The 222293-nt window shown below is 62.4% G+C and carries 225 protein-coding genes, 4 tRNA genes and 2 pseudogenes (2 of these 231 only partly in view); 155 read left to right on the forward strand and 76 right to left on the reverse strand.

What is annotated here, in order from left to right; genetic code table 11:
• The 7 genes from ppc to ACLEJU_RS02390 form a co-directional block, all read left to right on the forward strand.
• Positions 1–738, forward strand: the 3' portion of a protein-coding gene (ppc, locus tag ACLEJU_RS02360) for a phosphoenolpyruvate carboxylase (protein WP_435423301.1). The gene continues 1890 nt to the left of window position 1, outside the view; only the last 738 of its 2628 coding nucleotides appear in the window; its start codon lies beyond the left edge, outside the window; its stop codon occupies positions 736–738.
• Between the two features lie 257 nt (positions 739–995).
• Positions 996–1646, forward strand: coding sequence for an adenylate kinase (adk, locus tag ACLEJU_RS02365; RefSeq protein WP_028691565.1), 651 nt, complete (start codon positions 996–998; stop codon positions 1644–1646).
• Positions 1647–1849: 203 nt separating this feature from the next.
• Entirely contained in the window at positions 1850–2524 is a 675-nt protein-coding gene (tsaB, locus tag ACLEJU_RS02370) for a tRNA (adenosine(37)-N6)-threonylcarbamoyltransferase complex dimerization subunit type 1 TsaB (protein ID WP_435423300.1), read from the forward strand.
• A gap of 131 nt (positions 2525–2655) precedes the next feature.
• Positions 2656–2943 carry a hypothetical protein gene (locus tag ACLEJU_RS02375; RefSeq protein WP_435423299.1) on the forward strand — a complete coding sequence of 96 codons (288 nt, stop codon included), beginning with the start codon at positions 2656–2658 and terminating at the stop codon, positions 2941–2943.
• Between the two features lie 3 nt (positions 2944–2946).
• A complete protein-coding gene (locus tag ACLEJU_RS02380; protein ID WP_435423298.1) occupies positions 2947–3816 on the forward strand; it encodes a DUF72 domain-containing protein in 870 nt (289 codons plus the stop codon).
• Positions 3817–3844: 28 nt separating this feature from the next.
• Positions 3845–4675 carry an isocitrate lyase/PEP mutase family protein gene (locus tag ACLEJU_RS02385; protein WP_435423297.1) on the forward strand — a complete coding sequence of 277 codons (831 nt, stop codon included), beginning with the start codon at positions 3845–3847 and terminating at the stop codon, positions 4673–4675.
• Positions 4676–4693: 18 nt separating this feature from the next.
• The gene (locus tag ACLEJU_RS02390) at positions 4694–5368 is read left to right on the forward strand and encodes an extensin-like domain-containing protein (protein ID WP_435423330.1); all 675 of its coding nucleotides are present in this window, start codon (positions 4694–4696) and stop codon (positions 5366–5368) included.
• A gap of 2 nt (positions 5369–5370) precedes the next feature.
• Here the strand turns inward: ACLEJU_RS02390 and ACLEJU_RS02395 are convergent, their stop codons facing one another.
• Complete coding sequence (locus ACLEJU_RS02395) at positions 5371–5991, reverse strand: energy transducer TonB (RefSeq protein WP_435423296.1); 621 nt, start codon at positions 5989–5991, stop codon at positions 5371–5373.
• A gap of 103 nt (positions 5992–6094) precedes the next feature.
• Here ACLEJU_RS02395 and ACLEJU_RS02400 point away from each other — a divergent pair, with 103 nt between their 5' ends.
• Positions 6095–6871, forward strand: coding sequence for a class I SAM-dependent methyltransferase (locus ACLEJU_RS02400; protein WP_435423329.1), 777 nt, complete (start codon positions 6095–6097; stop codon positions 6869–6871).
• A 161-nt stretch (positions 6872–7032) separates the two neighbouring features.
• Here ACLEJU_RS02400 and ACLEJU_RS02405 read toward each other — a convergent pair whose 3' ends face one another.
• Positions 7033–7674, reverse strand: coding sequence for a TetR/AcrR family transcriptional regulator (locus ACLEJU_RS02405; protein WP_435423295.1), 642 nt, complete (start codon positions 7672–7674; stop codon positions 7033–7035).
• 168 nt (positions 7675–7842) lie between these two features.
• On the opposite strand from ACLEJU_RS02405, the gene ACLEJU_RS02410 reads away from it, so the two are divergent.
• Both ACLEJU_RS02410 and ACLEJU_RS02415 read left to right on the forward strand, forming a co-directional pair.
• Entirely contained in the window at positions 7843–8943 is a 1101-nt protein-coding gene (locus ACLEJU_RS02410; protein WP_110639372.1) for an efflux RND transporter periplasmic adaptor subunit, read from the forward strand.
• Positions 8944–8949: 6 nt separating this feature from the next.
• A complete protein-coding gene (locus ACLEJU_RS02415; protein WP_435423294.1) occupies positions 8950–12015 on the forward strand; it encodes an efflux RND transporter permease subunit in 3066 nt (1021 codons plus the stop codon).
• A gap of 53 nt (positions 12016–12068) precedes the next feature.
• On the opposite strand, the gene ACLEJU_RS02420 is transcribed toward ACLEJU_RS02415, so the two are convergent.
• From ACLEJU_RS02420 to plsB, 5 genes are all read right to left on the reverse strand, one after another.
• The gene (locus ACLEJU_RS02420) at positions 12069–12482 is read right to left on the reverse strand and encodes a hypothetical protein (protein WP_435423293.1); all 414 of its coding nucleotides are present in this window, start codon (positions 12480–12482) and stop codon (positions 12069–12071) included.
• Positions 12483–12677: 195 nt separating this feature from the next.
• Positions 12678–13364 carry a DUF4197 domain-containing protein gene (locus tag ACLEJU_RS02425; RefSeq protein ID WP_435423292.1) on the reverse strand — a complete coding sequence of 229 codons (687 nt, stop codon included), beginning with the start codon at positions 13362–13364 and terminating at the stop codon, positions 12678–12680.
• Between the two features lie 32 nt (positions 13365–13396).
• Positions 13397–13795, reverse strand: coding sequence for a YbaY family lipoprotein (locus ACLEJU_RS02430; protein ID WP_435423291.1), 399 nt, complete (start codon positions 13793–13795; stop codon positions 13397–13399).
• A gap of 75 nt (positions 13796–13870) precedes the next feature.
• A complete protein-coding gene (locus ACLEJU_RS02435) occupies positions 13871–14281 on the reverse strand; it encodes a YbaY family lipoprotein (protein ID WP_435423290.1) in 411 nt (136 codons plus the stop codon).
• Positions 14282–14347: 66 nt separating this feature from the next.
• Positions 14348–16834 (reverse strand): glycerol-3-phosphate 1-O-acyltransferase PlsB, encoded by a 2487-nt coding sequence (gene plsB / locus ACLEJU_RS02440; protein WP_435423289.1) that lies wholly within the window; start codon positions 16832–16834, stop codon positions 14348–14350.
• A 231-nt stretch (positions 16835–17065) separates the two neighbouring features.
• On the opposite strand from plsB, the gene ACLEJU_RS02445 reads away from it, so the two are divergent.
• Positions 17066–17275, forward strand: coding sequence for a cold-shock protein (locus ACLEJU_RS02445; RefSeq protein ID WP_003252255.1), 210 nt, complete (start codon positions 17066–17068; stop codon positions 17273–17275).
• A gap of 64 nt (positions 17276–17339) precedes the next feature.
• Here ACLEJU_RS02445 and ACLEJU_RS02450 read toward each other — a convergent pair whose 3' ends face one another.
• The 4 genes from ACLEJU_RS02450 to ACLEJU_RS02465 form a co-directional block, all read right to left on the reverse strand.
• A complete protein-coding gene (locus ACLEJU_RS02450) occupies positions 17340–17717 on the reverse strand; it encodes a hypothetical protein (RefSeq protein ID WP_435423288.1) in 378 nt (125 codons plus the stop codon).
• 17 nt (positions 17718–17734) lie between these two features.
• Positions 17735–18547, reverse strand: coding sequence for a putative RNA methyltransferase (locus tag ACLEJU_RS02455; RefSeq protein WP_435423287.1), 813 nt, complete (start codon positions 18545–18547; stop codon positions 17735–17737).
• Positions 18547–19698: a succinyl-diaminopimelate desuccinylase gene (gene dapE, locus ACLEJU_RS02460; RefSeq protein ID WP_422763482.1), complete on the reverse strand. Its 1152-nt coding sequence runs from the start codon at positions 19696–19698 to the stop codon at positions 18547–18549. Before dapE ends, ACLEJU_RS02455 begins: the two co-directional genes overlap by 1 nt.
• A 96-nt stretch (positions 19699–19794) precedes the next feature.
• Entirely contained in the window at positions 19795–22386 is a 2592-nt protein-coding gene (locus tag ACLEJU_RS02465; protein WP_435423286.1) for a glycosyltransferase, read from the reverse strand.
• Between the two features lie 132 nt (positions 22387–22518).
• On the opposite strand from ACLEJU_RS02465, the gene tcdA reads away from it, so the two are divergent.
• Positions 22519–23328, forward strand: a complete 810-nt coding sequence (gene tcdA / locus ACLEJU_RS02470; protein ID WP_435423285.1) for a tRNA cyclic N6-threonylcarbamoyladenosine(37) synthase TcdA — start codon at positions 22519–22521, stop codon at positions 23326–23328.
• Between the two features lie 48 nt (positions 23329–23376).
• On the opposite strand, the gene ACLEJU_RS02475 is transcribed toward tcdA, so the two are convergent.
• The 4 genes from ACLEJU_RS02475 to ACLEJU_RS02490 all read right to left on the reverse strand — a co-directional run bounded on the left by ACLEJU_RS02475 (position 23377) and on the right by ACLEJU_RS02490 (position 26485).
• Positions 23377–23787, reverse strand: coding sequence for a SufE family protein (locus ACLEJU_RS02475; protein ID WP_435423284.1), 411 nt, complete (start codon positions 23785–23787; stop codon positions 23377–23379).
• Positions 23784–24989, reverse strand: coding sequence for a cysteine desulfurase (locus ACLEJU_RS02480; protein WP_435423283.1), 1206 nt, complete (start codon positions 24987–24989; stop codon positions 23784–23786). The genes ACLEJU_RS02475 and ACLEJU_RS02480 overlap by 4 nt, the downstream gene beginning before the upstream one ends.
• A gap of 82 nt (positions 24990–25071) precedes the next feature.
• The gene (gene dapD / locus ACLEJU_RS02485) at positions 25072–26106 is read right to left on the reverse strand and encodes a 2,3,4,5-tetrahydropyridine-2,6-dicarboxylate N-succinyltransferase (protein WP_435423282.1); all 1035 of its coding nucleotides are present in this window, start codon (positions 26104–26106) and stop codon (positions 25072–25074) included.
• A gap of 31 nt (positions 26107–26137) precedes the next feature.
• Complete coding sequence (locus ACLEJU_RS02490) at positions 26138–26485, reverse strand: ArsC family reductase (protein WP_163986014.1); 348 nt, start codon at positions 26483–26485, stop codon at positions 26138–26140.
• 338 nt (positions 26486–26823) lie between these two features.
• Here ACLEJU_RS02490 and ACLEJU_RS02495 point away from each other — a divergent pair, with 338 nt between their 5' ends.
• Complete coding sequence (locus ACLEJU_RS02495) at positions 26824–28470, forward strand: Na+/H+ antiporter (protein WP_435423281.1); 1647 nt, start codon at positions 26824–26826, stop codon at positions 28468–28470.
• A 118-nt stretch (positions 28471–28588) separates the two neighbouring features.
• Here the strand turns inward: ACLEJU_RS02495 and dapC are convergent, their stop codons facing one another.
• The 3 genes from dapC to map are packed head-to-tail and all read right to left on the reverse strand — an operon-like array spanning position 28589 to position 33340.
• Positions 28589–29785 carry a succinyldiaminopimelate transaminase gene (gene dapC, locus ACLEJU_RS02500; protein ID WP_435422487.1) on the reverse strand — a complete coding sequence of 399 codons (1197 nt, stop codon included), beginning with the start codon at positions 29783–29785 and terminating at the stop codon, positions 28589–28591.
• A gap of 30 nt (positions 29786–29815) precedes the next feature.
• Entirely contained in the window at positions 29816–32518 is a 2703-nt protein-coding gene (locus tag ACLEJU_RS02505; RefSeq protein WP_435422486.1) for a [protein-PII] uridylyltransferase, read from the reverse strand.
• 39 nt (positions 32519–32557) lie between these two features.
• Complete coding sequence (gene map, locus ACLEJU_RS02510; protein WP_435422485.1) at positions 32558–33340, reverse strand: type I methionyl aminopeptidase; 783 nt, start codon at positions 33338–33340, stop codon at positions 32558–32560.
• Positions 33341–33686: 346 nt separating this feature from the next.
• Here map and rpsB point away from each other — a divergent pair, with 346 nt between their 5' ends.
• The 22 genes from rpsB to ispD all read left to right on the forward strand — a co-directional run bounded on the left by rpsB (position 33687) and on the right by ispD (position 58869).
• Positions 33687–34424: a 30S ribosomal protein S2 gene (rpsB, locus tag ACLEJU_RS02515; protein ID WP_027920037.1), complete on the forward strand. Its 738-nt coding sequence runs from the start codon at positions 33687–33689 to the stop codon at positions 34422–34424.
• A 184-nt stretch (positions 34425–34608) separates the two neighbouring features.
• Positions 34609–35472: a translation elongation factor Ts gene (gene tsf / locus ACLEJU_RS02520; protein WP_435422484.1), complete on the forward strand. Its 864-nt coding sequence runs from the start codon at positions 34609–34611 to the stop codon at positions 35470–35472.
• A gap of 177 nt (positions 35473–35649) precedes the next feature.
• Positions 35650–36393: a UMP kinase gene (gene pyrH / locus ACLEJU_RS02525; RefSeq protein WP_027920035.1), complete on the forward strand. Its 744-nt coding sequence runs from the start codon at positions 35650–35652 to the stop codon at positions 36391–36393.
• Positions 36390–36947, forward strand: coding sequence for a ribosome recycling factor (gene frr / locus ACLEJU_RS02530; RefSeq protein ID WP_060512640.1), 558 nt, complete (start codon positions 36390–36392; stop codon positions 36945–36947). Before pyrH ends, frr begins: the two co-directional genes overlap by 4 nt.
• A gap of 15 nt (positions 36948–36962) precedes the next feature.
• The gene (gene uppS, locus ACLEJU_RS02535; protein WP_027920033.1) at positions 36963–37718 is read left to right on the forward strand and encodes a polyprenyl diphosphate synthase; all 756 of its coding nucleotides are present in this window, start codon (positions 36963–36965) and stop codon (positions 37716–37718) included.
• On the forward strand, positions 37718–38533 hold the full coding sequence (locus ACLEJU_RS02540) for a phosphatidate cytidylyltransferase (RefSeq protein WP_435422483.1): 816 nt from the start codon (positions 37718–37720) through the stop codon (positions 38531–38533). Before uppS ends, ACLEJU_RS02540 begins: the two co-directional genes overlap by 1 nt.
• Positions 38530–39720: a 1-deoxy-D-xylulose-5-phosphate reductoisomerase gene (gene ispC / locus ACLEJU_RS02545; protein WP_435422482.1), complete on the forward strand. Its 1191-nt coding sequence runs from the start codon at positions 38530–38532 to the stop codon at positions 39718–39720. The genes ACLEJU_RS02540 and ispC overlap by 4 nt, the downstream gene beginning before the upstream one ends.
• 48 nt (positions 39721–39768) lie before the next feature.
• On the forward strand, positions 39769–41121 hold the full coding sequence (gene rseP / locus ACLEJU_RS02550) for a sigma E protease regulator RseP (RefSeq protein ID WP_435422481.1): 1353 nt from the start codon (positions 39769–39771) through the stop codon (positions 41119–41121).
• Between the two features lie 74 nt (positions 41122–41195).
• Positions 41196–43556 carry an outer membrane protein assembly factor BamA gene (gene bamA / locus ACLEJU_RS02555; protein WP_435422480.1) on the forward strand — a complete coding sequence of 787 codons (2361 nt, stop codon included), beginning with the start codon at positions 41196–41198 and terminating at the stop codon, positions 43554–43556.
• A gap of 44 nt (positions 43557–43600) precedes the next feature.
• The gene (locus ACLEJU_RS02560; protein WP_003252311.1) at positions 43601–44104 is read left to right on the forward strand and encodes an OmpH family outer membrane protein; all 504 of its coding nucleotides are present in this window, start codon (positions 43601–43603) and stop codon (positions 44102–44104) included.
• A 1-nt stretch (position 44105) separates the two neighbouring features.
• The gene (gene lpxD, locus ACLEJU_RS02565) at positions 44106–45161 is read left to right on the forward strand and encodes a UDP-3-O-(3-hydroxymyristoyl)glucosamine N-acyltransferase (protein WP_435422479.1); all 1056 of its coding nucleotides are present in this window, start codon (positions 44106–44108) and stop codon (positions 45159–45161) included.
• 113 nt (positions 45162–45274) lie between these two features.
• Positions 45275–45715, forward strand: a complete 441-nt coding sequence (gene fabZ / locus ACLEJU_RS02570; RefSeq protein ID WP_003252314.1) for a 3-hydroxyacyl-ACP dehydratase FabZ — start codon at positions 45275–45277, stop codon at positions 45713–45715.
• Complete coding sequence (gene lpxA, locus ACLEJU_RS02575; protein WP_085675614.1) at positions 45712–46488, forward strand: acyl-ACP--UDP-N-acetylglucosamine O-acyltransferase; 777 nt, start codon at positions 45712–45714, stop codon at positions 46486–46488. Before fabZ ends, lpxA begins: the two co-directional genes overlap by 4 nt.
• A 1-nt stretch (position 46489) precedes the next feature.
• A complete protein-coding gene (gene lpxB, locus ACLEJU_RS02580) occupies positions 46490–47617 on the forward strand; it encodes a lipid-A-disaccharide synthase (RefSeq protein WP_435422478.1) in 1128 nt (375 codons plus the stop codon).
• 1 nt (position 47618) lies between these two features.
• Complete coding sequence (gene rnhB / locus ACLEJU_RS02585; protein WP_435422477.1) at positions 47619–48242, forward strand: ribonuclease HII; 624 nt, start codon at positions 47619–47621, stop codon at positions 48240–48242.
• An 89-nt stretch (positions 48243–48331) separates the two neighbouring features.
• The gene (gene dnaE, locus ACLEJU_RS02590) at positions 48332–51856 is read left to right on the forward strand and encodes a DNA polymerase III subunit alpha (protein ID WP_435422476.1); all 3525 of its coding nucleotides are present in this window, start codon (positions 48332–48334) and stop codon (positions 51854–51856) included.
• 105 nt (positions 51857–51961) lie between these two features.
• On the forward strand, positions 51962–52909 hold the full coding sequence (gene accA / locus ACLEJU_RS02595; RefSeq protein ID WP_103445323.1) for an acetyl-CoA carboxylase carboxyl transferase subunit alpha: 948 nt from the start codon (positions 51962–51964) through the stop codon (positions 52907–52909).
• A 146-nt stretch (positions 52910–53055) separates the two neighbouring features.
• The gene (gene tilS / locus ACLEJU_RS02600; RefSeq protein ID WP_435422475.1) at positions 53056–54339 is read left to right on the forward strand and encodes a tRNA lysidine(34) synthetase TilS; all 1284 of its coding nucleotides are present in this window, start codon (positions 53056–53058) and stop codon (positions 54337–54339) included.
• 269 nt (positions 54340–54608) lie between these two features.
• A complete protein-coding gene (locus tag ACLEJU_RS02605; RefSeq protein ID WP_079229451.1) occupies positions 54609–56237 on the forward strand; it encodes a CTP synthase in 1629 nt (542 codons plus the stop codon).
• A gap of 200 nt (positions 56238–56437) precedes the next feature.
• Positions 56438–57727: a phosphopyruvate hydratase gene (gene eno / locus ACLEJU_RS02610; RefSeq protein ID WP_054885360.1), complete on the forward strand. Its 1290-nt coding sequence runs from the start codon at positions 56438–56440 to the stop codon at positions 57725–57727.
• A 156-nt stretch (positions 57728–57883) separates the two neighbouring features.
• Positions 57884–58165 (forward strand): cell division protein FtsB, encoded by a 282-nt coding sequence (gene ftsB / locus ACLEJU_RS02615; RefSeq protein ID WP_023534037.1) that lies wholly within the window; start codon positions 57884–57886, stop codon positions 58163–58165.
• Positions 58162–58869: a 2-C-methyl-D-erythritol 4-phosphate cytidylyltransferase gene (ispD, locus tag ACLEJU_RS02620; RefSeq protein WP_435422474.1), complete on the forward strand. Its 708-nt coding sequence runs from the start codon at positions 58162–58164 to the stop codon at positions 58867–58869. Before ftsB ends, ispD begins: the two co-directional genes overlap by 4 nt.
• 27 nt (positions 58870–58896) lie before the next feature.
• On the opposite strand, the gene ACLEJU_RS02625 is transcribed toward ispD, so the two are convergent.
• Positions 58897–59793 (reverse strand): LysR substrate-binding domain-containing protein, encoded by an 897-nt coding sequence (locus ACLEJU_RS02625; RefSeq protein ID WP_435422473.1) that lies wholly within the window; start codon positions 59791–59793, stop codon positions 58897–58899.
• Positions 59794–59901: 108 nt separating this feature from the next.
• On the opposite strand from ACLEJU_RS02625, the gene ACLEJU_RS02630 reads away from it, so the two are divergent.
• From ACLEJU_RS02630 to rpoS, 8 genes are all read left to right on the forward strand, one after another.
• The gene (locus ACLEJU_RS02630) at positions 59902–61014 is read left to right on the forward strand and encodes an S-(hydroxymethyl)glutathione dehydrogenase/class III alcohol dehydrogenase (RefSeq protein WP_103445319.1); all 1113 of its coding nucleotides are present in this window, start codon (positions 59902–59904) and stop codon (positions 61012–61014) included.
• 8 nt (positions 61015–61022) lie between these two features.
• A complete protein-coding gene (fghA, locus tag ACLEJU_RS02635; protein WP_435422472.1) occupies positions 61023–61877 on the forward strand; it encodes an S-formylglutathione hydrolase in 855 nt (284 codons plus the stop codon).
• Positions 61878–62053: 176 nt separating this feature from the next.
• The gene (gene ispF, locus ACLEJU_RS02640) at positions 62054–62527 is read left to right on the forward strand and encodes a 2-C-methyl-D-erythritol 2,4-cyclodiphosphate synthase (protein WP_167069080.1); all 474 of its coding nucleotides are present in this window, start codon (positions 62054–62056) and stop codon (positions 62525–62527) included.
• Positions 62524–63582, forward strand: coding sequence for a tRNA pseudouridine(13) synthase TruD (gene truD / locus ACLEJU_RS02645; protein WP_435422471.1), 1059 nt, complete (start codon positions 62524–62526; stop codon positions 63580–63582). Before ispF ends, truD begins: the two co-directional genes overlap by 4 nt.
• Positions 63570–64319 carry a 5'/3'-nucleotidase SurE gene (gene surE / locus ACLEJU_RS02650; RefSeq protein WP_435422470.1) on the forward strand — a complete coding sequence of 250 codons (750 nt, stop codon included), beginning with the start codon at positions 63570–63572 and terminating at the stop codon, positions 64317–64319. Before truD ends, surE begins: the two co-directional genes overlap by 13 nt.
• 41 nt (positions 64320–64360) lie before the next feature.
• Complete coding sequence (locus tag ACLEJU_RS02655; protein ID WP_163986011.1) at positions 64361–64999, forward strand: protein-L-isoaspartate(D-aspartate) O-methyltransferase; 639 nt, start codon at positions 64361–64363, stop codon at positions 64997–64999.
• Between the two features lie 160 nt (positions 65000–65159).
• Complete coding sequence (locus tag ACLEJU_RS02660; protein WP_435422469.1) at positions 65160–66017, forward strand: peptidoglycan DD-metalloendopeptidase family protein; 858 nt, start codon at positions 65160–65162, stop codon at positions 66015–66017.
• A 109-nt stretch (positions 66018–66126) separates the two neighbouring features.
• Complete coding sequence (gene rpoS, locus ACLEJU_RS02665) at positions 66127–67134, forward strand: RNA polymerase sigma factor RpoS (RefSeq protein ID WP_016392283.1); 1008 nt, start codon at positions 66127–66129, stop codon at positions 67132–67134.
• Between the two features lie 529 nt (positions 67135–67663).
• On the opposite strand, the gene fdxA is transcribed toward rpoS, so the two are convergent.
• Both fdxA and mutS read right to left on the reverse strand, forming a co-directional pair.
• Entirely contained in the window at positions 67664–67987 is a 324-nt protein-coding gene (fdxA, locus tag ACLEJU_RS02670; RefSeq protein WP_051097441.1) for a ferredoxin FdxA, read from the reverse strand.
• Positions 67988–68127: 140 nt separating this feature from the next.
• Positions 68128–70701: a DNA mismatch repair protein MutS gene (mutS, locus tag ACLEJU_RS02675; protein ID WP_435422492.1), complete on the reverse strand. Its 2574-nt coding sequence runs from the start codon at positions 70699–70701 to the stop codon at positions 68128–68130.
• A gap of 442 nt (positions 70702–71143) precedes the next feature.
• Between mutS and ACLEJU_RS02680 the strand changes: the two genes are divergently transcribed.
• Positions 71144–71794 carry a hypothetical protein gene (locus ACLEJU_RS02680; RefSeq protein ID WP_435422468.1) on the forward strand — a complete coding sequence of 217 codons (651 nt, stop codon included), beginning with the start codon at positions 71144–71146 and terminating at the stop codon, positions 71792–71794.
• 17 nt (positions 71795–71811) lie between these two features.
• Positions 71812–71988 carry a hypothetical protein gene (locus ACLEJU_RS02685; RefSeq protein WP_435422467.1) on the forward strand — a complete coding sequence of 59 codons (177 nt, stop codon included), beginning with the start codon at positions 71812–71814 and terminating at the stop codon, positions 71986–71988.
• A gap of 26 nt (positions 71989–72014) precedes the next feature.
• Here ACLEJU_RS02685 and ACLEJU_RS02690 read toward each other — a convergent pair whose 3' ends face one another.
• From ACLEJU_RS02690 to ACLEJU_RS02725, 8 genes are all read right to left on the reverse strand, one after another.
• Positions 72015–73280, reverse strand: a complete 1266-nt coding sequence (locus ACLEJU_RS02690) for an Arm DNA-binding domain-containing protein (protein ID WP_435422466.1) — start codon at positions 73278–73280, stop codon at positions 72015–72017.
• Positions 73250–73444, reverse strand: a complete 195-nt coding sequence (locus tag ACLEJU_RS02695; RefSeq protein WP_060495023.1) for a hypothetical protein — start codon at positions 73442–73444, stop codon at positions 73250–73252. The genes ACLEJU_RS02690 and ACLEJU_RS02695 overlap by 31 nt, the downstream gene beginning before the upstream one ends.
• Positions 73441–74025 carry a hypothetical protein gene (locus ACLEJU_RS02700; protein WP_435422465.1) on the reverse strand — a complete coding sequence of 195 codons (585 nt, stop codon included), beginning with the start codon at positions 74023–74025 and terminating at the stop codon, positions 73441–73443. The genes ACLEJU_RS02695 and ACLEJU_RS02700 overlap by 4 nt, the downstream gene beginning before the upstream one ends.
• Positions 74026–74399: 374 nt before the next feature.
• Positions 74400–74696, reverse strand: coding sequence for a hypothetical protein (locus ACLEJU_RS02705; RefSeq protein ID WP_435422464.1), 297 nt, complete (start codon positions 74694–74696; stop codon positions 74400–74402).
• 73 nt (positions 74697–74769) lie between these two features.
• Complete coding sequence (locus ACLEJU_RS02710; protein ID WP_440776670.1) at positions 74770–75246, reverse strand: hypothetical protein; 477 nt, start codon at positions 75244–75246, stop codon at positions 74770–74772.
• Positions 75247–75379: 133 nt separating this feature from the next.
• Positions 75380–75619 (reverse strand): pyocin activator PrtN family protein, encoded by a 240-nt coding sequence (locus ACLEJU_RS02715; protein WP_110631362.1) that lies wholly within the window; start codon positions 75617–75619, stop codon positions 75380–75382.
• Positions 75616–76125, reverse strand: coding sequence for a hypothetical protein (locus ACLEJU_RS02720; RefSeq protein WP_435422462.1), 510 nt, complete (start codon positions 76123–76125; stop codon positions 75616–75618). Before ACLEJU_RS02720 ends, ACLEJU_RS02715 begins: the two co-directional genes overlap by 4 nt.
• 255 nt (positions 76126–76380) lie before the next feature.
• Positions 76381–77040, reverse strand: coding sequence for a LexA family protein (locus tag ACLEJU_RS02725; protein WP_372240427.1), 660 nt, complete (start codon positions 77038–77040; stop codon positions 76381–76383).
• A gap of 98 nt (positions 77041–77138) precedes the next feature.
• Between ACLEJU_RS02725 and ACLEJU_RS02730 the strand changes: the two genes are divergently transcribed.
• From ACLEJU_RS02730 to ACLEJU_RS02900, 35 genes and pseudogenes are all read left to right on the forward strand, one after another.
• Complete coding sequence (locus ACLEJU_RS02730; protein ID WP_132846508.1) at positions 77139–77333, forward strand: helix-turn-helix domain-containing protein; 195 nt, start codon at positions 77139–77141, stop codon at positions 77331–77333.
• Between the two features lie 227 nt (positions 77334–77560).
• Positions 77561–78049, forward strand: a complete 489-nt coding sequence (locus tag ACLEJU_RS02735) for a phage regulatory CII family protein (protein ID WP_110631375.1) — start codon at positions 77561–77563, stop codon at positions 78047–78049.
• The gene (locus ACLEJU_RS02740) at positions 78042–78245 is read left to right on the forward strand and encodes a TraR/DksA C4-type zinc finger protein (protein ID WP_132846510.1); all 204 of its coding nucleotides are present in this window, start codon (positions 78042–78044) and stop codon (positions 78243–78245) included. The genes ACLEJU_RS02735 and ACLEJU_RS02740 overlap by 8 nt, the downstream gene beginning before the upstream one ends.
• Complete coding sequence (locus ACLEJU_RS02745) at positions 78242–81013, forward strand: bifunctional DNA primase/polymerase (protein WP_435422461.1); 2772 nt, start codon at positions 78242–78244, stop codon at positions 81011–81013. Before ACLEJU_RS02740 ends, ACLEJU_RS02745 begins: the two co-directional genes overlap by 4 nt.
• Positions 81010–81342: a hypothetical protein gene (locus ACLEJU_RS02750; RefSeq protein ID WP_435422460.1), complete on the forward strand. Its 333-nt coding sequence runs from the start codon at positions 81010–81012 to the stop codon at positions 81340–81342. The genes ACLEJU_RS02745 and ACLEJU_RS02750 overlap by 4 nt, the downstream gene beginning before the upstream one ends.
• A gap of 2 nt (positions 81343–81344) precedes the next feature.
• Positions 81345–81884 carry a hypothetical protein gene (locus ACLEJU_RS02755; RefSeq protein WP_435422459.1) on the forward strand — a complete coding sequence of 180 codons (540 nt, stop codon included), beginning with the start codon at positions 81345–81347 and terminating at the stop codon, positions 81882–81884.
• Positions 81885–82088: 204 nt separating this feature from the next.
• The gene (locus ACLEJU_RS02760) at positions 82089–82436 is read left to right on the forward strand and encodes a phage holin family protein (RefSeq protein WP_435422458.1); all 348 of its coding nucleotides are present in this window, start codon (positions 82089–82091) and stop codon (positions 82434–82436) included.
• Positions 82437–82596: 160 nt separating this feature from the next.
• Entirely contained in the window at positions 82597–83178 is a 582-nt protein-coding gene (locus tag ACLEJU_RS02765; protein WP_435422457.1) for a terminase small subunit, read from the forward strand.
• Positions 83179–83182: 4 nt separating this feature from the next.
• The gene (locus ACLEJU_RS02770; RefSeq protein WP_435422456.1) at positions 83183–85228 is read left to right on the forward strand and encodes a phage terminase large subunit family protein; all 2046 of its coding nucleotides are present in this window, start codon (positions 83183–83185) and stop codon (positions 85226–85228) included.
• Between the two features lies 1 nt (position 85229).
• Positions 85230–85436: a phage head-tail joining protein gene (locus tag ACLEJU_RS02775; protein WP_435422455.1), complete on the forward strand. Its 207-nt coding sequence runs from the start codon at positions 85230–85232 to the stop codon at positions 85434–85436.
• Positions 85433–86923, forward strand: coding sequence for a phage portal protein (locus tag ACLEJU_RS02780; RefSeq protein ID WP_435422454.1), 1491 nt, complete (start codon positions 85433–85435; stop codon positions 86921–86923). The genes ACLEJU_RS02775 and ACLEJU_RS02780 overlap by 4 nt, the downstream gene beginning before the upstream one ends.
• A complete protein-coding gene (locus ACLEJU_RS02785; RefSeq protein ID WP_435422453.1) occupies positions 86920–88077 on the forward strand; it encodes a head maturation protease, ClpP-related in 1158 nt (385 codons plus the stop codon). Before ACLEJU_RS02780 ends, ACLEJU_RS02785 begins: the two co-directional genes overlap by 4 nt.
• Entirely contained in the window at positions 88074–88421 is a 348-nt protein-coding gene (locus tag ACLEJU_RS02790; protein WP_435422452.1) for a head decoration protein, read from the forward strand. The genes ACLEJU_RS02785 and ACLEJU_RS02790 overlap by 4 nt, the downstream gene beginning before the upstream one ends.
• 63 nt (positions 88422–88484) lie before the next feature.
• The gene (locus ACLEJU_RS02795) at positions 88485–89480 is read left to right on the forward strand and encodes a major capsid protein (RefSeq protein WP_435422451.1); all 996 of its coding nucleotides are present in this window, start codon (positions 88485–88487) and stop codon (positions 89478–89480) included.
• 2 nt (positions 89481–89482) lie between these two features.
• Positions 89483–89797: a head-tail joining protein gene (locus ACLEJU_RS02800; RefSeq protein WP_435422450.1), complete on the forward strand. Its 315-nt coding sequence runs from the start codon at positions 89483–89485 to the stop codon at positions 89795–89797.
• Positions 89794–90456 (forward strand): hypothetical protein, encoded by a 663-nt coding sequence (locus ACLEJU_RS02805; protein WP_435422449.1) that lies wholly within the window; start codon positions 89794–89796, stop codon positions 90454–90456. The genes ACLEJU_RS02800 and ACLEJU_RS02805 overlap by 4 nt, the downstream gene beginning before the upstream one ends.
• A complete protein-coding gene (locus ACLEJU_RS02810; RefSeq protein ID WP_435422448.1) occupies positions 90449–90979 on the forward strand; it encodes a hypothetical protein in 531 nt (176 codons plus the stop codon). Before ACLEJU_RS02805 ends, ACLEJU_RS02810 begins: the two co-directional genes overlap by 8 nt.
• Positions 90976–91536 carry a phage baseplate assembly protein V gene (locus ACLEJU_RS02815; protein ID WP_435422447.1) on the forward strand — a complete coding sequence of 187 codons (561 nt, stop codon included), beginning with the start codon at positions 90976–90978 and terminating at the stop codon, positions 91534–91536. Before ACLEJU_RS02810 ends, ACLEJU_RS02815 begins: the two co-directional genes overlap by 4 nt.
• Positions 91537–91577: 41 nt before the next feature.
• On the forward strand, positions 91578–91787 hold the full coding sequence (locus ACLEJU_RS02820; RefSeq protein WP_435422446.1) for a hypothetical protein: 210 nt from the start codon (positions 91578–91580) through the stop codon (positions 91785–91787).
• A 3-nt stretch (positions 91788–91790) separates the two neighbouring features.
• Positions 91791–92117, forward strand: a complete 327-nt coding sequence (locus ACLEJU_RS02825) for a GPW/gp25 family protein (protein WP_435422445.1) — start codon at positions 91791–91793, stop codon at positions 92115–92117.
• Positions 92114–93001: a baseplate assembly protein gene (locus tag ACLEJU_RS02830; RefSeq protein ID WP_435422444.1), complete on the forward strand. Its 888-nt coding sequence runs from the start codon at positions 92114–92116 to the stop codon at positions 92999–93001. Before ACLEJU_RS02825 ends, ACLEJU_RS02830 begins: the two co-directional genes overlap by 4 nt.
• Positions 93001–93609, forward strand: a complete 609-nt coding sequence (locus ACLEJU_RS02835) for a phage tail protein I (protein WP_435422443.1) — start codon at positions 93001–93003, stop codon at positions 93607–93609. The genes ACLEJU_RS02830 and ACLEJU_RS02835 overlap by 1 nt, the downstream gene beginning before the upstream one ends.
• Positions 93602–94685 (forward strand): annotated as a pseudogene (locus ACLEJU_RS02840) (phage tail protein); the annotation flags it as partial. The gene ACLEJU_RS02835 and the pseudogene ACLEJU_RS02840, both read left to right, overlap by 8 nt.
• Before the next feature lie 1787 nt (positions 94686–96472).
• Positions 96473–96973, forward strand: a complete 501-nt coding sequence (locus ACLEJU_RS02845; RefSeq protein WP_440776672.1) for a phage tail protein — start codon at positions 96473–96475, stop codon at positions 96971–96973.
• 7 nt (positions 96974–96980) lie between these two features.
• Positions 96981–97676, forward strand: coding sequence for a tail fiber assembly protein (locus ACLEJU_RS02850; RefSeq protein ID WP_435422442.1), 696 nt, complete (start codon positions 96981–96983; stop codon positions 97674–97676).
• Between the two features lie 86 nt (positions 97677–97762).
• Positions 97763–98929, forward strand: a complete 1167-nt coding sequence (locus ACLEJU_RS02855; RefSeq protein ID WP_435422441.1) for a phage tail sheath subtilisin-like domain-containing protein — start codon at positions 97763–97765, stop codon at positions 98927–98929.
• A 13-nt stretch (positions 98930–98942) separates the two neighbouring features.
• Positions 98943–99452, forward strand: a complete 510-nt coding sequence (locus ACLEJU_RS02860; RefSeq protein WP_435422440.1) for a phage major tail tube protein — start codon at positions 98943–98945, stop codon at positions 99450–99452.
• A gap of 28 nt (positions 99453–99480) precedes the next feature.
• Positions 99481–99786: a phage tail assembly protein gene (locus ACLEJU_RS02865; protein ID WP_435422439.1), complete on the forward strand. Its 306-nt coding sequence runs from the start codon at positions 99481–99483 to the stop codon at positions 99784–99786.
• 131 nt (positions 99787–99917) lie between these two features.
• Entirely contained in the window at positions 99918–103151 is a 3234-nt protein-coding gene (locus tag ACLEJU_RS02870; protein WP_435422438.1) for a phage tail tape measure protein, read from the forward strand.
• Between the two features lie 9 nt (positions 103152–103160).
• Positions 103161–104006: a phage tail protein gene (locus ACLEJU_RS02875; RefSeq protein ID WP_435422437.1), complete on the forward strand. Its 846-nt coding sequence runs from the start codon at positions 103161–103163 to the stop codon at positions 104004–104006.
• Positions 103981–104187 carry a tail protein X gene (locus tag ACLEJU_RS02880; RefSeq protein ID WP_435422436.1) on the forward strand — a complete coding sequence of 69 codons (207 nt, stop codon included), beginning with the start codon at positions 103981–103983 and terminating at the stop codon, positions 104185–104187. Before ACLEJU_RS02875 ends, ACLEJU_RS02880 begins: the two co-directional genes overlap by 26 nt.
• Positions 104188–104244: 57 nt before the next feature.
• Positions 104245–105297 carry a phage late control D family protein gene (locus ACLEJU_RS02885; RefSeq protein ID WP_435422435.1) on the forward strand — a complete coding sequence of 351 codons (1053 nt, stop codon included), beginning with the start codon at positions 104245–104247 and terminating at the stop codon, positions 105295–105297.
• Between the two features lie 23 nt (positions 105298–105320).
• Positions 105321–105872: a glycoside hydrolase family 19 protein gene (locus tag ACLEJU_RS02890; RefSeq protein WP_435422434.1), complete on the forward strand. Its 552-nt coding sequence runs from the start codon at positions 105321–105323 to the stop codon at positions 105870–105872.
• Positions 105869–106429: a lysis protein gene (locus ACLEJU_RS02895; RefSeq protein ID WP_435422433.1), complete on the forward strand. Its 561-nt coding sequence runs from the start codon at positions 105869–105871 to the stop codon at positions 106427–106429. Before ACLEJU_RS02890 ends, ACLEJU_RS02895 begins: the two co-directional genes overlap by 4 nt.
• Positions 106430–106580: 151 nt before the next feature.
• Positions 106581–107375: a DNA adenine methylase gene (locus tag ACLEJU_RS02900; RefSeq protein WP_435422432.1), complete on the forward strand. Its 795-nt coding sequence runs from the start codon at positions 106581–106583 to the stop codon at positions 107373–107375.
• Positions 107376–107407: 32 nt separating this feature from the next.
• Here ACLEJU_RS02900 and ACLEJU_RS02905 read toward each other — a convergent pair whose 3' ends face one another.
• The 4 genes from ACLEJU_RS02905 to ACLEJU_RS02920 all read right to left on the reverse strand — a co-directional run bounded on the left by ACLEJU_RS02905 (position 107408) and on the right by ACLEJU_RS02920 (position 110534).
• The gene (locus ACLEJU_RS02905) at positions 107408–107683 is read right to left on the reverse strand and encodes a hypothetical protein (RefSeq protein WP_435422431.1); all 276 of its coding nucleotides are present in this window, start codon (positions 107681–107683) and stop codon (positions 107408–107410) included.
• Positions 107684–107689: 6 nt separating this feature from the next.
• Positions 107690–108055 carry a helix-turn-helix domain-containing protein gene (locus tag ACLEJU_RS02910; RefSeq protein ID WP_435422430.1) on the reverse strand — a complete coding sequence of 122 codons (366 nt, stop codon included), beginning with the start codon at positions 108053–108055 and terminating at the stop codon, positions 107690–107692.
• 321 nt (positions 108056–108376) lie between these two features.
• The gene (locus ACLEJU_RS02915) at positions 108377–110221 is read right to left on the reverse strand and encodes an AAA family ATPase (protein WP_435422429.1); all 1845 of its coding nucleotides are present in this window, start codon (positions 110219–110221) and stop codon (positions 108377–108379) included.
• Positions 110222–110327: 106 nt separating this feature from the next.
• Positions 110328–110534 (reverse strand): hypothetical protein, encoded by a 207-nt coding sequence (locus ACLEJU_RS02920; RefSeq protein WP_435422428.1) that lies wholly within the window; start codon positions 110532–110534, stop codon positions 110328–110330.
• Between the two features lie 689 nt (positions 110535–111223).
• Here ACLEJU_RS02920 and ACLEJU_RS02925 point away from each other — a divergent pair.
• The 22 genes from ACLEJU_RS02925 (at position 111224) to recX (ending at position 128571) form a co-directional block, all read left to right on the forward strand.
• Positions 111224–111961 carry a LexA family transcriptional regulator gene (locus tag ACLEJU_RS02925; protein WP_159411766.1) on the forward strand — a complete coding sequence of 246 codons (738 nt, stop codon included), beginning with the start codon at positions 111224–111226 and terminating at the stop codon, positions 111959–111961.
• A 479-nt stretch (positions 111962–112440) separates the two neighbouring features.
• A complete protein-coding gene (locus ACLEJU_RS02930) occupies positions 112441–112779 on the forward strand; it encodes a phage holin family protein (protein ID WP_054885346.1) in 339 nt (112 codons plus the stop codon).
• An 11-nt stretch (positions 112780–112790) separates the two neighbouring features.
• On the forward strand, positions 112791–113288 hold the full coding sequence (locus ACLEJU_RS02935; protein WP_159411765.1) for a hypothetical protein: 498 nt from the start codon (positions 112791–112793) through the stop codon (positions 113286–113288).
• On the forward strand, positions 113285–113845 hold the full coding sequence (locus ACLEJU_RS02940) for a phage baseplate assembly protein V (protein ID WP_435422427.1): 561 nt from the start codon (positions 113285–113287) through the stop codon (positions 113843–113845). The genes ACLEJU_RS02935 and ACLEJU_RS02940 overlap by 4 nt, the downstream gene beginning before the upstream one ends.
• A 72-nt stretch (positions 113846–113917) precedes the next feature.
• Positions 113918–114244, forward strand: coding sequence for a GPW/gp25 family protein (locus ACLEJU_RS02945; protein WP_435422426.1), 327 nt, complete (start codon positions 113918–113920; stop codon positions 114242–114244).
• A complete protein-coding gene (locus ACLEJU_RS02950; RefSeq protein ID WP_435422425.1) occupies positions 114241–115122 on the forward strand; it encodes a baseplate assembly protein in 882 nt (293 codons plus the stop codon). The genes ACLEJU_RS02945 and ACLEJU_RS02950 overlap by 4 nt, the downstream gene beginning before the upstream one ends.
• Before the next feature lies 1 nt (position 115123).
• Positions 115124–115732 carry a phage tail protein I gene (locus ACLEJU_RS02955; RefSeq protein WP_435422424.1) on the forward strand — a complete coding sequence of 203 codons (609 nt, stop codon included), beginning with the start codon at positions 115124–115126 and terminating at the stop codon, positions 115730–115732.
• Complete coding sequence (locus tag ACLEJU_RS02960; protein WP_435422423.1) at positions 115725–117974, forward strand: phage tail-collar fiber domain-containing protein; 2250 nt, start codon at positions 115725–115727, stop codon at positions 117972–117974. The genes ACLEJU_RS02955 and ACLEJU_RS02960 overlap by 8 nt, the downstream gene beginning before the upstream one ends.
• 10 nt (positions 117975–117984) lie before the next feature.
• A complete protein-coding gene (locus ACLEJU_RS02965; protein ID WP_435422422.1) occupies positions 117985–118572 on the forward strand; it encodes a tail fiber assembly protein in 588 nt (195 codons plus the stop codon).
• 82 nt (positions 118573–118654) lie between these two features.
• A complete protein-coding gene (locus ACLEJU_RS02970; protein WP_435422421.1) occupies positions 118655–119821 on the forward strand; it encodes a phage tail sheath subtilisin-like domain-containing protein in 1167 nt (388 codons plus the stop codon).
• A 13-nt stretch (positions 119822–119834) separates the two neighbouring features.
• Complete coding sequence (locus tag ACLEJU_RS02975; RefSeq protein WP_054885338.1) at positions 119835–120344, forward strand: phage major tail tube protein; 510 nt, start codon at positions 119835–119837, stop codon at positions 120342–120344.
• Between the two features lie 10 nt (positions 120345–120354).
• Positions 120355–120657, forward strand: coding sequence for a phage tail assembly protein (locus ACLEJU_RS02980; protein WP_435422420.1), 303 nt, complete (start codon positions 120355–120357; stop codon positions 120655–120657).
• Between the two features lie 124 nt (positions 120658–120781).
• The gene (locus ACLEJU_RS02985) at positions 120782–122599 is read left to right on the forward strand and encodes a hypothetical protein (protein ID WP_435422419.1); all 1818 of its coding nucleotides are present in this window, start codon (positions 120782–120784) and stop codon (positions 122597–122599) included.
• A gap of 9 nt (positions 122600–122608) precedes the next feature.
• Positions 122609–123454: a phage tail protein gene (locus ACLEJU_RS02990; RefSeq protein ID WP_435422418.1), complete on the forward strand. Its 846-nt coding sequence runs from the start codon at positions 122609–122611 to the stop codon at positions 123452–123454.
• Positions 123429–123635, forward strand: coding sequence for a tail protein X (locus tag ACLEJU_RS02995; RefSeq protein ID WP_110639806.1), 207 nt, complete (start codon positions 123429–123431; stop codon positions 123633–123635). The genes ACLEJU_RS02990 and ACLEJU_RS02995 overlap by 26 nt, the downstream gene beginning before the upstream one ends.
• Positions 123636–123639: 4 nt before the next feature.
• Complete coding sequence (locus ACLEJU_RS03000) at positions 123640–124674, forward strand: phage late control D family protein (RefSeq protein ID WP_435422417.1); 1035 nt, start codon at positions 123640–123642, stop codon at positions 124672–124674.
• 27 nt (positions 124675–124701) lie between these two features.
• Positions 124702–125250 (forward strand): glycoside hydrolase family 19 protein, encoded by a 549-nt coding sequence (locus tag ACLEJU_RS03005; protein ID WP_435422416.1) that lies wholly within the window; start codon positions 124702–124704, stop codon positions 125248–125250.
• A 32-nt stretch (positions 125251–125282) separates the two neighbouring features.
• Positions 125283–125726, forward strand: coding sequence for a lysis system i-spanin subunit Rz (locus tag ACLEJU_RS03010; RefSeq protein ID WP_435422490.1), 444 nt, complete (start codon positions 125283–125285; stop codon positions 125724–125726).
• A gap of 157 nt (positions 125727–125883) precedes the next feature.
• Entirely contained in the window at positions 125884–126381 is a 498-nt protein-coding gene (locus ACLEJU_RS03015) for a hypothetical protein (protein ID WP_435422415.1), read from the forward strand.
• Between the two features lie 54 nt (positions 126382–126435).
• On the forward strand, positions 126436–126918 hold the full coding sequence (locus ACLEJU_RS03020) for a CinA family protein (protein ID WP_435422414.1): 483 nt from the start codon (positions 126436–126438) through the stop codon (positions 126916–126918).
• Positions 126919–127021: 103 nt separating this feature from the next.
• Positions 127022–128089: a recombinase RecA gene (gene recA / locus ACLEJU_RS03025; RefSeq protein ID WP_054883434.1), complete on the forward strand. Its 1068-nt coding sequence runs from the start codon at positions 127022–127024 to the stop codon at positions 128087–128089.
• Positions 128090–128100: 11 nt separating this feature from the next.
• On the forward strand, positions 128101–128571 hold the full coding sequence (gene recX / locus ACLEJU_RS03030) for a recombination regulator RecX (RefSeq protein WP_435422413.1): 471 nt from the start codon (positions 128101–128103) through the stop codon (positions 128569–128571).
• A gap of 64 nt (positions 128572–128635) precedes the next feature.
• Here the strand turns inward: recX and ACLEJU_RS03035 are convergent, their stop codons facing one another.
• Complete coding sequence (locus ACLEJU_RS03035) at positions 128636–129754, reverse strand: LOG family protein (RefSeq protein ID WP_435422412.1); 1119 nt, start codon at positions 129752–129754, stop codon at positions 128636–128638.
• Positions 129755–130056: 302 nt separating this feature from the next.
• On the opposite strand from ACLEJU_RS03035, the gene ACLEJU_RS03040 reads away from it, so the two are divergent.
• The gene (locus tag ACLEJU_RS03040) at positions 130057–130260 is read left to right on the forward strand and encodes a hypothetical protein (RefSeq protein ID WP_435422411.1); all 204 of its coding nucleotides are present in this window, start codon (positions 130057–130059) and stop codon (positions 130258–130260) included.
• On the opposite strand, the gene ACLEJU_RS03045 is transcribed toward ACLEJU_RS03040, so the two are convergent.
• On the reverse strand, positions 130261–130680 hold the full coding sequence (locus tag ACLEJU_RS03045; protein ID WP_435422410.1) for a quorum-sensing-regulated virulence factor family protein: 420 nt from the start codon (positions 130678–130680) through the stop codon (positions 130261–130263).
• Positions 130681–130904: 224 nt separating this feature from the next.
• Between ACLEJU_RS03045 and ACLEJU_RS03050 the strand changes: the two genes are divergently transcribed.
• The 3 genes from ACLEJU_RS03050 (at position 130905) to ACLEJU_RS03060 (ending at position 132884) form a co-directional block, all read left to right on the forward strand.
• Positions 130905–131615 (forward strand): tRNA-uridine aminocarboxypropyltransferase, encoded by a 711-nt coding sequence (locus ACLEJU_RS03050; RefSeq protein WP_435422409.1) that lies wholly within the window; start codon positions 130905–130907, stop codon positions 131613–131615.
• A gap of 179 nt (positions 131616–131794) precedes the next feature.
• Positions 131795–132445: a response regulator transcription factor ErdR gene (gene erdR, locus ACLEJU_RS03055; protein WP_435422408.1), complete on the forward strand. Its 651-nt coding sequence runs from the start codon at positions 131795–131797 to the stop codon at positions 132443–132445.
• 73 nt (positions 132446–132518) lie between these two features.
• Positions 132519–132884, forward strand: a complete 366-nt coding sequence (locus ACLEJU_RS03060) for a diacylglycerol kinase (protein ID WP_010952700.1) — start codon at positions 132519–132521, stop codon at positions 132882–132884.
• Here ACLEJU_RS03060 and finR read toward each other — a convergent pair.
• A complete protein-coding gene (finR, locus tag ACLEJU_RS03065) occupies positions 132881–133807 on the reverse strand; it encodes a LysR family transcriptional regulator FinR (protein ID WP_103445299.1) in 927 nt (308 codons plus the stop codon). The two genes, ACLEJU_RS03060 and finR, sit on opposite strands and share 4 nt — an antisense overlap.
• 117 nt (positions 133808–133924) lie before the next feature.
• On the opposite strand from finR, the gene fpr reads away from it, so the two are divergent.
• Positions 133925–134704: a ferredoxin-NADP reductase gene (gene fpr, locus ACLEJU_RS03070; RefSeq protein WP_435422407.1), complete on the forward strand. Its 780-nt coding sequence runs from the start codon at positions 133925–133927 to the stop codon at positions 134702–134704.
• 68 nt (positions 134705–134772) lie between these two features.
• Here the strand turns inward: fpr and tsaA are convergent, their stop codons facing one another.
• The 4 genes from tsaA to ACLEJU_RS03090 all read right to left on the reverse strand — a co-directional run bounded on the left by tsaA (position 134773) and on the right by ACLEJU_RS03090 (position 137269).
• Positions 134773–135468: a tRNA (N6-threonylcarbamoyladenosine(37)-N6)-methyltransferase TrmO gene (tsaA, locus tag ACLEJU_RS03075; protein ID WP_435422406.1), complete on the reverse strand. Its 696-nt coding sequence runs from the start codon at positions 135466–135468 to the stop codon at positions 134773–134775.
• A gap of 6 nt (positions 135469–135474) precedes the next feature.
• Positions 135475–135936 (reverse strand): DUF1456 family protein, encoded by a 462-nt coding sequence (locus ACLEJU_RS03080; RefSeq protein ID WP_103445297.1) that lies wholly within the window; start codon positions 135934–135936, stop codon positions 135475–135477.
• A gap of 47 nt (positions 135937–135983) precedes the next feature.
• Positions 135984–136694, reverse strand: a complete 711-nt coding sequence (locus tag ACLEJU_RS03085) for an rRNA pseudouridine synthase (RefSeq protein ID WP_435422405.1) — start codon at positions 136692–136694, stop codon at positions 135984–135986.
• 119 nt (positions 136695–136813) lie between these two features.
• Positions 136814–137269, reverse strand: coding sequence for a GNAT family N-acetyltransferase (locus ACLEJU_RS03090; protein ID WP_435422404.1), 456 nt, complete (start codon positions 137267–137269; stop codon positions 136814–136816).
• A gap of 210 nt (positions 137270–137479) precedes the next feature.
• Here ACLEJU_RS03090 and ACLEJU_RS03095 point away from each other — a divergent pair, with 210 nt between their 5' ends.
• From ACLEJU_RS03095 to ACLEJU_RS03110, 4 genes are all read left to right on the forward strand, one after another.
• Positions 137480–138172: a hypothetical protein gene (locus ACLEJU_RS03095; protein WP_435422489.1), complete on the forward strand. Its 693-nt coding sequence runs from the start codon at positions 137480–137482 to the stop codon at positions 138170–138172.
• Between the two features lie 192 nt (positions 138173–138364).
• Positions 138365–139210, forward strand: a complete 846-nt coding sequence (locus ACLEJU_RS03100) for a DUF6502 family protein (protein WP_435422403.1) — start codon at positions 138365–138367, stop codon at positions 139208–139210.
• Positions 139207–140976 carry a DUF5666 domain-containing protein gene (locus tag ACLEJU_RS03105; protein WP_435422402.1) on the forward strand — a complete coding sequence of 590 codons (1770 nt, stop codon included), beginning with the start codon at positions 139207–139209 and terminating at the stop codon, positions 140974–140976. Before ACLEJU_RS03100 ends, ACLEJU_RS03105 begins: the two co-directional genes overlap by 4 nt.
• A gap of 53 nt (positions 140977–141029) precedes the next feature.
• Complete coding sequence (locus ACLEJU_RS03110; RefSeq protein WP_435422401.1) at positions 141030–141779, forward strand: hypothetical protein; 750 nt, start codon at positions 141030–141032, stop codon at positions 141777–141779.
• A gap of 70 nt (positions 141780–141849) precedes the next feature.
• Here the strand turns inward: ACLEJU_RS03110 and rimO are convergent, their stop codons facing one another.
• Positions 141850–143181, reverse strand: coding sequence for a 30S ribosomal protein S12 methylthiotransferase RimO (gene rimO, locus ACLEJU_RS03115; protein ID WP_435422400.1), 1332 nt, complete (start codon positions 143179–143181; stop codon positions 141850–141852).
• Positions 143182–143416: 235 nt separating this feature from the next.
• Here rimO and ACLEJU_RS03120 point away from each other — a divergent pair, with 235 nt between their 5' ends.
• Positions 143417–145327 carry a potassium transporter Kup gene (locus ACLEJU_RS03120; RefSeq protein ID WP_435422399.1) on the forward strand — a complete coding sequence of 637 codons (1911 nt, stop codon included), beginning with the start codon at positions 143417–143419 and terminating at the stop codon, positions 145325–145327.
• 33 nt (positions 145328–145360) lie between these two features.
• Here the strand turns inward: ACLEJU_RS03120 and ACLEJU_RS03125 are convergent, their stop codons facing one another.
• From ACLEJU_RS03125 to ACLEJU_RS03140, 4 genes are all read right to left on the reverse strand, one after another.
• Entirely contained in the window at positions 145361–146653 is a 1293-nt protein-coding gene (locus tag ACLEJU_RS03125; RefSeq protein ID WP_435422398.1) for a virulence factor family protein, read from the reverse strand.
• Positions 146653–149211 carry a bifunctional lysylphosphatidylglycerol flippase/synthetase MprF gene (gene mprF / locus ACLEJU_RS03130; protein WP_435422488.1) on the reverse strand — a complete coding sequence of 853 codons (2559 nt, stop codon included), beginning with the start codon at positions 149209–149211 and terminating at the stop codon, positions 146653–146655. The genes ACLEJU_RS03125 and mprF overlap by 1 nt, the downstream gene beginning before the upstream one ends.
• A gap of 332 nt (positions 149212–149543) precedes the next feature.
• Positions 149544–149620 (reverse strand) — tRNA-Met (locus ACLEJU_RS03135).
• Positions 149621–149753: 133 nt separating this feature from the next.
• Positions 149754–149830, reverse strand: a tRNA-Met gene (locus tag ACLEJU_RS03140).
• 208 nt (positions 149831–150038) lie between these two features.
• Here ACLEJU_RS03140 and dinB point away from each other — a divergent pair.
• Positions 150039–151097 (forward strand): DNA polymerase IV, encoded by a 1059-nt coding sequence (gene dinB, locus ACLEJU_RS03145; protein ID WP_435424791.1) that lies wholly within the window; start codon positions 150039–150041, stop codon positions 151095–151097.
• 33 nt (positions 151098–151130) lie between these two features.
• Here the strand turns inward: dinB and ACLEJU_RS03150 are convergent, their stop codons facing one another.
• The 3 genes from ACLEJU_RS03150 to ACLEJU_RS03160 form a co-directional block, all read right to left on the reverse strand.
• Complete coding sequence (locus tag ACLEJU_RS03150; RefSeq protein ID WP_435424789.1) at positions 151131–152084, reverse strand: hypothetical protein; 954 nt, start codon at positions 152082–152084, stop codon at positions 151131–151133.
• A gap of 20 nt (positions 152085–152104) precedes the next feature.
• Entirely contained in the window at positions 152105–153820 is a 1716-nt protein-coding gene (locus tag ACLEJU_RS03155) for a proline--tRNA ligase (protein WP_435424788.1), read from the reverse strand.
• A gap of 161 nt (positions 153821–153981) precedes the next feature.
• A complete protein-coding gene (locus tag ACLEJU_RS03160; protein WP_435424787.1) occupies positions 153982–155256 on the reverse strand; it encodes an OprD family porin in 1275 nt (424 codons plus the stop codon).
• A 739-nt stretch (positions 155257–155995) separates the two neighbouring features.
• On the opposite strand from ACLEJU_RS03160, the gene ACLEJU_RS03165 reads away from it, so the two are divergent.
• The gene (locus ACLEJU_RS03165; protein ID WP_435424786.1) at positions 155996–156415 is read left to right on the forward strand and encodes an HIT family protein; all 420 of its coding nucleotides are present in this window, start codon (positions 155996–155998) and stop codon (positions 156413–156415) included.
• A gap of 1 nt (position 156416) precedes the next feature.
• On the forward strand, positions 156417–156623 hold the full coding sequence (locus tag ACLEJU_RS03170; protein ID WP_103445283.1) for a SlyX family protein: 207 nt from the start codon (positions 156417–156419) through the stop codon (positions 156621–156623).
• Between the two features lie 39 nt (positions 156624–156662).
• Here ACLEJU_RS03170 and ACLEJU_RS03175 read toward each other — a convergent pair whose 3' ends face one another.
• Positions 156663–157256 (reverse strand): cold shock domain-containing protein membrane protein, encoded by a 594-nt coding sequence (locus tag ACLEJU_RS03175; RefSeq protein WP_435424785.1) that lies wholly within the window; start codon positions 157254–157256, stop codon positions 156663–156665.
• 277 nt (positions 157257–157533) lie between these two features.
• On the opposite strand from ACLEJU_RS03175, the gene ACLEJU_RS03180 reads away from it, so the two are divergent.
• The 18 genes from ACLEJU_RS03180 to ACLEJU_RS03265 all read left to right on the forward strand — a co-directional run bounded on the left by ACLEJU_RS03180 (position 157534) and on the right by ACLEJU_RS03265 (position 171083).
• Positions 157534–158007: a Dps family protein gene (locus tag ACLEJU_RS03180; RefSeq protein WP_060510178.1), complete on the forward strand. Its 474-nt coding sequence runs from the start codon at positions 157534–157536 to the stop codon at positions 158005–158007.
• Between the two features lie 150 nt (positions 158008–158157).
• A complete protein-coding gene (locus ACLEJU_RS03185) occupies positions 158158–158484 on the forward strand; it encodes a ribbon-helix-helix domain-containing protein (RefSeq protein WP_435424784.1) in 327 nt (108 codons plus the stop codon).
• A gap of 92 nt (positions 158485–158576) precedes the next feature.
• Positions 158577–158798, forward strand: coding sequence for an FmdB family zinc ribbon protein (locus ACLEJU_RS03190; RefSeq protein WP_435424783.1), 222 nt, complete (start codon positions 158577–158579; stop codon positions 158796–158798).
• 94 nt (positions 158799–158892) lie between these two features.
• Positions 158893–160668: an aspartate--tRNA ligase gene (gene aspS / locus ACLEJU_RS03195; protein ID WP_027919959.1), complete on the forward strand. Its 1776-nt coding sequence runs from the start codon at positions 158893–158895 to the stop codon at positions 160666–160668.
• A gap of 108 nt (positions 160669–160776) precedes the next feature.
• On the forward strand, positions 160777–161523 hold the full coding sequence (locus ACLEJU_RS03200; RefSeq protein ID WP_103445279.1) for a YebC/PmpR family DNA-binding transcriptional regulator: 747 nt from the start codon (positions 160777–160779) through the stop codon (positions 161521–161523).
• Between the two features lie 140 nt (positions 161524–161663).
• Positions 161664–162188 (forward strand): crossover junction endodeoxyribonuclease RuvC, encoded by a 525-nt coding sequence (ruvC, locus tag ACLEJU_RS03205; protein ID WP_060510186.1) that lies wholly within the window; start codon positions 161664–161666, stop codon positions 162186–162188.
• A gap of 109 nt (positions 162189–162297) precedes the next feature.
• Positions 162298–162915, forward strand: coding sequence for a Holliday junction branch migration protein RuvA (ruvA, locus tag ACLEJU_RS03210; RefSeq protein WP_027919956.1), 618 nt, complete (start codon positions 162298–162300; stop codon positions 162913–162915).
• Positions 162912–163958 carry a Holliday junction branch migration DNA helicase RuvB gene (ruvB, locus tag ACLEJU_RS03215; protein WP_110637202.1) on the forward strand — a complete coding sequence of 349 codons (1047 nt, stop codon included), beginning with the start codon at positions 162912–162914 and terminating at the stop codon, positions 163956–163958. Before ruvA ends, ruvB begins: the two co-directional genes overlap by 4 nt.
• Positions 163959–164083: 125 nt before the next feature.
• Positions 164084–164536, forward strand: a complete 453-nt coding sequence (ybgC, locus tag ACLEJU_RS03220) for a tol-pal system-associated acyl-CoA thioesterase (protein ID WP_054883399.1) — start codon at positions 164084–164086, stop codon at positions 164534–164536.
• 2 nt (positions 164537–164538) lie between these two features.
• Positions 164539–165234: a protein TolQ gene (gene tolQ / locus ACLEJU_RS03225; protein WP_054883398.1), complete on the forward strand. Its 696-nt coding sequence runs from the start codon at positions 164539–164541 to the stop codon at positions 165232–165234.
• A 14-nt stretch (positions 165235–165248) separates the two neighbouring features.
• Positions 165249–165701 (forward strand): protein TolR, encoded by a 453-nt coding sequence (tolR, locus tag ACLEJU_RS03230; protein WP_008090221.1) that lies wholly within the window; start codon positions 165249–165251, stop codon positions 165699–165701.
• Positions 165701–166777, forward strand: a complete 1077-nt coding sequence (tolA, locus tag ACLEJU_RS03235) for a cell envelope integrity protein TolA (protein ID WP_435424782.1) — start codon at positions 165701–165703, stop codon at positions 166775–166777. The genes tolR and tolA overlap by 1 nt, the downstream gene beginning before the upstream one ends.
• Positions 166778–166794: 17 nt before the next feature.
• On the forward strand, positions 166795–168075 hold the full coding sequence (gene tolB / locus ACLEJU_RS03240; protein WP_181004445.1) for a Tol-Pal system beta propeller repeat protein TolB: 1281 nt from the start codon (positions 166795–166797) through the stop codon (positions 168073–168075).
• 55 nt (positions 168076–168130) lie between these two features.
• Entirely contained in the window at positions 168131–168628 is a 498-nt protein-coding gene (gene pal, locus ACLEJU_RS03245) for a peptidoglycan-associated lipoprotein Pal (protein ID WP_023381906.1), read from the forward strand.
• Positions 168629–168634: 6 nt separating this feature from the next.
• Positions 168635–169450, forward strand: coding sequence for a tol-pal system protein YbgF (gene ybgF, locus ACLEJU_RS03250; protein WP_103445273.1), 816 nt, complete (start codon positions 168635–168637; stop codon positions 169448–169450).
• Between the two features lie 157 nt (positions 169451–169607).
• Positions 169608–170255, forward strand: a complete 648-nt coding sequence (gene queE / locus ACLEJU_RS03255; RefSeq protein ID WP_079229347.1) for a 7-carboxy-7-deazaguanine synthase QueE — start codon at positions 169608–169610, stop codon at positions 170253–170255.
• Between the two features lie 16 nt (positions 170256–170271).
• Positions 170272–170946 carry a 7-cyano-7-deazaguanine synthase QueC gene (gene queC, locus ACLEJU_RS03260; protein WP_159411720.1) on the forward strand — a complete coding sequence of 225 codons (675 nt, stop codon included), beginning with the start codon at positions 170272–170274 and terminating at the stop codon, positions 170944–170946.
• A 61-nt stretch (positions 170947–171007) separates the two neighbouring features.
• Positions 171008–171083 (forward strand) — tRNA-Lys (locus ACLEJU_RS03265).
• Between the two features lie 106 nt (positions 171084–171189).
• Here ACLEJU_RS03265 and ACLEJU_RS03270 read toward each other — a convergent pair.
• Positions 171190–171378: a bacteriocin gene (locus ACLEJU_RS03270; RefSeq protein WP_103446249.1), complete on the reverse strand. Its 189-nt coding sequence runs from the start codon at positions 171376–171378 to the stop codon at positions 171190–171192.
• A 261-nt stretch (positions 171379–171639) separates the two neighbouring features.
• Between ACLEJU_RS03270 and ACLEJU_RS03275 the strand changes: the two genes are divergently transcribed.
• The 3 genes from ACLEJU_RS03275 to ACLEJU_RS03285 are packed head-to-tail and all read left to right on the forward strand — an operon-like array spanning position 171640 to position 176350.
• Positions 171640–172896 (forward strand): HlyD family secretion protein, encoded by a 1257-nt coding sequence (locus ACLEJU_RS03275; protein WP_435424781.1) that lies wholly within the window; start codon positions 171640–171642, stop codon positions 172894–172896.
• Positions 172897–172943: 47 nt separating this feature from the next.
• Positions 172944–174998, forward strand: a complete 2055-nt coding sequence (locus ACLEJU_RS03280; RefSeq protein ID WP_435424790.1) for a peptidase domain-containing ABC transporter — start codon at positions 172944–172946, stop codon at positions 174996–174998.
• Positions 174995–176350 (forward strand): TolC family protein, encoded by a 1356-nt coding sequence (locus tag ACLEJU_RS03285; RefSeq protein WP_435424780.1) that lies wholly within the window; start codon positions 174995–174997, stop codon positions 176348–176350. Before ACLEJU_RS03280 ends, ACLEJU_RS03285 begins: the two co-directional genes overlap by 4 nt.
• A 10-nt stretch (positions 176351–176360) precedes the next feature.
• On the opposite strand, the gene ACLEJU_RS03290 is transcribed toward ACLEJU_RS03285, so the two are convergent.
• The 4 genes and pseudogenes from ACLEJU_RS03290 to ACLEJU_RS03305 all read right to left on the reverse strand — a co-directional run bounded on the left by ACLEJU_RS03290 (position 176361) and on the right by ACLEJU_RS03305 (position 180952).
• On the reverse strand, positions 176361–177320 hold the full coding sequence (locus tag ACLEJU_RS03290) for a cation diffusion facilitator family transporter (protein WP_435424779.1): 960 nt from the start codon (positions 177318–177320) through the stop codon (positions 176361–176363).
• A 146-nt stretch (positions 177321–177466) separates the two neighbouring features.
• The gene (locus ACLEJU_RS03295; protein ID WP_371263085.1) at positions 177467–178222 is read right to left on the reverse strand and encodes a methyl-accepting chemotaxis protein; all 756 of its coding nucleotides are present in this window, start codon (positions 178220–178222) and stop codon (positions 177467–177469) included.
• A gap of 102 nt (positions 178223–178324) precedes the next feature.
• A pseudogene (locus tag ACLEJU_RS03300) lies at positions 178325–179533 on the reverse strand (PDC sensor domain-containing protein); the annotation flags it as partial.
• Between the two features lie 66 nt (positions 179534–179599).
• Entirely contained in the window at positions 179600–180952 is a 1353-nt protein-coding gene (locus ACLEJU_RS03305; protein ID WP_435424778.1) for an APC family permease, read from the reverse strand.
• Between the two features lie 450 nt (positions 180953–181402).
• Here ACLEJU_RS03305 and ACLEJU_RS03310 point away from each other — a divergent pair, with 450 nt between their 5' ends.
• Together ACLEJU_RS03310 and nadA are read left to right on the forward strand one after the other, a co-directional pair.
• Positions 181403–182911, forward strand: coding sequence for a YdgA family protein (locus ACLEJU_RS03310; RefSeq protein ID WP_435424777.1), 1509 nt, complete (start codon positions 181403–181405; stop codon positions 182909–182911).
• A 296-nt stretch (positions 182912–183207) separates the two neighbouring features.
• A complete protein-coding gene (nadA, locus tag ACLEJU_RS03315) occupies positions 183208–184266 on the forward strand; it encodes a quinolinate synthase NadA (RefSeq protein ID WP_016711984.1) in 1059 nt (352 codons plus the stop codon).
• A gap of 117 nt (positions 184267–184383) precedes the next feature.
• Here the strand turns inward: nadA and ACLEJU_RS03320 are convergent, their stop codons facing one another.
• Positions 184384–185820: a M48 family metalloprotease gene (locus ACLEJU_RS03320; RefSeq protein ID WP_110637184.1), complete on the reverse strand. Its 1437-nt coding sequence runs from the start codon at positions 185818–185820 to the stop codon at positions 184384–184386.
• Positions 185821–185938: 118 nt separating this feature from the next.
• On the opposite strand from ACLEJU_RS03320, the gene ACLEJU_RS03325 reads away from it, so the two are divergent.
• Positions 185939–186178 (forward strand): sulfurtransferase TusA family protein, encoded by a 240-nt coding sequence (locus ACLEJU_RS03325; protein ID WP_027919941.1) that lies wholly within the window; start codon positions 185939–185941, stop codon positions 186176–186178.
• A gap of 19 nt (positions 186179–186197) precedes the next feature.
• Positions 186198–187268 (forward strand): AI-2E family transporter, encoded by a 1071-nt coding sequence (locus ACLEJU_RS03330; RefSeq protein WP_435423992.1) that lies wholly within the window; start codon positions 186198–186200, stop codon positions 187266–187268.
• Positions 187269–187401: 133 nt separating this feature from the next.
• Here ACLEJU_RS03330 and ACLEJU_RS03335 read toward each other — a convergent pair whose 3' ends face one another.
• Together ACLEJU_RS03335 and ACLEJU_RS03340 are read right to left on the reverse strand one after the other, a co-directional pair.
• A complete protein-coding gene (locus ACLEJU_RS03335; protein WP_435423991.1) occupies positions 187402–187875 on the reverse strand; it encodes a peroxiredoxin in 474 nt (157 codons plus the stop codon).
• Positions 187876–187886: 11 nt separating this feature from the next.
• A complete protein-coding gene (locus tag ACLEJU_RS03340) occupies positions 187887–188447 on the reverse strand; it encodes a glycine cleavage system protein R (RefSeq protein ID WP_013973793.1) in 561 nt (186 codons plus the stop codon).
• Positions 188448–188707: 260 nt separating this feature from the next.
• On the opposite strand from ACLEJU_RS03340, the gene dapA reads away from it, so the two are divergent.
• The 5 genes from dapA (at position 188708) to ACLEJU_RS03365 (ending at position 192409) form a co-directional block, all read left to right on the forward strand.
• A complete protein-coding gene (dapA, locus tag ACLEJU_RS03345) occupies positions 188708–189595 on the forward strand; it encodes a 4-hydroxy-tetrahydrodipicolinate synthase (protein ID WP_159411711.1) in 888 nt (295 codons plus the stop codon).
• Positions 189596–189610: 15 nt separating this feature from the next.
• Positions 189611–190729, forward strand: coding sequence for an outer membrane protein assembly factor BamC (gene bamC, locus ACLEJU_RS03350; protein ID WP_435423990.1), 1119 nt, complete (start codon positions 189611–189613; stop codon positions 190727–190729).
• Complete coding sequence (locus ACLEJU_RS03355) at positions 190730–191488, forward strand: MBL fold metallo-hydrolase (RefSeq protein ID WP_103446262.1); 759 nt, start codon at positions 190730–190732, stop codon at positions 191486–191488.
• A gap of 29 nt (positions 191489–191517) precedes the next feature.
• Complete coding sequence (purC, locus tag ACLEJU_RS03360) at positions 191518–192228, forward strand: phosphoribosylaminoimidazolesuccinocarboxamide synthase (protein ID WP_011535129.1); 711 nt, start codon at positions 191518–191520, stop codon at positions 192226–192228.
• Positions 192229–192319: 91 nt separating this feature from the next.
• Positions 192320–192409: transfer RNA gene (locus tag ACLEJU_RS03365), tRNA-Ser, on the forward strand.
• A 71-nt stretch (positions 192410–192480) separates the two neighbouring features.
• Here the strand turns inward: ACLEJU_RS03365 and ACLEJU_RS03370 are convergent.
• Positions 192481–194184 carry a hypothetical protein gene (locus ACLEJU_RS03370; protein WP_435423989.1) on the reverse strand — a complete coding sequence of 568 codons (1704 nt, stop codon included), beginning with the start codon at positions 194182–194184 and terminating at the stop codon, positions 192481–192483.
• A gap of 809 nt (positions 194185–194993) precedes the next feature.
• Here ACLEJU_RS03370 and ACLEJU_RS03375 point away from each other — a divergent pair.
• The 4 genes from ACLEJU_RS03375 to ACLEJU_RS03390 are packed head-to-tail and all read left to right on the forward strand — an operon-like array spanning position 194994 to position 199167.
• Positions 194994–195191, forward strand: a complete 198-nt coding sequence (locus ACLEJU_RS03375; protein WP_435423988.1) for a hypothetical protein — start codon at positions 194994–194996, stop codon at positions 195189–195191.
• Complete coding sequence (locus ACLEJU_RS03380; protein WP_435423987.1) at positions 195184–196041, forward strand: SH3 domain-containing protein; 858 nt, start codon at positions 195184–195186, stop codon at positions 196039–196041. Before ACLEJU_RS03375 ends, ACLEJU_RS03380 begins: the two co-directional genes overlap by 8 nt.
• Before the next feature lie 8 nt (positions 196042–196049).
• A complete protein-coding gene (locus ACLEJU_RS03385; protein ID WP_435423986.1) occupies positions 196050–197942 on the forward strand; it encodes a hypothetical protein in 1893 nt (630 codons plus the stop codon).
• Positions 197943–197952: 10 nt separating this feature from the next.
• Complete coding sequence (locus ACLEJU_RS03390; RefSeq protein WP_435423985.1) at positions 197953–199167, forward strand: hypothetical protein; 1215 nt, start codon at positions 197953–197955, stop codon at positions 199165–199167.
• 71 nt (positions 199168–199238) lie between these two features.
• Here ACLEJU_RS03390 and ACLEJU_RS03395 read toward each other — a convergent pair whose 3' ends face one another.
• The 7 genes from ACLEJU_RS03395 to ACLEJU_RS03425 all read right to left on the reverse strand — a co-directional run bounded on the left by ACLEJU_RS03395 (position 199239) and on the right by ACLEJU_RS03425 (position 206737).
• Positions 199239–199856: a LysE family transporter gene (locus tag ACLEJU_RS03395; RefSeq protein WP_435423984.1), complete on the reverse strand. Its 618-nt coding sequence runs from the start codon at positions 199854–199856 to the stop codon at positions 199239–199241.
• 100 nt (positions 199857–199956) lie between these two features.
• Positions 199957–200301 (reverse strand): BP74-related protein, encoded by a 345-nt coding sequence (locus tag ACLEJU_RS03400; RefSeq protein ID WP_435423983.1) that lies wholly within the window; start codon positions 200299–200301, stop codon positions 199957–199959.
• Positions 200302–200464: 163 nt separating this feature from the next.
• Positions 200465–201334 carry a LysR family transcriptional regulator gene (locus ACLEJU_RS03405; RefSeq protein WP_435423982.1) on the reverse strand — a complete coding sequence of 290 codons (870 nt, stop codon included), beginning with the start codon at positions 201332–201334 and terminating at the stop codon, positions 200465–200467.
• A 61-nt stretch (positions 201335–201395) separates the two neighbouring features.
• The gene (locus tag ACLEJU_RS03410) at positions 201396–202448 is read right to left on the reverse strand and encodes a proline racemase family protein (protein ID WP_435423981.1); all 1053 of its coding nucleotides are present in this window, start codon (positions 202446–202448) and stop codon (positions 201396–201398) included.
• A 240-nt stretch (positions 202449–202688) separates the two neighbouring features.
• A complete protein-coding gene (locus ACLEJU_RS03415; RefSeq protein WP_435423980.1) occupies positions 202689–205127 on the reverse strand; it encodes a TonB-dependent siderophore receptor in 2439 nt (812 codons plus the stop codon).
• Between the two features lie 109 nt (positions 205128–205236).
• A complete protein-coding gene (locus ACLEJU_RS03420) occupies positions 205237–206202 on the reverse strand; it encodes a FecR domain-containing protein (protein ID WP_435423979.1) in 966 nt (321 codons plus the stop codon).
• Between the two features lie 4 nt (positions 206203–206206).
• Positions 206207–206737, reverse strand: a complete 531-nt coding sequence (locus ACLEJU_RS03425; RefSeq protein ID WP_435423978.1) for a sigma-70 family RNA polymerase sigma factor — start codon at positions 206735–206737, stop codon at positions 206207–206209.
• Positions 206738–207070: 333 nt separating this feature from the next.
• On the opposite strand from ACLEJU_RS03425, the gene mqo reads away from it, so the two are divergent.
• The gene (mqo, locus tag ACLEJU_RS03430) at positions 207071–208708 is read left to right on the forward strand and encodes a malate dehydrogenase (quinone) (RefSeq protein WP_435423977.1); all 1638 of its coding nucleotides are present in this window, start codon (positions 207071–207073) and stop codon (positions 208706–208708) included.
• A 48-nt stretch (positions 208709–208756) separates the two neighbouring features.
• Here mqo and ACLEJU_RS03435 read toward each other — a convergent pair whose 3' ends face one another.
• The 5 genes from ACLEJU_RS03435 to ACLEJU_RS03455 are packed head-to-tail and all read right to left on the reverse strand — an operon-like array spanning position 208757 to position 211436.
• Positions 208757–209200: a hypothetical protein gene (locus ACLEJU_RS03435; RefSeq protein WP_435423976.1), complete on the reverse strand. Its 444-nt coding sequence runs from the start codon at positions 209198–209200 to the stop codon at positions 208757–208759.
• A gap of 26 nt (positions 209201–209226) precedes the next feature.
• On the reverse strand, positions 209227–209547 hold the full coding sequence (locus ACLEJU_RS03440) for an AzlD domain-containing protein (protein ID WP_159411700.1): 321 nt from the start codon (positions 209545–209547) through the stop codon (positions 209227–209229).
• On the reverse strand, positions 209526–210227 hold the full coding sequence (locus ACLEJU_RS03445; RefSeq protein ID WP_435423975.1) for an AzlC family ABC transporter permease: 702 nt from the start codon (positions 210225–210227) through the stop codon (positions 209526–209528). The genes ACLEJU_RS03440 and ACLEJU_RS03445 overlap by 22 nt, the downstream gene beginning before the upstream one ends.
• Positions 210224–210706: a GNAT family N-acetyltransferase gene (locus ACLEJU_RS03450; protein ID WP_159411699.1), complete on the reverse strand. Its 483-nt coding sequence runs from the start codon at positions 210704–210706 to the stop codon at positions 210224–210226. Before ACLEJU_RS03450 ends, ACLEJU_RS03445 begins: the two co-directional genes overlap by 4 nt.
• A complete protein-coding gene (locus tag ACLEJU_RS03455) occupies positions 210690–211436 on the reverse strand; it encodes a 2OG-Fe dioxygenase family protein (RefSeq protein WP_435423974.1) in 747 nt (248 codons plus the stop codon). Before ACLEJU_RS03455 ends, ACLEJU_RS03450 begins: the two co-directional genes overlap by 17 nt.
• A gap of 204 nt (positions 211437–211640) precedes the next feature.
• Between ACLEJU_RS03455 and ACLEJU_RS03460 the strand changes: the two genes are divergently transcribed.
• The 3 genes from ACLEJU_RS03460 to ACLEJU_RS03470 all read left to right on the forward strand — a co-directional run bounded on the left by ACLEJU_RS03460 (position 211641) and on the right by ACLEJU_RS03470 (position 213917).
• Positions 211641–212510 carry a LysR family transcriptional regulator gene (locus ACLEJU_RS03460; protein ID WP_103446306.1) on the forward strand — a complete coding sequence of 290 codons (870 nt, stop codon included), beginning with the start codon at positions 211641–211643 and terminating at the stop codon, positions 212508–212510.
• 157 nt (positions 212511–212667) lie between these two features.
• Positions 212668–213306 (forward strand): hypothetical protein, encoded by a 639-nt coding sequence (locus tag ACLEJU_RS03465; protein ID WP_435423973.1) that lies wholly within the window; start codon positions 212668–212670, stop codon positions 213304–213306.
• Positions 213306–213917 carry a helix-turn-helix transcriptional regulator gene (locus ACLEJU_RS03470; RefSeq protein WP_435423972.1) on the forward strand — a complete coding sequence of 204 codons (612 nt, stop codon included), beginning with the start codon at positions 213306–213308 and terminating at the stop codon, positions 213915–213917. The genes ACLEJU_RS03465 and ACLEJU_RS03470 overlap by 1 nt, the downstream gene beginning before the upstream one ends.
• A gap of 73 nt (positions 213918–213990) precedes the next feature.
• On the opposite strand, the gene ACLEJU_RS03475 is transcribed toward ACLEJU_RS03470, so the two are convergent.
• Entirely contained in the window at positions 213991–214326 is a 336-nt protein-coding gene (locus tag ACLEJU_RS03475) for an ArsR/SmtB family transcription factor (RefSeq protein WP_159411696.1), read from the reverse strand.
• Positions 214327–214374: 48 nt separating this feature from the next.
• Here ACLEJU_RS03475 and xenA point away from each other — a divergent pair, with 48 nt between their 5' ends.
• Positions 214375–215466 carry a xenobiotic reductase XenA gene (gene xenA / locus ACLEJU_RS03480; protein ID WP_435423971.1) on the forward strand — a complete coding sequence of 364 codons (1092 nt, stop codon included), beginning with the start codon at positions 214375–214377 and terminating at the stop codon, positions 215464–215466.
• A 46-nt stretch (positions 215467–215512) separates the two neighbouring features.
• On the opposite strand, the gene ACLEJU_RS03485 is transcribed toward xenA, so the two are convergent.
• Together ACLEJU_RS03485 and ACLEJU_RS03490 are read right to left on the reverse strand one after the other, a co-directional pair.
• Positions 215513–216616: a P1 family peptidase gene (locus tag ACLEJU_RS03485; RefSeq protein ID WP_435423970.1), complete on the reverse strand. Its 1104-nt coding sequence runs from the start codon at positions 216614–216616 to the stop codon at positions 215513–215515.
• Positions 216617–216647: 31 nt separating this feature from the next.
• A complete protein-coding gene (locus ACLEJU_RS03490) occupies positions 216648–217997 on the reverse strand; it encodes an APC family permease (RefSeq protein WP_435423969.1) in 1350 nt (449 codons plus the stop codon).
• A 220-nt stretch (positions 217998–218217) separates the two neighbouring features.
• Between ACLEJU_RS03490 and ACLEJU_RS03495 the strand changes: the two genes are divergently transcribed.
• Positions 218218–218991, forward strand: coding sequence for a response regulator transcription factor (locus ACLEJU_RS03495; RefSeq protein WP_435423968.1), 774 nt, complete (start codon positions 218218–218220; stop codon positions 218989–218991).
• Between the two features lie 22 nt (positions 218992–219013).
• On the opposite strand, the gene ACLEJU_RS03500 is transcribed toward ACLEJU_RS03495, so the two are convergent.
• From ACLEJU_RS03500 to ACLEJU_RS03510, 3 genes are all read right to left on the reverse strand, one after another.
• Positions 219014–220261 (reverse strand): NAD(P)/FAD-dependent oxidoreductase, encoded by a 1248-nt coding sequence (locus ACLEJU_RS03500; protein ID WP_435423967.1) that lies wholly within the window; start codon positions 220259–220261, stop codon positions 219014–219016.
• A gap of 2 nt (positions 220262–220263) precedes the next feature.
• Complete coding sequence (locus ACLEJU_RS03505) at positions 220264–221841, reverse strand: aldehyde dehydrogenase (NADP(+)) (RefSeq protein ID WP_435423966.1); 1578 nt, start codon at positions 221839–221841, stop codon at positions 220264–220266.
• A 168-nt stretch (positions 221842–222009) separates the two neighbouring features.
• Positions 222010–222293, reverse strand: partial view of a dihydrodipicolinate synthase family protein gene (locus tag ACLEJU_RS03510; protein ID WP_435423965.1) — the final stretch only. The gene runs 664 nt beyond the window's last position; 284 of the gene's 948 nt are visible here — the last part of the coding sequence; its start codon lies off the right edge, out of view; its stop codon occupies positions 222010–222012.

The following is a 222293-nucleotide window of genomic DNA, read 5'->3' on the forward strand; positions in this document are numbered from 1 at the left end:
CTGGCTGCCGTGCTCGAGGCCACCTTGCTGCCGCCACCGCCACCAGAACCCGCCTGGCGCGCACTGATGGACCAACTGGCGGCCGATGGCCTCAAGGCCTATCGCGGCGTGGTGCGGGAAAACCCCGACTTCGTCGAATACTTCCGCCAGTCCACCCCCGAGCAGGAACTCGGCCGTTTGCCGCTGGGCAGCCGCCCGGCCAAGCGTCGTGCCGGTGGCATCGAAAGCCTGCGGGCGATCCCTTGGATCTTCGGCTGGACCCAGACACGCCTGATGTTGCCGGCCTGGCTGGGTTGGGAAACGGCCCTGAGCAATGCCCTGGCGCGGGGCCAGGGCGAGCTGCTGGGGCAAATGCGCGAGCAATGGCCGTTCTTCCGCACCCGCATCGACATGCTGGAAATGGTCCTGGCCAAGGCCGATGCGCAAATCGCCGAGGCCTACGACCAACGTCTGGTGCAACCGGGCTTGCTTCCTTTAGGAGCACACCTGCGCGACCTATTGTCGCAGTCGTGCCAGGTGGTGCTGGGCCTGACCGGGCAGCCGGTGCTACTGGCGCACAGCCCCGAGACCCTGGAATTCATCAGCCTGCGCAACACCTACCTGGACCCGCTGCACCGTCTGCAGGCCGAGTTGCTGGCCCGTTCGCGCAGCCGCGAAGCCGCTCTGGACAGCCCGTTGGAGCAGGCCTTGCTGGTGACCGTGGCAGGGATTGCCGCAGGCCTGCGCAACACCGGCTGAAGCCTGCTGGAGCGGCCCTTGCCCGCCTGCAGGGCGTGGGCCGGAACCGGGCGAGGAGGGTGGTTGCGCCGGGCGCAACCACCTTCGGTTTTGCATACAAATGACGCAATGCTGCAACTTTGGGACGCTTGTCTGGCTGCCGGGCGCTGTGTATCTTGAGCAGCCTTCTGACCGATTTGTGGTCATACCCGATTTTCCGGACTTGGCCTCGATTGCCGAATCCATTGAATTTCATAAAAAAATTTGAGGAGCACGAGATGCGCGTAATTCTGCTGGGAGCTCCCGGGGCCGGTAAAGGTACTCAGGCAAAGTTCATCACCGAGAAGTTCGGTATTCCACAGATCTCCACCGGTGACATGCTGCGTGCCGCCGTCAAGGCCGGTACCCCACTGGGCCTGGAACTGAAGAAAGTCATGGATGCCGGCCAGCTGGTTTCCGACGAGCTGATCATCAGCCTGGTCAAGGAGCGCATCGCCCAGCCGGATTGCGCCAATGGCTGCCTGTTCGACGGCTTCCCGCGTACCATTCCACAGGCTGAAGCCATGGTTGCCGCCGGCGTGGACATCGACGCCGTGGTCGAAATCGCCGTCGACGACGAAGAAATCGTCGGCCGCATGGCGGGCCGCCGCGTCCACCTGGCCTCGGGCCGCACCTACCACATTCAGTACAACCCGCCGAAAGTGGAAGGCAAGGACGACGTCACCGGTGAAGACCTGATCCAGCGCGATGACGACAAGGAAGAAACCGTGCGTCACCGCCTGTCGGTCTACCACAGCCAGACCAAGCCACTGGTGGACTTCTACCAGAAGCTGTCGGCCGCCAACGCCGGCAAGCCGAAGTACAGCCACATCGAAGGCGTCGGCTCGGTCGAGTCGATCACCGCCAAGGTGCTGGCAGCGCTGAGCTGATCCACCCTCTGATGCAGCGGCCGCTTTTTTGTGGGAGCGGCCTTGCGTCGCGAAAGGGCTGCAGAGCAGCCCCTCGATTTTTACCGTGTCGCTGACATCCTGGGGCTGCTTCGCAGCCCTTTCGCGACGCAAGGCCGCTCCCACAGGGACCGCAGCTGCTCTATACTGCCGCTCTTTTCCCCTAGCACCTGGATACCCGTTCGATGACCACCCTGCTGGCCCTGGATACCGCCACCGAAGCCTGTTCCGTCGCGCTGCTGCATGACGGCAAGGTAACCAGCCATTACGAGGTGATCCCGCGCATGCATGCGCAGAAGCTGCTGCCGATGATCAAGCAACTGCTGGCGGACTCCGGCGTGGCGCTGAACGCACTGGATGCCATCGCCTTCGGCCGTGGCCCGGGTGCGTTCACTGGGGTGCGCATCGCCATCGGTGTGGTGCAGGGCCTGGCGTTTGCGCTGGAGCGCCCGGTACTGCCGGTGTCCAACCTGGCCGCGCTGGCCCAGGGCGCATTGCGCGAGCAAGGCTTGCAGCAGGTGGCCGCAGCCATCGATGCGCGCATGGATGAGGTGTACTGGGGTTGCTACAAGGCCGAAGCCGGCGAAATGCGCCTGCAGGGCCTGGAAGCCGTGCTGCCGCCTGAGCGCGTAGCCTTGCCTGAAGGCAGCAGCGGTGACTGGTACGGTGCCGGTACCGGCTGGGGCTATGCCGAGCGCCTAGCGGTACAGGCCAGTGTCAGCAACCCCGCGGCACTGCCCAATGCGCTGGACATCCTCAGCCTGGCCAATTTCGCCTGGTCCCGTGGCGAGGCGATCGTCGCCGAACAGGCGCAACCGGTTTACTTGCGCGATAATGTAGCCACACCCAAGGCGCGCTGAGTGCTGTTCGTCGGTTATCGCGGTTGACGATAAAACCTTCGGCGCAAACTGTGGTCCAGTTATCACTCGAGCATTAGCGACGGAACTCTGATGCTGCTAAATTGCCATCATTGGTCCTGAGTGCTCACACCATGCGTATCGACGGTTTCTCATCGCAGTCCTACCCGATCAAGCGCACCCCGCGCAAAGGTGCGGTGCGCGCCGAGAACGTGGACGATGCCGAGCTGATCGAAGAGAGCGAAGTCACCCAAGAGGCTTCTGCGCGTCGTCGCCCGGCGGGGCTGCCGGCTCGTCAGCAAGACATGGTATTCCCCCGCGCCCGTGACCGGCGCACTGCCACTGCGCTGGCCAGCTACCTCAGCACGGCCGGTTTTACCGACTGGGACATGGAAGTACTGGGGCTTGACCTGTACATTTGATGGATGAATCCATCTTCCCTGCCTTATTTCCTGGGTTGCCCGTCCTGGAGTGAGAACGCCTGGCGCGACTACCTGTATCCCGCCGACGCCAACACCAATGAAATGCTTGGCTACTACAGCCGGGTATTCAACGCCGTCGAGGGCAACACCACGTTCTATGCGCGCCCCGCGCCCGGCACCATCGCCCGCTGGGCGCAGGTCATGCCTGAGCACTTCCGCTTCACTGCCAAATTTCCCAGGGATATCAGCCACGAAGGCGACCTGCGTGATCAGCTTGAGGCGGCCTCCGACTTCACCCGCCTGATGGCCCCGCTCGGTCAGCGCGTATCGCCGTTCTGGCTGCAGTTGCCGGCCCAATTCAGCCCGGCACGGCTGGGCGAACTCTGCCATTTCCTCGACGAAATCGGCGTGCCGGTGGCCGTGGAGGTGCGCAACCAGGCGTTCTTCGCCAAGGGCGAGGAGGAGAGACTACTCAATCGCCTGCTGCACGAGCGCGGCGTGGAGCGCATCTGCCTTGACCCCCGCGCGCTGTTCAGTTGCACTTCACGCGACCCTGCCGTGCTGCATGCACAGTCGAAAAAGCCCAAGGTGCCACCGCGCCCCGCCGCCTTCAGCCAGCGCCCGCAGGTGCGCTTTATCGGCCATCCGCAGCTTGAGGCCAACGAGACCTTCCTCACGCCCTGGGTGGACAAGGTCGCCGCCTGGATCGAAGAGGGGCGTAGCCCTTACGTATTCCTCCACACGTCCGACAACCGCCTGGCCGCCGCCTTGGCCCAGCGTTTCCACCAGCGGCTGATGGCGCGTCTGCCTGGCCTGGCAGCATTGCCGGAATTGCCGCGCGCCCCCGAGGTCGAACAACTGGGGCTACTCTGACCATTCCCAGACCCCGGAGGTTGTGACCATGGATGTACAGACCCTGCGAGCCGAAGCCTTCAAGGCACTGCATGAGCGTGATGGCGCCTTCGTCATTCCCAACCCCTGGGATGCCGGCTCCGCCAAGCTGCTGGCCAGCCTCGGCTTCGAAGCGCTGGCCACTACCAGCGCAGGCCTGGCCTTCAGCCTCGGGCGGCCGGATGCCGAAGGCGCCTTGAGCCTGGATGAGACCCTGGACAATGCCGGGGTGATCGTAGATGCCACGGCACTGCCGGTGGCCGCCGACCTGGAAAATGGCTTCGGCGACCTGCCCGAAGACTGTGCGCAGACCATCTTGCGTGCCGCCGAAGCGGGGCTGGTCGGCGGGTCGATCGAGGATGCCAGTGGCCGCGCCGACGCGCCGATCTATGACTTCGAACTGGCTGTGGCGCGGGTGCGGGCCGCAGTACAGGCCGCCCGCAGCCTGCCATTCCCGTTCACCCTGTGTGCCCGTGCGGAAAACCTGCTGCACGGGCGCATGGACCTGGATGACACCATCCTGCGGCTGCAGGCCTTTGCCGAGGCCGGTGCCGACGTACTCTATGCGCCGGGGCTGCGCAGTGTCGATGAGGTGCGTGCGGTGGTGCAGGCGGTGGCGCCGAAACCGGTCAACGTGCTGATGGGGCTGGCGGGTGTGCCATTGAGCGTCAACCAGTTGCAGGACCTCGGCGTGCGCCGCATCAGCGTCGGTTCGTCGCTGGCGCGCGCGGCACTGGGCGCGTTCCAGCGTGCGGCCCTTGAGATTCGTGATCAGGGCACATTCAGTTACGGCGAGCAGGCCTTGCCGTTCGCCCAACTCAACGACCTGTTCCGCCGCTGAGGCGCCGTGCGCACGCTGATGCTGCTGTGCGGCCTGCTGATCTTGGCAGGCCTTGCGTGGCAACTCGGTTGGCGTTTGCCGGATGCGTGGAACCCATGGGCGGTGCTGGATGTGCGCCAGCCGCCAAACTGGCTGACGAGCTACAAACTGTCGCGGCTGCGCAATGACCCTGATTTGTGCCGCCAGACGCTGGAGGCTTCCGGCTTGCGTTACCGGGCGCAAGCCGACAGCCCGGCGTCTGCCAGATGCCCGTTGCAGAACGTGTGGCGCATCGAGCAAGGGCAGGTGCGTTTAAGCAGCAGTTTCCTGGCCAGTTGCCCCTTGGCAGTGGCCTATGCGTTGTTCGAGCAGCATGGGCTGCAGCCTGCGGCGCAGCGGGTGTTTGGCCAGCCGATTGTGCAGGTGGATCACCTGGGCAGCTTTGCCTGCCGCAATGTCTACAACCGAAAGGAGGGGCGTCTGAGCCAGCACGCCACGGCCAACGCACTGGATATCAGCGGCTTTCGCCTGCAGGACGGTCAGCGCATCGTGCTGGCGCGGGACTGGCAGGCGGGTGAGCAGAAGGGCGAGTTTCTCAGGCAGGTGCGGCAAGCAGCCTGTGACACTTTCAGCACCGTGCTGGGGCCGGACTACAACGCTGCCCATCACAACCACTTTCATCTGGACATGGGGCGTTGGCAGGTCTGCCGCTGATCTCAGGCGTGCACGCGAACGTTGTTCAGCACCACCGGGCGTGCCCAGTGCATGTCGAATTCCAGGTCGTTCTGCTGCTTGGCCATGGTCGCCTCGTCGTACGGCTCCGGCGCAGGGTCGAGCAGGTCCATCTCGAATTCGGCGATCGGCAGGTGCAGCGGGCGCGGGGAAGGGCCAGGGCCTGGTTCGGGGAGCGGGTGACCCTGGCTCATCACAACCGGGCGTAGCCAGTTGTTGCTGATGTCGAGCTGGCGCTGCTGCTGGATCATTTCGGCGACGCTGAACGGCTCTGGCGCCGGTTCCAGCAGGTTGGCCTCAAGCTCCGCCTTGGGCAGGAACAGGGGCTCGGGCGGTGCGACGATGGTGTCCTGCACCGGGCAGGCGCGCTGGGTTTCGATCATGGCCAGGGCCTTGGCCCCGCCGATCGGCTCGCCGCTTTCCTGATCGTACTGCACCATCGCCTGGCTGACGCTGTCCGGCTCTTCTGCTTGCTGCTCGGCCATCGCTCGGGCAAAGAAATCCTGCCACAGGTGGCTGACGCCCCCGAGTGCCTGGGTATTCTGCCGACCGTAGTTGCCGACAGGCGACAAGTAGGTCAAACCGATGGGAAGAGTCTCTGTCATGGCAGTCTTGCGCGCTGTGCTCTGGCAGAATAGCGGGATATTGCCTGTATCGGCCGTGGCGGTCGATACATGAGGGGCAGGGTCAAATTTCTAGGTGTGAATGATGGAAGAGCAGGGCACAGGTATCCGGGTCGAGGCGCTGTCGGCTGAATTCGAGGCGCAGGCCGCCGCATGGGCCGAGCGCCTGACGCTGCCGCTGCAGGACGATGCGGCCGGGTTTGCCGTGCAGGTAGGCACCGATGGTCTGCAGATCCAGCAGTTGGGCCCGCAGGCACCGGGGCCGGTACGGGTGGACTTCGTCGACGGCCAGGCCGCGCACCGGCGCCAGTTTGGCGGTGGCAACGGGCAGATGATCGCCAAGGCGGTGGGCATCGCCCAGGGCGTGCGGCCACAGGTGCTGGATGCCACGGCGGGGCTGGGCAAGGATGCGTTCGTGCTGGCCAGCCTGGGCTGCCAGATGACCTTGATCGAACGCCAGCCGCTGATTGCCGCATTGCTGGAAGATGGCCTGTCACGGGCCCGCCTGGATGAGGAGGTGGGGCCGATTGTCGGGCGCATGCGCCTGCTGACCGGCAACGCCATCGAACGTATGCGCAGTTGGGAAGGCGAGCCGCCACAGGTGATCTACCTCGACCCGATGTTCCCGCACCGTGACAAGAGTGCCTTGGTGAAAAAGGAAATGCGCGTGTTCCGGCCATTGGTCGGGGATGACTTGGACGCCCCGGCCCTGCTCGAAGCCGCCCTGGCACTGGCCAGCCATCGGGTGGTGGTGAAAAGGCCGCGCAAGGCGCCGATCATCGAGGGGCCGAAGCCGAGTCATAGCCTGGAAGGCAAGTCTAGCCGGTATGACATCTATCCGAAGAAAGCCTTGAAGGCCTGATCTCCTGTGAAGTTTGTGTGGCCTTTGTAGGAGCGGCCTTGTGTCGCGAAAGGGTCGCATAGCGGCCCCGGCCATCTTCGCTGCGAAGCTGAAAGTGTGGGGCCGCTTCGCGCCCCTTTCGCGACACAAGGCCGCTCCTGCAGGGCGTGCGCCGGCCAACTTCAGCGTTGGAATGCGCGGATGAATAACCCCACCACCTCGCGCACATGGCCCTCGGCCTCATCCCCCTCCAGCGGCCCGGCACACCCCAGCAACAGCCGGTAATCCGGCGCGCCCTTGATCAGGCAGAAGAAGTGCTCGGCTGCCTGCAGCGGATTGGCAATCCGCAACAGCCCGCGCTCGTCGATCCCGCGCAGCAACGCTTCCATCCCCGCCAGTACCCGCTTGGGCCCGGCTTCATAGAAGTACTCGCCGAACCTTGGGTCCTGGCTGCCCAGCGCCATGATCAGGCGGCTCAACTTGACCGCCTCGTCGCTGCTGATCAGTGCCTGGAAGCTACGGCCGATGTTCAGTAACACCTCCTCCACAGCCGCCCCTTCGGGGTACTCGAACATCAAGTCAGGCAACTGGTTCTGGCAGGTCGCCATGACCGCCGAGCCGAACAGTGTCTGCTTGTCGGTGAAGTGGCTGTAGACCGTGAGCTTTGAAACACCTGCCGCCGCAGCGACCGCATCCATGCTGGTGTTGGCGTAGCCAAGGCTGAGGAACAGGGCCTTGGCGGCTTCGAGGATGGCCTCGCGCTTCGCCAGGTCCTTGGGCCGGCCTGGGCCGATGGGTGCGTCGTTGGACATTGGAATCCGCATCTGGTTGAAGAGGCGCCCATCTTACCGGCTCGAACCGCTTCCGGCTGCAGGTCGCGACCATCGTTAATGTTGATTTTCTTTCCGACGCCGACTTCCCGGCCTCGGTTCCCTGACTTAATATACTCGCCAGTATAAATATTCGATGTGCTCTTCGCGAAAGGATTCATCATGTTGCGCCATGCCTTGTCCCTCGCTCTGCCTGCCGCTGCCGTGCTATTGCTGGCCGCCTGCGGCCAGGAAGCCGCAGCCCCTGCCGCACCACGCCCCGCCCTGGTGGTGCAGCCTCAGCCGGCCGAAGCCGCTGCCGACAGTTACCCCGGCGAAGTGCGCGCGCGCTTCGAACCTGAGTTGGCCTTCCGCATCGGCGGCAAGGTCAGCAAGCGCCTGGTGGAGGAAGGGCAGCGGGTCAAGGCCGAGCAGCCGCTGGCCGAGCTTGACCCACAGGACGTGCGCCTGCAGCTGGAGGCCAACCGCGCCCAGCTGGCGGCGGCCGAGGCCAACCTGTCGCTGGTGCGCACCGAGCGCGACCGTTACCAGAAACTGCTGGATCGGCAGATGGTCAGCCACTCCCAGTACGACAACGCGGAAAACCTCTACCGCGCAGGCCTCGCCCGCCTGAAGCAGGCCAAGGCCGAGTTCGATGTGGCCGGTAACCAGGCCGAATACGCTGTGTTGCGTGCGCCGCAGGCAGGTGTCATTGCCAAGCGCCAGGTTGAAGTGGGCCAGGTGGTCGCGGCCGGGCAGACTGTGTTCACCCTGGCCGCCGATGGCGAGCGTGAAGTGGCTATCGGCCTGCCTGAACAGCAGTTCGCCCGCTTTGCCGTGGGCCAGGATGTCAGCGTCGAATTGTGGTCTTACCCCAACGAGCGTTTCCCAGGGCGCATTCGCGAGCTGTCACCTGCTGCCGACCCGCGTTCACGCACGTTCGCCGCCCGCATTGCCTTCACCTCGGCCAAGGCACCTGCCGAGCTCGGCCAGAGTGCAAGGGTATTCATTGCCCATGATGGGCTGATTCCGCTGGCGGTGCCGTTGTCGGCCGTCACCGCAGAAAACGGCCAGGCCTATGTCTGGCGCGTCAACAAGGACAGCCGCCTGGAGCGCGCCGTGGTGCGCCTGGGGCCTTATGGCAGTGAAACCGTGCCGGTGCTCGAAGGCCTGGCGCCGGGCGACTGGGTGGTCGCTGCCGGTGGTCACGTGCTGCGCGAGGGGCAAGAGGTGCGGCCGGTAGACCGCACCAACCGCGTGGTGAACCTGACGGCCAAGGAGTAAGTCCCGATGGGTTTCAACCTTTCCGCATGGGCGTTGCGTAATCGCCAGATCGTGCTGTTCCTGATGGTTCTGCTGGCTGCCATTGGCGCCATGTCCTACACCAAATTGGGGCAGAGTGAAGACCCACCGTTCACCTTCAAGGCCATGGTCATTCGTACCCTGTGGCCAGGGGCCACGGCCGAGGAAGTGTCGCGCCAGGTGACCGAGCGCATCGAGAAGAAGCTGATGGAGACCGGCGAGTACGAGAAGATCGTCTCGTTCTCACGCCCGGGTGAGTCGCAGGTGACCTTCATGGCCCGCGACTCGTTGCATTCCAAGGACATTCCCGAGCTGTGGTACCAGATCCGCAAGAAAGTCGCGGACATCCGCCACACCTTGCCGCCGGAGATCCAGGGGCCGTTCTTCAACGACGAATTCGGTACCACCTTCGGCAATATCTATGCGCTGACCGGCGCCGGTTTCGACTATGCGGTGCTCAAGGACTACGCCGACCGTATCCAGATCCAGCTGCAGCGGGTCAAGGACGTGGGCAAGGTCGAGCTGATCGGCCTGCAGGACGAGAAGATCTGGATCGAGCTGTCCAACCTAAAGCTGGCCACCCTCGGCGTGCCGCTGGAGGCGGTGCAGCAGGCGTTGCGTGAGCAGAACGCGGTCAGCACTGCCGGCTTCTTCGAAACCCCCAGCGAGCGCCTGCAACTGCGGGTGAGCGGGCGCTTCGACAGCGTCGATGAGATCCGTCAGTTCCCCATCCGTGTAGGCGACCGTACCTTCCGCATCGGCGATGTGGCCGACGTGCACCGTGGCTTCAACGACCCGCCCGCGCCGCGCATGCGCTTCATGGGCGAGGATGCTATCGGCCTGGCGGTGTCGATGAAGGACGGCGGCGACATCCTGGTACTCGGCAAAGCCCTGGAAGGCGAGTTCGAGCGCCTGGCGCGCAACCTGCCTGCCGGCATGGAGCTGCGCAAGGTCTCCGACCAGCCGGCGGCAGTCAAGGCCGGGGTCGGCGAGTTCGTCCAGGTGCTGGTCGAGGCGCTGGTGATCGTGTTGCTGGTGAGCTTCTTCTCCCTCGGCCTGCGCACCGGCCTGGTGGTGGCGTTGGCCATCCCGTTGGTGCTGGCCATGACCTTCGCCAGCATGCACTACTTTGGCATCGGCCTGCACAAGATCTCGCTCGGCGCGCTGGTGCTGGCGCTGGGCCTGCTGGTGGATGACGCGATCATTGCCGTGGAGATGATGGCGATCAAGATGGAGCAGGGCTTCGACCGTCTCAAGGCCGCCAGCTACGCCTGGACCAGTACGGCGTTCCCGATGCTCACCGGTACGCTGATCACGGCGGCGGGCTTCCTGCCAATCGCCACGGCGGCCTCGAGCACCGGCGAATACACCCGCTCGATTTTCCAGGTGGTGACCATCGCGCTGCTGACCTCCTGGGTCGCGGCGGTGGTCTTCGTGCCTTACCTGGGCGAACGGCTGCTGCCGGACCTGGCCAAGTTGCATGCCGCCCGCCATGGCAAGGACGGACATGCGCCAGACCCGTACAGCACGCCGTTCTACCAGCGCGTGCGGCGTGTGGTGGAGTGGTGCGTGCGGCGGCGCAAGACGGTGATCCTGCTGACCGTTGCCGCCTTTGTCGGCAGCATCCTGCTGTTCCGCTTCGTGCCCCAGCAGTTCTTTCCGGCCTCGGGACGCCCGGAGCTGATGGTCGACCTGAAACTGGCCGAAGGCGCCTCGCTGGCCAATACCGCCGAGCGGGTCAAGCAGCTGGAAGCGCTGCTCAAGCAGCAGGACGGCATCGACAACTATGTAGCCTACGTGGGTACCGGCTCACCGCGCTTCTACTTGCCGCTGGACCAGCAGTTGCCAGCCGCCAGCTTCGCCCAGTTCGTGGTGCTGGCCAAGTCGATGAAAGACCGCGAGCGCCTGCGCAGCTGGTTGATCAGCACCGTCGACCAGCAGTTCCCCGACCTGCGTGCCCGCGTCACGCGCCTGGAGAACGGCCCGCCCGTGGGCTACCCGGTACAGTTCCGGATCACCGGCGAACATATCGAAAAGGCCCGTGCCCTGGCCCGCGAAGTGGCGGACAAGGTGCGTGAGAACCCGCATGTGGTCAACGTGCACCTGGACTGGGAAGAACCGAGCAAAGCGGTATTCCTGGAGATCGATCAGGACCGCGCACGTGCCTTGGGCGTGAGCACCGCGCAGTTGTCGAGCTTCCTGCAGAGCTCGCTGACCGGCACCACGGTCAGCCAGTACCGCGAGGACAACGAGCTGATCGAGATCCTCTTGCGCGGCACACAGCAGGAGCGTGGCGAACTGGGCAACCTCGGCAGCCTGGCGCTGCCCACCAACAACGGCCAGAGCGTGGCGTTGTCGCAGGTGGCAACCCTGGAATACGGCTTCGAGGAAGGCATCATCTGGCACCGCAACCGTCTGCCGACGGTGACCGTGCGTGCCGACATCTATGACAAGGAGCAGCCGGCGACGCTGGTGAAGCAGATCCTGCCGACCTTGCAGGAGATCAAGGCGAAGCTGCCGGATGGTTATCTGCTGGAAGTGGGCGGCACGGTGGAAGATTCCGAGCGCGGGCAGAAGTCGGTGAACGCCGGCATGCCACTGTTCATCGTGGTGGTGCTGAGCCTGCTGATGATCCAGTTGCGAAGCTTCTCGCGCACGGTGATGGTGTTCCTCACCGCGCCGTTGGGGCTGATTGGCGTGACCTTGTTCCTGCTGGTGTTCCGCCAGCCCTTCGGCTTCGTCGCCATGCTCGGCACCATCGCCTTGGCGGGGATGATCATGCGCAACTCGGTGATCCTGGTAGATCAGATCGAGCAGGACATCGCTTCCGGGCTGGACCGCTGGCAGGCGATCATCGAGGCCACGGTACGGCGCTTCCGGCCGATCGTGCTGACCGCGCTGGCGGCGGTGCTGGCGATGATTCCGTTGTCGCGGAGTGTGTTCTATGGGCCGATGGCGGTGGCGATCATGGGCGGGTTGATCGTGGCCACGGCGTTGACCTTGCTGTTCCTGCCGGCTTTGTATGCGGCGTGGTTCAGGGTGAAAAGGCGGTGATTGAACAAGGCGCCGGTCATCGCGCCTTGCATTGCCCAAGTACGTACTAATGGCTACCAGCTAAAACAGGCGCTGGTTCGTCCCATGCAGGGACCATGCCCTGCGCGGCCGGCTAAAGTCACGAGGGCGCTGTTCTCAAGGGTGAAAAGGTTGGTCCAGATCATACGACCACCTTGATTGTCCCTTTGATTGATCTTGTACATCACTGTTGCGCGATATTGATTACCTATCTTCAGTCGATCACCATCAATCGGGATGCAGAAAGTTTGTGGCAGCGCCAATTCTCCCTGACCGTCCAACGCAACAACCACACGCTCAAGGGACGGTGTGACTTCCATTATCTCCAACTGATAGGACGCCGAAGCGTCAGGCTGCATCTGATGGTCCAAGGCCTCTTGAGCTTCGGGCGGCAGAGGCAGCTTTTCCAGCTTATCGACGAAAATGCGTATGTACTGTTCATCGGACATTCCTAGATACTCCTGTGTATTCATTAGGAGCAGTCAAGGTAAGGTCGCTTCCATAGCAAGCAAATTAGGTATTTTTTCCTGAGGAACGTAGCGTGTTTCGGCGAGAGAAAGGATGGAGATCACTGCGCGAGCTATGCTCGCTCCTACCGGGGAGTGGATTGCTGGCAGGAGCGAGCGTTGTTCGCGATGGGGCCATCAGAGCGCGCTGAAAACCTTCTTGGCCAGGCTCGTGGCCGCCTGTGCCGGGTTCTGGCGAATGCTCTCTTCCTGCTTGGCAATCATCTCGAACAGGCCATCCAGCGCCTTCTCGGTCACGTAGTTCTCGATATTGGCATCATCCTTGATCAGCCCCAGGCCCTTGGCCTGACCGGCAAAGGCGTTGTACTGCTGGGCGACCCCAACTTTGTCGGTGGCCTGCTTGACGATCGGCAGGAACTTGGCGCGGATCTGCTCGCGGCTGCTCTTGTTCAGGTACTGGGTTGCAGAATCCTGACCACCGCTGAGGATGCCCTTGGCATCGGTCACGGTCATCTTCTTCACGGCATCCACCAGAATCGCCTGGGCTTGCGGCACGGCAGCTTCGGCGGCCTTGTTCATGCTGGTTTCCAGGGCTTCAACCTGGTCGCCCTTGCCGAACATCTTCATGGCCTTGGCGGCTTTGCCGAGGTTGCCCGGCAGCTCGATGCGCACATCGGGGTTGTTGCTGAAGCCGCCTGGCGTGCTCAACTGCTTGACGGCGATCTGCGCACCCTGGGTGAGGGCGTCCTTCAGGCCGCCGGTGGCGTCGGACTGGCTCAGGTCGCCAAGTGACAGGGCCAGGGCGCTGGCCGATAGCAGCAGGCCGGCGCACAGGGTAGAGAAGCGCAGGGAGGCGCGAATCATGGGTATTTCCTTATCGATGAAGTGGGGCGGGCTCAGCGCACCGGGTCGACTTTGACCCGTACCGGCTGCTGGTCGCTGCCGTCGAGGGTAACGCCGTGGTGTTCGGTGTTGATGAACAGTAGCTTGCCATCCAGCTCGATCCGCGCGCTGACCGCGTAGCGGTGGCCGGGCTTGACCTGGGTCGGGTCGTAGGTAAGGTGGAACGGCAGGGGCACGTTGCCTTTGACCGGGCCGGCCTGGCGGGCCAGGGTCACGGCGGGGGCGTCCATCAGCGAGACATCCTGCAACTCGACGCTCAAGGTGGCGGCAGGCGGCAGGGCGATGCGCTGCAGGTAGAAGACTTCGCCATCCAGGCTGGCCTGGGTGGACGGGGTGTGGCTGGAACAGGCTGCGAGCAGGGATGCGCAACACAGCATAAAGAGCTTTTTCATGGAATCTCCGGTGTGTCCTTGGAGCTGGCTTGTGGCCAACCCCAGGGACTTTAGCGGATTTTCCGGAGTGGGTCGTCAGTCCATGCGGTTACCGCCGTGAATGCCGGTCAGGGACGCTGGCAGGTTGCCACCGTGTATGCCATCGACATTGGTAGCAACCTTGTCGACGGTAACCCGTTGGGTACCGAACACTGTGTCCGGCTTTATCGGGTGATGGCTGGTATTGATATACAGCAGTTGGCCATCCTTTTCGACGCGTGCGGAAAGGGCATAGCTGTGGCGTGGATCAATCTGGCTGCTGTCGAAGGTCAGCTGCAGGTTGATCGGCATCAGACCGCCGCAGCGCAGGCGCAACTCGGCAAGGCTGATGGCTGGCGCATCAGCCAGCGAAACGTCAAGCAGACTCAGTTGAACCTGGCCGGATGGCGGAAGCACATTGTCGCCAGAGGAAACGATTTCAACATTGAATGTCTTCATTTGGGTCATTTCAGTACTCCTTGAGAGGGGCGTTTGATCCTGGCCTCTCCCAAGGGCTGACAGCAGGTTGAAAGCCTACCCTGGCAGCACATCTCCTGGCTCATCGCGGTGCAGCGCCACCTGGCGGATCGACAGCCGCAGTTCGGCCGACAGCACACGCTTGGCTACGCCCTCGGCCAGTTCGCCGAGCTTGTCGTGATAACCCAGCTTGCCGTTGCCATCCGGGCGCAATACACCTTGTTTGATCAGGGTCTGGATGAAGTGGCGGAACAGGGTCTTGTCGAAGAACTCCGGCGCATTCAGGCCATGCAGGATCGACAGGCGCTGGGCCATCATCACGCACAAGTCTTCCAGCGCTTCGGCGCTCAGGGTCTTCTGGCCGCTGTTGAGCAGCAGCGAAGTGGCCATGTAGAAACGCTGCAGCGTCTGGGTGATGGTGCGGGCGAGCAGGGTCAGCAGCACGAACTGGCGTGAGCTCGGCGCCGGGCGCATGTACAAGTCGTTCTCGTGGCGCAGCAGGCCGTGATCGACGAGCGCTGCCAGCCACTGGTCGATCACCTCGTCCAGTTGCTCCGGGGGCCAGCGCAGGAACAGTTCGGCTTGCAGGTAGGGATACAGTGCATGCACATACTGGCCGAGCAGTTCGCGGCTCATGCGCGAGCTGCTGAGGAAGAAGCTCGCCAGCAGGGCGGGCAGGGCGAAGATGTGCAGGACGTTGTTGCGGTAATAGGTCATCAGTACCGCGTTGGCTTCATCCAGGTAGAGGATGCGACCCAGCGCGTCCTTCTGCTCGGACAGTAGGTCCATGCCGCGGACATGCTCGATCAAAGCCTGGCCGTCACCTTCGGGCAAAGTGGTGTGCTTGGAGTAAGGCACCTGGCGCAGCAAGGCCAGGTACAGGTCGAGCACGCGGGTCAGGGCGCGCTCGTCCAGCGCCAGGCGGCTGGTGGAGAGCAGTGCCAGGGCCACCAGGTTGACCGGGTTGACCGCCGCTGCCTCGTTGAGATGGCGAGCAACGGTTTCGCCCAGGCGGGTGGTGGCATCGTTCAGCCAGGCCGGGCGGAACTGTGGGCCTGGTTCTTGCTCGCGCCAGCCGGGTTGCTGCTCATCGAGAAAGCCAGCCAGGCGGATCGGCTCGCCGAAGTTGACGTACACCTGGCCGAAGCGCTGCTTCAGTGCGCCGATGACCTTGAAGATGTCGAAGATCGACTCTTTCTTCTTGCTCGCCCCACGCAGTTCGCCGAGGTAGGTCCGGCCTTCCAGCACGCGTTCGTAGCCGATGTACACCGGCACGAACACAATCGGTGTGCGCGACGAGCGCAGGAAGCTGCGCAGGGTGATCGCCAGCATCCCGGTACGTGGCTGCAGCATGCGCCCAGTGCGCGAGCGGCCGCCTTCGACGAAGTACTCCACCGGGAAACCCTTGGTGAACAGTGTGTGCAGGTACTCGTTGAACACCGCCGTGTACAGCGGGTTGCCCTTGAACGTACGGCGCATGAAGAAGGCGCCGCCGCGGCGCAGCAGGCCGCCGATCACCGGCATGTTGAGGTTGATGCCGGCGGCGATATGCGGCGGCGTCAGGCCATTGCGGAACAGCAGGTAGGACAGCAGCAGGTAGTCGATGTGGCTGCGATGGCATGGCACGTAGATTACTTCGTGGCCTGGGGCGATGCCTTGCACCTGCTCGATGTGGTTGACCTTGATGCCGTCGTAGATCTTGTTCCAGAACCAGCTCAGCACCACTTCGAGGAAGCGGATTGCGGTATAGGTGTAGTCCGAGGCGATCTCGTTGCCGTAGCGCAGCGCCTGGGCTTCGGCCTTGGCCACGGGCATGTTTTCGCGCTGGGCTTCCTCGGCGATGGCCTGGCGGACCAGGGGGGCATGCACCAGGCCCTTGACCAGGTTGCGCCGGTGCGAGATGTCCGGGCCGATCACTGCGGTCTTGAGGTTGCGAAAGTGCACGCGCATCAGGCGCTGGGCCATGCGCACGGTGCGCTCGTGGCCCTTGTTGTGCTGCACCAGTTCACGCAGGTGGATCGGCGCAGAGAACTGCACGCGGGTCTTGCGCCCCAGGATCAACACGGTCAGCAGCCGGCGCAGGCGCCCGGTCACGGCCCAGCTGTCGGCGAACAGCAATTTCCACGGGCTGTTTTCACTGGCCGGTGTCTGCCCCCAGAACACACTGACCGGAATGATCTGGGCGTCCTCCTCGGCGTGCTGGCTGATGGCGGCGACCAGGCGCTCCAGGGTCGGCGGGGCGCCGCGCTTGTCATGGCGGCCGAGCCAGTCCGGGTCCGGCGTCAGGTAAAAGAATGCGGCAGGTTCGTGCAGCGAGCCGACGGCCACCGGCAGCACCGGGCGCGGCAGCCCCGCTTTGGTGCATTCACGGTCGACCACCGCCAGGTCGGTGAGCGATGGCGAGGGCAGGGCATAGAACACCGGGCGGCTGCGGTCGAGCTTGAGGGTCAGGGACGACTGGTTGATGGTCTCGGAGCGCACCCACAGGTACATCAGGCGACGCAGAGCGCCGAATATCAGGCGGCGCAGGGGGGAACGGGTCATGGGGTGAGTGCCCTGGGAATGAATTTCAGAGAATAGACAGTCATTTAGTCTGCCGTATCGGCGCAAGTTCAGCAAAATTCGGTAAATAGCGCGACGGTCATGAAATTTTTTTGTTCTGTGTCATATACTCGGCCTGCCACTTGCAGGATATTTCGGCAAGCGGCGTCGACATAGGGAGGACACCCTGTGTCTACAAGGCGATCTTCACAATAAAAATCCGGAGTAGTTCAGATGTCGTCTCGTGAGACTGGGAATGTTAAGTGGTTCAACGATGCCAAAGGTTATGGCTTCATTCAGCGCGAAGGTGGTGCGGATGTATTCGTCCACTATCGGGCGATCCGCGGTGAGGGGCATCGTACCCTGGTCGAAGGGCAGCGGGTGGAATACGCCTGCGTGCAGGGCCAGAAAGGCCTGCAAGCCGAGGACGTAGTCGGGCTCTGAGCCTCTTGTGGCAAGCCTCAAGCTGCAAGTTGACCGTGTAACTTGCAGCCTGAAGCAACCGGTTTCAGCTAGTGCGCCAGGTGATTTCCTCTTCACCGTCGGCGCTGATGCGGATCCAGCGATCGGCATCTTCTTCACCGTCTTCCTCGACCCAGCCACCCGGCGCACAACGCACTTCGACGTTCAGTGCGGCGAATGCCGCGCGGGCGCAGGAGACGTCATCGGCCCAGGGGGTCTGGTCGCTTTCCAGATACAGGCTGTTCCATTTCCCTACAGCCTTGGGTAACCAAGTGACCGGAATGTTACCGGCCTGGCATTTGAAGGTCTGGCCTTTCTGCTTCCATTCGCTGCACGGGCCGATTGCCTGGTTGAGCCACTCGGCAATCTGCTTGTGGTCGACGTCGGCGTCCTTCAGGTAGATCTCGATATCGGGTTGGCGCATAAGGGCTCCGGGTGTGCTCAGTGCTGGCGCACGAAATAGTCATAACGCATGGAAACCGTCACGTCGAACGGCTCCGGTTGCTCGATCACCCGGGCGCGCTTCTCGGCGCTGGCGCGCCAACCGTGCGGGGTCATCGCCAGCAGGTCGGCACGGGCCTTGGGGTCGGCCAGGCTCAGGCGGAACTCGAGGATTTCGCTGTGGGCGTGGGCCATGCCCTCAGGCACCAGGGCCAGGTGCTTGTCGTCGGCGTAGGGGCGCACTTCATCGTAGAGCACTTCGCGCAGCTCCATCAGGTGGCCGCTGGTCGGGCCCACGCGCATCAGCCCGCCACCGGCGCTGAGCAAACGCTTGGCCTCGTCCCAGTCCAGTGGGCTGAACACGCTGGCGATGAACTGGCAGCTGGCATCGGCCAGTGGCACGCGGGCCATGCTGGCGACCATCCAGGTGACCTCAGGCGCGCGACGGCAGGCGCGCTTGACGGCCTCGCGGGAGATGTCCAGGGCATAGCCCTCGGCGGCCGGCAGGGCCTGGGCGATCTGGGCGGTGTAGTAGCCTTCGCCGCAACCGATGTCCAGCCAGGCGCCGGGCTCGCGCTCGGCGGCCAGCTCCGCCAGGCGGCGCGCCACCGGGGCATAGTGGCCGGCGTCGAGGAAGTCGCGGCGGGCTTCGACCATGGCCTGGTTGTCGCCCGGGTCACGGCTGTTCTTGTGCTGCACCGGCAGCAGGTTCAGGTAACCCTGGCGGGCGCGGTCGAAGCGGTGGCCGGTCGGGCACACCACGCCGTTGTCGAGCCGCGACAGGGCTGCCTGGCAGAGGGGGCAGGCGAGCATCAGGCGAGCAACCGGACCAGGGTCTGGTAGTAGATTTCGGTCAGCAGGTCGAGGTCGCTGGCCAGGATCCGCTCGTCGACCTGGTGGATGGTGGCGTTGACCGGGCCAAGCTCGACCACCTGGGTGCCCATGGTGGCGATGAAGCGGCCATCGGAGGTGCCGCCGCTGGTCGACGGCTGGGTGTCGCGGCCAGTGACGCCCTTGATGCTGGCCGCCACTGCGTCGAGCAGGTCGCCCGGTTCGGTGAGGAACGGCAGGCCCGACAGCGCCCAGTCGACCGACCAGTCCAGCTCGTGCTTGTCGAGGATCGCCGAGACCCGTGCCTGCAGGCCTTCGACCGTCGATTCGGTGGAGAAACGGAAGTTGAACAGCGCGGTCAGCTCGCCCGGGACCACGTTGGTAGCACCGGTGCCGGAGTTGAGGTTGGAGATCTGGAAGCTGGTCGGCGGGAAGAACGCGTTGCCTTCGTCCCAGTGCTCGGCAGCCAGTTCCGCCAGGGCCGGGGCGGCCAGGTGGATCGGGTTGCGCGCCAGGTGCGGGTAGGCCACGTGGCCTTGCTTGCCGCGCACGGTCAGCTTGGCGCCGAGCGAGCCGCGACGGCCATTCTTGACCACGTCGCCAAGCAGGGTGGTGCTCGACGGCTCGCCGACGATGCACCAGTCCAGGCGTTCGTTGCGTGCTTTCAGGCGCTCGACCACTGCTTTGGTGCCGTGGTGGGCCGGGCCTTCCTCGTCGCTGGTGATCAGGAAAGCGACCTTGCCGCGGTGGTTCGGGTAGTCCTGCACGAAGCGCTCGCTGGCGATCACCATCGAGGCCAGGCTGCCTTTCATGTCGGCGGCGCCACGGCCGCAGAGCATGCCATCGGCGTCGATCAGTGCTTCGAACGGCTCGTGCTGCCACTGCTGCACCGGGCCGGTGGGGACCACATCGGTATGACCGGCGAAGCACAGCACCGGGCCTTCCTGGGTGCCGTGGGTAGCCCAAAAGTTGTCGACGTCTTCAAAGCGCATCGGCTCCAGCTGGAAGCCCACGGCGCCCAGGCGGTTCATCATCTGCGCCTGGCAGTCGGCATCGACGGGGGTGACCGAGGGGCGACGGATCAGGTCGCAGGCCAGTTGAAGGGTAGGCGAGAGCTCGGCAGGGGCCGTCATGGGGAACTCCGGGGCAAGGCAAGGCGGGGATATCTGAGGGGCGTTATCTTATATCAAACCGTCAGACCGATGGGGCGCAAAGCGCCCCAAAAAATCTCAAGCCTGCTGCGGCTCGGCGGCCTTCTCCGCAGGCTTGGGCAGCGACGACAGGAAAGCCATCACCAATGCCGCCACATACGGCAACGACTGCACCAGCAACATTGCCACCCAGAAGCGCATGTCCGAACTCGGCAGCCCCTGCACCAGGAAGATGCCCAGTGCGGCGCCCCACAACATCAACATGATGAACAGCTCTTCCCGCGCTTCGGAAATCGCCACCAGCAGGCCATGACTGTCGGCATTCTTCGGTGTGCGGAAGAACGGCATGCTGCTGGTGAAGAATCCGTACAACACCGCCTTGGCGATGGTGTGCGACAACGCCAGCCCCGCCAGTGCCGCGGCAAAGGCATCCTTGAGGTTCACCCCCACCGCGCGGCGGTAGAGGAAGATGATCTTGCCGACCTTGAAGAAGAACAGCGCCAGCGGCGGGATGGCGAAGATCATCAGCGGCGGGTCGACCCGGTGCGGCACGATGATCATCGCCGCCGACCACAGCAGGGCACCGACGGTGAAGAAGATGTTCATGCCATCGGCAACCCACGGCAGCCAGCCAGCCAGGAAGTGATAGCGCTGGCCACGGGTCAGCTCGCTACCCTTGCCACGCAGCAGGGCGCTGGCGTGGTGCTTGATGATCTGGATGGCGCCATAGGCCCAGCGGAAGCGCTGTTTCTTGAAGTCGATGAAGGTGTCGGGCATCAGGCCCTTGCCATAGCTATTGTGCGAATAGGCGGCTGACAGGCCTTTCTCGAATACCCGCAGGCCCAGCTCGGCGTCCTCGCAGATGCACCATTCGGCCCAGCCCAGCTCTTCCAGCACGCTGCGCCGGGTCATGGTCATGGTGCCGTGCTGGATGATCGCGTCACGGTCGTTGCGGGTGACCATGCCGATGTGGAAGAAGCCTTTGTATTCGCTGTAGCAGAGCTTCTTGAAGGCGCTTTCGTTCTGGTCGCGATAATCCTGTGGCGACTGCACCACGGCGATCTTCGGGTCGGCGAAGTGCGGCACCATGTGCTTGAGCCAGTTGCGGTCGACGCAGTAGTCCGAGTCGATTACCGCGATCACTTCGGCGTCTTTGGCGGTGTGCGGGATCAGGTAGTTCAGCGCACCGCCCTTGAAACCGGCCAGGGGCGCGACGTGGAAGAACTTGAAGCGCTCGCCGAGCTTCTCGCAGTGGGCCTTGAGTGGCTCCCACACGGCGGGGTCCTTGGTGTTGTTGTCGATCACCAGGACTTCATAGTCCGGGTAGTCCAGTGCGGCGAGGGCGTCGAGGGTCTGCTTGACCATCTCCGGCGGCTCGTTGTAGCACGGCACGTGCACCGAAACCTTCGGTCGGTAGGCGCTGTCGCCCTGCACTGGCAGGAATTCACGCCGGCGTTTGTGAATCCACACGGCTTCGGCCAGTTCGTGGGCCTCGGTCATCAGCACGATGAACACGCCCAGCGCACCGAGCGCCAGCAGCACGCCGACCGTCAGGCTGAACCAGGTACTGTATTGCTGGCTGTAGTCATAGGCGATCCACACCAGCACCGACCCGCACAGGAAGGTGATGAAGGTGAGGAAGGTACGGCCGCGCTGGCGCAAGGCCGAACCGTCGATCAGCAGCACGGCCAGGGCGATCATCGCCAGGACCACCGAGGCCACCGCCAGGGCCCGCCACTGCGGGATCGCCACCACCGGCCCCTCGAAGTTGAACTTCTGCTGGCGCTCGGCGTTATACACGCCCCAGTAGGCGCCGACCGAGCCTTCGTCGTTGGCCTTCCACGGCTGGTCATAGGCCTCGATAACGAAGTAGTTGTAGCCTCGGCGGTTGAGGGTGTTGACCAAGGTGCGCAGGTAGATCGCCTGGTCGGCCTGGGTGGCGTCGGCACCGCCTCGCATGCGGCCGTTGCTTGGCCAGCCGACCTCCGACAGTAGCAGTGGCTTGTGCGAGAACTGGTGGCGCAGCTCGCGGGCGCGGTCGAGGACGAATTGCACCGAGTCTTTCATCGGCACGAATTCCCAGTACGGCAGGATGTGCGCGGCGATCAGGTCGACGTGCTTGGCCAGTTCCGGGTGTTCCTTCCAGATGTGCCACTGCTCGCTGGTGGTGACCGGCACCTTGACGGCGGCACGTACGCGATCAAGGTACTGGATCAGCTCTTCGGGCGTGACTTCTTCGCGGAACAGCGCTTCGTTGCCGACCACCACCCGCACCACGCTGCGTGAGTGGTTGGCAAGCTCGATGCCTTTTTCGATCTCGCGTTCGTTGCGCTCCAGGTCTTTGCTGATCCAGATGCCCAGGGTCACCCGCAGGCCGAATTCCTCGGCCAGCCGCGGGATTTCGGCCTGGGTACCCTCGACGGTGTAGATACGAATGTTGTCGGTGAGCTTGTTCATCTGCTCCAGGTCCTGGCGTATCTCGTCATCGCTGGGGTACTGGCCCTTTTGCGGACTTTCCCCAAGGCGGAACGGCGAATACGAGAAACCGGAGATCTGTTCCGGCCAGGCAGGTGCGGAGACTGGGCGATTGATCAACGCCCAGAACCCGGTGAACAGCGCGGCGATGGCCAGGACCACCACCAGGTTGAGGCCGAATTTGCGAGATGACATTGTGGTCCGTTTCTGTCCAAGTGATAGGACATTAAAGCAGTAATGATAGGGTGTTTCCTAACGATGGAGGTCAGAGCGGCCGCTGGCCTATAATGCGCGCCGTTTTTCGGGCATGAGTTTCGGGGTAGCAACATGAGCACAGAAGATCCACGCTTTGCCGGCGTCGCCCGGTTGTACGGCGACGAGGGCCTGCAACGGCTGAGCAACGCCCATGTGGCGGTTGTCGGTATTGGCGGGGTCGGCTCGTGGTCGGCCGAAGCCCTGGCGCGTAGTGGCGTGGGTGAAATCACCCTGTTCGACCTGGACGATGTCTGCGTCAGTAATACCAACCGCCAGGCCCATGCCCTTGAAGGCCAGGTCGGGCGGCCAAAGGTCGAGGTGATGGCCGAGCGCTTGCGGGCGATCAACCCTGCGATCACGGTGCACGCGGTGGCGGATTTCGTCACCCGCGAGACCATGGCCGAGTACATCACCGAAGAGATGGACGCGGTGATCGACTGCATCGACAGCGTGATGGCCAAGGCGGCGCTAATTGCCTGGTGCCGGCGACGCAAGATTGCCATCGTCACCACTGGTGGGGCGGGCGGGCAGATCGACCCGACGCAGATCCAGGTCGGCGACCTCAACAAGACCTTCAACGACCCGCTGGCCTCGCGGGTACGCTCGACCCTGCGCCGGGACTACAACTTCTCGCGCAATACCAGCCGCAACTATGGCGTGCCGTGTGTGTTCTCCAGCGAGCAGCTGCGTTATCCGAAGGGTGATGGCAGCGTCTGCCTGCAGAAGAGCTTTGTCGGTGAAGGTGTGCGCCTTGACTGCGCGGGCGGTTTTGGTGCGGTAATGATGGTGACCGCGACGTTTGGCATGGTCGCGGCGAGCAAGGCCATCGAGAAGCTGGTGGCGGGGGCGCGGCGGCCCTCGGAGCGGGTCACACCCGAATAGTTGTGTTGGCTTCTTCGCGGGTTCACCCGCGAAGCAGGCGCCGCCGATTCAGCGGGTAATAGCCAGCTCCGCCATCCGCTGCAACACCGCATGCAGTCCATTGCTGCGCGATGGCGATAGTTGCCGCTCCAGCCCCAGCTGGATGAACCATTCGCGCAGGTCCAGCCCGGCCAGTTCCGCACTGTCCAACCCTTGAACCCGCACCAGCAGCAGCGCCAGCAGCCCGCGCAACAACCGCGCATCGCTGCTCGCCTTGAAGCGCCATTGACCTGCGTGTTGTTCCGCCACCAGCCATACCAGGCTTTCACAGCCATGCACCCGGTTACTCTCGGACTTTTCCGCCTCGCTCAACGGTTCCAGCCGATCGCCCCATTGCATCAGCAGCCGCGCCCGCTGTTCCCAGCCGCGCGCCTGTTCGAAGCTTTCCAGTGCTTCACGGGCTGGCAAAGGCAACGTCATCGCAACAACTCCAGGCCTTGGTCCAACGCCGTGAAGAACCGTTGCAGGTCGTCACTGTCGTTGTACAGCCCCAGCGACACGCGAATCGCCCCCTCCAGCCCCAGCCCCTTGAGCAGTGGCATGGCGCAGTGATGCCCGGCGCGCACGGCAATGCCTTGCTCGGTCAGCATATGGGCGATGTCGGCATTGTGTACGCCTTCGATGACGAAGCTGGCCAGGGCCGCTTGTGGTGTGCCTAGCACGCGCACGCCCTCGCGGTCGGCTAGGCCGCGCAGCAGGTGCTGGTGCAGGCTGGCTTCGTGGGCCTCGACCGCAAGGCGGTCGAGACTGGCCAGGTAGTCCAGCGTCGCGCCCAGCCCGATGACCCCGGCGATCGGTGGCGTGCCGGCTTCGAAGCCCAGCGGTGCGGGGCGGAAGCTGGCGCTCTGGTAGTCGGCCAGTTGCACCATTTCACCGCCGAACTGCCAGTGGCGCAGCAGCTCCAGTGCCTGAGTGCGACCGTACAGCACGCCGACACCATCTGGCCCGTACAGCTTGTGGCTTGAGAATACGTAGAAGTCGCAGTCCAGCTGCTGCACATCATGGCGGCCATGGACCACGCCCTGGGCGCCATCGACCACGGTCAGCGCGCCCTGTGCACGGGCGTGGGCCAGCAGCGCAGGCAGCGGTTGCCAGGTGCCGAGCACGTTGGACAGCTGGCTGACGGCGAGCACACGGGTGCGCGGGCCGATCAGCTGCAGCGCCTGATCCAGGTCGATACGTCCATGCTCGTCCAGCGGCAATACCACCAGGCGCAGGTCGCGCCGGCGGGCCAGTTGCTGCCACGGCAGCAGGTTGGCATGGTGCTCCAGGGCGCTGATGGCAATTTCGTCGCCCGCTTCGAAACGGTGTTCCAGGCCATAGGCCAGCAGGTTCAGCGCCGAGGTGGCGCCATGGGTGAAGACGACCTGCCGTGAGTCTGCGGCATTGAGCCAGGCGGCTACCTTGTCGCGGCTGGTCTCGAAGGCCTGGGTTGCCAGCGCGCCGGGCAGGTGTTGAGCGCGGTGCACGTTGGCGGCGCCATGGCCGTAGTAATGGCTCAGGGCATCGAGCAACGCCTGGGGCTTCTGGGTGGTCGCGGCGCTGTCCAGGTAGGTCTGGTGCTGCCGTTGCAGGGCGGCGATGGCAGGGAAATCGGCGCGCCAGGGGGAGGGCTGGAACATGTTCGCGGGGCCTGGAATGAAAAACGGGTCTGGCACCCTTGGCGCCAGACCCGATCTTAACACTTCAAACCGCCGAGGGTTCTCAGTTGTGGGCGTGCAGCGCCTCGTTCAGCTCGATGGCCGACTTGTGGGTCTTGCACTCCACTGCGCCGTTCAGGGAGTTGCGGCGGAACAGCAGGTCGGTCTGGCCGGCCAGGTCGCGGGCCTTGACCACTTTCACCAGCTCGTTGTTTTCGTCCAGCAGGTTCACCTTGGTGCCAGCGGTGATGTACAGGCCGGCTTCGACAGTGTTGCGGTCGCCCAGCGGGATGCCGATACCGGCGTTGGCGCCGATCAGGCAGCCTTCGCCGACCTTGATGACGATGTTGCCGCCACCGGACAGGGTGCCCATGGTCGAGCAGCCGCCGCCCAGGTCCGAGCCCTTGCCGACGAATACGCCAGCGGAAACACGGCCTTCGATCATGCCTGGGCCTTCGGTGCCAGCGTTAAAGTTGACGAAGCCTTCGTGCATGATGGTGGTGCCTTCGCCGATGTAGGCACCCAGGCGTACACGGGCGGTGTCGGCGATACGCACGCCGGCCGGGACCACGTAGTCGGTCATCTTCGGGAACTTGTCCACCGAGAACACTTCCAGCAGCTCACCCTTCAGGCGCGCTTCCAGTTGCAGCTCGGCCAGTTCGCTCAGGTCGACGGCGCCCTGGTTGGTCCAGGCCACGTTCGGCAGCAGCGGGAAGATGCCCGCCAGGCTCAAGCCGTGCGGCTTGACCAGGCGGTGCGACAGCAGGTGCAGCTTGAGGTAGGCCTCTGGGGTCGAGGTCAGCGCGGCATCTTCGGCCAGCAGGGTGGCGACCAGCGGCTTGTGGCTTTCGGCCAGGCGGGTCAGCAGGGCAGCCTGGGCGGCGTCGACGCCTTTCAGGGCTTCGGCCAGTTGGGCGGCCTGGGCGTTGCTGAAGGCGATGGCCTGGTTGCCACCTTCGTAGCCGAGGATCGGCGCTACTGCGGCAACCAGCTCGGTGCTCGGGTTGAGCAGGGGTTGTGCGTAGAACACTTCCAGCCAGGTGCCCTGGCGGTTCTGGGAGCCGACACCGAAGGCCAGGCTGAACAGGGTATTGGACATGTGATTACCTCGTGCGAAATAGGGTAGGGGCTCAGGCCAGCGCGGCGGCGTACAGGTCTGGCTTGAAGCCGACCAGGGTACGCTCGCCAAGGTCGAGCACCGGGCGCTTGATCATCGACGGTTGGGCGTGCATCAGTTCGACGGCCTTGGCCTGGTCGAGGTCGGCCTTGCTGGCGTCGTCGAGCTTGCGGAAGGTGGTGCCGGCACGGTTGAGGATGACTTCCCAGCCGTGTTCGTCGCACCAGCGGTTCAGGCTGTCGCGGTCGATGCCTTGGGTCTTGTAGTCGTGGAATTCGTAGGCGATGGCTTTGTCTTCGAGCCAGGTACGCGCCTTTTTCATGGTGTCACAGGCTTTGATGCCGTAGAGCGTGTAGGTCATTGTGTGCATTGAGGCCACAGGCTGCCCCAATCTCTCCATTTCCGAATGTCAGTCGCGGGATTATGCGGGAACGATTGTATGAGCGCCACGGGCTGTGCATGCCTTGGGTCATTTGGCGCCTGTGAGATCGCGCGCGGCGCGGGCGGCGCACGATTTCACAGGCGCCAAATGACCCAAGGCATGCACCTTAAGTCCCAAGTATCATCATGTTACATATTCATCCGTCACCTGCGACTATCGTGCAGCGGCTTCGTTTCGCGATACCCCGCTAACATATTGTTTCAATGGCGATCTCTCGCCCCGCTGTCGTTTTTGGTTCACAAAGGAAGCTTTCACGGATGCAGTCCGCCTACACCGTCCTCATCCTGCTGACGCTGGTAAGCGTGTCGAAACTGGTCGGGCGCATGATCCCGTTGCCGTTGCCCTTGGTGCAGATCGCCGCTGGCGCATTGCTCGCCTGGCCGACCTTGGGCCTGCATGTGGCCCTGGACCCTGAATTGTTCCTGTTCCTGTTCCTGCCGCCCTTGCTGTTCGCCGATGGCTGGCGCATCCCCAAGCGTGAGTTGTGGCGCATTCGCGGCCCGGTAGTGGCGCTGGCCGTGGGGCTGGTGCTGTTCACCGTGGTTGGCGCCGGTTACTTCATCCACTGGCTGTTGCCGAGCATTCCGCTGCCGGTGGCCTTTGCACTCGCAGCCGTGCTGTCGCCCACCGACGCGGTGGCGGTGTCGGCCATCACCCAGGATCGCCTGCCGACCCCGCTGATGCACATGCTGCAGGGCGAGGCATTGATGAATGATGCCTCGGGCCTGGTGACCTTCAAGTTCGCCCTGGCCGCCGCTATTACCGGGGCGTTCTCGCTGGCCGATGCCAGCTTCAGTTTCGTGCTGGTCGCCCTCGGCGGCCTGGCGGTGGGTGTGGCCTTGAGCTGGCTGATCGGTCGCCTGCGCGCCTGGATGATCGCCCGTGGCTGGGATGACCCGGCCACCCACGTGGTGTTCATGCTGCTGCTGCCGTTTGCCGCCTATGTGCTGGCCGAGCGTCTGGGTGTATCGGGCATCCTCTCGGCGGTGGCCGCCGGCATGATGCAGAGCTGGCTCGACCTGTTGCCGCGCCAGACCAGCACCCGCCTGCTCAACCGCAGCGTCTGGTCGTTGCTGGAATTCGCCTTCAACGGGCTGATCTTCCTGCTGCTGGGCTTGCAGTTGCCGGACATCATCAAGGCCGTGGTCAGCCATGAACCAACGGTCTGGCCGACCCTGGCCTGGCGTTGCCTCGATGTGCTTGCAATCTTCGCCGCGCTGATCCTGTTGCGGTTTGTCTGGGTGCAGAGCATCTGGCGGGCAATTGGCGTGGTGCGGCGCTGGCGCGGTAAGCCAGCGCTGGTACTGATGCCCACGGCGCGCTCGTGCTGGCTGCTGACCCTGGGTGGGGTGCGCGGGGCGGTAACCCTGGCCGGTGTGATGTCGGTGCCGTTGTTGATGGGCGCAGGCCAGGCCTTTCCCGAGCGCGACCTGCTGATATTCATCGCGGCTGGCGTCATCCTGCTGTCACTGATCAGTGCCTGCATTGCTTTGCCATTCCTGCTGCGCGGCATCGTCAAAAGCCCTGATGAGCGCCTGCATCAGGAAGTGCAGGACGCCTGGAGGCGCACTGTGGAGGCGGCGATCCATGCGCTGGAGGCGGAGGAAGTGATCGATGCCAGTGCCCCTCAGGATGCGGCGCAGGCGACCTTAGCCACCGAGCTGAAGGCGCGGCTGATGGCCGAGTATCGGGATGAGCTGGACAGCTATAACGATACGGCGGAGGCGCGAGCGCTGGCCGAACAGATGGACTTGCTGGAGCGGCGCTTGCGTTTGCGGGCACTGCGGGCGCAGCGACTGGAGCTGTACAACCTGCATCGCCAGCATCTGGTGGGCGATGAGGTGGTAAGGCAGGTGTTGGGCGAACTGGATCTGAGTGAGGCCAACCTGGGGCAGGTCAGGTAGACCGTAGGGGGCTGCTTCGCAGCCCTTTCGCGACACAAGGCCGCTCCTACAGGAAGGCGCGATCCCTGTAGGAGCGGCCTTGTGTCGCGAAAGGGGCGCATAGCGCCCCCAGAGGCAGTTAGCGGTTCTGCAGGAAAGCGCGAATCCGCTCTGCCGCCTCGATGCATTCGGCCAGCGGCGCAACCAGCGCCATGCGCACTCGGCCGGCCCCTGGGTTCGCGCCGTCGACTTCACGCGACAGGTACGACCCCGGCACCACGGTCACATGCTGCGCCTCGAACAGGTCGCGGGTGAACTCGGCATCACCGCCCGGCACCTTGGCCCACAGATAGAAGCTGCCATCCGGACGCTGCACGTCGAGCACCGGTTGCAGGATGTCGAGTACGGCATCGTACTTGGCCCGGTACTGGTCGCGGTTATCGCGCACATGCGCCTCGTCCTGCCAGGCGGCGATACTGGCCAGCTGGGTCTGAACCGGCATGGCGCAGCCGTGGTAGGTGCGGTACAGCAGGAACGGCTTGATGATCTCGGCGTCGCCGGCGACAAAGCCCGAACGCAAGCCCGGCAGGTTGGAGCGCTTGGACAGGCTGTGGAACACCACGCAGCGCTTGAAGTCGTTGCGGCCAAGTTCGGCACAGGCGCTCAGCAGCCCTGGTGGCGGTGCGTCTTCATCGAAGTACAGCTCGCTGTAGCATTCGTCGGCGGCGATCACGAAATCGTGTTCGTCAGCCAAGGCAATCAGCTTCTTCAGGGTGGCCATCGGCACCAGGGCGCCGGTGGGGTTGCCTGGCGAGCACAGGAACAGGATCTGGCAGCGTTTCCATACCTCGGCCGGTACGGCATCGAAGTCCGGGTTGAAGCCATTGTCTTCCAGGCACGGCAGGTAATGCGGGGTGGCACCAGCCAGCAGGGCCGCCCCTTCGTAGATCTGGTAGAACGGGTTGGGGCTGACCACCAGGCCGTCATCGGCACGGTTGACCACGGCCTGGGTGAAGGCGAACAGAGCCTCGCGGGTACCATTGACCGGCAGGATGTGACGGTCGGCATCCAGCCAGCCGGTCGGCACGCCGAAGCGGCGTTCGCACCACTGGCCAATGGCCTGGCGCAGGGCCGGCAGACCGAGGGTGCTTGGGTACACGGCCAGCTTGTCGAGGTTGTCGGCCATGGCCTGGGCGACGAACGCCGGCGATTCGTGCTTCGGCTCACCGATCGACAGGGCGATGGCGCGTTTGTCTACCGCAGGCTTCACAGTGCCCAGCAGGGCGCGCAGTTTCTCGAACGGGTAAGGCTGAAGCTGGGTCAAGGCATGGTTCATCGGCGCAAGGTCTCGTCAATCGTCTAATCGTTAAAAAGTCACGCGGGTCGGGCTGGCATCGCTGGCCTGGCCGGCCTGCAACTGCTGCACGATGGCCTCCTGCAGGCGGCTGCACAGCTGCGGGTCGGACAGCGGCTGGTTGTCGGCATCGGTGATGAAGAACACGTCTTCCACCCGCTCGCCGAGGGTGGCGATCTTGGCGTTCTGCAGCGACAGGTCGAACTCCAGGAATATCCGCCCGAGCCGTGCCAGCAGGCCGGGGCGGTCCGGTGCGGTGATCTCGAGGATGGTCACCGGGCGCTGGGCATCGTTGAGGATGGTCACCTGCGGCGGGAAGTTGAAGTGCTTGAGCTGGCGCGGCACCCGACGCTGGATGATGGTCGGGTAGTCCTCGGGGTTGCGCAGCGCTTCGGTCAGGCCGTCGCGGATCTGCTTGACCCGCTGCGGATTGTCGCCGATCGAGCCGCCATCGTTGTCGAGCACGATGTAGGTGTCGAGGGTGAACTGGCTGCTCGAGGTGATGATCCGCGCATCATGGATGTTCAGGTTCAGCTGCGACATGGCGGCCACGGTCACGGCGAAGAAATCGTGCTGGTCGGGCGCGTAGATGAAAATTTGCGTGCCACCCTCGAATTCGCGCTGGGTGGTTTCCTTGATCAGCACCAGCGGCCCGCCATCGGCCGGTTGCTGGAGGATGGCGTCGCTGTGCCAGGCCACGTCGGCGGCGTTGTGCTTGAGGAAGTAGTCATCGCCCAGCTGCGACCACAGTTGCTCGACGTCGTCCGGGTCGGTGCCCTCGCGCACGAGGATGTCCAGCGCGGCCGACTGGGTCTGGCGGATCTGTTCCTCGCGGTCCAGCGGGTTTTCCAGGCCGCGGCGCAGCGCGCGCTTGGTCTCGGTGTAGAGCTGGCGCAGCAGGCTGGCGCGCCACGAGTTCCACAGGCTTGGGTTGGTGGCGTTGATGTCGGCCACGGTCAGCACATAGAGGTAGTCCAGGCGCGTCTCGTCGCCTACATGCAGGGCGAAATCGTTGATCACCTGCGGGTCGGACAGGTCCTTGCGCTGGGCGGTGGTCGACATCACCAGGTGGTTCTGCACCAGCCAGACGATCAGGCGGCTGTCCCAGGCCGGCAAGTGGTGGCGTTCGCAGAACTTCTGCGCATCCACTGCGCCGATCTCGGAATGGTCGCCCTGACGGCCCTTGCCGATGTCGTGGTACAGGCCGGCCAGGTAGATCAGCTCGGGCTTGGGCAGGCGGCCCATGAGCTTGCTGGCCAGCGGGAATTTCTCGGACACCGGTGTGTACTGCAGCTTGCGCAGGTGCTTGATGAGGTTGAGGGTGTGCGCATCGACCGTGTAGATGTGGAACAGGTCGTGCTGCATCTGCCCGACGATCAGGCCGAACTCCGGCAGGTAGCGGCCAAGGATGCCGTAGCGGTTCATCCGACGCAGGTTGCGGTGGATGCCGATTTCGCACTTGAACAGCTCGATGAACAGGCTGGTGTTGCGAATATCTTTGCGGAAGGTGTCGTCGATCAGGTGCCGGTGTTCACGCAGCAGTCGCACGGTGTCGGCACGCACGCCCTTGATCTCCGGGTGCTGGGCCATCAGCACGAAGATCTCCAGCATGGCGAACGGAGTGCGCTTGAATACGTTCGGGTTGACCGCTTCGATGTAGCCGTCGTGCAGGCGGAAGCGCGGGTTCAGCGGCTGAGTGGTGCCGCTGTCGTCATCGGCGAGGATGACTTCCTCGAAGTGCTGGATGATCAGGTCGCACAACTGGCTGATGCTCATCACCACCCGGTAGTACTGCTGCATGAACTGTTCGATGGCGCGCTTGGGGTTTTCGTCGCTGTAGCCGAGCAACGCGGCAATGCTGCGCTGGTGGTCGAACAGCAGGCGGTCTTCGGCGCGGCCGGCGAGCATGTGCAGGGCGTAGCGCACCTTCCACAAGAAATCCTGGGACGAGGCCAGCAATTCGTTCTCGCTTTCCAGCAGGAAACCTTCGCCGGCCAGGGCATGCAGGTTCAGCGTGCCGTACTGGCGGCGGGCCACCCAGAGCACCGTCTGGATGTCGCGCAGGCCACCGGGCGAGCCTTTGACGTTGGGCTCGAGGTTGTACTCGGTATCGTTGTACTTGTGGTGGCGGGCCTTGAGTTCGGCGCGCTTGGCGAGGAAGAACTCCTTGCTCGGCCACAGGTGCTCGGTACCGGTGGCGTCGAGCATGCGCTGGCGCAGCGCTTCGGGGCCGGCAATGGTGCGGCTCTCCATCAGGTTGGTGATCACCGTCAGGTCGGCGCGGGCCTGCTCTACGCATTCGTCGATGCTGCGCACGCTCTGGCCCACTTCCAGGCCGATGTCCCAGAGCAGGGTGAGGAAGCGCTCGATGGCCTCGCGGTACTGTTCATGCTCGGCGGCACCTAGCAGGATCAGCAGGTCGATGTCCGAGTGCGGGTGCAGTTCACCGCGGCCATAGCCGCCAACCGCGACCAGGGCGATACCACTCGGGTCGCCCCAATCGAACTGGTTCCAGGCCTGTTGCAGGATGTTGTCGACCAGCCAGGCACGGGCTTCGATCAGTGGGCGGATCTCGCCGCCAGCGCGAAAACGCTTGTCGAGCACCTCGCCGGCCTGGCGGATGGCTTTCTTGAAGGCGGCGATGGGGCTCGCCTTGAGGGCCAGTTCCGCCTGGAACTGGCCGCGGTCGAACAGCTCGGGATCCACCTGGGGCATCGCGTCGCGTTCCTGTCTGGGAGTTTGCCTTGGGTGCAATCAGGCCGAGGTGCGCGGGATGGTGTCGTCCTTGCGCAGGGTAAAGATCTCGTAACCGGTCGCCGTCACCACCAGGGTGTGCTCCCACTGGGCCGAGAGCTTGCGGTCCTTGGTGATGGCGGTCCAGCCGTCGCCCAGCACCTTGGTGTCGGCCTTGCCCTGGTTGATCATCGGCTCGATGGTGAAGGTCATGCCTTCCTTGAGCTCCATGCCGGTGCCGGAGCGGCCGTAGTGGAGAATCTGTGGCTCTTCATGGAATACCTTGCCAATGCCATGGCCGCAGAACTCGCGCACCACGGAGAAACCGTTCTTCTCGGCGTGCTTCTGGATCACTTCACCGATGTCGCCCAGGCGGCAGCCCGGCTTGACCAGTTCGATGGCCTTGTACATGCATTCCTGGGTGACCTTGGACAGGCGCTCGGCCCAAACCGGAACGGTACCGACGTGGAACATGCGGCTGGTGTCGCCGTGGTAGCCGTCCTTGATCACGGTGACGTCGATGTTGAGCGTGTCACCGTCCTTGAGCGGCTTGTCGTTGGGGATGCCGTGGCAGACCACATGGTTGATCGAGGTGCAGATCGACTTCGGGTAGCCCTTGTAGTTGAGGGGCGCCGGGATGGCCTGCTGGACGTTGACGATGTAGTCGTGGCACAGGCGGTCGAGCTCTTCGGTGGTGACACCGGGCTTGACGTGTTCCTCGATCATTTCCAGCACGTCGGCGGCCAGGCGGCCGGCGATGCGCATCTTCTCGATGTCTTCTGCAGTCTTGATGGTGACGGTCATTACAGGCTCTCTACGGCGCCGCATGCGGCGCGAACAAACGGGAAAGGCCGGATTCTAGCAGAGCAGGGCGGCATTCTGTCGGGATAAAGGCGGCCATGCTGCTGTCTATAGGAGGCATTCTGGCCTGTTTGCCCGGGTGCTGCAAAAACGGCTGACGGACGCAACCTGATCCGGGTTCCGTTCGCTCGCGGTCTGTGGTATAAAATGCGCCGCTTTCGGGGACGACCCCGTCAGCATTAAACCCACACACGTGTCGACACGATGACCTGGGTGCCCCGATTCTCCGGAAGCGCGGGTTGGTCATTGGGATACGTGGAGGCCCAACCCGACTTATCAAGGAACTATCATGTCCCAAGTCAACATGCGCGATATGCTGAAGGCCGGTGTGCACTTCGGCCACCAGACCCGTTACTGGAACCCGAAAATGGGCAAGTACATTTTCGGCGCGCGTAACAAGATCCACATCATCAACCTGGAAAAAACCCTGCCGATGTTCAACGACGCTCTGTCGTTCGTAGAGCGCCTGGCCCAGGGCAAGAACAAGATCCTGTTCGTCGGCACCAAGCGTTCCGCTGGCAAGATCGTAGCCGAGCAAGCTGCTCGCGCTGGTTCGCCATACGTTGATCACCGTTGGTTGGGCGGCATGCTGACCAACTACAAGACCATCCGTGCTTCGATCAAGCGTCTGCGCGACCTGGAAACCCAGGCCGAAGATGGCACCTTCGCCAAGCTGACCAAGAAAGAAGCCCTGATGCGTTCGCGCGATCTGGAAAAGCTGGACCGCAGCCTGGGTGGTATCAAGGACATGGGCGGCCTGCCTGATGCCCTGTTCGTGATCGACGTTGACCACGAGCGCATTGCTATCACCGAAGCCAACAAGCTGGGCATCCCGGTTATCGGCGTTGTCGATACCAACAGCAGCCCAGAAGGCGTTGACTTCGTTATCCCAGGTAACGATGACGCCATCCGCGCTATCGAGCTGTACATGACTTCGATGGCTGACGCCGTCATCCGCGGCCGCAACAACGTTGCCGGCGGCACTGAAGTCTACGCTGAAGAAGCGGCTGCACCTGCTGCTGAGTAATAGGCGCTAGCGTCTACTTGGCACGCGAAAAGGGGGCTCTGCCCCCTTTTTGCCACCTTGAAATCCTGCTGTCAGCAACGGCCCCGCATGATGGGCGAGCTGATATAAAGGCAGCGATTTGCAGAATTTAACGCCCGCGTCGAGCGGGTGGAATGGTTGAAAAACTTTCCAAGAGGATTTTGAAATGGCAGCAATTACTGCGGCGCTGGTCAAAGAACTGCGCGAGCGTACCGGCGAAGGCATGATGGATTGCAAGAAGGCCCTGGAAAAGGCCGGCGGCGACATCGAGAAAGCCATTGACGACATGCGTGCCTCGGGCGCCATCAAGGCCGCCAAAAAGGCTGGCAACGTCGCTGCTGAAGGCGCTATCGCCGTCAAGACCGACGGCAAAGCTGCCGTCCTGCTGGAAGTGAACTCGCAGACCGACTTCCTGGCTCTGCAAGACGACTTCAAGAACTTCGTGGCCGAAAGCCTGGAAGAAGCCTTCGCTCAGAAGCTGACCGACGCTGCTCCGCTGATCGCCTCGCGCGAGTCCGCTCGTGAAGCCCTGGTTGCCAAGTGTGGCGAAAACGTCAACATCCGTCGCCTGGTGCGCGTTGAAGGCGACGTTGTCGGCGCCTACCTGCACGGCAACAAGATCGGTGCTGTCGTTGTTCTGAAAGGCGGCGACGTCGAGCTGGCCAAGAACATCGCCATGCACGTTGCCGCTTCGAACCCAGAGTTCCTGGATTCGTCGGAAATCTCCGCCGAGGCCATCGAGCGCGAGAAGGGCGTCTTCCTGCAGCTGAACGCTGACAAGATCGCCGGCAAGCCAGAAAACATCGTTGAGAACATGGTCAACGGTCGTATTGCCAAGTTCAAGGCAGAAGCCTCGCTGAAAGAGCAAGCCTTCGTCATGAACCCAGAAGTCAAAGTTGGCGAGCTGGCCAAGAAAGCCGGTGCTGAAATCGTTTCCTTCACCTACTTCAAGGTTGGCGAAGGCATCGAGAAGCCAGTCGACGACTTCGCTGCTGAAGTTGCCGCTCAGGTAGCTGCTGCCAAGCAGTAAGACAGCCCCGTCTGTCGCCCCAAAGAGGCTGCCCGCTCACGCGCGCAGCCTCTTTGTCAAAGCGGGAACGGTTTACAAGGCCGTTGCTCGCTGACGCAGTCGCTGCGTCACGTTAGAGTTACATGCAGGCTCAAGAAGCCCGCCAGAATTTTACAAACGCCGCAGGAGAGATTCGCAATGGCTCAGCAGGGCAGTGGTCATCAGGCTCGCTATAAACGCATTCTACTCAAACTTAGCGGCGAGGCCCTGATGGGCTCGGAAGAGTTCGGGATCGATCCCAAGGTCCTGGATCGCATGGCGTTGGAAGTGGGCCAACTGGTCGGCATCGGTGTTCAGGTAGGCTTGGTAATTGGTGGTGGCAACCTGTTCCGTGGTGCGGCGCTCAGCGCGGCTGGCATGGATCGCGTTACCGGCGACCACATGGGGATGCTGGCCACCGTGATGAATGGCCTGGCCATGCGCGACGCGCTGGAGCGGGCGAACATCACCGCCATCGTCATGTCGGCGATCTCCATGGTTGGCGTGACCGATCACTATGATCGCCGCAAAGCCATGCGCCACCTGAACGCCAAAGAAGTCGTAATCTTCGCTGCCGGTACCGGCAACCCGTTCTTCACCACCGACTCCGCCGCTTGCCTGCGCGCCATCGAAATCGATGCCGATGTAGTTTTGAAGGCAACAAAGGTCGATGGTGTATACACTGCAGACCCATTCAAAGACCCGCATGCCGAGAAGTTCGATCATCTGACCTACGATGAAGTGCTGGATCGCAAGCTGGGTGTAATGGATCTGACGGCAATTTGTCTGTGCCGCGACCACAAGATGCCGCTGCGCGTCTTCAACATGAACAAGCCCGGCGCCCTGCTGAATATCGTGCATGGCGGCGCGGAAGGAACTCTGATCGAGGAAGTTCAAAAATGATCAACGACATCAAGAAAGACGCGCAGGAGCGCATGACCAAGTCCCTGGAAGCACTGGGTCGCAACCTGGCAGCGATCCGCACCGGTCGCGCCCACCCAAGCATTCTGGACACCGTCAAGGTCACTGCCTGGGGCAGCGAGATGCCGCTGAACCAGGTAGCTGCGATCACCGTCGAAGATGCCCGCACCCTGAAGATTGTCGCTCACGACAAGAACCTCAGCGCTGCCATCGAGAAGGCCATCCTGACCTCTGACCTGGGCCTGAACCCGTCCAGCGCCGGTACCACCATCCGCGTCCCGATGCCGGCCCTGACCGAGGAAACCCGCAAGGGCTATACCAAGCAGGCCAGCGGCGTTGCCGAAGACGCCAAGGTAGCCGTGCGCAACGTGCGCCGTGATGCCCTGGGCGACCTGAAGAAGCTGACCAAGGACAAGGAAATCAGCGAAGACGAAGAGCGTCGTGCCGCTGATGAAATCCAGAAGCTGACCGACAAGTTCATTGCTGAAGTCGATGCTGCTTACAAAGCCAAGGAAAAGGACCTGATGGCCGTTTAAGGCCGAGGTTTTTTAATGGAAAAGTCCAAGTTGGCGGCACCGTCCTCGGTGCCGCGTCATGTCGCGATCATCATGGATGGCAACAACCGCTGGGCGAAGAAGCGCCTGTTGCCCGGCGTCGCCGGGCACAAGGCCGGCGTCGATGCGGTGCGCGCGGTCATCGAGGTGTGTGCCGAGTCCGGGGTCGAGGTGCTGACCTTGTTCGCGTTCTCCAGTGAAAACTGGCAGCGACCGGCCGAAGAGGTCGGTGCATTGATGGAGCTGTTCTTCTCGGCCTTGCGCCGTGAGGCCCGGCGCCTCAACGAGAACAACATCAGCCTGCGCATCATCGGTGACCGTTCGCGTTTCCATCCTGAGTTGCAGGCTGCCATGCGCGAAGCCGAGGCGCTGACTGCGGGCAGTAACCGCTTCATTCTGCAGATCGCCGCCAACTACGGTGGCCAGTGGGATATCGCCCAGGCCGCCCAGCGCCTGGCGCGTGAAGTTCAGGCTGGTCACCTGCGTCCGGACGACATCACCCCGGGCCTGCTGCAGACCTGCCTGGCTACAGGCGAGCTGCCATTGCCCGACCTGTGCATCCGTACCGGTGGCGAGCATCGCATCAGCAACTTCCTGCTGTGGCAGCTGGCCTACGCCGAACTGTATTTCTCCGACCTCTACTGGCCGGATTTCAAACACGAGGCCATGCGCAAAGCCCTGGCCGATTTCGCTTCGCGCCAGCGCCGCTTCGGTAAGACCAGCGAGCAGGTCGAGGCTGGAGCTCGTGCTTAATGCTTAAACAACGCATCATTACTGCGCTGATCCTGTTGCCGGTCGCGCTGGGTGGGTTTTTCCTGCTCAACGGCGGGGATTTCGCCCTGTTCATCGGCTTCGTGGTGACCCTCGGTGCCTGGGAGTGGGCGCGTCTGGCCGGGCTTGTGGCCCAGCCTTTGCGCATCGCCTACGCCGCCGTGGTCGCCGGAGCGCTGATGCTGCTCCATCTCATGCCGGACCTGGCACCCTGGGTGCTCGGGGCTTCGGTCATCTGGTGGGCGCTGGCCACCTGGCTGGTGCTGACCTATCCACGCAGCAGCGAGCTGTGGGCCAGTGCGGCCTGCAAGCTGTTGATCGGCCTGCTGATCTTGTTGCCGGCCTGGCAAGGGCTGATCCTGCTCAAGCACTGGCAGCTGGGTAACTGGCTGATCCTGTCGGTCATGGTGCTGGTCTGGGCGGCTGATATCGGCGCCTATTTCTCCGGCCGAGCCTTTGGCAAGCGCAAGCTGGCGCCGCAGGTCAGCCCGGGCAAGAGCTGGGAAGGCGTCTATGGTGGCCTGGCGGTCAGCCTGGTGATCACCCTGGTGGTAGGCATCGCCCGTGACTGGGGCTTCGGTCAGCTTCTGCTGGGGCTGCTGGGTGCTGCACTGGTGGTCATGTCGTCGGTGATCGGCGACTTGACCGAGAGCATGTTCAAGCGCCGTGCCGGCATCAAGGACAGCAGTAACCTGCTGCCTGGCCATGGTGGTGTACTGGATCGTATCGACAGCCTGACGGCGGCGATTCCGATTTTTGCCGTGCTGCTGTGGGCTGCCGAATGGGGTGTGATGTGAGCAGCGTGCAGCGTATTACAGTCCTGGGTGCGACCGGCTCGATCGGTCTCAGCACCCTCGATGTGATTGCGCGGCACCCCGAGCGCTACCAGGTGTTCGCCTTGAGCGGCTACTCGCGTATCGACGAACTGCTGGCCCTTTGCGTTCGGCACCGTCCGGCCTATGCCGTGGTGCCCAACGATGAAGCCGCTGCGCGCCTGCGTGATGGCCTGCTTGGTGCTGGCTGCGCTGCGCAGGTGCTGGTAGGGGAGGCGGGCCTTTGCGAGGTCGCGGCAGCCCCTGAAGTGGATGCAGTGATGGCGGCTATCGTCGGTGCAGCAGGCTTGCGCCCGACCCTGGCCGCCGTCGAGGCGGGCAAGAAGGTGCTGCTGGCCAACAAGGAAGCGCTGGTGATGTCCGGCGCGCTGTTCATGGACGCAGTGCGGCGCAGTGGTGCCGTGCTGCTGCCGATCGACAGCGAGCACAATGCGATCTTCCAGTGCCTGCCGGGCGATTATGCCCGTGGCCTCAAGCAGGTCGGCGTGCGTCGCATCCTGCTGACCGCCTCGGGTGGGCCGTTCCGCGAAACGCCCCAGGCTGCCTTGGTCGATGTCACGCCGGAACAGGCCTGCGCCCATCCCAACTGGTCCATGGGTCGGAAGATTTCGGTGGACTCGGCCAGCATGATGAACAAGGGGCTGGAGCTGATCGAAGCCTGCTGGCTGTTCGATGCGGCGCCGGCCAAGGTCGAGGTGGTGGTGCATCCGCAAAGCGTGATCCATTCGCTGGTCGACTACGTCGATGGTTCGGTGTTGGCCCAGTTGGGCAACCCGGACATGCGCACCCCTATCGCCAATGCCCTGGCCTGGCCAGAGCGCATCGATTCCGGGGTGGCCCCGCTGGACCTGTTCGCCATTGCCCGCCTGGACTTCCAGGCACCGGACGAGCAACGTTTTCCCTGCCTGCGCCTGGCGCGCGAGGCGGCTGAAGCGGGTAACAGTGCGCCTGCGGTACTCAATGCGGCCAACGAGGTTGCAGTCGAGGCATTTCTCCAGCGGCGTATCCGCTTCCCGGAGATCGCGGGTATGATCGAACAGGTGCTTGATCAGGAACCTGTGGTGGCGCTGCCTTCGCTGGAGGCCGTATTCGCTGCCGACCAGCGCGCCCGCGAGCTGGCTCGTGAGTGGCTGAGGCGTCACGGCCGTTGAGGTCGGTGGCTATTCCAGGGTTCTGCTGAACGTCATTCGGAGATAGATATGACTGCGCTCTACATGATTGTCGGCACCCTGGTGGCCCTGGGTGTATTGGTCACGTTCCACGAGTTTGGCCACTTCTGGGTTGCCCGGCGCTGTGGGGTCAAGGTGCTGCGCTTCTCCGTCGGCTTCGGCACGCCGCTGCTGCGCTGGCATGACCGCCAGGGAACTGAGTTCGTGGTGGCGGCGATCCCTCTGGGTGGCTACGTCAAGATGCTCGACGAGCGCGAAGGCGATGTGCCTGCGGCACTTGCCCATCAATCCTTCAACCGCAAGTCGGTGCGTCAGCGCATCGCGATTGTGGCCGCAGGCCCGATCGCCAACTTCGTCCTGGCCATCGTCTTCTTCTGGCTGCTGGCCATGCTCGGCACCCAGCAGATCCGCCCGGTGATCGGTGCGGTTGAATCCGGGAGCCTGGCAGCATCAGCAGGCCTGGCCGCTGGTCAGGAAATTGTATCTATTGATGGCAAGGCGACCAGCGGTTGGTCAGCTGTCAATCTGCAGTTGGTTCGACGCCTGGGTGAGAGTGGCACGCTGCAGGTGGGCGTGCGCGACGAAGGCGCCACTGCCGAGCGGCAGCTGCAGGTGAAGCTTGACCATTGGCTCAAGGGGGCCGATGAGCCGGACCCTATCCAGTCACTGGGCCTGCGCCCTTGGCGGCCGGCCGTGTCCCCTGTGCTGGCCGAGATCGATCCGAAGGGCCCGGCCGCTGCCGCTGGTCTGAAGGCAGGCGACAAGTTGCTCGCCCTCGACGGCGCTGCGCTGAGTGACTGGCAGCAAGTGGTGGACAGTGTTCGCGCCCGCCCGGACGCCCAGGTGGTGCTGCGTGTCGAGCGCGATGGCGCGGCCCTGGATGTGCCGGTCACCTTGGCTCACAAAGGTGAAGGCAAGGCCGTCGGGGGCTACCTCGGTGCGGGGGTGAAGGGCGCCGAATGGCCGGCCAGCATGCTCCGCGAAGTCAGCTACGGCCCGCTGGATGCCGTGGGCGAGGGCCTTTCGCGGACCTGGAACATGAGTGTCCTGACCCTCGAGTCGCTGAAGAAAATGCTGTTCGGGGAGCTCTCGGTAAAAAACTTGAGCGGACCGATAACCATTGCTAAAGTGGCGGGCGCTTCAGCCCAGTCCGGCGTGGGGGATTTCCTGAATTTCCTGGCCTACCTGAGCATAAGCCTGGGGGTTCTTAACCTGCTGCCCATTCCAGTACTGGATGGGGGGCATTTGCTGTTTTACCTGGTCGAGTGGGCGCGCGGTCGTCCGCTGTCGGAACGGGTGCAAGGTTGGGGGGTCCAGATCGGTATCAGTTTGGTCGTAGGGGTGATGTTGCTCGCCCTGATCAACGATCTGGGTCGACTTTAAAAGCTTCGCTCAATTGCGAACCTGCCGTCTTTATGCGGCGGGTTGTTTATTGCCAGTTGGAATAAAAGGACTTCATGAAACGTCTGCTGCTAACTGCGGTCATGTCCGCACTGATGATCGCTGAAGTTCACGCCGAGTCCTTCACTATCTCCGATATTCGTGTCAACGGCCTGCAGCGGGTATCCGCCGGCAGCGTGTTCGGCGCCTTGCCGCTCAACGTTGGCGACCAGGCTGACGACCGTCGCCTGGTGGACTCCACCCGTTCGCTGTTCAAGACCGGCTTCTTCCAGGACATCCAGCTGAACCGCGATGGCAACGTCCTGATCATCAACGTGGTCGAGCGCCCGTCGGTGTCGAGCATCGAGATCGAAGGCAACAAGGCGATCAGCACCGAAGACCTGATGAAGGGCCTGAAGCAGTCTGGCCTTGCCGAAGGCGAGATCTTCCAGCGCGCCACCCTCGAAGGCGTGCGCAACGAGCTGCAGCGCCAGTACGTGGCCCAGGGCCGCTACTCGGCCGAGGTCGACGCCGAAGTCGTACCGCAGCCGCGCAACCGCGTGGCCTTGAAGATCAAGATCAACGAAGGCACCGTCGCCGCCATCCAGCACATCAACATCGTCGGCAACACCGTGTTCGACGATGAAGAGCTGCAGCAGCTGTTCGAGCTGAAGACCACCAACTGGCTTTCGTTCTTCAAGAACGACGACAAGTACGCCCGCGAAAAGCTCTCCGGTGACCTGGAACGCCTGCGTTCCTACTACCTGGACCGCGGCTACATCAACATGGACATCGCCTCCACCCAGGTGTCGATCACCCCGGACAAGAAGCACGTCTACATCACCGTCAACGTCAACGAAGGCGAGAAGTACACCGTTCGCGACGTGAAGCTGTCGGGTGACCTGAAGGTGCCGGAAGACCAGGTCAAGTCGCTGCTGCTGGTGCAGCCGGGCCAGGTGTTCTCGCGCAAGGTGATGACCACCACCTCCGAGCTGATCACCCGTCGCCTGGGCAACGAAGGCTACACCTTCGCCAACGTCAACGGCGTACCGCAGCCGAACGACCAGGACCACACCGTCGACATCATGTTCGTGGTCGACCCGGGCAAGCGTGCCTACGTCAACCGCATCAACTACCGCGGCAACACCAAGACCGAAGACGAAGTGCTGCGCCGTGAAATGCGCCAGATGGAAGGCGGCTGGGCGTCGACCTACCTGATCGACCAGTCCAAGACCCGTCTCGAGCGCCTGGGCTTCTTCAAGGAAGTCAACGTCGAGACCCCGGCTGTGCCAGGCACCGACGATCAGGTCGACGTCAACTACAGCGTCGAAGAGCAAGCCTCCGGTTCGATCACCGCCAGCGTCGGTTTCGCCCAGAGCGCCGGCCTGATCCTCGGTGGTTCGATCAGCCAGAGCAACTTCCTCGGTACCGGTAACAAGGTGTCCATCGGCCTGACCCGTTCGGAATACCAGACCCGCTACAACTTCGGCTTCGTTGATCCCTACTTCACTGCCGACGGCGTGAGCCTGGGCTACAACGCCTTCTACCGCAGCACCGACTACAGCGACCTTGACGTCGACGTGGCCAGCTATGCGGTGGACAGTCTGGGTGCCGGTGTCAGCCTCGGCTACCCGATCAGCGAGACTTCGCGTCTGACCTACGGCCTGAGCGTTCAGCAGGACAAGATCAAGACCGGCAAGTACACCGTTGACGAGATCTTTGACTTCCTCGAGCAGGAAGGTAGCAACTTCACCAACTTCAAGGCTTCGATCGGCTGGTCCGAGTCGACCCTGAACAAAGGCGTGCTGGCGACTCGTGGCCACTCCCAGAGCCTGACGCTCGAGAGCACCATTCCAGGCAGCGACCTGTCGTTCTACAAGCTCGACTACCGCGGCCAGCTGTTCAAGCCGATTACCAATGACTACACCCTGCGTCTGCATACCGAACTGGGCTATGGTGACGGTTACGGCAGCACCTCCGGCCTGCCGTTCTACGAGAACTACTTCGCGGGTGGCTTCAACTCCGTCCGTGGCTTCAAAGACAGCAGCCTGGGTCCACGCAGTACCCCAAGTCGCGGCGAGGCCAATGGTGGTAAGCCAGGCACCATCGCCGATCCGGATCAGGATCCGCTGCCATTCGGTGGTAACGTCCTGGTGCAAGGTGGTGTCGAGTTGCTGTTCCCGCTGCCGTTCGTCAAGGACCAGCGCTCCCTGCGTACCTCCGTGTTCTGGGACGTGGGTAATGTGTTTGACACCAACTGCGGCAGCAAGCCGGATTGCGAAAAGGTCGGCTTCTCGGGCATGGCCAGTTCGGTCGGTCTGGGTGTGACCTGGATTACTGCTCTGGGCCCGTTGAGCTTCAGCCTGGCGATGCCGGTGAAGAAGCCGGACGATGCCGATACCCAGGTGTTCCAATTCTCTCTGGGCCAGACCTTCTAAGGTCGGCCCTTGCTTAACGACAACGGTTTTTCCAGGAGTGCATCGTGCGTAAATTGGCTCAACTGGCCGTAGTGGCCGCGGCGCTGGTCGCCACCCCGGCTTTCGCCGAAATGAAAGTCGCCGTGCTGAACTATCAGATGGCCTTGCTCGAATCCGATGCCGCCAAGAAGTACGCGGTTGATGCCGAGAAGAAGTTCGGCCCGCAACTGACCAAGCTGAAAAGCCTGGAAAGCAGCGCCAAGGGCATTCAGGACCGCCTGATCAAGGGCGGCGACAAGATGCAGCAGCAGGAGCGTGAGCGTCTGGAGCTCGAATTCAAGCAGAAAGCCCGTGACTTCCAGTTCCAGTCCAAGGAACTGAACGAGGCCAAGGCCGTTGCTGACCGCGACATGCTCAAGCAGCTCAAGCCGAAGCTGGACGGCGCTGTCGAGGAAGTGATCAAGAAAGGCGGCTACGACCTGGTTCTCGAGCGCGGCGCGGTCATCGATGTCAAACCTCAATACGACATCACCCGCCAAGTCATCGAGCGCATGAACCAAGCGCGTTGATATGACCGTGACCATGACGCTCGGCCAGCTGGCCGAGGCCCTCGGGGCCACACTCAAAGGCCCTGAGGCGCTGCAGATCACCGGGCTGGCCACCTTGCAGGAGGCCGGCCCCGGTCAATTGAGCTTCCTCGCCAACCCGCAGTACCGCAAATACCTGGACAACTGCCAGGCCGCTGCGGTGCTGCTCAAGGCTGCGGACGCCGAAGGCTTTGCCGGCAATGCCCTGATCGTGGCTGATCCGTACCTGGCTTATGCACGCATTTCCCACCTGTTCGACCCCAAACCCAAGGCTGTGGCGGGTATTCATCCCAGCGCCGTGGTGGCAGAGGGTGCTCAGGTGGATGCCAGCGCCAGTGTCGGGCCTTTTGCGGTCATCGAAAGCGGTGCGCGCATCGGCGCCAACGTCAGCATCGGCGCACATTGCTTCATCGGTGCCCGTTGCGTGGTCGGTGAAGGTGGTTGGCTGGCACCCCGGGTCACGCTGTATCACGACGTGACCATCGGCAAGCGTGTGGTCATCCAGTCGGGCGCTGTGATCGGCGGCGAGGGCTTCGGCTTCGCCAACGAGAAGGGCATCTGGCGCAAGATCGCCCAGATTGGCGGCGTTACCATCGGTGATGACGTGGAAATCGGCGTCAACACTGCCGTTGACCGTGGCGCGCTGTCCGACACCCGGATCGGCGACGGGGTCAAGCTCGACAACCAGATCCAGATCGCTCACAACGTGCAGATCGGTGATCACACGGCGATGGCCGCCTGTGTCGGGATCTCCGGCAGTACCCGCATCGGCAAGCATTGCATGCTGGCAGGTGGCGTTGGCCTGGTGGGGCATATCGATATCTGCGATAACGTGTTCGTCTCCGGGATGACCATGGTGACCCGTTCGATCACCGAACCAGGCTCCTATTCATCCGGTACGGCCATGCAGCCACTGGCTGACTGGCGCAAGAGCGCGGCGCGAATTCGCCAGCTCGATGACATGGCCAAGCGGCTCCAGCAGCTGGAAAAACGTGTCGATACCGTGACCTCAGGTGGCCAGCCGACATCAGAAGGCTGATACCATTTCCTGAGCAAGAGTGAACAGTCGCTAGCTGGCTCCTCTTTGGACTGCAAAAGGAGCGTGTGGTCAGCACCTGCGCTCCCTATTCTTATTACAGGCTTCCCCCCGAAATGATGGACATCAACGAGATTCGCGAATACCTGCCTCACCGCTACCCGTTCCTGCTGGTAGATCGCGTGACGGATCTGGACTTCGAGGCCCAGAGCATTCGTGCCTACAAGAATGTCAGCATCAACGAGCCGTTCTTCAATGGCCATTTCCCGGCGCACCCGATCATGCCGGGCGTCCTGATCATCGAAGCCATGGCCCAGGCGGCCGGCATCCTCGGTTTCAAGATGCTCGATGCCAAGCCGGCCGATGGCACCCTGTACTACTTCGTCGGTTCCGACAAGCTGCGTTTCCGCCAGCCGGTACTGCCGGGCGACCAGCTGGTACTGGAAGCGAAGTTCCTCAGCCGCAAGAGCATGATCTGGAAGTTCGAGTGCCGTGCCCTGGTTGACGGCAAGCCGGTATGCTCGGCCGAGATCACCTGTGCGGAACGCTCCCTATGAGTTCGATTGATCCGCGGGCGATCATCGATCCGTCGGCCAAGCTGGCCGATGGCGTCGAGGTCGGCCCGTGGTCGATCGTCGGCCCTGACGTCGAGATCGGCGAGGGCACCGTCATTGGCCCGCACGTGGTGCTCAAGGGGCCGACCCGGATTGGCAAGCACAACCGCATCTACCAGTTTTCCTCGATTGGCGAAGACACCCCTGACCTCAAGTACAAGGGTGAGCCAACGCGCCTGGTGATCGGCGATCACAACGTTATCCGCGAAGGCGTGACCATTCACCGTGGTACGGTCCAGGACCGCGCGGAAACCACCCTGGGTGATCACAACCTGATCATGGCCTATGCCCACATCGGCCACGACAGCGTCATCGGCAACCACTGCATCCTGGTCAACAACACCGCGCTGGCCGGGCATGTGCACGTGGGCGACTGGGCGATCCTGTCCGGCTTCACCCTGGTGCATCAGTACTGCCACATCGGCGCCCACGCGTTTTCCGGCATGGGCACGGCGATCGGCAAGGACGTGCCGGCCTTCGTCACGGTATTCGGCAGCCCTGCCGAGGCCCGCAGCATGAACTTTGAAGGCATGCGCCGCCGTGGTTTCAGCGACGAGGTCATCCATGCCCTGCGTCGTTCGTACAAGATCGTCTACCGCCAGGGCCTGACCGTGGAAGAGGCGATCAAGGAGCTGGACGAGCTGGCCGCCAAGCACGAGCAGGTCGAGCTGTTCCGCCAGTCGATCGTGAACTCCGCCCGCGGCATTACCCGCTGATATGGCCCAGCTTTGCGTAGCCCTGGTCGCGGGTGAGGCCAGCGGCGATATTCTCGGTTCCGGTCTGATGCGCGCCCTCAAGGCGCGCCATCCCGATGTGCGTTTCATCGGTGTGGGTGGCCCATTGATGGAGGCCGAAGGCCTGCAATCATACTTCCCCATGGAGCGCCTCGCGGTCATGGGGCTGGTCGAAGTGTTGGGTCGCCTGCGTGAGCTGCTCAAGCGCCGCAAGGCGCTGATCCAGACCCTGATCGGCGAAAAGCCCGATGTGTTCATCGGCATCGACGCCCCCGATTTCACCCTCAATATCGAACTGAAACTGCGTCAGGCCGGGATCAAGACCGTGCATTACGTCAGCCCGTCGGTCTGGGCGTGGCGGCAGAAGCGCGTGCTGAAGATCCGCGAAGGTTGCGACCTGATGCTCACGCTGCTGCCCTTCGAAGCACGTTTCTACGAAGAACAGGGTGTGCCAGTTCGGTTTGTCGGCCATCCGTTGGCCGATACCATTCCATTAACGGCAGACCGTCAGGCTGCGCGTAACGAGCTGGGCCTGCCTGATGGCCCGGTGGTGGCACTGATGCCGGGTAGCCGTGGTGGTGAGGTCGGGCGCCTGGGGGCGCTGTTCCTCGACGCCGCCCAGCGCTTGCGCGAACGGGTGCCTGGCGTACGTTTCGTATTGCCATGCGCCAACGCAGCGCGTCGTGCCCAGGTCGAGCAGATGCTCGAAGGCCGCGATCTGCCGTTGACCCTGCTCGATGGTCAGTCGCACAGGGCCCTGGCTGCCTGCGACGCCGTGCTTATCGCTTCCGGCACCGCCACGCTGGAGGCGCTGCTGTACAAGCGCCCGATGGTCGTGGCCTACCGCCTGGCACCGTTGACCTACTGGATTCTCAAGCGCCTAGTGAAAAGCCCCTACGTGTCGCTGCCCAACCTGTTGGCCCAGCGTGAGCTGGTGCCTGAGTTGCTGCAGGATGCCGCGACCAGCGAAGCCCTGGCACAGACCTTGGCGCCGCTGGTCACCGACGGTGCGCAGCAAACTGAACGCTTCGACGAGATTCACCGCACCCTGCGCCGCGACGCCTCCAACCAGGCGGCCGACGCGGTGCTGGCCTTGCTCAAGGACCGCTGACATGCAGATTGGACTGGACTTCAACCTGGTCGAAGACCTGGTCGCTGGCGTCGACGAAGTCGGCCGTGGCCCGCTGTGCGGTGCGGTGGTCACGGCGGCGGTGATCCTCGACCCGGCTCGGCCGATTCTGGGCCTGAACGATTCGAAGAAACTCACCGAAGCCAAGCGTGAGGCGCTGTTCGACGAGATCTGCGAAAAAGCCCTGAGCTTCTGCATCGCCCGCGCCGAAGTCGACGAGATCGACCGGCTGAACATCCTGCAGGCCACCATGCTGGCCATGCAGCGAGCGGTGGAAGGGTTGCACGTGACGCCGAAGCTGGCACTGATCGACGGTAACCGTTGTCCGAAGCTGGCGGTGCCAGCTGCACCGGTGATCAAGGGCGATAGCCAGGTGCCGGCAATCGCCGCGGCATCGATCCTGGCCAAGGTGACCCGCGACCGGGAGATGAGCGCGTTCGAGCTGATCTACCCCGGATACGGGATTGGCGGGCATAAAGGCTACCCAACACCTGTGCACCTTGAAGCCCTCGCGCGCCTTGGCCCCACGCCCATTCATCGGCGCTCGTTCGGCCCGGTGCGGGCCGCCTGGGAAGCCCGCGAAGGCATTACCGAATCGTTGATCTGATGAACTGGGGCCGCTATGCGGCCCCAAATGTTTTAAGCAATTACGCTACAATCCCGCCCTTGTCGTTCAGCACTGCTACAGGACTTTCCATGTCGGTTCCCTTCGTTCACCTGCGCGTCCACTCCGAATTCTCGCTGGTTGACGGCCTGGTGCGGATCAAACCGCTGGCCAAGGCGCTGGCGGGGATGAACATGCCGGCGGTGGCGATCACCGACCAGAGCAACATGTGCTCGCTGGTGAAGTTCTACAAGACTGCCATGGGTGCCGGGATCAAGCCGATCTGCGGTGCCGACCTGTGGCTGGCCGGCGCCGACCCGGAAGCACCGCTGTCGCGCATCTGTTTCCTGGCCATGGACCCCAAGGGCTATCGCAACCTTACCGAGTTGATCTCCCGTGGCTGGACCGATGGCCAGCGCAACGGCCTGGTGATCCTCCAGCGTGAGTGGATCGCCCCCGCCAGCGAAGGGCTGATTGCCCTCTCCGCAGGCAAGGAGGGCGATATCGGCATGGCCTTGATGAATGGTCGCCAGGATGAGGCTGAAGCCCTGCTGCGCGACTGGATGGGCATGTTCCCCGAGCGTTTCTACGTCGAAGTGCAGCGCACCAACCGCGTTGGCGACGAGGAATACGTGCACGCCGCCGTGGCCCTGGCCGACCAGCTCGGCGCGCCGCTGGTGGCCACCAACGACGTGCGTTTCATCAAGCAGTCCGACTTCGACGCCCACGAAACCCGCGTCTGCATTGGCGAGGGCTGGACTCTCGATGATCCACGCCGCCCGCGTGGTTACAGCGACCAGCAGTACCTGAAGTCGGCCGAGGAAATGGCCGAGCTGTTCAGCGACCTGCCCGATGCCATTGCCAACACCGTCGAGATCGCCAAGCGCTGCAACATCCAGGTGCAGCTCGGCAAATACTTCTTGCCCGACTTCCCGACGCCCAATGGCATGGGCATTGATGACTACCTGCGCCACGTCTCCCACGAAGGCCTGGAAGAGCGCCTGGCGGTGCTCTGGCCGAAAGAGACGACGCCGAATTACGAAGAGAAGCGCCAGGTCTACCTGGACCGCCTGAAGTTCGAACTGGACATCATCATCCAGATGGGCTTCCCCGGTTACTTCCTGATCGTTATGGACTTCATCAAGTGGGCCAAGAACAACGACGTGCCGGTGGGCCCGGGGCGGGGTTCGGGTGCGGGCTCGCTGGTGGCCTACGTACTGAAGATCACCGACCTCGACCCGCTGGCCTACGACTTGCTGTTCGAGCGCTTCCTCAACCCTGAACGTATTTCCATGCCCGACTTCGACGTCGACTTCTGCATGGACGGCCGTGACCGGGTAATCGATTATGTGGCCGAAGCCTATGGCCGCAACGCCGTGAGCCAGATCATCACCTTCGGCACCATGGCCGCCAAGGCGGTAGTGCGCGACGTGGCGCGGGTGCAAGGCAAGTCCTACGGCCTGGCCGACCGCCTGTCGAAGATGATCCCGTTCGAAGTGGGCATGACCCTGGAGAAAGCCTACGAGCAGGAAGAGATCCTGCGCGACTTCCTCAAGGGCGACGAGGATGCCCGCGAGATCTGGGACATGGCGCTCAAGCTCGAAGGTGTCACCCGTGGTACCGGCAAGCACGCCGGTGGCGTGGTGATCGCCCCGACCAAGCTCACCGACTTCTCGCCGATCGCCTGTGACGAAGAGGGCGGCGGCCTGGTGACCCAGTTCGACAAGGACGACGTCGAGGCTGCGGGCCTGGTGAAGTTCGACTTCCTCGGCCTGCGTACCCTGACCATCATCAAGTGGGCGATGGAGATCATCAACCGCGAGCAGGCCAAGCAAAACCTGCCTGACCTGAACATCGACTTCATCCCGCTGGACGACCGCAAGACCTACGAGCTGTTGCAGAAGGCCGAAACCACGGCGGTGTTCCAGCTCGAATCCCGCGGCATGAAGGAGCTGATCAAGAAGCTCAAGCCCGACTGCCTGGAAGACCTCATCGCACTGGTGGCACTGTTCCGCCCGGGCCCGTTGCAGTCGGGCATGGTGGACGACTTCATCAACCGCAAGCACGGCCGCGCCGAGCTGGCCTACCCGCACTCCGACTACCAGTACGAAGGCCTCAAGCCGGTACTGGCGCCGACCTACGGCATCATCCTGTACCAGGAACAGGTGATGCAGATCGCCCAGGTGATGGCGGGCTACACACTCGGCGGCGCCGACATGCTGCGTCGAGCCATGGGTAAGAAAAAGCCCGAGGAGATGGCCAAGCAGCGTGGCGGTTTCATCGAAGGTTGCGTCGCCAATAATATTGATGCGGATTTGGCCGGTAACATCTTCGACCTGGTAGAGAAATTCGCCGGTTACGGCTTCAACAAATCCCACTCCGCCGCCTATGGCCTGGTTTCGTACCAGACTGCCTGGCTGAAGACCCACCACCCAGCACCGTTCATGGCTGCGGTACTCTCGGCGGACATGCACAACACCGACAAGGTGGTGGTGCTGGTCGAGGAAGTGCGCAGCATGAAGCTGCGCCTCGATGCGCCGGACGTGAACTTCTCCGACTTCAAGTTCACCGTCAACAACGACGGCCGCATCGTCTATGGCCTGGGTGCGATCAAGGGCGTCGGCGAAGGGCCGGTGGAGGCCATCGTCGAGGCGCGTGCCCAGGGCGGGCCGTTCAAGGACCTGTTCGACTTTTGCGAGCGCATCGACCTCAAACGGGTCAACAAGCGTACCCTCGATGCGTTGATCCGCAGCGGTGCGCTGGACCGCCTGGGCCCGCATTTCCATGATGAGATCAAGGCCTATCAGGCCAATATCGACATCAACCGTGCGACCTTGCTGTCTGCCTTGGGCGAGGCGATCAAGGCCGCGGAGCAGGCGGCCCATACCGCTGACAGTGGCCACGTCGACCTGTTCGGCGGCATGTTCGATGAGGCGGATGTCGATGTCTACGCCAACCACCGCAAGGTGCGCGAACTGACCCTCAAGGAGCGCCTGAAGGGCGAGAAGGACACCCTGGGCCTGTACCTCACCGGCCACCCGATCGACGAGTACGAGACCGAGATTCGCCGCTTCGCCCGCCAGCGCATCATCGACCTCAAGCCGTCGCGCGAGACCCAGACCATTGCCGGGATGATCATTGCCCTGCGGGTTATGAAGAACAAAAAGGGCGACAAGATGGGCTTCGTCACCCTGGACGACCGTTCCGGGCGCATCGAGGCCTCGCTGTTTGCCGATTCCTACATGGCGGCACAGTCCTTGCTGCAGACCGATGCCATGGTGGTGGTCGAGGGTGAGGTCAGCAACGACGACTTTTCCGGTGGCCTGCGCCTGCGGGTGAAGCAGGTGATGACCATGGAGGACGCGCGTACCAAGCTCGCCGAGAGCTTGCGCCTGAAAGTGGCGCACGAAGCGCTCAAGGGGGACCGCCTGAAGTGGCTGGGCGAGCTGATCACCCGCCACCGCGGGGCCTGCCCGATCACCCTGGAGTACACCGGCAGCGACGCCAAGGCCATGTTGCAGTTCGGCGAGCAGTGGAAGATCGACCCGGCCGATGGCCTGATTCAGGCACTGCGTGACCAGTTCGGGCGTGAGAACGTCTTCCTGCAATATCGTTGAATCGACGAAATTTAATCTCGACCTATATGCGCCTGATCCCTTAAGGTAGGGCGCCAAACGGATCAACCGGCCGGCCGCCTGGCCGTAGACCCAAGACGGATGACTATGAACCCGAATTTTCTCGATTTCGAACAGCCGATTGCCGACCTGCAAGCCAAGATCGAAGGCCTGCGCCTGGTAGGCAACGACAACTCGCTGAACATCAGCGATGAAATTGCCCGTCTGCAAGACAAGAGCAACACCCTGACCGAAAGCATCTTCGGCAACCTGACCAGCTGGCAGATCGCCCGCCTGGCCCGTCATCCCCGTCGTCCATACACCCTGGACTACCTGGATCACATCTTCACCGAGTTTGAAGAGCTGCACGGTGACCGCCACTTCTCCGACGACGCCGCCATCGTCGGTGGTACTGCGCGCCTGGACGGCAAGCCGGTCATGGTCATCGGCCACCAGAAGGGCCGCGAAGTGCGCGAGAAGGTTCGCCGCAACTTCGGCATGCCGCGCCCTGAAGGCTACCGCAAGGCCTGCCGCCTGATGGAAATGGCCGAGCGCTTCAAGATGCCGATCCTGACCTTTATCGACACTCCGGGCGCCTACCCGGGTATCGATGCCGAAGAGCGCAACCAGAGCGAAGCCATTGCCTGGAACCTGCGCGTCATGGCTCGCCTGAAGACCCCGATCATCGCCACAGTGATCGGCGAGGGTGGTTCCGGCGGTGCACTGGCCATTGGCGTGTGCGACCAGCTGAACATGCTGCAGTATTCCACCTACTCGGTGATCTCGCCTGAAGGCTGCGCCTCGATCCTGTGGAAGACCGCCGACAAGGCTGCCGACGCCGCCGAAGCCATGGGCATCACCGCTGAGCGCCTGAAGAGCCTGAACATCGTCGACAAGGTCATCCAGGAGCCGCTGGGTGGCGCCCACCGTGACCCGGCGAAGATGTCCGAAAGCATCCGTGCCGACCTGGTGCAGCAGCTGGACATGCTCGGCAAGCTCGACAATGACGCGCTGCTGGCCCGTCGTTACGACCGCCTGATGAGCTACGGCCTCTAAATCGATCCCGGGGCCGCTCCGCGGCCCTTGTGGGAGCGGGTTTGCCCGCGAAGAAGGCGACGCGGTGCATGGCACCGGCTTCGCCGGTGTTCGCGGGTGAACCCGCTCCCACAGGGATCCAGGTTATCTAGCCAAGTGAGGGTTAAATGATCAACCTCACCCCCTGGCTCAACGCCCACGCCTGGTATATCGCCTTCTCCGGCGGCCTCGATTCCACCGTTCTCTTGCACCTGCTGGCCAACCACGCCCGCAGCCATGCATCCCCCCCGTTGCGCGCCCTGCATATCCACCATGGCCTGCAGTCCGCCGCCGACGCGTGGCCTGCCCACTGCCAATCGATCTGCGACCAGCTCGGCATCGAGCTACAGGTCATTCACGTCCAGGTCGCCCCCGGCGCCAGCCTCGAACAGGCCGCCCGTGACGCCCGCTATGCCGCCTTCAACTGCGTGCTCGGCCCAGGCGACATCCTGTTCACCGCCCAGCACCGCGACGACCAGTCCGAAACCTTGCTTTTCCGCCTACTGCGCGGTGCCGGCCTGCGCGGCCTGGCAGCGATGCCTTGGCAACGGCCGCTAGGGCAGGGCACCCTGGTCAGACCATTGCTGGATGTTTCCCGGCAACAGCTGCATGACTATGCCCAGGCCCACGGCCTGAGCTGGATCGAAGACCCCTCGAACAGCGACACGGCCTTTGCCCGCAACTACCTGCGCAGCGAAGTGTTCCCGGTGTTGCAGCAGCGCTGGCCGCAGGCCAGCCAGAACCTTGCCCGCTGTGCGGAACACCTTGGCGAGGCGCTTGGCCTGCTCGATGAGCTGGCACAAAGTGATCTGGCTCAAGCCGGGGAGGGCGCTTCACCTGCCTGGGCGGGGCTGGAATCGCTCGACCTGGCCGTGCTCGGCGAGCTGTCGCCTGCGCGTCAGCGCAACGCCCTGCAGTACTGGCTCAGCCGCCGCACCCGTTTGCCCGATACCCGCCATTGGGCCGGCTGGGCGGACCTGCGCGATGCGGCAGGGGATGCGCAACCGATCTGGCGCCTGGCCGGCGGTCAGCTGGTGCGCAGTCACGGGCGTATCTGGTGGTTGAACGGCGACTGGCTGAAACAACCCGTCGGCCCGTTGGCCTGGGGCGATCCCGGGGCTGCACTCGCATTGCCGGATAACGGCAACGTGCGTCTTGTGTGCACTCGGCCGATGGATGGCCTGCATGTCGCCTACCGCCAGGGCGGCGAAGTGCTGGACATCCCCGGCCGCGGCCGACGCGACCTCAAGCGCCTGCTCAACGAGCTGCAGGTCCCGCACTTCGTGCGCCAGCGCCTGCCGTTGCTATATTGCGGCGAGCGCCTGCTGGCGGTGGCCAATCTGCCTTCGCTGGGGCAGGCCGATTGCCAGCTTCACTGGCAGCTGCCGACGAACGCGCAAGGTTTGAGCTGAAGGGTACATTCCGGTAGACTACCCTCCCTTCTTGATACAACTTCTGTGGCTTCCCCGGAAACACAGCAGTTGCCGATTACCAAGCAGTTTTTTGCTGGGCTGATTCTGGAAATGACGAGCGAGCTCCATGCCGGGGATACCCCTGGTCTGTACAGACGCGGCAGTTTTTCGAGATGCACTGTGATTGACGCAGGTGATCGGGGGCTTCGGCCTTCCTTCGCTTTCTCCGGCGGCGCTGGCCGCCTTAACGCAGACTTCTAGGGTTTTTCATGACGCGCTACATATTCGTCACGGGCGGTGTTGTTTCTTCATTGGGGAAAGGCATTGCCTCGGCTTCCCTGGCGGCCATCCTGGAAGCGCGGGGCCTGAAGGTCACCATGCTCAAGCTGGATCCGTACATCAACGTCGATCCGGGCACCATGAGCCCGTTCCAGCATGGTGAAGTGTTCGTCACCCACGATGGCGCCGAGACCGACCTCGACCTGGGCCATTACGAGCGGTTCATCCGCACGACCATGACCCAGAACAACAACTTCACCACCGGCCGTATCTACGAGCACGTGCTGCGTAAAGAACGCCGTGGTGACTACCTGGGCGCGACCATCCAGGTCATCCCGCACATCACTGACGAGATCAAGCGTCGCATCATCAAGGGCGCCGGCGATGCCGACGTGGCCCTGGTGGAGATCGGCGGTACCGTGGGTGACATCGAGTCGCAGCCGTTCCTCGAGGCGATTCGCCAGCTGCGTGTCGAAGTGGGCTCCAAGCGCGCCATGCTGATGCACCTGACCCTGGTCCCGTACATCGCCACCGCCGGCGAGACCAAGACCAAGCCGACCCAGCATTCGGTCAAGGAGCTGCGCTCCATCGGCCTGCAGCCTGACGTGCTGATCTGCCGTTCCGACCACCCGGTCGACGCCTCGTCGCGCCGCAAGATCGCGCTGTTCACCAACGTCGAAGAGCGTGCAGTGATTTCGCTGGAAGACGTCGACACCATCTACAAGATCCCAGGTGTATTGCATGCCCAGGGCCTGGACGACTTCGTCGTCGAGCGCTTTGGCCTGCAGTGCAACAGCGCTGACCTGTCCGAGTGGGACAAGGTGGTCGATGCGAAGCTCAACCCTGAGCAGGAAGTCACCATCGCCATGGTCGGCAAGTACATGGAGCTGCTGGATGCGTACAAGTCGCTGATCGAAGCGATGAGCCACGCCGGCATCACCAACCGCACCAAGGTCAACCTGCGCTACATCGATTCCGAAGACATCGAGAACCAGGGCACCAGCCTGCTGGAAGGCGCCGACGCCATTCTGGTACCGGGCGGTTTCGGCCTGCGCGGCGTGGAAGGCAAGATCACCGCGGTGCAGTACGCCCGTGAAAACAAGGTCCCGTACCTGGGCATCTGCCTGGGCATGCAGGTAGCCGTGATCGAGTTCGCCCGTAACGTGATGGGCTGGAAAGACGCCAACTCCACCGAGTTCGACCGCAACAGCGGCCACCCGGTAGTCGGCCTGATCACCGAGTGGGCCGATGCCACCGGTGCCGTCGAGACCCGTACCGAAGCCTCCGACCTGGGCGGCACCATGCGCCTGGGCGCTCAGGACTGCCAACTGGCGGCCGGTTCCAAGGTGCACGACTGCTACGGCAAGGACATCATCACCGAGCGTCACCGTCACCGTTACGAGGTCAACAACAACCTGCTGCCACAACTGGTCGATGGCGGCCTGGTGGTTTCCGGTCGTTCCGAAGACGGCGCATTGGTCGAAGTGGTCGAGGCCAAGGATCACCCATGGTTCGTTGCCTGCCAGTTCCACCCCGAGTTCACCTCCACCCCGCGTGACGGTCACCCGCTGTTCAGCGGCTTCGTCAAGGCGGCCCTGGCCCAGAAGAACAAGGCCTGATTTTTTCAGGTCTTTGATGAGTTTTCCGACGGTTAAAGCCGCGCAAGGCTCATTTCTCGGGTAAAGTACGCCCCGATCTACCCCTGACCGCTCGGTCAGGGGTCGCTTCTGCCAGGCCTGCCTGCTGCGTCCCCGCCTGGTACAAGGCAAGAATTCCCTAAAGTTGCGTTGTTTTCGTCAATTCTGGAGTGCTTACAACAATGGCAAAAATCGTCGACATCAAAGGTCGTGAAGTTCTCGATTCGCGTGGCAACCCCACCGTGGAAGCCGATGTACTGCTCGACAACGGCATCATCGGCAGCGCTTGCGCGCCGTCCGGTGCTTCCACCGGCTCGCGCGAAGCGCTGGAGCTGCGTGATGGCGACAAGAGCCGTTACCTGGGCAAGGGCGTGCTGAAGGCCGTCGCCAACATCAACGGCCCGATCCGTGACCTGCTGCTGGGCAAGGATCCTTCCGACCAGAAGGCCCTGGACCGCGCCATGATCGAACTGGACGGTACCGAGAACAAGGCCAAGCTGGGCGCCAACGCCATCCTGGCCGTGTCCCTGGCTGCCGCCAAGGCCGCTGCCCAGGATCAGGACCTGCCGCTGTACGCGCACATCGCCAACCTCAACGGCACCCCGGGCCAGTACTCGATGCCGGTTCCGATGATGAACATCATCAACGGTGGCGAACACGCCGACAACAACGTCGACATCCAGGAGTTCATGGTTCAGCCGGTTGGCGCCAAGACCTTCTCCGACGGCCTGCGCATGGGTACCGAAATCTTCCACCACCTCAAAGCCGTGCTGAAGGCCCGTGGCCTGAACACCGCCGTGGGTGACGAGGGTGGTTTCGCCCCTAACCTGGCTTCCAACGAAGACGCACTGGCTGCCATCGCCGAAGCCGTCGAGAAAGCCGGCTACAAGCTGGGCACCGACGTGACCCTGGCCCTGGACTGCGCAGCTTCCGAATTCTACGAAGACGGCAAGTACAACCTGTCCGGTGAAGGCAAGTCGTTCGACGCCGAAGGTTTCGCCGAGTACCTGAAAGGCCTGACCGAGCGCTTCCCGATCATCTCGATCGAAGACGGCCTGGACGAGTCCGACTGGGCTGGCTGGAAGATCCTGACCGACAAGATCGGTGCCAAGGTACAGCTGGTCGGTGACGACCTGTTCGTGACCAACACCAAGATCCTCAAGGAAGGCATCGAGAAGGGCATCGGTAACTCGATCCTGATCAAGTTCAACCAGATCGGCTCGCTGACCGAAACCCTGGAAGCCATCCAGATGGCCAAGGCTGCCGGCTACACCGCAGTGATCTCGCACCGCTCCGGTGAAACCGAAGATTCGACCATTGCCGACCTGGCCGTGGGTACCGCTGCTGGCCAGATCAAGACTGGTTCGCTGTGCCGCTCCGACCGTGTCTCGAAGTACAACCAGCTGCTGCGCATCGAAGAGCAACTGGGCGCCAAAGCGGTTTACCGTGGTCGTGCCGAGTTTCGCGGCTAAGCAAGAGATGGTAAAAAGACAGCAGCCGAGGCAGCCTGAACTTTCGTAATGAATTTTCTGGCGCTTCATGCGGGTTTCTGTCAACGAAGCCTGGCCTCGGCCAGGCTTCGTGCTATATGACGCCCGTGTGCGGCAGTCTTTAACCTGGATACCTTGATGCGCAGTCCCTATTGGTTGTTCCTTGTCCTGCTCCTGCTGCTCGGTGGCCTGCAGTACCGCCTTTGGGTGGGTAACGGCAGCCTGGCGCAAGTGGCCGAGCTCAAGCAGCAGATCGACGAACAGCATGCCGAGAACGAACGGCTGCTGGAACGTAACCGCGTGCTCGATGCCGAGGTGCTGGAGTTGAAGAAAGGTATGGAGACCGTCGAAGAACGGGCTCGTCATGAACTGGGAATGGTCAAAGAGGGCGAAACCCTCTTCCAGCTGCCGCAAAAATGATTGAAACGCTACCGGCCTTCTGGGCCGTGATTCCTGCTGCGGGCGTCGGTGCCCGCATGGCTGCCGACCGCCCCAAGCAATACCTGGAGCTGGCTGGGCAGACTATCCTCGAGCACAGCCTCGACTGTTTTCTTGGCCACCCCTCGCTCAAGGGCGTGGTGGTCAGCATTGCCGAAGACGACCCTTACTGGCCAGGACTGCAATGCGCCAGCGACCCGCGTATCCAGCGGGCAGCGGGTGGTGACGAACGAGCCGACTCGGTGCTCAATGCCTTGTTGCTCTTGCATGCCCAAGGGGCGTCGGACAACGACTGGGTACTGGTGCACGATGCGGCGCGGCCGAACCTGGCGCGCAGCGACCTGAACAAGTTGCTGTCGGAACTGGCCGATGACCCTGTAGGCGGGCTGCTGGCGGTGCCGGCGCGCGACACCCTCAAGCGCGCCGATGCCAACGGGCGGGTCGCCGCAACGGTGGACCGCAGCACCATCTGGCAGGCCTATACGCCGCAGATGTTCCGCCTGGGAGCGCTGCATCGGGCCCTGGCCGAGAGCCTGGTTTCCGATGTGATGGTGACCGATGAGGCGTCGGCCATCGAATGGTCGGGGCAGGCGCCGCGGCTGGTCGAAGGGCGCAGTGACAACATCAAGGTCACCCGGCCGGAAGACCTGGAGTGGCTGCGCCAGCGTTGGGCGGGTAGGCGCTGATCCTGGTAGGCCGTTAGCGCCAGCGCATCAAACCTGCCTGTACTCCGGTAACCCCGCCAACCCTTCCTTCAAATAATCCACCAGCCGCCTGACCTTCGGTGACAGATGCCGCTGTTGCGGATACAACGCCCACACCGCCGTATTCGGCGGCTGATGCCCTTCCAGCAACGATACCAGCGCACCACTGTTCAAGTGCTCAAGCACGTAATAGTCGGGCAACTGGCACAATCCCATCCCCAGCAGCGCCGCATCCAGCACCGCCTGGCCACTGTTGCAGCGCCAGTTGCCCTGCACCCGCTGGCTGATCTCGCGGCCATCCAGCTGCAAGGCCCAAAGGTCGGAACTGCCGATCAGGCAATTGTGCCTGGCCAGTTCCGAAAGACTGTGCGGCCGCCCATAGCGCTCCAGGTACGCCGGCGAAGCGCACAGGTACATGCGCCGCGGCGCAAGGCGGGTGGCCACCAGCCGCGAGTCGGCCAAGCGGCCCAGGCGGATCGCCAGGTCCATGCCTTCGTGCAGCAGGTCCAGGGTGCGGTTGCTCAGTTCCACTTCGACCCGCAGTTGCGGATACAGCGCCATGAAACGCGTCACCAGCGGCACGATGAAACGCTCACCATAGGCTACCGCACAGGTCATGCGCAGCAGGCCCTTGGGTTCACTGGCCAGGTCGCCCATGGCGCGCAGCGCTTCCTCGCGGCCGTCCTGCAGGCGTTGGCAATGCTGCAGAAAGGTCTGCCCGGCCTCGCTTAAGGCCACCCGGCGGGTACTACGGTACAGCAAACGGGTCTGCAGGCGTTCTTCAAGGCGGGCGATCTGCCGGCTGATGTGCGACGACGATACGCCCAGGCGCTCGGCTGCCGCCGTGAATTGGCCAGATTCGGCCACGGCGACGAATTCGTCGATGCCTTCCCAACGGCTGCTCATGGATTATCCCTGTATGGCAATAATGTTTTGGCTTTGCCTGGATTATTCATCAAAATCGCCTGGATTACACTGCGGGACTGAACCGATCCACTGTCTGGAGACCCTGTGATGATCAAGTCCCGTGCTGCCGTTGCCTTCGAGGCCAAGAAACCCCTGGAAATCGTCGAAGTCGACGTGGCCATGCCCAAGGCCGGCGAAGTGCTGCTGCGCGTGGTCGCCAGCGGTGTCTGCCACACTGACGCCTACACCTTGTCCGGTGCCGACCCGGAAGGCATCTTCCCGTCGATCCTCGGCCATGAAGGCGGTGCGATCGTCGAAGCGATCGGCGAGGGCGTGACCTCGGTGGCGGTGGGCGATCACGTGATCCCGCTGTACACCCCGGAATGCGGCAAGTGCAAGTTCTGCCTGTCGGGCAAGACCAACCTGTGCCAGGCCATCCGTGCCACCCAGGGCAAGGGCCTGATGCCGGACGGCACCACCCGCTTCTCGTACAAGGGTCAGCAGCTGTTCCACTACATGGGCACCTCGACTTTCTCCGAGTACACCGTGCTGCCGGAAATTTCCGTGGCCAAGATTCAGAAGGAAGCACCGCTGGAGAAGGTCTGCCTGCTCGGCTGCGGCGTCACCACCGGCATTGGCGCAGTGCTCAACACCGCCAAGGTCAAGCCAGGTGACACCGTGGCCATCTTCGGCCTCGGCGGCATCGGCCTGTCGGCCGTGATCGGTGCGGTCAAGGCCAAGGCCTCGCGCATCATCGCCATTGACATCAACCCGGCCAAGTTCGAGATCGCCCGCCAGCTGGGTGCAACCGACTGCATCAACCCGAAAGACTACGACCGCCCAATCCAGGAAGTGATCGTCGACCTCACCGACGGTGGCGTGGACTTCTCGTTCGAGTGCATCGGCAACGTGCAACTGATGCGCGCGGCCCTGGAATGCTGCCACAAGGGCTGGGGCGAGTCGGTGATCATCGGTGTCGCCGGTGCCGGCCAGGAAATCGCCACCCGTCCGTTCCAGCTGGTGACCGGCCGCGTCTGGCGCGGTTCGGCATTCGGTGGCGTGCGTGGCCGCAGCGAGCTGCCGAGCTACGTGGACATGGCCGAGAAGGGCGAGATCCCGCTGGATACCTTCATCACCCACACCATGGGCCTGGAAGACATCAACAAGGCCTTCGACCTGATGCACGAAGGCAAGAGCATCCGTAGCGTGATCCACTTCTGAGGTCAGCCATGAGCCTGGATAACATCTCTTGCCAGAAGAGCTTCGGCGGCTGGCACAAGCGTTACCGGCATCACTCCAAGGTGCTGGGCTGCGACATGGTGTTCGCTGTCTACCTGCCACCGCAGGCCGAGCAGGGTGAAAAGCTGCCGGTGCTGTACTGGCTCAGCGGCCTCACCTGCACCGACGAGAACTTCATGCAGAAGGCCGGCGCCCAGCGCCTGGCCGCCGAACTCGGGCTGATCATCGTCGCCCCCGACACCAGCCCGCGTGGCGAGCAGGTGCCGGGCGACCCTGACGGCGCCTGGGACTTCGGCCTCGGTGCCGGGTTCTACCTCAACGCCACCCAGCAGCCCTGGGCGCAGCATTACCGCATGCACGACTATGTGGTGCAGGAGCTGCCCGCACTGATCGAGGCGCACTTCCCGGCCTCCGGCCAGCGCAGCATCAGCGGCCACTCCATGGGTGGCCATGGCGCGCTGGTGTGCGCCTTGCGCAACCCGGGGCGCTATCGCTCGGTGTCGGCGTTCTCGCCGATCAGCAACCCGATGGATTGCCCATGGGGCGAGAAGGCCTTCAGCCGCTACCTGGGTGAAGACCGTGCGCGCTGGCGCGAGTGGGATGCCAGTGTGCTGCTGGCGGAAACGCCTGCAGGCGAGTGCCCGCCGTTGCTGGTGGACCAGGGTGACCGGGATGACTTCCTCGAGAAGCAGCTCAAGCCTGAAGCGCTGGAGCAGGCCGCACGCAAAGGGGGGCATGCACTGACCCTGCGCCTGCAGCCTGGCTACGACCACAGCTACTACTTCATCGCCAGCTTCATCGACGAGCACCTGCGCCATCATGCGATGGCACTGGGGCGGCTGTAGGAGCGGCCTTGTGTCGCGAATGGGCCGCAAAGCGGCCCCAGGATTTCGGCGCCACCGCTTCAGTCGCCGGGGCTGCTGCGCAGCCCTTTCGCGACGCAAGGCCGCTCCTACATGACGGCCCCAATAGCGGCTAAAGCAGGTAGAATCACGCCCTGACTCAATCAGGGCGTTTTTCTATGCGTATTGGCCACGGCTACGATGTGCACCGTTTCTGCGACGGTGATTTCATTACCCTGGGTGGGGTGCGTATCCCCCACAAATACGGCCTCCTGGCCCATTCCGACGGTGACGTGCTGCTGCACGCCCTGAGCGATGCCTTGCTCGGCGCCGCAGCACTGGGCGACATCGGCAAGCACTTCCCCGACACCGACCCGCAGTTCAAGGGCGCCGACAGCCGCGTACTGCTGCGTCACGTGGTCGCTATCGTCAAGGCCAAGGGCTGGCAGGTTGGCAACGTCGACGCCACCATCGTCGCCCAGGCACCGAAAATGGCCCCGCATATCGAAACCATGCGCCAGCTGATTGCCGAAGACCTGCAAGTCGAACTCGACCAGGTCAACGTCAAGGCCACCACCACCGAGAAACTGGGCTTCTGCGGTCGCGAGGAGGGCATTGCCGTGCATTCGGTTGCCCTGTTGCTGCCAGCATGACCGAACTGGACCTGCTGGGCCCGCGCGCGTCGGGCGAATCGTTGGGCAGCGCCGTGCTCAAGGCCGTGGCCGAAGACTTCCAGGTCGACGAGGTGCTGGACATTCCGCTGTCCGGCCAGGGCGAGCACCTGTGGCTGTGGGTCGAGAAGCGTGACCTCAACACCGAAGAAGCCGCTCGCCGCCTGGCCCGAGCCGCCGGCGTACCGGTGCGCGCCATCAGCTATGCCGGCCTCAAGGACCGCCAGGCCCTGACCCGCCAGTGGTTCAGCCTGCACCTGCCCGGCAAGGCCGACCCTGACCTGTCGCGTGCCGAAGACGAAACCCTGCGCGTGCTCAAGCAGGTGCGTCACCAGCGCAAGCTGCAGCGTGGCGCCCATTCGGCAAATGGCTTCACACTGCGCCTGACCGCCCTGGCAGCTGAACGCCAGGCCCTCGATGCCCGCCTCGAGCAACTCAAGCAACAGGGTGTGCCGAACTACTTCGGCAGCCAGCGTTTCGGCCACGGCGGTGGCAACGTCCACGATGCCCAGGAGTGGGCATCGCGCAAGGCCCTGCCGGAGCAGCGCAACGTGCGTTCACGCCTGCTTTCGGCAGCGCGCAGCTACCTGTTCAACCAGGTGCTGGCGGCGCGTGTCGCCGATGGCAGCTGGCAGCGCGCCCAGGTCGGGGATCTGTTGGCGTTCACTGACAGCCGTAGTTTCTTCCCAGCGGGCGAGCAGGAATGTTCTGATCCTCGCCTGGGAATTCTGGATTTGCATCCCACCGGCCCGATGTGGGGGGAGGGCCCTTCGCCCGCAGCTGGCGCGACCTCCGCGTTGGAGACCGCGATCGGCGAGCAGCATCTGGCACTTTGCCAATGGCTCGCGTATGCGGGCATGGGTCACGAACGGCGCATCCTGCGGCTCCCTATTGGCGGCTTGACGTGGCATTATCCCGAGCCTGATATCCTGCAACTGGAATTCGTCCTTCCGGCCGGATGCTTCGCCACCGTGGTGGTGCGCGAACTCGTCGATCTGGTGCCGGCAGGGCAGACGGACAGCCCATGCGTATTCTGATTTCGAATGACGACGGTGTTACGGCACCTGGCCTCGCCGCGCTTCACGGTGCGCTGGCGGATTATGCCGAGTGCGTGGTGATCGCCCCGGATCAAGACAAGAGCGGCGCCGGCAGTTCGCTGACGCTGGACCGGCCGCTGCACCCGCAGACCCTGGCCAACGGCTTCATCAGCCTCAACGGCACGCCGACCGACTGCGTGCACCTGGGGCTCAATGGACTGTTGGCGGAACCGGTCGACCTGGTGGTTTCAGGCATCAACCTGGGGGCCAACCTGGGCGATGATGTGATCTATTCCGGCACGGTGGCCGCCGCGCTGGAGGGTCGGTTCCTGGGCGGCACCTCGCTGGCGTTCTCACTGTTGTCGCGCCAGCCCGACAACCTGCCGACTGCCGCCCACATCGCCCGGCGACTGGTCGAGGCACTGCCGCGCCTGCAACTGCCGCCGCGCACCGTGCTTAACGTCAATATCCCCAATCTGCCGCTGGAGCACATCCGGGGCATCCAGCTGACCCGCCTCGGTCATCGGGCGCGGGCGGCGGCGCCGACCAAGGTGGTCAACCCGCGTGGCAAGGAAGGCTACTGGATCGCCGTGGCCGGCGATGCCGAGGATGGCGGGCCGGGGACCGATTTCCATGCCGTCATGCAAGGCTACGTATCGATTACCCCGTTGCAGCTGGACCGTACGTTCAACGATGCCTTCGAACAGCTCGACGGCTGGCTGGAGGGCCTGCTCTGATGCGTGAACAGGACGATCTGCAGCGCCGTGGCGGTATCGGCATGACCTCGCAGCGAACGCGCGAGCGGCTGATCCAGCGCCTCTGCGAGGAAGGCGTGTCGAACACCAAGGTGCTCGACGTGATTCGCCGTACCCCGCGTCATCTGTTCGTCGACGAGGCGCTGGCACACCGGGCCTACGAAGATACGGCACTGCCGATCGGGCACAACCAGACCATCTCCCAACCGTTCATGGTGGCGCACATGAGTGAGCTGCTGCTGGAGGCGGGGCCGTTGGACAAGGTGCTGGAGATCGGCACCGGTTCAGGCTACCAGACCGCCATCCTGGCCCAGCTGGTCGAGCGGGTGTTCTCGGTGGAGCGGATCAAGGTGCTACAGGATCGGGCCAAGGAGCGCCTGGTCGAGCTCAACCTGCGCAACGTGGTATTTCGCTGGGGCGACGGCTGTGATGGCTGGCAGGCGCTGGCGCCCTACAATGGCATCATCGTCACCGCAGTGGCACCGGAGGTGCCGCAGGCGCTGCTCGACCAGCTGGCGCCGGGGGGGCGCATGGTGATTCCGGTAGGCCCGGCCGGTGAGGTGCAGCAGCTGATGCTGATCGTGCGCGAAGAGCACGGCTTCTCCCGTCGCGTACTGGGCGCGGTGCGTTTCGTGCCGCTGCTCAACGGCCCGCTGGCCTGAGCCGCCAGGAATATTAGCAGCAGCAACGAATTCTTGCGGCGCGGCCCTGTCTATCTGGCGGGGCCTGGGCCCTGCCATTGCCGCCTGGCTTGGTTATAATTGCAACAATATTGCATTTCTTATCGTCTTATCGATTTTCGGCACCATGAGGGGAGCGCGGGTGGGGCACACAGTCATTCGGCAGCGCAAGGATCGGTCGGCTTTCAAGCTTCTGCTGATTGCACTGGCCATGGGCACCTTGCTGACAGGTTGCTCCAGCACCAGCTCCAGCGGTGCACGCGTGGTCGACCGCAACAGCGCTGCGCCCAAGCGGCCGGCAGTGACGTCGGGGCAGTACGTCGTCAAGCCTGGCGACACGCTGTTCTCCATCGCGTTCCGCTATGGTTGGGACTACAAGGAGCTGGCAGCGCGCAACGGCATCCCCGCCCCGTACACCATCCGCCCGGGCCAGGCCATCCGTTTCAGCAGTGGCTCCACCAGCAGCAGTACCGTGGTCTCCAGCCCGTCCTCGTCGAGCCGGACAACGGTCATTCGTCGCCCTGCCGGAACACCTATCACCCCCGCCGAAAACGGCGGAAAAACGACGCCAACAACGCCCGCCACGCCTGCTCCGGTGGTTACCACGGTGCCCGCCGCAGAGCGTGCGGTGGGGAACTGGACGTGGCCGGCCAATGGCGTGCTCATTGGGAAATTTGCTTCAAACGGTAGTTTGAATAAAGGCATTGATATCGCCGGTGATTTGGGACAGCCTGTTTTTGCTGCGTCTGATGGTGCGGTGGTCTACGCCGGGAGTGGCTTGCGGGGCTACGGCGAACTGATCATCATCAAGCACAGCGACACCTACGTCAGTGCCTACGGTCACAACCGCAGGCTGTTGGTTCGGGAGGGGCAGCAGGTCAAGGCAGGGCAGTCGATTGCTGAAATGGGGTCCACGGGCACTGATCGGGTGAAGCTGCATTTCGAGATTCGCCGCCAAGGCAAACCCGTCGATCCGCTCCAGTTCCTGCCACGCCGTTGATCGTTGTACCCCGGCCTGTTCCTTGGATGTAGAGGGGACAGGCTCCTGCGTTGCCAGGGAGACAGGCGCCGCAAGAGTCTGAGTTCGAACTCAGCAAAGGACTATAACAATGGCTCTCAGTAAAGAAGCGCCGGAGTTTGACATCGACGATGACGTCCTCCTCATGGAGACGGGCATCGTTTTGGAAACGGATGTGGTGTCAGACGAACCTGCTGTACCTTCGGTTCGGACCAGAGCGAAGTCGGGCTCTTCGCTCAAGCAACACAAGTACATCGATTACAGCCGGGCGCTCGATGCCACCCAGCTGTATCTCAACGAGATCGGATTCTCGCCTCTGCTTTCGCCGGAAGAGGAAGTTCACTTTGCGCGCCTGTCGCAAAAGGGGGACCCTGCCGGCCGCAAGCGCATGATCGAAAGCAACCTGCGCCTGGTTGTGAAAATTGCCCGTCGTTACGTCAACCGTGGCCTGTCTCTGCTCGACCTGATCGAGGAGGGCAACCTGGGGTTGATCCGCGCGGTGGAGAAGTTCGACCCGGAGCGCGGTTTCCGCTTCTCGACCTACGCGACCTGGTGGATCCGCCAGACCATCGAGCGGGCGATCATGAACCAGACCCGCACCATTCGCTTGCCGATCCACGTGGTCAAGGAACTCAACGTCTACCTGCGCGCCGCGCGGGAACTGACCCAGAAGCTCGACCACGAGCCGTCGCCAGAAGAAATCGCCACCCTGCTGGAGAAACCGGTCGCCGAGGTCAAGCGTATGCTGGGCCTGAACGAGCGCGTGTCTTCCGTTGACGTGTCTCTCGGCCCGGACTCAGACAAGACCCTGCTCGACACCCTGACCGATGACCGCCCGACCGATCCGTGCGAGCTGCTGCAGGATGACGACCTGTCGCAGAGCATTGATCAGTGGCTGGGTGAGCTGACCGACAAGCAACGTGAAGTCGTGGTACGCCGCTTCGGCCTGCGTGGGCATGAGAGCAGCACCCTGGAAGATGTTGGCCTGGAGATCGGCCTGACCCGCGAACGGGTGCGGCAGATCCAGGTAGAGGGGCTCAAGCGCTTGCGTGAGATTCTCGAGAAGAACGGGCTATCCAGCGAGTCGCTGTTCCAGTAAGCCTGGCTTCACGGTATCTGAAGCGCCCCGATGACCTCGGGGCGTTTTTGTTTCTGGGGTTTTGGTCATCCTGTGCCGGCCTCTTCGCGGGGCAACACTGGCCTAAATCTGGAGCCAGACAATGTGTACGGCGCTACCCCTGATGCACAGCGTGTAAGCCTTTGCTTACTCTTTATGTAAGCCATCTGTGTAGCTACCAGTAAATCAAAGTCGTTTTCAGATCCTGTTTTTTCTTAACTATCTGAAATTAATGCTTTTTTTGGGTATGTGGAAATGTGTCCCCAGTAACATCCTGAGAGATCTCGCAGTTGCCTGCCTCAGGGAACTCGCTAGTATTCGAACTGTGCACACGGACATGCACAGGCTTTCAGGGAGAAGGCCAGGGACATCGCAAGAAGCGATTTCATCAGGATGATGTTTGGGACAAGCAGGGACTACGGAAAAAATGTGGGCGGGTCAAACCGCCCCTTTTTTTTGCCCGCAGAAAATGAAAAAAGGCCCGTTGCGGGCCTTTTTCGTGTCTGGGCGCTTATCGCTCCAGGTCGGCGATCTTGCCGGTCTTGCCGTCCCACTCTTCAGCGTCAGGCAGGGCATCCTTGCGCTCGGTGATGTTCGGCCAGATTTCCGCCAGCTCGGCGTTGAGCTCGATGAAGTTTTCCATGCCAGCAGGGATCTCGTCTTCCGAGAAGATCGCCTGGGCCGGGCACTCAGGCTCGCACAGTGCACAGTCGATGCACTCGTCCGGGTGAATCACCAGGAAGTTCGGGCCTTCGTAGAAGCAGTCCACCGGACAGACTTCCACGCAGTCGGTGTATTTGCATTTGATGCAGTTGTCGGTGACGACGAAGGTCATTTCTAGTTCTCTCCTCAGGCGACGGCGGCGGCCCTTCCTCTCAGGGCCGCGCGGTTTACAGGCATGTGGCTGCAGGCCAGGCTAATAACCTGCAGCACCAGCAAACCGCGGCGGATTCTACCAGCTTGTAGTGGGCGCCGTTATAACAGGTTCTTTAGTTGATATAGCATTTCGATAGCTTGACGCGGGGTCATGTCATCCAGGTCCAGCTTGCCCAGCTTCTCGATGGCCGGGTGTGGCAGGCTGGCGAACAGGTCGCTCTGGTGTGGGACTTGCGGCTCGTCCTTGGCCTTCTTGGTCACCGGTGCCTCATGGGGCAGGCTGGTGGTTTCCAGCCTCCCCAGGTGCTCGCGTGCGCGCAGGATCACTGGCGCCGGCACGCCTGCCAGCTGCGCCACGGCCAGGCCATAGCTCTGGCTGGCAGGGCCAGGCAGCACGTGGTGCAGGAAGACGATTCGCTCGTTGTGCTCGGTGGCGTTCAGGTGCACGTTGGCCACCAGCGGTTCGCTCTCCGGCAGCACGGTCAGCTCGAAGTAGTGGGTGGCAAACAGGGTGTAGGCACGCAGCTCGGCCAGGCGCTCGGCGGCGGCCCAGGCCAGCGACAGGCCGTCGAAGGTGCTGGTGCCGCGGCCGACTTCGTCCATCAGCACCAGGCTGCGGTCGGTCGCGTTGTGCAGGATGTTGGCGGTTTCGCTCATCTCGACCATGAAGGTCGAACGCCCGCCGGCCAGGTCGTCGCTGGAACCGATGCGGGTGAAGATGCGGTCGACCAGCGACAGCTCGCAGCTGGCGGCCGGGACGAAGCTGCCGATGTGCGCCATCAGCACGATCAGGGCGGTCTGGCGCATGTAGGTGGACTTACCGCCCATGTTCGGGCCGGTGATGATCAGCATGCGCGTGCTGTTGTCCAGGCCCAGGTCGTTGGCCACGAACGGCGTGGTCAGCACCTGCTCGACCACCGGGTGACGGCCCTGCTCGATGCGCAGGCACGGCTCGTCGGTGAAGCGCGGGCAGTTCAGGTCGAGGTTCAGCGCACGCTCGGCAAGGTTGCTCAGCACGTCGATCTCGGCCAGCGCGGCGGTGCTGTCCTGCAGGGGGGCCAGGTGGCTGATGAGGGTTTCCAGCAGCGCGTCGTAGAGCATCTTTTCGCGCGCCAGGGCGCGGCTCTTGGCCGACAGCGCCTTGTCCTCGAAGGCCTTGAGCTCGGGCGTGATGAAACGCTCGGCGCCCTTGAGGGTCTGGCGGCGGATATAGTCGCCTGGTGCCTGCTCGGCCTGCTTGGTCGGCAGCTCGATGAAGTAGCCATGCACACGGTTGTAGCCGACCTTGAGGTTGGCCAGGCCGGTGCGGGCCTTCTCGCGGGTTTCCAGGTCGATGAGGAACTGGCCGGCGTTCTCGCTGATCGCCAACAGTTCGTCCAGCTCGCTGTCGTAGCCGGCCTTGAGCACGCCGCCGTCGCGGATGACCGCTGGCGGGTTGTCGATGATTGCGCGTTCCAGCAGGCTGGCCAGCTCCGGGTAGGTGCCGGTAATGGCGGCCAGGCGTGCCAGGTGCGGCGCTTCCAGCTCGCTCATGGCGTTTTGCAGCTCTGGCAGGGCGCCTAGGGCGTCGCGCAGGCGCGCCAGGTCACGTGGGCGGGCATTGCGCAGGCCGATACGGGCGAGGATCCGCTCGATATCGCCGATTTCCTTGAGCTGCGGCTGCAGCTTTTCGAAGCGGTAGCCGTCGAGCAGGCAGCGGATCGAGTCCTGGCGTGCCTGCAGCACCTTGAGGTCGCGCAGCGGGCGGTTCAACCAGCGGGTCAACAGGCGGCTGGCCATGGCGGTCTGGCAGCGGTCGATCACCGATTGCAGGGTGTTGTCGCGGCCACCGGCCAGGTTGACGTCCAGCTCCAGGTTACGGCGGCTGGCGCCGTCGAGGATCACCGTGTCGTCCAGGCGCTCGTGGCGCAGGCTGCGCAGGTGCGGCAGGGCCGTGCGCTGGGTTTCCTTGGCGTAGGTCAGCAGGCAGCCGGCGGCGCCGATGGCCAGGGTCAGCTTGTCACAACCAAAGCCCTTGAGGTCCTTGGTCGCGAACTGCTGGCACAGGGCCTTGCGTGCCGAATCGCGGTCGAAGTCCCACGGCGCGCGGCGACGGGCCCCCGGGCGCTTCTCGGCGGGCAGGTCGCGTGGCCAGTCGTCGGGGATCAGCAGCTCTACCGGGTTCAGGCGTTCGAGCTCGGCCAGCAGGTTTTCCCAGCCTTTGATCTCCTGCACGCTGAAGTTGCCGCTGGTGATGTCCAGCACCGCCAGGCCGAACAGGCGTTCGTCACCGAGCAGGGCGGCGATCAGGTTGTCGCGGCGCTCGTCGAGCAGGGCCTCGTCACTGACCGTGCCGGGGGTGATGATGCGCACCACCTGGCGCTCCACCGGGCCCTTGCTGGTGGCCGGGTCGCCGATCTGCTCGCAGATCACCACCGACTCGCCAAGCTTGACCAGCTTGGCCAGGTAGCCCTCCAGCGAATGGAACGGAATCCCGCACATGGGGATCGACTGGCCGGCCGACTGACCGCGCGCGGTCAGGGTGATGTCCAGCAGTTTCGCGGCTTTCTTCGCATCTTCGTAGAAGATTTCGTAGAAGTCGCCCATGCGGTAGAACATCAGCTGGTCCGGGTGCTGGTTTTTCAGCTTCCAGTACTGCTGCATCATTGGTGTGTGTGCGGAAAAATCGGAGATTGCTTTATTCATCAATGGGTTACGGGGAGTCGCTTGAAATTGTGGGGCAAATTTGGGGCTTTCCGTTACCGACTGGGCCTGTGCGCATCGAGTGTGGATGCTGCAGTGAGGGAGAAAAAATTTGCCTTGTATTGCCCTAGGTTAACACGCGCCGACAATCGGCAGTACGACGTCATGCGAATGGGTTGCGACGCTCTGCGGAATCCATACGAGGGAGTACTTGATGAAAAATGCGAAAAAACTGTGACCTGTCACAAAGGTTACCTTGACATCAAATGGCCGCATCGCCGAAGATTAATGCACCCCATCATGCACCTTCGCTCGTTGTTGATGGGAGTCAATTACCCGGCAGATGCCGGGTTTTTTGCGATTTATGTGATGGCAATTGGCCACTATTGTTGTAAGATTTTGGCAACAAGAATGAGTCATTTAAGGGTCTTTCATGGAAGTAGGTGCATTAGCCGAGCAGGACGGAACTGGTGTTGAGTCCGTGGTGTCCCAGCTGCATGTGGTCAAGGATGATAGGGAGACGATAGAGCTCACCTGCATCGACCCGGCCTCTGTAGGACCGCTGATTCAAGTGCTGCAGGATGCGCCGCTCGGTAGGAAGATCCGCATTTACCTTCGGGCTAACCCGGGTGGAAATGTGGTGCAGCTGCAAGATCTCATCGAGGCGTTAGGTCGTACAAACGCGGACGTCGAGATTGCAGTTGGCCGATTTGCGATGAGCTGTGCAGCTGTGCTGTGGCTCTGGTTCGCTCTCGACCCTATCAACCTTGATGCTGATCCGAATGAAGGGCGAGTAGTATCGGTCAACCCATTGAAGCCTGCGGTGCTGATGTACCACCGCCCCCGTTGGCCTCATGGTGACTACTACCACTTCATCGATGATTTTAAGAACCCGGCGATCAGGGCTAGCGTTCGTGAACAGGTAGATATGTTTGATGACCTGTTCTATCGTTACCTTGAGCACCAAGGGTTCAATGGAATGCATGCCGCCACGTTCTCAACGGAGCAGGCAACGTATAAACATGTGCTGCAACACATGTTAGAGACATATCAAAGCAACAAAGATTGCTTTATTCCCTTGTAGAGGAAAGGAATCAGGTCATGAAAAGCTTTAGCGCTAGTGAGTATCAGGCCAAGCACGCCACTACCCCTCGTAAAAACGGGTTGAGTGGTCGCGACTACACCCTAGCCCGCGTCCGTCGTTTCCAGCAGGCTGATGAGAGCCTGAAGCAAGCGTGCGCAGAGCTGGGTATTGAGAAACCCGTCATGATGTGCTGAATCCCAGCTCTACGAAAAACCCGGCTTTATGCCGGGTTTTTTGTGGTCGTTAATTGGCTATGACGTCGAATGCCTTGCCATATGTGTTGTAGCTCTGATGGAGACTCGTCATCCATCCACTTGGCGTAGACCTCCACTAGCATCGTGAAGTCCTTGTGCCCCATCTGCTTCGCGATGAACGCAAGGTTTCCTCGGGCAGTTAGGCACCAGCAAGCGTAGGTGTGCCGCGTCTGGTACGGGCGCCTTGGTCGGATACCGGCGCGGCGCTGAATCCCTGCCCATTTCGTATTCCAAGCAGTTGAGACGAACCACTCGTTGATGACCTTTTTCCGTGCCTGGGTGCTTGGCGATAGGAGGGGGGTGACCGACTCGTCTCGCCATTCGTGCCGGTTGTGGTACACGCGGATGTCCCGCTTGGGGTGCTTGGCCACGATGGCTATCAGTGTTCTGCAGGCCTCGACCGCTGGCTCCATTAACAGCACTGTGCGGGGCTTACCTGTCTTGGGAAGTTTGAATGTGCCGTTGGCGGTGATCGCCCTGGTTACTTCAATCTTCCCCGCCTGTAGGTCGATGTCTTCCACAGCCAGCGCGCAGAGTTCGCCTGGGCGCAGTCCGGTGTAGACGGCAAGCGTGGTTGCCGCCACATCTTGAGGATGCAGGCAGCCCTTTGTGACGAGCAGGTCGAACTCCTCGTGCGTTAGTGGATCCGGCTCTTTCTCGCTCATGGCAAAGCGTGTGCACGCAGCGGCGAGCCCGGCCACGCAGTACTTGTTGTTCTCGCACCAGCTGAGGAAACCGGCGAAGGTAGCCAAGTAATGGTTGGCGGTCGATGGTGCGCGGGTCTCGATCAGTCGCGCCCGGAGTAAGTGGATGTCCTCGGGCAGCAGAATGCCTGCCAGTCGATCCTTCCCCACCAGCTCGACGCAAATGTCGATTGCATAGGCGTACTTCTCCTCGGTCATGGGGGTTATGTCGACCGCCTTAAGCGGCTTGTAGCGCTCTGCCAAGGCTTCCAGGCGCTCGTCCCTCGCGCTGCTGTAATTCCCGGCATGCTTCGAGTTCGGGAAGTGCCGCCCGTACTCGAAGGTGCCCACTTTGATTTCGTGAAGAATCGCCGCCCGGAGCTGGGCGGCGTGTTTGATGTTGGCTTTGGTCACCGGCAGTCCGAGTGATTCACGGCAGCGGATGCGGCGCCACATGAAGACGATCCGCAAGTTGCCGCCGTGTATCTCGATGCCCGTGTGCTTGGCCAGCTCGGCCTCTAGGCCACTTGTGATGCGCTCTCGGCCCACTTGTCATACTCTGCGATGTTGATGGTGATGCGGCCGTCTGGGGCTTTTCGCCAGATCCGGCCTTGTGCCCAGGTCCCGTTCTTCACCTTGTGGCGAATGGCGTCTTCGGAGTAGCCGGTCAGCTCAGCGGCCCGGTTGATTAGTACCCAGCGTGGTGTGCTCATGGCAGTGCCTCGATAACGGCGCCGTGGTGAAAGGTGCGAAATTTTCCTGTCTCCGGGTTGGTCGCTTCTATGTAGCCAGGGCGTGACCACCACGCGGCGATGTGGCCTTTAACAACTACCTCGGTGGTATTTTGTCCAACTCGGACTCGCAGGCGGCTGCCAACTGGGTAGGCTGCCCTGACCGCCGCGAGCAGGCCTACTTGGGCCATCATCAGTTCGTTTTCGGCTGTCGCGATCTTTCTGGTGGTAGTCGGAGAGGCCGATTCAACGGGATGGATGTTGAGGTCGGGCGTGCCGCCCTCCACCTTGTCGAGGCTGCGGCAGGCGGCTGAGACCGCGCAGGGTTTGCTGGAGCCCTGGATGTTGACGTCGGGCTTGCAGCCCTCGGCGTTCATTGGGCGGTGGCGCTGGCACTCGCGTTCCTCGCCGTCCACCGTGCCTGCTTTGTAGCCAGCCAGGAAGACCAGGTAGTCGTTATGCGTGCGCATGTGGGCGAAGCCGGTGCTGTCCTTCTCCAGTTCGCGCTCGCCCAGGCAAAGGGGGTTGAGGCTGACGAACACGTCCCTCGGATCGGTGTTCATGATTTACGCCCTCGCATGATGATGAAGCCAGCGGCTTGGCGGGCTTTGGAGCACTGGTCGTGATTGCCCTTCACGCGAGCCTTGCCGCATATGTCACAGATGAACGACATGGCGGGGCGAAGCATGGGCTGCATACCCTTGCGCATCCGGGTGGTTGGGGTGTAGGTCGATGTGTCGATCACAGCGAATACCTCTCATGGACTCGGCGAGCGTTTGGGCTCAGGGCCAGGTGCTCAAAGTTTGCGGCGCTGCCAACTGTCGGCAGCGTTCCTGTCGCAGGGTGGTAGGCGGTGCTGCCGCGATGCAGCTCGACCAGGGTGGCGGTCAGTGCTACAGCGAGTGCAAGGCTGATCAGCTGCCAGGTGCGTGTCGCGTTAGGCACGTTGGCAGCCCTCGTTGCGCTGGCTGAGCACCTGCTTGCTGGCAACCTCGAAAAGTTCGTCGGCGGATACCGGCGTGACGGACTGCTCGCAATTGCACGCGGCGTCAAACCGAGAGCGATACAGCCCGGCCTGGCCGAGCCAAGCGACGCCATTGTGTTCGGCGTTGGACACTGGGCAGCCTTGGGCTTCAGGGACAGTACCTTCGTGGGTGCGCCTGCACTTCCTGCAGTGATACAGGCCGCCGTCGTCGCCCTCGCTCATGTACCAATCATGGCGGTTCGTGCTCATGCGGCCTCCTGCTGGTACAGGTCGATCAGGTCTTTCGCGTTGGCGGCGATCAAACTGCGGAGGGGCTGAGTCGTCATGCTGCAGCTCCCGTGTTGCTGCCGTTGGCGGGGGTGCTGCGCAGTTGGGCGTGGATCCGCTTGGCCAAGTCGTCAATGACGTCAGCCTGGGCACCTGCTCGCTTTTCCTCGGCTTCGGTCCTCAAGGCTTTGAATGTGCGCTGAGCCAGGCGCATCGTGGACGAAGCGCTGATCAGCTTCTCGTAGTCCACCTTGGTCACCGCGAGGCCCGTATACGACATGATTCGAGCCTCAAGCTCCCTGATGCTTGCCTTGAGTGCGGTGATGCTTGCTTGGCGTGCGGCAAGCTCCACGTTGCCGGTTTGCTGAGTGCGCAGCAGCTCTGCGCGTAGATCGTCGAGGGCCTGCTTGGCTTCCTTGAGCTGCAGGCTCAAGGTCTGGTCGTGGAAGGTTTTACCGGCCTCGAAGCCTCGGGCATAAGCAAGGCGACGTGCTTTGGCGATCAGGAAAGGAAGGATGATCAGGGTGATCATCCAGCCAATACCGGCGGCGAGTGCATACTGATGTGGTTGCATGTGCTGTGCTCCATAGTGCCCAGCACCGGCCGGTGTTGTGGTGATGGCCTGGTGCTTGATGCGATGCCCCTGATGGCCGGGGCCGCCTCTGCTATGCCGTCTGCTTCGCTTGGGTGTCGAGGTAGTCGGCGAGGTCGTGCAGGTAAATCACGTACTGCGCTCGGGCTGAGTGGTGCAGCTTTGTAGGCTTCAGCCCAATCTTTCCGGCGTTGATCAACTCCCTGAACCGGCGGTCTGTCTTGATGTGGGGGAAGTAGTGCTCACGCACCGCAGTCAATGTCGGGCAGGGAGTTGTCCACTGCTTGCGTAGCTGCCCAAGCGTATCGGTCATGGGTGCTCCCCACGCCCCACGGGGATTTGGCCGAGCTTGGTGCGCACTTCTTCGGCCAGCGCGGTCTTGCAGCTGCCGTATGCAGTCGCGTAGACCTCTCCCTGATCATTGGTCACAACGGTGCCGAAGGGGCGGTGCTCGTCGGTTGTGGGAGTGATGTAGGCATGCAAGCCGTCTGGTAATACCTGGCTCACACAGTCCAGCGCTTCCATCAGGGCGATAGCGCGCTGGATCTGTTGTCCTGACTCAGTCCGGCCATTGGCCACGTCCTGCAGAAAGTCGCGCAGGGACATGTACTTGGTCGAGTCGCCGCGGCGCAGCGTGATCGAACCCGTGAACGGACCGAAGCGGACCTGCAGGTGATGATCGCGGTCGTCGTTCTCCACCTGGATGTGAGCATCAACGATGGTTTCAGGGCGTCGCAGCGGGCAGGTGGCGCTGCCGCCGTGCTCCAACGTCCCTTCCAGAAGCATCACTCGACGCAGATTGATGGTGAATTCGTTCATGCCTCACCCCCATTGGGGATGGCGCGGACATGACCGGCAGGGGAGACGACCAAGCGAAGCCCGGTAGAGCGTTGAAAGGCTTCGACGGTGGAGGGGCGGTTGCAGGTGGTTGGGTGCAGGTAGACCTTACACCCACTGTTTGGCTGTGCAGTTGGCATTTCTGGACCTCGGTGGTGAGAGGATGGAGGTCCAGACAATACTCAAACGAATTTAGACGGTCAATACCTATTAGTATTGATCGTATGAGCGGTGTGGTTAGAAGATTTCCAGCTTGGAGACCACGACTCCGCAGATCGATGCATCTTCGGGTAGCTCGATAATCGGATCAGGCCAAGATGGGTTCAGCGGCTTCAAAAACCTCCGCGACCCCTCTAGAACCAGTTGTTTAAAGGTCGCTTCCTTGCTGTCGGCAAGCTTGGCAATAACCAGCGATCCGTTCTCGTAGTCCTTGTTCGGATCGACAAAAATGATGTCGCCATCAAGGAATGAGCGCCTCTCATGGGGGTTGTACATCGATAGGCCTCGCACCCTCAGCGCAAAGGTCGCGCTGCTGTGTGATACCGCGCAAGGTAGCCAGTTTTCTACGTCCTGCAGTTCGAGCACATCTTGCATTTCACACCACGTTCCCGCCTGCACCCAAGAAATCAGCGGGACGAATCCGCGAATACGTGGACCTGGTTCGATGTTGGAGTTCGGGCCGGTCACGATGTCAGGCGCTTCTCCGCCTTTCCAAAGCCACTCGCTGGTCACACCCAGGGCTTTCGCCAGCTTTTCTACGTTTGCCTGGCGTGGGCTTGCCGAAGTCCCGGTGAGGATACGGTGGATAGTCGGCTGCGGTACCCCTGAGCGTCTTCCTAATTCCCCTTCGGACCACTCCAGTTCATGCATTCGCTGTGCTACGCGCTTTCCTATCACGGCCTTTGCTCTGATTCGTTTACGTATCGGAATTGTATTGCTCTGTTTAATTCGTTTGGGTATTATCATTCCAATTCGATAACGCATCGGTGGGTGCAATGACCATTCAAGAGATGCTTCAAAAGCTGATTGATCTGGGGTTTTCGCAACGTGCGATCGCAGATCGGGTTGGCGTTACGCAGCCAACTATCTATCGAGCCACAAAAGGCGCAGCCGTCCGCTATGAGGTGGGTAAGGCTATTGAGCTGTTCTATGAAGAGCAAAAAAAGGTTGCTGAAAAGCAGCAAAAGTAAGGACTGCTGAGCTGAGGCCTCTCACCACAAGATCCCTCAGCTCAGCGAGCGCGGCGCAAAAGCGCCGTTGTACCCGCCATCCGGTTGCCTCTCACCACAAGAATCGCCGGATGACTAGAACCGCGTGAAATGCCCGCACAGCACGCAAAGCACAACACACCGGTCGTATTCACAGGATAGGACGTTGAAAGCCCTGTGACTACACCGTAAACCGAGGATTTACGGTTATGAGTCGCGTTGATCTATTGCCGGACGCCGGTCCGGTCCTCGCATTGCGGCAGGCGCTCTATCGCGCTGGTCGCGACTATCACGGCGGCATCACGAAGCTGGCCTTCGATATGGTCATGGATGTGGATGCCCTGCAGAAGAAACTTCACCCCACCGAAGAGCGGCGCTGGCCCAGCCCGGACGAGATAGAAGAGATCGTCCGCTGGACCGCTGATCCACGGCTGCTTGATGCGCTCGTGCGCCCTGCAGGTGCCGTCTGGTACCGGCCGGAGCCAGTCCCAGCAACCAATGAAGCGCTGCAGGCGGTAGCGAAGCTGCTTGAGGAGTCCAGCGAGTTTGTCGGTACCTTGCACGACGGCGCCGCTGACAACGTGTGGACGGCTGCCGAAGTGCTCGACCTTGAGCAGCGCGGCATGGATGTGATCCGCCAGGTGTTGGCCATCATGGCGGGTGCTCGTCAGGCCATGGAGGACGAAGCTCATGGCTGATGTGATCGATGTGGCCAATGACCAGGCCGACTACCACCTACAGGTGGCGCTTCAGCGCCGCGTTCGCCCAGCGACTAAGCCGAGCGCGCAGTTCTGCGAAGACTGCGATGAACCAATCCCGGAGGTGCGACAGCAACTGGTGGCGGGGTGCGAAACTTGCATCAGCTGCCAGGAACTGCGGGAGCGCCGCAGATGAGCGAGCGCCCAACCTCTACCACAGCTGATTGGGCGCGGCGGTACATTGAAGCCTTCGATCTCGCCTTGGTTCCGATTGAACCAGGTGAGAAGGGGCCGAAGGATACCGGCTGGAACAAGCCAGGTGGCTATTTCACGGACGCCTCAAAGGCTGAAGCGTTTTGGACTGCGAGCCCGAATCACAACCTCGGTGTTGTGCTCGGGCCGAGTCGTGTCTGTTCGCTGGACGTTGATGATGTTGAGCTGACCCGGCAGGTACTGCAGCAGACGCTTGGGCTCGATGTTGACGCACTCGCTGACGCGTATCCGACCTCTGTGGGCAACCCCGAACGAGTCCGCGTGATGTTCCGCGTCCCTGAGGGCGTGGAACTGAGTCGCCACGCCCTGGTTTGGCCAAACAAGAACGACCCTGATGGCACCATCTACAAAGGGCTCATGTTGCAAGTGAAGGCTGCCATGGACGAGGGCGACGCCGGCCGAGAAGCGGCTTTCCGCATGGCTGCTGAGCCCTTCAAGAAAGTGACGGTTTTCGAGCTGCGGGGCGGCCTGGTGCAGGACGTCCTGCCACCATCCATTCACCCAGGCACTCGTAAACCCTACACGTGGCGTACCGCGCCGAATGCAGACGGTTTGCCAGAGTTGCCGGCCGACTTGTTGGCCATCTGGCAGGATTGGGATGAGTTCAAGCCGAAAGGGGAGGCTGTTTGCCCTTGGAAGCCGAAGGCGGTAATGCCTGCCCCCGTGGCTCGTCCCTTGGCCAAGTCGTTGCCAGCTGCAGCTCGATCTGGTGATCGGCTCCCCGAGGTCATCCCAGAGTTCAATCGCGTCCATGACATTGCCATGATGATTGAAGCGCACGGATACAAGCGCATGGACGGAAAGTGGTTGAGCCCACACAGCAGCTCAGGGCTGCCCGGTGTGACGATCAAGGATGGCAAGCTTTACTCGCATCACACCTCTGATCCGCTTGCGAATGGACACAAGAACGATGCCTTCGATGTGTTCTGCATTCTGATGCACGACGGCGACCAGAAGGCTGCGACCAGGGCTGCTGCTCAGATCCTCGGTATTGACGCGAAGTCCCGCCCACCTGCTCCGCCTCCATTGGGTGAGCTTCCCCGTACCCCATCGGTGGTCGAGCAGGCCGCGCAGACTCCAGTCGTCGGCAGCGATGACGAGCATCTTCCCCACGCCCCATCGGACGTTGAAGCGCCCAGTTCGGCCGCCTCCTCGGCCTCCGGGGGGGAGGGGGCGGATGGTCTGGTGCTGAAGAGCGCCATGCGTCGATTCGCCCTGGTTGAGGGCTCCACTAACGTGTGGGATCTCGACAAAGGCCAGTCGATGAAGCGCGCCGGGTTCGAGGCGCTGGTTGGCAAGCCGCTCGCCAAGCAGTGGATGGAGCGGACAGACAAAAAGCTGATGTCGCTCGACCAAGTGAAAGAGCTGGAGCAGGTTAAAAGGTTGGCGGCTAAGAAGGGCGGCGCCCTGAAGCTGGACCCCATTGAGCGGTACGTCTACATCGACGGCACCAAGGATGTCTGGGATCGGGAGAAGAAGCGCCGTATCCCTGAAGGCGCGGTCAAGATGGCCTTGGGTGACGAATACAAGTGGTGGCTGAACAGCCAGGATCGACGTGTTGTCGACGTGGATCACATCGTGTTCGATCCGACCATGACCAAAGATCCGGCCATCTATATCAACACTTTCGAGGGTTTGCCGCTCGAGCCCGTGCGTGATGACGCGGCCTGCGAGAATTTGCGTTGGCTGATTTCATTCCTGTGCAACCACGACGAGGAGGCGCTGGAATGGCTCGTCAAGTGGCTGGCTTACCCGTTGCAGCACATGGGCGCGAAGATGGACACGGCAATCCTGTTCCACTCCACCATGGAGGGCTCAGGCAAAAGCCTCATGTTCGCGGACGTTATGGGCGAGCTGTATGGCCAGTATGGTGCGACCGTCGGGCAGACGCAGTTGGAAGGCAGTTTCAACGCCTGGCAGAGCCGCAAGCTGTGGGCAGTGTTTGAAGAGGTTGTCAGCCGCGACCAGCGTTACAACCAGGTAGGCAAGATCAAACACATGATCACTGGCAAGACGGTGCGCATGGAGTCGAAGTTCATCAACGGTTGGGAAGAGGCCAACCATATGAACTCGGCGTTCCTCAGCAACGAGATCATGCCGTGGCCGATCAGCGAAGACGACCGGCGGATGCTGGTGATGTGGCCCCTTGAGACATTACCGCCGGAGCGCCAGAAGGCTATCAGCCGGGAATTGGCAAATGGTGGAGTGGCTGCCTTGTACGGCTGGCTGCTTGATGTCGAGCTGGGAGAGTTCAACCAGCGCACGCGACCACCCAAGACCGAGGCTCGTCAGCGCCTGGTCGAATTGAGCCGCACTGCTTGGCAGACTTTCTTCTATCTCTGGCGTGCCGGTGAGTTGGGGCACGGCCTGTGGGGCTGCGCGCTGACCAGCGATGTGTACGCCATGTTTGCCGAGTGGTGCTCGCACAACCGGGAAGGCGTGATGAGCCAGACGAAGTTCTCGCTGATGCTCAGCGCGAAGGTTGAGAAGACCCGCGCCATCCCCTGGACCGATGGCAATAACCGGCGATTCGCCGCGTTCTTCTTTCCTGACGATGGTGATCCTTCCCTGCCCCCATCCATGAAGTCGGCCGAGCTGGGCAAGAACGTCGTGGAGTGGCGTGCCAGGGCGAAATTGGCTGGCTGGAACGTTGATGGCTGGGACCACGTGAAGAGGGTGCTTGCGGCATGACTACCTCTATTTGTGTGTTGGGTGTGTTGGGTTTGTGTCGGGTTGCATTAGTCTACCCAACACAGTCGGATTGCCCGAATCCATTGGCTTGCGCGGGTGGTGTGTTGGGTGTGTTGGGTTTGTCCACGCACGCGCGCGTGCGCGTAATTTTTTGCACTGCCATCAACGAAGAAAAAAAACTCTATGCGAGAACCAATAAACCCAACAAACCCAACACACTCAACACACTTTCATCTAATCAACTGATTTCATTGGGTTTTATTTGTGTTGGGTTTGTGTCGGGTCTTGGAAATGTGTGTTGGGTGCAGGTTTGGGGGGAATGGCGATGAGCATGGATCAAGAAGTGGGTCTCCTACTGCGGGTCACGCAGCACCAGATCGATATGGCAGAGCTTATTGATCCTGCCGAGCGCCTGCGCCTGGTGGGCGAACTGATGCATCACTGGGGAGAACAGCGTCGCCTGGTTGGGCTTAAGGCGAGTCTGGGTAGCCAGATGGGGACAATCATGGAATGGAAGGGGGCTGCGCCTCGCGGTGGCGTGTCGGGTCATCGCATTCTGGTTGCCGGCGCTGGCATGGATCACTCAGCGGCAGAAGTGGATGCTGCTGTCATCCAGCTGGGGCGGCGGGACAAACGCGGGGAAACGCTGGCCAAGCTGGGAGAGATGCGTTACGTCCTGGGCTTCACCATTCGGGAGCAAATGAGGGCGGTTGGGTTGGCGGAAGATGCAGATCGTACCTACCGCAACTGGATAAAAGCCCTGCATCTGCAGGTGTTTGCCATCCTTTCTGCCCGCGCTGGTCGCGTCCGGCAGCAAACCGTTCGTCGGGTGACTATGCGCCGAGCGTGCGCCGAAGGTGCGCCGAAGTAGCGTCGAAGCGGATAACCGAAAACAGCCCCTTTTCGGTTTTTCCGGTGACCTGTAAAAAGTCCCCACGATGTGAAAAGTGCGCTTAGGCGCTGACCCAACAAGCACTGTGCTGTGCAACCCGCCCCGACCTGTCGGTGCATCGAGAACCCTGCCAACCGGCGGGGTTTTCTTTTTCCGGCGCCGTGCTTTGCCAATGAGGCTTACATGAACAGCGAGCAACAAGCGTTAGCCGAGCTGCCAATCTGGATGGTGATTGTGCTGTCCCTGGTCGGCGGTGTGTCGGGAGAGATGTGGCGGGCCGATAAAGCAGGTGCTCGGGGGTGGGGGCTGGTTCGCCGGTTGGCATTGCGGTCTGGTGCCTGCGTCACCTGCGGGCTTTCCACCAACATGCTGCTGTACGCCCTTGGTGTTTCGGTCTGGTCTGCAGCTGCTGTCGGATGCCTGACCGCGATGGCCGGCGCCGATGTGGCGATCAACCTCTATGAGCGCTGGGCCGCCAAGCGGCTGGGCATCGAGCAGGTGCCGCCCCAGGCCGGCGAGCCGGGGCAGTGACCCGACCGGCAGCCCCGGCAGGCCCGGGGACCCTGGCGATATGGGCGGGGTACGGGACCGGGAACCCGCGGTTCTTTGTTAGCGGGAGGTTCACCAGCTTAGTGAACTGCTGTGAACTGGTTAACCCCCTGAATTCATTGGGTGAACTGGACCTTTCGACATGACATACCTGACGAAATCGGAGTTCGCCGCCCGGCATGGATGGTCGAAATCCTACGTTTCCAAACTGGCTAAGCAGGAACGCTTGGTGCTGACCGACGAGGGCAAGGTCGACGTCGGAGCCACGGAGCTGCTGCTGGCTGAATCCGCCGATCCAAGCAAGGCGGCTGTCGCTGCGCGGCATGAGGAAGGTCGAGTCGAGCGAGATGTTCGAAGCCAGCTCCAGCCCGGCCCCGGCCCATCGGCGGTGCTTCAGCCGGATCTGGCGCCCGGCGGGGCTCACAACTTCCAGAAGGCCAAGGCTCATCGCGAGTTCTACCTCGCCCAGTTGGCTGAGGCCGAGTTCAACAAGGTCCAAGGCACATTGGTCGAGCGCAAAGCGGTGGAGGATGCGGCGTATTCAGCGGGCCGTATGCTCCGCGACCAGTTCTTCGGGCTCGCTCCGCAGCTCGCAGCTGAGCTGGCGGGGATGAGTGACCCGTGGGATATCGAGAAGCACCTCGCCAGCACCTTCCGCCGCGTTTTCACCGAGGTCACCAAGATGAGCGACGCCGACCTCAACCAAGCCATTACACAGAGCTGAGCCTATGCCCACCGGATACGCAGACGGTGCCGAGGTGTACCGCGAAGCGTATTGCCGAGGCCTGACGCCTGACCCCGAGTTGTGGGTTGATGAATGGGCGGACGAGTACATGCGGATCCCGCGTGATACCGGCGCCGCCGAACCTGGCAAGTACCGCACCGCCCGTACACCGTATGCCCGTGAACCCATGCGCTGCCTGTCACCTGCGCACCCGTGCAAGCGGGTGGTGACCAAGGTGGCCTCGCAGTTGATGAAGACGCAGATCGCCCTGAACTGGATCGGCGCGCTGATCCACATGGCCCCATCCAACATCCTGACGCTGCTGCCCAGCCTGGGCCTGGCCAAGCGAGTGTCATCGCGGATTGGCAAGACGATCGATGCAACGCCCGAACTCAAGGCACGCGTGGCGGCTAACCGGTCCAGGGATGCCCGCAACACCATGGACACCAAAGAGTTCGAAGGTGGCACGCTCTACGCCACCACAGCGGGCTCGGCTGCCAACCTGTCAGAGCTGTCGGCTCGGTATATCTACGGCGATGAGGTCGACCGATGGGATGTCGACGTCGACCAAGAGGGCGATGGCATCAAGCTGGCTGAGGCGCGTGGCAGTACCTTCGGCCGCAACGCCAAGTTCTATTTCTCCAGCTCCCCGCTCATCAAGGGGGCTTCACGTATCGATGACCTGTTCATGATGGGGGATCAGCGGCACTACTACGTGCCATGCCCGACCTGTGGGCACATGCAAGTCCTAAAGTGGGAGCGCCTGCTGTACTCGCCAGACTTCAGCAGGGTGCACTACCAGTGCGAGGGCGCTGAGTGTGACGTGCTGATCGAGGAACACCACAAGTCCGAGATGTTGGCCAAAGGCGAGTGGCGCGCCCATGCTCAGGGTGACGGGGAAACAGTGAGCTTCCACCTCAACGCGCTCTACGCCCCGCTGGGTTGGCATTCCTGGGCGACCTTGGCACGTGAGTTCGAAGAGGCCAAGCGCTCTCAGGACCGCGGTGACCTGGAAGCCATGCAGGTGTTCTACAACACCCGCTTGGCAGAAGTCTGGGACAGTGCGCTCGAGCAGACCAAAGCCGAGGTGCTGCAGGCTCGTGCGCTGCAAGAGGACTACGTGCTCGGCACCTTGCCTGTTGGAGCGCTTGCCTTGACGGCCTCCGTGGACGTCCAGGCTAACCGCCTGGAGCTGATGGTGATGGCCTGGGGCACCGGCATGGAGCGCTGGGTGGTTGATCATCAGGTGATCCCCGGCGATCCGGCCGATGAGCGTACCTGGTCAGTGTTGGACGAGCGGCTGAAAGTCCGGTATCGACATCCCTGTGGCGTGAGCCTCGGGATTCTGGCGACCGGTATCGACTCCGGCGGTCACCACACGCACGAGGTCTACCAGTTCTCCCGTGTCCGCCGCTGGCGCAACATATTCGCCCTTAAGGGCGCGAGCAAGCCGGGACGACCCGTGATCGCCCAGCGTCCGTCGCAGGTGGATGTCACTTGGAAGGGTCAAACGGAACGCAATGGTGCGGAGCTGTGGATCGTCGGTACCGACACGGCAAAGGACTGGATCTACAACCGCTACAGCTTCGACAAAGGGCCTGGGGCGCTGCACTTCGCCAAGGACCTGCCCGACGAGTTCTTCCAGCAGTGCGTGGCCGAGCGAAAGGTCGCTCGCTACGTGAAGGGCTACAAGCGGATTGAATGGGTCAAGGGCAAGGCCGAGCGCAACGAAGCACTCGACCTGATGGTGTACAACCTGGCCATGGCCAACTTCCTCGGACTGCACCGCTATGGCGAACAGGACTGGGACAGGCTTCGGCAGGCGCTCGCGCAGGCCAACCTGTTTGAGCAGAGTGAAACGGAGCCAGCCCGGCCCCTGGCCAGTGAGCCCCACACCGATGACCAGGATGAAGAGGGCGCCTCGCCGCAACCTGCGCCAATCCCGGTCACACGTAACGATCCGCCAACGCCGCCGCCGTCGGTTCAACGATCCGCATCCCAACCCACGCAACGCCGCAGCTCCAGCAGCGGCTATCTGAAGAGACGCTAACATGGCCTACACAAAAGCACACCTCGACGCTGTCGAGCGGGCGATTGCGCGCGGTGAAAAGATCGTTCGCTACTCAGACCGCACTGTCGAGTACCGGACGGTGGATGAGCTGATCAAGGCTCGCGATCTGATCCGCACTGAACTGGTGGCAGCCGCTGGGCCACGTTCGCGGGTGACCCGCATCTACCATGGGGGCAAGGGGCTGTGAGCGGCCGCTACCTAACCCTGGGTCGCTCGGGAATTTTGGTGCCCGAACGGATCAAGGCCAGCTACGAAGGCGCTGCTGAGGGGCGGCGCTCATCCGGTTGGGATGCGCCGGACACCGGTGCCAACAGCCTGATCATGCCGGCCTTGCGAAACTTGCGCTCCCGCTCCCGCAGTGCGGTGCGCAATGACCCCTATGCCGCGAATGTCATCGACAAGCGCGTCAGCAACCTGATCGGCACTGGCATCACCCCGCACCCGCGATTGCTCGACAAGGCGTTGCGCAAGGCGATGCAGGAACTGTGGGAGGACTGGGTAGATGAGGCCGACGCCGATCAGCTCACGGACTTTTACGGGCTACAGGCCCTGGTGGCGCGCACCGTTGAGCAGTCGGGTGAATGCTTCATCCGGCTGAGGCCGCGCCGGCTGGAAGATGGCTACGCGGTACCGCTGCAGTTGCAGTGTTTGGCACCGGAGTTCGTCCCCCATGACAAGTTCGAGCTGACCCGGTTCGGCAACGTGATCCGGGCGGGAATCGAGTTCAACGGCATGGGCCGTCGCGTGGCGTACTGGTGCTACCGCAACCATCCCAGCGACAAGTCTTCGCTCAACGTTGGCTACAACCAGTTGGTGCGAATCCCTGCAGAGCAGATGCTGCACGTCTTCGAGCCCTTGGAGCCTGGGCAGTTGCGCGGCGTTCCGCGCTTGGCACCCGTCTTGAAGCGCTTGCGCAGCCTGGACAACTTCGATGATGCGGTTTTGTTCAGGCAAGAGGTGGCCAACCTTTTCGCTGGCTTTGTGCGCAAGCCTGCTCCCGATGGCCCTCCGCAACTGGATCCTCTCACCGGTGCGCCGGTCAGGCTCGACCGGGATGGCTTCACCCCCATGGTGGGACTGGAGCCCGGCACGATGCAGGAGCTGCTCCCTGGTGAGCAGGTCGAGTTCTCGGATCCGCCGGACGCCGGCAACAACTACCCCGACTTCATGCGGCAGCAACTGATGGCTGCAGCGGCAGGCTCGGGGCTGCCCTATGAGCTGATGACGGGTGACATGCAGGGAGTAAATGACCGGGCGATCCGCGTGGTGCTGAACGAGTTCCGGCGTCGACTGGAGCAGCTGCAGTTCCAGGTCTACGTCCATCAGCTGTGTCGACCAGTGCGCAAGGCCTGGCTGGACATGGCCGTGCTCTCTGGTGCTTTGGATCTGCCGGACTATTCGCAGCGCCGTCGCGAGTACCAGCGCACCCGCTGGGTGCCACAGGGGTGGGCGTACATCCACCCGGTTCAAGACGTTCAGTCGCGCAGCATGGAAATCGCCGCAGGCTTCGCGTCTCGCAGCGAGGTGTGCCTTCGCAACGGTACCGACTCCGAGGTGGTTGACGAAGAGAATGCCGCCGACATTGCCCGGGCCAAGGCCTTGGGCCTCAACTACAGCAGCCTGCCTGCCATCGAGGATGATCCCGATGAGCCCGGCGAGAAGGGGAAGATATGAAACAGCCGATGCCGATCCGCATCTTCAACAAGGTACCGGCGGTGCCGACAGTCGATGACCAGCACTGGTACAAAATTACTGCTGCCGTTAAGGCGGAAGGCGCTGACGAGGCCGAGCCAGCCCCCATCGAGGTCTACGTCTATGGGGAGATTGGTGGCTGGGGTATCTCGGCCAACCAGTTTATTCAGGATCTCAAGGCGGTAGACGACGGCGTATCGCCGGTAGTGGTGGCGTTCAACACCAATGGCGGCGACCTGTTCGAAGGGCTTGCCATTCACAACGCGCTGAACCGTCTGGGTGAGCGTTGCACCGGTCGTGTCGATGCCTTGGCCGCCAGCGCAGGCAGCGTAGCGGTGTGCGGCGCCCACCGGGTCGTGATGGCGTCGAATGCAATCCTGATGATCCATAACCCCTACACCTGGGCCGGCGGTGACGCCGAGGAGCTGCGGCGTGTGGCCGATGTTTTGGACACGGCCTTCGAGGTGATCATCGCTGCCTACAAGGCCAAGGCGCCGGGCATTGATGAAGCCGAGCTGCGCCGTATGGTCAACGATGAAACCTGGTTGACTGCCCAAGAGGCGCTCAAGCTGGGCTTGGCTGATGAGGTTGGCAATGGCCTCCAGGTGCGGGCCTGCTTAGGTCAGGGCAACACGATGGCGCGCTATAAGAACACCCCGCAAGCGCTGCTGGATCAGCTGGAGCCCGATGCTGAACCACCAGCAGATGATCCCGCAGCTCCACTTGAGCCGCCTGCGGCAAAACCAGCCGATGCCACAGCGCTTGCCTTGATGATCACCCAGGCCTGCGCCAAGTCGGGAATCAGCAACCTGGTGGCGCCGCTGATCGCCTCTACCAAACTGACCAGTCAGACCGAAGTGGAGGCTGCGTTGAAGCGGGCAACTGACGTGCACAGCCTGTGCATTGCGGCACGTTTGCCAGAGTTGACAGCTGAGTTTGTGAAGGCTGGCCTGGAACCCGACGCCGTCCGTGCAAGGCTGTTCGAGAAGGTGGTCGGTACTGGGAAAGGCATCGAGATCGACAACAGCCTGCCCCCGGCCGACGACGACCCGGAGCGGGTCAAGGCGCAGCTGCCCAACCCTTCCAATATCTGGGCTGCCCGCCGGCAGGCCGCCAACAAAGGAGCACGACCATGAGCATTATCCAGCATGAGCCAGTCCATCCAGGTGAGTTCTTGCTTTCCGAAGGGCCGGGCAAGATCTCCCGCGAAGCCATCAACGTTGCCGCGGGCTCGGCCCTGGTTGCTGGCCAGATACTCGGTCTGCATACCGCCAGCGGTGAATTCGTCCCGTACAACCCAACTGCAGAGGATGGCAGTGAAACTGCCGTGTGCATCCTCTTCGCCTCCCTCGGGGAATCTGAAACTGTTCGCCGAGGCCGCGCCGTAGTGCGCTTGGCGGAGGTCACGGAGGCCTTGCTGACTGGCCTCGACCTTGATGCTGAAAAGGCCTTGGCAGCGCACTTCATCATCGTACGCTGACCCTCTCAAACCTTCTAACCAAACCCCGCCCTGAGCGGGGTTCTTACTTTCTGGAGTACCCCTATGGCTGATATCGCCATTTTCCAAGATGACGCTTTTGGCGTTGCTGCCCTGACCGCCGCCATCAACGAGCAGGAATATGTGCCAGGTCGTCTGGCGGCCCTCGGGCTGTTCCGTGAGGAAGGCGTCACAACCCTGACCGTTCAGCTCGAAAAAGACGGCGATACGCTCGCCCTCGTACCTGCCGGGGAGCGCGGTACCTCCGGCCTGGTGGTCGGTGGTAGCAAGCGCAGCCTGATCCCGTTCAACACCATCCACCTGCCGCAGCGTTTCTCGATCAAGGCGGACGAGATCCAGGGCATCCGGGCATTCGGCAGTTTGACCGAATTGCAAGCTGTGCAGGGTGTAGTCAACAAGCGGCTGGCCAAGGCACGGAGCCAACTGGACGCCACCCATGAGTACCACCGTATGGGTGCGATCAACGGCCAGGTGCTCGACTCCAACGGCACTACGGTGCTGCTGGACATCTACAAGACCTTTGGCGTCGCCCAACAGAAGCAATCGATGGGCCTCAACGATTTGAACGCTAATGTCCAGGTGCAGTGCGTAGATGCGCTGGACCTTCAAGAGGAGGCGTTGGGCAACGTCACCACCACGGGATCGCGTGCCTTCTGTGGCAAGACGTTCTGGAAGAAGCTGATCGCCCACCCGTCGATTGTCGAAACCTACAAGGGCAGCCAGCAGGCCGCCGCGCTGCGGGGCGACGGCCGTGAGTCCTTTGAGTTCGGCGGCATCAGCTGGGAGCGGTATCGCGGCAAGGTGGGCGGCAAGGCGTATGTACCCGACGACGAGGCGCGCCTGGTTCCAGAGGGTGTGTCCGACTTGTTCCTCTCGATCTACGCCCCGGCGGACTACATCGAGACCGTCAACACCGAAGGGCTGCCGTATTACAGCAAGATTGAGGAGATGCGCTTCGGCAAAGGTGTCGACGGCGAAGCGCAGTCGAACCCACTGCACATCTGCACCCGTCCCCGCGCTGTCATCCGCCTGATTCTCTGATCATGGCTTTCCGAGACCTGGTCGACGACGTGGACGACGTCGTGTTCGATGTCCTCGGGGATTCGGCGAAGATCGATGGCCGTCCGGTCGTTGGGATGTTCTCGGCGCCCTGGCTGCAGCCCAAGCTTGGCCAGATCAGAACCGCGCTGCGTGAGCCTCACCTGGTCATCCGGGTGGGCGACAACGCAGGTGTCGAGGTGAAGCAGCGGGTTGTGATCGACCTGCCGCCAGAGGACGGTGGCGGCACCTATACCATCGCCGGTATTGAGCCGGGTGGCGATGGCCTTGTAACGCTGATTCTGAGGAAGGCGGTATGAGTGTTGGTAGCTATCACAAGCAGTCTTCCAGCAGCGGGTTGATCTCGCTGCAGCTGGATCCCCAGGGCGTTAATGGATTCGACGAATTCACCAGGCTGTTCCCCAAAGCGGCTCAGGCTGCCCAGCGGCGGGCTATCAACAAGACGCTGCGCTGGCTTCGAACGCACATCGCCCGCGATGTAGGCAAACAGGAGCGCATCGCAATCGCAGCGGTGAGGCAGCGACTCAGGGCATTCCCGGTGTCTGGCAATGGTCAGGGCAAGCTCTGGTTCGGCATCAATCCCATCGAATCCAGTCGAGCCGGGCGGCCGCGGCAGAACCGGACAGGGGTGTCGGTGGCGGGCCGCAAATACCAGGGCGCGTTCTTCAAAACGGTGTACGGCGGCAAGCCGGATATCTGGATCCGTACCGCGAGTAAGCATTTCGATGCCGATGACTATCCAGAAAGCGAGGTGTCAGGGGGCGGGGGCCGTCGCTCTGGTTGGATCTCAGAGAACGACAGTCGCTTCCCGCTGGCGAAGGCGAAGATCTCACTGGAGGATGTCAGACCCCACTTCGAACAATGGACCAATCGCGCTCATGAGCGTCTGGTGACCGTGATGGAGCAAGAGTTGAACTTTGAACTGCAGAAGTATCTTCGGAGGTCGGGCAATGGATGATGATCCCATTCCTCTAAGCCAGGTGTATGCGGCCATGGAGCAGCACATCATGAAGGCCATTCCTGGCCTTCAGTATGTTGGCACCATGCCGAGCGGTATTGAGGTGGTACCGCCGCCTGCGGTTGTCCTTGAGCTGGCAGGCTTTGAGAGTGCTGATCAGGACCCTGGTACCGGGCAGGCGGCGGTAGATGCCCGCTTCGAGGCTCGCGTTCTGGTTCCAGGGGAGGATGAAAACTGCCTGCAGGTAGCAGCCTTCGTGGCGGCTCAGTTGGCTGTCCTGCTGCGCATGCAGTCCTGGGGTTTGCCGTTCGGGTTTGCTGAGTTTTTGCGAGCAGAGCGTGACTGGAGCCGCCCCGAGTTGGATAGCTTTGCGGTATGGGTAGTCGAGTGGACGCAGGTCATTTACCTGGGCGAGGAAGAGTGGCCGTGGCCAAGGGAGCCCGGCCCGGTTGTGTTCGGCTTCGACCCGCAGACCGGCGCCGAGCACGAAGGGGACTACAAGGCGCCCGAGGACATGGCATGAGCTACGTATCAGCGCAGCATGACCGCATGTTGGCCTGTGTGGTGATTCCTTGCCGGGTGGTCGCGGTCGACCTGGCGGCCGCCATGGTGCGGGTATCCGATGGTGGCGATTGGACGAGCGCCTGGGTGCGCTGGCACGCCGTCGCAGCCGGCAAGGCTCGCCATTGGCGCTCGCCGAGCCTGGGCGAGCAGGGTGTGCTGGTCAGCCCGAGCGGTGAACCCGCCCAAGGCACTTTCGTTCCAGGGCTGTACGGGGATGCCGGTACCCAGCCGGACAACCGCGACCACGTCGAGGTTTGGCGATTCGATGATGGCGGCTCGCTGATCTACGACTGGCAGGCCAAGAGCTACACCATCACGCTCCCCAGCGGCACCGCCACGGTCAAGGTCGGCGGTACCGAAGTCGTGGTGACCGACAACGCTATTACCGCCAAGTCGGGCACCGTCGACATCACGGGGGCCGTCAGGATCACCGGTACGCTGGTGGTCACCGGCGACATAAATGGCGGCGGGCGGATCATCGACACTGCCGGCAACACGGCCAACCACAAACACTGACAGCCCGCCCCGAGCGGGCTTTTTCTTGCCCGGAGGGGCGTATGAGTACCAAGAAAATCGTTGCTGCGCCCAGTGTGGCGGCAGGCGTGACCTTTCGCGACAAGACCCACACCTCCCGATCCTTGTTCATGCCGGGCGGCCGCGAGCTGAAGGTGGTCAGCGGCCACCTGGCGCTGCAGGACGGAGACGACGAGGCCCTGGCCTATATGGACCGCCGCCGCGACTTCGAGCGACCCGCCCAAGTGGAGTAACCCATGATCGGAATGGATCGCCGTACAGGCAAGCAGCTGTCCGGTCAGGCCCATCTGCGGCAGTCCATCGAAGACATCCTGACCACTCCGCTCGGCTCCCGTCGTATGCGGCCTGAGTACGGCAGCAGCCTGCGCCGCTACGTCGACCTGCCCGTGAATGACGGCTGGAAAAGCGCGGTACAGGCCGAGGTCGCCCGCGCCCTGGGCCGCTGGGAACCCCGCTTGGAGTTGGAGCGGGTCAAGGTGGTGTCGGTCGTGGGTGGGCAGATCACCATGGAGCTGTCCGGGGTGTACCTGGGCGACAACACGGTACTGGAGGTAAGCGCATGACCACGGATTTAACCGCGCTGCCGGCGCCGGCGGTGCTGGAGTCGCTGGACTTTGAAGACACCTATCAGGCGGAGCTCGCGACCTTCAAGACCCTGATGGAGGCGAGCGGCCAAGAGTGGTCGGCGCCGCTGGAGAGTGACCCGGTCACCAAGCTGATCGAGCTGGGCACCTATCGTCGCCTGCTCAACCGGGGGCGGGTCAACGATGCCGCCAAGGCGCTGCTGCTGGCATATGCCACGGGGTCGGACCTTGATCAGCTGGCCGCCAACGTCAGTCTGCAGCGCCTGGTGGTGCAGGCCGAGGACTTGGCCGCAGTGCCGCCGGTGGCGGCCGTGCTCGAGGAGGACGACGCCCTGCGCGAGCGGGTGCAGCTCGTCTATGAGGGGCTGACCACGGCCGGCCCGCGCAACAGCTACATCCTGCATGCGCGCAACGCCTCGGGCCTGGTGGCGGACGCCACGGCCGAAAGCCCGTCGCCGGCGACGGTGGTCGTGACGGTGCTGTCGCTGGAGGGTAACGGAACGGCTCCGGCCGAGTTGCTCGACACGGTGTCGGCTTACTTGAACGACGACGACGTGCGCCCGGTGGCGGATCGGCTGACGGTGCAGAGCGCCCAGGTGCTGCCGTACCGGATCGACGCCAAGGTCTACATGGTCACCAACGGCCCGGAGAACGAGGCCATTCTGGCGTCGTGCCGGGAGCGCTTGCTGGCGTGGATCAACCCCCGGCGGCGCCTGGGCATCGAGGTGGCCCGGTCCGGCATTGACGCCCAGTTGCACATCAGCGGGGTTTCCCGGGTTGAGTTGACCGGCTGGGTGGATATCAAGCCCAGCAAGGCCCAGGCGGCCTGGTGTGAGGGCTTCACCGTTGTGCGGGGTACGTGATGGCCAGCCTGCTCCCGAACAACAGCACGCCGCTGGAGCGCGCGGTGGAGGGCGCCGACGCTGAGTCAACCGCGATCACCCTGCGCACCTTGTACAACCCCGACACCTGTCCGGCGCACATGCTGTACCAGCTGGCCTGGGCCTGGTCGGTCGACCGCTGGGACGATGGTTGGACCGAGGCCGTCAAGCGCTCGGTGATCAAGTCGTCGTTCTACATCCACAAGCACAAGGGAACCATCGGCGCGCTGCGCCGGGTGGTCGAGCCGTTCGGCTACCTGATCGAGGTGGTCGAGTGGTGGAACATGACCCCGGTGGGCGTGGCCGGCACCTTCGCGCTTAAGGTCGGAGTCTCCGACACCGGTATCAGCGATGACACCTACCGCGAGTTGTCCGCGCTGCTGGACGACGCCCGGCCGGTGAGCCGGCACATGGTCGGCCTGGAAATCAGCCTGGAAACCAAGGGCCGCATCTACCTGGGCGCGAGCCTGAGCGAGGGCGACATTCTCGACGTGTACCCGCCGCCGCAGCGCGTCATCGAGGTCATTGGCGTGATTGGGCGCGGTGGCCGTGAAACCACAATTGACACATTGGAAATCAAGCATGGTTGATCAGAATTCGCAGTTTTTCGCGATTCTCACGAACGTGGGGGCCGCGAAGCAGGCCAACGCCGATGCCCTGGGCATTGCCTGGAAGATCACGCAGATGGCGGTTGGCGACGCCAACGGCACCGACCCGACGCCCAACCCAGCGCAGAAGGCGCTGATCAATGAGTGGCGCCGGGCGCCGCTCAATCAGCTCAAGGTCGACGACAACGACGCGTCGATCATCGTTGCCGAGCAGGTCATTCCGGCCGATATCGGCGGCAAGTGGATCAGGGAAATCGGCCTGTACGACGCCGATGGCGACCTGGTTGCGGTGGCCAACTGCGCGCCGACCTACAAGCCGGTACTGTCGCAGGGTTCGGGCCGCACCCAGGTGCTGCGCATGAGCCTGGTGGTCAGCAATGCCGCCAACGTGCAGCTCAAGATTGACCCGAGCGTGGTGCTGGCCACCCGCGAGTGGGTCACCGAGGAACTGGCCCGTCAGGACTTCAAGCACTCGGTGCTGGCGGCCACCACGGCCAATATCACCTTGAGCGGCCTGCAGACCATTGATGGTGTGGCACTGACGGCCGGTGCGCGGGTGCTGGTGAAGAACCAGACGGCGGCCAAGGACAACGGCCTCTATACGGTAGTGTCGGGCGCGGCCTGGACCCGCTGCGACGATGCCAACAGCAGCGCCAAGGTGACCCCCGGTTTGCTCGTCCTGGTCGAGCGAGGTACGGCCAACAGCGACAGCGCCTGGCAACTGGTCACAGACGCGCCAATCTCCCTGGGTGTAACTGCCCTGACGTTCGAAATGGCCTTCGGACGCACCGGCGTGGCCGCTGGCACTTACCGCAGCGTACAGGTCGACAAGTACGGCCGTGTTGTGGCGGCGAGCAACCCCACCACGGTGGCCGGCTACGGCATCACCGACGTATACACCAAGGGGGAAACTTTCACCAAAACCGAGGTGACATCGGCAATTACCACTGCTGTGGCAACGGCTGTTGCCGGCCTGGTCGACTCGTCGCCGGGGGCCTTGGATACGCTCAAGGAGCTGGCGGCAGCGATTGGCAACGATGCCAATTTTGCTACCACCATGGTCAATGAACTGGCTAAAAAGGCGCCGCTGATTTCGGCCAAGCTGACGGGGGTGCCGGAAGCCCCAACTGCGCCAGTGGGGACCAATACCCCGCAGATTGCAACGATGGCGGCGATCCTGCAGGCGCTGGCAGCATTTGGCATCGGCACGTCGATCATTCCGATGACCGACAACGTCAATAACCTGGTAGAGGGCGGCTTGTTCCGCACCACCAATGCCACCTTGAACATCCCGGTGGCGGCGAGCGGCTGCGGTATCCATATCCCGTTCGGTGGCGGGCCAGCCCTGCAGGTGTGGGGCATCCTGTCCGCTGGCACTGGGGCGCGGTTGTTCTGGCGTGCCTCTGCCAGCAATAACTGGTCTGACTGGAACGAGGTCACCAAGCTGAACTCCCCGGCGCTGACCGGTAACCCGACGGCGCCGACCCAGGCGGTCGGCGACAACGACACCAGCATAGCCACCACGGCATTCGTTCAAGCGGCGCTGTCAGCATTTGGTATCGGCTCCGGCAAGACGGCTTATGTCAGCGATTTGAACGCCTTGAAAGGCACCTCTTTCTTTGGCGCTAACCAACTGGCCACGGGTGCACCGGATAACGGTGGTGCCTATGACGCCATTGGCTGGCAGGTCGAGGTGAGTGGCCAGCGGACTCAGTTCCTGGTGACCTCGGGCATGCGCGTGCAGATCCGCACGGACGACAGCAACGACTACGCCGGTTTTGATGCCTGGGGCGACCTGGCCACCCTTGATGCGTTGAATGCGCTCTCATCGAGCATCGCGCTGCAGCTGGCGGCCAAAGCGCCTTTGGCGTCTCCCGCGCTGACCGGTACGCCGACGGCGCCGACGGCGACGAAAGGCACCAACAACACGCAGCTGGCGACCACCGCGTTTGTGCAGGCGGCATTGTCCGCATTGGTTGATGCCGCGCCTGGTGCGCTGGATACGCTGAAAGAGCTGGCTGATGCTCTGGGGAATGATCCGAACTTTGCCGGCAGCATGATCAGCAAGCTGGCGGAGAAGGCGCCGCTAGCCTCGCCGAAGCTGACAGGTACCCCCGAGGCGCCTACTGCTGCAGTCGGCACCAACACGCCACAGATCGCCACAATGGCGGCGATCTTGCAGGCGCTTGCAGCGGTCGGACTTGGCACCATTCAGGCGCCGCTCTGTGCTGACGTGGATGCCCAGGCAACCAGCGGGTTCTTTTATGTGAGCACTGCGGCGTCGGTGAACATGCCGTATGCCAACAACGGTTTCTTGCTGCAGTTCCCTTGGAATGGCTCATCTGCTGCGTTGCAGATTTACGTGGCAGCGTCAGCCAGTGTGATCAAGTGGCGAACCAAGAGCAGCAACGCCTGGCGTAATTGGAATGATTTCGCGCGCCTGGACTCGCCGGATTTCACGGGCAATCCGCAGGCACCGACGCCGGCCTACAGCGATAACAGTAGATCCTTGGCGACCACGGCATTTGTGAATGCGCTGCTTGGGGCGTATGGGGTAACCGGTGGGCAAAGTTCGCGCCCGGCCGACCTCAACGCGGTGCGCGGGTTCAGGTCGTTTGGCTTCACGCACCTGACCCCTGGCGGCCCGGCGGGCTCAGGAGCCTATGACGCGGTCGGCTTGCAGTTGGAGTCGTTCGGGCAGCGTACCCAGTTCGCGGTTGTGGCCGGCGGGCGGGTGCATGTCCGTACGGACGACAGCGACGATGCCAGTGGCTTTGCTGACTGGGTAGATCTGGCAACCGTAGCTGATGTGAGTGCAGCGGCCGCCGCCAGCACGCCGCCCGGCATGGTTGGTCACTTTGCGCTAAGTGCGCCTCCGGCTGGATGGCTAAAGCGTAACGGAGCTGCCTATTCCCGCACGGTTTATGCTGCTTTGTTCGCGGCCATCGGCACTCAATTCGGTGCTGGTGACGGTTCCACTACGTTCAATGTGCCGGATGACCGGGAGTTGTTTGATCGGGCTTGGACGGATGGTGCCAACACATACGACACCGGCCGTGCGCTGTTCTCGACGCAGAGCAGTCAAAACCTCTCGCACAACCACACGGTAACCATTGGCGCCGCCGGCTCTCACTACCACACGACCACCTTTGCGCGGGAGCGTATCTCGGCCGGGATGGTGGATACGGGCGGCAACGCGGTGTTGGGTGACTACATCGGCGACGGCACTCAGCCGCAGGATTCCAGTACCGCGCCTAACCACACCCACACCGCCAGCGTTAGCTACAACGGCGGTTTGGATGCACGACCATCTAACCGGGCCTACCTGGCCTGTATCAAGTATTGAGGTTTTCATGGCTGACCAAATTGGCAATAGCGCCGAGGCGCAATCGGATTCTGATCCATTTTCCGGGCTGTCATGGTGGAAGCATCCCGACGTAGTCGCGCCGATGGTGTGCCATGTACACCGTGGCACTGGTGAGTTTGTGGGCGTGTCGGAGGCCGATCCTAGCCCGCTGGAGCCTGGTGTTTGGGTTTCTCCAGCGAGTGCGTATCGCATCGAGCCGCCCGAGATTGGCGTGGGTTTCGCTGCCCTGATCAACCGTGACAGTAACGGCTGGGAGCTGGTCGCCGACCATCGCGGCGCTACGGTGTACAGCACCGACACCGGCGAGCCGCGCTTGTGGCAGGCCTTGGGTGACCTACCCGAAGGTTACACGCTGCAGGCTCCGGCGACGGAGTTCGACACCTGGGAGGACGAGCAATGGGTGCCGGATGAGGCGGCCATGGCTGAGGCGGCGCGTCAGGTGGCGTACCGCAAGCAGGCGCTGGCCAATCAGTACGCCACCGGCCGCATCAACACGCTGCAGGATGCCGTCGACCTCAAGATGGCCAGCGAGGCCGAGGCCAATGCACTCACTGCCTGGAAAGTGTACCGCGTCGAGCTGAGCCGCTTGGATATCACCACCACGGCGCCGAAAGAGGAAGATTGGCCGAGCAGTCCCAACGACGAAGCGCTAGCCGCCTGGCTGGCTTCGCAAACCGAATAAGCGCCCCGCACTGACGGGGCGTTTTCTTTTCCGCTGTACCCCAAGGCCCCGCATGCGGGGCTTTCTCATCTCTGGAGAATGGTTTTATGAGTGGTTTTTTCCACGGCGTTACCGTAACGAACGTTGACACCGGCGCGCGCAGCATCGCCTTGCCGTCGTCCTCGATCATTGGCCTGGTCGACACCTTCACCCCCGGCGCTGACGCCACCGCCAAGGCCAACGACTTGGTACTGATCACCAGTGAGCGCGAAGCGGTAGCGGCGTTTGGCCCCGCCTCGGCAATCACCAAGGCCTGCCAAGCCATCTTCACTCGCGCCAAGGCGGTGATCGTGGCGTGTGGTGTGGCCAAGCTGACGGATGCGGCCGAGCAGACCTCGGCGATCATCGGCGGTGTACTGGCCGACGGCACCCGTACCGGCCTGCAGGCGCTGCTCGATGGCAAAAGCCGGTTCAATGCCCAGCCGCGCCTGCTGGTGACCCCCAAGCATAGCGCAACTCAGGCGGTCGGCACGGCGCTGGTGGCCTTGGCTGACAAGCTGCGCGGTATTGCCATCATCGACGGTCCCAACACCACCGACGAGGCGGCCACCGCTTACGCGGCCGGCTTCGGTGCCAAGCGCGCCTTCCTGGTCGATCCCGGTGTGAAGTATTGGGACACGACCACCAGCGCGACGGTGGACGCCCCCAGCTCGGCCTGGGTTGCCGGTCTGTTCGCCTGGACTGATAGCGAATACGGCTTCTGGGCCTCGCCATCGAACAAGGAGTTTGTCGGCATCACCGGCACCGGTCGCCCAATCGAGTTCCTCGACGGCGACGAGACCTGCCGGGCCAACCTGCTGAACAACGCCAACATCGCGACCATCATCCGCGACGACGGCTACCGCCTGTGGGGCAACCGCACGTTGTCGAGCGATGCGAAATGGGCGTTCGTCACCCGCGTGCGCACCATGGATATCGTCATGGACGCGATCCTGTACGGCCACAAGTGGGCGGTCGACCGCTCGATCACTGCGACCTACGTCAAGGACGTGACCGAGGGCCTGCAGAACTTCATGCGCGACCTGAAAGCCCAGGGCGCCATCATCAACTTCGAGGTGTACGCCGACACCGAGCTGAACACCGCCAGCCAGCTGGAGCAGGGCAAGGTGTACTGGAACATCCGGTTCACCGACGTGCCCCCAGCCGAAAACCCGAATTTCCGCGTGGAAGTCACCAACCAGTGGCTGACCGAAGTCCTCGACACCGCCGCTTAAGGAGCGCACCGACATGGCAATGATTCCCGAAACCCTGGCCAACCTGAACCTGTTCGTCGACGGCGTCAGCTTCCAGGGCGATGTGCCCAGCCTGACCCTGCCCAAACTCACCCTGAAGATGGAAGAACACCGCCCCGGCGGCATGGACATCCCTGTCGAGCTGGACATGGGCATGGAGAAGCTGGAGGCAAGCTTCACGACCACCGGTGTGCGGCGCGAGGCGCTGAAGTTCTTCGGCCTGGCCGATGGCACCGCCTTCAACGGCACGTTCCGCGGCGCCTTCAAGGGCCTCAAGGGCGCTATCAAGCCGGTCGTGGTCACCCTGCGCGGCACCTTGAAGGAAATCGACATGGGCGACTGGAAGCCCGGCGACAAGGCCGAGATCAAGCACGGCATCAGCCCGACTTACTACAAGCTCGAGGTCGACGGCCGGATGATCTATGAGATCGATGCCCTGGGCATGAAGCGCGTCATTAATGGCGTCGACCAGTTGGCCGCTCAGCGCTCCGCCCTCGGCCTGTAATCCCCTCCCAACATAAGGAAAGCGAATCATGACCAAACCACTGCCACCGCTGCCAAAGTTTCTCCACCTCGACGCTGCCCGTGTCACCGTCACACTGAGCAAGCCCACTGAGCTCAACGGTGTCGAGACTGACAAGATCAGCCTGCGCGCCCCGACCGTGCGTGATATCCGATCTGCGTCGACCACGGCCAACGGCGACGAAGAACAGGCCGAGCTGAACCTGTTCGCCAGCCTCGCCGAGGTCAGCAGCAAAGATCTGGAAGGCATGGCGCTCAAGGACTACACCCGCCTGCAGACTGGGTACTTTCGCCTGGTGCACGACGACGGGGTTTGACGCCAAGGTCCAGAAGGGGCTGGCCAAGCGGCTGGCCTCCGAGCTGGGCTTTTCGTCTGCCGAGATCATGACCATGCCTTGGGAGGACATGGTTTGGTGGCTCATGGATTGAGCCGCTAAGGGGGTAACCGATGGCAAGCAAACTGGCGTTATCGCTGGAGATCGGCGGCGCCGTAGCGTCGTCGGTAGGTGCGGCTTTCCGTACAGTCGAAGGCAACATCGACAGGCTGGCGAAGAAAGGCGACAAGGCCAAGGTGCTCAAGAGCACCATTGGCGAAACGATGAAGCTGCAGTCCGAGTGGAAGCGGGCACACGACACCGGCGCTGCCGGCGCTGACAAGCTGCTGCGCAAGCTCAACGGCAACTTGGAGGCGCTGCGCAAGCAAGGTGTCGAGGTGGGCCGCCTGGGCCGCGAGTACCAGCGGCTGGCCCGTGAGGCGAAGGCCGCCGACCTGCAGGTCAAAGGTCATCAGCAGATCGCCGCCGGCAAGTCTTCGCTCAAGAGGACCATGGGCGCAGCGGCAGTGGGAGTGGGCTTGACCGCCATTCCCACCAAGATCAGCGCGGACTACCAGGCAATCATCCGCGACATTGCAATCAAGGCTGATGCGGCCGGCAAGCCACAGGAGGTGGAACTGAGCCGTTCGGTCATTCTGACCTCGAACGACACCGGCATGGCCCGCAATGATGTGGCCGACCTGATCAACCAGCTGGTCGGCGCCGGCATGGACCTGGACAAGGCCATGTCCTACGCCAGTACCGCGGCCAAGTTCGCGGTAGGCCAGGGCGCCTCGGGCACCGACACTGCGAAGATGATCCAGGCGCTTGAGCAAAACGCCAAGATCAGCGACCCGAAGGTCATGCAGCAGGCCCTGGAAGCGATTGCCTACCAGGGCCAGGCGGGTAGCTTCGAGGCCAGCGACATGGCCCGCTGGTTCCCCCAATTGCTGGCAGGCATGGAAAAGAGCGGCATCACCGGCTTGGATGCGGTGACGTCGCTTGGCTCGATGCTGCAGGTGCAGATGAAGACCGCCGGCAGCTCGGACGAGGCGGCGAACAACTTCAAGAACTGGATGGAGAAGATCGGCGCTGGCGACGTGGTCAAAGCCTACAAGGATGCCGGCATCGACTACCAGGCATCGCTCAATACTGGTCTGCAGAAGGGCATGAACGTCATCGAGGCGTCCATGGGCTTGGCCATGCAGTATGTGCAGGCCACCGACCCGGCCAAGGCCAAGAAGATTCAGGATGCCCAGGCCAAGATTGACAAGGAGGTCGACCCGGTCAAGGCCAAGGCTGCCCTGGAAGCCCTGGAGAAGACCCTGCGCACCGGCGATATCTTCGCCGACATGCAGGTCAAGGCGGCGCTGACAGCCTACGGGCAAAACCGTGGGCTGTACAACGAGCTGAAAGCCGACTCGATGAAGGCCACCGGCATCCTCGACAAGAACCTGGCCGAGCGCCGAGAGACGTCTTCGCAGCGGTGGTCGGAGTTGTGGCAGGCCACCGATGATGCGATGCGTAGCATCGGCGATGCTATCCGGCCGGCGACCGATGCATTCGCCGAAGGCGCTACCGTGGTGGTCCACTGGATCACTCGGTTGTCGGACTCGGTTCCCGAGTTGGCTATGGGGTTGACTGGCTTGGCAGCGGCCATCGGTGCGGTGTTTGCTGCGCGTAGCGCAGCCAAGATCGGCCGTGGGGTGTTCAACGTAGCCCGTGGTCGCGGATTGGGGCGTCGGCGTGGTGGCCAGGTTGAAGCCAATCCCACTGGAGCGGAGACCCCAGCGACGGGCAACCCAGTGATCGACGCCGGCCTGGGCGCTCTTGGCAAGGTGCTGGGTGCGCCGGCCAGCAATGACCCCGGCCTGGGGCTCGGGAGCGAGCCCCAGCGCGTATTTGTTGTCAACGCCGATGCCTTCGGACGGCTCGGTTCGAGCGGCGTGGGCGGCGGTCCTGATGGGCCGGGTGGAAGCCGGCGTGCTCGGCGTCGTCGGCGCCGACAGGCCCGCTCGATGGGGGGCGCCCAGGCAGCGCCGAGCCCGCCACCGGTCAAGGCGCTGGCGGCCACGGCGGAGGCCGGCGGAGAGGTGGGCAAGCTCGGCCGCATGGTTCGTGGTGTACGGGGCATTACGCGCCTGGCGGGGAAGTTGCCCGGTGGCAAATTGGTGGATGCCGTCCCTGAGGTGCTGGACACGGCCCTGAATGCAACAACCCGCGATGAGAAGGCCGAAGGGTATGGCAGCGCTGCTGGTGGTATGGCGGGCGCCTGGGCAGGCGGGATGGCCGGTGCAGCCATAGGCTCGGTGGTTCCGGTCATCGGCACCGCCATTGGTGGCGCCATCGGCATGTTCCTCGGCGGCCTCGGCGGTGAATCGGTGGGTGGTTGGCTGGGTAAGGCCTGGTTCGGTGATGACAAGGATGAACCGGAGAATGCCGCGGGGTCTTCGAGTAAACAGTCAGACCAGGCGGCCCAGAATAAGCCCCAAGAATCGCCGGCCGGAATAATGCCGGTGCCAATTGCGAAAGCCCCCACGCCAGTGCCAGCTGCGCCTGTAGTTGTAGAGGTGCCGGTGCCGGTAGTGAAGGCTCAGGATCCTGTACAGGTCTCCCAGGCCCAGGTGGCAAGAGCGCTGGATCCGGTTCCGACACCCCTGGCTCCCGTCTCAAAAGGACTTGAGCCGCCCCAGCCGCCGGTCCCTGCTGTCAGTCTTCCGAAAGCGCTGGCTGCAACACCAAACAAGCCCGTCGACCAGATGACAGATGGGGAGGTCGAGCGGGCTTACGCCAAGCTGCCGTCCTTTGCTAAGCCTGACCTGTTTGAGGGCGTCGGCGGTTTTGAAGAATCAGGTGGTGGCCTGGGCAGGGGCTTTGCACCTGGTGTATCGCTGGAAGCGCCGCCGGCGAAGCCACGCGTCGAGCCGCCACCCGTCAACCAGCGGCAGGCGCTCGGGCTGGCCATGCGCGCCATCGAGCAGGTGCCTCAGGCGCCCACCGCGATTGCCCCGGTGATAAATCGGGTCGTCGAGCGCAGCCGGCCCGGCCAGCTCCAGGGTAATCAGCCTGACAACGGTGGGGCCGTTGGTGATGTCGTGAAGTCCCTGGTCGAGTCGGTGAAGACACCGCCGGCACCCGCAGCGGCGGCGGTCCAGGCCCCTGATAAAGCGAAGCCTCAGGCGGTGAAGGTGGAGCAGGTCTACCAGATAAACCTGAGCATGCCGATCACTGTTGAGGGGGATATGAAAGACCCTTACCAGACAGTGCGGGCTCTAGAAACGCCTGTGCGCGACCTGATCGGTAGGGTGATCGGCGAGCTGGCCAGCCGCCAAGCAAACGTCCAGTTGTTCGATGCTTCTCATGTTTAAGGAGGCACCATGGCCTACATGGATCAAATGAAGTCAACGCTGTCGTCATTGGTAGCGGCCGGTGAAGCGGGTCGTACCAGCATCGACGGCATGCTGGGGCCGCTCAATGGCGCGGTCAGTGACATGACCGGCGCTGCCTCCGAGTTGGAGAACCTGCCGATCATTGGGCCGGCAGTGGGTGCCAAGCTGCAGCGCACCATGCGTGCGATCACTGCCGCGCAGTCGACCGTGGGCATGGTGGCGGCCAAGTACAGTCAAGTGACCAGCGCCGCTTCCCAGGTGCAGGAGCGCCTGGGTTCGCTTGGCGAGCAAGCCGGCAAGGCTGGGGCGGCGATCAATCGCATGGCTGGCAAGGTGAGCCCATCACTGGGCAACATCTTTCCCAGCAGCGCCCTCGCGGGTAACGCCACCCCTGCAGCCGAGGCGGTTAAGCCCTTCCCGCACCTGCTGATCTTGCAGCCGCTCAAAGCCGGATCCCAGCCGTTCTACTTCAACTTGGATACGGCGGCCTTCGATGAGCTGCAGCGCCGTACAGCCTTCCGCTGGGCGGGACAGGAGCGTCTGACCCGTGACATTGCCCAGCAGGCAGTAGGGCAGGGCGAGGACACGCTGTCCATCAAGGGCGCCGTGTTCCCGCTGTTCAAGGGTGGTATCAGCCAGCTGGACGCGCTTCGTTCTATCGGCAAGCAGCTGCTGCCGGTGAGCTTGACGACCGGCTACGGCGCGGTGCTAGGCAACTGGTGCCTGCAGAAAGTCGACGAAGACCAGTCGGCGCTGCTGGCTGGTGGTATTCCCCGTAAACAAGGCTTCTCTCTGGAGTTCACGAAGTATGGCGATGACCTGCAGAACGTCTGAGGGAGACGTGCTCGACTCCCTGTGCCACGCCTACTACGGCCACCTACTTGGCACCGTAGAGGCGGTGATGAAAGCCAACCAGGGGTTGGCCGAGGAACCACAGCCGTTCCGCGCAGGTGTGCTGATCACCTTCCCCGATCAACCTGCCGCCGAGGCCGAGGAGGTCACCCTGTGGGATTGACTCCCGACCCCGCCTACAAACCCCGCCCCGAGCGGGGTTTTTCATTCTGGAGCCCTCATGAAGCCCACTTATCGCATCGTCGCTGATAACCGAGACATCACCACGCTAATCAACGACAGGCTTCTGTTGCTGCGAACCTCGGATAAACCCGGCATGGAATCGGACGAGTTCGAGCTGCGCATTGACGACCGCGACCAGGCCGTCACATTGCCCAAGCGCGGCGCGAAGATTGAGGTATTCCTGGGGTATGAGGGCAAGGCCCTGGCGCGTCTGGGTAGCTATACGGTCGACGAGATCGAGGTCACCGGCCCGCCGGACACCATCACCCTGCGTGGCAAGGCCAGCGACATGCGCGGCAGCGGCAAGACCACCCGCAGCGGCAGTTGGGAGGGCGTGCCACTCGCGCAGATCGTCAGTGATGTCGCTGCACGCAACGGCTGGAAGCCGGGATGTACGGTGCAAACCAAGGTGCCGCGCGTCGACCAGCGCAATGAATCGGACTTCAACTTCATCACCCGCCTGGCCAAGCAGTACGACTGCACAGCCAAGGTCGGTGATGGACAGCTACTCGTGATGCCCCGCCAGGGTGGTACCACACCTGGAGGGAAGACGTTCGGCGCCGTCACCCTCAGCCGCAGTGACGTCAGCCGGTACACGTTCCGGCTCGGCGATCGCAGCACGCAGAAAGCAGTGCAGACCAAGCACCAGGACAAGAAGTCCGGCGTATTGAAAGTGGTCGAGCTGAGCAATGACGAAGCCCCCGAGGGCTTGCCAGCGGTGCACACCGACCGCCACATCTACCCGGACAAAACCGCTGCCGAGCAAGCCGCCAAGGCCCGTTTGGCAGCGTTCAACCGCAGCACCGCGGGCGTGCGCCTGGAAATGGTCGGGCGCACCGACCTGTTTGCCGAGCGATCAATCAACGCCCTGGGCTTCAAGAACGGCTTGGACGGCGAGTACCTGGTCGACAGCGTCGAGCACGTCTTCACCGCTTCGGGCTGGTCGACCACGGTCGAGTGCAACGGCGGTAAGAAGGGCAAGGCCAAGGCGAAGGGCAAGAAGAAAAAACAAACCCAACCACTGCGCACGGTGGACGTGTCCCCCGCGTAACCCAAGACCTATAGGAGAAGACGATGCCTATCAACGAGAAACAGCTGCAACAGATCCTTCCCAACGCCGGCCGCAAAGCCGGCGTTTTTGTTCCCGGCCTCAACGCCACCATGGGCAAGTTCGCCATCATCACTCGGCTGCGCATGGCCGCGTTCCTCGCGCAGATCGGGCATGAGTCGGGCCAGTTGCAGTACGTGCGTGAGCTTGGCAATGACAAGTACCTGTCGAAGTACGACACCGGCCGGCTGGCGGAGCGCCTGGGTAATACGCCTGAGGCAGACGGCGATGGCCAGCTGTACTGCGGTCGCGGGCTCATCCAGGTGACGGGCAAGTTCAACTATCAGGCTTGCAGCGAAGCCCTGTTCGGAGACAGCCGGTTGCTCAATACCCCTGAGCTGCTCGAGCAGCCGGTATACGCATCGATGTCGGCCGGCTGGTTCTGGCAGAAAGAAGGCTTGAACAGCTTGGCCGATAAAGGCGACATCCTGAACGTCACCAAGCGGATCAACGGTGGCACCAATGGCCTGGATGAGCGCAAAGCGATCTACAAGCGGGCGCTTGAGGTGCTGCAGTGAGTGCCTGGGCTACGCGCCTGATCGTCGTGGCTGCGCTGCTGATTGCGTGCGCTGCCGGTGCCCGGGCAGCTTGGATGTGGCAGGCAAACGTCTACGGGACACAGCTCGCCCAGCAGGCCGACGACTACGGAAAGCAGTTGGCCGAGAAGGACCGGGCGCACGGACTGGAACGAGAGAAAGCTGCAGCTGCGGCGCTGGATCGGTTGGATGAACAACGCAAAGCGCGCAGCGCCCTGGAAGCCCGCTTGCAGGAGCAGGCCCAAACGCACTGGAAGGAAATGAATGATGCTCAACAAGCTCAAGCTCGCCTGCGTGACAGGCTTGCTACCTCTGATCTGCGGTTGTCAGTCCTTGTCGACGCCGGAGCCATTGCCGCCCCGAGTTGTGACGGTGGGGTGCGAGAATCCGCCGGCACCGGAGGCGTGGTACATGGCGCCGTACGCGCCCAACTTGACCCAGCGCATGCTCAACGAATTGTCGCCATCACCGACGAAGGCGACCGGGGACTGATTGCGCTGCAGGCCTGCCAGGCCTACGTGCGCGAAGTCACTCAGTAGAAAAGAGGCGAGCCGGGTGGATGCGTCAACATCCAGCCGGCCCGCCGAACCCGCAGACCCTTCCTGCAAGTCCAGCCGCAGCCTCTGCCTTGTGCACAAAGCGCGGCGAGCCTATCACCTGTTTATCCATACAGTAAAGACTTGCATACCTATGACCTCTCCAATCATCCCCTGGATGGGTGGCAAACGCCGCCTGGCCGACCGCTTGATCCCCCTCTTTCCCCCGCATGAGTGCTATGTCGAAGTCTTCGCAGGCGGTGCCGCGTTGTACTTCATGCGTCCCCAGCCCGCCCCGGTGGAGGTGCTGAACGATCTCAACGGTGACCTGATCACCCTTTACCGCGTTGTGCAGAACCACCTCGAGGAGTTCGTGCGCCAGTTCAAATGGGCGCTCAGCTCTCGGCAGATTTTCGAGTGGCAGAAGATGACGCGCCCTGAAACCCTAACCGACATCCAGCGTGCTGCACGCTTCTTCTACCTGCAGCAGCACGCCTTCGGTGGCAAGGTCACGGGGCAGACGTTCGGTACCGCCACAACCGGTCCGGCCATCAACCTGCTGCGCATCGAGGAGAATCTATCCGCCGCGTGGCAGCGCCTCGCCGGCACCTATGTCGAGAACCTGTCCTGGCTCGCTTGCGCCGAGCGCTATGATCGAGCGCACACGTTCTTCTACATGGACCCGCCGTATTGGCAGACCGCCGGCTATGGCGTGGACTTCCCCTTCGAGGAGTACGAACGCATGGCCGACTTCATGCGTCGCTGCAAGGGCAGGGTGATGGTCAGCATCAACGATCACCCTGCCATCCGGCGCGCCTTCGATGGCTTGCACTTCGAGTACCTAGATATCCGCTACACCAACACGAACCAGCGGCAGGGTAAGGCCGAGGTGACCGGCGAGCTGGTGATCATGAACTGGCAGCCAGCTTCGCTTGGTGGTTTGTTCTGAGGCCATCCAGCAGTATGCACTAGCCGGAGCGGTTACGGCTGCGCGTCGCAGGCAAGCTCGGCCAATCGCTGGCTGGCGACGTTATCGACCAGGATTTCCATGCGGTCGATGTCAGAGCGAGCCAGGACGTGCCCTATGTCTAGGCCGAGGCACACGCCCTGAGCGATGGCTTGGGCGATAAGACAGTTCACTGGGCTGTTGGCTCGTTCGATCGATGCGAGTGCGAGGCGCAGGCGCCTCTGAATTTCAGGTGGGAGCACCAGGCCGGGGGCCAGTTCTCCACTTGGAAATCGGTAGCGCTGGGGCATGGAGGCCTACTCGAGCAGGTGATAGTCACGACGGCTGCGCGGATCTTTCGTTGCTCCGCGACAGTTGTCTCCAGACATCGGTGGATGCCCTGGTATGAAAATTAACCCTTCCGTTTCAAATGCATAGGCCAAGGCCTGCATTGTGACCTCTCGTAATCCGATCCCCTTCTCGAGGCGGTTAATGGCACTCCTCGAAACGCCTGATCTGAATGCCAAGGCTTCAACGCTCCAGCCTAAACGTGAGCGTGCAGGAGCACAGTGAGCGCTCCTGAAACCGGTGGGCAGGTGCTCCATGCACCACTCAATGATTTCAAGCTGTTCGTCATCAACGGGCAGCAGTATGGGGTTTTGGTCGATCAGGTCTTGGGACATCGGCTCGCCTCACTGTATGAATAACCAGTATATTGCTTTCCGTAGTGTTGTTGCAAAGTCGGATGACGCTGTGCTCGTAGCTCAGCCGTGTTGCGGTGCTTCGTGCGTGAAGGTAATGCGGCGAAGCAACTCATTGCGATCAGTGCCTGACACCGTCTTGGCGACGCCTTCTAGACCAGATTCAACGAGCCGCTTTTCACGTTGGACCCATCAGCTTCAATTGTGTGGCATCCCGCTTAAAGCGGGAAACCATGATCCGCACTTAAAGTAGACGCCCCCGGTCCTGAACTATTCTTGTGTTTTATAAATGTAGTCGTGAATTTAAGTTAACAAAATTCTATCGATTAAATCAAATACCGGTTTGAAGTTGCTGAAATCGATATTGCTCGAAAAGTCTTCATCGTTTTGAATAAGGCTAGCAAAAACCGCTTTTGAGTGGGCACCCGGTAGTTTAGAGACGTCTTGGTCAAATATTTTTTTGGAGTACTCTTCTTCTACGCATGGTTCGTCTCTGATGCGGATGTTTTTTTGAGCTTGGTTTTGAGCGGAGGACACATAGTGCACTTCGTTGTCAAAATAAAGACGCTTTCCGTTTTTTTCTTTTTTGATATCTTCATCGCGGTATAGGAACTCAATAGATATATTGTTATATTCTTCTCTTCCAAGTGGGATCGGAAGGCAAAACCCAAAGACGTTATTTTCGTAATTCTTGAAGTCGCCTTGCGCTGTAATTTCCGCCACAATTTTGGGTGCGTCACGGTCAAATATGCCGATGATTTTTCTAGTCTGGTGCAGCTTACTCACTTGCTCCAGTAAAAGCTTGAGTTTAGAGTCTCCCCAGTCTCCTGGAACGTCATAAAATTCTATCTCAGTTTCAATGCCAAGCTTTTTCTTGGCTGCTCTCAGATGCGTTACATCTGTTTTGCCCTCCGTAATTATGAGGGGTGTTGTACTCTCTGAAAGCTTGCTCTTCAATTCCAGGTATGAGTCCCTAAACTTTCCGTTTTCCTCAATGAGCATGTCGTAAACTTCAAGGTATAGCTCGTTATTCGTTGGGTCCCTGTAAATTCCAAAGTTGTCGAGGTCGACTATCTTAGAGCGCTCCCTGCATACATCGGCGAGTCCCATATTGAAGAATGGAGAATGGGATGATGTTATGAACTGGACTTTGGGGAACATCTGTAGCAACTGCGGTAGCGCCTCTTTCTGAAGTTTGATGTGCAGATGCTTATCTATTTCGTCAATTAGCACGATGCCGGAAATATCTTGTATTTGCCTACCGTGACGTATTTTGTCGCACTGCCTAAATAACTCCCCAAAAAGGCACATTAGCGCAGCTTCGCCCGTCGATACTTTGAAGATTGATGGGTAAATAAGACCTCCAGTCACTTGATCTTGAATCTGGATCCTTGTAAGCCCTCTCCCTCGCATTCCAAGCCCAAGGGTCACGTTTTTTTTAGTCTTACCAATAAGGGCGAAGTTTACTAAGGTGTTCAGCTGCCTTACTATCGGTTGGGTCTGCTCAGGGTCGAACTGCTGGTCTAGAACTACATCCATGATCCATGATGCCAGGGATGGAAGCCCGCTAACAACTTCAAGTGGATTCGTTAAGTATCCTGAAAATGACTCAGCGAACCCGAAGTCAAGTTTAGTATTATAGATGTCATTAATATAGCCCGGTTTTTCATAGCGGTAGGCGGGGAATGAAGTGGCAATGTTCGATCCGAACGCCTGTTTGATGACTTTTTCGTCGCCCATGTGGAATTTGATAGAGCTGTCACTTTTGGGTATGGAGCCAAAAGGGATTTTGTTTTCAATTGGGATGGAGTCGTACGCTTCTTCTTTTAATGTGCCAACGGCATCTATGTAGTCTAAGAGAGTGCCGTCTAGATTTAAGCGAAGATAAAATATAGAGGGTTGACTTACATCAACGCTGTTCAGCGGTGACATGGTTCGATAATAAGCGCCAGCCTTGGAGGCGAATTCGTTTGGATAGGCGCTTTTTGCAATTTCGTGTAATGCATCGACTATGTGGGAAATTATTGTTGTTTTCCCTCTGCCGTTGGTGGCAGTAAGAACCGCAATTTCGCCTTCTTCTAGAGTGAGATCCAATACATCAAACGGCGCACGATTTTCGAAGTAGATTCGTTCGATAAAAAAGGCCATATCATACATCCTAAGCTTAACGAAGGTACCGATCGTAGCTTATGTCAATTGGCCATTGCTACCCTGTTAGCTCATGGGAAAAAGCTGCTGCTAGCTGCGGGATTGCTCACGCCCGCAGGCGTTCTACCCCTGATGAGATCGCCTCAGCGTGGATGTCAAGGGTCGCTAACGCGGCCATGACATTTTCATGTACGTGGACTGAGCCGCGATGGCTAATCCACAGCGACAGCTCCTCCAGAGCTGCTCTGATGGCGACTTGGTTTAAATGTAGCAGCTCAAGGATGTCAGCTGTGGTTGAGGTTTGGTCATCCATGAGTATGTTCCAGTGGTGATTATTCTTAGGTCAAATTTAGGGCAAATCCTAGGTTTTTTTGCCTATGCAGGCCACCCGACACATGCAGAATAGCCTTCTATGCTGGCCTCCTGAGGCTTATTGAGATCCTCGAGCGGTTTCAAATCCCTAGCTGGCCGTATTTGAAGGCTTTTGGGTGGCGAGGTGGAATAGTTTTCCGCTTTGATCAGCAGGGAGTGGTACAAAATTGGTACTTGGCGCATGGGTCTGGCTCGCAAGCCCTGCGGGCTGGGGCCTAGGAGGAAGGTGCGCCCAATCCATCATCGCCCCTCCGTGGTGCCCGCCAGCAGAGAGACTTGTAATTCCCTCAGCTCGGCCTTTGAGGGGGGGCTCATGGGGCAAAAATGGGGCAAACCATGCGCCATTCCATGCCAATCTATGCCAATGGATACGCTAATACTGGAAGGCGAAAAGCGCTCAATCCCCCGTGTTCCGGGGCGTGGCGGCCTTTTCGTATGACTACTCCAGCACAATTGGTGTGTGTGCGGAAAGATCAGACATTCAGGGCCTTACAGCGGGTGATCTGGTTGGCGATTGTGAAACCGGCAATGGTACAGGCTTTTTCAACCAGATGCAGGCGCCGGCCATGGGGCATGCGCGCGCAGTCAAGTGCGTTGCATTTGCCTGCGCATGCCTGCATTATGCATGCTATGCAAAAACGCAATGTAGCCACCGTACTCAGAGAACTGCTCGACCGCCACGGCCTGTCCCCGACGGAGCTGTACCGGCGCACGGGTGTCCCTCAATCCACCTTGTCGCGGATTCTCGGCGGCAAGATCGTCGACCCTTCCGACAAGCACGTGTCGAAGATCGCCGACTACTTCGGCGTGAGCACCGAGCAGTTGCGCGGCCGTGCCGAGCTCGGCGAGTCGCGCGAAACCGCGTTGCCGGCCCACGGCCATGCGGACCTCAGCGACATCAGCCTGTGGGACGATGAAACCCCCGTCGAGGATGACGAGGTGTCGGTACCTTTCCTTCGCGAGGTCGAATTGGCAGCAGGATCAGGAAGATTCGTCATCGAAGAGAGCGAGCGTGCTCGGCTGCGTTTCGGCAAGCGCAGCCTGCGCCACAATGGCGTGCAGTTCGACCAGGCCAAGTGCGTGACCGTGCGTGGCAACAGCATGCTGCCGGTGTTGCGCGATGGTGCGACGGTTGGCGTGAATACCGGCAAATGCTCGATCGGCGACATCATCGATGGCGACCTCTATGCCATCAACCATAACGGCCAGCTGCGGGTGAAGCAGGTCTATCGCCTGCCTACCGGCATCCGCCTGCGCAGTTTCAACCGCGATGAACACCCCGACGAGGACTACAGCTTCCAGCAGATGCAGGACGAGCAGATCAGCCTGCTTGGGCATGTGTTCTGGTGGGGCATGTACGCTCGCTGACAAGCCCGCTTCCAAGAAACCCGCTTCGGCGGGTTTTTTTTCGTCTGCAGAAAATCCCTACACATAAGGCCGTGCATGGCCTGCATGCATATCAGCAAAAATCAGCGCATAGAAATTTGAAGAAATGCATTGACTGCATATGCATTAATGCATAGCCTGTGTCTCAAGCCGGACGGAAACCGGTTGTTACACAGGCAGCGATGGGCAGGCCTCAACTGTCCAGAGGGTTGGCAACTGGCCCGGGTGTGCAGCGTAAAGCACCACGAACAGTTATCCGGCGGGCAGGCGGCCGCGGTCGGAGTCACCAATTTGTAGCGGAACCGCACGGCGTCACCAGTCGTGGCCGGCGGTTCGACAACGCATTACTGAAGAGCCTGGCGAGCCGGGCTTTTTGGAATGCCGAGGCTTTTGAAATATGCAGAGTACCCACAACCCGCCTGTTGGCCCCCGCCAGCAGGCATTACACAGGAGACAGGACAGTGACGAACGAGCAACAAGCGTTGCTGGAGATGCCGCTCTGGCTGGTAATCGTCCTGGCATTGCTGGGCGGCCTGAGCGGCGAAATGTGGCGGGCCGACAAGGCCGGTGCCACGGGCTGGTCGCTGCTGCGACGGCTGGCGCTGCGCTCCGGGGCCTGCATGGTCTGCGGCGTGTCGACGGTGATGCTGCTGTATGCCGGCGGCCTGTCGATCTGGGCGGCCAGTGCATTGGGCTGCATGACCGCGGTTGGCGGCGCCGATGTCGCCATGCGCCTGTACGAACGCTGGGCGATCCGGCGCCTGGGCTTGCGCGACAGCACCCAGGCCGACGAGCGATAAGGAGAATATGCATGAGCGAACTGGCCACTTTGCATGCGGCCGTGACCGCAACCATTCGTGAGGCAATGCCGGAACTGGCATCGGTCGATGCCTACACCGCTGTAGGAAATGCCCCGGAACGACCGGCACTGCGCCACGGCATCGTGCAAATGACGGCAGATGCAGCGCCGCGTGATGGTCGCTCGGTGTTGATTGCCACCTTCGAGGCGGACATCACCGCCGACAGCGCCAACCCCGAAGCGCGGTTGCAGGGCAGCCTGCTCGCCGCGCAACTGATGGACCTGCTGCGCCAGCAGCATTGGGCACTGGACTTCGTCGAGGCCAGCCGCAACGTACAGGCGCAGTTCGAGGGCAGCGCCTGGACCGTGCGCTGGGACCAGCCGGTACTGCTTGGCGAGGCACGCTGGAACTGGCCGGACCAGCCGCCCGGTCGCCTGATGCTGGGTTTCGCGCCCGATATCGGCTTGGGTAATGAGGCGCAGTACATCGCCCCCGAGGACCTGTCATGAGCTACGTCAGCGCCATGCATGACCGCATGCTGGCGTGCCTGGTCATTCCCTGCCGGGTGGTGGCGGTGGACCTTGCCGCCGCCCGGGTGCGGGTGTCAGACGGTAGCGGCTGGACCAGCGCCTGGCTGCGCTGGCACGCCCTGGCTGCCGGCCAGGCGCGGCACTGGCGAGCCCCCAGCCTGGGCGAGCAGGGCGTACTGCTCAGCCCCAGCGGCGAGCCGGCCCAGGGCACCTTCTTGCCCGGCCTGTATGGGAATGCCGGCAGTGCGCCGGACACCCGTGAGCATGCCGAGGTCTGGCGTTTCGCCGATGGTGGTTCGCTCAGCTACGACTGGCAGGCCAGCCACTACGACATCGAACTGCCTGGCGGCAGCGCGACCATCAAGGTCGGTACCAGCACCGTGCAAGTCAGCGAAGCTGCGATCAGCCTGCAAGCGGCAGCGATCAACCTCACTGGCAAGGTCACGATCGAGGGCCCACTGCAGGTCAGCGGCGACATCAACGGCGGTGGGCGGATCATCGATACCGCCGGCAACACGGCCAATCACAAACACTGAATCAAGCCCGCCCATGCGGGCTTTTTCATATCAGGAGAATGCCATGCATACCCATGAGCAGGGCGGTGCACCATGATCGGTATGGACCGCCGCAGCGGCCAGCCGCTGGCCGGCATCGATCATTTGCGCCAGTCCATTGAAGACATCCTCACCACGCCGCTGGGCAGCCGGCGCATGCGCCCGGAGTACGGCAGCCAGCTGCGGCGCTTCGTCGACCTACCGGTCAATGAGGGCTGGAAGAGCGCCGTGCAGGCCGAAGTGGCCCGCGCACTGCGCCGTTGGGAGCCACGTTTGCAACTGGAACGGGTCAAGGTCGTCGCCGTGCTCGACGGCCAGGTCAGCCTGGCCTTGAGTGGCCGCTACCTGGGCGACGAGGCAATGGTGGAGGTGAGCGTATGAGCCAGGTCGACCTGTCGAAACTGCCAGCACCACAGCTGCTGGAAGACCTCGACTACGAAGCCCTCTACCAGTCCGACCTGGGCACCTTCCGCGAATACCTGGGCGATGCCTGGACCGCCAACCTGGAGAGCGATCCGGTCACCAAGCTGCTAGAGGTCGGTGCCTACCGCAAGCTGCTCAACCGGGCCCGCATCAACGACGCCGCCAAGGCGTTGCTGTTGGCTTACGCCCAGAACAGTGACCTGGACCAGCTGGCGGCCAACGTCAGCCTGCAGCGTCTGGTGATCCAGGCCGAGGACCTGGCCAGCGTCCCGCCCGTCGAGGCCTTGCTGGAGTCGGACGATGCCCTGCGCGAGCGGGTGCAACTGGTCTACGAAGGCCTGACCACCGCAGGCCCACGCAACAGTTACATCCTGCATGCCCGCAACGCTTCGGGGCAGGTGGCTGACGCCACCGCCGAAAGCCCGTCGCCGGCCGTGGTGGATGTCACCGTGCTGGGCCTGGAGGGCGATGGCGTGGCCAGCGCAGAGCTACTGGCGCAGGTGGCCGCGTATCTCAACGACGACGATATCCGCCCGGTGGCCGACCGGGTCAATGTGCGCAGTGCCGAGATCTTGCCCTACCGCATCGATGCCGTGCTGTACCTGGCTGACAGCGGCCCGGAGTACGAGGCGATTCTTGCCGAATGCCAGCGCCGCCTGGAGGCCTGGATCAACCCGCGGCGACGGCTGGGTTTGGAAGTAGCCCGCTCAGGTATCGATGCCCAGTTGCATATCGATGGTGTCAGCCGGGTGGAGTTGAACGGCTGGGCCGATATCCGCCCGAGCAAATCCCAGGCCGCCTGGTGCACGGGCTTCACGCTCAAGCGGGGTGGCTGACATGCAGAGCCTGTTGCCGCTCAACCGCACAGCGCTGGAGCGGGCCATCGAAGTGGCGGCCGATGAGGACCTGAAGGTCAGCCTGCGCCTGCTCTACAGCCCTGACAGCTGCCCCGGGCACCTGCTTTATCACCTGGCTTGGGCCTGGTCGGTAGACCGCTGGGAGGACAGCTGGAGCGACGAGATCAAGCGCTCGGTGATCCGCTCGGCATTCTTCGTCCACGCCCACAAAGGCACCCTCGGTGCACTTCGGCGGGTGGTGGAGCCCTTCGGCTACCTGATTGAAGTGCAGGAATGGTGGCAGGCCACACCGCCAGCCGCGGCGGGCACCTTCACACTGAAGATCGGCGTTTCGGATGCGGGCATCAGCGAAAGCACCTACCAGGAACTGTCATCGCTGATCGATGACGCCCGTCCGGTCAGTCGCCACCTGACCGGTCTTGTCATCAGCTTGGAAAGCCGGGGCGCTTTTCATGTCGGCTGCACGATCCAGGACGGCGACGAACTGGACATCTACCCGCTGGCGCCACGTGACATCGAGGTCATTGGCGTCGTAGGCCGGGGTGGCCGCGAACATACAATCGATACCTTGGACATTGCACATGGTTGACCAGACTTCTCAGTTCTATGCCATTCTCACCAACGTGGGCGCGGCGAAACAGGCCAACGCAGATGCCTTGGGCATTGCGTGGAAAATCACTCAGATGGGGGTTGGCGATGCCAATGGCACCGACCCGAGCCCGAATGCCTCGCAGAAAGCTTTGATCAGCGAATGGCGTAGGGCACCGCTCAATCAATTGAAGGTCGATGACAAAGATACTTCGATCATCGTTGCCGAGCAGGTCATCCCGGCGGATGTCGGAGGCAAGTGGATCCGGGAAATCGGTCTTTACGACGCCGATGGTGACTTGATCGCGGTAGCCAATTGTGCGCCTACCTACAAACCACTGCTCAGCCAAGGCTCGGGTCGCACTCAGGTCGTACGCATGAACCTGGTGGTCTCTAGTACCAGTAACGTGCAGTTGAAAATCGACCCGGCAGTGGTCCTGGCCACTCGCGAATGGGTGACTGAAGAGCTGGCTCGCCAGGACTTCAAGCATTCGGTGGTTGTGGCAACCACGGCAAACATTGCATTGAGCGGCTTGCAGGCGGTGGACGGCGTGACACTGCTGGCCGGCAACCGGGTCCTGGTGAAGAACCAGACGGCGGCCAAGGACAATGGCCTGTATGTCGCCGGTAGCGGTGACTGGACCCGAGCCTCGGATGCCGACACCAGCGCCAAGGTTACGCCGGGTTTGCTGGTGCTGGTCGAGAAGGGCGCGACCAATGGTGATAGCGCCTGGCAATTGGTCACCGACCCGCTCATCAGCCTGGGCGTATCGGGGCTGGCATTCGAAATGGCGTTTGGCCGTAGTGGTGTCGCGGCAGGCACCTATCGTAGCGTGACGGTCGACAAGTATGGGCGCGTAACGGCAGCCAGCAATCCGACCACGGTGGCGGGCTACGGCCTCACCGACGTATACACCAAGGCTGCTGTCGACAGTGCATTGGCCCTCAAGGCACCCTTGGCCAGCCCTGTGTTCACCGGTTTGCCACAGTGCCCGACATTGCCCCTTTCGGATAACAGCCTTGGACTGGTGAACACCAAGCATTTGCGTGATTCTTTGGGGGCATTCGGTCTTGGGACTGCGTTTACCGGTGCCATCCCGGCCACCGCCGAAGAGTTGAGCTCACAGCCTTCTGGTAATTACTACTACCCGGCAAGCACATCGCCCTATACAAATTATGCCTTTGTGCAGCGCCTTACCTACTCGAACAACCGCGGGTTCGAGCTGGCCAATATCCCCTACACCGACCGCTTGCTTCTGCGATCAAGCAACAATGACGGTACCTGGCGGGCACCTGTCGAGTTTGCACCGCTCGGTAGCCCGGCGTTTGCAGGTGTGCCAACTGCGCCTACGGCGGCACTTGGCACCGGCAGTACGCAGTTGGCAAACACCGCTTTCGTTCGCAATACCCTGGCGCAATACGGGATTGGCACTCCCGATATGCCGGACCTTTTGAACAAGGATCTCAATACCGTCTACGAAGGTGGTTTGTATTACGTCGGTACGGGGTGCACGCATCTACCTCCAAATGCCACGGCTGGCTATCTGCAGGTGTGGGGCAATGCTTCGAACCACGGTGTGCAGAAGATGATTGTCGTCGGCGGTAACGAATGGAGCCGTACGGCCGTTGCGGGTGTCTGGAGCGACTGGAGTACGCTGGAGGGGGTGCCTCCAGGAGAGGTGACTTTCTTCGCCTGTGCTGCAGCGCCACGTGGTTATCTCAAGGCAAATGGCGCGGCCGTCAGCCGGGCCGAATATCCAAGGCTGTTCGCTGCCATCGGAACCACCTACGGGGTGGGCAACGGTACAACCACCTTCAATGTGCCGGACCTTCGAGGTGACTTCATCCGTGCGCTGGATGAAGGCCGAGGCGCGGACCTCAATCGCACGCTCGGGTCATGGCAGGATCACCAGAACGCGAGCCATACCCATGCTGCAACCATTGCCACGGCGGGGGCGCATGTCCACTCGGTCAGCGGCACGGCTGCGGCAGCCGGCCAGCACACCCACGGTGCTCCACGTGCGCAGAACAACAACGTCGGTGGCGGCTCACCGAACTTCACCACTGCAAACCTGCAGAACGGCGACACGGCGCAGACCTATGCAGCCGGCCAGCACACTCACGACATCAGCGCGACGGCATGGACTGCCGGCGATCACACACATGCCGCCACCGTGCTTGCCAGCGGTGGCAGCGAGTCGCGACCACGCAACGTTGCGTTGATTGCCTATATCAAGTACTGACGAGGCCACCATGGACGCCCCAACGATCTACCACGCGGACCCTTTCAACTGGCAATTCTGCGGGACCGGTACCGCCGACCCTGACCCAGTCGTGCTGGGCAACTGGCTGGTGCCGGCCCGCGCGTATCTTGATGCCCCTCCGCAGGCAGCAAAGGGCTATGCGGTCGTCCGTAACAGCGACCAGACCGCATGGGAACTGGTCGAGGACCACCGCGGAGAGTTATTCAGCACGGTCACCGGCGAACCGCTGCTCTTCTTGCAGCTCGGGCCCTTGCCCGTCGGGCTGGCTCATGAGCCTCGCCCAGGGCCTTATCACCACTGGGACGGGCAGGTCTGGGTGCTCGATAGCGCGGCTCAGCAGTTGGGCATGCGCCAGGAAGCCTTGATCCAGCGCGACGAACGCCTGGTGCTCGCCAGTATGCGCATTGCGCCGCTGCAGGATGCCATCGACCTGGATCGAGCCACCGAATCGGAGCTTTCGCAGCTGCAGGCCTGGAAAACCTATCGGATCGAGCTCGGGCGAATCGAGCAACAAACCGGTTTCCCAACCGACGTCGAATGGCCGCCGAGCCCTGAAGACGATCAGTTATTCACCTGACGCCCCGCACTGCCGGGGCGTTTTCTTTTCTGCTGTATCACTTTGGCCCCGTGTGACGGGGCTTCTTGTATCTGGAGATTTTATGAGCGGATTCTTCCACGGCGTCACCGTGACCAACGTCGACACCGGCGCCCGCAGCATCGCGCTGCCTTCTTCCTCGATTATTGGCCTGGTCGACACCTTCACCGAAGGTGCTGGCGCCACCGCCAAGGCCAACGACCTGGTGCTGATCACCAGCGAACGTGAAGCCGTCGCCGCCTTCGGTGAGCAGGCGGCCATTACCAGGGCCTGCCGCGCCATCTTCACCCGTGCCAAGGCAGTCATCGTCGCCTGTGGCGTGGCCAAGCTGGACGATGCGGCCGAACAAACCGCAGCGATCATCGGCAGCGTTCAAGCCGACGGCAAGCGCACCGGCCTGCAGGCGCTGCTCGACGGCAAGAGCCGTTTCAACGCCCAGCCACGGCTGCTGGCAGCCCCGCGCCACAGCGCGACCCAGGCGGTCGGCACCGCACTGGTGGCCCTGGCCGACAAGCTGCGCGGTATCGCCATCATCGACGGCCCGAACACCACAGACGAAGCGGCCATCGACTACGCCAAGAACTTCGGCGCCAAGCGCGCTTTCCTGGTCGACCCGGGTGTGCAGTACTTCGACAACGGCGAGGAGGCTACCGTCGATGCGCCGGGCTCGGCCTGGGTCGCCGGCCTGTTCGCCTGGACCGACAGCGAATACGGCTTCTGGGCCTCGCCGTCGAACAAGGAGTTCGTCGGCATCACCGGCACCACCCGCCCGGTGGAGTTCCTCGATGGCGACGACAGCTGTCGCGCCAACCTGCTGAACAACGCCAACATCGCCACCATCATCCGCGACGACGGCTTCCGCCTGTGGGGTAACCGCACCCTGTCCAGCGACCCGAAATGGGCCTTTGTCACCCGTGTGCGGACCATGGACATCGTCATGGACGCGATCCTCTACGGCCACAAGTGGGCCGTCGATCGCGCCATCACCGCCACCTACGTCAAGGACGTCACCGAGGGCCTGCAGGCCTTCATGCGCGACCTGAAGAACCAGGGCGCGATCATCAACTTCGAGGTCTTCGCCGACCCGGAGCTGAACACCGCCAGCGCGCTTGAGCAGGGCAAGGTGTACTGGAACATCCGCTTCACCGACGTGCCGCCTGCCGAAAACCCCAATTTCCGCGTTGAAGTCACTAACCAGTGGCTGACCGAAGTCCTCGATTCCGCTGCTTAAGGAGCACACTTACATGGCAATGATTCCCGAAACCCTGGCCAACCTGAACCTGTTCGTCGATGGCGTCAGCTTCCAGGGCGATGTACCCAGCCTGACCCTGCCCAAACTCACCCTGAAGATGGAAGAACACCGCCCCGGTGGCATGGACATGCCGGTCGAGATGGACCTGGGCATGGAGAAGCAGGAAGCGGCCTTCACCACCACCGGCGTGCGCCGTGAAGCGCTGAAGTTCTTCGGCCTGGCCGATGGCAGCGGCTTCAATGGCACCTTCCGCGGTGCCTTCAAGGGCCTCAAGGGCAACATCACCCCGGTGGTGGTGACCTTGCGCGGCACTCTCAAGGAAATCGACATGGGCGACTGGAAGTCCGGCGACAAGGCCGAGATCAAGCACAGCGTCGGCCTGAGCTACTACAAGCTCGAAGTCGATGGCCGCCTGCTCTACGAGATCGACGCGCTGGGCATGAAGCGCGTGATCGACGGCGTCGACCAACTGGCCGCCCAGCGCGCCGCGCTCGGCTTGTAAGGGGGCAACCATGGCTCAAGCGAAAAAGCAGCCACAGTGGCTGACCCTGAGTGCCGACCGCGTCACCGTGCGCTTGTCGCGTCCCAGCGAAGCCAATGGTGTGCAGGTCGACAGCCTGTCGCTGCGCGCACCGACCGTGCGCGATATCCGCAATGCCCAGGCCGGTGGCGGCGTCGACGACGAGCAGCGCGAGCTGAACCTGTTCGCGTCGCTGGCCGAGGTCGGCATCAAGGACCTCGAAGGCCTAGCCCTGAAGGACTATAGCCGCCTGCAAAGCGGCTATTTTCGCCTGGTGCAGGACGACGAACTTTGACCCGGCCCGGCAGAAGGCCGCCGCCAGGCGGCTGGCCAAGGAGCTGAGCTTTTCCGCGAGCGAAATCATGACCATGTCGTACGGCGACATGGTCTGGTGGCTCACCGAATGAAGGGAGATAAGGATGGCGGACAGATCTACGGCGACGGATGTATTGCAACAGCCGCGCTCCGATCCTGAGCGCGATCAAGTCAGCCTGGCCCAAGTGTTCAGTCATCAGAAGCGGATACTTGGGCTTGTTCTGCAGGCAATGAGGCAGAAATCGCCTCAACAGTATGAGACCGAGACGGCAGTTGTGCCGACTGCCGAGCCTGTCGACCACGCGGGTGATGGCGCCTCGAACGATGACAGGGAGATTCAGACGGGTGCTGTTATCGGCCAGTTCTCGATCAGGGCTGGTCCCAGTGGACGGTCCAGGCCCCTCGATATCGATGACTACCCGCTGGGTGCCGATGCAACACCTTCAACTGCCCCAGTTGACCGTGCGCGGCGGCGTACGCAAGCAATCGAAGCGGGCAAGACAGCCGCCCGGGCTGGCAGGTTGGATGCGCTGCTGAAAGTCGGTTCCACTGCCGCGAGCGCTTCCACAGCCCAAGAGTGGGGTGAAGGATTGGGCGGCGCCGCCGGAGGACTTGCCGGGAGCGCATTGGGTGCGGTCTTGAGCAGGTATGCAGGCAAGAATGTCGAGTACGGCAAGGTGCTGGGCGGCTTTCTAGGTGATAAGGCCGGGGCAGCAGCAGGTAAGAGCCTGGCACCTGATCCTGTGTCGAGTGCTCCAGGCGAAGCAGCTGTAACCGAAACGGGTGAATCCCGGAAGGAGGATGCCGACTCGTGGGGGAAACTGGGGCTGGACATGCTGGCCGGTGTAAGTTTCGGCTCGGTTACAGGCATTCAAGATGTCGGTCGGCGTCTACCGGCGTTGGGTATGAAACAGTTCAAGGGATGGGCAGGGAAGGATCGCCCGGCAGCCAATGAGCCTTATCCGCTCGGCGCAGACGCAGGCCCATCGCCTACCGATATCGGCAAGCCTCTGACACCCTGGAGGACAGTCGGCGAGCTTCTCAAGTCCGAAGGGAAGAGTGTCTTGCTGGAGGTGGCCCTCAAGGCAGGCCATACCTACATGACCGCAACCACGGCAGAGGAAGCGGCAGAAGGGTATGGCGGAGCGGTTGGGGGCGCGGCCGGCTCGATTGCAGGTGGCCTGGTCGTTAAACGATTCTTGCCCTTCGTTGACCCTTCTATCGGAATGACCGTTGGATCGGCAATCGGTGACAAGGCCGGAAGCGAATTGGCTGGGTGGATAGTCAGGAGCCTGACCAAGGATGAGGTGGCCCGCAAGCCTTTAGCACCGATTTCTCTTCTTGATCCTGCAAAGCAACCGGTCACACCCATACCGGACCACTCCTTCTTAGAACTTCAACTGGGCACGACCACCGGCAGGCGCCTTCTGTCATCACCGGTTGCGGAGCGCCAACAGCAGGTGTCACTGCTGGATCCGCTCAAGCATTCGGTCACTCCCCGGCCGACAGGGGAGTCGGTCGATGAGCAGGTCGGCGCCCGGATCATCAGGCGGCTGTTGGTACCGTCCGCTGCGCACCAGCCTGAGACAGCAAGGCAGCAGCCGTTGGCACCTGTGTCGCTGCTACGGCCTGCTGCACCTGTAGAACCGCGTGAGGAAAAGGATGAACGTCCGTTACCCATGCGTGTTCCTGCTGCATCGACTGTCCTGCCAGACCCTGCTACCCCGGTTTCTTCCTCCCTCAACGACCAACAGCCGATCGATCAGCATTACACCTTCAACACCAGCATGCCGGTAACGGTCAATGGCAGCCTTGATCATCCAGCGACCCTGCAGCAACTGGAAGCGATAGTGAAACGCACCTTGCAAGAGCTGATTAGTCGCAATGCCTCTACACAGCTTTCTGATCCCATCTACGTATGAGGAGTTTTCATGACCTACCTGGAACAGTTGCAAGGCGGCTTGCATGCACTGGTCAAGGCGGGCGAGGAGGGGCGTCGGCATGCCGACGCCATGCTCGACCCGATACAGCAGGCGGTCGGCCACGCCAAGGAGGCGGCCGCCGAACTCGAAGCCCTGCCATGGATCGGCAAGGAAATCGGCAAGCGCCTGCAACGCACGATGCGCGCCATCGACTCGGCCAAGCAGCGCGTCGACAAGGTGGTCGCCAAGTACGACCAGACGCTGGAGGTGGTGCGCAAGGTGCGGGACCAGGTCGATGCCTTTGCCGAGCACCTGGGCAAGGCCGACGCGGCAATCCGCCGGGTGATCGGCGATGTGAAGGCCGTGGCCAAGGGCGTGTTGTCGACCTTTGGCTTCGCGCCCGAGGCTACGCCGGCGGCCGAGGCGATCAAGCCGTTCCCGCACCTGCTGGTGTTGCAACCTTTGAAGGCCAACGCTGCGCCTTACTACTTCAACCTCGACACCGCCGCCTTCGACCAGCTGCGCCGGCAAACGCGTTTTCGCTGGGCGGGGCAGGAGCGCCTGAGCCGGGAAAACGCCCAGCAGGCGGTCAGCCTCGGTGAAGAAACCATCAGCATCCGCGGCGCGATCTTCCCCGGTTTCAAAGGTGGCCTCGGCCAGTTGCAGGCACTGCGCGGCATTGGCCGCCAGCTGCTGCCGCTGTCGCTGACTACCGGTTACGGCGAAGTGCTCGGTACCTGGTGCCTGACCAGCATCGAGGAAGACCAGGGCGCCTTGCTGGCCGGTGGCATTCCCCGCAAACAAGGTTTCTCACTGGAGTTCGTCAGCTATGGACAAGACTTGCAAAACGTCTGAGGGCGATGTGCTCGATACCCTCTGCCATCACTATTACGGGCACCTCGACGGCAGTGTCGAAGCGGTGCTCCAGGCCAACCAGGGGCTGGCCGAGGAGGCCCAGCCGTTTCGCAGCGGGGTGATGATTCGTTTGCCGATGTTGGCGCTGGCGCAGGCCAACGTCGTGCAGCTGTGGGACTGATGCCATGCAACCGCAATTTCGCATCCAGGCCGACGGCAAGGACATCACTGCGCTGATCAACGACCGCCTGTTGCTGCTGCGCACCACCGACAAGCCGGGCATGGAGTCGGACGACTTCGAACTGCGCATCGACGCCCGCGATGGCGCCTTGGCGCTGCCCGCGCGTGGCGCGTTGATCGAGGTGCATCTGGGGTACGCCGGCCAGCCGCTGACCCGGCTGGGGCGTTACACCGTCGATGAGGTCGAGTTATCCGGCCCGCCCGACACCCTGGTGATCCGTGGCAAGGCCAGTGACCTGCGTGGTACTGGCCGAACCATCCGCAGCGGCAGCTGGGAGGGCATGCCGTTGCAGCGCATTGTTGCCGAAATCGGCGCACGCAATGGCTGGCAGGCGATCTGCCCGGTGCTCACCCTGGTGCCGCGGGTCGATCAGTACAACGAATCGGATTTCAATTTCATCACCCGCCTGGCCTTGCAGTACGACAGCACCGCCAAGCTCGCCAACGGCCAGTTGCTGGTGCTGCCGCGCCAGGGCGGGCAGAGCGCCAGCGGCAAGCCCCTGGATGTAGTCGCTATTGCCCGCAGCGATGTCAGCCAATGGTATTTCCGCCTGGACGACAAATCCGCGCGCAAGGCCGTACGCACCCGTCACCAGGACAGTGCCAGCGGTGAGCTGATGACGGTCGAACTGGCCAACGACGGGGCTGCGGATGGCCAGCGGCCGGTGCACACCGACCGTCACCTGTACCCCAACCGCGCCGCCGCCGAGCAGGCGGCCAGGGCGCGGCTGGCCAGCTTCAACCGCAGCACCGCCCATGTGCGCCTCGACCTGCCTGGGCGCACCGACCTGTTCGCCGAACGCAGCATCGCCCTGCAGGGCTTTGTCGATGGCCTCGACGGGCAATACCAGATCGACTCGGTGGAGCAGGTGTTCACCGCCTCGGGCTGGCGCACCACGCTGCAGGGCAATGGCGGCAAGGCGGGCAAGGTACAGGCCAAGGGCGCAGCGCCCCGCCGCAAGGCTGCGATCAAGGCTTGAGGACGATACAGGGAAGGAGTGTCAGACATGCTCACTGAAACGCAATTGCTACACATTTTGCCGAACGCCCGCCCCGTTGCAGGCGTTTTTCTGTCGGCACTGAACGTCACCCTGCCACGTTGGGAAATCGACAACCCCAAGCGTGTGGCGGCGTTCGTCGCCCAGGTCGGCCACGAGTCCGGCCAGTTCCGCTATGTGAAGGAGCTGGGCAACGACCGCTACCTGGCGCGCTATGACACCGGTAGCCTGGCCTTGCGCCTGGGCAACACGCCGCAGGCCGATGGCGATGGCCAGTTGTACTGCGGGCGCGGCCTGATCCAGGTCACCGGGCGCAACAACTATCAGGCCTGCAGCCGTGCGCTGTTCGGCGACGAGCGCCTGCTGGCGCAACCGCAGTTGCTCGAACAGCCGCGCTGGGCCTGCGAGTCGGCGGCGTGGTTTTGGCATTCGCGTGGGCTCAATGGCCTGGCTGACCGCGGCGAGTTCAATCGCATCACGCGCCATATCAATGGTGGGCTCAATGGGCTGGAGGATCGCCTCAAGCTCTGGGCGCGGGCGCGCGAGGTGCTGTGTTGAGCCGCTTGCAACTGGGCCTCGGTGCATTGCTGATGGTGCTGTGCGTAGCGCTGGCCTGGCAGGTGCAGGGCTGGCGCTACGGGCGGCAACTGGCGCAGCAGGCGCAAGCCCAGGCCGATGCCGAGGCTGCCCGGCTGCTCGCCGAGCGCGGTCAGCGCCAATCCCTCGAACAACGCCTGGAACAAAGTGAAAGCCGTCATTTCAAGGAGTTTGCCGATGCGCAACACGCTCAGGCTCGCCTGCGTGATCGCCTTGCTACTGCCGATCTGCGCCTGTCGGTCCTGGTCGAGCGCGACGCCGCCTGCAACGCAGTGCCTGCCGCCGCCGGCGCCGGCAGCGTGGATCATGCAACCGTACGCGCCGGACTTGAGCCGGCGCATGCTCGACGAATTATCGCCATCACCGATGAAGGGGACCGGGGGTTGATTGCGTTGCGGGCTTGTCAGGATTATGTCCGCAAGCTGTATGCCGATTGATTTTCAAATGTTGTTCAGATGGTGGAACATGGCGCTTCATGGCGCTTCTGGGTATGGGGCGCCAAAATCCGTCGCAGGGAGTGAGCGATAAGGCATGCGAACATGCAAGACGTTGTCCCGTTTATCAGGACCGGCAAGTATCACGCTAGTGAGTTTGTTGCCCATTTTCATTGTTGCGGCGTGGATGTTTCTTTTACCTGCAGGTGATTTTTCATCGCGTTTTGAAAACTTCATCGACTTGCACCTGTTTGGCAGAGTCGGCCCTTGGTCTTCACGCTTTCCTCTGGACTCCAAGGTGATAGCCAATTACGTAGTTATCGCTGCGCCAATTGTTTCCCTGGTGTTGATACTGCATTGGCGTAAGCATCGTTTCCGCCCGGCGGAACCATTGCTGGCCATCAATCGGCGACGCTTCGTGCTGTTGTGCTGCTCGATTGTAGCGATCGCTACGGTGAGCATTTACTACAGCTATTTCAGTTACCTGGACGCCTCCGCAGGGCGCTCCAAATACCGCATATTTGGTGAAAGCCGTGTGCTCTTTCCGGTGTTTGCGGCCATGTTCATGGTGATGTTCGAGTATTCGCTGCTGGCGGCCTATCTCGTGTTCATTCACTACCCCTTGTGGTTGCTCGCGCAGCGTCGTGCCAGCCATTGATCGTGTATTCAGGGGCCTGTTAGGGTGACGACCAGTTTTTGCGAGGAATCTGTCATGGACCCGATCACCGTTCTCTCCACCCGCCTTGGCGAACACCTGCGCCGCTTCAGCGCGCAAGTGACCACCGCCGAATCCTGCACTGGCGGTGGCATCGCCGAGGCCATCACCCGGGTGCCCGGCAGCTCGGCCTGGTTCGAGGCCGGTTACGTAACCTATTCCAATGCCCAGAAAACCCGTCAGCTGAACGTGCCCGAGGCGCTGTTCTCCGAGGTTGGCGCGGTCAGCCAGGAAGTGGTCGAGGCCATGGCCCGTGGCGCCCAGGCCGCCAGCGGCGCACGCTTTGCCGTGGCCGTCAGTGGCGTGGCCGGGCCCGACGGCGGTTCACCGGCCAAGCCGGTGGGGACCGTGTGGCTCGCCTGGGCCGATGGAAATCATGTCAGCAGCGAACGCCGGCACTTCGACGGTGACCGCGAATCGGTACGCCGACAGACGGTGATCGCCGCGTTAGACGGCTTGTTACAGCTTGGCACCGAGTAAATCGACGACAGGGGTTTGCGCGCGCGCCAGCCTGTGGAATAATACTGGCTACTTATACAGGTATTCCGGCCGTCAGGGCCAAGTCGAACACGTGAGGATTTCAATGGACGACAACAAGAAGCGCGCCTTGGCTGCGGCCCTGGGTCAAATCGAACGCCAATTCGGCAAAGGCGCGGTCATGCGCATGGGCGACCACGAGCGCCAGGGCATCCCGGCCATTTCCACCGGCTCCTTGGGCCTGGACATCGCGCTTGGCATCGGCGGTCTGCCAAAAGGCCGTATCGTTGAAATCTACGGCCCGGAGTCCTCGGGTAAAACCACGCTGACCCTGTCGGTCATCGCCGAAGCCCAGAAGAATGGCGCTACGTGCGCCTTCGTCGACGCCGAACACGCCCTCGACCCTGAATATGCCGGCAAGCTGGGCGTCAACGTCGACGACCTGCTGGTCTCGCAGCCGGACACCGGCGAACAGGCCCTGGAAATCACCGACATGCTGGTGCGCTCCAACGCCGTTGACGTAATCATCGTCGACTCCGTGGCTGCACTGGTGCCGAAGGCCGAGATCGAAGGTGAAATGGGCGACATGCACGTCGGCCTGCAGGCCCGTCTGATGTCCCAGGCACTGCGCAAGATCACCGGTAACATCAAGAACGCCAACTGCCTGGTCATCTTCATCAACCAGATCCGCATGAAGATCGGCGTGATGTTCGGTAGCCCGGAAACCACCACCGGTGGTAACGCCCTGAAGTTCTACGCCTCGGTGCGCCTGGACATCCGCCGTACCGGCGCGGTCAAGGAAGGCGACGAAGTGGTCGGCAGCGAAACCCGCGTCAAGATCGTCAAGAACAAGGTCTCGCCTCCGTTCCGTCAGGCCGAGTTCCAGATCCTTTACGGCAAGGGTATCTACCGCAACGGCGAAATCATCGACCTGGGTGTTTCCCAAGGCCTGGTGGAGAAGTCCGGTGCCTGGTACGCCTACCAAGGCAACAAGATCGGCCAGGGCAAGGCCAACGCGGCCAAATACCTGGCAGAAAACCCGGCCATTGGTGCCGAGATCGAGAAGCAAATTCGCGAGAAGCTGCTCAAGGCCGGTGCTGTTGCCGAAGCTGGCAAGGCTGCGGCCGCTGAAGCCGATGCCGACGACATGGCTGACGCCGACGCCGGTTATTGATAGCAGCTGGTATGTCCGCCGTACTTGACACCCCCGTCGCCGTTAGGCGGACAGCCATGGATCTGCTCGCGCGCCGCGAGCATGGTCGCGTCGAGCTGACGCGCAAGTTGCGTCAGCGCGGTGCCCCGGATGAATTGATCGAGCCTGCGCTCGATCGGCTCGCCGAAGAAGGGCTGCTTAGCGAAGCCCGTTATCTCGAGAGTTTCATCCGATACCGTTCTGGCTCCGGCTATGGGCCGGCGCGTATTCGCGAGGAGCTTGGCCAGCGCGGGCTGAATCGAAGTGATATCGAGCAGGCCCTGCGTGAAAGCGAAGTGGATTGGGCAGCGCTGCTGCGGGATACCTGGCAGCGCAAATTCGCCGGGCTTCGCCCCCAGGATCCTCGAAGTCGCGCCCAGCAGACTCGGTTTCTCGCCTACCGCGGTTTCCCCATGGACATGATCGGTAGGTTGCTCAGCGGCCGGGATCTGGATGATTACTAGTCAAATGGCCTCATCGCTGGCACGCCAGCGATGAGGCCATTTGCTTTATCACGCAAATTACCCTTCAGCTGACCTTCAGCGCCTCCCGAGCCCGCTGGGTAGTATGCATCGGCTCCGGTTTGGCCCAGTTTTCCGGCAAGTTGATGAAATCGACCAGTTCCCGCAGTCGCCCCTGGTCACGGCCATTGAAGGCAAACGTCAGCCGCGTCAGATGGTTGAAGTTACCCACCTCGTGCTCGGCACCGCTGTCGGCGTGTTGGTGATACCGGCCACTCAGGCGCAAGTCAGCAAACCCCTCCTGAATGTCCTGCAGTGCGGCCTCGCTGAGCCGATGGTGCATGCGGATCACGAACTGGTTCTTCAGCCAGCGGCTGGAGTGATAGTTGCTGTAGAACTGGTTGATTTCCTCGACGGCCTCATCGGCGCTGTGCACCAGCCGCAGCAGCTTCAAGTCACTGGGCAGGATGTAGCGGTTTTCTTCGAGCTGGCGGCTGATAAACGCCAGGCAGTCGCGCCAGAACGTGCCACCCGGTGAGTCCAGCAGTACCACCGGCACCAGTGGGCTCTTGCCGGTCTGGATCAGCGTCAGTACTTCAAGCGCTTCATCCAGGGTGCCGAAGCCGCCGGGGCAGAGCACCAGTGCATCGGCCTCCTTGACGAAGAACAGCTTGCGAATGAAGAAGAAGTGGAACGGCAGCAGCTTGTCGGTGCCATCCACCGTGGCATTGGCATGCTGCTCGAAGGGCAAGGTGATGTTGAAGCCCAGGCTATGGTCACTGCCAGCGCCTTCGTGGGCGGCCGCCATGATGCCGCCGCCAGCCCCGGTAATGACCATCAGTTCGGAGCGGGCGAGGGTCGCCCCCAGTTCACGGGCCAGGGCGTACATCGGGTGTTCCACGGGGGTGCGTGCCGAGCCGAACACGGTGACCTTGCGTCGCCCCCGGTAGCGCTGGAGCATGCGGAACGAGTGGTCCAGCTCGCGCAAGGCCTGCAAGGTGATCTTGGCGCTCCAGCGGTCGCTGTCGTCGTGGGCCATGCGCAAGACCGTGAGCATCATGTCGCGATATAGCGGCAGGTTGGGGCTGTCCGGCGCGACCAGTTGCAGTTGCTGGTCGATCTTGCTCAGGTCGATGCCGTGGTCCCTGAAGTGATTGAACAAGTGTTCATTCGATTGGTAAGGCATTCAACGTCTCCTTCTGCAGCAAAACCTCTGACCGGGCCGATGCTGTGGCCCGGCCGCGACACTACGTGTGTCGCTGGCTGCCGTGACTCGAGTGTGCATCCCGAGCATTGCAGTAGCCCTTCAAGACCGTGGACGGGAGTGACAGTCCGGCTAGGCGTTTTTCGGGCCTTCGCTATCAATCTAGACCTTTGCGCCTGATCGTGCAGGCGCGAACACAGCGGCCACTCGTCGGCCGGCGACCAGCTCCGGTGAGGGTTTGGTTAACTGGAGAAGCGAAACGTGTCGATGCAGGAGGTGGCGGTATGCATCGCTTGGTCATCGAGGTAGACCGGCAGCTGTACCAGCAGCTGGAACATGCAGCCCAGGATCACCATGTGAGCCTGGAAACAGAGTGTCGTCGCAGGCTCGCAGCGCTTGAGTGCCAGTCCCGCTACCTGCAGGCACTGCTGGCAGATATGCGCGCCGACGAAGAGTCGCGGCGCGCCGAGGGAGAGCGAGTTACCTAGTCACTTCTTCTTGTTGCCAGCGGTGCAGCTGGCAGCATCGAAGGCCTGGTCCATGACCGGCTGATTGGTCTTGTACACGGTGAAGCGATAGACCATCACCGCACCTTTGGACATCAGGTTTCGGAAACCACTGTTGCGGCAGACGCTGTCGCCCAACTGGCTGCGGACTTGGGCCGGATTTTGTTGCATGCGTGCGGCATGCTCGGCACGTACGCTGAGGTGGTTGACCAGCGCCTTGCCTTCAACGGTGTAGCCCTGATCGAGAATGTCTTCGTTGATGGCGCGAGGGGTGCCGACACTGCTTTCCGTGGCGACCTTCTGCAGCAGCTTGTTGAGCTCGAACTCCTGCTTGGAGGCAGCCTGGGCTGCCAGTGGCAGGGTGAGCAGCAGGCTCAGGGTCGGGACGATAAGACGCAGCATGAATCTCTCCTGGTTCGATGACTGGCGCTTTGACATGCGCCGGCGGCGGGCGTTCCATGAAACCCGCTGCAACGCAGGCAAATTCACGGTGGCCAATGGCGCCGATTATAAGGGGCGGTTGGTTGTGCTGCACGGCCAAATGGCGCCTGCTCTGGTAGACTGGCGTTTTGCACCTTCCGAGTCCTTGCAGTGTCCAGTCACAACCCGTCCACAGGCTTGCCAGCATGAGCCACGCGGTAGCACGCCTGCGTGCCGAGCGCCTGGCACGCAGCATCAAGCCTTTTATTGCCCGTGGTTCACGCGCCGAGCGTTGCCCCGATTGCCGGGTGATCGCCACCCATTGCCTGTGTGCGTGGAAGCCCAAGGTGCAGGCCGACTCCGGCGTGTGCCTGATCATGCATGACACCGAGCCATTGAAGCCGACCAACACTGGCTGGCTGATCGCCGACCTGATCGAAGACACAAGCGCCTTTGGCTGGCTACGCACGTCGGTGGACGAAGGCCTGCTGGCGTTGCTCGACGACCCGCAGTGGCAGCCCTACATCGTCTTCCCTGGCGAGTTCGTCGCCGAGGAGCGGGTGGTCAGCGAGGTCGTCCGCGAACCGGGCAAGCGCCCGTTGTTCATCCTGCTCGATGCCACCTGGACCGAAGCCCGCAAGATGTTCCGCAAGAGTCCGTATCTCGATCGCTTCCCGGTGCTTAGCTTGCAAGCCGAGCAGATGTCGCGCTATCGCTTGCGCCGGTCCAAGCGTGACGATCATTTCTGCACCGCCGAAGTCGCTGCCATGTGCCTGGACCTGGCGGGTGACAACCAGGCTTCCCAGGCGCTGGATGCTTACCTCGACGTGTTCAGCCTGCATTACCTCAGTGGCAAGCGTCGCCTGCCGCTGGATGATCAGGACGACACCCACCAGCGTTTGCATACCTTCCTATAGTCCAAAGGGCATAAGTCTCACTTTGGTTCATAATGACGGGGCTGGCAGCCAGGGTGGGCGAGGCGGCAGGGTAGTTGGCTTGACCACCTCCAGCCGTGCTCGGCATCCTTGGCGCCGATTCCCCGCCAGGCGCTTCACTACCCCGCATGCGCCTGGCACAGAACAGGATCCATAGATCGATGGCCACATACGAAATCCTGATAGCCGATGACCACCCGCTGTTTCGTAGCGCTCTGCGCCAGGCCGTTACCCTCGGCCTGGGCCCCGATGTGCGCCTGGTTGAAGTGGCGAGCATCGCCGAACTGGAAACCCGCCTGAGCGAAAAAGCCGACTGGGACCTGGTCCTGCTGGACCTGAACATGCCGGGAGCCTATGGCTTCTCCGGGCTGGTCCTGCTGCGCGGCCAGTACCCGCAAATTCCGGTGGTAATGGTCTCGGCGCAGGAAGAGGCCGCCGTAGTGGTCAAGTCCCGCGAGTTCGGTGCCAGCGGCTTCATTCCGAAGTCCAGCGGCCTTGAAGTCATTCAGGATGCCGTGAGAAAAGTGCTTGACGGCGATGTCTGGTGGCCACCTCAAGCCTTCGAGAAGGTCGACGTCTCGGCCGAGGCGAAGGCCGCCAGCGAAGGCCTTGCCAGCCTCACCCCACAGCAGTTCCGCGTGCTGACCATGGTCTGCGAAGGTTTGCTGAACAAGCAGATCGCCTATGAACTGAGTGTGTCGGAAGCGACCATCAAGGCCCATGTAACCGCCATCTTCCGCAAGCTGGGCGTGCGCACCCGTACCCAGGCGGCGCTGTTGCTGCAACAACTTGAATCGGTTGCCAGCAGCTGACAACGCCTGGATTCACGCTTTTTTGACCCGTGCCGCACTAGTCTGCTGGCCTTTCTGTTGTGAAGTGACTCACATGACATCGCCATTCAAGGGCCAGACCGGCCTGAAACGCATCTTCAACGCCGCCGGCTATTCGCTGGACGGTCTGCGCGCCGCCTTCAAGGGCGAGGCCGCCTTCCGCCAGCTGGTACTGCTCAACGTACTGCTGATCCCGATCGCCTTCTGGCTGCCGGTGAGCCGTGCCGAGCGGGCAATCATGATCGCCGTGTGCCTGCTCGGCCTGATCGTTGAGCTGTTCAACTCGGCAGTGGAAGCAGCCATCGACCGCATCTCGCTGGAGCGCCACCCGTTGTCGAAGAACGCCAAGGACATGGGCAGCGCCGCGCAACTGGTGGCGCTGACCATGGTCGCGCTGGTATGGGGTGTGATTCTGCTTTAAGCGATCGGTGGCAAGACGATCTCGTCACTGCGGGTAAAGCCCGCAGTGAAGTTACGGCACAGCTCCAGGAATTCACGCATCGCCGAGGTCTGGTATTTCTGCTTGTGCCAGATGAAGTAGAACTGGCGCATCAGGTCCAGCTCCGGCGTCTCCACCGGTACCAGGCTGCCGCGGCGGAAGGCATCGCGCAGGGCCAGGCGGGAAATACAGCCGATACCCAGCCCCGACTCCACGGCACGCTTGATCGCCTCAGTATGTTCCAGCTCCAGGCGGATGTTGAGGCTGGTGCGGTGATGGCGCATGGCCTGGTCGAAGGTCAGGCGTGTGCCAGAACCCTGTTCGCGCAAGATCCAGGCCTCTTGCGACAGAGCTTCGACATCGGCGCGTCCGGCCTTGGCCAGTGGATGTTGCGGAGCACAGAACACCACCAGCTCGTCCTCGACCCACGGCTGCACCTCCAGGTCCGGGTGGTTGCAGTCACCTTCGATCAGACCCAGATCAATTTCGTATTGCGCAACCTGGTGCACGATATGCGCAGTGTTCTGCACATGCAGCTTGACCTGGCTCTCCGGGTGTACCTGCATGAAGCTGCCGATCAGCAGGGTGGCCAGGTAATTGCCGATGGTCAGTGTGGCACCGACCGCAAGGGAGCCGAAGCCGGACTTGCCATTGAGCAGGTCTTCGATTTCCTTGGCCTGGTCGAGCAGGGCGACGGCCTGGGGCAGCAATTGATGGCCCAAGGCATTGAGCGCCAGGCGCTTGCCGGCGCGGTCGAACAGCTGGCAGCTCGATTGCCGCTCAAGTTCGGTGATGGAAGTGCTTGCCGCCGACTGTGAAAGCGCGAGCACGCTGGCAGCCCGCGACACACTCTGGTGCTGGGCCACGGCGACGAATACCTGGAGCTGACGAAGTGTAAATCGCATATCTATATAACCGATAACACATATCTTGATAATTCAGTTAACAGATATTCTCGCTGCCCCTAAACTATCGCGCAACTGCGCGTCTTGCGCGCTGCGTTTTCTTCAGGAGCCCCATCGATGAGCAACATGAACCACGAACGTGTCCTCAGTGTGCACCACTGGAACGACACCCTGTTCAGCTTCAAGTGCACCCGCGACCCGGGCCTGCGCTTCGAGAACGGTCAGTTCGTGATGATCGGCCTGCAGCAGGACAGCGGCCGTCCGCTCATGCGCGCCTATTCCATCGCTTCGCCGAACTGGGAAGAGCACCTGGAGTTCTTCAGCATCAAGGTCCCGGACGGCCCGCTGACCTCGCAGCTGCAGCACCTGAAGGAAGGCGACGAGATCATCATCAGCAAGAAGCCAACCGGCACCCTGGTCCTCGACGACCTGAAACCGGGCAAGCACCTGTACCTGCTGAGCACCGGCACTGGCCTGGCGCCGTTCATGAGCGTCATCCAGGACCCGGAAACCTACGAGCGCTTTGAAAAAGTGATCCTGGTTCACGGTGTGCGTTACGTCAATGAAGTGGCCTACCGCGAGTTCATCACCGAGCACCTGCCGCAGAACGAGTTCTTCGGTGAGTCGGTCCGTGACAAGCTGATCTACTACCCGACCGTGACCCGCGAGCCATTCGAAAACCAGGGCCGCCTGACCGACTTGATGCGCAGCGGCAAGCTGTTCAGCGATATCGGCCTGCCACCGATCAACCCGGAAGACGACCGCGCGATGATCTGCGGCAGCCCGAGCATGCTCGACGAGACCAGCGAAGTGCTCGACAGCTTCGGCCTGAAGGTCTCCCCGCGCATGCGCGAGCCGGGTGACTACCTGATCGAGCGTGCATTCGTCGAGAAGTAAGACGAACGCAGCAACGAAAAAACGCAGACCCGGGTCTGCGTTTTTTTATGCCTGCAAGATGGTGATTTTCAGCCTTCCCGAACGACTTCCAGCACCTGGATCTGATCCGGTTGCGGGTAATGCCAGCGGACCTGCACATCCCAGAACTTCACCCCGTATACCCGTTCCGGCGGTGGCACCTGATAAGCCGGGCGCGGGTCCTGCGCCAGGCATTGTTCGATCAGTTCCACCAGCGGTTCGCCAAGGCGCAGCCCATGTGCGTGGGCCTGGGGCAGGGCGCTGTCGCTCCAGCCAACGGCAATCGCGACCGGCGCATCACTTGCCATCAGGTTGCTTGCCCCGGCCACGCTGTCGGCGTACGGGACATAGGGTTTGATGTCCAGTACCGGCGTTCCGTCCAGCAGGTCGATCCCGGACAGCAACAGGCGCCCTGGTTCCACGCCCTCCAGGCGTACCACCGATTGGCCGATGCCGTTGGGGCGATGGGTGGCGCGGGTGGCGAACACGCCCATGCTCTTGTTGCCGCCCAGGCGTGGCGGGCGCACTTTCAGGCGCGGTTTGTCTTCCAGGGCCTGGTGGAACAGGAACAGCAACCAGACATGGCTGACCTGCTCCAGCCCGGCCACCGCATCGCCCTGATCGAACGGCGGCAGTAGTTCCAGCACCCCGCGGGCAGCTGGCGCCAGCTGCGGCTGGCGCGGGATGGCAAACTTCTCCTTGAAGCAGGAGCGGACGATGCCGACCGGTGCAACGGTATGCTGCATGGTCACTCAGCCGCGCACGCGCAGGGTCAGGCCCTTGAGGAAGTTGCGCAGCAGCTGGTCGCCGCACGGGCGATAGTTGTCATGCCCGACCTTGCGGAACAGCGCGCTCAGTTCAGGCTTGGACACCGGGAAATTGACCGTCTTGAGGATGGCGTGCAGGTCTTCTTCCTTGAGCTCGAAGGCCACCCGCAATTTTTTCAGGATCGTGTTATTGGTCACCGGCAGCTCGACCGGCTGTGGCGGGCGGCTGTCGTCCTTGCCACGGCGGTGGATCACCAGGCCGTCGAGGAAGTGCGCCATGACCCGCTCCGGGCAACGCACAAAACCGGCTTCGTCTTCCTTCTTCAAGTAGGTGGCCAGTACGATCGGGTTAACTTCGAGGCCGGACAGCGCGATGATTTCGGCCATCTTGGCGTCGTTCACCTTGAGCATGTAGCGCAAGCTGCGTAGGACATCGTTGTGGTTCATTGCTGCAAAATCCTGTTCAGTAGCCACGCCGGGGCGTGGCGCATTGCTTAGAAACGTTCGGTGGCTGCCAGGTAACGCCACTGCCCCACGGGCAGCTTGCCCATTGATACACCGCCCAGGCGAATGCGGCGCATGCCCAGCACTTCCAGGCGCAGGTAGGCACACAGCTCGCTGATCTGCCCGGGTTGCGGGTTTTTCACGACCAGGCGCAAGTGGGTTTCGTTCTGCCAGCTGGCCTTGGCCTTGGGCAGTTCCCGGTCATTACGCGTCGCACCGCGCGCCAGGCGCTCCAAGGCCTGAGGCGTGGTCTCACCGCGCACTTCGATGATGTACTCCTGCTCCATGCGGCGCAGGTCGGCGTCGATCTTGCGGGTGACGCGCCAGTCCTGGGTGAACACCTGCAGGCCGGTGGCGCCACGTTCCAGCGGCGCCAGGCTGGTCAGGCGGGCAAAGTGCCCGTGCAGGGGCCGTACGCCTTCGCGGTGGGCCTCGCTGAGGTTGCCCATGTTCATGCTGGCGCGGGCGGTTTCGCTGTCGATACCGGCCGCTTGGTGCATCAGCAGGGTGACGGGGTCCAATGCCTCGGCGCGTGCTCCCGGCAGCAGTTCGACGCGCTGGTCGTCGACCTTGAACTGAGGTTGCTCGACCACCACGCCATCGACCGTGACCCAGCCTCCTTCGATGTACAGCTCGGCCTCGCGGCGGGAGCAACCAAGCTGCTCGATGAGGCGTTTGGACAGGCGGACGGGTTCGGACATGGGGCAATTCGCAAGGCAGGGAAAGACCTACATTGTACCTGCCTGTGCGCGGTTGATGATGGGAATCTGTGTCAAATGCGCCGTTTTGGACGCAGACTACGGCATATTCGGACGCCGCCCTAAGGCGCTGTAGGAATCAGCCTCATGTGCAGAAGGGGATAGGGCTGCCCCAAGCCATCCGTTTCCGAGCGGCCGACCACTTCGAAGCCTTCGTGCAAGTAGAAGCCCAGGGCTTGCGGGTTCTGTTCGTTGACGTCCAGGCGTTCGGCATTCAATTCGTCGATTGCATAACGCAGCAGTCGCTGGCCAACGCCCTTGCCGCGGTATTCCGGTGCGACGAACAGCATGTGCACGCAGCCGTTGGCGACACCGGCAAAGCCGCAGATTCGCTGGCGATCCTTGCAACAGATCAGCATCACGGCGTCGAGGTAGCGGCGAAGCACTTGTTCGCGCAGCAACAGGATGTAGGCCTCGGGAAGGAAGTCATGGGTCGCGCGCACCGACTCATCCCAGATCTGCACCAGCTCGCTGTAGTCGCTGTAGCGCGGGGTGTGCAGCGTCAGAGCCAAATGCATGCCGGTGTTCCTCCTGAGCGATAGAGCAAACATAGCAGGCCAACCACTGGTCGGCTTCTGCGTGCACGGCTTGAAGCCTGGGACGCGGAGGTCTATTAATTATGCGTGGGAAAAATTCCCACGCAAAGAAAAGAAAGAACTTACAACAGATTCCCGGCTTGATTTGGCGTTCTCATGGCGAAGACCTGGAGACGGAAAATGCAAATCCACATGCTGTTCAAAAAAGCTCTATTGGCGGTTGCCGTTGCAAGCGTGCTGTCGACGGCCATCGTTTTGGTTCCAGATTCGATTTCTCATGGCTCCAGCGCCTATGCCAAGGATGGTGGCGGTGGCGGTGGCGGTGGCGGTGGTGGCGGTCACGGCGGTGGCGGTGGAAGCGGTGGCGGTGGTGGTCACGGCGGTGGCGGTGGAAGCGGTGGCGGTGGTGGTCACGGCGGTGGCGGTGGAAGCGGTGGCGGTGGTGGCCACGGCGGTGGTGGCGGTGGTGGTGGCCACGGCGGCGGTGGAAGTGGTGGCGGCGGCAGCGGTGGCGGCCATGCCGGTAACAGTGGCAGCGGCCATGGTGAAGCAGGCCTGGGCCACGATGGCAATTCAAACTCCGGACGCAGCAGCAGCCATGCTGAAAGGGGTGATGACCATGGCAATCACGTTGGCGGTGAGCCCGGCGACGATCATGGCAATCACGTTGGCGGCGAACCCGGTGACGATCATGGCAATCATGTTGGCGGTGAGCCCGGTGATGATCATGGCAATCATGTTGGCGGTGAACCTGGCGACAATCATGGCAATCACGTTGGTGGTGAACCTGGTGACGATAACGGCAACCATGTGGGTCGCGAACAAGGTGATGACCGCGGTGCTCATGCCGCCGGCGAAGTCGGCGATGACAACAGCAGGAGCTGACTGGCAATGAACAGCCCATACAAGACCCAGGGGACGGGTTTTGTATGAGCGGGTCTCGGGCAGTGAGACCCTATCACGCGTTTGCAGTGAGGGCTGACAGCTTTTTCTCATCCTCTGCGGGAAGTAGTTACGATTCGTGCGGGATGTTTTCCCGCATCGTATGCTGGGTTCAACTGTCAAGGAATGCGCTCCATGCAATCGCCCTCTATCCCCCCGTCCATGTTGAGCGCACTGCGCAGGGTCATGCGGCCCCTGGTGCGCCTGATGCTGCGCAAAGGGGTGACCTATACGATGTTCACCGACGTACTCAAGGAAGTCTTCGTCGATGTAGCTCATCGCGAGTTTCGCCTGGACGACAAGGTGCCGACAGACAGCCGTATCAGCCTGCTTACCGGCGTGCATCGCAAGGATGTCCGGCGGCTGCGAAGTGAAAATGACGCGACTGACGCTGAGCTGCCGGAAAACATCACTTTAGGCGCGCAGCTGGTGAATGTATGGACCACCAGCCCACCGTTCTGCTCCGAGGCCGGGCAGGCGCTGGCGCTGCCACGGCTAGCCAGCGTTGGCGGCGATTGCTCTTTCGATGCCCTGGTGGCGAAGATCAGTACCGACATCCGTGGGCGGGTGGTACTGGATGAGTGGCTGCGCCTGGGCATCGTTCGCCTCGATGATCAGGATTGCGTTCACCTCGAAGCCCAGGCATTCGTTCCGCAGAAAGGCTTTGAAGAGAAAGCCGCGTATTTTGGCCACAACCTGCATGACCACGCCTGCGCAGCGGTGCATAACCTCAGTGGCGAAGGCCTGCCGTTTTTCGAACGCAGCGTGCACTACGATGCCCTGACCTTGGCCAGCGTCGGCACGCTGCGTGAAGCGGTCTCCAAGGATGGCATGCAAACCTTGCTGGCTTTTAGCCGGTTGGCTGCCGAGCTGGAAAACACCGACGTGCCGAGCCATGAGGAACGCCAGCGCATTACCGTCGGGCTGTATTTCTACACTGAAGCCACCGACCCCGATTCGTCGAAGACAGCCGACTCATGACCCCCCTCGCGCGCTGCCTCAGCCTCGTCGCACTTGCCCTGGGTTTCGGGCTGAACCTGGTGGCGCCTGCCGAAGTAATTGCAGCACCGGTTTGTGTCAGCCGTGATGAAGTGGGTATGGCTGGGGCTACGGGCATGCAGTTTCCGGGGGGCACCGGTGGTACAGGCGCCAGAACCGGCGGAGTTGGCGGAACCGGCGTGCGCAGTGATAACGGCGGGGTGGGTGGCACGGGGGCGCCGCTCCCGCAGCGCCCCGGCGGAACGGGCGGTACTGGCGCGGTGGCGGAGGGTGTAGACGGTACCTTTATCGATCATGGCCATGGCGGCGTGGGCGGTAGCGGTGCCCCGATCCAGCGCCCGGGCGGTACCGGTGGCACGGGGATCGTCGGCACCATCACCGGGTTCGCTTCGATCTGCGTCAACGGCCAGGAAGTGCACTACGGCAAGGATGTACCTGTGAGTGAAAACGGTGCCCCTGCCAGCAGCGCTCATCTGGCGATCGGCCAGGTTGTCGCGGTGGAGGCCTATGGCACACAGCGCGGCCTGCAAGCCGGGCGCATCGCGATTCTCAACGTTTACGAGGGGCCGGTGACGGCGCTGCCGAATGCTTCGGGGCCACTGCGGGTCATGGGGCAACCTGTGCGCCTTGCCGCCGGGGCTCGCGTGGCTGAAGGGCTGCGCCCCGGCGAGCCGGTCAGGGTCAGCGGCATGCGCGATGCGGCAGGTGAAGTGGTGGCTAGCCGTATCGAGCGGGCGCCAGGGCTCCGGGAGGCCAGTGCCATCGGAACTGTCGATCGCCCAGGCAGCCTGCAGGGGCTGAAGCTGGGGACGCGCGTGGCGCCGGCGCGGGAAATGCTGGTGCGCGGCCAATGGACCGGGAACCAGCTGGAAGTCGCGCAAACCCGCGCTGACCCGAGCCTGCCGTTTGCCGGCAGAGTGCAGACTGCGGTGATCGAGGGGCTGGTGCAGCGCACTCAGGCGCATCAGCTGGTAGTCGGCGGCATCAACGTGACGCTGGGGCAGGATACTGTGATGGTCGGCAAGCAGCCTGCAGCCATTGCGCTTGATCAACGGGTGCGGATAAGCGGTGTATTCAGTGCCACGCACGAGCTACGGGCCTCCCGCATCGAGTTCGATGATGACCGCGGCGACCGTGCGGACAGAGGGCATTCCGGGCGTAACAGCGAGCACGGTACCAGCGGCTCGGGCAGCTCGAGCAACAGTGGCCAGGGTGAGCGTGGCGCCTCCAGCAGCCGCAGCGAAGACAGTGACGATCACAGTGGACGGAGTTCGATCAGCGAGTCCAGTGGCCATGACAGCGTTGAAAGTGAGGACAGGTCTGGAAAGTCAGGGCATGTCGACAGCGTGGAGCAGCGCGAGACCAGCAACAGTGGCAGCTCCGACCGGGTGGAGAAGGTCGAGCATGTTGAAAAAGTTGAGCTCGAAAAAGTCGAGAAGGTGGAAAAGGTCGAGAAAGTAGAGAAAGTCGAAAAGCCCGAGAAAGTCGAGAAGGTGGAGAAAGTCGAAAAGGTCGAACGGCCTGAGAAAGTCGAAAAGGTGGAAAAAGTCGAGAAGGTCGAAAGACCTGAGAAAGTCGAGAAGGTCGAAAGACCTGAGAAAGTCGAGAAGGTGGAAAAAGTCGAAAAGGTCGAAAAGCCTGAAAAAGTCGAGAAAGTTGAAAAAGTAGAGAGAGTCGAAAAGCCCGAAACGGTAGAAAAAGTCGAGAAGGTCGAAAAAGTAGAGCATCCGGAGCGGTCCGGGCATTAGGCAACTAGGCTGGGTAAGTCCGATCACACTTCCCGACGGAACCCGAGGTGCAGATGAGACCCGCGCTCCCTCTTTTCGCCTGTCTGCTGTCCTTTACCGGTGCGTCGGTCCAGGCCGACACTTTCAGCGCCTCCATTGGCATGGACTATTCGAGTGGCGACTATGGCACGGGCACCACTTCGGAAATCTGGTACGTCCCCGTGGTCGGCAAGTATGAAACCGGCCCCATGACCTACAAGGTCACTGTGCCTTGGCTGCGCATCACCAACCCTGAAGTAGGCCCCAATGGTGACCCCTTGCCCGGCGGATGCCATGCGGTGGAGAGCGGGCTGGGCGACACGGTTGCCAGCGCCGACTACGCACTGCTCGACGGCAGTGACGGCGGCCTCATGCTGGACTTCATCGGCAAGGTCAAATTCCCCACTGCAGATGAAAAACAGTGCCTGGGCACCGGCGAGTACGACTATGCCGGCCAGGTCGATATCGCCCAGGCATTCGGCCCGGTGACCGGCTTCGCAACTCTGGGCTGGAAGAAGTTCGGCGATCCCCCAGGCAGCGACTTCAGGGATCCGATCTTTACCAGCCTGGGCTTTGCCATTCCTGTGGCAAAAGGCACCTCGGCGGGCGCCTCGTACGACTGGCGGCAAAAAGTCGTTTCGACAGGCTCGGAGATCCAGGAACTGACCCTGTTCCTGACCCACAAGCTCAACCGGGAATGGAAGATTCAACTGTATGCAGTCAAGGGCTTTTCCGATGCCAGCCCTGATGCAGAAGGTGGGTTGATGGTGTTTCACACCTTCTGACAAAAAAGCCCCCGCCCGGGTATTCCTCGTTGGGAATACCGGGCAGGGGCTTTTTGATGTGCAGGCTGCCTTAAACGGGCTCGGCCCACATGTCGTATTCGTCGGCATCCACCACGCGGCAACGCACTTTATCGCCCGGCTTGAAGCCGTGGTTACCGTCGATGAACACGCTGCCGTCGATTTCCGGGGCATCGAAGAAGCTGCGGCCAACCGAACCCTGCTCCTCGACTTCGTCGATCAGCACTTCGATTTCCTTGCCGATGCGCATTTGCAGGCGGGCGGCGCTGATGGCCTGCTGGTGCGCCATGAAGCGGTCCCAGCGGTCCTGCTTGACGTCATCCGGCACTTCTTCCAGGCCCAGGTCATTGGCCGGGGCACCTTCGACTGGCGAGTACTGGAAGCAGCCGACGCGGTCGAGCTGGGCTTCGGTGAGCCAGTCCAGCAGGTACTGGAAGTCTTCCTCGGTCTCGCCAGGGAAACCGACGATGAAAGTCGAGCGGATCACCAGCTCGGGGCATTTCTCGCGCCAGTTCTTGATGCGTGCCAGGGTACGGTCTTCGAAGGCTGGGCGCTTCATCGACTTGAGTACCTTGGGGCTGGCGTGCTGGAACGGGATGTCCAGGTACGGCAGGATCTTGCCGGCGGCCATCAGCGGGATCACGTCATCGACGTTCGGGTACGGGTAGACGTAGTGCAGGCGCACCCAGGCACCCAGGCTGCTCAGTGCTTCGCACAGTTCGAGCATGCGGGTCTTGACCGGGCGGCCGTTCCAGAAGTCGGTCTTGTATTTGACGTCGACACCATAGGCGCTGGTGTCCTGGGAAATGACCAGGATTTCCTTGACGCCGGCCTTGACCAGGCGCTCGGCCTCGCTCAGCACTTCACCGACCGGGCGGCTGACCAACTTGCCACGCATCGACGGGATGATGCAGAAGCTGCAGCTGTGGTTGCAGCCTTCGGAAATCTTCAGGTAGGCGTAGTGGCGCGGGGTCAGTTTGACACCCTGTGGCGGTACCAGATCGATCAGCGGGTTGTGGTCCTGGCGGGGCGGCACCACTTCGTGCACGGCGTTGACCACCTGCTCGTACTGTTGCGGGCCGGTCACCGACAGCACGCTCGGGTGCACGTCACGGATATTGCCTTCGTCGACACCCATGCAGCCGGTGACGATGACCTTGCCGTTTTCCTTGATCGCTTCACCGATGACTTCGAGCGACTCGGCCTTGGCGCTGTCGATGAAGCCGCAGGTGTTGACCACCACTACATCGGCGTCCTCGTAGGTGGGCACGACTTCATAGCCTTCCATGCGCAGCTGGGTCAGGATGCGCTCGGAATCGACCAGGGCCTTGGGGCAACCCAGGCTGACGAAACCAACCTTGGGGGTGGCGGGAGTGGTGGACATGACTAACCTCGGTATTGAATGCAGTTCGCCCTGCCGCAGTCGGGGGCGATCTTGACGGGCGCTTTCGGCGCCTCTGATCAAAAAGTGCGCAATTCTAGCGAGCGCACGGTCGCTTGACCAGCAGAAAAGCGACGAACGCTGCGCTATGCTTCGCGCCATTGCGCCGGGGCTTATGCATGCCCCTGACGCAGGCGTGAATTCTACCGGCCTTCAAGGCCATCTGCGGGAGTGTTCGATGGTTCAGGCAAGCAGTCACGCCGAAGGCGGGCACGCGGGGAAGCAGGGTGCGACACGGTCGCTGGGGTTGCTCGTGGCAGCGGTCGGGGTGGTGTATGGCGATATCGGTACCAGCCCCTTGTATACCCTCAAAGAAGTCTTTACCGGCGGTTACGGGGTGCCGGTCAACCATGATGGCGTGCTGGGAATCCTCTCGCTGATCCTCTGGTCTCTGCTGTGGGTGGTGTCGTTCAAGTACGTGATGTTCATCCTGCGCGCCGACAACCAGGGCGAGGGCGGTACCATGGCATTGACCGCGCTGGCGCGGCGGGCCACGGCGGCTTACCCGCGGCTGCGTTCGCTGATGGTCGTCTGCGGCCTGATCGGCGCCTCGCTGTTCTACGGTGACAGCATGATCACCCCGGCGGTATCGGTGTTGTCCGCCGTAGAGGGCATGGGCCTGGCCTTTGAAGGTATCGACCACTGGGTGGTACCGATTTCGCTGGTGGTGCTGGTGGCCTTGTTTCTGGTGCAGAAGCACGGTACCGACAAGATCGGCAAGCTGTTCGGCCCGATCATGGTGGTCTGGTTCCTCGCGCTCGCTGCGCTGGGGGCCCATGGCATCTCCCAGAGCCCGGAAGTGCTCAAGGCGTTCAACCCTGGCTGGGCGGTGAATTTCTTCGTCGTGCACCCGGGCATCGGCGTGGCGGTTCTCGGCGCGGTGGTGCTGGCGCTGACCGGCGCCGAGGCGCTGTATGCCGACATGGGGCACTTCGGGCGCAAGCCGATTGCCCGCGCCTGGTTCGCCCTTGTGCTGCCGGCACTGGTGCTCAATTACTTTGGCCAGGGCGCGATTTTGCTGCAGAACCCCGACGCCGCCCGCAACCCGTTCTACCTGCTGGCGCCAGGCTGGGCGCTGCTGCCAATGGTCGGGCTGGCGACCATGGCCACGGTCATCGCCTCGCAGGCCGTGATTTCCGGGGCCTTCTCCCTGACCCGCCAGGCCATCCAGCTGGGCTATATCCCGCGCATGCAGATCCAGCACACCTCCAGCGACGAGCAGGGGCAGATCTACATCGGTGCGGTGAACTGGACACTGATGGTCGGCGTGGTGCTGCTGGTGATCGGCTTCGAGTCCTCCGGCGCCCTGGCGGCGGCTTACGGTGTGGCCGTGACCGGGACCATGCTGATGACCACCATCCTGGTGTCGTCGGTGATGCTGCTGCTGTGGAAATGGCCACCGGTGCTGACGGTGCCGATCCTGGTCGGTTTCCTCTTCGTCGATGGGCTGTTCTTTGCTGCCAACGTGCCGAAGATTGTCCAGGGGGGTGCCTTCCCGGTGCTGGCAGGCGGCGTGCTGTACCTGCTGATGAGCACCTGGAAGCGCGGCAAGCAGATCCTGGTGGAACGGATTGATGAAGGCGGGCTGCCGCTGCCGGTGTTCATCAGCAGTATCCGTGTGCAGCCGCCGCATCGAGTAGAAGGCACGGCGGTATTCCTGACGGCGCGGGCAGATGCGGTGCCTCATGCGCTGTTGCACAACATGCTGCATAACCAGGTGCTGCACAGCCAGGTGGTGCTGCTGACAGTGGTCAGTGAAGACCGCCCTCGGGTGCCGGAGCACGAACGTTTCGAGGTCGAGGCCTATGGTGATGGCTTCTTCCGCGTGTTGCTGCACTTCGGCTTCATGGACGAGCCGGACGTGCCGGCGGCATTGAGGCTGTGTCACCTGGACGAGCTGGATTTCAGCCCGATGCGTACCACCTACTTCCTCAGCCGGGAAACGGTGATTGCGTCGCGTCTGGAGGGGATGTCGCGCTGGCGGGGCAACCTGTTCGCTTTCCTGCTGAAGAATGCCAACGGTAACTTGCGCTTCTTCAACTTGCCGTTGAACCGGGTGATCGAGCTGGGTACCCAGGTCGAGATCTGAAGAATTGGGGCCGCAATGCGGCCCCTTTCATTGTCAGTTCTGTGCGGCGACGCTGGACTTACCCTGACGGGTCTCGATCTCGTCGATCAGGCGCTTGGCCAGCGCCGGGTAGTTCTCGTCGAAGTGGTGGCCGCCTGGCAGCTTCATGCGCTCACCCACCGCAGTCTTGTCGGTGCAGCCGCTCTCGTCGGTCTCTTCGATACCGTACACGCAGACCACCTTGGACGCCGGCAGCTTGGCCATCTCCGGCCCGGTAGGCGCTTCCTGGCCTTCCTTGCCCAGCCAGCCCTCAACCTCGATCTCGAAGCTGCCGCTACGGGCGAACGCCAGCAGCACGACCGCGTCGATACGCTGCTGGTCTTCGGCCGGCAGGCGGTTGTAGATGGCCGGCAGCACGTCGGCGCCGAACGAATAGCCGGTCAGCACGAAACGCTTGGTGCCCCACTTCTGGCGGTAGTGCTGCATCAGTTCCGACAGGTCGGCGGCGCTTTGCTCCGGGGTCTTGTGCTGCCAGTAGTAGCGCAGGGTGTCGATACCGACCACCGGGTAGCCGAGCTTGGCCATTTCACCGGCCACGTCGCGGTCCAGGTCTCGCCAGCCGCCGTCACCCGACAGGAACAGGGTGACGGTATCGGTGGTCTGCCCGGCAGGGACTTCTACCACCGGAATGGCCAGGGCGTTGCCGTCGCGGCCGACCAGGGCCTGGGTCAGCTGGGCCTTGAGCACCTGTGGCAGGTGGATGTCATAGTCGCTGATGCTGGTTTCGGCGTTGGCCTGATCGCGTACGAAGGCAGCACTGGCGTCGTCCGGGTTGTCGTTCCAGGCAACATTCCAGTGGCCGTGGGCGGCCGACTTCGGCAGTTCGACCTTGCAACCGGGTTGTTCCAGGGTGAAGTCGACGGAAATGGCCCGGGCCTTGTCGTCACTCTGGGTGGCCAGCCAGCGCCATGCCTGGGCTGCGCCAGGGCCGATGCCAGCGACCAGGGTCGGTTTGTCGGACAGCTGGGTCAGTGCCTGATCCATGGCCTGTTGCTGCTTGGTGCAGTCGTTCGGCGGCAGGATCACCTGCACCAGCTGCGCCTCACCGGCCTGGCTCAGGTCCAGCAGCTGCTTGTCGGTCAGGGCCTGGTCCTGGGGCACGCCGATGGCGACCCGGGCCTTGGCGTGCACGCCCGGGGTGACGCGGATGATGCTGGTGTCATTCAGGGTCAGCTGCTCCAGCCGTGCCTCAGGGGCAGGGCGGGCCCACAGCCAAAAGCCCGCAGCGCCAGCCAGGGCGGCCAGCAGCAGGGGAATCAGTACGTACAGCCAATAGCGTCGGATCATCAACGTTTCACCAATCCAGTCAGGCCGCCGGCAATCAGGGCGGCAGTATCGGCCAGTGCCACCAGCGGGTCGAGCCCGGCCGGCACGGCCATGTAACGAGGTTCCCAGTCCGGCTGGAACTTGTCCTTGAAGCGCCGCAGACCCTGGAAGTTGTAGAGCTGCTCGCCACGGCGGAACACCATCGAGCCCAGTCGTTGGGTCAAGGGTGCGCCGCGGCGTGGCTGCAGGCCGGAAAGCGGGACCATGCCCAGGCTGAAGCGGCTGTAGTCATGGCTTTTGTAATGCAGGATCAAGCCGATCATCATGAATTCCATGGTCAGCTTCGGGGCTTCGGGGTGCGCGCGCATCAGGTCGAGGCTGGCCAGTTCGTTGCTGTGGGTTTCCAGCAGGTTGGCGAAGGCCACCGGCCGGCCCTGGAAACGAATCAGGGCGATACGGAAGTGCTGTAGGTACTCGGGGCTGAAGCGCCCCAGCGAGAAGCCTTTCTCGCGTACATTCTTGCCGCCGAGCCAGGCGTCGGAGATTTCCTTGAGCTCGGCCAGCGGAGCGTGGCCGGGTTCGTGGATCTCCAGGCTCAGGCCATCCCGGCCGCCACGGTTCCAGGTGTAGCGCAGGTCCTTCATTTCCTTGCCCTTGGCTTCGAGGTCGAAGCGGCGCAGGTCCACCCGCGCCTCCTCGCCCAGCTTCAAGGCAGTCAGGCCGATGTCCATGTAGAACGGCAGGTTCTCCGCGCGCACCTGGTAGAACACCGGGCGGGCATGGTGCAGGTCGCACAGGTCGCGGAACTGCCAGATCATCTCGGCGCGTTCCTGGGCCGGGCCGATCGGGTCATACAACGCCACCAGGCTGCGGCCGCGGCGGGCATACATGAGGAAGGCATTGTCGCTGGGGTGGAACAGCAGTGCCTTGTCGCCGGTCAATGCCAGGCCGCCATCGGGCTGGTCGGAGGCTAGCAGGATGCGGTTGGCGCGCTGCAGCTCGACGTCATCAGGCAGGTGAATGACCGGGCGGGCGGTGCGCAGCAGCCAGGTCAGGGCGACGATCACCAGCAGCACCGCGCTGCCCAAGGCGGCGCGCAGGCCGCGCGGGGCGTCGGCGTCGAGGGTGAACTGCCACCACAGCTTGTGGGTATAGGGTACGTCCTGGTAGGCGAACAGCAGCAGCCACACCGAAGCACCGACCACGCAGGCGCTGGCCACCAGGTACACCGGTGAGAATGGCAGTTCGAGCAACCGGCTTGGCCGGTAGAACGAACGGCGGAAAATGGCCAGCAGGGCAGCAGTCAGGGTCAGCAGGCTGGCTTCCTCCCAGTCGAAGCCTTTGAGGATCGACAGCAGTGCGCCGACCAGCAGCAACACAGTGGTAAGCAGCCAGGCTGCCGACAGGCGCCGGCGCAGGCCCTGGGCCAGCAACAGGCAAAGCACGCCAATCAGGCTGGCGCCGAAGTGCGAGGCATCGATCAGCCGGTGTGGCACGAGGAAGCCCATGTGCTCCAGGCGCGTGTCGATTTCCGGGGTGGCGCCGGAGAACAGCAGCACCACACCCGACAGGAACACCAGAATCGCCAGGATTGGTGCGCCAAGGCCCGAAGCCGCCTTGATCGCTTGCTGGGCGAACAGCAGGCGGCGTGCTTCGTTGGCCAGCAGCAGCACGCAGGCCAGCAGCAGCGGCAGCACCACGTAGATCAGCCGGTACAGTAGGAGGGCGGCGGCCAGTGGCGCGGCGCCAAGCTGGTCGGCGAAGGCCGCCAGCAGGATCGCTTCGAATACCCCCACGCCACCCGGTACATGGCTGAGCACACCAGCGGCCAGGGCCAGCAGGTAGACCAGCACGAAGGCACCGAAAGGAGGCGCTTCCGGCAGCAGCAGGTAGAGCACGGTGGCTGCAGCGGCCACGTCCAGCGCGGTGATCAGCAGCTGCAGGGCCGCCAGGCGGCCACCCGGCAGGCGCAGGGTGCGACGGCCCAGCTGGACCAGCAGGTTGTCGGCCAGCGGCTGTTCCGGCAGGCGACGGCGATACAGCCCGATCACCAGCACGGTGGTGATGGTCAGAACGGCGATGGCGATGCCGGCCAGCACTGTCGAAGGCAAGCGCAGGGCGGTTGCCGCTGCCGGCAGGTTGCTCAAGGTGGCCAGCGCCGCCAGTGGTGGCAGTGCGCACCCCAGGGACAGGCTGGCAAACACGGTCATGCGTGCCACTTCGGCGGCACCAAGGCCTTGACGTGCATACAAACGATAGCGCACCGAGCCACCCGAGAGCATCGACAGGCCGATCGCGTTACCAATGGCAAAGGCGCTGAAACCGCCCATCACCAAGGATCGCGGAGGCAGCTTGACGGCCGCGTAACGGCTGGCCGACCACTCGTAGCCCAGCAGGATCACGAAGCCTGCCACAGTCGCCAGCAGGGCACCGATCAAAGACTTTGCCGGGACGTCGAGCATGGCATCGTGCAGGGCGTAGATGTCCAGTTCGCTCAACAGATGCCGACAAGCGATCAGCGCCATGGCAAACAGCAGCAAGGTCACGGCCAGGCCAATCGGCTGACGGTATCGGCTCATTCGTTCCAGCCAAGGCAGGCGTTGGGCGGCAGTCGGCAGTGCCGAGGCGAGCGGCACCTGGGGTTCGGGGGTGTGCGATGTCATGAGATGCCTCGTGCGTGATGCGCGAGGAGGGGAAGAGCTGCGGCCAAGTGAAAGTCCCTTTGGTAAACGTATCCAGATATTACTCCGGGCAACATTACTTTCAGTCGTCCGGCAGTGTTAAAGATAGTTCATCCTCACGACGACACCTCAAACGAGCGGGTTTGGGAGCAGGGCGAGGATTTATCAGGCGACGAAATGCAACAAACCCCGCACTGCTGTTACGCAGGCGGGGTTTGTTCTGACGAATATGGTTGCGGGAGCCGGATTTGAACCGACGACCTTCGGGTTATGAGCCCGACGAGCTACCAGGCTGCTCCATCCCGCGTCAGAGGGGCGCATTTTATAGACTTGGACGGCCAAGTCAAGAACTAACTGCACAATGGCTAACAATTGCATCAGGTCTTGAATGCCAGGCAAAGAAAAAGGCCACTGCGTTAACAGTGGCCTTTTCTCGAATCTGGTTGCGGGAGCCGGATTTGAACCGACGACCTTCGGGTTATGAGCCCGACGAGCTACCAGGCTGCTCCATCCCGCGCCTGTGAGATCGAATTCTACGGATTTTCTCGCCCATGTCAAGCGATATTGTAGAAAACCCTTTTTCGTTCAATCCCTTAGCGTCAATGCCTGGCTGCGGCTCAGGCGTGACGGGGCTTGCAAGCCGATTATCGAAGCAGGCTGTCTCAGTATCAGCGGCATGCGCTACTATCTGTATGAATTTACAGTGGTGCCCGTCATCAATGTCTCTGCGCAAGATCATCCACATCGACTGCGATTGTTTTTACGCCGCCATCGAGATGCGTGACGACCCGCGACTGGCCGGTCGCCCCATGGCGGTCGGTGGTTCCCCGGACCGGCGCGGGGTAATCGCCACCTGCAATTATGAAGCGCGTGCCTATGGCGTGCGTTCCGCCATGTCGTCCCGGCATGCCCTCAAGCTTTGCCCGGACCTGGAAATCGTCAAGCCGCGCTTTGAGGCTTACCGGGAAGCTTCGCGCGAGATTCACGCCATTTTCCGTGACTACACCGAGTTGATCGAGCCGTTGTCACTGGATGAGGCGTATCTGGATGTCAGTGAAAGCCAGTGGTATGCCGGCAGTGCCACGCGAATCGCCGAGGACATTCGCCGACGTGTCGCCCGTAGCCTTCATATCACGGTATCTGCGGGGGTCGCCCCGAACAAGTTCCTGGCCAAGATCGCCAGCGACTGGCGTAAGCCTAACGGCATCTTCGTGATTACCCCGGAGCAGGTCGAGGCCTTTGTGGCTGCCTTGCCTGTGGCCAAGCTGCATGGTGTGGGCAAGGTGACCGCAGACAAGTTGAACCGCCTGGGTATCGACACCTGTCTTGACTTGCGTGAATGGTCGCGGCTGGCGCTGGCACGTGAATTCGGTAGTTTTGGCGAGCGGCTCTGGGGATTGGCCCGAGGGATCGATGAGCGTGCGGTTCACAACGATAGCCGCAGGCAGTCGGTCAGCGTTGAAAACACCTATGACAATGATCTGCCAGATCTGGCCAGTTGCCTGGAACGATTGCCTGAGCTGCTCGAAAGCCTCAATGAGAGGATTGACCGGATGGACAGCAGTTACCGGCCGGACAAGCCCTTCGTAAAGGTCAAGTTCCATGACTTCAGCCAGACCACCCTGGAGCAAGCGGGGGCGGGCAGGGACCTGGAAAGCTATCGTCAGTTGCTACGCCAGGCGTTTGCTCGGGGTGGCAAGCCGGTGCGCTTGCTCGGGGTAGGGGTAAGGTTGCGGGATCTGCGCGGGGCGCATGAGCAGTTGGAGCTGTTCCCGGGCAATTGAAAAGGGGCCGTAAAATCGGCCCCTTCTTTATAACTACTGCACGCCGGGATCAGCGACCAACCGGCCAGTGGCCTTGGTCAGTGCCGACAGGAATTCCTGCTGCAGCTCCGGATCGTTGCGTGTCAGCTCGATCAGGCTCTGCTCCATCTCGCTGGCTTCCTCTTCCAAGCCCAGCTCGGACAAACGCTTTACCCGGTGTACCCACTGGCCGACATCGTCGTCCTCAAGATCATCGAAGATCAGCTCATGGGCCTCGCGCAGCTTGTTGCGCAAGGTGGCGCTGACCAGCAGGCTGGCATCGCCACGAATCGCGTTGTCCTCATCGATCACCTGCAGATGCAAGGTGCCGACGTGGTTCAGGTGCTGTTCCGAAAACGGGCTGTCCAGCAGGTTCAGGCGCAGCACGCCGTTCCTGTCGGTGGTCAGCTCGTGAGTCATCTTGCCCGCCTTGACCTCGACCAGGCGTTCGCTCCAGGGCACGCTGGTGAACTCTTCGCGCTTGTCCTTCTGCACTTCGCTGATGCCCGCCAGGTTTTGCTGGGCGCGGCCATTGGACGGCGTGTTCATGAACGGGTTGAGGCCGTCCACGCCGTAGCTAAGCCAGTCGTGGGTCATGCTCTGCGGCAGGTTGCCGAGGGCGAACACGTTGACCACGTTGGCGCCAATGCCAGCGACCACGGCTACCGCGCCGAGCGGGATCTCGTAGATCTCCCGCCACGGTTGGTAAGGGGTGTAGCGGTCGTAGCGGCGAGTGACCTCGTATTCGGTGACCTCGAAACGCTTCTGCTCATGGATGCGCACACGCCGTTGCGGAAGCTCCATCACCTTCGGCTCGCCGACATCGATCTGCAGGGTATGTTCGAGCAGCTTTCGCTCGACGCGCTCCTCATGATCGCTGCGCTGGGACATCTGGTTGGCGCAACCGCTGGCGAGCAGGGCGCCGCATAGTGCGGCGCCCCCCAAGGTATAGGTACTTCGCTTGGACATGATTACTCGTGCATTGATTATCAGCGGCGAACGCGGGCCTGCAGGAAGGTCAGCACTTCATTGAGCGGCAGCTGCTGGGCTTCCGACTCGGTGCGGTGCTTGTACTCCAGGTTGCCGTCGGCCAGGCCGCGGTCGCTGACGACGATGCGGTGTGGAATGCCGATCAGCTCCATGTCGGCGAACTTGATGCCGGGGCTGGTCTTCTTGTCGCGGTCGTCCAGCAGCACCTCGTAGCCGGCTGCGGTCAGTTCGGCGTACAGCTTGTCGGTTGCCTCGCGGACCACCTCGGTTTCGTAACGCAGTGGTACCAGGGCGATCTGGAACGGTGCCAGGGCGTCGTTCCAGATGATGCCCTTGTCGTCGTAGCTCTGCTCGATGGCGGCGGCGACCACGCGGGACACACCAATGCCGTAGCAGCCCATGGACAGGATGACCGGCTTGCCGTTCTCACCCAGGACTTGGCACTTGAGTGCCTCGCTGTACTTGGTGCCGAGCTGGAAGATATGGCCGACTTCGATGCCGCGCTTGATTACCAGGGTGCCCTGGCCATCCGGGCTTGGGTCGCCTTCGACGACATTGCGCAGGTCGGCAACTTGTGGAACGGGCAGGTCACGTTCCCAGTTCACGCCGAAGTAGTGCTTGTCGTCGATGTTGGCGCCGATGCCGAAGTCGCTCATAAGGGCGACCGAGCGGTCGATCACGATTTCCAGTGGCAGGTTCAGCGGGCCGAGCGAACCGGCACCGGCGCCAATGGCCTCGCGCAGTTCGGCGTCGGTGGCCATGACCAGCGGATCGGCAACCTGTTCCAGCTTGGCGGCCTTGATCTCATTGAGCTCGTGGTCGCCACGGACGATCAGGGCGACCAGCTTGCCTTCTTCGGCGCCGCGCACGATCAGGGTCTTGACGGTCTTTTCGATTGCCAGGCCGTGGTTTTCCACCAGTTGGGCGATGGTCTTGGCTTCCGGGGTGTCGACCAGGCGCAGTTCCTCGGTTGGAGCAGGGCGCACGGTTTCACGCGGGATGGCTTCGGCCTTCTCGATGTTGGCGGCGTAGTCGGAGCTGTCGCTGAAGATAACGTCGTCTTCGCCCGACTCGGCCAGGACGTGGAATTCGTGGGAATAGCTGCCACCGATGGAACCGGTGTCGGCCTGCACTGGGCGGAAATCCAGGCCCAGGCGGGTAAAGACGTTGGTGTACGCCTGGTGCATGCGGTCGTAGGTTTCCTGCAGGGAAGCCTGGTCGGCATGGAAGGAGTAGGCGTCCTTCATGATGAATTCGCGGCCGCGCATCAGGCCGAAGCGTGGGCGAATCTCGTCACGGAACTTGGTCTGGATCTGGTACATGTTGAGCGGCAGCTGCTTATAGCTGGACAGCTCGTTGCGGGCCAGGTCGGTGATCACTTCTTCGTGGGTCGGGCCTACGCAGAAATCGCGCTGGTGGCGGTCTTTCAGGCGCAGCAGCTCAGGGCCGTACTGTTCCCAGCGGCCGGATTCCTGCCACAGCTCGGCAGGCTGGATGCTTGGCATCAGCACTTCCAGGGCGCCGGCGGCGTTCATTTCCTCGCGCACAACGTTTTCGACCTTGCGCATCACCCGCAGGCCCATCGGCAGCCAGGTGTACAGGCCGGAGGCCAGTTTGCGGATCATGCCGGCACGCAGCATGAGCTGATGGCTGATGACCACTGCGTCGGCAGGGGTTTCTTTCTGGGTGGCGAGCAAATATTGACTGGTGCGCATGGTTAGCCGTGTCGATTGCCTAAGACGTTGAAATAGCCCCGCATTGTACGGGGGCGAAACGAAGGCGTACAGAATGCCCCAGGGCGTGGCCGTTGTCAGCCAAGAAAAAAGCCCGGCAAGTGTGCCGGGCTTTTTCAGGTGCGGGGCACTATAAGCCAGGCTTACAGGATGCTCAGCGGGTACTCGACGATCAGGCGCAGTTCGTCGATCGAGCTCGAACCGTAGTAGACGCCATCGCTGGAACGGTAGGTGGCCTGACGAACGCGGAAGCTCAGGTCTTTGGCCGGGCCTTCCTGCAGTACGTACTTGACGTCTACGTCGCGTTCCCATTCCTTGCCATTGCTGGTGGAACCGGTGTTGGCATCGCTACCACGAACGTAACGGGTCATGAAGGTGAGGCCTGGTACGCCGAATTCGGCGAAGTTCAGGTCGTAGCGAGCCTGCCAGGATTTTTCGTCTTCAGCGTTGAAGTCGGAACGGGCCACGGAGTTGGCCAGGAAGATGGTACCGCCACCGTCCACGCCGTAGCCGTAGTCGCCGTCACCGTGGACCTTCTGGTAGGCCAGGGTGAAGGTGTGAGCGCCGATGTTATAGGCGCCCGACAGGCTGTAGGCCTGGTTGTCGAGCTTGGTCACGCCATCTTTCTCGGCGCGCTGCAGGCCTTGGCCATCGCTCTTGGTGTCATAGATGTTGAAGTCGAACACCAGACCTTGTTTGTCGGAGAGTGGCAGTGCCCAGTTGACGTTGGCGTAGTATTTGCGCCAGTAGTCTTCGACCTTGGAGTAGTACAGGCTGGTGGACAGGTTGTCGGTGAAGGCGTAGGTGCCACCGATAACGTCTGCCTCTTTCAGGTGCAGACTGTCATGGAAGGTCTGGGACTGGGCGTTCAACGCGGTGAAGCGACCGGCGTTCAGGGTCAGGCCCTTGATTTCGTTGCTGGTGATCAGCGCGCCTTGGGCTACTTCTGGCAGCAGGCGGCTGTCATCGGTCGCGAACACTGGCATGGCGGTAAATTGGTCACCGACTTTCAGTACGGTATCGGAGATGCGCAGTTTGACCGCACCACCGCCTTCGGAGAATTCGTCCTGCGCACGGCCGTCAGCGTCAGTCGGGAACTGACCGGTGCTGTGGCGACCTTTGCCACTGTCCAGTTTCACGCCGAGCATGCCGATGGCATCGACGCCCACGCCGACTACGCCCTGGGTGAAGCCCGACTCGTAAGTGCCGAGGAAGCCGAGGCCGGTTTCTTCAACGCGGCTCTGGGTGCCTGGCTCGTTGTTACGAAAGTCGCGGCTGAAGTACAGCATGCGAGTCTTGACGTTCAGCTTGCTGTCTTCGAGGAAACCCTTGGATTCGTCCTGGGACGAGGCAACGGCCATCTGCGAGGTCCCTGCCGCAACGGCCAGGGCGATCATGCTCCACTTCATCACGCGCATCGTGATTTGCTCCTTTGGTTTTTAGGAAGAGTACCGCTGCGCCCAAGTCTTTTAGTTATATGGGGCAGCTCTTTCTTGTTATGTCGGCGGAAATGTATAGCACGCTGACTGTTGTTGGCGATATGGCAAAAATCATCCTTTCGGGAACTTTATTGTCATGTCGCTTTTAGGTATTTCCATGTCGCAAATCACGTCCCGATTAACCGGGTCGTACAACGCCAGCGCCGTTCCACTGCCGTAACGATTCTGTAACTACAGATTCTGGCTGGGGAAACTCCCTGGTGTACCCAATGTCGCTGTTGTTATTTGTCGCGTCACCCGGTCAATGCAGGTGTCGTGCCGACTTGGCGTGAAGAGAATGCAACAAGCGTGCTCAAAATTAACAACGGTTCATGAAATTTTCACAGTGCTCGCTGCCAAAGGTCGGAAAGTGCCGAAAACACGGGGCGGGATTTGTCTGATGGTGTGCCGGCTTTAATGTGCAGTGTAAAAGAAAAAGCTGCCATAAAAGTCAATGTGTTACCGACAACTGTTGATCCTGAGTCATTGATGTGGGTAGAAGCGTAGTGGCGCACACTTTTGTGGCCTCATTTTGGTGCGAAAAGTAGCGCTGTGTTACCGCCATTGTGCAAGTCGTGGAGATTCATGAGCTTAAAGCGTGCAGGTGCGCGTCTGACGCATGCTGGCGCTGGCGAAGCAGAGTATCCTTGGCGCATATGGTTATTGTTGGAGATTGATCGTGTTTGATATGGATTCGCGTTTGCAGCAGGACTCCATGGTACTGGGTGATTTTCCGCTGTGCCGTCTGCTGCTCAGCAAGGATGCCAATTACCCATGGTTCATCCTGGTGCCCAAGCGTGCAGGTGTGAGCGAACTGTTCGACCTGAGCCAGGAAGACCAGGCGCAACTGTGGAAGGAAACCACCTACCTGGCCGAAGCGCTCAAGCGCGAGTTTGCGGCTGACAAGATGAACGTTGCCACCCTGGGTAACGTGGTCAGCCAGATGCACATGCATGTCATCGTCCGCCACCACGGCGATGCTGCCTGGCCAGCGCCGGTCTGGGGCAAGGTGCCGGCCGTCGGGTATGCGCCGGAGCAGGTAGATGCCATTCGTCAGCGTCTGCGTACGCTGCTGACCCAAGATTACCAGGAGGCCTGACATGTCGGCGGAGTTGCGCATCATCGAACTGGAAACCCGTCAGGCGTTCCAGGACGACACGATCCAGGCGCTGAATGATGTGGTGGTCGAGCAGGGGCGCGTCATCGAACGCCTGCAACTGCAGGTGGCCGAGCTGATCAAGCGTTATGAAGAGATGGTCGGACAGTACGGCAGTGAAGGGGAAGAGGCGCCGCCACCTCATTACTGACAAGTCGCCGCCCTGGGCTTGCCCCAGGGCGGCGCAGGGTCAGCGGCGGTTCACCGCGACCACGTCTTCGGCCTGCAGGCCCTTGTCGCGGTGCATCACCGAGAACTCCACGCGCTGGCCTTCGACCAGGATGCGGTGGCCCTCGCCGCGGATGGCGCGGAAGTGGACAAAGATGTCGTCGCCCGAATCGCGGGAAATGAAACCAAAGCCCTTGGAGGTGTTGAACCACTTCACGGTGCCGGTATCGCGCTTGCCGGCCTCCTGTGATGCACCTTGGCTGGCGCGGGCCTTTTTGCCGCTGCGGGCGAAGCCGGCTACCAGGTGCAGAGCGACGGCCAGCGCGGAGCAGACCAGTGCCGCGAGGTTGCCCATTTCCGGGCGCGCCAGCAGGGTCAGGGTCTGCAGGACCACGGCCACCACCAGCAGGGCGCAGGCCAGGTATTGCAGTTGTTGCCGAGCACCGCGGTAATACAGGGGCACGACCGGGGCTAGCAGCAGGTTGAGCAGGCCGAGCAGGGTCAGATAGACCGCGTCGGGTTGCTGCAGGAAGGGTGTTGCGTCGGGTTTGAGGCTGGGCATGAGCGATAGCAGCAAAGCCGCAACGCCCGTCACCAGATGGACGATCTTGAACATGGGTTGGCTCACAGTTGATAAGGCCGATCACAGGAAGAGCTGGCGGCACGGTGCGCATGAGGTGTAAAGCGCGAACACGCTGAGGCCAGCCTATGCACCCGGCAATGACAGTCCGCACGGGTGGCACCGTGCCTATTTAACAGCAAAGGCGGGGGCTTCTCAAACCGCAGGCGGCAGGTGCCGATGGCTTGCCCTGTGTCATGGGCACATTGCGCCAAGTATTGATACAGTGTGTCGGGCCCGCTTGATCATCAAGCCTTATGGAAAGGGGAACTTCATGGCAATCGATATCGGTATCAGTGAAGAAGATCGCAAGTCCATCGTCGAAGGGCTTTCCCGCCTGTTGTCGGATACCTACGTGCTGTATCTGAAAACCCATAACTTCCACTGGAACGTCACCGGTCCGTCGTTCCGCACCCTGCACCTGATGTTCGAAGAGCAGTACAACGAACTGGCGCTGGCGGTTGACTCGATCGCCGAACGGATTCGCGCACTGGGCTTCCCGGCACCCGGCTCGTATGCCTTCTATGCGAAGCACTCCTCAATCAAGGAGGAGGAGGGTGTTCCGCCTGCGGACGAGATGATCCGCCAGCTGGTCCAGGGTCAAGAGGCGGTAGTGCGCACTGCGCGGAGCATTTTCCCTGTGGTGGACAAAGTCAGCGATGAGCCGACCGCCGATCTGCTGACCCAGCGCATGCAGGTGCATGAGAAGACGGCCTGGATGCTGCGGGTGCTGCTCGACGGTAAATGATCGGTTAATCGTGTAGTAATTATCCGAGGGCCCGGCTGAATCCTTGTCAGCCGGGTCCTTTCGTTTGTGCGGGAAGATTTTGCCGCTGCTTTAGGCGACTCGCTCAGCGCTTCACTGGGCCCCAGTTGAATGAACTGAGGAAGTGGCGCGATGCAAGCAATCAAGCGAGTGGTGAGGGGGGGGCACTGGCCTGGGAAGCAGTGCATCGACCCGTTCAGGACCGACTTCGACATGATGCAGACTCAGCCTGTATCGCGTTCGGTGCGGTTGAATGGTTTTTCCACCTGCCTGCGCCTGGAGGCGGTGTATTGGGGTATCCTCGAGCAGATCGCCGTAGCGAATCAGTGCTCGGTCAGTGCCGTGTTGTCCTATGTCGATCGCGAAGTGCACTTGCGTCAGGGTGGGGTGCGCAACTTCAGCGGGCTGATCCGGGTGATCTGTGTCGCCTGGTTACGTGATCCGCCGAGTGCACGCTGATCGCCCGGCGGGCTGCGCAGTGTCGGTTAACCATATATAATCCCGCTTTTTGCTGCCCCGGCAGCCAGCGTTGTGGTTGACGAGAGACGTTCATGCCCCTTTATGACTATCAATGTGCTTCCTGCGATCACCGGATGGAGGCGCTGCAGAAGATCAGCGCCGCGCCGCTGACCGACTGCCCGGCCTGTCAGGCGCCGGCATTGAAAAAAATGCTGTCGGTCCCCGGTTTTCGCCTGAGTGGCAATGGCTGGTACGAAACCGACTTCAAGACCGGGGCGAAAAAGAACCTGGCAGGCGGCGACAAGGCCGACTGAGTTGAATTGCAGTAGCCGGGTCTTGCAGTATTAGCCCTCCGGGCGGCCAAGGCCTCCAACGAATACACGAATCACGAGAAGCGAAACCACCATCATGATGCGCAGCCATTATTGCGGCCAACTGAACGAGAGCCTGGACGGCCAGGAAGTCACCCTTTGCGGCTGGGTCCATCGTCGCCGCGACCACGGCGGGGTGATCTTCCTCGACATCCGTGACCGCGAAGGCATGGCCCAGGTCGTGTTCGACCCGGATCGCGCCGAAACCTTCGCCGCCGCTGACCGTGTGCGCAGCGAGTACGTCGTGCAGATCACCGGCAAGGTGCGCAAGCGCCCGGACGGTGCAGTGAACGCCAACATGGCGTCCGGTGCCATCGAGATCCTCGGCTACCAGCTGAACGTGCTGAACGAAGCGGAAACCCCACCATTCCCGCTGAACGAGTACTCCGACGTCGGCGAGGAAACCCGCCTGCGCTACCGCTTCATCGACCTGCGTCGCCCGGAAATGGCCGACAAGCTGCGCCTGCGTTCGCGCATCACCAGCAGCATCCGTCGTTTCCTCGATGAAAACGGCTTCCTCGACGTCGAAACCCCGATCCTCACCCGTGCCACTCCAGAAGGCGCGCGTGACTACCTGGTGCCGAGCCGTACCCACGCGGGCAGCTTCTTCGCCTTGCCGCAGTCGCCTCAGCTGTTCAAGCAGCTGCTGATGGTTGCCGGTTTCGACCGCTACTACCAGATCGCCAAGTGCTTCCGCGACGAAGACCTGCGTGCTGACCGCCAGCCGGAATTCACCCAGATCGACATCGAGACCAGCTTCCTCGACGAAGCCGAGATCATGGGCCTCACCGAGAGCATGATCCGCAAGCTGTTCAAGGAAGTGCTGGACCTGGAATTCGGCGAATTCCCGCACATGACCTTCGAAGAGGCCATGCGCCGCTACGGTTCCGACAAGCCTGACCTGCGTATCCCGCTGGAACTGGTCGACGTTGCCGACCAGCTGAAGGATGTCGACTTCAAGGTCTTCGCAGGCCCGGCCAACGATCCGAAGTGCCGCGTCACCGCCCTGCGCCTGCCAGGCGGCGCCAGCATGCCGCGCAGCAAGATCGACGAGTACACCAAGTTTGTCGGCATCTACGGTGCCAAGGGCCTGGCCTACATCAAGGTCAACGAGCGCGCCAAAGGCGTCGAAGGCCTGCAGTCGCCGATCGTCAAGAACATCCCTGAGGCCAACCTCAACAACATCCTCGACCGCGTTGGCGCTGTCGACGGTGACATCGTGTTCTTCGGTGCCGACAAGTTCAAGGTCGTCAGCGAGGCCCTGGGCGCGCTGCGCATCCGTCTGGGTCACGACTTCGAGCTGCTGACCTGCGAGTGGGCACCGATGTGGGTTGTCGACTTCCCGATGTTCGAAGAGAACGAAGACGGCAGCTTCACCGCACTGCACCACCCGTTCACCGCGCCGAAGTGCACCCCGGAAGAGCTCGAGGCCAACCCGGCCACCGCGCTGTCCCGTGCCTACGACATGGTCCTGAACGGTACCGAGCTGGGTGGCGGTTCGATCCGTATCCACCGCAAAGAGATGCAGCAAGCGGTATTCCGCCTGCTGGGCATCGAGGCAGAAGAACAGGAAGAGAAGTTCGGCTTCCTGCTCGACGCCCTGAAGTTCGGTGCACCGCCCCACGGTGGCCTGGCCTTCGGCCTGGACCGCCTGGTCATGCTGATGACCGGTGCCCAGTCGATCCGTGAAGTGATCGCCTTCCCGAAAACCCAGAGCGCCGCGTGCGTCATGACCCAAGCCCCTGGCATGGTCGACGCCAAGGCCCTGCGCGAGCTGCACATCCGTCTGCGCGAGCAGACCAAGGTCGAGTAATCGCCCCGGGCGCATCCCGGCGGGTGCGCCCCGGCGCTTCGGCGCAGTATTCCCACGTTCCGCCCTTCGGGGCGGAACCTGTTTCTGTTTCAAGGATTCGGAGTCGTTATGGCTGGTCATTCCAAGTGGGCGAACATCAAGCACCGCAAAGAGCGCCAGGATGCCAAGAGAGGCAAGATCTTCACCAAGTGGATCCGTGAGCTGACCGTCGCGGCCAAGCAAGGGGGTGCCGACCCCGGCTCCAACCCCCGCCTGCGCCTGGCGTTGGACAAGGCCCTGGGCGCCAACATGAGCCGTGACATCATCGATCGCGCCGTGGCCCGTGGTGCCGGCACCAACGAAAGCGACAACGTCGAAGAACTCAGCTACGAAGGCTATGGCCCGGGTGGCGTGGCGATCATGGTCGAGGCCATGACCGACAACCGCAACCGTACCGCCGCCGCTGTGCGCCATGCCTTCACCAAGTGTGGTGGCAACCTCGGCACCGACGGCTCGGTAGCCTATCTGTTCGAGCGCAAGGGCCAGATCAGCTTCGCCCCGGGCGTCGATGAAGATGCCCTGATGGAAGCCGCGATGGAGGCCGATGCCGACGACGTGGTGGCCAACGACGATGGTTCGTTCGAGGTGTTCACCTCGTTCAACAGCTTCTACGCCGTGCGTAATGCGCTGGAAGAGGCGGGCTTCAAGGCTGCCGACGCGGAAATCGTCATGCAGCCGACCACCAGCGCCGAACTGGACCAGGAAGGCGCCGAGAAGGTGCTCAAGCTGATCGACATGCTCGAAGACCTGGACGATGTGCAGAACGTCTACTCCAATGCGCAGATCTCCGACGAGATCATGGAGAAACTCGGCTAAGGTTCTTCCGTTGGCTTTGAAAGCCTATTCGCGGGCAAGCCCGCTCCCACAGGTGTTGCATCAGGCTCGGGTTTGATGCGCTCCCTGTGGGAGCGGGCTTGCCCGCGAATAGGCCGGTACATTTTGAACATGCAGGCGCTATGACTCTGATTCTTGGTATCGACCCCGGCTCGCGCATCACCGGCTATGGTGTGGTCCGCCAGACCGCCCGTGGTTGCGAGTACGTGGCGTCGGGCTGCATCCGCACCGGCAGCGGCGAGCTGCCTGAGCGGTTGCAGATTGTTTTTCGCGGCGTCAGCGAGATCATCGCCCAGCACGGCCCGGTGACCATGGGCATCGAGCGGGTGTTCATGGCGCGCAACGCCGATTCTGCGCTCAAGCTGGGCCAGGCTCGTGGTGCTGCCATCGTTGCTGCCGCTGAAGCCGGCCTGGAAATCGCCGAATACAGTGCCAGCCAGGTCAAGCAGGCCGTCGCCGGTAGCGGCGGGGCAAACAAGGAACAGGTGATGCTGATGGTCATGCACCTGCTCAAGCTGACCCAGAAGCCGCAAATCGACGCCTCCGACGCCCTGGCCATCGCCCTGTGCCACGCTCATACCCGCTCCAGCCTGGTGCCTCACGGCCTGGCCACTGCGCGGCGACGCGGCGGGCGCTTGCGTCTTTAAGCGCTTCATGCGCTGATACACATTTTGTTCGGGTGAAACGTTCACCCGGTGCATTTGCTGATAGGGTTGAGCGGTCTTCGACCGGCTCCCCGAGAGAAAGGATCGGAACGTGATTGGACGTTTGCGCGGCACCCTGGCGGAAAAACAGCCGCCGCACCTGATTATCGACGTCAACGGCGTGGGCTACGAGCTGGAAGTGCCGATGACTACCCTGTACCGACTGCCCAAGGTCGGCGAGCCGGTAACCGTGCATACCCATCTGGTGGTGCGCGAAGACGCCCACCTGCTCTACGGTTTTGCCGAAAAGCGCGAGCGCGAGCTGTTCCGCGAACTGATCCGCCTGAATGGCGTGGGCCCCAAGCTGGCGCTGGCGCTGATGTCTGGCCTGGAAGTGGACGAGCTGGTGCGCTGCGTGCAGGCCCAGGACGCCTCGGTGCTGGTGCGCGTGCCCGGTGTCGGCAAGAAAACCGCGGAGCGCCTGCTGGTCGAGCTGAAGGACCGCTTCAAGGCCTGGGAAACCTCTCCGGCCATGTTCACCCTGGTCTCCGATGGCCCGCTGCCGGTGGCCAGCGAGTCTTCTGCCGAGGCCGACGCGGTCAGCGCCCTGGTGTCCCTGGGCTACAAGCCGCAGGAAGCGAGCAAGGCCATCGCCGCGATCAAGGACAAGGCTGGCCTGAGCAGCGAAGAACTCATTCGTCGCAGCCTTAAAGGGATGATTACCAAGTGATCGAAGCCGACCGCCTGATTGCCGCCAGTGGCCGCGACCGAGAAGAGGTCCAGGACCGTGCGATCCGCCCGCTGCGCCTGGATGAGTACATCGGCCAGCCGGTGGTGCGCGAGCAGATGGCGCTGTTCATCCAGGCGGCACGCGGGCGCGGCGAGTCGCTCGATCACACGCTGATCTTTGGCCCGCCCGGGCTGGGCAAGACCACCCTGGCCAATATCATCGCCCAGGAGATGGGCGTTTCGGTCAAGAGCACCTCTGGGCCGATCCTCGAACGGCCGGGCGACCTGGCGGCGATGCTGACCAACCTCGAGCCGCACGATGTGCTGTTCATCGATGAAATTCACCGCCTGTCACCGGTGGTCGAGGAAGTGCTGTATCCGGCGATGGAGGACTTCCAGCTCGATATCATGATCGGCGAAGGTCCCGCAGCCCGCTCGATCAAGCTCGACCTGCCGCCGTTTACCTTGGTTGGCGCCACAACCCGCGCCGGCATGCTCACCAACCCGTTGCGTGACCGTTTCGGTATCGTCCAGCGTCTGGAGTTCTACAGCGACAAGGACCTTTCGACCATCGTCAGCCGCTCGGCCGGCATCCTTGGCCTGGCCATCGAAGAGCAGGGCGCCTATGAGATCGCTCGTCGCGCCCGCGGCACGCCCCGTATTGCCAACCGCCTGCTGCGCCGCGTGCGCGACTATGCCGAGGTGCGCGGCAAGGGGCAGATCACCAAGGCCGTGGCCGACATGGCGCTGAACCTGCTGGACGTCGACGAGCGCGGTTTTGACCATTCCGACCGCCGCCTGCTGCTGACCATGATCGAAAAGTTCGACGGTGGCCCGGTGGGCGTGGACAACCTGGCGGCAGCCATCAGCGAGGAGCGCCATACCATCGAGGATGTGCTCGAGCCCTACCTGATCCAGCAGGGCTACATCATGCGCACGCCGCGCGGCCGTGTGGTCACCCGGCACGCCTACCTGCACTTTGGCTTGAATGTGCCTGGCAGTCTGGGAGGCGCAGGTGAATTTTCCGAGCCAGGCGATGAATGACAGATCAAAACCGGCTTTTCGTGGTCCTACCGCTGGCATGCCGATGGCGCGCTGGCAATTCGACATTAATGAAGAAAAAACAGTTGCCGCAGCGGATTGGCAAGCTGAGGAGTAAGCACTAGAGTATGCGCGCGCAAAATGGCCTGGAACCGTTCGCACACCGTTGTCGCGTCTATTACGAGGATACCGATGCCGGTGGCGTGGTGTATTACGTCAATTACCTGAAATTCATGGAGCGCGCGCGCACCGAGCGCCTGCGGCATCTGGGTTTTTCCCAGGCGCAGTTGGCCGAGGACAACCTGCTGTTCGTGGTTCATTCCAGCGAAGCCCGCTATCACGCGCCGGCACGCCTGGACGACGAGCTCAGGGTCACGGCGCAAGTACTTGAACTCAATCGCGCCAGCCTGCGCTTCGTGCAGCAGGTCTGGCGGGAAAAAGATGAAACGCTGCTCTGCGAAGGGCAGTTCCTGGTGGCCGCCGTGCGCGCCGACACTTTCAAACCCCGAGCCATACCCCCGGAGCTGCGCGACGCCTTTGTGGCGGACGGCTCGGGTAATCAATCGAACGCAGGAGAATAAGCGTGGAAGCTAACGTCGTCGACCATACCTCCATGTGGAGTCTGGTCAGCAATGCCAGCGTGGTGGTACAGCTGGTAATGCTGACCCTGGTGGCCGCCTCGGTCACCTCATGGATCATGATTTTCCAGCGCAGCACCATGCTGCGCGCCGGTCGTCGTGCGCTGGATGCCTTCGAGGAGCGCTTCTGGTCGGGTATCGACCTGTCCAAGCTGTATCGTCAGGCAGGCAGCAACCCGGACCCGGATTCCGGTGTGGAGCAGGTCTTCCGTGCCGGCTTCAAGGAGTTCTCGCGCCTGCGACAGCAGCAGGGCGTTGACCCGGACGCGGTGATGGAAGGCGTGGCGCGTGCCATGCGCGTGGCCATCTCGCGTGAAGAAGAGAAGCTCGAACAGAGCCTGCCGTTCCTCGCCACCGTCGGTTCGACCAGCCCGTACATCGGCCTGTTCGGTACCGTGTGGGGCATCATGAACTCGTTCCGCGGCCTGGCCAGTGCCCAGCAGGCCACCCTGGCCACCGTGGCCCCGGGTATCGCCGAAGCGCTGGTCGCCACTGCCATCGGCCTGTTCGCGGCCATCCCGGCGGTTATCGCCTACAACCGTTTCGCGGCGCGCAGCGAAGTGCTGATCGGCCGTTACTACACCTTCGCCGACGAGTTCCAGGCGATCCTGCACCGCAAAGTGCACACCAGCGAAGAGTAATCAGGTAGAAGCCCATGGCCCGAGTTCGCCACAAACGCAAGCCCGTCGCCGAGATGAACGTGGTGCCCTACATCGACGTGATGCTGGTACTGCTGGTCATCTTCATGGTGACGGCGCCCATGCTCAACCAGGGCGTGAAGGTCGACCTGCCCAAGGTTTCCAGCGAAGCCTTGCCGCAGGACAACAACGTCCAGATCCTCACCATCTCCATCAAGGCCGACAAGACCTACTACTGGAACCTCGGCAGCGAAGTCGACACCGACAAGCAGATGGACAAGGCCATGACCTTGCCGGACATGACCAGCGCAGTGACCAAGATCATTGCCGCCGGTCGCGACCAGGGCAAGCAGACCCAGGTCTTCATTCGTGGCGACAAGGCTGTCGACTACGGCGCCGTCATGGGCGCCATGGGCGGGTTGCAGAAGGCCGGTGTCGGTAACGTTGGCCTGATTACCGAGGCGCCCTGATGCAACAGCGAGAGCCATCCGCCTCGGAAAGCTACTTCTGGCCCAGTGTCTGGGCCATCGGCCTGCATGTGCTGGTGTTTGCCCTGCTGTTCGTCAGCTTTGCCATGACACCTGAACTGCCGCCTTCCAAGCCGATCGTTCAGGCTACCCTGTATCAGCTCAAGTCCAAGAGCCAGGCGACTACCCAGACCAATCAGAAGATTGCCGGGGAAGCGAAGAAAACCGCCTCGCGCCAGACCGAAGTCGAGCAGCTGGAGCAGAAGAAGGTCGAGCAGGAGGCCATCAAGGCCGCGGAACAAAAGAAAGCCGACGCCGCTCAAAAGGCTGAAGAAGCACGCGAAGCCGCCGAAGCCAAGAAGGCCGAGGAAGCTGCGAAAGCTGCCGAAGCCAAGAAAGCCGCCGAATCCAAGAAAGCCGAAGAGGCGAAGAAGGCCGCCGAGAAGCAACAGGCCGACATCGCCAAGAAGAAGGCCGAGGAAGAGGCGAAGAAGCAGGCCGAGGAAGAAGCCAAGAAAAAAGCAGCCGAGGAGGCCAAGAAGCAGGCCGCCGAGGACGCGAAGAAGAAAGCAGCCGAGGACGCCAAGAAGAAAGCGGTGGCCGAGGAAGCGAAGAAGAAGGCAGCTGAAGAGGCCAAGAAAAAGGCCGCTGCAGATGCTCAGAAGAAGAAGGCACAGGAAGCGGCCCGCAAGTCGGCGGAAGACAAGAAAGCTCAGGCCCTGGCCGAGCTGTTGTCCGACACCACCGAGCGGCAGCAGGCCCTGGCTGACGAGCAGGGTGACCAGGTGGCCGGCGACTTCGACGATCTGATCCGCATGCGAGCGGCCGAGGGCTGGGCACGTCCGCCTTCCGCGCGTAAGGGCATGACGGTGACCCTGCAGGTCAACATGCTGCCGGACGGCACCGTTACCGGTGTCAGCGTGATCAAGTCCAGTGGCGATGGTCCGTTCGACAGTTCGGCGGTGGCGGCAGTGAAGAATATCGGTCGTCTGACCGAGATGCAGGGTATGAAGCCGAGCGATTTCAACCGTTATCGTTCGTTCAAGATGACATTTACTCCTGAGGATCTAGCGTTGTGATTAAACTCCTTCGAGGAATGCTGGTCATGCTCTGCTGCGTGGCCGGCATGGCCATGGCAGAGGAAAAGAACATCCTGGTCACCAGCGGCAGCGATCGGGCCACGCCCATCGCGGTAGTGCCGTTCGGTCTGCAGGGTGGCAGCGTGCTGCCAGAAGACATGGCCGATATCATCGGCAACGACCTGCGCAACTCGGGCTACTATTCGCCGATTCCGCGTCAGAACATGATCAGCCAGCCTACCCAGGCCAGCGAAGTCATCTTCCGTGACTGGAAAGCGCTGGGTGCCCAGTACGTGATGGTTGGCAGCATCGTGCCGTCGGGCGGTCGCCTGCAGGTGCAATACGCGCTGTTCAACGTCGCCACCGAGCAGCAAGTGCTGACCGGTAGTGTGGCGGGCAGCACCGACCAGCTGCGTGACATGGCGCACTACATTGCCGACCAGTCGTTCGAGAAACTCACCGGCATCAAGGGTGCGTTCTCTACCCGCATGCTGTACGTGACCGCCGAGCGCTTCTCGGTCAACAACACCCGCTATACCCTGCAGCGTTCGGACTACGACGGTGCCCGTGCGGTGACTCTGTTGCAATCGCGCGAGCCGATCCTGTCGCCACGCTTCGCGCCGGATGGCAAGCGTATCGCCTATGTTTCGTTCGAGCAGAAGCGTCCACGCATCTTCATCCAGAACATCGATACTGGCCGCCGCGAGCAGGTGACCAACTTCGAAGGCCTGAACGGTGCGCCAGCTTGGTCGCCTGATGGTTCGCGCCTGGCATTCGTGCTGTCCAAGGACGGCAACCCGGACATCTACGTGATGAACGTGGCTTCGCGCCAGATCAGCCGCGTTACCGCAGGCCCGGGTATCAACACCGAACCGTTCTGGGGCAAGGATGGCAACACCCTTTACTTCACCTCCGACCGTGGCGGCAAGCCGCAGATCTATAAACAGTCGGTCAGTGGTGGTGGTGCCGAGCGTGTGACATTCGTGGGTAACTACAACGCTAACCCGAAACTGTCGGCGGACGAAAAGACCCTGGTCATGATCCATCGTCAGCAGGGCTTCACCAACTTCAAGGTGGCGGCACAGGACTTGCAGCGCGGAAGTGTAAAGATTCTCTCGGAAACGAGTCTTGATGAGTCGCCCACTGTCGCGCCTAACGGCACCATGCTAATCTACGCCACCCGCCAGCAGGGCCGGGGAGTCTTGATGCTCGTGTCGCTTAACGGCCGTGTGAGGCTCCCACTTCCTACCGCTCAAGGCGAAGTCAGAGAACCGTCCTGGTCCCCTTACCTGAACTGATTGCGGCGTAATACGTTTTTGCTTAACACACTGGGGTTTCATTAGGAGTTTCACGATGGAAATGCTGAAGTTTGGTAAATTTGCTGCGCTGGCTCTGGCCATGGCCGTAGCTGTAGGTTGCTCCTCGAAAGGCGGTGACAACGCTGGTGAAGGCGCTGTTGACCCGAACGCTGGCTACGGTGCCAACACTGGCGCTGTTGACGGTTCCCTGAGCGAAGAAGCCGCCCTGCGCGCAATCACCACCTTCTACTTCGAATACGACAGCTCGGACCTGAAGCCAGAAGCCATGCGCGCTCTGGACGTTCACGCCAAGGACCTGAAAGCCAACGGCAACCGCGTTGTCCTGGAAGGCAACACCGACGAGCGCGGCACCCGCGAGTACAACATGGCTCTGGGTGAGCGTCGTGCGAAAGCCGTTCAGCGCTACCTGGTTCTGCAGGGCGTTTCCCCTGCTCAGCTGGAACTGGTCTCCTACGGCGAAGAGCGTCCAGTTGCCACCGGCAACGACGAGCAGTCCTGGGCTCAGAACCGTCGCGTAGAACTGCGTAAGTAAGTTCTTATGCGTATGTGCCGTCGTGCTGTAACCGTCCTCGCACTCAGCCTGCCGCTTTCGGCGTGGGCTGCGGTTCCTGTAGTTGATGACAACGGGGGTGCTTACCCACCTTCCGGTTATGGCACGAGCGGCGCCTATGCCGGCGCAGGGGCTTCGACCCCTGCCTCGGCACAGGGCCAGCTGTTCATGCAGCTGCAACAGATGCAGGATCAACTTTCCCGTCAGCAAGGCATCATCGAAGAGCTGCAGAACGATGTGTCTCGCATGAAGCAGGAAAACCTGGAGCGTTACCAGGATCTTGATCGTCGCATCAACAGTGGTGGCGCGCCTGCCGCGACCCCCGACAATTCCTCCACCGGTGGTGCATCCAATGCCGCCGTCGGTGCAGCAGCAGGCGCCGCTGGTGCCGCTGCACAACAACCGGCCGCCAGCAGCGAGCCCGGTGATCCGGCGAAAGAAAAGCTCTACTACGACGCCGCTTTCGACCAGATCAAGCAAAAGGACTTCGACAAGGCCAGCCAGGCGTTCAACGCCTTCCTGCGCAAGTACCCGAACAGCCAGTACGCCGGCAACGCCCAGTACTGGTTGGGTGAGGTGAACCTGGCCAAGGGCGACCTGCCAGCGGCCAGCCAGGCCTTCGCCCAGGTCAGTCAGAAGTACCCCAAGCACAGCAAGGTGCCAGATTCGCTGTACAAGCTTGCTGACGTCGAGCGCCGCATGGGCCACACCGACAAGGTCAAGGGCATCCTGCAGCAAGTCATCACCCAGTACCCCGGCACATCTGCCGCGCAGCTGGCACAGCGCGACCTGCAGAAGCTCTAAGTTGCACCTTTGCAAGAAACCCGCGCCTGTCGCGGGTTTTTTCGTTAGAATCACTGCCCTTTTTATAAACACGCTGTAGCGGATAACGCCATGTCGAGTCCGCGACAGTGCCTGACGGAGGCGGACAGCCTGTTTAGCTGTCACGCCCGTGGCGAGCATGCAAGACACATTACGCATCACCGAAGTCTTTTACTCTTTGCAGGGTGAAACACGAACGGCTGGGCTGCCCACGGTATTCGTGCGCCTGACCGGTTGCCCCCTGCGCTGCCAGTACTGCGACAGTGCCTACGCCTTTACCGGCGGCACCATTCGCACCCTCGATTCGATCCTTGAGCAGGTGGCCGGCTTCAAGCCGCGTTACGTCTGCGTCACTGGCGGCGAACCGTTGGCCCAGCCGAACGCCTTGCCGCTGTTGCAGCGCCTGTGCGATGCCGGTTACGAGGTCTCGCTGGAAACCAGCGGCGCCCTCGATATCTCGGGCACCGATGTGCGAGTCAGCCGGGTGGTCGACCTCAAGACCCCGGGGTCGGAAGAGTCGCACCGCAACCGCTACGAGAACATCGAGCAGCTGACCCGCAACGACCAGGTCAAGTTCGTCATCTGTTCCCGCGAGGACTATGACTGGGCGGTGTCCAAGCTGATCCAGTACAACCTGGCCGAACGTGCGGGCGAAGTGCTGTTCTCGCCTAGCCATCACCAGGTGAGCGCTACTGACCTGGCCGACTGGATCGTCGCCGACAACCTGCCCGTACGCTTCCAGATGCAGCTGCACAAGCTGCTGTGGAACGACGAACCCGGACGTTGATTGAGGAGTAAAAGAGATGACTGAGAAACGCGCGGTAATCCTGCTGTCTGGCGGCCTTGATTCGGCGACGGTCGTGGCCATGGCCAAGGCTGAAGGCTACAGCTGCTACACCATGAGCTTCGACTATGGCCAGCGCCATCGCGCCGAGCTGAATGCCGCCGCTCGCGTCGCCCGTGACCTGGGCGTGGTCGAGCACAAGGTCATTGGCCTCAACCTCGATGGTATCGGCGGCTCGGCCCTGACCGACAGCAGCATCGATGTGCCGGAGACCCCGGGCGAGGGCATTCCGGTGACCTACGTGCCGGCCCGCAATACGGTGTTCCTGTCGCTGGCACTGGGTTGGGCGGAAGTGCTGGAAGCGCGCGACATCTTCATAGGCGTCAATGCCGTCGATTATTCCGGTTACCCGGATTGCCGCCCCGAGTTCGTCGAGGCGTTCGAGCGCATGGCCAACCTGGCCACCAAGGCGGGTGTCGAAGGGCAGGGCTTCCGCATTCAGGCTCCGCTGCAGAACATGAGCAAGGCGCAGATCGTGCAGGCGGGTATTGCCCGTGGCGTGGACTACAGCCTGACGGTCTCCTGCTACCAGGCCAATGATGAAGGCCAGGCGTGTGGCAAATGCGACAGTTGCCGCCTGCGTGCTGATGGTTTCAAGGCGGCCGGTGTGGAAGACCCGACTCGCTACTTCTGACAAAAGGTTGCTTCAGGTATTGATTTCTCGTTAGAAATCAGTATTATACGCGCCATCCAGCGGGTCGTTAGCTCAGTTGGTAGAGCAGTTGGCTTTTAACCAATTGGTCGTAGGTTCGAATCCTACACGACCCACCATATGCAATAAGTCAGAGCCCGCAACCGGCAACGGTCGCGGGCTTTGTCGTTCCTGGCCTTCATGAACGACAAAGGCCGCAACCTCGACGGCTGCGGGCCTGGCCAATCAGCACAACTTCAGTTCGAAGAAGTTGTACTTGCCGTTGTTGCTGCCCCAGCTCACATGCAGGGTTGGGCCTTGGCCATAGTTAACGACGCTGGCTCCGGCGTGATAGCCGAAAGCGGAGATGCCGCCACTGACCTGTTCCAGTTCGTCATCGTCGAGTGTGCGCAGGGTTTCATGCTCGGTATTCATGGATTAGTCCTCTTCCAATTGAGTTGTTCCGTCACCGGTAAGGCATTTACCGGACTGGCAAATCATGTGAAGTGGCCGCCACTCGGGGCAATAGGACGGGTGACCTAATGTCTTATTGCCATACTGTGATGCCGTTCTCGCGGAGCACACCACTAGTGCATCTGTACTAGTGCCCGGTGTGACTGGCTTGTTTAGTCTGGCCTGGCCCGGAGCCGGACTTGCTGCGGGGCGACTTCGTAACTGCCAGTAGTAGGCCAGGGAATGCTATTTCGTAAGGAAGCACTGCAATCAGGGGCACGCAACGACCTGGGAAGCGTGATTTTGATATCGCCACCGTCCTTGCGCATCGCCAGCGCCTGCGCAGTGTTGTTCTGCATCACCGTTGGCCTGTTCATCACCTTTGCCAGTTACACACGGCGCGAAGCCGTAACTGGTGTGCTGGTTCCTGAGGCTGGGGTGGTCAAAGTCTTCGCCCCTCAGGTCGGGGTGGTGGAGGGGCTGCAGATCGGCGATGGCGAGCAGGTGAAGGCGGGCCAGGCCCTGTTGACCCTGGCCAGCGACACCCGCAATGGCGAGGCTGCCGCCAACCAGGATGCCATCAGCCGGCTGCTTGCCCGGCGAAACAGTAGCCTGGCCGATGAAATAGATAAAACCCGGGTGCTTCATCAACAAGAACGTGAAGGCAAGTCTCGTCGCCTCGGCATGCTGGAAGGCGAACAGGAGAAAGTCGCTGCTCAGATTGCCCTGACCCGCCAGCGCCAAGCCCTGGCCCAGGGAATCGCCGAACGCTACGCCGAGTTGCAGCGCCAGGACTTCGTTTCCCGTGACCTGCTCCAGGCCCGCCAGGATGCCGTGCTGGAAATGCGCCTGCGCACCGAGGAGCTGAACCGCTCGCTGCTCGCCTTGCGCAGCGAAAGCGCCGCATTGCGTGCCGAGCTGGCTGAGCTGCCCTACAAGCAGACCAAGCAGATGTCGGAGCTGCAGCGGCGCTTGCTGGAGAGCCAGAGCAGCTTGCTGGAAAGCGAGGGCAAGCGCCAGGTGATGATAACCGCCCCGGTGGCAGGGGAGGTGGCGGCGCTGGGCGTGGTCAACGGGGCGCGCGCCGATACCAGCCGCCCACTGCTCAGCCTGGTACCGCAGGACAGCAGCCTGTACGCGGAACTCTATGTGCCAAGCCGCTCGGCCGGCTTTGTGCGGCCGGGCAATAGCGTGCTGCTGCGCTACCAGGCGTTCCCCTACCAGCATTTTGGCCTGGCCCGCGGTACCGTTGCCTCGGTTTCCCGCAGTGCCTTGCCGGCTGACGAGGTCATGACCGTGGGTGTGCCCTCCGAGGCATTGCGCGAACAAGGGCCCCTGTATCGGGTCAAGGTCACGCTGGAGCGACAAAGCCTGTACGCCCGCGGCGGTGAGGAGCGCCTGCGTTCCGGCATGCAGTTGGACGCGGACATCATGCTGGAGAAGCTGCCGCTGTATGAATGGCTGCTCGAGCCCTTGCGCGGCATAGGAAAACGCCTGTGAGCCTTTACCAGTCCCTGAGTTTCGGCATCGGCCGCAAGCTGCCCGTCATGCTGCAGGTCGAGGCTGCCGAATGCGGCCAGGCCTGCTTGGCGATGATTGCCGCCTACCATGGCCAGGTGCACGACATGCACGGCTTGCGCCAGAAGCTCTCGCCATCCATGAAGGGCGCCACGCTCAAGCAACTGATGGCCATGGCCGGCAACTTGGGTCTGGCTACGCGACCGCTGCGCCTGGAACTGGAGGCACTGCCGCAATTGCGTCTGCCGTGCATACTGCACTGGGAGTTCAACCACTTCGTGGTGCTCAAGGAAGTCGGCCCGCGCGGGGTGGTCATTCATGATCCGGCGCGCGGGGTGTGCAAGCTGGGCCTTGAGGAGGTTTCCAGGGCCTTCACCGGCATCGCCCTGGAGCTGTGGCCGCACAGCGATTTCCAGCCGGGCGAGGCGAAGACGCCGCTGTCCCTGCGGCGCTTGCTGGGCAGGGTCGAGGGCTTTGGCGGCGTGTTCACCCAGGTATTGGTGCTGGGCCTGGCGCTGGAGCTATGCACGGTGTTGGCGCCGTTCTTCATGCAGACGGTGATCGACAAAGTGCTGGTCAGTGCCGACCGCGACCTGCTGGCGGTGCTGGCCATCGGTTTCGGCCTGATGTTGCTGGCCCAGCAGGTGCTGGCGCTGGGCCGTTCGTGGGCGTTGATGTACCTGGGTACGCTGCTCGGCAGCCAGTGGCAGATCAATGTCTTCAACCACCTGGTGCGCCTGCCGGTGGCGTTCTTCGAGCGGCGCCATCTGGGCGATATCGTTTCTCGCTTCGGTTCACTCAAGGCGATCCAGCGCACCCTCACCACCTCGTTCATCGAAGCGATGCTCGATGGCCTGATGACCGTGGTCACGCTAGTTCTGATGTTTTTCTATAGCCCGCCACTGGCGCTGATTGCGGTGTTTGCCATGGTGCTCTATGGGATGGCGCGCTGGGTGTGGTTCGGACCGCTGCGACGGGCCAGCGAGGATGAACTGGTACATGCGGCCAGGCAGCAGAGCCATTTTCTCGAAACCATGCGCGGTGTGCGCACGCTGAAACTGTTCGCTCATCAGGAACAACGCGCGACCACCTGGAGTGGCCTGCTGGTCGACGAGATCAATGCCGGGTTGCGGCCGCAGAAGCTGCAACTCCTTTACCGGGCATTCAATGGTCTGCTGTTCGGCATGGTGACCCTGCTTGTGATCTGGCTAGGCGCCCGGCAGGTGATGGACGGTGCATTCAGTGCCGGCATGCTGATCGCCTTCAGTGCCTACAAGGACCAGTTCAACAGCCGCGTGTCCGGATTGATCGACAAACTGGTCGATGTCGTGATGTTGCGCCTGCATGGTGAGCGTCTGGCCGACATCGTGCTGGAAGCCGCCGAACCGCTGTCGCCGCCGTTGCCCGAGGCAGACGAAGGGCCCGTGCCGCGCCTGGAAGTACGTCAGCTGAGGTTCCGCTATTGTGCCTACGAGCCTTGGGTGCTGGACGGTGTTTCGCTGGTGATCGAGCCGGGTGAGTCGCTGGCCATCATCGGCCCTTCAGGTTGCGGCAAAAGTACGCTGCTGAATGTGATGCTGGGCATCCTGACTCCGGTGGAAGGGCAGGTACTGCTCGATGGCGAGCCCATCGACGCCCGCTCGATAGGCCGCCTGCGCCGGATCAGCGCCACGGTGCTGCAGGACGACGTGCTGTTCGCCGGCTCGATCGCCGACAATATCAGCTTCTTCTGCAATGACGCCGACCCGGCCTGGATCGAGCAGTGTGCCCGCCTGGCTGCCGTGCATGACGACATCGTGCGCATGCCGATGGCCTACAGCACGCTGGTAGGCGACATGGGCGCGGTGCTCTCCGGTGGGCAGAAGCAGCGCATCCTGCTGGCCCGGGCGCTGTACCGGCGGCCGAAGCTGCTGTTCCTCGACGAAGCGACCAGCCACCTGGACATCCAGCGCGAGGCAGCAGTTAACCAGGCCTTGGAAGCGCTGCACATCACCCGCGTGATCGTCGCCCATCGGCCGGATACCATCCGCTCGGCCCAGCGAGTGGTGGCGCTGCTCGACGGGCGAGTGACGAACGCATCATGAAGCACCGTGCAATGCTGGCCATGGTGATTTGCCTGTGCAGCTTGCAAGGCCAGGCCGCGCAGCCCTTGCAGGCCTGCCCCGGGCCATTGCCCGCAGACCAGCCGCTGGCCTTGTCCCGCGCCGTTGCCATGGCCTTGTGCGCCGACCCCGAGCTGCAGGCCGCTTGGCGAACCCAGCTAAGCAGCCAGGCCAGCATGGAGGCTGAACGCTCGGCCTACTGGCCGACCCTGCAGGGGCAGGCGAACATCGGCCGGGCCAACCGCAGGACGCGCTATGACGGTTTTCCCGAAGCCAACTCCAGCCTCAATGCCCGGACCAGCGGCTATGGGCTGAGCCTCAACTGGGTGTTGTACGACTTCGGCTTGCGCGAGGCCAGGGTGGAAAGCGCCCGCCAGTTGCTCAACGCGGCCAGCAGCAGTCGGGTGGAAAAGATCCAGCAGGTGGTGCTCGGTATCAGCAAGGCGTTCTACCAGGTGCAGGCCAGCAGCGCCTTGCTCGAGGCCCGGCGCAGCATCGAGGCGCTGGCGGCCGAAAGCTTGCGGGTGACCACCGCCAAGCACCAGGCTGGGGCGGGGGAGCGCGCCGATCGCCTGCAGGCGCAGACCACCTTCGAGCAGGCGCAGTTGGAGAGGGTGTTGGCTGAGGGCGACCTGGCCATCGCCAACGGTGCGCTGGCCAGCGCCTTGAACCTGTCACCTTCCGCGCCGCTGCGCCTGGAGCCGCTGGACGAGCCGCAGGGCCAGGAAGCAAGCTTCATGCAAAGCGTCGATGCATTGATGGAGCAGGCCCGGCAGGTCCACCCTTCAGTGGACAGCGCCCGCGCCCAATGGGCCTCCAGCCTGGCCAAGGCCGAGGCGGAGCGGGCCCAGGGGAGGCCGACGTTCTCGTTGTACAGCGACTACCGGCATGATGATACACCGGTCGAACAGGTGGCCTCGCGGCAGCAGATCGAAACCTGGACCGTGGGCGTGCAAGTCAGCGTGCCGATCTTCGATGGCTTTCTGGCCCGTCGCCGGGCGCGGGCGGCGGAGGCGGAAGCGGCGGCGCGGGAGCAGGACCTTTATGGTGCGCAGCGAGCCATCGCCCTGAGTGTCTGGCGCAGCCGCCAGTCCCTGGAGGCGCGTACCCAGGCGCTGGTCATCAGCCGCCGGCTGGTCGCCAGTGCCAGCCAGTCGCACCGGGTGGCGCTGGGGCGGTACAAGGCCGGGGTCGGCAGCATCATCGAGCTGCTGAATGCCCAGAACGATCTGGCCAACGCGCAGCAACGGCGGGTCGCGTCGGTGGTCGACTGGTACACCGCGCGCTTGCAACTGGCCGCTGACCTCGGCCAGCTGGACGGCCGCGAGTACTAGCGAGCGCGGTTTATTCCGCCCAGGCCGGATCGCCGGTAAACACCACGGTGATCCAGCGATCCGGGCCTTCGCCGCCAACGGCCTCGCCGACCTCGTCGCGCAAGGCATCCCACTCGGCGATCGAGCGTGCTGGCATGTCCACGGGCACGATGAAGTAGAGTTCGATCTCGCGTGAGCGACCGACCTTGGCCACGTAGGCCTTGTAGGACTTCAGGCCGTGCCTGGCCACGAATTCTCGGGCGACGGTGTCGACGTGCAGCTTGAGGTCCCCGGGGGTCACCAGGAAGATCTCCGACAGTGCCTGACGTACGACCGACAGCGGCAGCGGAATGATCACCAGGCACACCAAGGCCAGTACCGCCGGGTCGATGTACGGCGATACCCACTCCCATTGCGTGCCTTGCACTGCGTAGCCGAAGCAGAAGGCAATCAACAGCGCGGCGGTAATGCTGGCCGACATCACCCAGCCTTTGACGTCCATGCGCACGAAGTCCGACTTCAGCTTGCGGTTGGCGCGGTTCTCGACCACGGCGATGGTTGCGCAGGCGACCACGGTCAGCAGCGCATAAACCATGGCGATGCCGAACTCCAGGTGGCGACCGCCTTGCAGCAGGCTGCTGACCGCGTTGATCAGCGCATAGATGGCGACGCCGCTGAGCAGGATGCCATTGAGTGCCAGGACCATCGGCTCAAGGTGCCAGAAGCCCATGGTGAAGCGCTCACGCAGCTTGCGCGAGAGTTGCAGGCTGGTGGCGTGGGAAGTGATCAGCTTGACCACCACCAGCGACAGGCCGCTCATGCTGGCGTCGACCAGCGAGTAGACGCCGTCGAAGACGATCGAGAACGAGCCGGAAGCCAGGCCGAAGCCGATGCCAATGGTGGCGATGAACAAGGTGACGGCGATCGAGGTGCGTAACAGGCCCTGTTCGCTGGTGATGTCGAAGAAAGAAGATCGGGTTGCGGTTTGCATGTGTTTTGCTCGGTCAATAACGATGTTGCTGTGTTGGCTGTGCGGGCCTCTTCGCGGGCAAGCCAGCTCCCACACGGATATCACAGGCCTTGAGTGTGGCACTGTAGCTGTGGGAGCGGGTTTACCCGCGAATGGGCCAGCACAGGCTAGACGCGAAACTGCTCCATCAGCGCCTGCTGCTGGTTGGCCAGTCGATTCAGCGCCTGGCTGATACGTGCTGATTCATCGGCTTGGCCCGACAGCGACTCGGTCACGTCGCGAATCCCGGCCACATTGCGGTTCACTTCCTCGGCCACGGCACTCTGTTCCTCGGCCGCCGAGGCAATCTGCAGGTTCATGTCGCTGATCACCGCCACGGCCTCGCCAATGCGCTCCAGTGCGGGCAGGGCCTGCTCCATGCGCGTGGCGCTGGCCTGGGCCTGGCGCTGGCCTTCATGCATGGCGCCGACGACGTCCTGGGTGCCTTGCTGCAGCCCTTCAATTACCTGGCGGATCTCTTCCACCGAGACCTGGGTGCGCTGGGCCAGGCTGCGTACTTCGTCGGCGACCACGGCAAAACCACGCCCGGCCTCGCCTGCGCGTGCGGCTTCGATGGCGGCGTTGAGGGCCAGCAGGTTGGTCTGCTCGGCGATCGCGCGGATCACCTCGAGCACCGACCCGATCTGCTCGCTGCGGTGTTCCAGCGCACGGGCCTCGTCCATGGCGGTGTTCATGCCGGTTGCCAGCTGGTCGATGGTCTGACGGGTGCTGGCGATCAGTTGCAAGCCCTCACGGCTGGCCTGATCGGCACCGCGTGCAGCCTGGGCCGCCTGAGCGGCGTTGTGGGCAACATCCTGGGCGGTGGCACTCATTTCGTTGGCGGCGGTGGCGACCTGTTCGATCTCCCGTTGCTGCTGCTGCATGCCATTGCTGGTTTGGCTGGCGATGGCGGCGGACTGGTCGGCGGTGCCGCGGGCTTCGAGTAGTGAGCCTTTGACCTGGGCGATTACTGGTTGCAGCTTGTCGAGGAAGCGGTTGAACCACCCCGTCAGCTGGCCCAGTTCGTCCTGACGGGCGTAGTCCAGGCGGCGGGTCAGGTCGCCTTCGCCGCTGGCGATGCCTTCCAGGCGGGCGGCCACGGCCAGGATCGGCCGGGTAACGCCACGCGCGGTCAGCCAGACCAGCAGCAGGCCAATGATGGCTGCGCCCAGGCCGATCAGCAGGCTGGTCAGGTTGGCGCTCTGATTATGGCTGTCCAGGCGCTGGTTGAGGGCCAGGGCAGGCGCTTGCAGTACCGCCTCGGGCAGTTCCAGTTGCACCTGCCAGGAGTTGGTGTCAGGAATCGGCGCGAACGGCCGTGCCACGCGCAGGATGCCCTGATCCACTTGCTTGTCCAGCGGCTGGCCCAGCTTGCTCGCGTCACGGCTGTGCCCGGCGAGCAGGCCGGCAGCGCTGACGATGCTGACCTGGCCTTGGCCGTCGAACAGTTCCTGGCGGCCATCCAGGCTCAGTTGCTGGAGGTTGTCCAGGCCGATGTCCAGGCCGACCACGCCGACCACCTTGCCGTTTTCCAGCAGGGGCAGCGCGATGCTGGTCATCAGTACCTGATGGCCATTGACGTCGTCGAGGTAAGGTTCGAGCACACAGGCCCTGGCGGTTTCCTGCGGGCATGTCAGCCAGCGGTTCTTGGCCAGGCCATTGGTGCCAGGGGTGTTGTCGTTCAGCATCGATTCGGGCATCGCCTCAAGGTCCAGGGTGCCCGGGCGAGGTTGCGACCAATACAGCGAGAAGCGCCCGCTTTCGTTGCTGCCGCTGGTCTCCTGGCCGATGAACTGGTTATCTAGGTGGTCGAGCGCATTGGGCTGGAACACCAGGTACAGGCCGATCACGTCCGGGTTGCCAGCCAGGCTGGCGTGGGCCTGGCGGGTCAATTCGGCACGCAGGTCGGTGCCGCCCTTGGCCTTGAGCACCTGTACCAGGCGGGCGAAGCCGTTGCCGTACTGGTAGGCGTCCATGAAGTAGCGCTGGATGCGCAATGCCTGGGTCTCGGCGTGGGCCTGCAGGCGCAGGCGTGCGCTGTGTTCGAGCATTTCGGTACTGGCCTGGTTGACCAGCGCCGCACTACGCCGCGACTGGGTCAGTGAGCTGGCGACCAGCAAGGCGACGATGACCAGCAGGCAGAGGCCGGTGAGCAGGGTGATCTTCCACTGGATGGACAGGCGACGCAGCAGCATGAGGACTTTCCTTATCGTTCAACAACAACGCCCGCGTTCAGGCGCGGGCGTTGTCGGTGGCTGGAGTCAATCAGCGACGTAGTTCGGTGGCGAGACCCGGAAGGCCTTGGTCAGCCAGGCCAGGTGCAGCAGCCCCGCCAGTGCCCAGAGGCCGCCGAAGATCAACGAGTTCTCGTTGAGGTCGAGCCAGAGCTTGGCAATGATGCAGAAGCCGATGGTCGGGAGCACCAGATACTTCATCTTGTTGGCCAGCCCCTGGCGATTGCCCTCCCGCAGGTAGCAATGGCTGATCACCGACAGGTTGACGAAGCTGAAGGCTACCAGCGCGCCGAAGTTGATGATCGAGGTGGCGGTGACCAGGTCGAAGAAGATTGCCGAAAGGGCGATGACGCCGACCACGGCAATGTTCACGATCGGGGTCTTGTAGCGCGGGTGCAAGCGGGCGAACACGCCGCTCGGGATCACATTGTCACGGCCCATCACGTACAGCAATCGCGACACGCTGGTCTGCGAAGCCAGGCCCGAGGCGATGGTATTGATCACCGTACAGGCAATGAAGATCGACTGGAACAGCTTGCCACCGACATACAGGGCAATTTCAGGCAGAGCCGCTTCCGGGTCCTGGAAGCGTGCGTTGGTCGGGAAGTACGCCTGCATGAAATACGACACAGCGATGAACACCACGCCACCGATCAGGGCAGTGAGGAAGATGGCCCGCGGGATGATCTTGCCCGGGTCCTTGGTTTCTTCGGACAGGCAGGTGACCGCGTCGAAGCCCAGGAACGAGAAGCACAGGATGGTTGCGCCGGCAGCCAGGGCGCTGAGGTGCGTCTGCGAGTCGGCGAACGGCAACAGGCTCCAGGTGGTTCCCAGCCCTTCGCCCTGGTCCAGACCACGAACGCAGAGGTAGATGAACACCGACATGATCATCAGCTGCACGACCACGAACAGCAGGTTGAAATGCGCGACCAGGTTGATACTGCGCATGTTGATCAGGCTGATCAGGGTGACGAAGCCGGCCACCCACATCCACGCCGGCACTTCTGGGAACATGGCTGAGAGGTAGAGCTTGGCCAGCAGTGCGTTGACCATGGGCAGCAAGAGGTAGTCCAGCAGCGAAGACCAGCCAACCAGGAAGCCAACGTGCGGGTTGATGGCGCGTTGGGTGTAGGTATAGGCGGAGCCGGACTGCGGGAAGCGGCGGACCAGTGTGCCGTAGCTCACTGCAGTGAACAGAACGCCGGCCAGGGCCAGCAGGTAGGCGCTGGGGACGTGGCCGTTGGTAACGCCGGACACGATGCCGAAAGTGTCGAACACGGTCATGGGCGTAAGGTACGCCAGACCGATGATGACCACGTGCCAGAGGCGCAGGGATTTACGGAATTGGCCGTTGCCGTTGGCGTTGTGGTCATGCTGCATGCTGGTGTGGCTCCATGTTGTTCACCTTTTTGTTTGGAGCAGAGATAGGCGCGTGCTAGGCGCCGGCGTCAGGCTGGCAGTGCCTTGGCGAGGAGGTTGAAGCGTGCGGGCAGGGGCATCCGAGCATCATGACGGCGCGACTTTTTCTTCTTCGTGGATCGGGCGCTGGGCGAGGTGGTGAAAATAAAAAACGATTGATAGGTAGGCGTCAAGTTAAACATGACAAGATGTTGCGAAATTGAAATATTTATCGGTTAAACGCCCAGAATGTTCGGTTTTTGCGCGTTTTTTTGCGGTTTCGATCGACTTCAATGTTCGTAAAAATTAACGATCTGATGGATTGTCGGACATTTCCCAAGTCGCCATTTCTGCCCAGGCGTCGTCACCGGCCCGTCACCGCAGTGATATCCTTTTGCACCCCGCCCATATGGACATCGATCGGTTCTATTCATGAAGAAATCAGTAGGGATCCTTTCCGGCCTGGCGATTGCCATCGCAGTCGTGACCACCGTTGGCGCCTGGTACACCGGCAAACAGCTGCCTGGCGAGCTGGACAACGCCGTCAGCCGCAGCAACGAACAGATCAAGAAGGCCCTGACCAACTATGGCGGCAGCATGACCGTCGAGCTGGTCTCGCTCGATCAGCACTTCTTCAGCAGTACTGCGCAGTACCGGCTCAAGGCCAAGGACATCAACCTTGGCCACGGCGAAGTGGTCAGTTTCGACCTCGGCATGACCGACCAGATCGAGCATGGCCCGTTCCCGTGGTCGCGGGTCAAGGCACTGAAGCTGGTACCGGTACTGGCCGCTAGCAGCAGCAGCCTGCAGAAGGATGACCTCACTGCGCCGTGGTTCGCTGCCGCAGGCGAGCAGTCGCCGATCAGTGCGCATACCAGCCTGGGCTTCTCGGGCAACGTCGACAGCAACATCACCGTGGCACCGCTCAAGCGTACCGAGGCCGACGGCAGCAGCCTGGACTTCTCGGGAATGTCGCTGGAGGTCAGTGGTGATCAGGAAGGCAAGGCGTCGAAGTTCCATGGCAGCGCGGATCGCTTAGTGATGAAGCTGGTCGGCGAGGACCATCCGCCGGCTACCCTCGAGCTCTCGGGATTGAAGGTGGGTGGCAACCTGGCGGCCAGCAAGCATGACGCCGTTTACGTCGGCAATGTCGACCTGCTGCTGGCCGAGGCCAAGGCGACCTTGGGTGACAAGCAGCAGGTGCTGGTGCTCAAGGGCCTTGAGCAGAACCTTCTGCAAACCCTGGATGGCCCGGACACCGTGGGTGGTCGCGTGGACTACCGGATCGCGGACATCACCTGGGATGGCCGCGCAGTGGGTAACGCGCAGATGGGTGTGAGCATCAAGTCGCTCAATGCCCCAGCCTTGCAGTCGCTGTCGAAGTGGTACCAGGCCCACCTGCCAGAGTTCGAAGCGGCTCAGGCTGCCGGGCAGCCGGTGCCGGAAATCCAGATGGATGAGGCGGAAAAAGCCAGGTTCCACGGCGACCTGCAACAGTTGCTGGCCTCCAAGCCCAAGCTGGCCATCGAGAACCTGGCATTCCGCACTGCCAATGGCGAGAGCCGTTTCGACCTGTCGATGGATTTCGCCAGCCCGGCCTCGTTCGACCTGCCGCCTGACCAGTTGAGCAAGCAACTGATCACCGAGGTGAAGAGCAAGCTGTCGTTGTCCAAGCCGATGATCGGCGACCTGGCTACCTTGCAGGCGCTGCTGGAAGGGCAGACCGATGCCCAGGCGATTGCTTCGCAATCGAGCCAGGCTGGGGAGATGGTCGGCATGATGGCGGTGCAGAGCGGCATGGCCACCGTGCAGGGCAGCGATGTGGTGGCGAGCCTGCACTATGCCGATGGCATGGTCGACTTCAACGGCAAGAAGATGACCGTCGAAGAGTTCGCCATGCTGCTGGCGGCGCACTTTGCCGCGATGCAGCCGCAGGGTTGATGGGTTGACCTGAGCCGGCCTCTTCGCGGCTGAAGCCGCTCCCACAGGTGCCCTACAACACTTGAGTCCTGTGTTGTACCTGTGGGAGCGGCTTCAGCCGCGAAGAGGCCGGCACTGGCACCACAAAAACCGCTTTTGAATTCCCCGGATTGTCTGTAGCCTTCGGCGTCCGATAATAATCCGCGCCCGCAGAGGGCCGTGGCGGCATGCCTGCCGTCCGGCACCCCTAGCCGATCTGCCAGGGCCGGGTGATACACTCGATTTGACGCGCACGCGCGCCTGCAGGTCCAGCGATCATGACCCAGATTTCCGAACGCCTGTTGGTTCAGGCCCACCTTGACGCCAAGCAGCCCAACCCGCTGACCGCCGAGCAGGAGGCCGAATACCGTGCGGCCATCGCTGCCGAGCTGAAAGCGCAGAATGCCGTGCTGGTAGCCCACTATTACTGCGACCCGGTCATCCAGGCGCTGGCCGAAGAAACCGGCGGCTGCGTGTCCGACTCGCTGGAAATGGCCCGTTTCGGCAAGAACCACCCGGCCGAGACGGTGATCGTCGCCGGTGTGCGCTTCATGGGCGAAACCGCCAAGATCCTCACCCCGGAAAAACGCGTGCTGATGCCGACCCTGGAGGCTACCTGCTCGCTCGACCTGGGCTGCCCGGTCGAAGAGTTTTCGGCCTTCTGCGACCAGCACCCCGAGCGTACCGTGGTGGTTTATGCCAACACCTCCGCTGCGGTGAAGGCGCGGGCCGACTGGGTGGTGACGTCGAGCTGCGCGCTGGAAATCGTCGAAAGCCTAATGGACAACGGCGAAACCATCATCTGGGGCCCGGACCAGCACCTGGGCCGCTACATCCAGAAGCAGACCGGTGCCGACATGCTGTTGTGGGACGGTGCCTGCATCGTTCACGAAGAGTTCAAGTCCCGTCAGCTGGCCGACATGAAGGCGCTGTATCCGGACGCCGCCATCCTGGTGCACCCGGAGTCGCCGGAAGCGGTAATCGAGCTGGCCGACGCGGTGGGCTCCACCAGCCAGCTGATCAAGGCGGCGCAGACCCTGCCAAACAAGACCTTCATCGTCGCCACCGACCGCGGCATCTTCTACAAGATGCAGCAGCTGTGCCCGGACAAGGAGTTCGTCGAAGCGCCGACAGCCGGTAACGGTGCGGCGTGCCGCAGCTGCGCGCACTGCCCGTGGATGGCGATGAATACCCTGGAGCGGGTGCTGCACTGCTTGCGCAACGGCGGGGACGAGATTTTTGTTGATCCGGCGCTGGTGCCGAAGGCGATCAAGCCGCTGAACCGCATGCTGGACTTTACCCAGGCGGCTCGCCTGAAGCTCTCCGGTAACGCTTGAGATTGCTGGGGCCGCTTTGCGGCCCATTCGCGACACAAGGCCGCTCCTACAAGCGATCGCGTACCCCTGTAGGAGCGGCCTTGTGTCGCGAAAGGGGCGCAAAGCGGCCCCAGGATCTCAGCGCCCCATCATTTCCTGAACCATGCGCTTCTGTTCCATGATCTCGCGCTGGCGCTGGTCGATCTGCGACGCCAGCGGGAAGTTGCTGCCCGCACGGCGCTTGGCGTAGTCCAGCTGCTGTACCGCCTGGTCGAAATCTCCCACCAGGGTGAAGTACTCCGCGCGCGCCCGGTGCAGGCCGATGGTGTTGCCCGACAACCCGCGCACTTCCGCCATGTCGTACCAGACGTCCGGGTCATCCGGCCGGCTCTTGAGCAGGTCGTCCAGGACCTTCTCCGCCTCGGCCGGCTTGTTCTGCTTGACCAGCAGGTCGGCACGCACCTGTTTCAGCGGGTAGTTGCCCGGGTACAACCCCTGCATGCGCTCGGCACGTTGCTGCGCGTCGGCCAGGCGGTTGTTGGTGATGTCCAGGTCGATCTGCGCCAGGTTGTAGGTGATGTCGTTAGGCGCCTTGGCCAGCAGCGGCTTGAGGTTTTCCCGCGCTTCGTTGAGCTGGCCACCCTTGATCTGCGCCAGGGCCAGGCCGTAGCGCGCAGCGTCCAGTTTCGGGTCTTCGTCGAGCTGGGCGCGGAAGCGCTTGGCTGCCAGGCCCGGGGTGCCCTCGTAAGTGAGGGCCACACGGGCGCGGATCAACTGGTAGCGCTGGCTGTCCTCGACGCCGCCCTTGGGCGCCTGTTCGGCGCGGTTGCGGGTGTCGGCGATACGCGACTCGGTCACTGGGTGAGTCAGCAGGAATTCTGGCGGCTTGGCATCGAAGCGATACTGGCGCGCCAGGCGCTCGAACATGGTCGGCATGTTGCGCGGGTCGTAGCCGGCCCTTTCCAGGTTCTGGATACCGACGCGGTCGGCTTCCTGCTCATTCTGCCGCGAGAAGCGCCGTTGCTCCTGGATCGCTGCCGCCTGGGTGCCGGCGATCATGCCGATGCCGGCATCGCCAGCGCCGCCTGCCGCCAGCACGATGCCGGCCAGTAGTGCCGCCATCATCGGCAGCTGCATGCGCTGCTGGGCCTCGACGCCGCGGGCGAAGTGGCGTTGCGACAAGTGAGCCAGTTCGTGCGCCAGTACCGAGGCGTACTCGCCTTCGGTCTGGGCGTTGAGGAACAGGCCGCCGTTGACCCCGACGATGCCGCCAGGCGCAGCAAAGGCGTTGAGCTCGCGGCTGTCGATGAGGATGAATTCCAGGCGGCGGTCCTGCAGTTGGCTGGTTTCGGCCAGCCGGTACACGGTGGTTTCGACGTAGTCCTTTAACTGCGGATCATTGAGCTGGTTGACCTGGCCACGCAGCAGGCTCAGCCAGGCGCGCCCGAGGTCGTGCTCCTGCTTGGGTGAAACGATCGCGGAACTGGCGTCGCCCAGTGATGGCAGGTCGTCGGCGTGGCCGGGAAGGGCCATCAGGCAGGCCAGCGCCAGCAGGGTGGGGCGCAGTAGATTCATGCAGAAGCTCGCGTCGATGAAAAAGCCTTACTGTAGCCGGGTCGCGCGGAGCAGACCAGTGGCGGTATGCTACCGAGCTTTTCCCAAGCCTGCCCGCCCCGCCCTGGAGACGCGCCCGATGAGTGACACCCTGACCTGCGACGCCGAACTCGACGCCAGCGGGCTGAACTGCCCACTGCCGCTGCTGAAGGCGAAGATGGAACTGAACCGCCTGGCCAGCGGGGCGGTGCTGAAAGTCATCGCCACCGATGCCGGTTCGCAGCGCGACTTCCGCACTTTCGCCCAGCTTGCCGGTCATACGCTGCTGCATGAAACGGCTGAGGCCGGTACCTACACCTACTGGCTGCGCAAGGCCTGAGCCAACCCAAGGATCGTCAATGTTCAAAGTGCTTCGCGACTGGATAGAGCGCTACTTCTCCGATGAGGAGGCAGTGGTGCTGGCGGTCCTGCTGTTCCTCGCCTTTACCGCGGTGCTCACCCTCGGAGGCATGCTCGCGCCGGTGCTGGCGGGCATGGTCCTGGCGTTCCTGATGCAAGGCCTGGTCAATGCCCTGGAGCGCTTGCGGGTGCCGACCCGGCTGGCGGTGATGCTGGTGTTCGCCCTGTTCATGGGTGCGCTGGCGGTATTCATGCTGGTGCTGGTGCCGTTGCTCTGGCATCAGCTGATCACCTTGTTCAACGAGCTGCCGGGGATGCTTGGCAAATGGCAGTCGCTGTTGCTGCTGCTGCCGGAGCGTTATCCGCACCTGGTGTCGGACGAGCAGGTGCTGCATGCGATCGAGTCGGTACGCGGTGAAATCGGCAAGTTCGGCCAATGGGCGCTGACCTTCTCGCTATCGAGCCTGCCGTTGCTGGTCAACGCGATGATCTACCTGGTGCTGGTGCCGATCCTGGTGTTCTTCTTCCTCAAGGACCGCGAGCTGATCGGGCGTTGGGTCAGTGGCTACCTGCCGCGTCAGCGCACCTTGCTGAACCGGGTGGGCAGCGAGATGAACCGGCAGATCGCCAACTACATTCGCGGCAAGGGCATCGAAATCCTGATCTGCGGGATTGCTACCTACATCGCGTTCATAAGCCTTGGGCTCAATTACGCCGCGTTGCTGGCGCTGCTGGTGGGGTTGTCGGTGGTGGTGCCCTATGTGGGCGCAGTGGTGGTGACCGTGCCGGTAACGCTGATCGCGCTGTTCCAGTGGGGCTGGGGCGACCAGTTCATTTACCTGATGACGGTATACGCGATCATCCAGGGGCTGGATGGCAACGTGCTGGTGCCGTTGCTGTTTTCCGAGGCGGTGAGCCTGCACCCGGTGGCGATCATCTGTGCTGTGCTGCTGTTTGGCGGGTTGTGGGGGTTCTGGGGGATCTTCTTTGCGATCCCGCTGGCGACCTTGATCAAGGCCGTGCTGGATGCCTGGCCCAGGCAGGAAGCCAGCGTCTCACCGATGCTCTGATGCTACTGGGGCCGCGTCGCGGCCCCTCGCGGGACGAGCCCGCTCCTACAGGAGAGTGCATTGGCCCAACCCACGCGATCCCTGTAGGAGCGGGCTTGTCCCGCGAGGGGCTGCAAAGCAGCCCCACTCAACCTCAGCCTTTATTCAAGGCCTGGGCTGCTGCCAGTACGGCATCCACATGCCCAGGCACCTTCACGCCACGCCATTCCTGGCGCAGTACACCGTCCTTGTCGATCAGGAAAGTACTGCGGTCGACGCCCATGTATTCCTTGCCATACAGCTTCTTCAGCTTGATCACGTCGAACAGCTGGCACAGGGCCTCGTCCTTGTCGCTGATCAGCTCGAACGGGAAGCCTTGCTTGGCCTTGAAGTTCTCGTGCGACTTGATGCCGTCGCGCGACACGCCGAACACCAGGGTGTTGGCGGCGGCAAAGGCGTCATGCTGGTCGCGGAAGCCCTGGCCTTCGGTGGTGCAGCCTGGGGTGCTGTCCTTCGGGTAGAAGTACACCACCACCTGCTGGCCCTTGAGCTCGGCCAGGCTGACGGTCTGGCCACTGGTGGCCTGGGCCTGGAAGTCTGCGACGGGTTGGTCGAGTGCTACTGCCATGGTCGGTTTCCTTACATGGGGTTCTGTGGACGCCATGGCTCGATCAGGGCATCGAGGTTCAGGGCATCGGCGAAGTCCAGGAACTGGTCGCGCAGCCAGCTGATCTGGGTGCCGGCTGGCAGGATCACGGTGAACTGGGCGTTGAGCATGCTGCTGCCGGTCTGCGGCGCCAGGTAGGTGTCGCAGGTCATGGCTTCGAGCTCGACACGGTGGTCGAGGAAGAACTGGCACAGTTCGTTGATGATGTCCGGGCGATAGGCGGCGCTGACGTAGGCCACGTAGGGCAGGGCCTGCGGGCGCACTTCCTGATCGGCGCTGCGCACCACGTCGAGGGTCAGGCCGTGTTTCTTGCCCAGGCCCGGCAGCATGGCTTCGAGGCGCGCCAGGGCGTCCCAGCTGCCGCCTACCTGCAGCACCAGGGCGCTGGTCTCGCCGTGGCGGCTCAGGCGCGAGGTGACCACCGCGCAGCGGTTTTCGAAGGCGGCGCGGCTGAGGACGTTGGCCAGCTCCATGGGGTTGGGGCCCAGGGCGCTGATGACAAGGAATTGTTCGCGGACGGTGGGGGTGGACATGCAGCATTCCTAAAGCGATGAGCGGTCGGTGCAGGACGGGCGAAAGCCTCCTGTCGGCAGGGCCCGGGGCTCGCATGCGAGGACGTGGACGCTGGCCGGGGAGCAGGGTCGACGGCCCGGCGGGCCGCGCTGCACCGATCAAAGGATCAAGGGTAGCGAAATAAGGCGCCGAGGGGAATGCTCCGCCCGCCTGCTTCGCTTGTGCAAGGCCGATGCCCCCAGTACCATTACCGCTCTCTTTTTCCGGCAGGAGCAGTTACATGATTGCGGGCAGTATGGTGGCGTTGGTCACACCCATGGATGCACAAGGGCGTCTGGACTGGGACAGCCTCGACAAACTTGTAGACTTCCACCTGGAAAACGGCACCCACGCGATCGTCGCTGTCGGCACCACCGGTGAGTCGGCCACGCTGGATGTCGAAGAACACATCCTGGTCATCAAGCATGTGGTCGAACGCGTCAAGCACAGCAACAAGCGTATTCCGGTCATCGCCGGCACCGGCGCGAACTCCACCGCCGAAGCCGTGCACCTGACCCAGAACGCCAAGAATGCCGGCGCCGACGCCTGCCTGCTGGTGGTGCCGTACTACAACAAGCCGACCCAGGAAGGCTTGTACCAGCATTTCAAGCACATCGCCGAAGCCGTCGATATTCCGCAGATCCTCTACAACGTGCCGGGCCGTACCTCCTGCGACATGCAGGCCGAGACCGTGATCCGCCTGTCGACCGTGCCGAACATCATCGGCATCAAGGAAGCCACTGGCGACCTGGTCCGTGCCAAGGCGATCCTCGATGGCGTCAGCAAAGACTTCATCGTCATGTCCGGCGACGACCCGACTGCCGTCGAGCTGATCCTGATGGGCGGCAAGGGCAACATTTCTGTCACCGCCAACGTCGCCCCGCGCGAAATGGCCGACCTGTGCGAGGCCGCCCTTGAGGGCAATGCCGAGAAGGCCCGCGCAATCAACGAAAAACTGATGCCGCTGCACAAAGACCTGTTCTGCGAAGCCAACCCGATCCCTGTGAAGTGGGCGCTGGTGGAAATGGGCCTGATGCACAAAGGCATTCGCCTGCCACTGACCTGGCTGAGCGAAGGTTGCCACGAAAAAGTCCGTACTGCCTTGCGCCAGTCCGGCGTACTGGTTTAAGAGGAAGTACACCGCATGAAGCGACTGGCTGGTCTTTCCGCGCTCGCCCTGATCATTTCCAGCACCAGTGGGTGTGGCTGGCTGTGGGGCGAGGATGGCTATTTCCGCGACCGCGGCAGCGATTACCTGCAGGCGCACCCGACTGCGCCGATGCAACTGCCGCCGGACGCCGGCAACGTCAAGCGCCTTGACCCGTTGCTGCCGATCCCGCGCAACGTTGCCGACGATCGCGCCACTGGCGAGTTCGAAGTGCCGCGTCCGCAACCGCTGACCGCTGGCGCCGAAGCCAGCGACTACACCCTGCAGCGCAGCGGCAGCAGCCGCTGGGTCCTGGCCCAGCACTCGCCGGCCGAAGTGTGGCCGGTGGCGCACCAGTTCTTCGAGGACAATGGCTTCCGCATCGCTGAAGAACGCCCGCAGACCGGTGAATTCAACACCACCTGGCAGCGCTTCGACGAATTGTCGGCATCGCTCGGCCAGCGTCTGTCGAGCACGGCCAGCAGTGGCGACAGCGAAGTGCGCGTCCGTGTGCGCATCGAGCCCGGCGTGCAGCGCAATACCTCCGAGGTGTACATCGTCAGCGTCGAGCGCCCGGCCGGCAGCACCGCCGACACCGCGTTCCCGTCCACTTCGGCCAATACCGGCGCTGACGCGCTGCTGGTCGACGAAATGCTCGCCAGCATGAGCCGCAGCGCCGAGAAGGGCGGTTCGGTCTCCCTGTTGGCTGCGCGTGACTTCGACGCCCCTAGCCGTGTCAGCCTGAGCGAGGACGGCAGCGGCAACCCGGTGCTGTTCCTCGGCTCGGACCTGGACCGTGCCTGGTCCGGCGTGGGCCGTGCGCTGGAGCAGAGCGGCCAGTGGCGCGTCGAGGACATCAACCGCAGCCTTGGCCTGTACTACATCAACCTGTCGGAAAAGCCTGAAGACAAGCACAACGAGCCTGGCTTCTTCAGCCGCATGTTCGGCAGCGCACCGACCAAGGAAGAGCGTGAAGCCCGTGCCGAGCGTTATCAGGTGCGCCTGAGCAAGGTCGGCGAGAGCGTGCAGGTTACCGTCGAGAAGAACATCAACACCGTGGCCCCGGCCGATGTCGCCCGCCGCGTGCTGAGCGCCATTCAGGACCACTTGGGCTAAGTGCGCTTCGCGGTACTCGGAAGCGGCAGCCAGGGAAATGGCACGCTGATCGCCAGTGGTGACACGTTCATCCTGGTCGATTGCGGTTTTTCCCTGCGTGAAACCGAGCGGCGCCTGGCGCTGCTCGGGGTGTCAGCGGCACAACTGAGCGCGGTGCTGGTCACCCACGAACATGCCGACCACGTGCATGGGGTAGGGTTGCTGTCACGGCGCTACAATGTACCGGTCTACCTCAGCCAAGGCACATTGCGCGGCATGCGCAAGCCGGTGGAGGTGGCCGGTTTTCTCGCTTGTGGCGAGCGGCTGCAGATCGGTGGCCTGGAAGTGAGCGCAGCACGGGTCGAGCACGATGCTTATGAGCCGCTGCAGTACGTGTTCAGCGACGGCAAGCGGCGTTTCGGCATGCTCACCGACCTGGGTTCGTACGATGCGCTGCTGCTCGAGCGCTACCAGGGCCTGGATGCACTGCTGATCGAAGCCAACCACTGCCGCGACCTGCTCGCACGCGGCCACTATCCGGCTTTCCTCAAGCAGCGGGTGGGTGGCATGCAAGGACATTTGAACAACCACCAGGCCGCGCGCCTGGTGCAAGAGTTGGGCTGGAACAACCTGCAGCACCTGGTGCTGGCCCACCTCAGCAGCAAGAACAACCTGCCACACTTGGCCCGCCAGTGCTTCGTCGACACCCTCGGGTGCGACCCGGACTGGCTCCAGGTGGCGAATCAGGAACACGGGCTCGACTGGCGCGAAATCGCCTAGCCCAACACCTCAGCAAGCGGAGCCCAATCATGGAAAAACGCGACGAACTCTACCGCGGCAAGGCCAAATCGGTTTACAAGACCGACGACGCCGACCGCTTGATCCTGCTGTTCCGTAACGACACTTCGGCGTTCGACGGCAAGCGCATCGAACAGCTCGACCGTAAAGGCATGGTGAACAACAAGTTCAACGCCTTCATCATGCAGAAGCTCGAAGAAGCCGGCGTGCCGACCCAGTTCGACAAGCTGCTGGGCGACAACGAGTGCCTGGTGAAGAAGCTGGACATGATCCCGGTCGAGTGCGTGGTGCGCAACTACGCCGCCGGCAGCCTGGTCAAGCGCCTGGGCGTGGAGGAGGGCATCAAGCTGGAGCCGTCCACCTTCGAGCTGTTCCTGAAGAACGACGAGAAGGGTGACCCGTTCATCAACGAATCCCACGTGGTTGCGTTCGGCTGGGGCACCGCCGAGCAGCTGGTCGAGATGAAGAAGCTGTCGCTGAAGGTCAACGAAGTGCTGAGCAAGCTGTTCGATGACGCTGGTCTGCTGCTGGTCGACTTCAAGCTGGAGTTCGGTGTCTTCCACGGCCAGATCGTTCTGGGTGACGAGTTCAGCCCGGACGGCTGCCGCCTGTGGGACAAGGAAACCCGCAAGAAGATGGACAAGGACCGCTTCCGCCAGGGTCTGGGCGACGTGATCGAAGCCTACGAAGAAGTTGCCAAGCGCCTGGGCGTGCCGCTGTAAGGCGTGCGTTCACGCAAGCGTCTGATACCACGCGATTTTTTTTGAAAAAAGATTTGCGTTTCAAGAAAACGCTGGTATGATGCGCGGCATTGGAGAGATGCCGGAGTGGTCGAACGGGACGGATTCGAAATCCGTTGTACTGGCAACAGTACCTAGGGTTCAAATCCCTATCTCTCCGCCATACAAGATAAAGCCCCGCAGATTAACGTCTGCGGGGCTTTTTCGTTTCTGGCTCTTACTACTCGCTTCTTCTCACCAAGGCGTTGGTTCCAGTGCACCGACACCGGTAGGGGTGGTGCTGCCTTCGCCATTGCGCAGGAACGCCAGATGCCAGAAGTCGTTGGGCACAATCTCGTCCCCTGGCTTGACGTTTTCCGGGAAGATGAACTCGAACACCGGCGCCACGTACTGGCCTGCAGTCAGCCCGTTGGCCACGGTCAGGCGGCCGGCGTTCTGCAGGCAGCTATCCACACCAGGTTGCGGCAGGGTATTGGTGGGCACGCACAGTGAGCGAGCGACCACCCGCAAGGTGCGGCTTGGCTGGCTGAGCAGGCCGGTCGGTGCCTTTGAGGCACGCAACCGTGCGCGCTGTGGCTGAGGGCCAACGTTTTGCGTGGTGATCCCGCCGGAAGCGCCGGCGCAGGTAGCCGCCAGCACGCTGGCAGGGTCACATTCGCCGGTCATTTCAAATGGCGTGATCCAGCGGTTTCGCTGCACGCCGGTGGTCGGGTCGACGTCGATCAGGTAGATGTCCACGGGGGTCTTTACATCGGTCGTCTCGGCTTCGAGGAAGATCCGGTCCTGGGTTTCCTGAGCTGCTCCGTTGACTGCGACCGCGGCCGGGTCCGCAGTGCCAACGCCGAATTCGCCAATCGCCAGGTAGCTGGGCTGGGAACCCGGCTGGGTGTAGATGCCAAGGTTGGCCTCGATGGTGTGGGCGGAAATGAAGTCCGGCACACCGGCAGTGGTCGATTTGAACAGTGTGCCAGAGTAGGTGATGAAGTCGCCGACTTCGAACGGTACTTGCTGCGTCGGGTCAGGGTCGGTTGCAGTCCGGGTCGGGTCACTGAAGCGCTTCATGACGAACTGGCTGCAATAAAGCTGACCTGCCTTCGGTGGTGTCAACTCACCTGACGCTGGCAGCGCTACGCCGGCCTGGGCAAAGTTGCGGCAGTTGTTGGTGGTGGTCGGGGTGACCACTTTCGGCCGGTTTTTCTGTGGGCACAGGGCGTCGTCACCGGTACGCGGGACGCACATCGGGTAGCCCGTGGCCGCGTGGATGGTCGGGTTGGCGTCATCCACCGAGAAGCGCGCATCGGGGCTCTGGGCCCGACCGAAACGCCCGTTCGGGTCGTTGATCTGCAAGACGGTCGGTTGTGGCGAGTTGGTACTCGTTACTTCTATGTTTCCGGTGGTCTGGTCAATTCTGCTGATGTAGCCACTGCCGACCTGGGCCGATTGCTGAGAGATAAAGATCAGCCCGGCAATTTGTTTGCCGGCGACGGTGTTGCCGACAACATGCACTTCAAATGAAGGGTAAGTTGCCGGTAGTTGTTTAAGACCGAGCGGGCCGCCTTCTACGAACTCGGCCCAAGTGAGGGTATTGGCGGGCATCTGGATGACCGAGTTACACGGCACGGTAATGGTTGTGCCGTTGACCACCACAGTACCGCCCAAACGGTTCGGGTTACTGGTATTGGGGCAGTTGCTATTGCTGCTGTCGACGGTCATGTCCTGGATGAAACCGGTGATGTCGAAGCCATGAATCGCCAAGGGATCGACAAAGATCGGGTCAGGTAAGGTAGGCGTTGTAAACGGTGATGGTGTGCCCTTGACCGGCTTGTCGGTCCCGCCCTTGGCCCAGGCATCACCAAGCCCTGCACCACTCAATGCCAGTGCGGCGACTACGGCCCCGGCAAGCAGCGCGGGGCGAGCGAACAGCGCACTGAGCCGCATTTGGGTACGCGCTACGGCTGAAGTTCTGACTCCTGCAGATGTGTTCATAATGGTCTCCGAAATGCTGCCAGCCTCTTTGCAAGCATTCGACCTACCGACGTTAGGGCTCGTGTTGCACGGCTTGTGCAACAACTACGGAGCGACACGGATATCGAATAGACAGCTCGACTTGAAGTACCGGTTTACGGAACTTCCGACGATCTCGAGCGGCAATGTTCTGGCCGGTTCCGGACATGCACGCAAGAGGTCATTCCTTGAGCCGTAATGGTCAAAGCACGGGTTGTGCCATAGCTGAATGGGCGTGCCGAGCCATGGAAAACTATTTCCAATTGTAAAAAAAATATTCAAATCTAAATGGCTTGTGAAATGGGCAACCCAGTCTTGGGGACGCGCTACACCAGAATTGGGGGCACGGGGCCTATTTTCAAACAAGAGGGTGGCAGCTGAACATGAGTTGACAGACCGAGGACCCTGGAGCAACAACTCGGCGCACACGAAGGTGCCCCATGTACAGCCGCCATAGGCTGTAAATGCTCGCGGGAATAAGTTCAGCCTGTCAAAGCCGGTCGCTGATTTGGCAACGACGGCCCCGAGACTAGGCCCACTCCCAAGCACTCGCAATGGTTTGGCAGGGCCATCAGTATGATTCAGACGCGTCCTACAAGGCATGGGAAAAATCTGAAGTAAAACTGTAAGCGAAGATGTATTGCGCTAGAATGCGCGGGCAAAACGCTATTAGCGCCCAGGGTCCTCACGTGTAATGACTACGCGTCCTGGTCGATCACCCTGTTCTGACATGGATTGGTTGGATGCTTTTCGCCGTACTGGTTTTCCTCAATGCCCGCTGCTTGCCGGGCAGATCGTCGTTCAGCGCCAAGCCGCTGCAGCGCGCCAGTACCGCCATCCCCTTGCAGATTCCTTACAGCCTCATCTCGCCCGGCCTTTCTCTGGCCGTCGCGCGCGTGCGCCTGTTCACCCACCGGAAATGGAGTGCTCCACTTGCGTAAGAAATTCGTCGCTTCCCTCTTGGCGGTCGCCATCGCCTCTACCACGGCCTGTGCACAGCTCGGGATCAGCAAAGAGCAAGCGGGCACCGTGATCGGTGGCCTGGCCGGTGTGGCCATCGGCTCGACCCTGGGCAGTGGCAACGGCAAGATCGCCGCCGCCCTGATCGCTGGCGGTATCGGTGCCTATGTCGGCAACCGCATCGGCCATCACCTCGACGAGAAGGACCAGCAGGCGCTGGCGCTGCGCACCCAGGAGGTGCTGAGCCAGCCAGCCACCGCCAGCGCCCAGCCGGTGACCTGGAAGTCCGACCACTCCGGCGCCACCGCGCAGATCACCCCGGGCAAGGAATACACCAAGACCCAGCAGGTCGAGGTCAAGCGCGCGCCGAAGATCCAGGCAGTGCCGTCGATGAAGCTGATCAACGAACCGTACGTGACGATCAGCGACAACCTTAACGTACGCGCCGCCCCCAACCAGAACGGTGAGAAGGTCGGCAGCCTGAAGAACCACACCGAGTTCACCGCTGTGGGCTCTACCGGTGACTGGGTGCTGGTCGGTCGCAAGGGCGTGACCGTGGGCTACGTGCACAAGAATTTCGTCGAGCCCAAGGCCCAGGCCGTTGCCAAGCGCGTGACCCCGGCCGTCAACCTGGACGAGCTGGACGTTGCCGCCAGCAAGGAAACCCAAGGCTTCGACCTTGACTCCATCCAGTCGCTGCCGACCCAGACCGTGGCCGCCGAGGCCGCTTGCCGCCCGGTCACCGTCAGCCTGCAGTCGCAAGGTGGGCAGACCGAGCAGGAGCAGAACACCTTCTGCAAACAAGCCAACGGCACCTGGGAACTGATCTGAGGAACTCCATGAAAAAGCACGCGCTCACGCTGGCTGTGATCGGCGCTTGTGGTCTGGTACCGCAGGCGTTCGCCCACGAGCTGGCCTTCTCGAAAAAAGACAACATCAAGGTCGAAGTGCCGGGGGACGCCAGCAACTGGTGCAAACCTGACGTGGCAATGACCATCACCCGTCCGACCTGGGACGATCAGGCGTTGCTCTCGGGCCTGCTGACCAAGCTGCCGTTCGTGTTCGCCAAGGACTGCGCGACGGCAAAGGTGTCCTGGAAGGCCGTTGACGGCACCGGCAAACTCTTCGCCAGCGGTTCGGGCAACGCGTCCAACCTGGGCCTGGTGACGCTCGCGGCGGCGCCTGCCGCAGCACCTGCCGCGGCCGAAGCGCCAGCCCCGGCCCCGGCAGCATCCGCGCCAGCTCCTGCGCCAGAGCCCGCTCCGGTTCCAGCCCCAGCCCCAGCACCTGCTGCCGAGCCGGCCAAGGCAGAAGCACCGGCTGCGCCTGCTCCCGTAGTCGCAGCGTCAGCCCCGGCGCCGGCCCCCGCTGCTGAGCCAGCCAAGGCAGAAGCACCGGCAGCTCCAGCTCCCGTAGCCGAGGCGCCAGCACCTGCGCCAATCCCGGCACCGGCTTCGGCCGTAGCGGCTGCCCCCACCGCAGATTTCGGCCGTTCATTGGTCCTGCAGAACCCGAAGCTGATGCAGATCACCGACGCCGCCGGCTGTAAATGGGTGCTCAGCACCTCGACCATCAGCGACGGTGACAACCTGGCATTCGGTGCCACGCCGGCCATGCCGTGCCCGGCGTCCGGCTTTGCCGAGGGCAGTTTCGAGAAACTGTCGTGGAAAGTGCCCGGCACCTACCGTGGCGATAACTGGAACCGTGTCTACGTTCACCCGAGCACGCTGGTCTTCAACAAGAACCTCGAAGCTGCGGTGAAGAACAAGGCGGTTGCCTACGTGTCGCCGGAAGCGGACCAGGCAGCGTTCCTGGTGGGTGAGATCCCCGGCCGGCAGATGAAGGTGTATCTGACCTTCCAGCGTTCGAACTGGGGCGCGCTGCGGCCGTTCAGCAGCGACCCTTACTACGTTGCGGTAACCCCCGATGAGTCGTTTGCCCTGGATGCTGCCAAGTACCGCGAAGCGGCGGTCGAAGTGTTCGAGCTGATCAAGGCTACTTCGCCGAGTACCACCGACGTGGCCACCTTGCTCATCGCTAAGGACCTGTCGGCGATCGCGGCCAATGGCTGGAACGACAACCAGCAGAAGATCGTCCGCAACCGCATCGGCCTCAATCGCAATAGCCTGTACTTCGACGTGCGTGAAGGCACCAACTGGACGGTCGAGCGTGAACGGCAGCGGCTGCGCGAAGAGCGTGAGCGCCAGGCCGAACTTGCCCGCGTGCACACTCGTGTGCTGGCGCGCTACGAGCAGTTGCAGGCCGGCATGAGCGAGTACAAGGGGCGCGAAACCGAAGCCCTGGCGCAGATGGCCGGTATCAAGGTGCGCATCGACTCGCCACTGGCCCTGCAGAACCCAGGTTCGTCGGCGAACGTAGTGCCGATGATGGTGCACGTCACCGGCAGCAAGGGCGACTTCTACACCATCGACTTCCCGAGCAAGGGCCGCCTCGTTTCAGAAGAAGCATACGCCGAGGGCTGGTACGTCGCCCGGGTGGCCAACGCCACGCCGTATTATCCGCTGGAAGATGGCCGAGCCGTCCCGACCTACCGTGCCTACGGCATCGGTGAGCCACAGGCCTGCAAGCAGGACAAGTGTGCCGATCAGGTCTCCTTCGGTGCGGTGCTGGCCAAGGAGTTTCCGGGTGCAGGCATCGACTTCAGCTGGACCCCAGAGGTCTCCCAACGGTTCGTGAACGACTGGAAGAACGCTTCCGCCCAGGTCCAGTGAGGCAAACACCATGACAATTCAGATGAACAAGAAGCAGCTGCTGATCGGCGGTGTTGCGGCAGCGGTGCTGGTACTTGGCGGCGGCTACGCGATGCTGTCCAGCTCCGGTAAAAAGGCCGCGATGGCCTATTACGAGGACTTCAAAGAGCGCTATTTCCTTGAGGATGTGCTGTCGGAGGGCGACATCTCCTATTCGGCGTTTTCCGGCAACCTGACCGTGGCCGACCCGGAGATCCGCATGGCCGCAGCGCAGACCAATGGCGCCGAGCAGTTCATGCGCAGCCTGTCGGGGATGCTGGAGTCGGCCCGTGGCGGTTCGCCGGAAGAGGGCCTGGCCGGCTGGGCCAAGTACCAGCTCGATGCCACCGCCAGCCGCTACACCGCAGGCGTGTACCTGAAGGCCGATGCGCTGAAGCTGGCCCACGAGGGCGACAGCAAGGACGGCAAGATCCACATCCAGCTGATCGGCATGCAGATGGGCAACCCTTACCTGTCGAGCAAAGGTACCGAGCTGGTGCTGGTGTCGGATGTCAACGACGAGATCCAGCCACGTGCCGAGCTGACTGCAAACGGCCGTGCTACCCAGTCGGACTTCGCCTGGGGAGCCAACCTGGCGGTACGCCAGCCGGTGACCGGTGCGTTTCTGGTCAGCAGCACCGGTGCTTATGGCACCACGGTCGACCTCGACTTCACCTTGCAGCGGTCCAGCGATGGCGAGGGGGCGATGGAGTTCGTGGTGACCCACCGCAATGACGGCTCGAAAGTCGGCGAGATCGTACGCAAGGCCGACTTCCAGTCGCTGCCGGAGCTAGATGATGTAGAGCTTCAGCTCAAGAATGCCCTGAGCGGCCTGATCGTCGGCGCTTACAGCTCGTTCAGTGGTCAAGCGGTGCTGGCGGAAGCTGTGAGTAGCTTTGCGCGCAAGGCCAAGGTCGAGCACTACAGCGTCAGCTACAGCGGCTTCAAACCACTCAAGGAAGCCTACGGCGCCTTCCAGAAAGGTGCGCCGAAGGCCAAGTTCGCGGCGTTCTGCGACGAGGTCGGGCTTTCCACCTGGAGCAGCGACTTCGGAGCCAAGGGCAAGAACCACAGCGATTCGGAATGTGCCATCGGGCAGAAGCTGGTCGAGGATGGCAAGTTCGAGGAGGCGTACAAATTCAAGGAAGGCAAGAGCCTGTTCGCGGCGCTTTTCGTAAGCAAGGCGTACGAGCTGGAAACCGACTGACGGTGTGATGCGCAATGAAAAGCCCCTGGGAACGGTCAGTTTCCAGGGGCTTTTTTTTGTTTGCTCGAAGCTTAGCGCATCGCTGCCAGCTTGATGCCGAACCCGACCAGGCAAGCCCCGGCCACCCGCTCGAACATATTGGCAATCCGTGGATTGGCGCGCATGCGCTCCGCCAGCAAGTGCGTCAGCACCACGGCAATCAAGCCATACAGGAAGGTCACCACCGCCACTGTCGCGGCAAGGAAACCGAAGGTCACCAACCCCTGGTGCTTCACCGGGTCGACAAACAGCGGGAAGAAAGCCATGTAGAACATGATCGCCTTGGGGTTGAGCAGGGTGATCATCATGGTCTGGCGCAGGTAGTGGCCGCTGTCCATGCGGCTGGCGCGGGGAGCGCCGCCGGGTTTGCTCAGCAGCATGCGCACGCCCAGGTAGGCCAGATAGGCGGCACCGGCCCACTGCACCACGTGGAAGGCGGCGGGGTAGGCGGCCAGCAGGGTGGCGACGCCGGCCACGGCCAGCCACAACAGCACCTGGTCACCGAGGATCACCCCACAGGTTGCCGCCATGCCGGCCTTGATACCACCCTTGCCGGTGGCGGTGATCAGGGCGAAGTTGCCTGGGCCGGGGATGGCCAGGACGATGATGAAGGCGATGACGAACGCGCCGTAGTCGGTGACGCCGAGCATGGGGAACTCCTGTTGGGCAGTGCGAAGGCAGGGGCCTAGACTATCGCGCTTTGCATTGCCCATAAAAAATTTGGGGCTGCTGTGCAGCCCCAATTACAGGCTATTCCTTGATCTCGCGCACTAAGCGCGAAGACCAAGGGCACCAGTGGCCACCCGGCAGGAAGGCACCGCCTGCTTCGTCGAGGTGATCCTCCACATACTGTGTGGTGGCATCACACACCTCGATCGCCACTTCGAAGAAGTTGATAGTGTCCGGGTCCAGGTAGAAACTCCAGCCCCGGTTGTAGGGTTGCTGGCGCTTGATCAGGCGGCCATGCACATGGATCTGGTTCGTTTCCTCGCCAGCGAGGATCCGACGTGCATGGGCGATGCGATCTTCATTGGTCAGTTTGAAAATGAACTCCGGGGCGTTGTCGGCGGTGGTCAAAGCAAAAAAGGCTTCCATGCAAAGTCTCCTGAAAACCGAGTGAGTGCCGAAATGGCGTGTTGCGCACTCAGGTATAGAGGCCTGGCAGTTCAAGGCAAACGCCCCGCGCTGAGGGGTTCACGTTTTCAGTACGCGGGTGGCCTTCCTTTGTGAGTTTCGTCACGGGGCGATCGGTTTTACCTCAACCGAACGTCTTGCCTTGTTGGTAGAACGGGATCGACTTCAGTCCCTCGACCGCTTTCAGCGTTTCCGGCGACCGTTCACGCAAGGTGGAGAACGCCAGGTAAGTACGCACACTGAGCGCCGGCGCAGCGGCCACCACATGCAGGCGCCCCTCGGCCAGCAGGTCCCTGACCATGAACTGCGAGAAATACGCTGAACCGCCGTGCCTGAGGATGTAGTCGAGGGCGATGGTTTCCTGGGTGATCGACAGACGATGGCGCCTGGCCCCGGGGAAGGCCGCGTTGTGCTGGTCGGTGAACGAGCGGCCCCAGCTGATATACACGTACCCCTCGCCATGGCCCTCGAACACGGTGCTTGCCTGGGTCGACACCAGCTGCAGCGGTTCTTCGAGGAAGGGTTCGAGGACCACGTCTGGCCAGTGGTGCGGTTCGTAAAGGATCGCCAGGTCCAGCAAGCCTTCGCGCAGTTCGTTCATCAGCAGAATCGAGTAATCCGACTGCACCTGGGTGGCAACGCGTGGCTGGTGCCGCTCCATCCACGCCACCCAGTCGGCCGTGATGTTGCCCCAGTGGTTCATTGGCAAGCCCAGGCTGACCGAGCTGCGCACATCGGTCGGCAAGGCCACGTCATGCTGGGCGCGCTCCCAGGCACTGATCACCGACACCGCGTGGCGGTAGAACAGATGGCCGCCGGAGGTCAGGGTGACGCCGTGGCGGCTGCGGCTGAACAGCGGGCGGTTGAGGCGATCCTCGAGGGCCTTGATCCGTGCGCTGACCGAAGACTGGGTGATGTGCAGGCGTTCGGCAGCCTTGTGGAAGCTGCCGCTGGCGGCCACTTCGATGAAAGCCCGCAGGTGCTCGATGTTCATGAAAATGCGACCGTCGTCAGAGGGCGAGCCGGCTGGCCCGACTCGCCGATACTAGCTGCACTCAGGCCCAGATGTCGCCGATGGTGAAGCCTTCCGGGAACGGGTCGTCGTGGTCGAGGACCAAGGTGTTCAGGCCGTAGATCCAGCTCTTGCCGGTGATGGTCGGCACCACCGCCTTGTTGTCGCCGATGCTGGTTTCGTCGATCAGGCGGCCGGTGTAGACATTGCCCAGCAGCCCCTGGTGGCGGAAGTCGCGGTGCAGCGGCAGCTCGCCTTTGGCGTGCAGCGTGGCCATCTTTGCCGAGGTTCCGGTGCCGCAGGGGCAGCGGTCCAGGGCCCCGGTCCAGGTGCTCGGGTCATCCCAGGAAAACGCACCGCTGGCCATGGTCACGGCATTCTTCCAGTCGGCGTTGGGGTCTTCGCTGGGGCCGGACAGCTGGGAAATGGTGATGCCGATGCCGGGGTAGTCAGGGTGAGCAACCGGCAGCTGCTCGATGGCAGCCTGGCGGATCATCGACGATACCCGGGCGATCTCTCCACCGTGCTCGGGGATCAGTTGCAGGCCCTTGAACTGGCGCACGTCGGCGATCACGTAGAACATGCCGCCCCAGCCCACGTCCACGCGTACCTTGCCCAGGTGCGGCACATCGATTTCGGCGTCGATATGCGCAGCGAACGCCGGCACGTTCTGGAAGGTGACCGCCTTGACCTTGCCACCTTCGCATTGCGCCTGGATGCGAATCAGCCCGGCCGGTGCTTCCAGTACCAGTTCAGTGAGCGGTTCACGCATCGGCAGCATGCCCATTTCCAGCAGCACGGTGACCACCGAGATGGTATTGCCGCCGGACATCACCGGGTACTCGATCTGCTCCATGATGATGTAGCCGGCGTCGGCTTCGGGGTGGCTGGGCGGGACGATGATGTTGCAGCAGTGCGCCGGGTAGCCGCGCGGTTCGCGCAGCATCAGCTTGCGCAGTTGGTCGTCGTTGGCTTCAAGCCATTTCATCTTGGCGTGCACGCTGTCGCCGGGGATGTGCGGGATGCCGCCGGTGATCACGCGCATGGGCGTGCCGGCGTGGGTGTCGACGGCGTGGATGGTGCGTTTGAATGACATGCGAGGCGGCCCTTTATTGTGGTGTTTGAAGGGGTCTTGGCCGCAGGATAAAGGGGCTGGGTGGGGCTGTAAGGCGAATAATTCCGATCGGGTGATCGGGTTTTTGAATGGCCGTTTTGGTTGTCTGTGCCGACCTCTTCGCGGGTAAACCCGCTCCCACAGGTACAGCGCTGCCCTCAGGGCTGATGTGATCCCTGCGGGAGCGGGTTTACCCGCGAAGAGGCCGGCACAGGCAAACACTTACCAGCGCAGTGAGACGGTGCCCAGCAAGGTGCGCTCTTCGCCCCAATAGCAACGCCCGGCGTTGTTGCAGCCTGCCACGTATTCCTTGTCGAACAGGTTGCGAGCGTTGACCTCGACCGACCAGTTGTCGTCGATCTCATACCCGACCTTGGCATCCACCAGCGTTACATCACCGGTATCGAGCTTGCCGTACAGGCTGGCTGGTGTGTAGGCAAAGGTGCTGTCGAAATGCCGCACGCCACCGCCAACCGAAAGCCCCTTCAGCAGCCCGTCACGGAAGCGGTAGGTACTCCACGCCGATGCCTGGTTGCGCGGCACACCGGTCATCTGGTGGTCTTCATACAGCGACCCGGCCACGTCCTTGGTGATGCGTGAGTCGGTGTAGGTGTAGGCGGCCGTCAGGTTGAGGTTCTCGCTCAGGTCGCTGTTGAGTTCCAGCTCCACGCCCTTGGCGCGGCTGGCACCGATCTGGCGGTAGTCCCCCACGGCCGAGTCGTAAAGCACGTCGTCCTTCTTGCGCAGGTCGTACACCGACGCGGTAAAGGCGGTGTTCCAGCCCTTGGGTTCGTACTTGATGCCCACTTCGTACTGTTCGCTGGTAGTCGGGTCCAGCGGGCCGCTCTTGCTTTCCGTCTGCTGGGTCGGGGCGAAGGCAGTGGAGTAGCTGAAGTAGGGCGACAGGCCGTTGTCGAACTGGTACATCACGCCGGTCTGCCAGGTGAACTTGCTGTCCCAGCTGTCCATGTCGGCTTCGGCGTTGAGGGTGCCGGCCTTGTTGCGGAATTGGCTGTTGACCCGGTCCAGGCGCCCGCCGAGCAGCAGCACCCAGTGGTCTACCTTGGTCTGCAGCTGGCTGTACAGGCCGTACATGGTCTGTTCCAGCAGTGCGTTCTGCACATGGAACGGGGTGCTCGGCTTGCCGTTCCACACCGGGTTGAACACGTTGATGGTGCCGCCGTTGCCGGCGTCCCAGTCCTGGTTGAACGAAGTGCGGTCCAGGCTCGCGCCCAGCAACACCGTGTGCTCGAAAGCGCCGTCGATGAAGTGGCCTTCGAACTGGTTGTCCAGCGAGTAGGCGATGGACTTGTTGTAGCGGTCGTAGGCCTGATTGCTCAAGGTGGTGCCGAAGCCGCCGTTGTTGAGGCTGCCGGGCCACATTTCCTGGCGGTCGATACGGGACTGCAGGTAGCGCGAGTTCTGGCGGAATTGCCAGGTGTCGTTGAAGCGGTGGCTGAACTCGTAGCCCAGGCTCCAGGTTTCGCGCTCGAAGTTGTCCCAGTCCGGGTTGCCGGACAGCCGGTCCTTGTCGATCTTGCCGTTGGGGTTGTGCAGCAAGGTGCCGGCGGCAGGGTAGCCCAGCTCCATCAGCGTGCGGTCGCGCTGGTAGGTGGCCAGCACGGTCAGGCTGTTTAACTCGTCGAAGTTCAGGGTCAGCGACGGCGCGAGGTACAGGCGGTCGTCGGGCTGATGGTCGATCTGCGTGTCGGACTTGCGGCCCATCATCACCAGGCGGCCGAGGATGTTGCCTTCGTCGGTCAACGGGCCGGAAACATCGACCCCAAGCTGGCGGCGGTTGTACGAGCCGTAGCTTAGCTGCACTTCACCAAGGGCGTCTGCGGTCGGCTTTTTGCTGACCAGGTTGACCACTCCACCCGGGGCGTTTTCGCCATACAGGATCGAAGTCGGGCCGCGGAATACTTCCACCCGTTCCAGGCCATAAGGTTCGCTGCTGGTGTCGTAGCGGTTGCCTTGCACCCGCAGGCCGTCGCGCAAAAGGCCATAGCCGTAGTCGGTGGCGTTGAAGCCGCGGATGAAGAACAGGTCGCCCGCTTGCCCGTCACCGCCGGCGAAGGGTGGCGAGAAGATGCCCGGCACGTAGCCCAGCACTTCGGTGAGGGTCTGCGACTGCTGGTCGTCCATGCGTTGGCGGGTCACCACCGAAACCGAACGCGGCGTGTCGGCCAGGGCGGCGCCTGTCTTGCTGGCGGTGTTGCTGGCAACGGCACGGTAGCCGTTGTCGCTCTGGCCGTTGCTGGTCAGCAGGGCGGCGTTCACCGTGGTGGCATCGAGTTGCAGCGGGCTGCCGTCGGCGGCGGGTTGCAGCACATAACCCGTGCTGCCTTGGGGCACGGCCTGCAGCCCGCTGCCCTGAAGCAGGCGGGCCAACCCCTGGGTGACGCTGTAGCGGCCTTGCAGGCCCTGGCTGGTCTTGCCGGCGGCCAGGGCGTTGCTGCCAGCCAGGTAGATGCCGGCCTGGCTACTGAACTGATTGAGGGCCCCCGCGAGCGAGCCGGGGGCGATGTCGAAAGTCATCTCGGCACTGGCTGCCTGTGCGGCATGCGCTGTTGTGGCAGGCAGCATCAGTGGCCCGACGGCGCAGAGCGAAAGCGGCGCGGCTAGCGCCAGGCGGAACGCGGGGTGGAGGGGCTTCGGCATGCTGGTCCCTGAAATCGATACGGTGAGTTGTGAGGTGTCGTACGCGGGGTAAACCGAACGAAACGAGAAAAAGGGAACCGATCACCGAAAATTTTTTGCAGACCATCGATCAGGCGGGCTCTACACTCACCCACCAGGGTGTGAGCCGCTGCACACGGACCGGTAGAGCCGCCTGCAACAAGGCCAGTGCGCGGTCGGTGTCGTCGAGCGGGAAGGCGCCCATCACCGATAGCTGTGCGACCGCCGGATGCCAACCCAGATGACCATGGCGATACCGCCCCAGCGTCTGCAGCAGCTGCGCCAGCGGCATGTCCTCGGCGTTCAGGCGCTGGTGGATCCACGACTCGCTGGCACTCTGCGCCGGCCGAGGCTCACCGATAGCCTCGGCGCTGAACGCCACCTGTTGCCCGGCCTGGACGATACGGCGCTCGGCACTGCCTGCGGTACACACCTCGACGGCGCCGACATAAACGTCCAGGCAGGTGAGTCCAGCTTGCTGGCAGACCGCGAAACGGGTGCCCAGGGCCTGCATGCGGCCTTGGGCGGTGTCGACGAAAAACGGGCGGCGGGCATCGTTGGCGGTTTCCACCAGGATTTCCCCAAAGCGCAGGTGCAGCACCCGGGCCTGCAGGGTGAAGTCCAGGTCCACCGCGCTCTGCGCGCCGACCCACAACTGGCTGCCGTCGGCCAGGCGGGTTTGTCGGGTTTCGCCGATGCCTGTGGCCAGGTCGGCGCTCCAGCCTTGCAGCGGCGCCCCGTGCCATGCGCGCCAGCCCAGCAGTGAACTGGCGCCAAGCACCATCAACGACTTGAGCCCGGTGCGGCGCGTCATGCGGCGTGCGTCGTGCTCACGCAGCACCCTCCCTGCAGCACTGCCCTCATGCTGCAGGGGGGCGAAACGCTCGCCAACCCTCTGCACGTATTGCCAGGCGGCCTGGTGGTCGCCGTGCTGGTCGAGCCAGGCCTGCCATTGCCGTTGCAACTGTGGACCGACGTTTTCATCCTGCAACCGCACGTACCAGTGCGCGGCTTGCTGCAGGCTGGCGTGGCTGAGTGTGTGTGCCGCTTGGGTCATGGCGTCACTCCACCAGCAGGCCGTCGAGCTCGGCTTCGAGGATGGCGCAGTGCAGCAACGCTTGGGCCAGGTACTTCTTGACCATGCGTTCGCTGACGCCGATGTGCGCGGCGATATCGCGGTAGGCCAGGCCGTCGACCTGCGCCAGCAGGAACGCTTGGCGGACCTTGCCCGGCAAGCGCTGCAGCATCGCGTCGACTTCATGCAGGGTTTCGACGATCAGAGCATGCTGCTCGGCAGAGGGCTGCAGGGCCGGGGGCTGCAAGGCCAGGTGTTCAAGCCAGGCGTGTTCCAGCTTCTGCCGGCGCCAAAGGTCCATGCACAGGCCGCGTGCGATGGTCGCCAGGTACGAGCGTTCCGCCGACTGGCCGTCGAACTGGCGCGGCCGATGGAGAATGCGTACGAAGGTGTCCTGCACCAGGTCGGCAGCATCCGGCCGGTTGCCAAGGCGCCGATAGAGAAAGCCCAGCAGCCAGCGCGAATGGCTCTGGTACAAGGTATGGATCGAACTGTTCAGCTCAGGAATCGAAACCACGGCGGCATCCGGCGCTAGCGCGTATTGGGTGCGAATGAGAAGTGCTCGCAATACTAGGGGCGCTTGAACGATACTGCAATGGCTTCCATCAGCGTTTGGCCGGCATGAGACAACCTGTCGTCTTGCCTATTGTCGTGCAATTTGTATGTGCTGGCATTTCGGTTACAATCAGCGAAACGATTCAGCCTTGTCGGTCAATTCGACAAAAGCCTGGGGCGTTATCTGGTTCTCTGGCTGCTGAACAATTTTCAACAACAAGCCTGCGCTGAAGAACAAGGAATATTTTGGGTCAGCCACAGGCCCACCCTCCGTTCTACTGACTGGAATTGATCAATGTTCAAGAAAGCTGGCAAGACCTTGCTGGGTCTGGCTGTCGCTGCGAGCTTCATGCAAGCGCACGCCGCAGAAACCAAGAAAGTCGATGTGCTGCTGGTCGGCGGCGGCATCATGAGCTCCACCCTGGCCGTGTGGCTGCACGAGCTGGAGCCAAGCTGGTCGATGGAAATGGTCGAGCGCCTGGACGGCGTCGCCGAGGAAAGCTCCAACGGCTGGAACAACGCCGGTACCGGCCACTCCGCGCTGGCCGAGCTGAACTACACCCCGGAAGACAAAGACGGCAAGGTCAACATCTCCAAGGCCATCGAAATCAACGAAGCCTTCCAGATCTCCCGCCAGTTCTGGTCGTGGCAGGTTCGCCAGGGCGTGCTGAAGAACCCGCACTCGTTCATCAACACCACCCCGCACATGAGCTTCGTCTGGGGCGATGACAACATCAAGTTCCTCAAGAAGCGTTACGAGGCGCTGCAGGCCAGCCCGCTGTTCCGCCCGATGCAGTACTCCGAGGACCACGCGCAGATCGCCAAGTGGGTCCCGCTGATGATGGAAGGCCGTGATCCGAACCAGAAACTGGCGGTCACCTGGACGCCAATCGGCACCGACGTCAACTTCGGCGAAATCACCCGCCAGTTCGTTGGCCACCTGCAGACCCAGAAAGGCTTCGACCTGAAGCTGTCCAGCGAAGTGCAGGACATCACCCGCAACGAAGACGGCTCCTGGCACGTCGAGTACAAGAACCTCAAGGACGGTACCGAATCGGCCACCGACGCCAAGTTCCTGTTCATCGGTGCCGGCGGCGGCGCGCTGAAGCTGCTGCAGAAGTCGGGCATTCCTGAAGCCAAGGAATATGCAGGCTTCCCGGTGGGCGGTTCGTTCCTGGTAACCGAAAACCCGACCATTGCCATGCAGCACATGGCCAAGGCCTACGGCATCGCCTCGACTGGCGCGCCACCCATGTCGGTACCGCACCTGGATACCCGCGTGCTGGACGGCAAGCGCGTGATCCTGTTCGGCCCATTCGCCACCTTCTCGACCAAGTTCCTGAAGAACGGTTCGTACCTGGACCTGCTGAGCAGCACCACCACCCACAACGTGTGGCCGATGACCAAGGTCGGTATCGACCAGTACCCGCTGGTCGAGTACCTCGCTGGCCAGCTGATGCTGTCGGATGACGATCGCTTCGAAGCCCTGCGTACCTACTTCCCGAACGCCAAGAAGGAAGACTGGAAACTGTGGCAGGCTGGTCAACGCGTGCAGATCATCAAGCGTGACGAAGAGAAGGGCGGCGTGCTGAAGCTGGGCACCGAAGTGGTGGCTTCCCAGGACCGCACCATCGCCGGCCTGCTGGGCGCCTCGCCAGGTGCTTCGACCGCCGCGCCGATCATGCTGAACGTGCTGGAAACCGTGTTCAAGGAAAAGGTCGCTACCCCTGAGTGGCAGGCCAAGATCAAGGAAATCGTACCGAGCTACGGTACCAAGCTGAACGACTCGGCGGCGGCCACCCAGAAAGAGTGGAACTACACCGCTGAAGTGCTGCAGCTGGAGAAGCCACCGGTGATCGACGACAGCGTCGGCACCACCGTGGCGCCGAGCAAGCCGGTTGAAAGCAAGCCAGAGAACGACATGGCGCTGTAATCAGCCGATGTGGGTCAGAAAGAGCCACGGGTGATCCCCGTGGCTTTTTTATTGCGGTTTCGACAGGGGACTGTCGCTGGCAAGCTCCTGCAGCACCTCGGTCAGGTCGAGGTCCACGCCCAACGCCAGGAAACTTACGTCACCTGTATCGCTGACGGGGAACACCTTCGCTTCGGTGGCAGCCCTGAGCACCACCTGGTCGCCGTGCATGATGTGCAGTTCCGAGCCATCGGGCATTTCCAGCTTCAAGCTGCCCGAAGTGGCGAAGAGCAGCAGGTCGTTGCCCGGGCTCAAGTGTGCAGCGGCATGCAGATGGCGATACTCGGCAATCCAGCCATCGCGCAGAAACGTCTTGCTCAAGGCATAGGCCAGCGAGCATTCCAGTGACAGGTCAGCCATTTCATCGATCACCCGGTCACGTGGAACCTGGGGCATCAGGCGGGAAAACTCACTCAGGTTGGTCAGGGTGACTTTCCGGCGGGCAAGGCTCATAGCGGTTTCCTTCTCAGATCCGGGCCTCAAGCCAGCAGCGTGATCGCCACGTGCCCGGCGACACCGGCACACACGCTGTAGATCAGGCTGCGCGACCAGTACGCGACAATGACCACCGGAATCGCTGCCAGCAGGTCGGCATTCAGGCCCAGCAGCGAGCCGTCCTTGGCCACCAGCAGGGCGGGTACGGTGATACTGGCGATGATTGCCACCGGCAGGTATTCAATGACGTCATTGAACCACTTTGGGGACTTCTCCATCTTCAGCAGAAACGGTGTCGCGCGGGTCAGGTAGGTGATGGCGGCCATCAGCATCACCGCTGCGATCAGGTAGTTCTTTTCAGGCATAACCCTGCTCCACAGCCTACGGCGGTTGCGATGAATACGTTCAAGGGCGAGGGCGCAAACATGTTCAGCAGGCAGGTGGTCACGATCACCACCAGGGCGATGACGGCTTTGGTGAAGGTGCTGCACAGCGATATCAGCACGAAGATCATCATGGCCGTCAGGGCATAGTCCAGCTTGAACTCGGAAAACCGGTTCAAGGCATCCGATGCCACCGCACCAAACACCGCGCCGGCGATCCAGCTGGCATGGCAATAGGTATTGAACTGCAGCAGATAGCCAGGCGAGGTCGGCCTGCCGTTCTCCAGGCGTTGGCTGTGAAAGGCAAAGGACTCATCGGTCAGGCCGAATGCGTACAGCAACTTCTGCGGCTTGCTGATCGGCAGTTGCGCGCTGCGTTTGGACATGTACATCGCCATCAGCATGTGCCGCGAATTGATCAGCAAGGTCGACAACGCAATGGTGATCAGCGGCGCGCTGGTGGTCATCAGTGCCAGTGCGGCGAACTGCGCCGCCCCGGCATAGACGAACAGGCACATGGCGGCCGGCAGCCACAAAGGCAGGCCGGCATTGATGCACATGACACCGAACACGAAGCTGACGACGAAGTAGCCGGTGACGATCGGCAGGGCGTCGACCAGGCTTTCCTTGCGCGAGGTGGCTTGCAGCACCGACGAGGTCACAGGTCGACCTCGCAGGTGATTTCACCACGGGTTTGCAGGAAGCCTTGTTTCTGCCAGAAGCTCAGCGCGTTGGGGTTGTCATCTTCAACGAACAGGAACACCCGGCGAATACCGTGCTGGCGGAAATCGCTGAGAATCGAATTGGCCAGTGACGTGCCGATCCGGCTCTGCCGATAGTCCGGCGCCACCGCCATATGATTGATGGTGCCCCGTGTGCCCATCAAGCCCCCCGCAACCGCGCCGACGATGGTGCCGGTGTGGTTTTCGGCCATGTAGCAATAGGTATGCTCCGAGCCGAGCAAGCCTTTGAGCAGCCCTTCGTCCTGCCAGTCGCAAAACGAGGTCTCCTCGAAGCGACGGAAGAAGTCGACGATCTTGCGGGCATGGAAAGGCGTGGCTTTCTTGATGCTCAGGCCATTGATGTGTTCACTCGGAAACAACTTCGGCACCGGGCCGATGTAACTAGTCGATAATGTCATGCTCGCTGCCCGGTCGAGAGAAGGAAATTGCAATGATCTGCCGATAGCCCATTTCCGAAGGGCTCGGGTTGATCGCCGGAGTGACATAGTGTTGCAGTTCGCGGTCGAGGAAGTAAGTGGTGTCGAGAATGTTCAGATAGGTGCCGGAGTCGATCACATTCGACTGTTTGTCGTAAATGTTGCTGGTGGCGCCTTCGACGTTGTGACGGCCCCAGAAGTGCACGCCGCTGAACGGATAACCGTCGCAATGAATACCTTCAGGGGTAATTTCGATCTGCGCCCCCGGTTTGATTTCGATACGGATCTGGTGCACCTGGCACTGCCAGGTGACAGTGTGCAGTTCTTCAGGCAATACCGCCTTGTACACATCGAAATCCAGGCGAATCAGCGAGCGCAGGATCGGTGAGTTGAACACATCGGCACTGATGTCATCGAAATGACGTGCCATGCCACCGACATAGTTGTTGTGCGCTTCGGATTGTTCGTAGGCGCGGTGATTGAGTTGGCACAATTCGCCGGTAACCGGGTTGAAGTCGAAGTCGCTGTAACGGCGATAGCGGGTGCCTTTTTCGGCCTGGCCGTAATAACGGTCGACGCCCATGGTTTCCCAACTTTTGGAAAACTCTACAAACTCGTTGAAGCCCCCGTTCAATGCATAGTCGCTGCCCAGCACGTTAACGGTCTTGTTTTGTCGCAGGGCAGTATCAATGTTTCTGTTCAGTGTCAGCATGGCAACTCTCTATTTATGTAAAAGCTGACAAAAATCTAACAGTTGAATCGCCCGTCGAAACTTCACTTTTTTTTGACGTGCCTCAACCGTTGCTTGCTACCCAGACGGCGTGCACCGTTATCGGGCAGACAGTGCCGGCGGTTGTGCGATATCCTCATGCCTTTCGTTGACGGCCTGCGTCAACGGAACGGGGAGGGAGAGTGAATGGACATCAAGGTGCTTAAAAACATCGTGACCGTAGCCCGCACGGGCTCGATCACCGATGCGGCCGAACAGGTACACGTCACGGTCCAGGCCTTGGCTGCTCAGTTGAAAAAGCTCGAAGATCATTGCGGTTTCAAGTTGTTCGACCGGACCAACAAAGGGGTATCGCTGACCCAGGAGGGCATGGGCATCCTGCCGCATGTCCTGGAAATCGTGCGTTCATCCGAGCGCATGCAGCTGAAGATCAATCAGCTGCGCCAGAGCCGCAACCAACGCCTGCCGTTGCGGGTTGCCTTGAACAGCACGCTGTCGATGGAAATCAACCAGCAGATCATGGGCGCCGTGGTCAGCAAGTTGTCTGGCTACAATCCGATCTTCAGTTGCTCGGAGTCGCCTGACAACCTGGTCAAGCTGGCCAAGGACGAAGCGGACATGGTGGTGGTGCTGGGCGACAGCATGGGCGAAAACTACCATTCGGTACCGCTGAAGGGCTTGCGCATCGAAGTCGTTGCCTCGTCAACCAGCAACGACCGCTCAGCGCCGTGCGCGGTGATCAAGCCTTTGCCGGAGTGCCCGTATCATTCGATCTTTACCCGCTTTGCCGAGCGTCGGCCAGGCATGCTGGACGGGGCAACCGTGTTCCATTCCGGCAGCGAGATCGTCAGCGTATCGATGATCAAGAGTTTTGGCGGCGTGGGCGTGCTGTCGCGGGCGGTTGCCGAAGCCAATGACCTGTTCATCTGGCCGGGCTTCTCCGACTTTCTCGATGTTTACCTGGTCATGAAAGAACCGTGGATCATCGAAGAGGAGTTCCCATTGTTCTGCGCGGTCCCCACACCCATCCGCAGCCTGGACGCCATCAGCGCCTGACCTTGCAGCGCCGGGCGCATACGCCACGGGAAGCCTCCCGTGGCTGTTGTTTTCAATGGGCAAACCATTGATCGGAATTCCGCCGACGGGCTAATAAAAACATATTTTGATGCTTAAATTAATCTTGTCAGTCGATCCCCTCCAGGAGGGTGCCGTCATGAACATCAAGATTGCCGCCTTGTTGCTGCTCGCCCTTTGCGCCCAGCCGGCATGGAGCCAAAGCTATTCCTCCGCAACCCCTGCTGCCAAACCCGCCGAATCCGCTGCGATGACCACGCGCATGGCCTTGCGCGACCTGTGGGTCGAGCACATTTTCTGGGTTCGCAACTATGCCGTCGCCAACCAGGCGGGCAACGCCAAGCAGGCTGCAGTCGCGGCCAATGAAGTAGTCAGCGATGCCACCAGGATCGCCAACAGCATCGCCCCGCTGTATGGCCAACCCGCCGCCGACCAACTGTTCAAGCTGCTCGCTGGCCACTGGGGCGCGATCAAGCACTACAGCGATGCCACCGTGGCCAAGGACAAGAAGGGGCAGCAAGCTGCCGTCAACGACCTGGGCAGCAATGCCAAGGCCATCGCCGCGTTCCTGGCCAAGGCCAACCCGAACCTGCCGGAGCAGACCTTGCTGACCTTGCTCAGCGCCCACGGTGGCCATCACGTGGCGCAGATCGATCAGCTGGCCGCCGGTGACTACGCGGGCGAAGCGCGCACCTGGGCGATGATGCGCGAGCATATCCTGACCTTGTCCGACGCCCTCACGGCGGCGCTGGTCAAGCAGTTCCCGGACAAGTTCTGATGCTCGAAGGCCTTGGCCGTACCCAACAGGACCTGCTCCATGCGTTGCTGCATCAGCCAGCCGGCATGAGCATCGACGAGCTGGCGCAGGCCCTGGCCATCACCCGCACGGCCGTGCGCCAGCACCTGGCCGCGCTGGAACGTGACGGCCTGGTCAAGCGCGGCGCCACCCGGCCCACCGGGCGTCGGCCGGAGCAACTGCACCAGCTGACCGAGCATGGCCGCGAACTGTTCCCTCGGCAGTATCCGCTACTGGCCAACCTGCTGATTGGTGAAGTGGCGGGCTTGATGGGGCCGGAGGCATTGCTGGTGCTGATGCGAAAGCTGGGGCGCAAGCTGGCGACGGACCTGGAGGCTGAGGTGGTGGATGAGGGGCGGATTGTCGAGCACATGAATGCGGCAGGATATGAGGCGGAAGTGTTCTTCCGTTCCTCAGGCGAGCCGCAGATCGTGGCGCACAACTGCGTGTTTCATCATCTGGCCAAGGCGCATCCGGTGGTGTGTGAGCTGGACCTGGCCTTGATCGGCACGCTTGGCGGCGCCGAGGTCAGTCATGAGGAATGCATGCTCAGGGGAGGGCAGGTGTGTCGCTTTGCCCTGCGCAAGGATTGATGTTGTCTTCACTGGCCTCTTCGCGGCGGTTCGACGCCTCGATGAACCCGCGAAGAGGCCGGCACAGGAATAATCAGTTCTGCTTCAGAATGCAGTCCAGCAACCCGGGAAACCGCTCGCCCAGCATTTCGCTGCGCAGCGAATTCATGTGGGTGGTCCCGACATTGCGGGTGTGCACCAACCCCGCATCACGCAACACGCGGAAATGGTGCGACATGCTCGACTTCGGCCGCCCGCCATCGAGCTCGCCACAGCTGGCCTCGGCCACGCCAGCCAGATGGCGGACGATGCCCAGGCGCACCGGGTCGCTCAGTGCGTAGAGCACGCGCTCGAGAATCAGGTCTTCAGGGTTGGGGTGTTGGTAGGCTCGCATGGCCGACATGATAACGGGGGTTTCATCAATTGCCATAGTTCGATTATGATCGAACAATCGTATCCAGATGATCCGGAGCTGCCCATGTCTGCCCTGTTCCAACCTTACACCCTCAAAGATGTCACCTTGCGCAACCGCATCGCCATCCCGCCGATGTGCCAGTACATGGCCGAGGACGGCATGATCAACGACTGGCACCATGTGCACCTGGCCGGCCTGGCCCGGGGCGGTGCCGGCCTGCTGGTGGTCGAGGCCACCGCCGTGGCGCCGGAAGGGCGCATTACCCCCGGTTGCGCCGGGATCTGGAGCGACGCCCATGCCCAGGCCTTCGTGCCGGTGGTGCAGGCGATCAAGGCCGCAGGCTCGGTGCCAGGTATCCAGATTGCCCACGCCGGGCGCAAGGCCAGCGCCAACCGCCCGTGGGAAGGGGATGATCACATCGCCGGCGACGATGCCCGTGGTTGGGAAACCATAGCCCCGTCGGCCATCGCCTTTGGCGCGCACTTGCCGAAAGTACCGCGCGAGATGACCCTGGACGACATCGCCCGGGTCAAGCAGGACTTCGTCGACGCCGCGCGCCGTGCGCGTGATGCCGGCTTCGAGTGGATCGAACTGCACTTCGCCCATGGCTACCTGGGGCAGAGCTTCTTCTCCGAGCACTCCAACCAGCGTACCGATGCCTACGGTGGCAGCTTCGACAACCGCAGCCGCTTCCTGCTCGAAACCCTGGCCGCCGTGCGTGAGGTCTGGCCGGAGAACCTGCCACTGACCGCGCGCTTTGGTGTGCTGGAATATGACGGTCGCGATGAGCAGACCCTGGAAGAATCGATCGAACTGGCGCGCCGCTTCAAGGCGGGCGGGCTGGACCTGCTGAGCGTCAGTGTCGGTTTCACCATTCCTGAAACCAACATTCCGTGGGGCCCTGCATTCATGGGCCCGATTGCCGAGCGCGTGCGTCGTGAGGCAGGGCTGCCGGTGACCTCGGCGTGGGGCTTTGGTACGCCGCAGCTGGCCGAGGAAGCGCTGCAGTCACGTCAGCTTGACCTGGTATCGGTTGGCCGTGCGCACCTGGCCGACCCGCACTGGGCGTACTTCGCAGCCAAGGAGCTGGGCGTGGACAAGGCCTCCTGGACCTTGCCAGCGCCGTATGCGCACTGGCTCGAGCGTTATCGCTGAGCCTTGAGCCGGCCCCACAGGCACTACCGCGCCTGTGGGGCGCAGGTTATTCGCCGAGGCGCCAGCCCACCTGGCGCATCGCGCTCAGCAAGCGTTGACCACCCAGCCCCGGCACCAGCACCCCATCCGCTGTAAGCATGTCTTCGCCTGCAACCAGTGCGTTGACGATCGCTTCCTCCACCGCCTCTGCCGCCGCCATGAAAAGCGGCGTGATATGGTCGTTGGCGAGCATCTGCACCGGCTGACTGAATGGCACTCCCTTGCGCCCGTAGGCCGCAGGCGGCAGTTGCTGGTCGGCAGTGGAGAACGCCACGAACAGATCGCCGCTGGCATCCTCTGTACCGCCCCCGGTGCGGGCGATGCCGATCGAGGCGCGCTGTGCCAGACGCTGGCACTGGTGGGGCAGCAACGGTGCATCGGTGGCGATGATCACCACAATCGAGCCCATGCCCGGCTCGCCACGTTCGGCGAAGGGCGAGGGGATGTCGCCGAGCACCCGGCCGACCGGGTAGCCATCGACCCGCAGCTCCCGCCGCTGGCCGTGGTTGGCCTGCAACAGCACACCCACCGTCCAGCCCCCCTGGTCAGGTGCCAGACGCCGTGAAGCCGTGCCGATACCGCCCTTGAACTCATGGCAGATCATGCCGGTGCCACCGCCCACCGCACCTTCGGCAACCGGCCCGGCTTCGGCGCGGGCCAGCGCTTCGTTCACCTGATCGGGCCCTATGTGTTGGCCCCAGATATCGTTGAGCAGGCCATCGTAGGTCTCCAGCACCACGGGCATGCACCAGTACACCGACGGGTCGGCCAGGGTGTCGCGTTCTGCGGCGATCAGTGCATCGCGCACCATCCCGACACTGTGGGTGTTGGTGATCGCAATCGGCGTGGTCAGCAGGCCGGCTTCGCGGATCCACTCAAGGCCCGTGGCGTCGCCGTTGCCGTTAAGTACGTGGACCCCGGCAAAGCAAGGCGCCAGGCGGGCCGCAGCCGGGCGTGGCTGGATCACCGTCACGCCGGTGCGGACCTGTTTGTCGGCACTGTCGGCCATCAAGGTGCTGTGGCCGACTCGGATGCCGGGTACATCGGTGATGGCGTTGAATTGACCGGGCAAGCCATGGCCCAGGGTGATACCAAGTTGACGAGCGCGCATAGGGACTCCTGTGGGGCAGAGCTTTTGTGGGTCAGAGTTTCTGGAAGGCTGGGCTGAATTTGCCGTAGCTGCTGTAGAGCATCACCGAGACGGCCAGCAGCACAAGAATGATGAGAATGTCGCGAAGCGGCGCGCCAAGCAGCCCGCTGAGCAGCAGATAACCCGCGCCAATCACCGCTAGCAGCGCTGGCAACGGCCACAAGGGCATGCGATAGGGGTGTTCGCGGTCGCTGCGCAGCACACGACTGAACAAGGCGCATAACGCTACCGCCAGATACACCATCAGAAGCAACAGCACGGTGAAAGAGGTCATCTCTTCCAGGTCTGAGCTGAAGCTCAGGGCAGCAGACGGTATGGCCAGCAGCAGGGTGGCCAGCCAGGGCGAATCCCAGCGTGGGTGGATGCGGGTGAACAGGCGGTTCAGGGTAGGCGTCCACAGTTGGTCGCGGCCACTGCTGAAGATCACCCGGCCGGACTGGATGACGATGGCGATGATGGCATTGAACACCGAAAGGAAAATACCCGCGCTCACCAGCCGTGACAGCGTCGGGTTGCCGTGGGCGTTGAGCAGGTAGCCGATCGGGTCGCTGCTGGCCAGCATCGCCTCCAGCGATGGCGCGCCCAGCAACAGCGCGCAGATGGGTACCAGCTCGATGGCCACCACCAGCGCCAGGGACCAGAGCACTGCTCGATGGGTGCTCCGGCCACCGTCCTTCATGTCTTCGGCCAGTACCACGGCGGCGCCGAAGCCGTTGTAGGCGAACAGGGCCGTGCCGATCGAGGCGAACACCAGCGCCCAAGGGGCGGCGCTGAGCAGGCCGTGGTCGATGTGCTGGGGTGTGATCAGCACGCTCAGCGGCTGGCTCACGTTACCCAGGCCCAGCGCCACGATGACCAGCACCGCCGCCATTTCGCACAACAGGAATACGCCCGTGACCCAGGCGTTGAGGCGGATGTTGAGAATGCCAAGGGCGTAACTGCCGGCGACGATCGCCAGGGCCACGGTCTGGGTATCGAAGGCCGTGCCCAGGGCGTTGTTCAGGTAGGTGGCGGCCCCGGTGGCAAGCACCGGTGGAATGAACAGCAGCGAGACCAGCACCGTGAGGAAGGTGGCGTAGCCGGCCATGCCGCCGAACACGCGCTTGGCATACACATACTCGCCGCCAGCAGAACTGTGGGCCCGGCCCAGCTCGGCATAGCACCAGGCGAACATCAGCGCCAGCACTGCTGCAAATACGAAGGCCAGCACGGCGCCGCTGCCGGCCTGGGCAATGGCGAATGGCGCGATCACGAACACGGAACTGGCCGGAGTCACCGCCGAAACGGTGATCGCGACCACATCGAGCATGCCCAGGCTGGGCTTTAGCGCACTGTCGTGCATGTCGTTTTCCTCGAATTGTTATTGGGGGTTGAGGCAGTGACGAAAGGCGCGAACACCCTGCGGATGGGGTGCTGCATGGGCTGCAATCTAGGCCTGGCGCTGTGGCCGGCCAATTACCCTTTGGGGTTACGCCCCTTGACGTGGGCGCTGCAAAGGAGGGAAATCGCATCACCTTTTCAGGGGAGCCGGCACGGTGCAAAACGTTTTTCATGAAGTCGGCATGCATGCCAATCTTGGCCGCACCATCGAGCAGATCGGTCAGCCACGCTTCTGGAAGCAACTGATCCTGTTGCTGCATCGCTGGTTGCCGTTCGATAACGCCCTGGCGGCGTACTACCCCGGCAGCGGTACCCCGGTGGTGCTGGAAGAGCACGATGCAACGCCGCAGGCAGGGCCGGTGGCGATGTCGTTGTACCTGAGCGGGCTGTATCAGCTCGACCCGTTCTACCTGGCGTGCCAGGACGGTGTGGGCAGCGGCTTGTATCGGCTCGACGAGGTGGCGCCGGACCAGTTCCACCAAAGCGAGTACTACATCAGCTGGTTCCAGGCCCATGTGCTGGCGGATGAGGTGCAGTTCATCCTGCAGCTCCCGGGCCAGGGCGCGCTGAGCCTGTCGCTGGGGCGAGGGGAGGCCTTCGATGCCGAACAGTGCGGCTTGCTGGCGATGCTCTGCCCGTGGGTGCTGGCGCTGATGCAGCAGCATTGGCAGGCCGGTAGCAAGCGCGTGCTGGCGCAGGATGAGCCGGTGGCGGTGCAGGTGCGTGATGCCCTCAGCCAGTTCGGCGCTGGGGTGTTGTCCGAGCGCGAGCTGGAGATTGCCCGGCTGATCTTGCGCGGGTTTTCCTCGAAGGCCATGGCCGAGCGCCTGGCGATTTCACCCGAGACGATCAAGGTTCATCGTCGACACCTGTATGCCAAGCTGGATATCTCTTCACAGCCAGAGCTGTTTTCATTGTTCCTGCAATCGTTGGGGCACGACCCGCAGCACCCTTGAATGCCGAGTGTGCCCCTGAGCATCAGAAGCGTTCCAGCCGGTAGGACCCCAGGTCGGGGGCGCAGGCCTGCGCAGCCAGATGCCCCACCCATTCCGCCGTCACCGCAGCCTGGGTCAAGCCCAGATGCTGATGCCCGAACGCCAGCAGCACCCGCCCATCACACACCCGGTCGATCACCGGCAACGAGTCCGGCAACGATGGCCTGAAGCCCATCCATGGTGTTGCGCCTTCAACGCTCAGGTCCTGGCGGAACAAGCCCTTGCTCAACCGGTGCAACTGCCACGCCCGCTGCATGCTGGGCGGCGCATCGAGGCCGGCAAACTCCACCGTGCCGGCCAAACGCAACCCATCGGCCATGGGCGTCATGATGAACTTGCGCTCCAGCGAGGTGACCGCGAACGGCAGGCGCTGCTGTTCCTGCGGGAGCATCAGGTGATAGCCGCGCTCGGTGTCCAGCGGTACGCGCTTGCCGGTCAGTGCTGCCGTCAGCTGCGCAGAATGTGCGCCGCAACTGAGCAGCACCTGGCGCGCCTTGAACGTCCCCTGGTCGCTGGCCAGGCGCACCCCGTCGCCCTGCAGTTGCCCACCCGAAACCCGCGCCTGGACGAAACGCACACCGCTGGCCTTGGCTGCTTCGAACAGCGCGCAGACCACCTGGTACGGGTCGATGAAGTGCCCGGTGCGCGGGAAGAACAAGCCGCCCAGCAGCGCAGGGGTCAGCTGAGGTGCTGCCTCGCGCACGTGCTCGGCCGACCAGCAATCCACCGCCACGTCCTGTTGCTGCAGGCGTGCCTGCAAGGCTTGCAACGCTTGACGGGACTCGGGCCGTTCGAACACCAGCAGCGAGCCATCCTCCCTGAACAGCTCGCTGCGCCCGATCGAGCCCAGCAACCGCTGCCAGGCGCCCAGGCTGCCTTCGTTCAATGCCCGGATACCGGCCACGCTGCGTTGGAATGGCGCCGGGCGCAGGTTGAGCAGCAGCCGGGTGAACCACGGCATTGCCTTGGGCAGGTACTTCCAGTCCAGGCGCAGCGGCCCCATCGGGTCGAGCAGCATGCGCGGCAAGCGCTTGAGGATCGACAGGTCGGCGATCGGGAACACCTGCTCGGTGGCCAGGTGCCCGGCGTTGCCGTAGGACGCACCCTGGCCGGGGGCCTGGTGATCGATCAGCAGCACTCGACGGCCTTGGCGGGCCAGTTGCAGGGCGCAGGCCACGCCGACGATGCCGGCGCCGACCACGGCAATATCGGTTTCAGGGGTGTCGACCATGCTCAGGCTTCCCGTTTACCGTCGAGCAAGCGCCGCAGCTGCAGCGGGTTGCCGTACTGGAGCGCCTGCGGCAGCAGGGCATCGGGGAAGTCCTGGTAGCACACCGGGCGTAGGAAGCGCAGGATCGCCGCCGTGCCGACCGAGGTCGTGCGGGCATCGGAGGTGGCCGGGAACGGCCCGCCGTGGACCATCGCATCACACACTTCGACACCGGTCGGCCAGCCGTTGACCAGGATGCGCCCGGCCTTGCGTTCCAGGGTCGGCAGCAGGGCACGGGCGCTGTCGATGTCGGCATCGTCCAGTTGCAGCGTGGCGGTCAGTTGGCCCTCAAGGTGCTCGGCCACTTGGCGGACCTGCTCGTCGCTGGCGCAGGCCACCACCAGCGAAGCTGCGCCGAACACTTCGGCCTGCAACGCCGGGTCGCTGAGAAACGCTTCGGCCTGAGTCACGATCAGCTGTGCCTGGCATTGGTTCGGCCCTTGCTGCGCCTGGCCGCTGGCGGCAACCGTAGCGTTGGCGTTGTTGGCCAGGGCGCCGACGCCAGCGGCATAGGCACTGGCAATGCCCGGGGTGAGCATGGTCTGCGCGGCGGCCTGGCGCACATGTTCGCTGGCCGCCTCGATGAAGCGCTGCAGCGCGGGCCCCTGGCGGGCGATCACCAGGCCTGGGTTGGTGCAGAACTGCCCGGCACCCTGAGTCAGCGAAGCGACGAAGCCTTGCGCCAGCGCTGCGCCACGGGCCTGCAGCGCGGCGTCGAAGAGGAACACCGGGTTGATCGAACTCATCTCGGCGTACACCGGAATCGGCTCCAGGCGTGCCTGGGCCGCCTGGCACAGGGCAATGCCACCGCTGCGTGAGCCAGTGAAGCCGACCGCCTTGATGCGCGGGTTGCTGACCAGGGCGATGCCGACTTCACGGCCGGCTCCGTACAGCAGCGAGAACACGCCTTCCGGCAGGCCGCAATGTTTGACGGCGCGGGCCACGGCGTGGCCGACCAGTTCACTGGTGCCAGGGTGCGCGGCGTGGGCCTTGACTACCACCGGACAGCCAGCGGCCAGTGCCGAAGCGGTGTCGCCGCCGGCTACCGAGAAGGCCAGGGGGAAGTTGCTGGCGCCGAACACTGCCACCGGGCCCAGTGCCACCTGGCGCTGGCGCAGGTCGGCGCGCGGCAGCGGCTGGCGTTCGGGCAGGGCATTGTCGACCCGCACATCGAGCCATTCGCCGCTGCGGACCACTCGGGCAAAGGTGCGCAGTTGCATGCAGGTGCGGCCACGCTCGCCCTGGATGCGCGCCTTGGGCAGGCCACTTTCGGCCACGGCGCGGTCGATCAGGGCATCGCCCAGCGCTTCGATTTCGTTGGCGATGGTTTCGAGAAAATGAGCGCGCTGTTCCAGCGAGGTTTCGCGGTAGGCGTCGAACGCCGCCCAGGCCAGTGCGCAGGCCTGGGCGACGTGTTCGCCGGTGCCGCCGGCGTAGGCGGGTTCGAGGGCCTGGTTGGTGGCCGGGTCGATGGCGCGGATCGCGTCGCGGCTGCCGGGTACGGCGTGCTGGCCGATCAGCAGGTTGCCTGTCAGGGTCATGGGGCGTCCTTTGAATTCAGGAGTAGAAATCATGAAGCTGGTGCGATCCCTGTGGGGGCGGGCATGCCCGCGAAGAAGGCACTGCGGTGCCTGGCACCGGCTTCGCCGGTGTTCGCGGGCAAGTCGGATCACCGCACCGCCGCTCCCACAAGGTCGGTGGTCGATGCCTCAGGCCAGGTTCTGCTCGGCCGACCAGCTGGCGTACCACTTGCGGAACAGCGCGTACTGCTGCTCGGCATAGTTGCGCTGGGCATCGGTGAGCACGTCGGTTTCGTTGAAGTGCAGGCTGTACTCGCTGTCGCCGTTGAGCACCATCAGGTGCTTGTAGTACAGCACCAGGTCGCAGCCTTCATCGAACGACGACAGCACCGCCAGCGCCGCTTCCAGTTCACGTGCCAGGCGGCGGGCCTTGGCGTCGCCCTTGGCGGCCTGCTTGCTCAGGCTCACCAGCT

The organism is Pseudomonas sp. SMN11 (assembly GCF_052041945.1).
GTDB lineage: Bacteria > Pseudomonadota > Gammaproteobacteria > Pseudomonadales > Pseudomonadaceae > Aquipseudomonas.

Excerpts from the sequence above, each read along its gene's own strand:
- adk (WP_028691565.1), top strand. The coding sequence starts at position 996 with ATGCGCGTAATTCTGCTGGGAGCTCCCGGGGCCGGTAAAGGTACTCAG.
- tsaB (WP_435423300.1), top strand. The coding sequence starts at position 1,850 with ATGACCACCCTGCTGGCCCTGGATACCGCCACCGAAGCCTGTTCCGTC.
- ACLEJU_RS02375 (WP_435423299.1), top strand. The coding sequence starts at position 2,656 with ATGCGTATCGACGGTTTCTCATCGCAGTCCTACCCGATCAAGCGCACC.
- ACLEJU_RS02380 (WP_435423298.1), top strand. The coding sequence starts at position 2,947 with ATGAATCCATCTTCCCTGCCTTATTTCCTGGGTTGCCCGTCCTGGAGT.
- ACLEJU_RS02385 (WP_435423297.1), top strand. The coding sequence starts at position 3,845 with ATGGATGTACAGACCCTGCGAGCCGAAGCCTTCAAGGCACTGCATGAG.
- ACLEJU_RS02390 (WP_435423330.1), top strand. The coding sequence starts at position 4,694 with ATGCTGCTGTGCGGCCTGCTGATCTTGGCAGGCCTTGCGTGGCAACTC.
- ACLEJU_RS02395 (WP_435423296.1), bottom strand. The coding sequence starts at position 5,991 with ATGACAGAGACTCTTCCCATCGGTTTGACCTACTTGTCGCCTGTCGGC.
- ACLEJU_RS02400 (WP_435423329.1), top strand. The coding sequence starts at position 6,095 with ATGGAAGAGCAGGGCACAGGTATCCGGGTCGAGGCGCTGTCGGCTGAA.
- ACLEJU_RS02405 (WP_435423295.1), bottom strand. The coding sequence starts at position 7,674 with ATGCGGATTCCAATGTCCAACGACGCACCCATCGGCCCAGGCCGGCCC.
- ACLEJU_RS02410 (WP_110639372.1), top strand. The coding sequence starts at position 7,843 with ATGTTGCGCCATGCCTTGTCCCTCGCTCTGCCTGCCGCTGCCGTGCTA.
- ACLEJU_RS02415 (WP_435423294.1), top strand. The coding sequence starts at position 8,950 with ATGGGTTTCAACCTTTCCGCATGGGCGTTGCGTAATCGCCAGATCGTG.
- ACLEJU_RS02420 (WP_435423293.1), bottom strand. The coding sequence starts at position 12,482 with ATGTCCGATGAACAGTACATACGCATTTTCGTCGATAAGCTGGAAAAG.
- ACLEJU_RS02425 (WP_435423292.1), bottom strand. The coding sequence starts at position 13,364 with ATGATTCGCGCCTCCCTGCGCTTCTCTACCCTGTGCGCCGGCCTGCTG.
- ACLEJU_RS02430 (WP_435423291.1), bottom strand. The coding sequence starts at position 13,795 with ATGAAAAAGCTCTTTATGCTGTGTTGCGCATCCCTGCTCGCAGCCTGT.
- ACLEJU_RS02435 (WP_435423290.1), bottom strand. The coding sequence starts at position 14,281 with ATGACCCAAATGAAGACATTCAATGTTGAAATCGTTTCCTCTGGCGAC.
- plsB (WP_435423289.1), bottom strand. The coding sequence starts at position 16,834 with ATGACCCGTTCCCCCCTGCGCCGCCTGATATTCGGCGCTCTGCGTCGC.
- ACLEJU_RS02445 (WP_003252255.1), top strand. The coding sequence starts at position 17,066 with ATGTCGTCTCGTGAGACTGGGAATGTTAAGTGGTTCAACGATGCCAAA.
- ACLEJU_RS02450 (WP_435423288.1), bottom strand. The coding sequence starts at position 17,717 with ATGCGCCAACCCGATATCGAGATCTACCTGAAGGACGCCGACGTCGAC.
- ACLEJU_RS02455 (WP_435423287.1), bottom strand. The coding sequence starts at position 18,547 with ATGCTCGCCTGCCCCCTCTGCCAGGCAGCCCTGTCGCGGCTCGACAAC.
- dapE (WP_422763482.1), bottom strand. The coding sequence starts at position 19,698 with ATGACGGCCCCTGCCGAGCTCTCGCCTACCCTTCAACTGGCCTGCGAC.
- ACLEJU_RS02465 (WP_435423286.1), bottom strand. The coding sequence starts at position 22,386 with ATGTCATCTCGCAAATTCGGCCTCAACCTGGTGGTGGTCCTGGCCATC.
- tcdA (WP_435423285.1), top strand. The coding sequence starts at position 22,519 with ATGAGCACAGAAGATCCACGCTTTGCCGGCGTCGCCCGGTTGTACGGC.
- ACLEJU_RS02475 (WP_435423284.1), bottom strand. The coding sequence starts at position 23,787 with ATGACGTTGCCTTTGCCAGCCCGTGAAGCACTGGAAAGCTTCGAACAG.
- ACLEJU_RS02480 (WP_435423283.1), bottom strand. The coding sequence starts at position 24,989 with ATGTTCCAGCCCTCCCCCTGGCGCGCCGATTTCCCTGCCATCGCCGCC.
- dapD (WP_435423282.1), bottom strand. The coding sequence starts at position 26,106 with ATGTCCAATACCCTGTTCAGCCTGGCCTTCGGTGTCGGCTCCCAGAAC.
- ACLEJU_RS02490 (WP_163986014.1), bottom strand. The coding sequence starts at position 26,485 with ATGACCTACACGCTCTACGGCATCAAAGCCTGTGACACCATGAAAAAG.
- ACLEJU_RS02495 (WP_435423281.1), top strand. The coding sequence starts at position 26,824 with ATGCAGTCCGCCTACACCGTCCTCATCCTGCTGACGCTGGTAAGCGTG.
- dapC (WP_435422487.1), bottom strand. The coding sequence starts at position 29,785 with ATGAACCATGCCTTGACCCAGCTTCAGCCTTACCCGTTCGAGAAACTG.
- ACLEJU_RS02505 (WP_435422486.1), bottom strand. The coding sequence starts at position 32,518 with ATGCCCCAGGTGGATCCCGAGCTGTTCGACCGCGGCCAGTTCCAGGCG.
- map (WP_435422485.1), bottom strand. The coding sequence starts at position 33,340 with ATGACCGTCACCATCAAGACTGCAGAAGACATCGAGAAGATGCGCATC.
- rpsB (WP_027920037.1), top strand. The coding sequence starts at position 33,687 with ATGTCCCAAGTCAACATGCGCGATATGCTGAAGGCCGGTGTGCACTTC.
- tsf (WP_435422484.1), top strand. The coding sequence starts at position 34,609 with ATGGCAGCAATTACTGCGGCGCTGGTCAAAGAACTGCGCGAGCGTACC.
- pyrH (WP_027920035.1), top strand. The coding sequence starts at position 35,650 with ATGGCTCAGCAGGGCAGTGGTCATCAGGCTCGCTATAAACGCATTCTA.
- frr (WP_060512640.1), top strand. The coding sequence starts at position 36,390 with ATGATCAACGACATCAAGAAAGACGCGCAGGAGCGCATGACCAAGTCC.
- uppS (WP_027920033.1), top strand. The coding sequence starts at position 36,963 with ATGGAAAAGTCCAAGTTGGCGGCACCGTCCTCGGTGCCGCGTCATGTC.
- ACLEJU_RS02540 (WP_435422483.1), top strand. The coding sequence starts at position 37,718 with ATGCTTAAACAACGCATCATTACTGCGCTGATCCTGTTGCCGGTCGCG.
- rseP (WP_435422481.1), top strand. The coding sequence starts at position 39,769 with ATGACTGCGCTCTACATGATTGTCGGCACCCTGGTGGCCCTGGGTGTA.
- bamA (WP_435422480.1), top strand. The coding sequence starts at position 41,196 with ATGAAACGTCTGCTGCTAACTGCGGTCATGTCCGCACTGATGATCGCT.
- lpxD (WP_435422479.1), top strand. The coding sequence starts at position 44,106 with ATGACCGTGACCATGACGCTCGGCCAGCTGGCCGAGGCCCTCGGGGCC.
- fabZ (WP_003252314.1), top strand. The coding sequence starts at position 45,275 with ATGATGGACATCAACGAGATTCGCGAATACCTGCCTCACCGCTACCCG.
- lpxA (WP_085675614.1), top strand. The coding sequence starts at position 45,712 with ATGAGTTCGATTGATCCGCGGGCGATCATCGATCCGTCGGCCAAGCTG.
- lpxB (WP_435422478.1), top strand. The coding sequence starts at position 46,490 with ATGGCCCAGCTTTGCGTAGCCCTGGTCGCGGGTGAGGCCAGCGGCGAT.
- rnhB (WP_435422477.1), top strand. The coding sequence starts at position 47,619 with ATGCAGATTGGACTGGACTTCAACCTGGTCGAAGACCTGGTCGCTGGC.
- dnaE (WP_435422476.1), top strand. The coding sequence starts at position 48,332 with ATGTCGGTTCCCTTCGTTCACCTGCGCGTCCACTCCGAATTCTCGCTG.
- accA (WP_103445323.1), top strand. The coding sequence starts at position 51,962 with ATGAACCCGAATTTTCTCGATTTCGAACAGCCGATTGCCGACCTGCAA.
- tilS (WP_435422475.1), top strand. The coding sequence starts at position 53,056 with ATGATCAACCTCACCCCCTGGCTCAACGCCCACGCCTGGTATATCGCC.
- ACLEJU_RS02605 (WP_079229451.1), top strand. The coding sequence starts at position 54,609 with ATGACGCGCTACATATTCGTCACGGGCGGTGTTGTTTCTTCATTGGGG.
- eno (WP_054885360.1), top strand. The coding sequence starts at position 56,438 with ATGGCAAAAATCGTCGACATCAAAGGTCGTGAAGTTCTCGATTCGCGT.
- ftsB (WP_023534037.1), top strand. The coding sequence starts at position 57,884 with ATGCGCAGTCCCTATTGGTTGTTCCTTGTCCTGCTCCTGCTGCTCGGT.
- ispD (WP_435422474.1), top strand. The coding sequence starts at position 58,162 with ATGATTGAAACGCTACCGGCCTTCTGGGCCGTGATTCCTGCTGCGGGC.
- ACLEJU_RS02625 (WP_435422473.1), bottom strand. The coding sequence starts at position 59,793 with ATGAGCAGCCGTTGGGAAGGCATCGACGAATTCGTCGCCGTGGCCGAA.
- ACLEJU_RS02630 (WP_103445319.1), top strand. The coding sequence starts at position 59,902 with ATGATCAAGTCCCGTGCTGCCGTTGCCTTCGAGGCCAAGAAACCCCTG.
- fghA (WP_435422472.1), top strand. The coding sequence starts at position 61,023 with ATGAGCCTGGATAACATCTCTTGCCAGAAGAGCTTCGGCGGCTGGCAC.
- ispF (WP_167069080.1), top strand. The coding sequence starts at position 62,054 with ATGCGTATTGGCCACGGCTACGATGTGCACCGTTTCTGCGACGGTGAT.
- truD (WP_435422471.1), top strand. The coding sequence starts at position 62,524 with ATGACCGAACTGGACCTGCTGGGCCCGCGCGCGTCGGGCGAATCGTTG.
- surE (WP_435422470.1), top strand. The coding sequence starts at position 63,570 with ATGCGTATTCTGATTTCGAATGACGACGGTGTTACGGCACCTGGCCTC.
- ACLEJU_RS02655 (WP_163986011.1), top strand. The coding sequence starts at position 64,361 with ATGACCTCGCAGCGAACGCGCGAGCGGCTGATCCAGCGCCTCTGCGAG.
- rpoS (WP_016392283.1), top strand. The coding sequence starts at position 66,127 with ATGGCTCTCAGTAAAGAAGCGCCGGAGTTTGACATCGACGATGACGTC.
- fdxA (WP_051097441.1), bottom strand. The coding sequence starts at position 67,987 with ATGACCTTCGTCGTCACCGACAACTGCATCAAATGCAAATACACCGAC.
- ACLEJU_RS02680 (WP_435422468.1), top strand. The coding sequence starts at position 71,144 with ATGGAAGTAGGTGCATTAGCCGAGCAGGACGGAACTGGTGTTGAGTCC.
- ACLEJU_RS02685 (WP_435422467.1), top strand. The coding sequence starts at position 71,812 with ATGAAAAGCTTTAGCGCTAGTGAGTATCAGGCCAAGCACGCCACTACC.
- ACLEJU_RS02695 (WP_060495023.1), bottom strand. The coding sequence starts at position 73,444 with ATGAGCACACCACGCTGGGTACTAATCAACCGGGCCGCTGAGCTGACC.
- ACLEJU_RS02700 (WP_435422465.1), bottom strand. The coding sequence starts at position 74,025 with ATGAACACCGATCCGAGGGACGTGTTCGTCAGCCTCAACCCCCTTTGC.
- ACLEJU_RS02705 (WP_435422464.1), bottom strand. The coding sequence starts at position 74,696 with ATGAGCACGAACCGCCATGATTGGTACATGAGCGAGGGCGACGACGGC.
- ACLEJU_RS02710 (WP_440776670.1), bottom strand. The coding sequence starts at position 75,246 with ATGATCACCCTGATCATCCTTCCTTTCCTGATCGCCAAAGCACGTCGC.
- ACLEJU_RS02715 (WP_110631362.1), bottom strand. The coding sequence starts at position 75,619 with ATGACCGATACGCTTGGGCAGCTACGCAAGCAGTGGACAACTCCCTGC.
- ACLEJU_RS02720 (WP_435422462.1), bottom strand. The coding sequence starts at position 76,125 with ATGAACGAATTCACCATCAATCTGCGTCGAGTGATGCTTCTGGAAGGG.
- ACLEJU_RS02730 (WP_132846508.1), top strand. The coding sequence starts at position 77,139 with ATGACCATTCAAGAGATGCTTCAAAAGCTGATTGATCTGGGGTTTTCG.
- ACLEJU_RS02735 (WP_110631375.1), top strand. The coding sequence starts at position 77,561 with ATGAGTCGCGTTGATCTATTGCCGGACGCCGGTCCGGTCCTCGCATTG.
- ACLEJU_RS02740 (WP_132846510.1), top strand. The coding sequence starts at position 78,042 with ATGGCTGATGTGATCGATGTGGCCAATGACCAGGCCGACTACCACCTA.
- ACLEJU_RS02745 (WP_435422461.1), top strand. The coding sequence starts at position 78,242 with ATGAGCGAGCGCCCAACCTCTACCACAGCTGATTGGGCGCGGCGGTAC.
- ACLEJU_RS02750 (WP_435422460.1), top strand. The coding sequence starts at position 81,010 with ATGACTACCTCTATTTGTGTGTTGGGTGTGTTGGGTTTGTGTCGGGTT.
- ACLEJU_RS02755 (WP_435422459.1), top strand. The coding sequence starts at position 81,345 with ATGGATCAAGAAGTGGGTCTCCTACTGCGGGTCACGCAGCACCAGATC.
- ACLEJU_RS02760 (WP_435422458.1), top strand. The coding sequence starts at position 82,089 with ATGAACAGCGAGCAACAAGCGTTAGCCGAGCTGCCAATCTGGATGGTG.
- ACLEJU_RS02765 (WP_435422457.1), top strand. The coding sequence starts at position 82,597 with ATGACATACCTGACGAAATCGGAGTTCGCCGCCCGGCATGGATGGTCG.
- ACLEJU_RS02770 (WP_435422456.1), top strand. The coding sequence starts at position 83,183 with ATGCCCACCGGATACGCAGACGGTGCCGAGGTGTACCGCGAAGCGTAT.
- ACLEJU_RS02775 (WP_435422455.1), top strand. The coding sequence starts at position 85,230 with ATGGCCTACACAAAAGCACACCTCGACGCTGTCGAGCGGGCGATTGCG.
- ACLEJU_RS02785 (WP_435422453.1), top strand. The coding sequence starts at position 86,920 with ATGAAACAGCCGATGCCGATCCGCATCTTCAACAAGGTACCGGCGGTG.
- ACLEJU_RS02790 (WP_435422452.1), top strand. The coding sequence starts at position 88,074 with ATGAGCATTATCCAGCATGAGCCAGTCCATCCAGGTGAGTTCTTGCTT.
- ACLEJU_RS02795 (WP_435422451.1), top strand. The coding sequence starts at position 88,485 with ATGGCTGATATCGCCATTTTCCAAGATGACGCTTTTGGCGTTGCTGCC.
- ACLEJU_RS02800 (WP_435422450.1), top strand. The coding sequence starts at position 89,483 with ATGGCTTTCCGAGACCTGGTCGACGACGTGGACGACGTCGTGTTCGAT.
- ACLEJU_RS02805 (WP_435422449.1), top strand. The coding sequence starts at position 89,794 with ATGAGTGTTGGTAGCTATCACAAGCAGTCTTCCAGCAGCGGGTTGATC.
- ACLEJU_RS02810 (WP_435422448.1), top strand. The coding sequence starts at position 90,449 with ATGGATGATGATCCCATTCCTCTAAGCCAGGTGTATGCGGCCATGGAG.
- ACLEJU_RS02815 (WP_435422447.1), top strand. The coding sequence starts at position 90,976 with ATGAGCTACGTATCAGCGCAGCATGACCGCATGTTGGCCTGTGTGGTG.
- ACLEJU_RS02820 (WP_435422446.1), top strand. The coding sequence starts at position 91,578 with ATGAGTACCAAGAAAATCGTTGCTGCGCCCAGTGTGGCGGCAGGCGTG.
- ACLEJU_RS02825 (WP_435422445.1), top strand. The coding sequence starts at position 91,791 with ATGATCGGAATGGATCGCCGTACAGGCAAGCAGCTGTCCGGTCAGGCC.
- ACLEJU_RS02830 (WP_435422444.1), top strand. The coding sequence starts at position 92,114 with ATGACCACGGATTTAACCGCGCTGCCGGCGCCGGCGGTGCTGGAGTCG.
- ACLEJU_RS02835 (WP_435422443.1), top strand. The coding sequence starts at position 93,001 with ATGGCCAGCCTGCTCCCGAACAACAGCACGCCGCTGGAGCGCGCGGTG.
- ACLEJU_RS02845 (WP_440776672.1), top strand. The coding sequence starts at position 96,473 with ATGGTTGGTCACTTTGCGCTAAGTGCGCCTCCGGCTGGATGGCTAAAG.
- ACLEJU_RS02850 (WP_435422442.1), top strand. The coding sequence starts at position 96,981 with ATGGCTGACCAAATTGGCAATAGCGCCGAGGCGCAATCGGATTCTGAT.
- ACLEJU_RS02855 (WP_435422441.1), top strand. The coding sequence starts at position 97,763 with ATGAGTGGTTTTTTCCACGGCGTTACCGTAACGAACGTTGACACCGGC.
- ACLEJU_RS02860 (WP_435422440.1), top strand. The coding sequence starts at position 98,943 with ATGGCAATGATTCCCGAAACCCTGGCCAACCTGAACCTGTTCGTCGAC.
- ACLEJU_RS02865 (WP_435422439.1), top strand. The coding sequence starts at position 99,481 with ATGACCAAACCACTGCCACCGCTGCCAAAGTTTCTCCACCTCGACGCT.
- ACLEJU_RS02870 (WP_435422438.1), top strand. The coding sequence starts at position 99,918 with ATGGCAAGCAAACTGGCGTTATCGCTGGAGATCGGCGGCGCCGTAGCG.
- ACLEJU_RS02875 (WP_435422437.1), top strand. The coding sequence starts at position 103,161 with ATGGCCTACATGGATCAAATGAAGTCAACGCTGTCGTCATTGGTAGCG.
- ACLEJU_RS02880 (WP_435422436.1), top strand. The coding sequence starts at position 103,981 with ATGGCGATGACCTGCAGAACGTCTGAGGGAGACGTGCTCGACTCCCTG.
- ACLEJU_RS02885 (WP_435422435.1), top strand. The coding sequence starts at position 104,245 with ATGAAGCCCACTTATCGCATCGTCGCTGATAACCGAGACATCACCACG.
- ACLEJU_RS02890 (WP_435422434.1), top strand. The coding sequence starts at position 105,321 with ATGCCTATCAACGAGAAACAGCTGCAACAGATCCTTCCCAACGCCGGC.
- ACLEJU_RS02900 (WP_435422432.1), top strand. The coding sequence starts at position 106,581 with ATGACCTCTCCAATCATCCCCTGGATGGGTGGCAAACGCCGCCTGGCC.
- ACLEJU_RS02905 (WP_435422431.1), bottom strand. The coding sequence starts at position 107,683 with ATGCCCCAGCGCTACCGATTTCCAAGTGGAGAACTGGCCCCCGGCCTG.
- ACLEJU_RS02910 (WP_435422430.1), bottom strand. The coding sequence starts at position 108,055 with ATGTCCCAAGACCTGATCGACCAAAACCCCATACTGCTGCCCGTTGAT.
- ACLEJU_RS02915 (WP_435422429.1), bottom strand. The coding sequence starts at position 110,221 with ATGGCCTTTTTTATCGAACGAATCTACTTCGAAAATCGTGCGCCGTTT.
- ACLEJU_RS02920 (WP_435422428.1), bottom strand. The coding sequence starts at position 110,534 with ATGGATGACCAAACCTCAACCACAGCTGACATCCTTGAGCTGCTACAT.
- ACLEJU_RS02925 (WP_159411766.1), top strand. The coding sequence starts at position 111,224 with ATGCAAAAACGCAATGTAGCCACCGTACTCAGAGAACTGCTCGACCGC.
- ACLEJU_RS02935 (WP_159411765.1), top strand. The coding sequence starts at position 112,791 with ATGAGCGAACTGGCCACTTTGCATGCGGCCGTGACCGCAACCATTCGT.
- ACLEJU_RS02940 (WP_435422427.1), top strand. The coding sequence starts at position 113,285 with ATGAGCTACGTCAGCGCCATGCATGACCGCATGCTGGCGTGCCTGGTC.
- ACLEJU_RS02945 (WP_435422426.1), top strand. The coding sequence starts at position 113,918 with ATGATCGGTATGGACCGCCGCAGCGGCCAGCCGCTGGCCGGCATCGAT.
- ACLEJU_RS02950 (WP_435422425.1), top strand. The coding sequence starts at position 114,241 with ATGAGCCAGGTCGACCTGTCGAAACTGCCAGCACCACAGCTGCTGGAA.
- ACLEJU_RS02955 (WP_435422424.1), top strand. The coding sequence starts at position 115,124 with ATGCAGAGCCTGTTGCCGCTCAACCGCACAGCGCTGGAGCGGGCCATC.
- ACLEJU_RS02960 (WP_435422423.1), top strand. The coding sequence starts at position 115,725 with ATGGTTGACCAGACTTCTCAGTTCTATGCCATTCTCACCAACGTGGGC.
- ACLEJU_RS02965 (WP_435422422.1), top strand. The coding sequence starts at position 117,985 with ATGGACGCCCCAACGATCTACCACGCGGACCCTTTCAACTGGCAATTC.
- ACLEJU_RS02970 (WP_435422421.1), top strand. The coding sequence starts at position 118,655 with ATGAGCGGATTCTTCCACGGCGTCACCGTGACCAACGTCGACACCGGC.
- ACLEJU_RS02975 (WP_054885338.1), top strand. The coding sequence starts at position 119,835 with ATGGCAATGATTCCCGAAACCCTGGCCAACCTGAACCTGTTCGTCGAT.
- ACLEJU_RS02980 (WP_435422420.1), top strand. The coding sequence starts at position 120,355 with ATGGCTCAAGCGAAAAAGCAGCCACAGTGGCTGACCCTGAGTGCCGAC.
- ACLEJU_RS02985 (WP_435422419.1), top strand. The coding sequence starts at position 120,782 with ATGGCGGACAGATCTACGGCGACGGATGTATTGCAACAGCCGCGCTCC.
- ACLEJU_RS02990 (WP_435422418.1), top strand. The coding sequence starts at position 122,609 with ATGACCTACCTGGAACAGTTGCAAGGCGGCTTGCATGCACTGGTCAAG.
- ACLEJU_RS02995 (WP_110639806.1), top strand. The coding sequence starts at position 123,429 with ATGGACAAGACTTGCAAAACGTCTGAGGGCGATGTGCTCGATACCCTC.
- ACLEJU_RS03000 (WP_435422417.1), top strand. The coding sequence starts at position 123,640 with ATGCAACCGCAATTTCGCATCCAGGCCGACGGCAAGGACATCACTGCG.
- ACLEJU_RS03005 (WP_435422416.1), top strand. The coding sequence starts at position 124,702 with ATGCTCACTGAAACGCAATTGCTACACATTTTGCCGAACGCCCGCCCC.
- ACLEJU_RS03010 (WP_435422490.1), top strand. The coding sequence starts at position 125,283 with ATGGTGCTGTGCGTAGCGCTGGCCTGGCAGGTGCAGGGCTGGCGCTAC.
- ACLEJU_RS03020 (WP_435422414.1), top strand. The coding sequence starts at position 126,436 with ATGGACCCGATCACCGTTCTCTCCACCCGCCTTGGCGAACACCTGCGC.
- recA (WP_054883434.1), top strand. The coding sequence starts at position 127,022 with ATGGACGACAACAAGAAGCGCGCCTTGGCTGCGGCCCTGGGTCAAATC.
- recX (WP_435422413.1), top strand. The coding sequence starts at position 128,101 with ATGTCCGCCGTACTTGACACCCCCGTCGCCGTTAGGCGGACAGCCATG.
- ACLEJU_RS03035 (WP_435422412.1), bottom strand. The coding sequence starts at position 129,754 with ATGCCTTACCAATCGAATGAACACTTGTTCAATCACTTCAGGGACCAC.
- ACLEJU_RS03040 (WP_435422411.1), top strand. The coding sequence starts at position 130,057 with ATGCATCGCTTGGTCATCGAGGTAGACCGGCAGCTGTACCAGCAGCTG.
- ACLEJU_RS03045 (WP_435422410.1), bottom strand. The coding sequence starts at position 130,680 with ATGCTGCGTCTTATCGTCCCGACCCTGAGCCTGCTGCTCACCCTGCCA.
- ACLEJU_RS03050 (WP_435422409.1), top strand. The coding sequence starts at position 130,905 with ATGAGCCACGCGGTAGCACGCCTGCGTGCCGAGCGCCTGGCACGCAGC.
- erdR (WP_435422408.1), top strand. The coding sequence starts at position 131,795 with ATGGCCACATACGAAATCCTGATAGCCGATGACCACCCGCTGTTTCGT.
- ACLEJU_RS03060 (WP_010952700.1), top strand. The coding sequence starts at position 132,519 with ATGACATCGCCATTCAAGGGCCAGACCGGCCTGAAACGCATCTTCAAC.
- finR (WP_103445299.1), bottom strand. The coding sequence starts at position 133,807 with ATGCGATTTACACTTCGTCAGCTCCAGGTATTCGTCGCCGTGGCCCAG.
- fpr (WP_435422407.1), top strand. The coding sequence starts at position 133,925 with ATGAGCAACATGAACCACGAACGTGTCCTCAGTGTGCACCACTGGAAC.
- tsaA (WP_435422406.1), bottom strand. The coding sequence starts at position 135,468 with ATGCAGCATACCGTTGCACCGGTCGGCATCGTCCGCTCCTGCTTCAAG.
- ACLEJU_RS03080 (WP_103445297.1), bottom strand. The coding sequence starts at position 135,936 with ATGAACCACAACGATGTCCTACGCAGCTTGCGCTACATGCTCAAGGTG.
- ACLEJU_RS03085 (WP_435422405.1), bottom strand. The coding sequence starts at position 136,694 with ATGTCCGAACCCGTCCGCCTGTCCAAACGCCTCATCGAGCAGCTTGGT.
- ACLEJU_RS03090 (WP_435422404.1), bottom strand. The coding sequence starts at position 137,269 with ATGCATTTGGCTCTGACGCTGCACACCCCGCGCTACAGCGACTACAGC.
- ACLEJU_RS03095 (WP_435422489.1), top strand. The coding sequence starts at position 137,480 with ATGCTGTTCAAAAAAGCTCTATTGGCGGTTGCCGTTGCAAGCGTGCTG.
- ACLEJU_RS03100 (WP_435422403.1), top strand. The coding sequence starts at position 138,365 with ATGCAATCGCCCTCTATCCCCCCGTCCATGTTGAGCGCACTGCGCAGG.
- ACLEJU_RS03105 (WP_435422402.1), top strand. The coding sequence starts at position 139,207 with ATGACCCCCCTCGCGCGCTGCCTCAGCCTCGTCGCACTTGCCCTGGGT.
- ACLEJU_RS03110 (WP_435422401.1), top strand. The coding sequence starts at position 141,030 with ATGAGACCCGCGCTCCCTCTTTTCGCCTGTCTGCTGTCCTTTACCGGT.
- rimO (WP_435422400.1), bottom strand. The coding sequence starts at position 143,181 with ATGTCCACCACTCCCGCCACCCCCAAGGTTGGTTTCGTCAGCCTGGGT.
- ACLEJU_RS03120 (WP_435422399.1), top strand. The coding sequence starts at position 143,417 with ATGGTTCAGGCAAGCAGTCACGCCGAAGGCGGGCACGCGGGGAAGCAG.
- ACLEJU_RS03125 (WP_435422398.1), bottom strand. The coding sequence starts at position 146,653 with ATGATCCGACGCTATTGGCTGTACGTACTGATTCCCCTGCTGCTGGCC.
- mprF (WP_435422488.1), bottom strand. The coding sequence starts at position 149,211 with ATGAGCCGATACCGTCAGCCGATTGGCCTGGCCGTGACCTTGCTGCTG.
- ACLEJU_RS03150 (WP_435424789.1), bottom strand. The coding sequence starts at position 152,084 with ATGTCCAAGCGAAGTACCTATACCTTGGGGGGCGCCGCACTATGCGGC.
- ACLEJU_RS03155 (WP_435424788.1), bottom strand. The coding sequence starts at position 153,820 with ATGCGCACCAGTCAATATTTGCTCGCCACCCAGAAAGAAACCCCTGCC.
- ACLEJU_RS03160 (WP_435424787.1), bottom strand. The coding sequence starts at position 155,256 with ATGCGCGTGATGAAGTGGAGCATGATCGCCCTGGCCGTTGCGGCAGGG.
- ACLEJU_RS03170 (WP_103445283.1), top strand. The coding sequence starts at position 156,417 with ATGTCGGCGGAGTTGCGCATCATCGAACTGGAAACCCGTCAGGCGTTC.
- ACLEJU_RS03175 (WP_435424785.1), bottom strand. The coding sequence starts at position 157,256 with ATGTTCAAGATCGTCCATCTGGTGACGGGCGTTGCGGCTTTGCTGCTA.
- ACLEJU_RS03180 (WP_060510178.1), top strand. The coding sequence starts at position 157,534 with ATGGCAATCGATATCGGTATCAGTGAAGAAGATCGCAAGTCCATCGTC.
- ACLEJU_RS03185 (WP_435424784.1), top strand. The coding sequence starts at position 158,158 with ATGCAAGCAATCAAGCGAGTGGTGAGGGGGGGGCACTGGCCTGGGAAG.
- ACLEJU_RS03190 (WP_435424783.1), top strand. The coding sequence starts at position 158,577 with ATGCCCCTTTATGACTATCAATGTGCTTCCTGCGATCACCGGATGGAG.
- aspS (WP_027919959.1), top strand. The coding sequence starts at position 158,893 with ATGATGCGCAGCCATTATTGCGGCCAACTGAACGAGAGCCTGGACGGC.
- ACLEJU_RS03200 (WP_103445279.1), top strand. The coding sequence starts at position 160,777 with ATGGCTGGTCATTCCAAGTGGGCGAACATCAAGCACCGCAAAGAGCGC.
- ruvC (WP_060510186.1), top strand. The coding sequence starts at position 161,664 with ATGACTCTGATTCTTGGTATCGACCCCGGCTCGCGCATCACCGGCTAT.
- ybgC (WP_054883399.1), top strand. The coding sequence starts at position 164,084 with ATGCGCGCGCAAAATGGCCTGGAACCGTTCGCACACCGTTGTCGCGTC.
- tolR (WP_008090221.1), top strand. The coding sequence starts at position 165,249 with ATGGCCCGAGTTCGCCACAAACGCAAGCCCGTCGCCGAGATGAACGTG.
- tolA (WP_435424782.1), top strand. The coding sequence starts at position 165,701 with ATGCAACAGCGAGAGCCATCCGCCTCGGAAAGCTACTTCTGGCCCAGT.
- tolB (WP_181004445.1), top strand. The coding sequence starts at position 166,795 with ATGCTGGTCATGCTCTGCTGCGTGGCCGGCATGGCCATGGCAGAGGAA.
- pal (WP_023381906.1), top strand. The coding sequence starts at position 168,131 with ATGGAAATGCTGAAGTTTGGTAAATTTGCTGCGCTGGCTCTGGCCATG.
- ybgF (WP_103445273.1), top strand. The coding sequence starts at position 168,635 with ATGCGTATGTGCCGTCGTGCTGTAACCGTCCTCGCACTCAGCCTGCCG.
- queE (WP_079229347.1), top strand. The coding sequence starts at position 169,608 with ATGCAAGACACATTACGCATCACCGAAGTCTTTTACTCTTTGCAGGGT.
- queC (WP_159411720.1), top strand. The coding sequence starts at position 170,272 with ATGACTGAGAAACGCGCGGTAATCCTGCTGTCTGGCGGCCTTGATTCG.
- ACLEJU_RS03270 (WP_103446249.1), bottom strand. The coding sequence starts at position 171,378 with ATGAATACCGAGCATGAAACCCTGCGCACACTCGACGATGACGAACTG.
- ACLEJU_RS03275 (WP_435424781.1), top strand. The coding sequence starts at position 171,640 with ATGCTATTTCGTAAGGAAGCACTGCAATCAGGGGCACGCAACGACCTG.
- ACLEJU_RS03280 (WP_435424790.1), top strand. The coding sequence starts at position 172,944 with ATGCTGCAGGTCGAGGCTGCCGAATGCGGCCAGGCCTGCTTGGCGATG.
- ACLEJU_RS03285 (WP_435424780.1), top strand. The coding sequence starts at position 174,995 with ATGAAGCACCGTGCAATGCTGGCCATGGTGATTTGCCTGTGCAGCTTG.
- ACLEJU_RS03290 (WP_435424779.1), bottom strand. The coding sequence starts at position 177,320 with ATGCAAACCGCAACCCGATCTTCTTTCTTCGACATCACCAGCGAACAG.
- ACLEJU_RS03295 (WP_371263085.1), bottom strand. The coding sequence starts at position 178,222 with ATGCAGCAGCAGCAACGGGAGATCGAACAGGTCGCCACCGCCGCCAAC.
- ACLEJU_RS03305 (WP_435424778.1), bottom strand. The coding sequence starts at position 180,952 with ATGCAGCATGACCACAACGCCAACGGCAACGGCCAATTCCGTAAATCC.
- ACLEJU_RS03310 (WP_435424777.1), top strand. The coding sequence starts at position 181,403 with ATGAAGAAATCAGTAGGGATCCTTTCCGGCCTGGCGATTGCCATCGCA.
- nadA (WP_016711984.1), top strand. The coding sequence starts at position 183,208 with ATGACCCAGATTTCCGAACGCCTGTTGGTTCAGGCCCACCTTGACGCC.
- ACLEJU_RS03320 (WP_110637184.1), bottom strand. The coding sequence starts at position 185,820 with ATGAATCTACTGCGCCCCACCCTGCTGGCGCTGGCCTGCCTGATGGCC.
- ACLEJU_RS03325 (WP_027919941.1), top strand. The coding sequence starts at position 185,939 with ATGAGTGACACCCTGACCTGCGACGCCGAACTCGACGCCAGCGGGCTG.
- ACLEJU_RS03330 (WP_435423992.1), top strand. The coding sequence starts at position 186,198 with ATGTTCAAAGTGCTTCGCGACTGGATAGAGCGCTACTTCTCCGATGAG.
- ACLEJU_RS03335 (WP_435423991.1), bottom strand. The coding sequence starts at position 187,875 with ATGGCAGTAGCACTCGACCAACCCGTCGCAGACTTCCAGGCCCAGGCC.
- ACLEJU_RS03340 (WP_013973793.1), bottom strand. The coding sequence starts at position 188,447 with ATGTCCACCCCCACCGTCCGCGAACAATTCCTTGTCATCAGCGCCCTG.
- dapA (WP_159411711.1), top strand. The coding sequence starts at position 188,708 with ATGATTGCGGGCAGTATGGTGGCGTTGGTCACACCCATGGATGCACAA.
- bamC (WP_435423990.1), top strand. The coding sequence starts at position 189,611 with ATGAAGCGACTGGCTGGTCTTTCCGCGCTCGCCCTGATCATTTCCAGC.
- purC (WP_011535129.1), top strand. The coding sequence starts at position 191,518 with ATGGAAAAACGCGACGAACTCTACCGCGGCAAGGCCAAATCGGTTTAC.
- ACLEJU_RS03370 (WP_435423989.1), bottom strand. The coding sequence starts at position 194,184 with ATGCGGCTCAGTGCGCTGTTCGCTCGCCCCGCGCTGCTTGCCGGGGCC.
- ACLEJU_RS03375 (WP_435423988.1), top strand. The coding sequence starts at position 194,994 with ATGCTTTTCGCCGTACTGGTTTTCCTCAATGCCCGCTGCTTGCCGGGC.
- ACLEJU_RS03385 (WP_435423986.1), top strand. The coding sequence starts at position 196,050 with ATGAAAAAGCACGCGCTCACGCTGGCTGTGATCGGCGCTTGTGGTCTG.
- ACLEJU_RS03390 (WP_435423985.1), top strand. The coding sequence starts at position 197,953 with ATGACAATTCAGATGAACAAGAAGCAGCTGCTGATCGGCGGTGTTGCG.
- ACLEJU_RS03395 (WP_435423984.1), bottom strand. The coding sequence starts at position 199,856 with ATGCTCGGCGTCACCGACTACGGCGCGTTCGTCATCGCCTTCATCATC.
- ACLEJU_RS03400 (WP_435423983.1), bottom strand. The coding sequence starts at position 200,301 with ATGGAAGCCTTTTTTGCTTTGACCACCGCCGACAACGCCCCGGAGTTC.
- ACLEJU_RS03405 (WP_435423982.1), bottom strand. The coding sequence starts at position 201,334 with ATGAACATCGAGCACCTGCGGGCTTTCATCGAAGTGGCCGCCAGCGGC.
- ACLEJU_RS03410 (WP_435423981.1), bottom strand. The coding sequence starts at position 202,448 with ATGTCATTCAAACGCACCATCCACGCCGTCGACACCCACGCCGGCACG.
- ACLEJU_RS03415 (WP_435423980.1), bottom strand. The coding sequence starts at position 205,127 with ATGCCGAAGCCCCTCCACCCCGCGTTCCGCCTGGCGCTAGCCGCGCCG.
- ACLEJU_RS03420 (WP_435423979.1), bottom strand. The coding sequence starts at position 206,202 with ATGACCCAAGCGGCACACACACTCAGCCACGCCAGCCTGCAGCAAGCC.
- mqo (WP_435423977.1), top strand. The coding sequence starts at position 207,071 with ATGTTCAAGAAAGCTGGCAAGACCTTGCTGGGTCTGGCTGTCGCTGCG.
- ACLEJU_RS03435 (WP_435423976.1), bottom strand. The coding sequence starts at position 209,200 with ATGAGCCTTGCCCGCCGGAAAGTCACCCTGACCAACCTGAGTGAGTTT.
- ACLEJU_RS03440 (WP_159411700.1), bottom strand. The coding sequence starts at position 209,547 with ATGCCTGAAAAGAACTACCTGATCGCAGCGGTGATGCTGATGGCCGCC.
- ACLEJU_RS03450 (WP_159411699.1), bottom strand. The coding sequence starts at position 210,706 with ATGACATTATCGACTAGTTACATCGGCCCGGTGCCGAAGTTGTTTCCG.
- ACLEJU_RS03455 (WP_435423974.1), bottom strand. The coding sequence starts at position 211,436 with ATGCTGACACTGAACAGAAACATTGATACTGCCCTGCGACAAAACAAG.
- ACLEJU_RS03460 (WP_103446306.1), top strand. The coding sequence starts at position 211,641 with ATGGACATCAAGGTGCTTAAAAACATCGTGACCGTAGCCCGCACGGGC.
- ACLEJU_RS03465 (WP_435423973.1), top strand. The coding sequence starts at position 212,668 with ATGAACATCAAGATTGCCGCCTTGTTGCTGCTCGCCCTTTGCGCCCAG.
- ACLEJU_RS03470 (WP_435423972.1), top strand. The coding sequence starts at position 213,306 with ATGCTCGAAGGCCTTGGCCGTACCCAACAGGACCTGCTCCATGCGTTG.
- ACLEJU_RS03475 (WP_159411696.1), bottom strand. The coding sequence starts at position 214,326 with ATGGCAATTGATGAAACCCCCGTTATCATGTCGGCCATGCGAGCCTAC.
- xenA (WP_435423971.1), top strand. The coding sequence starts at position 214,375 with ATGTCTGCCCTGTTCCAACCTTACACCCTCAAAGATGTCACCTTGCGC.
- ACLEJU_RS03485 (WP_435423970.1), bottom strand. The coding sequence starts at position 216,616 with ATGCGCGCTCGTCAACTTGGTATCACCCTGGGCCATGGCTTGCCCGGT.
- ACLEJU_RS03490 (WP_435423969.1), bottom strand. The coding sequence starts at position 217,997 with ATGCACGACAGTGCGCTAAAGCCCAGCCTGGGCATGCTCGATGTGGTC.
- ACLEJU_RS03495 (WP_435423968.1), top strand. The coding sequence starts at position 218,218 with ATGCATGCCAATCTTGGCCGCACCATCGAGCAGATCGGTCAGCCACGC.
- ACLEJU_RS03500 (WP_435423967.1), bottom strand. The coding sequence starts at position 220,261 with ATGGTCGACACCCCTGAAACCGATATTGCCGTGGTCGGCGCCGGCATC.
- ACLEJU_RS03505 (WP_435423966.1), bottom strand. The coding sequence starts at position 221,841 with ATGACCCTGACAGGCAACCTGCTGATCGGCCAGCACGCCGTACCCGGC.